The sequence below is a fragment of the Micromonospora sp. NPDC049301 genome (assembly GCF_040678715.1).
Lineage (GTDB): Bacteria > Actinomycetota > Actinomycetes > Mycobacteriales > Micromonosporaceae > Micromonospora.
Map to the genome: position 1 here is coordinate 285,332 of NZ_JBFAQO010000004.1, position 185,606 is coordinate 470,937.

The following is a 185,606-nucleotide window of genomic DNA, read 5'->3' on the forward strand; positions in this document are numbered from 1 at the left end:
AGCCGTACCGGCGCGGCCGCGTACCCGGCGTCGAAGTCGCCCTCTGCGGTGTCCGTCGCGTAGTTCGGGTTGACCTGGTCCGGCCGGTACAGGCCGGGGTGGTCGGCGGTGAGCACCGTGCTGTGCGGCCCGGCGTCGTAGTCGATCCGGACCAGCCGTGCGCCCTCCCGGGCCGCCTCGAGGCTGGTGGCCACCACCACGGCGATGAACTGCCCCCGGTAGTGCACCGCCGGCTCCTGCAACAGCCACAGCTCCGGCTCCGGCCCGGGCGCGAGCCGGGGTGAGTTGCCGTGGTGCAGCACGGCCAGCACGCCGGGCAGCGCGAGCGCCGGAGCCACGTCGACCCGGGTGATCCGTCCCCGGACCACCGCCGCCGGCACCGCCCAGCCGTAGGTGACGCCGTCCACCGGGTACTCCACCGCGTACCGCGCCGTGCCGGTGACCTTCTCCCGACCCTCCAACCGGGGGTACGCGCGTCCCACCGCGTCGGTGCTCATGGCGCTCGATCCCCCTGGGCCAGCTCGGTCAGGGCCCGCACCGTGATGGCCCGGGTCAGCGGCAGCTTGAAGCCGTTGTGCCGCAACGGGCGGGCGTCGGCCAACTCCGCGTCGGCGGCCCGCGCCGCGAGCTGCGGGCTGAACGGCCGCCCGCGCAGCTCCTCCTCGGCCCGGTACGCCCGCCAGGGCCGGTGCGCCACCGCCCCGTACGCCAGCCGGACGTCGCGGACCACGTCGCCGTCGAGGTCCAGCACCGCGGCCACCGAGCCGACGGCGAAGGCGAACGACGCCCGGTCGCGCACCTTGAGGTACGCCGAGCGGCGCGCGGCCGGCAGGGGTGGCAGCCGGACGGCGGTGATCAGCGCGCCCCGGACCAGCGTCGTCTCCCGTTCCGGATGCTCGCCGGGTGAGCGGTGCAGCGCCGCCAGCGGTACGTCCCGGGGACCGTCGGGCTCGTGCACCTCCACCACGGCGTCCAGCGCGGCGAGCGCGACCGCCAGGTCCGACGGGTGCGTCGCCACGCACAGGTCGGACCAGTCCAGCACGGCGAGGTCGCGGTTCTGGCCGTGCCGGGCGGCGCAACCGCTGCCCGGCTCGCGCTTGTTGCACGCCTTGCCGGTGTCCTGGAAGTAGACACAGCGGGTGCGCTGCAAGAGGTTGCCGCCGGTGGTGGCCAGGTTGCGCAGCTGCCCGGAGGCGGCGGCGAGCAGCGCGCGGGCCAGCACCGGGTAGTCCCGGCGCACGACCGGGTGGGCGGCCAGGTCGCTGTTGCGGACCGTCGCGCCGATGCGCAGCCCGCCGCCGGACAGTTCCTCGACGGCGTCCAGCGGCAGCCGCGTCACGTCCACCAGCAGGTCGGGCCGTTGCACCCCGAGCTTCATCAGGTCCACGAGGTTGGTCCCGCCGGCCAGGTACGCCGACTGCGGCTCGGCGGCCAGCACGGCGACGGCCTCGGCCACGTCCGCCGGCCGGTGGTAGCGGAACGGTCTCACCGGGTCGCCGCCGTCTCACGAACCGCCGCGACGATGTGCGGGTACGCGGCGCAGCGGCACAGGTTGCCGGCCATCCGCTCGCGGATCTCCGCGTCGGTCAGCTCGGCCGGGGCGGTGAGGTCGCCGGTGACGGCGCTGGGCCAGCCGTGCGCGACCTCGTCGAGCATGCCGCGGGCGGAACAGAGCTGCCCGGGGGTGCAGTAGCCGCACTGGAACGCGTCGTGCGCGACGAAGGCGGCCTGGAGTGGGGACAGCTCGTCCAGGCCGGCCAGCCCCTCCACGGTGACCACCGACCGGCCGTCCAGGGTCACCGCGAGGACCAGGCAGCTCTTCACCCGGCGGCCGTTCAGCAGCACGGTGCACGAGCCGCACTGGCCGTGGTCGCAGCCCTTCTTCGCCCCGGTCAGGCCGAGCCGTTCGCGCAGTGCGTCCAGCAGGGTGGTGCGGTTGTCCAGGGTCAGCTCGCGCCGCGCGTCGTTGACGTCGAACGCCACCCGGGACGAGTGCCGCTCGTCGGTGGTCGTCTCGTTCTCCGCTCCGCCCCGCACCGGCACAGACTAGCTTTACTGGTACAAATGCGGGCGAACAACTCACGACCCTCGCGCGGAAGGTGGGCCCGGTGCCGCAGCAGCCGGTGATCGCCGGGCTGCTGCTGGCCGCCGGCGCCGGCCGCCGCTACGGCCGACCGAAGGCGCTGGTCGAGCTGGCCGGGGAGCCGCTGGTGCGGCGCGGGATCCGCCTGCTGCGGGACGGCGGCTGCGCGCCGGTGCACGTGGTCCTCGGCGCGGGCGCGGACGAGGTGCCGGAGCTGCCCGGCGCGGTGCCGGTGCGCCACGACGGCTGGCCGGAGGGGCTGGGCTCGTCACTGCGCCGGGGGCTCGCCTCGCTGCCGGTCCAGGCGCCGGCGGCCGTGGTGATCCTCGTCGACCAGCCGCTGATCAGCCCGGTCGCGGTCCACCGGGTGCGTCGGGCGCACGCCGCCGGCGCCGCCGTGGCGGTCGCCACCTACGCCGGCCGGCCGGGGCATCCCGTGCTGCTGGGCCGGGCGACCTGGCCGCTGCTGGACGGGTACGCGGTCGGTGACCGGGGAGCCCGCGGCCTGCTGCGCGCCCGCCCGGACCTGGTGGTCGAGGTGCCCTGCGACGACGCCGGCTCACCGGTGGACGTGGACACCCCGGCCGACCTGCCCCGGATGTGAGCCGTCTGCGGGATCCCGACGGTCAGCGACCGGCGGTACGCCGGCGGCGCAGCCCTTCGCTGGTGAACGCGTGGTACGTCACCATGACGATGACGCCGATCAGGCCCAGCAGCGGATTGACGAACCAGCCGAGCAGGCCGGTGAGCCCGTAGAGGACCAGGCCGGTGATCGGTCGCAGTCGCTGCGTCCGCACGTACTCGGGGGTGACCCCGCGCTGAAGCAGTTCCGGGTGGTGGCGCAGGTAGCCGAAGAACACCAGCCAGGGGGCCGACATCAGGGCGGCGGCCAGCGCGTACAGGGCGACGGCGGCGCGGCGGTCGGCGGTGTCGCCGTGGGTGAACGCGGACGCCAGCACGGCGGTGGGGAACGGGATGATGACCGCGCCGAAGAGGATGCCGAGGTTGATCCAGCTCAGCGCCAGGGTGGTGCCGCGGATCAGTCGGACCAGCGCGTGGTGGTTGAGCCAGAGCACCCCGATGTAGACGAAGGACACCACGAAGGCCAGGTAGGACGCTCCCTCGTCGAGCAGCCCGGCCAGCAGCTCACCCTCGTGGTACTCCGGCACCCGCAGCTCGATGACCAGCAGCGTGATGACGATGGCGAAGACGCCGTCGCTGAACGCGGTCAACCGGTCCGTCTCGGCCATCCGTGGCCCGGTGTCGGGCTGCTCGACCTCGTCGGGTGCTGCGGACATTGCCGCAGGCTAACCGCCAGGGCGATCGCGAGTGGCCCGTTGCCCGAACGGTGCGGCGCTTCCTGCCGGGCCGCAGGGCGGGCCCTCACCAGAGAATACTGTGTATTATACCGACCGCTCTGGACTGAGCGCCGGGCGGGACCGGGGCACCCTGGGCGCCGATCGGCGCGGCCCCAGGGTGCCTCGGTCCCGCCCGCCCCCGTTCAGGCCACCGGCGTCGCGGTCCCCGTGGTGCGGGCGAGGCGCTGGTGGGCGCGGATCAGCTCGGCGTAGCGCAGGCCGCTCGCCTTCACCGTCCGGCGCTGGGTGGCGTAGTCCACGTGCACCAGCCCGAAGCGCTTGTCATAGCCGTACGCCCACTCGAAGTTGTCCAGCAGCGACCAGACGAAGTAGCCGTCCAGTGGCACACCCCGGGCCACCGCCGACGCGCAGGCCGCCAGGTGCTGCTCCAGGTGGTCGGTGCGCTCCTTGTCCTCCACGGTGCCGTCGGGGGTGACCTCGTCGGGCCACGCCGAGCCGCTCTCGGTGACGATGATCCGGCCCGGCCGGTACTCCCGGCTCACCTCGACCAGCAGTCGCTCCAGCCCCGCCGGGTACATCTCCCAACCCATCGCGGTCTCCACCGAGCCGGGCACCGGCACCTGCCGCGCGTACGGCGGCGGACCGTCCGGGTCGTCGACGACCAGCTGCCGGAAGTAGTAGTTCACCCCGAGGAAGTCGGTGGGCGTGGCGATCACCGCCAGGTCGTCGCCCCGCACCGGCGGCTCGACCCCGTACGTGGCGATCATGTCGGCGGGGTAGCCGCGCCCGTGCACCGGGTCCAGCCACCAGCGGTTGACGTGCCCGTCGGCCCGCCGGGCGGCGGCGACGTCCTCGGGCCGGTCGGTCGCCGCCTCGATCGGGCTGAGGTTGAGCACCAGCCCCACCGAGGCCGGCTTCGCGGCGTTGGCGCGGACCGCCTGGGTGGCCAGGCCGTGCCCGAGCAGCACGTGGTGCGAGGTGTGCACCGCGCGGGTCAGGTCCCGCTCGCCGGGGGCCATCAGCCCCTCCAGGTGCCCGATCCAGGACACGCAGAGCGGTTCGTTGACGGTGTTCCAGTCGGTCACCCGGTCACCGAGGCGGGCGGCGACCACGGCCGCGTAGTCGGCGAAAGCCTCGGCCGTGGAGCGCAGCGGCCAGCCGCCCCGGTCCTGCAACGCCTGCGGCAGGTCCCAGTGGTAGAGCGTGACGAACGGCCGGATGCCGTCGGCCAGCAGCGTGTCCACCAGCCGGTCGTAGAAGTCCAGCCCGGCGGCGTTGACCCGGCCGACGCCCTCGGGCATCACCCGGGGCCAGGCCACCGAGAACCGGTACGCGTCCACGCCGAGCCGGCGCAGCAGCGCCAGGTCCTCCGGCCACCGGTGGTAGTGGTCGCAGGCCACCGCGCCGGTGTCGCCGTTGTCGACGTTACCGGGGGTCGCCGAGAAGGTGTCCCAGATGGACGGCGCCCGGCCGTCGACGTCGACGGCCCCCTCGATCTGGTACGCCGCCGTGGCGACGCCCCAGAGAAAGTCGGGCGGCAGCTTGGACAGGTCCGGCACGGGTTGGTTCTCCTCTGGGATTGAATGACTCACTTGACAGCGCCGGCGGTCAGGCCGGCGACGAAGTACCGCTGCAGGGCCAGGAAACCGGCGACGACCGGGATGCTGACCACCAGCGAGGCGGCCATCACCTGGTTCCAGTAGACGTTGAACTGGGTGGAGTAGCCCTGGAGGCCGACGGCCAGGGTGCGGCTGCCCTCGTCGGTCATCACCGAGGCGAAGAGCACCTCACCCCACGCGGTCATGAACGCGTACACGGTGACCGCGACGACGCCGGGCACGGCGGCCGGCAGGATGACCCGGAACAGGATGCGCAGCGGGCCGGCCCCATCGACCTGCGCCGCCTCGTCCAGCCCCCGGGGGATCGAGTCGAAGTAGCCGACCAGCATCCAGATCGAGAACGGCAGCGAGAAGGTCAGGTACGTGATCACCAGGCCGGTGCGGCTGGCGTACAGCTCGATGCCGGTGGCGTTGCCCAGGTTGACGTAGATGAGGAAGAGCGGCAGCAGGAACAGGATGCCGGGGAACATCTGGGTGGACAGCACCGTCACCGAGAAGACCCCCCGGCCGCGGAACCGGTACCGGCTGACCGCGAACGCCGCGAAGATCGCCACCGCCACCGAACAGACCGCCGCGATGCTCGACACCACGAGGCTGTTCACCAGGTAGCGGGCCAGCGGCACGGTGCTCCACATGTCGACGAACGGTTGCAGGGTGGGCCGGCTGGGCCACCAGGTGAAGCCGTTCTGCACATCCCGCAACGGCTTCGCCGCGGACGTGACCATCACGTAGAGCGGGATGACGACGAAGAGGGTGAGCAGGGTCAGCACGATGCGCCGGCCCCAGCGCTCACCGGCGGTCTCACGCATGGTCGTCCCTCCGACGGTTGGTGATCAGCAGGTAAGCGGCCGAGACGACCAGCAGGAACAGCAGCAGCGCCACGGACATCGCCGAGCCGGAGCCGAAGTCCCAGGTCTTGAAGGAGCTGCGGTAGATGTGGATGGAGATCAGGTCGGCCTGCTCCGGCGCCGAGCCGCCGAAGAGCACGTACGGGGTGTTGAAGTCGTTGAAGGTCCACAGGAACAGCACCAGCAGCAGCACCAGGTTCACCGGCCGCAGCATGGGCAGGGTGACCGAGCGCAGCCGACGCCAGAACCCGGCGCCGTCGATCGCGGCGGCCTCGTACAGCTCGCCGGGGACGTTCTGCAGGCCGGCCATCAGGCAGAGGAACGCGAACGGCCAGTTGCGCCAGACCGAGACCAGCAGCAGCGACCAGAAACTGTTGTCGCCGATCAGCCAGAACGGCCGATCGTTGAGCAGCCCGAGCTGGTCGACCAGCACGTGGTTGACCAGGCCGGTGTCCCGCTGCAGCAGGAAGCTCCAGGTGATCACGGCGGTGTAGACCGGCAGCGCGTACGGGGTGAGGAAGAGCGCCCGCAGGATCGCCCGCCCGCGGAACGGCCGTTGCAGGACGACCGCCGCCGCGATGCCGAGCAGCCAGGCGAACCCGACCGACAGCAGGCTGTAGACGAGGGTGACCCAGAACGAGTGCAGCAGTTCCTTGCCGGCGGCGCTGTTGATGTCGAGGGTCGCCCGGTAGTTCTCGAACCCGATGAAGGGCGCGGTGGACCAGTCGCGGATGTGGAACTGGGTCAGCTCCAGCAGGCTCATCCAGACCCCGACCACCATCGGGATCACGTGGATGCCGAGTTCCAGCACGACGGCCGGGGCGAGCAGCAGGTAGGGCAGGAGCGAGCGGCGGGGGCCGCGGGGGCGGCGGGCCGGCCCCCGGGCCGGTGACCCGGCCCGGGGTTCGCGCCGGTCGGCGTCCGGCGCGGTGGTGCTGGTTGCCATCGAGGTCCTCTCGGAGGCGGTGGCCGTGGCCGGGTTCAGCACCCGACCACGGCCACCGGTGCCGCCTGGGTCAGCGCATCTTCTGCTGCGCGTCGGTCAGCTTCGCCTTCACCGACTGCTCGGTGACCGGCTTGCCGCTGGCCGCGTCGGCGAACAGCTCCTTCATCGCGGTGCCGACGAGGGTCTCGAAGGTGCTCTCCTCGGGCACCTGCGGCAGCGGGGCCGCGGTGGTGACCAGGGTCTCCTGGATCGTCTTCTGCTCGGTGGCGCTGAACGCCGGGTCGGAGGCCGCGGTCTTCACCGCCGGCAGCGAGCCGTACGTGCGGTTGAGGATGGTCTGCTCCTCGTCGCTGGTCATGAACTTCACGAAGCTCAGCGCGCCGTCACGGTTCTTGGTGTGCTTGAAGACCGCCATGTTGATCCCGGCGACCATGCTGTTGACCTTCTTGCCGCCGGCCGGCGGGTTGGCCAGGAACGGCACCGGGGCCACCCCGTACGCGTCGGCAGGCATGTTCTGCGTCTTCAGGTTCGAGCCGGCGGACTGCCACAGCAGCATGGCGGCCTTGCCGTTGGCGAAGTCGGAGACCGACTGGTTCTGCGCGTACTCGGCGTTGCTCGGGTTGGTGATCTTGTCGGCGGCCATGAAGTCGATGTAGCGCTTGATCGCCGAGACGTTCTGCGGGGTGTCGAAGGTCGGCTTGCCGGCCGAGTCGAACCACTCACCGCCGTACTGCTGGCTGAAGGTGAAGGCGTGGTGGGCGTTCTCCGACGGGTTGGCACCCTCGATCGCCAGACCCCACTTGCCGCCGGTGCTCAGCTTCTTGCCGTACTCGGCGAGCTGCTCCCAGGTGGTCGGCGGTGCGGTGATGCCGGCGTCGGCGAACGCCTTCTTGTTGTAGTACAGGCTGTACGCCATGCTGTAGAGCGGCACGGCGGCCGGCGGCTTGCCGGGGGCGCCGGCGGCGGCGAGCGCGGCGGGCACGATCCGGTCCTTGCCGCCGACGGCCTGCAGGGTGGCGTCGTCGAACTCGACCAGCGCCCCGGTGGCCTGCAACGACGCCGACCAGGTGTTGCCGATGTTCACCACGTCCGGGCCCTTGCCGGAGGCGGCGGCGGCGAGCAGTCGGTTGAGCAGGTCCGACCAGGGGACGACCTCAACGTTGACCTTGATGCCGGACTGCTTCTCGAACTTGTCCAGCTCCGGCTGGAGGATCGTCTTGTCGGCCTCCACGCTGGCGCCCTGGTTGCTGGCCCAGTAGGTGAGGGTCTTGCTCGAGCCGGCGGTGTCGTCGCCGGAGCCGCCGCCGCAGGCGGTCAGCGAGGCGGCGGCCAGTACGGCGGCGGTGAATATCCCGAGGTGTCGTCTCGACACGGTCAGCCCTTCCGGTGCGTGGTGGGGGTCCACCGACCTCCGTCGTCGATAGGGGTGTGGGCGACGGGCGGCCGGCTGCGGACGGGGTTCGGGGATGCGCCGCCGGGGGTCCGTCGGCGTTTCCCGGGAGTTACATCACGGCTTAATGAATGTCGTCATTAAAGTAGTTGACCGGTGGGTCGTCAAGCACAGGGCGGTTACAGTCGCTCGGACGACCGACGGGATCGAGGTGACGAGTGGAGCTGGCGCGAGCCACGAACCGGAGCGTCCGGCTGCGCAACAGGTCCGCCCTGCTGACGAAGCTCTTCCTCGACGCGCCGCTCACCCGGCAGGACCTGGTGCGCAGCACCGGGCTGAGCCAGCCGGCGGTGAGCAACGTCGTGGCCGACCTGATCGACGAGGGGCTGGTGGCCGAGGCTGGCGCCGCCGAGTCCGACGGTGGCCGACCCAGCATGCTGCTGCGGGTCGCACCCCGGTTCGCCTTCGTGATCGGCGTGGACGTGGGTGAGACCCGGGTCCGGGTCGAGCTGTTCGACTTCGCGATGACCCTGCTGGCCAGCGTCGAGTACCCGCTCGACCCCGCGCGCACCGAGCCCGACGTGGTGGCCGGGCACGTGCTGGCCGGCATCGACGCGGTGACCGGCCAGGCCCGGGTGGCCCACGCCGACGTGCTCGGCGTCGGCATCGGCGTCTCCGGGGTCGTCGAACAGGGCGTCCAGGCCGTCGTGCACGCCCAGGCCCTGGGCTGGGACCGGGTGCCGCTGGAGCGCCTGATCGGCGCCGGCACCGACCTGCCGCTGCACATCGACAACGGCGCGAAGACCCTCGGCCAGGCGGAGATGTGGTTCGGCGCCGGCCGGGGCGCGCGGCACGCGGTCTTCGCTCTGGTCGGCTCCGGCGTCGGCGCGGCGGTGGTGACCAACGGGGCCACCTACCGGGGCGCGTCCAGCAGCGCGGGGGAGTGGGGGCACACCACCCTTATCTACGGCGGCCGGGCCTGCCGGTGCGGCGCCCGGGGCTGCCTGGAGGCGTACGTGGGCGCCGAGGCGATCATCGACCGCTACCGGGAGGCGCGTGGGGGTCGGCCGGTGCCGGGCGACGACGAGGAGTCGCAGCTCGCCGCGCTCGTGGCCGCCGCCGGGACGTCGGACACCGCCCGGCGGGTGCTGGACGACACCGCCGGCTACCTCGGCGCCGGGGTGGCCAACCTCATCAACCTGTTCAACCCGGAGCGGGTGGTGCTGGGCGGCTGGGCGGCGATGGCGCTGGGCGACCTGCTGCCGGCCGTCCGGGAGGCCGCCGGCCGGCAGGCGCTGCGCCAGCCGTACCTGCAGGCGTCGATCGAGCTGTGCCGGCTCGGTGTGGACGCGGTGGCGTTGGGCGCGGCCACGCTGCCGATCGCCCGTTTCCTCACCGACGGCGGCGTTCGTCGCTGAGGGCAAATCGCCCAGAACAAACCTTCGGGATAAATAACAGTGTTATAGATCGATGTCTTGACGCCGTCGCAATCTCGCCGCAACACTCCTACGAGAGCGCTCTCCGACCCGCGGCGCCGCTTCGGCGGCACCACCCACGGCACCGCGGGGCGAGCCCGACCCCACCGCGCGTCGTCCGTAACCCCCTATCGACAGGCGATGTCATGACATCTCGTGCTACATCCGCACGGCCGCGCCCCCGGCGCGCCGTCCGGCACCTGCTCCTCGGGCTCAGCGTGGCCCTGGCCGCGGCGCTCACGCCGACCGGCGCCACGACACCCGCGCAGGCCGCCCCCACCCTGCTCTCCCAGGGCCGCCCGGCCACCGCCTCGTCCACCGAGAACGCCGGCACCCCGGCGTCCGCCGCCGTCGACGGCAACACCGGCACCCGCTGGGCCAGCGCCTTCAGCGACCCGCAGTGGCTCCAGGTCGACCTGGGAGCGCGGGCCACCATCAGCCAGGTGAACCTGCTCTGGGAGGGCGCCTACGGCCGCGCCTTCCAGCTCCAGACCTCCGACGACGGGGCCACCTGGACCACCATCTACTCGACGACCACCGGCGCCGGCGGCACACAGAACCTCACCGTCACCGGCGCCGGCCGCTACGTGCGGATGTACGGCACCGCCCGGGGCACCGGCTACGGCTACTCGCTCTGGGAGTTCCAGGTCTACGGCGAGACCGGCGGCACCACGCCGACCTGCGGCGGCACCAACGCCGCACAGGGTCGCCCGGCCACCGCCTCGTCCAGCGAGAACGCCACCCTGTCCGCCTCGGCCGCCGTCGACGGCAACGCCGGCACCCGCTGGGCCAGCACGGCCAGCGACCCCCAGTGGCTGCGGGTCGACCTCGGCAGCACCCGGACGATCTGCCGGGTGGTGCTCAGCTGGGAGGCCGCGTACGCCCGGGCCTTCCAGATCCAGACCTCGGCCGACGGCAACGCCTGGACCACCATCTACTCGACCACCACCGGCGCCGGCGGCACACAGACCCTCGACGTCACCGGCAGCGGCCGGTACGTGCGGATGTACGGCACCGCCCGGGGCACCGCCTACGGCTACTCGCTGTGGGAGCTGGCGGTGAACGCCACCGGCGGGACCAGCGAGCCGCCGGTCGACCCGACCGACCCGCGCAACCCGAACCTCGGGCCCAACACGTTCGTCTTCGACCCGAGCACCCCCACCTCGACCATCCAGAGTCGACTGAACACGCTCTTCACCCAGCAGGAGACCAACCAGTTCGGCCCGCAGCGGTACGCGGTGCTCTTCAAGCCGGGCACCTACACCGCCGACGTCAACCTCGGCTTCTTCACCCAGGTCGCCGGTCTGGGCATGAGCCCGGACGACGTCAACCTCAACGGGCACGTCCGGGTGGAGGCGGCCTGGTTCGGCGGCAACGCCACCCAGAACTTCTGGCGTGCCGCCGAGAACCTCTCGGTGACCCTGCCGGCCGGGGTCAGCGTGGAACGCTGGGCGGTGTCCCAGGCCGCGCCCTACCGGCGGATGCACCTGCGTGGCGCGCAGAACCAGATCCAGCTCTGGAACGGCGGCGACGGCTGGTCCAGCGGCGGCCTGATGGCCGACACCCGCGTCGACGGCCTGGTCGTCTCCGGCTCGCAGCAGCAGTGGTACTCGCGCAACAGCGAGTTCGGCAACGGCTGGACCGGCTCGGTGTGGAACATGGTGTTCCAGGGCGTCACCGGTGCTCCGCCGCCGCACTTCCCCAACCCGTCGCACACCGTCATTCCGCAGACCCCGCAGGTACGGGAGAAGCCGTTCCTGTACGTCGACGGCACCGGTGAGTACCGCGTCTTCGTGCCGGCGCTGCGCGCCAACTCCACCGGCACCAGCTGGTACAACAAGACCCCGGCCGGCTCGTCGATCTCGCTGTCGCAGTTCTTCATCGTCCAGCCGGGCACCAGCGCGGCCACCATCAACGCGGCCCTGGCCCAGGGCAAGCACCTGCTCTTCACCCCGGGCGTGCACCGCGTCACCGAGCCGATCCAGGTCAACCGGGCCGACACGGTGATTCTCGGCCTCGGCCTGGCCACCATCCAGGCCGACAACGGCAGCATCGGGATGCGGGTGGCCGACGTGGACGGCGTGAAGGTGGCCGGCATCATGTTCGAGGCCGGCACGACGAACTCCCCGGTGCTCATGGAGGTCGGGCCGGCCGGCTCGGCGGCGAGCCACGCCGCCAACCCCACCTCGCTGCACGACGTGTTCTTCCGCATCGGCGGGCCGCACGTCGGCAAGGCCACCAACACGCTGACCGTCAACAGCGACAACGTGATCGGCGACCACATGTGGCTGTGGCGGGCCGACCACGCCGCCAGCGGCGTACCGACCGGGTGGACGCTGAACACCGCGGACACCGGCCTGACCGTCAACGGCGACAACGTCACCATGTACGGCCTCTTCGTCGAGCACTACCAGAAGTACCAGACCGTGTGGAACGGCAACGGCGGGCGGACGTACTTCTACCAGAACGAGATGCCCTACGACCCGCCCAACCAGGCGGCCTGGATGAACGCCGCGACCCGCGGGTACGCCGCGTACAAGGTGGCCGACTCGGTCACCAGCCACCAGGCGTTCGGGCTGGGCAGCTACTGCTACTTCAACGTCAACCCGGCCGTCGTTGCGGACCGGGCCATCGAGGCGCCCACCAACCCGAACGTGCGGTTCACCAACATGGTCACCGTCTCGCTCGGCGGCGTCGGCACCATCAACCGGGTGATCAACAACGCCGGCGGCACCGCGAACGCGGCCACCCAGCAGGTGTACCTGACCACCTATCCCTGACCGGACGCACTGCGCCCGACCGGACCGACCGAAACAGCCGCGGGCCGGGCTTCCGTTTGGAAACCCGGCCCGCGGCCGTGCAACGCTCGACGTCAGCTGGAGTAGCCGCGCTCGGCGACCCAGTCGGCGACGTCCTCGTCGTCCATCCAGTAGTCCTTGCTCCGGTCGTACGGGTCGGCGATCTTCAGCTTGTCACCGCCGTCCTCGTACCCGACGATGCTCAGGTAGTGCCCACCCGTGTACGAGTACTGCTTGCCGTTGGTGGCCTCTGCGGTACCGGTGATGTTGGCGACCACGCCACGGTTTTCGTCAACCGCCTCCACCACGTCCGTACGCAGCTCCTGGACCTGTTGCGGCTGTGCCTCGACCCCGTCGATCTCCGTGGTCTCGTAGCCGCCACCGGTCATCTCGTTGAGCACCCGGGTCGTGTCCTCGACCGATTCTGTGCCAGCCGTAGTGGTGCCGAGCTTGTTGGCAACCTCGCGCTGGCTGACCGACTTGCCCTGGGTGGACAGGGCGATGGCGGTCGCCGCCGGCGCACAGTAGTACTCGGTCTTCTGCCGCTGGTAGTCGTAGTGGAGCAGTTGCTTGTCATCACCCTCGGCTGGCTGCGAGGGCGGCGGCTGCGCCGTGGCGACCGGCGGGTCTCCCGTGGCCGGCGGCGGTTCCATCGCGATCGCGGGACCCGCGGCAAATCCGCTAGTGATCATGAAACCAGCAATCGACAGCGCGCTCCTGCGGATAATCGGGTTCATCGTGAAGCTCCCATCGGGTCGGCTTCCCGGGCTTGCGCCTACCGATTACCCGAGCCAGTTTTCGGATAACGCCTACTGGCGGGCCGGATAGGAGGAGGATGAGCCCCCACCCCGCGGTTCCGCCGTCGCCGGCGCCGGTGAAATCGGCCCCGATGTCCCTCCGTGGCACGCACGTAATGGCCGTCCACCTGCGATTCGATTCGCAGGTGGACGGCCAACTTCGGGGCCACATCGACCCGTAGGCTGCCCGCCGTGCGGACCCTACCGACACTCGGCGGGTGGGATCAGAGCCGGCGGGCGGTGAGCCACCGGTCCGGCCAGTAGCCGATCCCGTCGAGCAGTGGAGCACCGGAGAGGTCGCCCATGGTCGGACCGTCCGTCTGGGACCGGCTGGAGATGAACCGGTGGTGTCCGCCGTCGTCGACGCCCAGGTAGATGCCCGAGTGGTCGACCTGGCCGTTGGGCACCGGCTGCGCGTTGAAGAACAGCAGGTCACCGGGGAGCAGACGCTCCATCCCTCGGGCACGCTGGCCGGAATTGGGCATCAACTGGACCCCCGGGCCGAACTGTGCCATCGCGTACGCCCGGCGGGGCAGGCCCTCACCGGGCGTGTTGGTGCCTCGAAGGGGATACTTGAGTCGATGGCCGTACACCATCCGCAGGTAGCCGGAGCAATCCAGGGCCAGGTTGCGGCTCTCGTCGGGCAGTACGGCCTTGCCGTCCGGGAAGGACCACGGCAGGGCCAGGTAGTCGTAGAAGTCGGAGCGCTCCGCACGGCCCTCGGGATCATTCGGGTCGGGCGGCCCGAACGAGGCGTCACCGGAGTACTGCTGTCCCTGGTTGTCCCTCTTCACCGGCGCTCCGTCGACGTACTCGAACGCGATCGCCAGCACGTCCGGTGAGCGGTCCGCCCGGGCTGCGGCGAGCCAGTCGGTGAACCACAGTTCCCGCTCGGCGCCCGCGCGCCAGGTCTGCGGCGCGAGCCGGACCCACATGTCGGTCTCGATCTTCGCATCGGTGAATCGCGGTTCCTCGAACGTGCGGGACGGACCGTAGAGGTGCGCGGTCCGCGCGTTGTCGGTCATGACGGCCACGGGATGGCCGGAGGAGTCGGTGATCTCAGTGCGATCCGGTTTCGACAAGCGCTGGTAGGTGTAGCCGGAGGCGCCGCGAGGCTGGTCGTCACCGGACGCCTTCGCCCCGCCCAGGGTCAGCACCGGCTGGTCGGCCGGCGACGGTCGTACCACCACATAGGTCAACGTGCTCGCGGCGATCAGCAGCACGAATCCGGCGATGGTCAGCAGTACGGTCGGCCTGGGGAGGTATTTCCGGAACTTCATGCCCGCTTCTCCCTTCACTACGGGGCTTCTGAGCGCTCACGTCACAGGCACGAAGCCGGCGACGACACCACTGAAGGCGATACCGAACGTGATCGCGGTCACCACGAGGGTCGCCAGGATGGTGGCTCGTGGCGGTTGACGCACGAGCTGGTACGCGATGAGCCCCGGGATGACGAATCCCAGTGTTTGATGGGCGAACAGCAGCGGCAGGTCACGCTGGACGATGAGGAACAGCGTTAGCTGCAGGAGAACGCTGACCAGCACGATCGCCGCGAAAAGCCGCTTCCCGTAGAGGATGACCACCCGCTGGATCAGTTTGGCGATGAGGTAGGTGAGGATCGTCGCCCCCACCACGACCACGGCTTGCAGCTGGTCCTCGATCAGTGTCAACGCGATCCAGCCCGGCGTGATCATTCCGCCGGGCGAGAGGTTGGTGGTCAGGTAGCACAGCAACGCGAACACCAGTCCGATGCCTAGGCTGGCGGTGGCGAGCTGAGCGCTGAATTCTCCGCCGAAGGTGGTCATCGTTGGATCCTTTCTCCGGTCGGCGTCCGCAGCGTCGCGGCCGACGGTGAACCGTCGTCGCAGGTCCAGCCGGGCAGGCTCGCCAGTTGGTGGACCAGCACCTCGCCCTGGCCGTGGATGTTCCCCACCGCGACGATCGAGGAGTCATTGGGTGTCGCCGCCGTCACGCTCTCCAGCAGGCTGGCCGGGTCGGGTTTCCCACCGAGATCGATGATCCGGTCCTGGAGTTCCCTCGGGACGGCGGTGCGCGCGCTCTTCGTCACCTCACCGATGAGGATGATGTTCTCCGGTTGTACCCGGCCGCTCAACTCGCCCATCTGACCGTTGCGTTCGATCCGGTCCGGCCGGCAGTTGATCACCATGGTCAGCGGACGGGTGATGAGCTGCTGGCTCTCCAGTTGCTCGATGTTCATCAGCGTGGACTCGGGATCGTTCGCGGCGAAGATGTTGGCGAACCGGAACCGCTTCGTCCCGTGCATGACCCGCGCCACGGAGAGCACACCCGGGTCCGCGGGCGCCTCCCACATCCCCTTCAGTGCACTCCGCCGGTCGACGCCCAGCAGTTCGGCGACGGCCAGCGCGATGGCCACGTTCTCCTTGAAGGTGATCCAGCCGAAGCCCTCCATCTCCTGGTCGGTCACCGACTCCGGATCGACCGAGATGAGGCGGCAGTCCCGCCGTTCCGCCTCCTCCTGAATGATCGCCAGCCGTTCCCGTTCGGCGGTGACGCAGACACCCCCCTCCGGCATCGACCTGCTCAGCGACCGGGCGACGTCGTCCAGGGTCGGCCCCATCTCCATGAGGTGGTCCTCACGTACGTTGCACAGAACTCCGATGTTGGAGCGGATCAGCTTGCTCTGGTTGATCTCCTGCAACGCCGGCATCACCGCCATGCACTCCATCACCAGGACGTCCGGGTGGTACATGGCGGCGCGGCGGACGATGCCGATCTGCTCGGCCACGTTCGCGATGCCGAACTTGCGGTGCACCGGCTCCTCGCTGGCGTCCGGGAAGATGAACCGTGCGGCGGTCCCGGTGGTCTTCCCCACCACCAACCGGCCGCCGCCGCGCAGGGCACCGGCGCAGAGCCGGGTGATCGAACTCTTGCCCCGGATCCCGTTGACCAGCACCCGGTTCGGGATCCTGTCCAGGTTCCGGTAGTGGTTGCGCTGCTCGACGACCCCGGCGATGAGCAGGGCCGAACAGCAGAGAACGAGAACGAGATACAGATATGTCACGTCAACCTCTACCTTCCCGATCATCGGTCTGATCGTCGGCTCGGCCAGTGGCTGGCGGCGCCGGCGCGTCGGGGTCGGACTGCGGGACCTCGGGAAGCACGACGGTGCGGTCCTCCTCCGTGCCGCGCAGCCGACTGGCACCGCCCAGCCGGTCGGAGCCGGTGTGCCGGACCTGGCGGCAGATCTCCAGACACATGGCCAACGCCCCGATGTCGTCGTGCCGTTGCGGCGAGATCGGCTCCTCGACCGAACCGTCGCTGATCCGGTCCGCCGCGGTGGCGAGTCGACGCAGCGGCCGGGCGAACACGTAGTACTGCCACATCTGAGTGAGCAGCACGATGCCCGCCACGGCACCGGCGACCAGCAGGGTCCACCGCCGCCCGTCGCTCTCGGGCAGCCGCAATCCGGCCAGATCCTGCTCCACGACGATCGACCATTTCAGGGGAGCCACCGTGTTGGGCTTGTTCAAACCGGCGGCGGCGACGAGCGCCGGCTCCCCGTCGGGTGTCTCCGCCATCCCCACGGTGCCGCCCTTCAGCGCCTCGCTGGCGGCGACCCGGGCGTTGCCCTGCAACGCCTCGAAGGCGCGGAATCCCTTCGAGTCGAACACCGTGCGCAGATCCTCGTCGACGATCCGGGCCTGTCCGTCCACCGAGCGCAGGACGTCCAACAGGTAGTCGATGTCGAACTCGCCCACGGTCGCGACACCGTTGCCCGCCACCCGGAACGCGTAGACCACCGGGACGCGGGACGTCTCGCCGTCCAGGTCGATCCCGGTCTCGCCGCGCAGCGGCTCCTTGCGCAGCGGTTCGCGACCCGCCGAACTCAGCACGGACCCGTTGGGGTCCATCAGGTAGAAGGCGCGAAACCGGTTCTTGTCAGCCAGCTCCTGCTTCAGAGCCGGGGCCATCTGGCTCGGATCCGTGGCTTCGGCGGCCTGGGAGGTACGGGTGACCGTCTGCAGACCGTTGTTCAGGATCTTCCCCAGCACGGTGCTCGCCGCCTCGGCCTTGCTCTCCTCATCACTGACGAGCTGGTCGGGCAGTGCCGCCTCGGGCTCACGCAGCGTGTACGCAACGGCTGCCGCCGGCCAGAGCAGAGCCACCACGGTCGCCGCGGCCATACCTTGGACCACGGTCGGCCGCCAACGCCATCGCCACCTGCGCGCGGCGGGAGGCGAGCGGTCCGCGGACGTGAGAGCCAGCGCCCGAGCGATGCGATGCGCCTCCGCGACCCGCAGCGGATACCGCTTGGTCGGAACGGCGCCGCAGGCGTTGTCCTTGGCCTGCTTCAACAGCGACCGCACCGGGCCGACGAGCGACATCCGCATCAGCAGGAAGCTGGGTACGGCCAGTGCCAGCAGGGTCAGGCCCAGCAAGATGCCCTGGACCGTGGACGTGCCGCCCGTTTCGTCGGCGACGATCAGGGTGGCGACGGTCGCGCCGGTGTCGCCGACCGGGGCGGACGAGACAACCAACTGCCTGTTGATCCACTCGGTCACCCTGATCGGGTGACCCTGGTTCGACGTGGACCCGGCCAGCCCCTGGAAGGCCACGGGCAGGTGAACCTCGGGCACGGCGCTGACGCCCTGCATCAGGGTGCTCTTGCCATCCGGCGTGATGACGAAGACCCCCTGCCGGGCCTTGGGGTTGAGCCGCAGCTCGTCCATGTCGAGCGGTTGCGTCGCGAGCAGGGTCTTTGAGCCGTCCAGGGCGAGGCTGCGGACCAGCGCCGGGCCGTTGGGCGTGGTGATCGGAAAGGTGTCCTTGGCGGGCAACGCCGGGGGCAGCAGCTCCAGGGGTACGCCCGAGCCGGCGGTCGCCAGCGGTCGACGGGTGGCTGTCTCCACGATCGTGGCCCCGGTCCATTCCGTCCCGTTGGCTACCACCTGTTTCAGGAGTTCAGGATCGGGCGTCGTCGGTGACCGGCCGGCGATCCGCTGGTCGAGGTCCTCGACCGAGTGGTTGATGGTCAGTCGCATGCTCGAGGCGACCTTTGACACGTTGTCCCGCTGCGACTCGACGACGGCCGGGGGCACACCCCGTTGGTTGTTCACGGCGAACCCGAGCACGATCGCGGCAGCCAGCACCATGGTCGCCCAGATGTAGACCAGTGACGGCTTGTTGGAGCCCGCGGGAAACGCGGCGGCCGGCAACTGCTGGTCGAGCGCCCGACGCCGCCATGGGACGACCTGTTCGGGAGGTGGGGTGGGGCCCGCTACCGGAGCCCGTCCGCGGAACCGCCCCCGCCCCGTGCTTTGGTCCGGCGCGGACTCATCGCCTCTGTTCTCACTCGTCATGGCCACCCCTTCCTTCCGAGGAGATGTGGCGTGGCAGGACCGATCCTCATGGTCGGACCGGGTGGGGTGAGGCGACCTCACCCCACCCAGATGAACCGAGCGCGAGGCCGGTCGCGGGCGGGCGTCAGCCCCCTGCCGCGGTACCGTCTCTGCGGCGGTCCGCCGCGCCGAGGAGCTGGTCGCCGCGGACCTGGATCGCGGTGGAGCCGCTGTCCAGTGCCACGAGCCTCGGGCAGGGATGCTGGAGTGTCACGAAATCGGCGAGGCGGGTGGCCACCCCCCGGTCCGCCTCGAGTTCGGAGGGTGCGCCGACCTGCCTGCCGCACTTGCGGGTGATGTCCTGCCCGCTGAAATGCCCCTGATCGAGTGCGTTAACCGGGCTCATCTTGTCCACCACCACGCCAACCAGTGCCTGGACGACGTAGTCGGGGATGTGGGAGCCGCCGGCGGCACCCACCACCAGCCGCAGCTTCCGCCCGTCCTTGTCCAGCACGATGGTGGGTGCCATCGAGGCGGTGGGCCGCTTCTGCGACTCCTGGACGTTCACCGGCTTGCCGGGCGAGACGGACGACGTGTCGGTGAAGTTGTTCAGCGCGTTGTTGAGGATCATTCCCCGCGCTTCCAGGTGCGACCCGAAGTGGGTGTTGATGGTCGTGGTCATGGCCACGGCGTTGCCGTCCGAATCCACGATGCTGACGTGGCTCGTCGGGTCGCCCACGTCCACCGTGCTGGGGACGCCATCCTTCGGCGGACCGGCGGGAGGGACGACTCCCGGAGGATCCCCCGGGGTGATCGGATTGATCGCCTTGTCCGGGTCGAAGAGCGAGAAACGCCGGTCGAGGTAGGCATTGTCGAGCAGTCCGTCCACGGGCACGTCGTGGAACTTCGGGTCGCCCACGTACGCCCGGCGGTCGAAGTTCGCCAGACGGCTGACCTCGACGGAGAGATGCAGCCGTTCTCCCGAACCCGGCTTCGTGCTCGCCACCTGGCCGCGTTCGAGCAATCCGAGCATTTCCAGGACCGTCACACCGCCGAACGCCGCTGGCGCCGACGTGCACACCTTCACGCCGAAGACGTTGCGGCAGAGCGGTTCCCGCTCGATGGCCCGGTAGTCGGCGAAGTCGTCCGCCGTCATGAGGCTGGGAATCACCACCGGGCCGGCGGTGTTGCCCTTGAGCTTGATCGGACCCTTCGCCGCGTGCTGGGCGATCGCGGGCGCGATTGTGCCATTCGGGTCGTAGAACGCCTCCGCGCCGCCGTCGCGGACCTCGCGCAGCACCTGGGCTATTTCCGGGTTCTTCAGCGTCGTCCCCGGTGACTTGGCCCGGTCGCCGTTGCAGTACCGGGGCCGGAGGTCGGGATAGTTGCACCGTTTACGTCCGTTGAAGCGGTCGTTGAGACCGCTGCTCAGGGACTCGGACATCGGAAAGCCATTGGCAGCCAAGCGAATGGCGTCGTCAAAGAGCCGGTCCCAGGCGAGGGTGCCGTACACGTCGTGCACGTCCTTGAGCACTTTCAGCGTTCCGGGAACGCCGAAAGCGCGCCCGGTCGCCGACACGTCCCACGGAAAGCGGTCGACGTTCAGCTGTCTGCTCTCCTCCTCGCTGGGAGTCATGAGGTTCTGCGTCACGGTCCTCGGCGCTGTGGCCATTCCGTCGAAGAGCCGTACCGTGCGCTTGTCCGGATCCCAGTAGTTGATGATCGTGCCGCCCGCCAGACCGGAGGCGTGTGGCTCCACCACGGCGAGGACGGCCTGGACCGTCACCGCGGCATCGGCGGCGTTGCCGCCCCTGGCCAGGATCCGGCAGCCGGCCTGGACCGCGAGCGGGTTGGCCGCCGCCACCATGAACTTCGTGCCGACCGCGTCGGAATCCCGGCCGGCAGTCAAGTCCGCGCAAGCGTCCGCTGGCGCAGCCCGCGTGTTTCCTGGCTCTTTCACCAGGACCGTCAACCCGAGCGCCAGTACCAGAGCGGCAGCCAGGAAACGCAGCTTACGTGCGTGCATATGACAACTCCGGTTCGGTGTGGGAACGGGTGCGTCATGCTCGACCTGCGTTGCTCGTAGGGGCCGGCACGCGTCGGGTTCGTTCGGTAGGAACTCAGCGTCGACGGGGCCGGCAGACCCGACATCGGCATCATCTTCGGCGTTGGGATGACGGCGCAGGAGATCACGAAAAGTCGTGGCCCTCGGGACTGCCGTGGCGCCGTGGACTTCGATGGGCCAGGGCATTATCTTCCCCATCCACGATTAAATCGGGTCGGCTAAAGCGAATGTGGCCGCCGACGTCCCGATCAGTGTGTTTGTCCGCCGCGTCCGGTGCCGGATGCTGCCCGCACATTTGGTCGACCGGCCATGAATAGGCCACCGGTCATCGTGCCGTGTTAGCGTCGGCAAATGAGGGGCGCGGTCACACGCGCCGCGCCCGGTCGCCCTTACTGGGCAGCGGGTAAACGACCCGCCGTTCGAGCCGTCACATTCGTCCAACACCCGGCGCGACATCCACGCTGAGGAGGAATCGTGCAGGATCGGTTCGACAACCCGGGTCGCACCCGGTGGCGGCGCTCCGCCGCACTGCTGGTGCCGGTGGCCGTGGTCGCGGGCGCCATCGTGCTCGGCATGGCCAACGGCGCGGTCGCGGCCTCGTTCGCCGTCTCCGGCCAGACGTTCAAGGTGTCCGCGTCGGAGCTGCAGGGCACCGGCTTCGTCCAGTACGGCGGCGTTGCCCGGGAGGTGGACGGCAAGGAGCACCCGGTTGCGGTCACCGGCATCCGCGAGGCGCGACTCTTCGACCTCTGTCAGTCGGTGAAGACGCCCGGCCTCCCCGTGGTGCTCACCATCAACGCCGGTGGCGGCGGTAGACCCGCCACCGCGAGCAACCTCCTGATCGACGCCGAGTCGCTCGAGGGTGACGCCGTGTTCAAGAACATCAACATCGGGCAGGACGCGTCGACCCTGCAAGGCGGTCCGGACGGTGCGCAGGGTCCCCGGAAGGGCTTCGGTCAGCAGGCCGACGCGGTGACGATCAAAAACCTCCGTCAGGTGGCCCGCTCCACCCAGGCCGGGACGTTCAACCTGACGGGTCTGCGGCTGAAGGTCAACGTGGGCGCCGCCGCGAGGGAATGCTTCTGAGCTGACCACCGGAGTCCGCGGGAGAGCTTCCCGGCTCCGTGCCGGCCCTCATTTTCCCTTCCCCGGCAGGAGGCCATGCGTGACGACCGCCGAACCGCAAACTGCCCGGTCCACCCGGTTCCGCGACACGCTGGGCGGCTTCCGATTCTGGCGGCGGACCCGTCCGTTCTGGGGTGGCCTGCTGACCGCACTGGCCGGTCTGGAGATATTCGGCACGACACAGATGTCGCTCGGTGGTCTGGCATTCCAGCTGGGACCGACCGGCTTCCTGTCCTGGTTGATCCCCGCCATTCTGGTGACCTGCGGGATGTTGATGTGGTTCAAGCCGCAACACCGGATCCTCTACGCGGTGGTCGCGGCGGTTACCGCACTCTTCTCCCTGATCGGGGTGAACCTCGGCGGCTTCTTCGTCGGGCTGCTGCTGGGCGCGTTCGGCAGCGCCCTCGGCTTCGGCTGGATGCCGGACACCCACCGGACCGTCCGGTCGGATGACGAGCCGGCTGACGACACCGCGCGCACGCCGCCGAGCGCGGGCGGCCCGCGCTCCTCGACGAGTTGATGACCGGCCGGGACGGCACCGGGCGAAGTGGGTCGCCGCCGGCGTCCACGGGATACGGGGTGTGCGATGCGCGCCAGGGTTCTCGGCGGGCCAGGCGGCCGGCGGCGGCGGAGCCGATGCCCTGGCACGCCGATCTACGGATCGTCACGGCGCTGCTGGGTATCTCCGCCGCCGTTGCCCTGGCGGCGCCCGACCCGGCCCGGGCGTCCGGTCCGACCCCGACGCTGGACGGACCCACCTGTCCGACCATCGACTGCACTCCGGGGCCGACGCGGACCCCGACCGGCAGCGCCGAGGCCAGGAAGCCGCTGCCCCAGATCTCGCCCGAGCCTGGACAGCCGGTGGTGGCGGCGACGCCGGCACACTGGACCGGGTCGCGGGTGACCCTGACCGGGCTCCGAATCGAGGGGATCGTCAAACTGCCCACAGCGGACGGCACGGTCACGACGTTGAAGTTCAAGCTGGACCGCGCGGTCTCCGACGACCTCCTGCTCGAGGCGCCTGCCCCGGCAGGCCGGACACTGCACCTGCGCACCAGTGAGCTGACGCTCGACGGGAACGTCGCCTTCTACGCCACCAGGTTGGCCGGCAAGCTTCTCGACAACAAGATCACACTCACCCCGGACCTGCCGCTCCCGGGCAGCATCCCGCTCGCGTCAGCCGCCCCGATCACGGTCACCGAGCCGGCGATCGACATGGTCTTCGTCCACAGTGACACGCTGACCGCGCGGTCGACGCTGAAGCTCCCCCCGAACTGACCGCGCCGCCGGCCGCCCACGATCCGACCCGGACGCCCTCGGCCCCCGCCCGGGCATACCCTCAACCGTCGGGCATATGACTCCCCGCCGCGGCCCGGCGATGATCGCGCTACGACTGGGCTGGCATCGACGGTCCTATACTGTGCGTACCGGTCGTGGGACCCGTGAGCGGAGGCGGGCGTGCCACTCTTCTTCCTGAGCTACGCCCAAGAGGACAACCGCAACGGTCAGGTGCAGGCGTTCTTCGGCGATCTCAGCGAGGCGGTGGCCGGGCTGGCCGGGGTCCGTTGGCACGAGGCCGGGTTCATCGACGGGCAGATGCTGCTGGGCACCACCTGGACGGACGCGCTGGCCAGCGCGCTCTCCACCAGCGCCTGCCTGGTCGCGCTGACCTCCCCCCGGTACGTCGTCAGTGACTACTGTGGCCGGGAGTTCCGGGTCTTCGCCGACCGGATCGACGAGCACGAGCGGCAGTTCCAGGTCCGCCCGCCGGCGCTGGTGCCGGTGCAGTGGATCCCGTGCGACAGGCTGCCCGAGGTGGTGGGCACCTTCCAGTACCGCAACTTCCCGGCCGGCACGGTCTACGCGCAGGACGGGCTGCTCACCCTCAAGCAGCGCCGCCGGCACGAGGACGAGTACCGGGACTTCGTCGACGCGCTGGCCAAGCACATCGTGCAGACCGCCCGCGACCACACCCTGCACCAGCCGGCGCAGCGCCCGACGCTGGCCAAGGTGACCAGTGCCTTCGGCCCGCCGGCACGGCCCCAGGAGCAGACCGGGCCGAGCGTGGCCGGCGCGGTGCAGCGGGCCACCAACGCGCGGCATGTGCACATCGTGCTGGTCGCCGGCAGCTCCGCCGAGCTGGCCGGCAGCCGTCCCGGCGCCGAGGAGCGCTACGGCGCGGTGTCGCGGGACTGGCGGCCGTACCGGCCCGAGCTGGAGGTGCCGATCGGCAGCTGGGCCGGGGCCATCGCCACCACCAAGAGCTACGGGTGGACGGTGGAGGACGCCGAGGAGCTGGCGGCGGTGCGGGAATGGGCCCGGGCGCACAACCAGATCGTCGTGCTGGTGGTCGACGTGTGGTCGGCCGACCTGCCGCGCTACCAGCTCAGCCTGATCCGCTACGACCGCGACGTGGGCTCGCCCCGGGCGCCGGTGCTCGTGCCCTGGACGGCCGCCGACGACGCCGCGTCCGGTGGCAACCGCAAGATGTGGGACACCCTGGCCCGGGTGCTCCCGCATCACGTGCTGCACAACACCCGCGACGTGTGGCGCACCGAGATCGCGACCTCCGCCCGCTTCCAGGAGGAGCTGGAGGACGTGCTGGTCGTCGAACAGGGCCGGATCTACCGCACGGGCACGGTCTACCAGGAGCCGCCCACGGACGGCCCCGGGCTGCGCCCGATCCTCGAAGGTCCCTAGGGGAGGCACGCCATGGCGGTGAACGAGACGGCACGCGGCCAGATCGTGACCTTCTACTCGTACAAGGGTGGCACCGGGCGGACGATGGCGCTGGCCAACGTGGCGTGGATCCTGGCCAGTCAGGGCCTGCAGGTGCTGGTGGTCGACTGGGATCTCGAATCCCCCGGCCTGCACCGCTACTTCCACCCGTTCCTGCGGGACAAGGAGTTGCGCGCCACCCCGGGCGTGATCGAGATGATCTGGGATTACTCGATCGCCACCATGCAGCGCAACCGGGACGAGGACTCCCAGGAACTGCTCGCCGGGCACGCCAAGATCCAGCGCCGTGCGGTCTCGCTGAACTGGGACTTCAGCCACGGCGGCGTGATCGACTTCGTGGCCGCGGGGCAGCAGGACTCGGCGTACTCGCGGCTGGTGAGCACATTCGACTGGGCCAACTTCTACGAGCGGCAGGGCGGCGCGTCGTTCATCGACGCGGTCCGCGCGCAGATGCGCGCCGAGTACGACGTGGTGCTGATCGACAGCCGCACCGGGCTCAGCGACGTGGCCGGCATCTGCACCGTGCAGCTGCCCGACCTGGTGGTCAACTGCTTCACGATGTCCACCCAGAGCATCCGCGGCGCGGCGGCGGTGGCCCGCTCCATCCGCGGCCAGCGCCCGGACGACCCGCCGCTGCTGCTGCCGGTGCCCATGCGGGTGGAGGACGCCGAGCTGCGCAAGCTGGAGACCGGTCGCGACCTGGTCCGCGCCGAGTTCGCCCCGTTCCTGGACCACCTCTCCGACTCGGCGGCGGCCCGCTACTGGAACACCATCGAGGTGCCCTACCGCGCCTTCTACGCGTACGAGGAGATCCTCGCCGCCTTCGGCGACCGGCCCGAGCAGGTCGGCACGCTGCTCGCCGCGTACGAGCAGCTCGCCTCGGTGATCACCGGGGGCCGGGTCAGCGCGCTGCATCCGATGCCCGAGGAGGACCGTCGCCGTTCGCTGACCGAGTTCGAGCGCAGCCGGCTCGCCGCCGAGCAGCCCGTGCTGGTCAGCTACGCCTCCGCCGACCGGCTCTGGGCCGAGTGGGTGACCGACCAGCTGGAGGAGGCCGGGCTGCGGGTGGACCGCCGGGCGGTGGACGTCCCGCTGCGCGCCGGCGGGCGGGCCGAGTTCGACCGGGCCGTCGGCGGCGCCAGCCGGGTCCTGGCCGTGCTCACCCGGCACTACGCGGGCACCTCGCTGGCGGCCGAGGTGTGGAAGGCCGCCGCCGGCCGGGACCAGCTCGGCGGCGGGGGAGTGCTCGTGCCGCTGCGGGTGGACGAGTCGCGGCTGCCCGTGCCGTACAGCGACCGCAGCCCGGTCGACCTCACCGACGTCGACCCGTCCACCGCCCGGACCCGGCTGCTGGAGGCGGCCGGCGCCCCGGCGGGCGCGGTCGGTGGGCGCGCGGTCGGCCGGTTCCCCGGCCCGTTCCCGGCGGTGTCCAACGTCCGTCAGCATGGCACCCCGTTCGTCGGCCGGGCCGCCCAGCTCGAGGCGCTGCGGGACCGGCTCACTGCCGCACCGGACTCGGCGACGCAGGTCGTGCACGGCCTCGGCGGGGTCGGCAAGACCCAGCTGGCCGCCGAGTACGCGCTGCGCTTCGGCCGCGACTACGACCTGGTCTGGTGGATCCCGGCGGACAGCGAGGACCGCATCCGCGGGGGTCTCGCCGACCTCGGCCAGGCGATGGGGCTGGGCACCGGCGGCGGCGCCGACGCGGTCCGCCGGGTGCTCGACGCGCTGCGCCGCAGCGGTCCGGACCGGCGCTGGCTGATCGTCCTGGACAACGCCAACGAGCCCACCCGGGGCGCCCGCGCGCTGCTGCCGCAGGGCCCGGGCCACGTGCTGCTCACCACCCGCGACCAGAGCTGGAGCGAGTACGCCACCGCGACGGAGCTGACCGTCTTCGACCGCGCCGAGAGCGTCCAGCTGCTGCGCGACCGGGTCCGCGGGCTCACCGAGGACGAGGCGACGCAGGTGGCGGAGAAGCTCGGCGACCTGCCGCTCGCGGTCGAGCAGGGCGCGGCGTACCTGCGGGCCACGGCGATGCAGGTCGACCGGTACCTGGCCTCCCTGGACACCCCCGGGCTGCTGCGGATCCTGGACGGCCGGCAGTCCGCCGGCTACTCCAAGGCGCTCGCCGCCACCTGGCTGGTCACCCTGGCCCAGCTGCGCTCGGAGAAGCCGGCGGCCGCCCGCCTGCTGGAGCTGTGCTCGTTCTACGCGCCGGAACCCATCCCGGTCGCCATGCTCACCGGCGACCGCTTCGCGAGCTTCATGGCCCCGTTCGACCCGACGTTGACCGACCCGATCCTGCAGGGCCTGGTCACCGCCGAACTGGGTCGCTACGGCCTGGCCCAGGTGGACGCGGAGAACAACTCCGTCCGCATCCACCGGCTGGTGCAGCTGGTGATCCAGGATCAGCTCGACGACGCCGACGAGGCCCGCCGGCAGGCCCAGCTGCTGCTCGCCGCGGCCAGCCCGCGCGACCCGGACAAGCCGGTCAACTGGCCCCGGTACGCCGAGCTGTGGCCGCACGTGCGCCCGAGTGAGCTGCACCTGTCCACGATGGATGAGGCGCGGCAACTGGTCGTGGACATCGTGCGCTACCTCTACCGGCGCGGCGACTACGACACCAGCCGGGCGTTGGCGCAGGAGTCGCTGGCCGGTTGGCGCGACACCGACGAGGACGACCCGACCAAGCTGCGGATGCGCTTCCACCTGGCCAACGTGCTGCGCGCGCAGAGCCACTTCGACCGGGCGTACGAGATCGACCGGGACGTGTACGACCGGCAGCGGCGGATCTTCGGTGAGGAGCACCTCTACACCCTGATGACCGCCCGCAGCCTCGGCGCGGACCTGCGCGCCCAGGGCCTCTACCACGAGGCCGAGGCGCAGGACCGGCGCACCCTGGAGCTGAGCGTGCGCACGTTCGGCGACGACAGCGGCCGGACGCTCATCGCGGAGAACAACCTCGCCGTGTCGCTGCGACTGGTCGGCGACTTCCGCGGCGCCGCCCTGCTGGACCAGCACATCCACGAGCGGCGGCGGGCCCGCTTCGGCGAGGAGGACCCGTCCACCCTCGCCTCGGCCAGCAACTACGGGCGGGGGCTGCGCGACACCGGCGAGCTGTGGCGCTCGCACAGCGTGCTGCAACGCACCTACACCGTCCAGCAGAAGGTGAACGGCGCGGACCACCCGGAGACCCTGCGGACGGCCAAGGAGTTGGCGCTCACCCTGCGCCAGCTCGGCCGCTTCGCCGACGCGCACCGGCTGATCGAACGCACCGTCGTCCGCTACCAGCGCACCCTCGGCGGTGAGCACGCCGACACGTTGTCCGCCGAGATGGCGCTGGCCACCACCTGGTCGGCGGTGGGTGACAACCAGACCGCGCTGCGGGTGGCCCGCCGACTGCGCGACGGCTACAACGAGGTGCTCGGCGAGACGCACGCGATCACCCTGGCCTGCCTGAACAACCTCGGCGTGCTGCTGCGCAAGCAGGGCGACCACGTCCAGGCCCGCGATCTCGCCCAGCGGGTCCGCGACCAGTTGCTGGCCAACCTCGGCGAGCGGCACCCGCACACCCTGCTGGCCACCCTCAACCTCGCCAACGACCTGTTCGCCCTCGGCGACCGGGACACCGCGCTGCTGCTGGACACCACCGCGTACGTGGAGTTGACCCGGGCGCTGGGCGCCGAGCACCCGGACACCCTGTCCGCGTCGGTCAACCTGGCGTTGAGCCGGCTCGCCACGGAGAGCGAGGCGGACGCCGGGCGTGCCCTCTACGACGAGGCGTTCGGGCAGTTGGTGCAGCTCTTCGGCGGGGACAACCCACGGGTGGTGCAGGCCCGCCAGCGGGAACGTTCCAACGCCTACATCGAACCGGCGCTGCTCTAGCGCCCTGACCCGCCACCGAGGCGGCTGCCGAGGTCCTACGGTTCGGCTTCGTCGTACGAATTCAGCACCGTCGTGCCGGTGCCCGAGCAGCCCGTCGCCGTGCACGCGATCACCCGTGAGCAGTACCGGGCCCGTCGTCGCCGCTGACGGATCGGGGCGCACGCGCTGACGGGGTGTCAAGGCACCACGCCGCCACCGCCAGCAGGTCGGCGTCGGGCAGCGCCCGGTGGACCGCGCGAACCAGGTCCGGGCGGGTCGCCAGGGCACGGGCCGCGGCCGGATGTCCGGTGCGCGCGGCGGCGAGCGCCAGACCCACCCACGCGTCGGTGTCCTCGGGATCGCCGCCCAGTCGTCGCCGGTACCCCTCCAACGCCCGTACCGGATCGCCGCCCGCGTAGGCCCGGTCGGCCCGGTCCATCGTGGATGGCTCGGTGCCGGCGTCCAGCAGCCGCCGGCGTACCGCCGACTCCGGGCCGGTGTCGGTCGGAAGCGCCGGGGTGGCCGGGCCCGGCGTGACCGTCGGCGGCGGTCCGTCGTCCGGGCGCGGCTCGTCGCGCCGCCAGGCCCGCACCGCCCGGTCGACCTCGTCCGGGTGGGCGCTCAGGTTGGCCAGGCCCCAGCGCACCGCACCGCCGTCGGCCACGTCCCGCACCGCCGCCTCAATCTGCTCGTCCACCGGGTCGCGCCAGCCGCGCAGCGTGGCGGTCATGCCGGCCAGGAAGCTCCGCCCGGCGTCCGTCAGCTCGGACGCGCCGGCGAGCTGACGGGCCGCGCGGGCGGTCTGCTCCCGCCAGTACGCGTACTCGAAGGCGGCGCCGACGCCCTCCGCCCGCCGGCAGCGCCACACCTCGGCCACCCCCAGGTGCGCGTACGCGCCCTGGAGCAGGGCGCTGGCGGGGCGCGGGTCGAGCCGCCACGGCGCCCGGTAGCGCGCCGGCCCGGGGTGGTGCAGCGGCACCAGGTCCAGCAGCGCACCCAGTTTCGTGTGCTGCAGCTCGTGCACCAGCAGCAGCGCGAGGGTCTTCGGCTCGGCCGGCACGGAGAGCGCGATGGCGCCCAGCGCGTCCCGGCTGGTCGCGCTCACCGCGTGCCCGGACGGCGGTGGCCGCAGCGGGACCAGCGAGCGCAGCAGCCCGGCCAGCCCGTCGGCGTGCGCGGGCAGGTGGGCGTGCAGCCAGCGCCACGCCCGCCCGGTGAGGCGGTCCAGGTCGGCGGCGGCGTCGTCGGCGAGCCGGGGTGCGGGCGGATGGTGGTAGCGGCGCCGCCACGGGTCCTGGTCGTCGATGGTCACCTCGACGCCGGCGGCCGGGGTCATCCGCCGCACCGGCAGCCAGCGCACCGGCCCGTCCCGCTGGATGATCCGTGCCGTGCCGTGCCGTGCGCTCACCACCGTCGGGCCGGGAGCCAGGCCGACCGCGCCGCCGAGGGTGGGCAGCAGCAGTGTGCCGTCCGGGCAGGGCAGCGTCAGCTCGAAGGCGAGACCCGCCCGGGTCGCGGCGGCCGCGGCGAGCGTGGCCAGGTAGCCGGGGTCGGTCGTCCGGCCGATGGCGGCGCGGGCCCAGCCGGTGAGCGGCGGGTGCGCCAGCACCCCGGCGACGGCCGCCGGGTCGGCCCGCTCGGCGCGGGTGAGCAGGTCCAGGCCGCGCCGGACCAGCGGGTCGTCGCCGTACGCGCGGGCGGCGGCGACGGTCAACAGCCTGCGCCGGCCCAACTGCCCGCCGCGCAGCACGTCGAGGGCGTCGGGGTCACCGTGCCCACCGGCCAGCCCGGCGAACTGTGCTCCGGACAGCGGCCCCGACACGGCTCACCGCCCCGCCGGCGCGGCTTGCCGGCGCAGCGCGTCCAGGTCGGCGGCGACCACCGACCGCACGTGCTGGATCAGCCGGAACAGGTCCGCACAGTAGACCGACGGGTGGGCGAAGCCGGCGCCGTCGCGGAAGCGGTGCGCGTACAGGCCGCCGCCGCACGCGCCGACGACCGGGCAGGCTCGGCAGGCCGGGGCGAGAGCCGCCGGCCCGGTCGGACGCCCGGCCAGCGACGGATGACGCAGCGCCTCGTCGAAGCTGTGTCGGAAGACGTCCAGCCCGGTACGCATCGCCGACGCGGTGGTGGTCTTGAGGGTGTCGGTGCCTTCGATGGTGCCGTCGGTCTCGATCGTCATGATGTCCGGCTCGGCGCCGCCCAGTGCCTGGGTGCCGCTGCGCCCGCCGAGCAGCAACGCGATGAGCGACTCGAACAGCCGGATCCCGGTGCGCCGGGGCGTCTCCCGGTACCAGGTGTCGAAGACGGCGATCAGCCAGTCCGCGTACGGGGTGGCGGGATCGCCGGGCCGGCGGCCGGGCGGGGGAGCGCTCCAGTTGCCGTGCGGCAGCAGCAGGTCCAGCCGGGGCGGGTCGAACTCCAGCAGGCTCCGGTAGACGGCGACCGGGTCGTTGGCCAGGTCGACGGTGCAGAGCAGGCCGGCGTAGCGGGCCCGGTGCTCGGGGCGGGCCAGCAGACGCAGCGCGGCGGCCACCTCGGTGAAGCTGCCCCGCCCGTCGGCGTGCCGACGGTGCCGGTCGTTGGCCGTCCGGTCGCCGTCCACGCTCACGCCGACGTCGATGCCGTGCGTGTGGCACAGCGCGAGCGCCGCCTCGTCCAGCAGCAACCCGTTGGTCTGCATCGCGACGTCGAGGGTGGTGGTGGCCGGCAGCGCGGCGCCCAGGGTGCGTACCGTCCGGTCGAGCAGGGCGACGCCGGCGAGCAGCGGCTCCCCGCCGTGCAGCACCACCCGGACCCGGTCGGTGCCGTGTCGGGCGACGTGCGCGGCCAGCCGGTCGGCCACCCGGGCCACGGTGCCGGGCGCCATGACCCGGGGCCGGTCCCGCCAGTCCTGGTCGGCGTGCCGGTAGACGTAGCAGTAGTCGCAGGCCAGGTTGCAGCGCGAATGCACCTTGAGCACCAACTGGCGTACCCGGGGCGCCGTCGAGGTGTCGGGTGGTACGCCAGCGGCCGGGCGGCGTCGGGCGGCCGACGGCGGGGCGTCGGCCGACACGGTCAGAAGCTCGATTCGAACGCCGACACGTCGCCGGGCCTGCCCGGCTCGCCCTCGGCGACCAGTGCTCCCAGCACGTGGGCCAGCACAGTGTCACCGGCGCCGGCCAGCAGGTCCGCCAGCGGCACGTCGCCGAGCTGCACCAGAGCGGTGCCCGCGGTCGCGGGCGTGGGCGGTTGGGCGTGCTCAGCCACCGTGGACCGCCCCACGGTCGTACACCGGCACCTGCGTCACCGCTGCGCTCACTCCGCCTTTCTACACCATCCCGCCCGGCCCGGGAGGGCGCGACACCGCAGCTCGCACACGCTGGCAACCGTGCCGTCACCTGGCGTACCACCGCACCGCCCGGCGGCCGTCCCGCGGCCTCGGCCGGCCCGACATCGAATCTTTCCGGGCGGTCTGTCGATCCCGGCGGTGGCCGTTCGTGTGAAGGATGAGAGGCCGGCGACGGGCCGGCCGCCCCGCGAGGAGGAACGATGACCCTCTACCTGCTCAGCATGCATCAGCCGCAGGGTGAGCTGCCGCCGGAGCCCGAGTTCCTGGCCGGGGTGATGCGCCAGCTCGGCGAGTTCCGTGACGAGCTGACGGCCACCGGGTCGTGGGTCTTCGGGCAGGGCCTGCACGGCCCGGAGTCCGCCACCGTGCTGCGCCCCCGCGACGGCGAGGTGCTCGTCACCGACGGGCCGTTCGTCGAGGGCAAGGAGTACCTGGGCGGCATCACCATCATCGACGTGCCGGACCTGGACGCCGCCCTGGACTGGGGCCGGCGCTACGCGCTGGCCACCACCCTCCCGATCGAGGTCCGCCCGTTCCAGGGTGGGGCCGGCGACTGACCGTGCAGGACGTGGAGGCGGTGTTCCGCGCGGAGTACGGCCGCGCGGTCGCCGTCCTGGTCCGCCTCCTCGGCGACATCGACCTCGCCGAGGAGGCCGTCCAGGACGCCTTCGCCATCGCGCTACGACGGTGGCCGCGGACCGGTCCGCCACCCAGCCCCGCCGGCTGGATCATCACCACAGCCCGGAACCGGGCCATCGACCGGCTGCGCCGGGAAGCGTCCCGGGCCGACCGGCACGCCCAGGCGGCCCTGCTGTACGCCGCCGACCCACCCGCCGAGGAGGCGCCGGTGCGCGACGACCGGCTACGTCTGATCTTCACCTGCTGCCACCCGGCGCTCGCCCCGGCCGCCCGGGTCGCGCTCACGCTGCGCCTGCTCGGCGGGCTGAGCACCGCCGAGATCGCCCGCGCCTTCCTGGTGCCCGAGCCGACGATGGCGCAGCGGCTCGTCCGGGCCAAGTCGAAGATCCGCAACGCGCGGATCCCGTACCGGGTGCCGCGCGACGCCGACCTGCCCGACCGGCTGCACACCGTGCTCGCGGTCCTCTACCTGATCTTCAACGAGGGGTACACGGCGAGCGCCGGGCAGCGACTGGTCCGCGCCGAGCTGTGCACCGAGGCGGTCCGGTTGGCCCGGCTGCTGGTCGAGCTGATGCCGGACGAGCCGGAGGCGCTGGGCCTGCTCGCACTGATGCTGCTCACCGAGTCCCGCCGGGACGCGCGGACCACCGCCGACGGCGACCTCGTTCCGCTGCCCCGGCAGGACCGGGGTCGCTGGGACGCCGCGCTGGTCGCCGAGGGACAGGCGCTGGTCCGCCGCTGCCTGCGCCGCGACCGGCCGGGGCCGTACCAGATCCAGGCCGCGATCGCCGCCGTGCACGGCGCCGCGGCGCGCGCCGCCGACACCGACTGGGATCAGATCCTCCAGCTGTACGACCAGCTGCTGGCGGTCGCCCCCGGGCCGGTGGTGGCGCTGAACCGGGCCGTCGCGCTGGCCGAGGTGGCCGGGCCGGCGGTGGCGCTGGCCGAGGTGGACCGCCTCGACCTGGACGGCTACCACGTGCGGCACGCCGTCCGCGCCGACCTGCTGGCCCGGCTCGGCCGGAGCGGGGAGGCCGCCGCCGCGTACCGGACGGCCGCCGCACTGACCGGCAACGCGGCCGAGCAGGCCTTCCTCGCCGGGCGGGCGGCGGCCGTGGCATCGGACTGACCGTGGCTCAGCGGATGTCGTGCGTCTGGAGCCAGAGTTCCAGCAGCCCGAGCTGCCACAGCTTGTTGCTGCCGGCCGCCGCCTCCGCCCGGTCCGGCTCGGCGATCAACCGCGCCACGTACTCCGAGCGGAACAGCCCCCGCTCCCGCGCGACCGGCGCCTGCAACGCCTCGGCGACCAGCTCGCGCACCGGCCCGTCCACGTTGCGCAGCGCCGGCACCGGGAAGTAGCCCTTCGGCCGGTCGATGACCTCGGCCGGCAGGACCTCCCGGGCGACCTCCTTCAGCACGCCCTTGCCACCCCGGGCCACCTTGTGCTCCGGCGGGCAGCGCGCGGCCACGGTGACCAGGTCCTGGTCGAGGAAGGGGGTGCGCACCTCAAGGCCCCACGCCATGCTCATGTTGTCCACCCGCTTGACCGGGTCGTCGGGCAGCATCAGGTGGGTGTCCAGGCGCAGGACCGCGTCCAGCGCGGTCTGCGCACCGGGTGCGGCGAGGTGTTCGGTCAGTAGGTCGCGGCTGGCGTCGTGGTCCAGCGCGTACGCCGGGCCGACGATCCGGCGCAGCTCGTCGTGGTCGCGGTCGAAGAAGGCGGCGGCGAACGTCTCGGCGGCGCCGTGCCGGGGCGCCCCGGTCAGTGGCTGGTGGTAGCCGTAGCCGGCGAACACCTCGTCGGCGCCCTGCCCGGACTGGGCCACCTTCACCTGCTGGGCCACCTGCTCGGAGAGCAGGTGGAAGGCGACGACATCGTGGCTGCCCATCGGCTCGGCCATCGCCTCGACGGCGCGCCGCACGGCGGGCACCAGGTCGTCGTTGGACAGCCGGATCCGGTCGTGGTCGGTGTCGTACGCGCGGGCCACCAGGTCGGAGTAGTGGAACTCGTCGCCGGACTCGCCGCCGCGGCTGTCGAAGCCGATGCTGAACGTGCGCAGGTGCCGCTGGCCGGCCTCGGCGAGCAGCGCCACGATGAGGCTGGAGTCCAGCCCGCCCGACAGCAGCACCCCGACCGGTACGTCGGCGACCAGCCGCCGGCGTACCGCCGTGCGCAGCGCGTCGCCGATGGCGGCCCGCCAGTCGGCGGCGTCCATCCCGGCGTCGGCCGGTTCCCGCACGTAGTCGGGACGCCAGTACGCCTCGTCGCGGCTGCGCCCGTCCGCCTCGATCACCCGCAGCGTGGCCGGGGGCAGCTTGCGTACGCCGCGCAGCACCGTCCGCGGCGCCGGGACGATGGAGTGCCAGGACAGGTAGTGGTGCAGCGCCACCGGGTCGATGGCGGTGTCCACGTCCCCGGCGCCCAGCAGCGCCGGCAGGGTGGAGGCGAACCGCAGCCGCCCGGGGCTCTCGGCGAGGTAGAGCGGTTTGATGCCGAGCCGGTCGCGGGCCAGCACCAGCCGCCGTCGTGCCCGGTCGACCAGCCCGATCGCGAACATGCCGACCAGGTGGTCGACGAAGCGCTCACCCCAGTGCGCGTACGCCACCAGGATCACCTCGGTGTCGCTGGTGGAGTGGAACGCGTACCCGGCGTGGGTGAGTTCCTCGCGCAGCTGGGGGTAGTTGTAGATGCAGCCGTTGAAGACCAGCGCCAGGCCCAGGTCCTCGCGCACCATCGGCTGGCCGCCCGCGTCGGACAGGTCGATGATGGTCAGCCGGCGGTGCCCCAGAATCACCCAGTCGTCGGTGAACAGCCCCTCGCCGTCCGGGCCGCGCGACCGCATCGCCTCGGTCATCCGGGTGACCGCCGCCGCGTCGGGCTGCCTGCCGTCGAATCGGGCCTCTCCGCTGATCCCGCACATCAGGCGGGGTGGTGAGTCAGATGGGACACCAGCGGCACGGACATCCTCCTGTCACCTCACCCGGCCGTGTCGTGGCCGGTCCCGCCGACCGGACGGGGGCGGCTGGCTACCCGGGCGCGGGGTGGGCAAACCCGGTCACCGCCGCCCAGGGTGCCGTCCGTGCGGCTCAGCCGCGAAGGGTGCGCAGGATGCGGGCGAGCTGGTCGCGGTCGGCGTCGTCCAGGTGGCCGAAGAAGCGGTCGGCCTCGGCGCGGCGGGCGGCCCGGATGGCGGCGCTGACCCGGTTGCCCTCCTCGGTGAGCGCGACCAGGGTCGCCCGCCGGTCGGCCGGGTCGGGCCGGCGTTCGACGAGCCCCCGGGCCTGGAGGTCGTCGATGACCTCGGTGGCCGAGCGGGGCGCGATGCGCAGGTGCTCGGCGATGGCGCCGGGGCGCAGCTCACCGTGCCGGGCCAGCACCCCGAGCGCCCGGGACTGGCTGGGGGTGACGTCCCACGGCGCCAACGACTCCCGCGCCTGCCGGCGCAGCCGCCCGGCCACCGCCCAGAACGTCTCCGCCAGGCTCTCGTCGTCGCCGTCCGCCGTGCGCTCCGTCACGGGGAATACGGTAGCAGGGGATGCGGTTGCTACCTCATGATGAGGTAACCTCAGCAATGCCGTCGACGAGAGGCAGTGCCCCTTGGAACCCACCCCCACCGGCCGCGACCGCGGCCACCGCACCGTCAGCGCCGACGAGAAGGCGCAGGCCCGCCAGGTGTCGCTGCGCCGCATCGGCCGGCTCTTCACCGCCCACCGGCCCGCCCTGGCCGCCGTGACCGCGATCATCGTGGCCTCCTCGATCATCGCGATGGCCACCCCGTTCCTGCTGCGCGCCGTCATCGACCGGGCCCTGCCGCAGGGCGACGTGACCCTGCTGGTCTGGCTGGTCCTCGGCATGGTCGCCGTGGCCGCGGTGACCGCCGCCCTCGGCGTCGTCCAGACCTGGATCTCCACCCAGGTCGGGCAGCAGGTCATGCACCGGCTGCGCACCGACGTCTTCAGCCACCTCCAGCGGCAGTCACTGGGCTTCTTCACCCGGACCCGCACCGGCGAGGTGCAGTCCCGCATCACCAACGACATCGGCGGCATGCAGTCGGTGGTCACCTCCACCGCCACCGCCGTCGCGGCCAACCTCACCACCGTGGTCGCCACCGCGGTCGCCATGATGGCGCTGTCCTGGCAGCTCTCCCTGGTCTCGCTGGTGGTGCTGCCGCCGGCGATCTGGCTGACCCGCCGGGTCGCCCGGATGCGCCGGGAGATCACCGCCCAGCGCCAGCGCGAACTCGCCGACCTCAACGTCACCGTCGAGGAGGGGCTGTCGGTCAGCGGCGTGCAACTGGCCAAGACCCTCGGCACCGGGCCCGCGCTGATCGACCGGTTCGCCGCCTCGTCGGCCCGCCTGGTCGACCTGGAGCTGCGCAGCGAGCTGGCCGGCCGCTGGCGGATGGCCTCGATGAGCATCATCTTCGCCGCCGTACCGGCCGTCATCTACCTCGCCGCTGGCCTGCCCGGCACCGCCGGCACGCTGAGCATCGGCACACTGGTCGCCTTCACCGCGTTGCAGGGCGGGCTGTTCCGGCCACTGATGGGCCTGCTCAACGTGGGCGTGTCGCTGACCGCCTCGCTGGCGCTGTTCGCCCGGATCTTCGAATACCTCGACCTGCCGGTCGACGTGGCCGACCCCGCCGAGCCGGTCCGCCTGGACCCCGCCCGGGTCCGCGGGCACCTGCGCCTGGAGGACGTCACGTTCGGCTACCCGGGCAGCGACACCGCCGCGCTCGCCGGGATCACCCTGGACGTGCCCGCCGGCACCAGCCTCGCCCTGGTCGGCGAGACCGGCTCCGGCAAGAGCACCCTCGCCGGGCTGGTCAGCCGGCTGCACGACCCGACCGCCGGCCGGGTCACCGTCGACGGCGTCGACCTGCGTGACCTGCGCCTGGCCGACCTGGCCGCGATCGTCGGCGTGGTCAGCCAGGAGACGTACCTGCTGCACACCACCGTCCGGGAGAACCTGCGCTACGCCCGGCCGGACGCCACCGACGCCGAGATCGAGGACGCCGCCCGCGCCGCCCAGATCCACGACCTGATCGCCGGCCTCCCCGACGGGTACGACACCGTGGTCGGCTCGCGCGGCCACCGGTTCTCCGGCGGGGAGAAGCAGCGGCTGGCCATCGCCCGCACCCTGCTGCGCGACCCGCGCATCCTGGTCCTCGACGAGGCCACCAGCGCGCTGGACACCGAGACCGAGCGCGCCGTGCAGCGGGCGTTCGACGTGCTCGCCGAGGGGCGCACCACGATCACCATCGCGCACCGGCTCTCCACCGTCCGCGACGCCGACCAGATCGCGGTGCTCGATCACGGCCGGATCGTCGAGGCCGGCACCCACGACAGCCTGCTGCACCGCAACGGCCGCTACGCCACCCTGGCCGCCTGACGCACAACCGTCTCGAAACCGTCGCCAAAACCGTCTCGTCATTCCGCGTCCAGGTGGCGGTAGACGGTGGCCCGCGAGACGCCCAGGGTGGCGGCGATGGCGTCCACCGAAGCTGACCGGCCGCGACCGCCACCGCCGACGCCGGCGGGGTGTCCCCGCGCACAGCAGTGGATCACAATGATGCGGTGCGGCGTCCGATGTGGAAGTGGGGCCTGCTGACCGTCGTCGCCGCACTGGCGGCAGGCGGGACAGGCTGGGTATGGCTGCGCTACGACTTCGAGAAGGTCAACTGGGCCTGGGGCGTCATCGCCGGGTTCGTCGCCGTCTACGTCGTCCTGGACCAGGTCTTCACCAACCGACCGGCGGCGTCCACGGCGCTCGTCACGCACCGACGTGCTGTTGCTGACCAGCTCGCCGACCTGGTTCGCCGCGACCCCAGCGACGACACGGTGCTCCGCGCCGTTGACGAGCCGTACCCGCTGCCCGTGCGCTGGTCTACCGCGCCGGCCCGCCTGTTGCCGTCCTGGCGGGCGATCGGTCGCTCCAGCGCTGCGGCCCCGGTGGACCTGTCCGGCCGCGACGGCGCGCTCTGGACCCGATACCGCAGCATCCCGTCTGGGCGACTTCTCCTGCTCGGCTCCGCCGGTTCCGGAAAATCGATCGCCGCCCTGCGGATGGCCCGGGAGCTGCCGGCGCACCGCGAGCCCGACACGCCCGTCCCGGTGCCGCTACCGGTGGCCTCATGGGACCCCAACCGGGAGGGCTTCACCGACTGGGTGGTCAACCGGATCGCCCGGCGGTACCCGCAGCTCGCCGCCGAGCACCCCCACCCGGAGGCGGTGCTGCGCGACCTCGTCGAGGCGAGCCTGGTGGTGCCCGTCCTGGACGGCCTCGACGAGATGCCCGAGCAGCGGTTGATCTCCTGCCTGGAGCAGCTGAACGTCCTGGCCACCCAGCGGTTCGTGCTCACCTGCCGATCTTCGGTGTACGAGCGCTACCTCACCCAGGGGCAGAAGCTGCGCGGCACCGCCGTCGTGGTGCTGGAACCGCTGAGCGCCGCCGAGGTGGCCGACTATCTGGTCGACGCGGCCCCGTACCACCAGGCAGAGAACTGGTCCACCGTCGCCGCCACCATCGGGGACGACACTGAACTGACCGGCGTACTGTCCACACCGCTGATGGTGGCGATGGCCCGCAGCGCCTTCGACCAGCCCGGCACCGACCCGCGCGACCTCGTCCCGCTGGCCCGGGAACAGGGTCGCCGGTCGGTGGAGGACGACCTGCTGACCCGGGCAGTCGACGCCGCGCTGCGCTCCGGGCGGGGTGGCCAAGGGCTGCGCCGGTGGGAGCCGGACACGTCCCGGCGATACCTCGCCTTCCTCGCCGCACACCTGGAATCACTCGACCAGCGCGAGTTCCGCTGGTGGCAGCTGCCCGCCGCGCTGCCCGGTCCGTTCTGGGCGATCTTCGACGGCCTGCGCGGCGGGTTGGCCGTCTGGGTGGCACTCTCGTACGCGCACGACGCGCTCACCGAGACCGCCGCGCTCGTCAGCGACACCGGCACCCGCCACCTGCTGAACACGATCGCCCGCAATCCCGGCGGCCTCGCCGTCGCGGCCTTCCTGCTGGCCGCGTGCGCCGCGCTGCTGCGCGGTCGCACGGCGCCGGACACTCCCCGTCGCGTGCTGTTCGTCGGCGGCCGGCGAGCTTTGGGGTACGGGCTGATCGCCGGCCTGGTCGGGGGCGCGTTCTGGGCGTTCGCGACCCTGACCCTGCTGTCGACCGTCACCCCGTCGCCGGAGCTGGTGCGGTTGCTGGACGGGGTGCCGGGCCTGCCGGCGTGGTCCGACCCGGTGCGCGGCGCGGTGGTGGTCGGTCTCCTCTTCTGGACGTACAGCGCCGTCACGGCCGGCCTGCGGGTCGACGTCGCCGCTCCCGCCGCCGAACTGGGTGCCACCAGCGCGGCGGAGACCGTCGACGCGGACCGTGCGGCGAGCGTCGCGTCGGCTCTCACCACCGTCGCCACCGCGGTCCTGCGCCTGCTCGTCGCCGTGGCGGTGCTCCGGTTGGGCGGGCTGCTGCCGGCCGCGCCGCCGATGACGTCGTTGGCGTACGCCGGGATGGGTCTGGGGCTGGCATGGTGGCTGCACCGGCGCGGCGGTGCCGCCTGGATCCGGTTCACGGTGGGGAAGGCTGTGCTCGCCGCCAGAGGACACATCCCCTTCCAGCTGCTGGCGTTCCTGGCCTACGCGGAGTCGGTCGGCCTGCTGCGACACGGCGCCGGCGCGTACCGGTTCCGGCACGGCCGCCTGCAGAGCCGGCTGGCCGCCGGCTCGGTGACCGGGCGGCGGGGCAGCCGACTGCGCGAGGAGTTCGGCATCGAGCTGGCCCGGGCCGGCTACTGGACCGAGGCGCTGGGTGCCTTCGCCGCCGTCGTCCGGGCCAGGGCGGAGAGCATCGGGTCGGTCGACCGCCTGACCGTGGCGGCGCTCCGCAAGGCCCTGCTGGCCGGGGCCGCCGCCGGGCAGTGGAGCCGGCTCGCGGACTTGCTGGCGCTGATGCCCGCACCGACCACACCCGGCACCACCACGCCGGTGTCCGCGCAGCGCGAGCGGATCGCCGGGTTGCTCACCGCCGACGCGCCGCTTCCTGAGCTGCGGGCCGCCGCCGAAGAGCTGCGCCGCCGGGAGGACGACGGCACGCGAACGGATTCCGGCATCGACGAGTTCCTGGCGGCCCTGCACTGCGCCGAAGGCGACACCGACGCGGCGCGGGCACTGCTGGGCCGGTTGCTCGCCACCGGCAGCGCAGGCGACGGCGCCGGCCGATCCGCGCCGCTGGCGGCCGGGCTGCTGGCCCGCCTGCTCCTCGACGACGGCGACGCCGAGGCCGCACTCGCCGTCTGCCACCACGAGCTGTTGCTCACCGACCAGGCTCCCGACCGGGCCGACCTTCTGCTGCTGCAGACGTGGAGCTGGTCGGTCCAGGTCCTGCGCCGCGTGACCGACGAGCAGGGCGAGGTGCTGCGCCGGGCCCGTGCCGCGCTCGCCGAGCAACGAGGCCGGCGTTTCGCGCTGACCCGACGGGAGCTGGCGGAGATCGGGCTGCAGGTGTGCCATGCGACCGTCGGGCATGCCACGCTCGGACCGCTCGCGGTGGCGGCCAGCCGGCGACTGGTCGGCGTCCTGGCCAACCCCGAGATCGTGGTACGGACCACCCGGCGCAGCGCACCGATGTGGCACGCCGGCTAGAGGTGGGGCTTCCCCGGGGCTGGCAGCCTCGCGGCGTGGTCGCCGTCCGCAGCGTTCACGCTTGATCACTTGATGGTGAGTAGTCAGCAGAGCCCGCACCGAACTACCCATCATCAAGTGATCATGAAGGGGATGAGTCAGGGGCCGGGCGGGTCTGTTGGGGTGGGATGGAGGGGGAGGGGGAGGGGGCCGGGTCGGTGGGGTGTTCGGGGTTGTGGCTGAGGAGTTCGTTGATCCAGCGGGCCGCGTCCTGCTGGGCGGTGAGCATGTGGTCGCGGGCGTCGGTGATGTCCTGGTCAGCTGTCTCGTCGACGTGTTCGTTCAGGATCGCCGTCCACCGACGGCTCAGCTCCTCGGCGTACCTGGCCTGCCGGAGCTGCTCGTCGAACTGGTACTCCAGCTTGACCAGCCGGTCGATGTGCGGCTTGAGCGCCGGCAGGATCCGCTCGTCGAGCCGGACGGCGGCGTCGGGTCGGCAGGTGATGACGACCTCGCCCCGCCTGTAGCGCCAGACGGGGTAGTCGGCGAGCGCCCGCTGCAACGCCACCTCCAGGTCCGCTGCCCGGTTCGGCGGCAGGTTCCGGGCGGCGTCGGCGGCGAGACGGGTCAGCCGCTGGATCGCGTTCGGCTCGAAGTACCGCACGTACCAGCTCAGCACCTCGGCCCGGAGGCTCGCCGGGGACGACCAGGCGAACGTGGCGCGGATGTAGAACGAGTACACGTACCCGCGGGCGGGAACCGCGATCAGCCGGGGCGCGTCGCGCTGCTCGACGAGCGGACCGGTCGGGGACGGGGCGGCGCCGCGCCCCACCGGCGCCTCATCCTGGAGCGCGGCGACCAGTCGATCCCAGGTGCGTGCCCACCAGCGCCAACCGCTGACGCTCGCGTTCCGGGTGTTGCTCAGCGCGCGGACGCCCCAGTGTCGCCACCGATCCGCGGGCTTCGGCCTCCCGTCGGGGGCGTCCGTCATGGCACCCCTCCATGGTCACGGAACCGCATGTCACGCTAACAACCGGTGACCGATCCGCCCGCCGCCACGCCGACGGGCGCCGTCACGGGCCGGGCCGCCGCGCCAGGGCGACACCGCGCCGTCGCTTGATGATCGTCGGCCGGTCGCGCGCCGGTCAGTCCGGAACGACATCCTGCCCGGGTGCGCACACTGCCGACCGTCGTCGGGTACCGGCTGCTCGGCGGCGTCGGTGCCGCGCTGCTGGCCGGTGCCGGCCTGGGCGCTGGCGCCCTTCCGGTCGGCGTGCACGCCGCCTGGTGGAGTGCGCTGCGGCAGCTCGCCGGGCCGGCGCTGCTCTGCGGGTACGCCGGCCTGACACTGCTCGCCGTCGCCTGGTGGTGGGCCGGCCAGCACCTGCGCGCCGCGCACGCGCCAGGGCGTGCGGCCGGCGAGCGCCTGCGTGCCGCACCCGCGTCCGCGCAGGCGTCGGGCCGGCGTTCCGCCGCGCTGACCCTGCTCTGCTGGGCCGGGCCGCTGCTGGTGGCGCCGCCGCTGTTCAGTCGGGACGCCTACAGCTACCTCGCCCAGGGCGCGATGGTGCTCGCCGACATCGACGTGTACCGGCACGGCGTGGCCCAGTTGGGCGGGGGACTGGCGGCCGAGGTGCCGCAGATGTGGCAGCAGACGCCCGCGCCGTACGGGCCGGTCTTTCTCTCGCTGGCGGCGGTGATCTCCGGCGCGACCGGCGGCAAGCTGGTGCTGGGCGTGCTCGGGCTGCGGCTGGTGGCGCTCGCCGGGGTGGCGCTGCTGGTGGCGTACCTGCCCCGGCTCGCGCGGCACTGCGGCGTGGATCCGGTCGCCGCGCTGTGGCTGGGAGTGCTCAACCCGCTCGTACCGCTGCACCTGATCGCCGGAGCGCACAACGAGGCGGTGATGCTGGGGCTGCTGGTGGCCGGGCTCAGCCTCGCCTTCGAGCGGCACTTCGGCGCGGCCACGGTGCTGGTGACGCTGGCCGCGCTGGTGAAGGTGCCGGCCGTGGTGGGCCTGCTGGTGATCGTCTCGCTCGCCGCGCGGCACCGCGCGCTGCCGGCCACGGTGGCCCGCACGGCCGGCGTCGCGGTGGGCACCGCCGCCGCGGTCACCTGGGCCACCGGCATCGGGTACGGCTGGATCGGCGCGCTCAGCACCCCGATGTACCGGCACAGCTGGTCGATTTCCAGCGCCCTGGGTCGGTTGGCGTTGCGCGCGGCCGGGCGGTTCGACCTGCACCTGGGCGACGCCCCGATGCGGCTCTGCCTCGGGCTGGGCGTGGCCGCCGCGCTGGCCGTGGCGGTCGCCGCCTGGTGGCACCGGCACCGGCTCGGCCCGGCGTACGCGCTGGGGCTGGTGCTGGTGGCCGTTGCGCTGCTCGGCCCGGCGACCCGTCCCTGGTACGCGCTGTGGGGTCTGGTGCTGATCGCCGCGGCGGCGCCGCACGGGCGGGCCCGGCCGGCGGCGGCGATGGGCGCCGTGGTGCTCGCGTTCGTGGCGCTGCCCAGCGGCTTCGGCCCGGACGCGGCGCAGGCGGTGCTGGCCGCGGCCGGGGTGCTGGTCGGGCTGCTCGCGGTCGGCTCGCTGCGTCTGCTGCTCCCGCCGGCCGCGCCCGTGGAGGTGGCCCGGTGAGCGCGACGCTGGACGCGCCCGAACCGTGGACGACGCGACGGACGACGCGGCGACGGGTGCTGACGGTGGCCGCGCTGGTCGCCGTGCTCTCGGTGGCGATCGCGGTGCTGCCCGGGCACCGGGGCTGGTTCGACGTCGGGGTGTACCACGGGGCGGTCGGGCACTGGGTGCGCGGTGAGGACCTCTACGAGTGGACGACCTGGAACGGGTACGGCTTCACCTACCCGCCGTTCGCCGCGGTCAGCATGCTGCCGATGGCCGCGCTGGCCTGGTACCCGACGATCGTGGCGAACCTGCTGCTCACCGCGCTGGCCATCGCGTTCCTGTTGCACCTGCTGGTGGACCCGCTGGCCCGGCGTCACGGTTGGAGCCGCTGGTACGCGTTCGCGCTGGCCTGCTGCCTGCTGGCCGGGCTGAACCCGGTGCGCGACACGGTGAGCTTCGGGCAGGTCAACCTGCTGCTGGTGGCCCTGGTGTACCTGGACCTGTGGCTGCTGGAGCGGGGCAGCCGGCTGGCCGGGGTGGGGATCGGCCTGGCGGCGGCGATCAAGCTGACCCCGGCGATCTTCATCGGATACCTGCTGGTCACCCGGCGCTGGCGGGCCGCCGGCACGGCTGTCGGCACCGCCGTCGGCGCCACCGTGCTCGCCGCGACGGTCGCCCCGGACGCCACCCGGACCTTCTTCACCGAGGCGCTGTGGGACACCGACCGGGTCGGCGAACTGGCGTACGTGTCGAACCAGTCGCTGCTCGGCCTGGTCGCCCGGCTCGACCCGGCGCACCCGGACCGGCGGCTGTGGCTGGTGCTGGTCGTCGCCGTCCTGGTGGTCTGGGCGGTGCGGGTACGTCACGCCGTACGGGTGGGCGACGAACGGGCCGGCTTCGCGTTGACCGGCGTCACCGCCTGCCTGGTCAGCCCGGTCACCTGGGTGCACCACCTGGTGTGGCTGGCGCCGGGGCTGGTGGTGCTCGCCGCGTCGACGCTGCCGTGGCCGACGGTGGACGCGGCGGCCCGCCGCCGGCTGCGCGCCGGTGTCGTCGGGTACGTGCTGCTCTGCAGCGGGCTGGTCTGGGTGTTCGCCAACGGCTCGGCCGGGGTGCCGGGCTTCGTCGGCGCCAACGCGTACCTGTGGGTCTGCGTCGGGATGCTCGTGCGGCTTCCGGTCCGTCAGGTCGGCGGGGAAGCGGATCATCCGGGGTTCACCGAGCATTGTGGATCAGTTGGGGCGGCGGGGGCTGTTGCGGGCGACCGGCAACGGTGAGACTAGAGCCGATCCGACAGAGACGCGGATCGATGGATCGGATGGTCTGGAGGCAGCCTGTGCCCACCCTCGTGTCCCCGCTGACCACGCTCGGCGCGATCCGCCGACGTGGCACCACCCTCGCCCTGCTCCTCGCCATGGTCGCCGCCGCGCTGGTCGGCCCGTCCGTGGTGGCCCCCCGGTTGACCGACTCCGCCTCGGCGGCGGTCTACAGCTCCTGCACCATCAGCCGCTGCGCGGACGCCCGCACCGCCCGCTCGGGGTGGTCGGCCAAGGGCTTCCCGACCACCCGCGGCTGGTACTCCTGGAGCGGCGGCACGTCCAACTTCGCCGGCGGCCGGTTCTACAACTACGAGGGGCAACTGCCCGCCAACGCCACCTACTACGAGTACGACGTGTACCCGCGCACCCAGGGCGCCGCCCGCGACGCGTACCGGATCGTGGTGAACCGCAGCACCGGGGTCACCTGGTTCTCGCCCAACCACTACACCGACTTCTACCGGCTCTGACCGACGCGGGGCCGGCCGGTCGCGACCGGCCGGCCCCGCCAGCGCCGTTGCCCGGCCCGATCAGGAGGCATGTGATGGTCGATCAGGATGGTGGTCCGACGCCCGACTGGTTGAGCGTCGGCCGGGATGTCGGCCTCGACGTGCCCGGCGCGGTGGTGCTGGACGGCGCGGCGACCCGGAGCAGGCCGGCGCTCTTCGCCGCGCTGGCCGATGCGCTGGCGCTGCCGGCCCACCTGGGCAGCACCTGGGACGCTCTCGCCGACGTGCTGCGCGACCGGTTGGACGCCGGCCCGCTCACCCTGCTGATCAACGACGCCGGCGAGTTGCTCGCCGACGAGCCGCCCGGCGAGTACGCCCTGCTGCTCGCGGTGCTCGGCAACCTCGCGACCGCCGCCCCGCATCCCCTCCGCGTCGTCCTGCGGGAAGCCTTGCCCGACTGACGGCCTGTCAGCCCGGGTCTGAAACCTGCCTTACGCGGAGTGACGGACACTCGGCCCAACATGTTCGGACGAGGGTGATGACTCTGAGGTATAAGAATGACTCTGAGGTATCACGCTCTCCAGCAACACTGCCGCCGACCCGCGCGCCGACCCGCGGACCCGCCGTGCGGGTGCTCAGTTCCCGACAGTCGGGCCCGCGTCCGGGCGCGGTGACGGTGGTGGTGACGGTCGCGTGACGCGCCCTTCGCGATCCTCGTGCCCAGCCGGGCAGGGTGCACCGGCGCGGGCAGCGGGGAGGCCGGGGCGGTGGACTTCGTCGACGGGGTGCTGGTGCGGTTGGCCGATCCGGGCACCCGCGCCGCGGTCTTCGACGACGCGTCGCTGGCCCACCTGGTGGAGGCCGCGTACGACACCGAGGCGATGCCGGTCACGCCCCCGTACGCGGCGGTCTTCGACGAGCTGACCCTCGGCTTCGCCGCCGCCCCGGTCACCCTGGCCGAGGGGGAGTGGCTGGGCTCCGGCGGCACCACCCGCACCGAGCTGCGGGTACGCCTGCACGGCCTCGGCGCTTCGGCGCTGCGCATCGACGCGCTCTGGCGGGGCAGCCTCGTGGTGCGGACCAGCGCGGCCCGGGACCGGGTCGAGGACCTCGACGTCGCGGTACCCGCCTTCGACGTCGACCCGCAGATCATCGCCGACCTGGGCGCGCTGCCGACCGACCCGGCGCAGCTGGAGACCGAGCGGCGGACCCGGCTGGTGTCCCGGTTGCGCGCCGGGCTGCACCAGCCGGCCGCGTTCACCGACGCGCACCTGGACCGGCTGCTCGCCGGCGTCGGCGCCGCGAACGCGGGTGACCTGGTGGCGCGGATGCGCGGGCAGGCCGCGGGCGCCACCGTCAAGCTGCGCTACGCCGCCCCGCCGGCCACCCCGCCCACGCCGCGCCCGCTCCCGTTCGCCGCCGCCGTGCTCATCCGCGACCGAGGCTTCTCCCTGGCCGACCTGCTCGTCGAGACCCGCCTGGTGCGGTCCCGCGCCGAGGAGCTGGGCCTGGACGTGCCCGCGCCCGACGACGTCCGGCGCCGCAACCGGGTCGTCGCCGTCTGGGTGGTCCCCATCGAGACGTTCGACGACGACGGCTGGCCCGGCGGCGACACCGGCACCGACGCGCAGAAGCGGGCCGCCCGCTTCGCCCGGGCCGGTCAGTGGCTCGCCCGCAGTGGCATCGGACTGGCCGCCCTGACGACCTGAGACTCCCGCCCACCGACCGCAGCAGCAACTCCGTCCGGGAGGACCCGTGGCACCGACAGCAGCATTCCCGTTCATCGAGGTCCGGATCGTGCCGCCACCGGCGCCGCTGGCCCAGCGCTCGCCGGGCGTCATCGCCGTGGTGGGCAAGGCCCCGGCGACCGCCGACGGTGGCTCGGCGCCGGCGAACACGCCGGTCCGGATCGAGACCCTCGACGACGCGGTCACCAACTTCGCCCGCCGGCAGGCCGGCAACGTGGTCCGCAACGCCCTCTACAACTCCCTGGAGCTGGCCTTCCTCCAGGACCCGCGCCCGGCCAAGGTGTACGGCGTCAAGGTCGCCGGGGACGACTACGCCGCCGCCCTCAGCGGCCTGGAAGCCGCCGACGACGTGACCATGGTGTCGCTGGCCAACGAGTCGAGCGTCGGCAACCCCGCCGGGGCGGGCGCGCCGACCGGCCTGCACGCGCTCAAGGCGCACGTGGAGACGATGTCCGCGGCCGGCCAGCGGCGCATCGGCTTCGCCATGGTCAACCCGGCCACCGAGAAGAGCCCGACCTACGTCGCCGACATCACCACCGCGGCAAACCCGCTCAAGAGCAGCACCAGCCGGATGGCGATGATCGCGGCCCGGGGCGCGGACGGCGACGCCGCCACCGCCGCGATGGCCGCCGTTGCCGGGCTGCCGGTGCACCACAGCATCGTGCTGAAGAAGATCCGTGGGGTGGCCATCCCGGTGGCCAAGCAGTACAGCCCGGCCGAGATCAAGGGCCTCTCCGAGGCCAACCTCACGCCGATCATCGACCCGACGCTGATCACCGGCGAGAGCCTGCACTTCGCCGACGGGCGGCTCTTCACCTCCGACGCGAGCCTGCTGCACGTCGACCTGGTGCGCACCCTCGACCAGATCGAGTTCATGCTCCGCGCCGGCCTGATCGGCCTCGTCGGCGACGCGCGGATCACCAAGCCGGGGATGACCCTGCTGAAGACGCAGGTCGACGGCATCCTCGGCCCGCTGAAGCGGCAGGCGGTGATCGACGACTACCAGATCGAGATCCCGGTGCTGGACATCCTCAGCATCCCGGAGGTCGCCCGCACCGCCACCGACACCTCGATCGTCACCGCCGCCCGGGCCGACCGCACCGTCGACCTGGTCGTCACCGTCACGTACGGCCCGGCCGTGAGCCGCCTGCTGGTCACGCTCGTGGCCAAGTTCTGACCGGAGGAACCAGACCATGGAGTGGAAGACCCGCCTCGCGGTGCAGTACACCAAGGGCACCGAGACGGTGCTGATCAGCCCGATCGACTCGTTCAGCCCGTCCTTCTCGCTCAACGTCGAGCCGCTGCACTCGTGCGAGGTCACGCACATGGGGGCCATCCACGCGCCGGTGTCGATGAACTTCACGATGACCGTCAAGGCGATCGGGGACGTCGCCGGCCGGCTCACCAAACTGGCGCTCGACGGTGAACTCTTCGACATCGCCCTGCTGGAGCACACCGGCGACGACTGGGCGTTCTCCTCCTTCGTGCTGCGGGACTGCCTGATCACCAGCGCGACGCCGACCACCGCCACCATCTCCGGCGCTCCGGCCGCGACCTTCAGCGGCTTCAGCCTCGCCGCCACCGTCGACCCGAAGACCGGCGACCCGTCCGTGCTGCCGTAACCGGCGGCCACCGAACCCCTCGCGGAGGTAGCAGATGGCGACCGGAGCTGGCCGTGCCGCCCGGGTCACCCGTACCGGGCTGGCCCTGGTGCACGCGGGTGAACTGGTGCTGCCGGCGGCCGGCAGCGAGGCGGAGGCCGAGCAGGTGGCCGAGGACGATCGCGCGGTCATCGCGTACCACTTCCCGGTGGAGATCGAGGTGGTCGCCGTCGGCGGCGCGGTCGACGCCGACGCGCTCGCTGACCTCGCGCTGGCCCGGCTCGCCGAGCACCTGGACGGGCGGTCCTGACGGTGGCCATCTCGGTGCACGTGCCCGTGCGGATCCGGCTGGACGCCCGGTTGGTGACCGAGCGGCCGGAGGCGGTGACCGACGCTCTCGCCGCGGCCCTGGCCCGCGCGCTGGACCGGTCCCGCCGCGAGGTGGTCGCACCCCGCGGCGGCTACCTGGAGGTACGCACCCGCGCTCCCGAGTTCACCTGGACCGGCGCCGACCGCGAGCGCGTCGGCCCGGAGCAGCGACGGGCATTCGAGGCCCGGCTACGGCAGCGCATCGACGACGCGGTGGCCGACGCGCGGCTCGACCCGGGGCTGCCGGTCGGGGTGGCCGCGCCGCTGAGCCGGCCGCCCACCGAACTCTTCGACCCGCAGCGGATGCGCCACCTTCTCGCCGTCTACCGGGTGCCGTCCTACGACGACGGTGGCGACGCCGCCGAGGTGCCGGTGGACGGCGACGAGCCGCCGCCGATGCGCTACGACTGGCATCTGCGCCCGGTCACCTACCTCGTCGGTCACTTCGCCGAGCTGGCCCGGGAGGCGGTCCGGCAACACGGTGGCCTGCCCTCCGGCGCCCCGCAGGGCGTCATCGCCCGGGTCACCGACCCGGAAGGGCGGCAGGTGTGGCTGGTCATGGTGACCACCACCCCGCTGTCGTTCTTCACGTTCGACCGGTTCGGCGAGACGGTCTACCGGGCCACCCCGCAGCCGCACTTCGAGATCGAGGCGCGGACGCCCAGCCCGCAACCGGGCACGGTCGACCGCCGACCGGTCGCCGACCGGGCCGCGCTCGTGGCCATGGTGGACGAGGAGATCGGCGCCGACATCCGGTCCCGGCTGCGCACCGCGCAGCCACGCGGCGAGACCACCACCGTCGAGGAGTACCAGGCGCAGGTCGAGCGGGCCGTCGAGGTGGAGGTGACCCGGCGGGTCGACGCGATCCTCGGCTCGCTGGGCGGCGCGACGCCGACCAGTCTCATCATCGTCCAGGTGGGCGGGGCGTCGCTGCTGCTGGTCGGCACCGAGGCCACCGACACGACACTGCACTGGACCGGGCGGGCCAACCTGCTGCCGATCAGCGTCGAGCAGCACCCGACGACGCCGGTCGACCCGAACGCGCCACCGGGCGGCGGCGTCGGTATCGGCCCGGGCGGCGGCGCCGGCTCCGGTACCGGCGGTGGCACGGGGACCGGCGGTGGCACGGGCACCGGGTCCGGTGCGGGCGACGGCACCGGGACCGGCGACGGGGCCGGCGGTACGCCGCGAGGCGGGTTCGTCTTCGACCCGAGCGCCCCGACCGCGCCGCCCGGCACCGACGCCAGCCGGTTCCCACTGGTCACCGGCGGACGGGCGGAGATCCCGGCCTGCGGACCGCTCAACGGCGAACCCGAACTCGACGCGCTCGGCGCGGACGCCGACGAACTGCGCCGGCTGATGGACGACATCGCGTTCCGACTCCAGATGAACCAGCCCTGTCGTTACCCGGCGACCTTCTGCCTCCAGGCCGCCGCGGTGCTGCGCGCCCGGGCCGCCGCGATCGGCGTCATGGTCGGCGCGGCGGAACGGGAGGCGTTCAGCCGCCCGGTCCCGGAGGGCACCGGCCGGCTCGGGCCCCTGGACTTCCGGCCGGTCGCGTCACCCGCCGTCCAGTTCCTGCGTCACCTCGCCGGGGTGGTGCCCCGGCTCGACCATCTCGCGCAGCGGATCATGGCGGTCTACCAGAAGCCGGAGCACTGGGCCCGGATCCGCGGCGGCTGGCTCGAGCACCCGGCCGCCTGGAACCTGCACTTCCTGTACGCGTTCACGCCGGCGGTGAAGGACGCCGTCGGGACGATCTTCGTGATCGGCAACAAGGCCATGCTGGTGCAGTTGCTGCTCACGTCCCGGCAGGGCATCCAGGCCCGGATCACCAACTTCACCCGGTACGCGCCGATCTTCGAGCGGCTGATCGTCTCCCAACTCACCGACTACGTCGAGTTGCAGGGCCTCCGGGACCGGCTGCGTCGACACGAGGCGGCCCGGACGCTCCGCACCTACACCAGTGCCGGCGACGGAACGCTCGCCACCGCCAGCGTGGTCAACCCGTCCACCGCCTGGTACGGCGCGGCGCACTCGCTCTCCGGCGCGTTCCTCGCCGCCGAAGCCGCCCTCACCAACCCCGGGGCGGCTGGCGAGATCGTCGAGCGGGACGGGGTGACCCGGATCCGGGACTCCCACGGGGTGCTCTGGACCGTCGCCGACATCGAGCAGGCGCTGGTCATCCAGCGCGGCGAGGCCGAGGGCATCGACCCGCTGGTCAAGCAGATCACCGACCTGCCCGACGTGCTGGCCCGCTTCGCCGGCGACCGCAGCGCCATCCGCACCGAGCTGTGGCGGGTGCTGCACGAGATGCAGCGCAACAACGCCGAGATGCTCGGCCGCGCCCGCGAGGACGCCGGGTTCGCGTTCCGCTCCAGCCGGATCAGTGAACACATCCCGTCGGCCACCATCCCCGGTGGCCGGTACGCCCTCCAGGGCATCCACCTCGTCACCCACCAGCAGCTCGGCGAGTTCTTCGGCGGCAACGGGTTCTACGCGCTCGGCGTCGACGACCTGTTCAGCGGCGAACTGGGTCGGCAGGCGCTGTCGGCGTTCGCGCTGACCGTCGGCATCATCGCCCTCTCGGTGCTCTGCCCGCCGCTGGGCTTCGCCGTCGGGGTGGCCGTCGCCGTGGGCGACGTGGTCCACGCCCACCGGCGGGAACGGCTCTACGGGGCGCTGATCGACCCGGAGCTGGTGCTCACCCGCGCCGAGGTCGAGGTCGAGCTCTTCGCCGCGTACCTCGGGCTGGCGCTGTCGCTGATCCCGGAGGTCGGCACCATCGGCGGCGCGGTCGTGCGCGGCGGCCGGGTCGCCCTGCGGTACGGGCTGCGCACCGGCCTGCGGGCCGGTGGCCGCTACGTGGCGCGCCGGGTCGCCCGGCAGGTCATCGAGGCGGCCTCCCGCGACCTGCTCCAAGCGTTCATCACCGAGATCCTCCTCAACGAGGTGATGGAACGCGTCGTGCAGAAGCTGATGGAGCCGGTGCTGGCGTACGTGGAGCGGGAGGCGATGCTGCGCAGCGCGGTCGGCGGCCCGGAGGGCGCCCGGTTCCTCCTCATGGTGCTCGACTCCCAACCCGGTGGCGCCGCCGCCGGGCCAAGCGTCCCGGCGGTGCGGCCGTGACCCCGCCCCGCCGGTTCCGCGCCGGCCGCTTCCTGGACGCCGCCGCGGTGCACGCCGCCGCCGACGCCAACCCACGGCTGCGCCGCTTCCTGCGGACCGTGGCCGGGCACGGCGACGTCGGCGAGGTACGCGCCCGGCGGCTGCTGGAGCACATCATCCGACACGTCGTCGACGACGTGGGTGACCTGCATCTGGGCAACGCGGTGGCCCGGCTGGAGCGGATCGCCGTGCTGCGGGAGCGGATCGCCGGCATCCTCGACCACGTGCTCGAGGGCGGGACTCTGCCCGAAGGGGTGCGGGTGGAAGCGCTCGGCGAATCCTTCGACCAGCTCCGCACCGAGATGCGCGAGCTGAGCCGACCCCGCGACGGCATCGTCGGCGACGCGCCGCTGCGGCTGGCCGAGGACGCGGCCGCGTACGCCGACTCGATGCTGCGGGAGTTCGAGGCCGGCGGCGGGGCGGCCGGCCTGCACTCCGAGCCGGCCGCGGCGGTAAACGACGCGTTCCGGGCCATGCCTGCCGACCGGCAGGCAGCCGTGCGTCGCGCCGCCGCACTGGAGCCGCAGGCATTGTGGCGGGCGGTGGCCAGCGAGACCGAGGGCGGCAAGCGGGCCGCCGTCGCCGACCTGGAGACCCGGCTCGGCGGCCGGCTCACCCCCGACGAGTTGGCCCGGCTGCGCACCGCCGTGGACGACCTCGGTCGCGCCCGCAACCGTGGCCTGCAGGTCAGCCAGGCCCGGCTGGCCGAGGCCCTGGCGCGGATCGCCGACCCGGAGCTGCGCGCCGTGGTGGCCGGCGGCGACGTCTGGCTCACCCAGCAGCTGGCCCTGCACAACCCGGAGGCGCTGGCCACCCTGTGGCGGCGGTTCCGGGAGCGGGGTGGGCGCGCCGACGACGGCCCCGGTTTCCGCGCCTACCTACGCCACGACATGGTGACCTACGGCCGGGGGGTGCTCGGCGAGTACACCGCCGCGTTCTCGCTGAGCAGCATCGAGCTGTTCCTCAAGGGACCGGACGCCAACGTGAAGGTCGCCGGCACCGACCTGGTCGGCATCGGCCACGACGGCTGGGTGTGGCTGGTCGACGACAAGTCACACCGGTCGACCAGCGTCTCCGGGGTCAGCGCGCTCACCGACAACCTGGTCGCCAACCTGCGCCGCGACGCCGGTGAGTTCCGCGACGCCATCGCCCGGCTGCAACGCGACGACCCGGGCTTCACGCCCGACCCGCGGATCCTCGACGCGATCTCCCGGATGGAGGACGCCGCCGCCGAGATCGACCGGATCAACCGGCGCGGCTCGGCCGCCACCCGGCCGGCGCGGATCAGCCGGGCGCTGGAGGAGCGCCGGCTGCGGCTGCGGGTGACCAGCGCCGCCGGTGAGGTCCGCGAGATCACCCAGGCCCTGCGCGACCTGGGCCTGGACGTCCAACCCACCGGCACGCCGGTGGCGCTGCCACCGACCGGAGGGCGCTGACGATGGCCATCACCAGCAGCTTCATGCGGTACGGCACGGTGCCGTCGGCGATCATCAGTGACGGGGTGCTCCCGATCCCGCTCTGGGCGGTCACCGCCATCTCCCTCGCCCAGACCTACCACCTGCCGCCGATCGGTTCCACCGCGCACAAGGCCATCGTGGCCACCCACGACGACACCATCACGCTGACCGGCGTGCTGGTCGGCGCGGAACGCTACGCCTGGAAGTTCGCCCTGGAGACGATGGCCGAGGCCAGCAAGCGCGGCACCGCGCTTGCCGCGTACTCCGGCGGGAAGTTCGGCGGGCTGATCCTGGTCACCTCGATGACCATCCGCACAGACATGCAGGTGCAGTCGCTGACGTTCAACGCCTCGGCCGCCCGCCGCGACGTCCTGGACACCACCATCACCCTCGTTCACGTGCCCCGTCCCAGCCTGCTCGGCAAGCTGCTCGACGTGGCCAGCATCGGAGTCGGCGCGCTCGCCGACGGGTTGGGGAACTGATGCCACCGTTCCCGATCGACCGCTACCTGCTGCCGGAGACCCCGATCGAGGTGCCCGACGGGTTCACCGAGATCCGGCAGAGCCTCACCGCCGGCCTGCCGCACCGCGTCGAGCTGGGCGCCGGCGTGCACGCGGTGCTGATCCTGCCCACCGGCCTGGCCCGGCAGTGGCTCGACACCGACCCCCTCGCGGTGGTCAGCACCTCCGCCGACGACCTGGCGCCCCGACCCGCGCCCCCGACCACGCCCCGGCCGCCGGCGCTGGTCGGCCGGGTGCCGCTGCGACTCGTCGTCCGCCAGGGCACCCGGATCCTCGGCTCGGTGCCGCTCGCCGCCGGCCTGCGCCGGGTCTGCCCCGACGCCGACCCGTCGGCCTCCGCCGGCCCGTCGGCCTCCGCCGGCGCGGTCGCCGTGGAGCTGGTCGTGCTGTCCTGGCTGCTGCACGCCGGGACGGTACGCGGCTCCGGCGACTACGGCTCGACCGTGACGCTGGCCTGGCGGCCCGCGGACCGCGCGGTGGACCGGTTCGGGCCGCCGCCGATCAACGAGTTCGTGTGGCGGCGCCGGCCGCCGGCGCAGCGGGTCGAGTCCGAGCTGGGCCCCGGCAGGCTGCGCTACCGCTACCTGCTCGACAAGAAGCTGCGAAGGGTGCTGCGATGACGCTCACGCCGTTCCAGACCGGCCAGGTACGCCAGGGCGCGGTCGGCAACGACGCCGGCTGGACCCTGACCTTCCACCGGGAGACCCCGACCGGGCTCAGCCCCGACACCGCGCTCACGCTGTCCAGCGCGGACTACTACGCGGCCATCGACGCGGCGTTGCCCGAGGGGCTGGGCCCCGGCGCGTACACGATCACCGTGCAGGGGCTGATCGACGAGCACTTCGCCGCGCTGCGCACCGCCGAGGGGCAACCACCGCTGGTGGCGAAGCTGCACCTCTACTGGCGCGACGCGAACACCTCCGTCGGCGCGTTCTTCACCAACCTGGTCGGGGTCAACGCCGGCCCCTCACCGGCGGAGCTGACCCAGGCGCTGGTCGCCGTGCTGCGGGTGACCAAGGTACGCCGGCGCACCGGCGAGCGGACGTACGACACCGAACTCACCCTCGTCGAGCAGGCGTACGCCCGGCTCGGCCAGCGGGTCGCCGAACGGTTCGAGGCGGCCACCTTCACCGCCGCCATCCAGGCCATCGCCGAGCGGACCCGGGTCGACGTCACCGGCTGGGGCGCCAACCCGGACGGCACGATGACCCGGGGCGCCACCGAGGCAGCCGGTGACGAGCGGGTCGCCTTCGGCGCCGGGCTGCTCTACCGCGCCGCGCTGGAGCGCATCGGTGGCGCGTTGCAGCAGTCTTTGAACGCGTACGGGCGGGGGATGCTGCTGATCCGCGACGGCACCGTGCACGTCGGCAAGCGGCCGATCCCGTACCCGGAGGGGGAGCCGAAGCCGCTCACCCTCGCCACCGGCCTGCTGGAGTGCACCGAGAACGGCAGTCAGGACACCGACCCGTACGCGGCCACCGAGGCCGGTGGCACGGCGCCGCCGCGCCGGCGGGCGTGGACGCTGACGTGCAAGGGCCGCCCCGACCTCAAGCCCGGTGACCTGGTCCGCTTCGACCCGCCGGCGGTGGACGAGGCGACCACGCTGGGCAGCGTGGGCGCGGCGCTGCTCGGCTCGTTCGCCGCCCCGTTCGCCCCGTCCACCGGGGAGTTGGGCGCCGGGGCGAAGCTGCTCTACCTCAGTGCCGCCCGGCACACACTGTCGCGTACCGCCGGTTTCGTGACGGTCGTGCAGGGCGTCGAGGTCACCTCGGGCGCCGAGGCGTGGGACAGCTGGAGCGACGCCTCCGGAGTGGGCGCCGCCGAACCGGCCGGTCCGGCCTCCTCGCCCGGGGTGGCCGCCGCCGAGGCGGTGCGCCGGGCGGCCCGCGCGGCCCGGGGCGAGACGCGCGGGCTGGAGATCGGCGAGGTGCGGGCGGCGGCCACCAACGCCAGCGGTGCGGTCGAGCCGCCGGCGCAGACCGAGACGGTCTGGGAGGGGCTGGCCCGGCCGGACGGCCGGCCGAACGGCGCCCGCCGGCTGCCGGTACGCCGGGAGCAGCCCGCGCCGCTGCCCGGCGTGACCTACCTGACCCCCTTCGCGTGGGGTGGCTGCGGGCTCATTCTGCCCCGCTATCCGGGCACCAGGGTGGCGCTGGCCTACCGCAACGGTGCCCCGGACGACCCGGTGGAGGTGGGCGCGCTCTGGCCGACCGGGCACGCCCCAGTGTCCCAGCCGGGGGACTGGTGGCTCTCCCTGCCGGTCGGGGTGGCCACCAACAGTCGCTCGTCGATCGGCGACACGGTGGTGCCCGCTGACCACGACGGCAAGGTGGCGCACGACCTCACCGACGGCGACGGCAACCGGGTCATCGAGCTGGGGGAGCTGACGGTGCGGGTGGGCCGGTCCACACTGCGCGGTCGGGGTCAGCGCCCGGCCCGCGCCGAGCAGGCCGACAGCATCACCATCGAGCACGCCGCCGGTGGGTCGTCGATCGTGATGAAACAGGACGGCTCGATCACCATCACCGCCACCCAGATCGATCTGGACGCCGGCAACGGCGCGGTGAACATCAGCGGCGGCACCGTCACCATCGCCGCCGACGACGTCGCGATCGAGGCGGACGACGTCGACGTCCAGGTCGACAACGTGATGAACGTCCACTGAGGAGAGCAATATGGCTTTCGTGCTCACCACGTCGAGCGACGTGCACTGTCCCAGCGAGGGCGCGGTCACCCCGGCCGGGCAGGCGAAGCTGATCGTGGCCGGCGCCAAGGTGACCCGCCTCAACGGCATCATCGGCAAGTCGGTGTCCGGGTGCACGATCACCGACAGCAACTCCACCGTGCAGTGCAAGAAGGTGGTGTCGGCGACCGGCGCGGCCCAGAAGCTCTTCGTCGGCGGGTCCGGGGTGGCGCTGAGCACCCTCCAGGGCGCCACCAACGGCAGCACCCCCGGTCTGGCCGCGACCGCCAAACAGAGCAAGCTGAAGGCGGTCTGAGATGGACCGGACCGAGCGGGAACGGCAGGCCGCCCAGCGCCGCTACCTCGGCTGGGGCCTCGCCTTCGAACCCACCATGCCCGGGCTGGACCTGGGCCGCGACGTCGTCTTCGACGACGGCCCGAACGGGCGGGTGCTGGCCCTCGTCGCGGGCACCGACAACGTGGCGCAGAGTCTCGCCGTCGCGCTGACGACGCTGCGCGGCTCGAACGTCTTCGACGCCACCTTCGGTTTCGACGGGCTCAACGCCCTGGCCGAACCGGTCGAACCGTCCCTGATCCGCGAGCAGGTGCGGATCGGCATCATCGCGCTGCTCGACCGCGACCCCCGCGTCCGGCGGATCGTCGACGTCAACCTCGACGACGGCCGGCTGGGTGTCGGGGGCGACGGCCAGGGTGGCGCCGACGACGCCGCCCGGGCCACGCTGCGCGCCTCCCGCACCCTCCAGGTGCAGGTCCAATTCGAAACCATCACCGACGACCGGCTCTCGGTGCACCTGGGGGAGCTGCCCAGTGTCTGATCCCACCCTCCCCGCCGAGCTGGCCGACGTCCTCGCGGTCGACGCCGCCGCGCTGCGCGCCACCGGCTCGACCGGGTTCGGCATCGTCGACACCGGCTTCGTGCCGAAGTCCTTCGCCCGGCTGCTCGCCGAGAAGCTGGCCACCGCCCGGCTGCTCTTCGGCGAGGACATCGACCTGACCAGCGGCGCGGTGCTGCGCAAGGTCCTCGAACTGGCCGCACTGGAGGACGCCCGGCTCTGGGCGGCCCTCGGCGCCGTCTACGACAACTCGTACGTGGTGTCGGCGACCGCCGACGCGCTGACCCGCCTCGGCGAGGAACTCGGCATCCCCCGGCCGTACCTGCCGGCCCGCGGCACGGTGAAGCTGAAGCTGAAGGCCGCGCTGCCGACCGGCCGGACCCAGCTCACGCTGCCCCGGGGCGCTCGGCTGTCCACCCCCGGCGGGCACCACGTCGCGCTCGACGAGACGGTGGTGCTCTCCGCCGCCGTCGGCGAGCGGGAACCGGCCGTCGCCGCGTTCTACCCCGGCCCGTCGCACAACCTCGACCCCAGCCAGGCCAACCAGAAGATCGACCGGTGGAACCGGGCCGACACGCTGCTGTCCGACCTGGACGACGCCGAGCAGGCCGCCGGGAAGGAGCTGGTGGAGATCACCCATACCGTCGCGCTGACCGGCGGCGACCAGCAGGTCCCCGACGCCCGCTACCGGCAACTGCTGCTGGCCGCGCCCCGGTCCATCTGGACGGCCGAGGCGATCGGGCTGGCCGTGGCCACCGTGCCGGGCGTACGCCAGGTGCAGGTCTTCGACGGTCGGGGCGGGCTGGACCTCAACCAGTCCATCTTCGGCAACTTCAACTTCATCGAACGGGTCTTCAGCACCGAACGCGACCTGGGAAATCCGTACTACGTCACGGTGCTGGTCGCGCCGACCGCCGCGGCCATCTGGGACGGCCCGGACGGGCTGCACGCCGCCGTCGAGTCGGTGATCGAGGACCTGCGCCCGGTGGGCATCTTCGCCTCCGTGGACCGGGCCGACGAGGTGGGCATCGGCGTCGAGGCCGACCTGGTGATCCGCGGACTGCCGCTGCCCACCGGCTCCCGGGAGACGGTGAACGCGTCCACCGCCGCGACCGAGCTGCGGGCCCGACTGCACGCGCGGCTGCGCCGCTACGTCGACGAGCTGCCCTTCGGCGAGCCGGTCCGTGCCGCCGAGGTGATCTGGACGCTGATGAACGAGCCGGGCGTCGCGGACGTCCGCGAGCTGCGGCTAGTCCGTTTCCCGGCCGACTCGGCGGTGGTGGTGACCGGCAACGCGCCCACCGGCGACGGGGTGCAGCGGCTGCCGGTCGGGGACAACGCGGTGCTCGCCGCCAACCAGGTGCCCGTCTACGTCGACCGGGACGACCCCCGGCCGTTCCGGATCGTCTGAGCGGGGGCGCCATGACCGACATCCGGGTGCCGGTGGACGGGGTCGATCCGTCCGTCGAACGCAACCTCGTCGACCAGTTGGAGGGCCCCTACCCGGGGACCGTGCGGCGGGTGGTGGTACCGATCGGCGCATCCGGCGCCGCCGCGGTGGACTGGACCAGCCGCCATCCGTTGCTCACCGTGGTGCTGCGCCGGGACCTGGTCGAGGAGACCGTCCGGGTGACGGTCACCGTGGACCCGGGCGGCGCCGGCGAGCGGGTGCAGCCGCCGGTCGTCTTCGCGTCCTGGTCGGCCGCCGGGGCGTCGGTGCCGGCGTACGTGCCGGACACCGTCGACGAGCCGCTGGTCGCGCCGTTCACCGTCGCCGTGTCGGTCGAGCGGGCCGTCGACGGCGGTGCGGCGACGGCGGTCACCGGTGCGGCGCTGACCGGGCTGGTCGAGCTGGCCGTGGTGGAGGGCAACCTGGGCCGGCTGCTCTACCTGGTGTCGCACGAGAAGCACCGGCTGCGCCGCGCCGCCCGGGAGGTGCACGCGTACCGCACCCTCGCGCACGCCCGGCGGGACGCGCTGGACCGGATCGGCGCCGACGTCGGGGTGGCCCGTTTCGTCGACGAGCTGGTGCACGAGCCGGCCAGCGGCGAGGTGTACGCCCGCCGGCTGGCCCCGCCGGCCCGCGAGCCGGACCCCGCGTACGCCCACCGGCTCGGGCTCTACCGGCGGTTCCTGCTGCCCACCCCGGGCGCGGTGCGCCGGCTGCTCAACGGGCCCGGTGCGGACGCCGACCCGAACACCGGGCTCTTCGCCGACCTGCCCGGCGGCGCGCGGTTCACCGTGCGGGAGGACGACGACCGGTTCGCCGTGGCGATCCGGCTGGTGGCCGCCGGTGAGCCGCAGCACCGCACCAACTTCCTCGCCCAACTGCGCCGGGACCGGCTGGTGCTGCCGGCGAACACTCCGCCGAACAACACCACGCACGCCGGCCGGGCACTGCCCGCGAGCCGGCTGACCGAGGTCACCGCGCTGCGGGCCAGCCTGCGCCAGTCGTACGCCTTCGGTAGCGGGCACGGCCTCGCGCCGCCGCTGGCGGCCGCGCTGGACCGGGCCGGGCGGGTCTGCCGGGCGCTCGGCTCGAGCGTGGTGTGGCAGGTGACCCGCGCCCAGGACGACGCCGGTGGCAGCCGCTACGAGCTGGGCCTCGGCGTGGACCTCACCCCGCCGACCGCCGCGCAGGCCACCGACCTGCGGAACCGGGTGCTGAACACCGGCCGCGCGGTGACCGCCGACCGGACCGCCGAGGCGCTGATCCTCGCCGCCCGGGCGGCCGGCGTGCCCACGGTCGCGGCCGACGGCGAGTTGGGCTGGCTGTGGCGGGTGTGCGGGGTGCAGACCGCGCACCGGGTCAGCACCGGCACCCTGTACCTGTCCCACCTGCCCACCCGGGGGCTGGCGGTGACCGCGCCGGCGACCGCCGCCGTCGGCGCCGACGCGGCGGTCGAGGCGCAGTTCCACGCGCCGGGCGACCCGGGCGGCAACGCGCTGCTGCTGGCCGGGCTGGCCGCCGCCGCGACGGCTTGGACCGGCGCCGGGGAAGCGGCGTGGACGTCGCTGACCGACGCGGCGGCGCGGACCCGGTGGGCGGCAGTGCCGACCCGGCCGGCCGGGCAACCGGTCGACCAGGTGCTGGCCGCCGCCGGCCTGCCCGCGGTACGGGAACCGGCACCGGTGGTGGCCGCGCTGAACCGGCTCCCCGACGAGCTGGTGGAGACCATCGAGCTTCCGGCGGCACTCGCCTCGGCGCTGGTGGCCGGGCAGCCCGCCGCCGCCGACCGGCTGGCCCGGTTGGTCGGCCTGCTGCGCGATCAGCACCTCGCCGCCGCGCTGCCGCTGGTCGACACCGGCAACCGGGTGCTGCTGGTGTGCAGCGTGATCGGGCTCCCGCAGGCCGGGCTGAACCTGGCCGAGCGGCGGGCCACCGGCTTCCGCTGGTACACCGTGGGGCTCGGCGGCGGCACGGCGGAGATCAAGGCGGTCGGCGCGCGGACCACGCTGCGGCCCACCCACGCCGGGCTGGTCGCCGTGGTGGCGCTCTCCTACGCGCGCACCGGGCTGACCGACCCGTACGAGTTCCGGGTGGAGCTGCCCGACGGGGTGGCGCTGACCCTGGCGCAGTACGAGCGGCTGATGAACGCCCTGAGTCGGGTCTGCCCGCTCGGCGTGGAGATCAACACCTTCGGCATCCGGCGTGACCACGTCGACCTCGACGCCGACGGCGACGCCGAGCCGCTGCGCCCGGCGGTGGCCCGGACCTTCCGCACCTTCCAGCAGCGCCGGCACCGCGGCGTGTACGACCAGCTCTGAGAGGGACACCACCATGGCGAGCGAGATCAACTACGACGGGGTGACCGTCACCGAGCTGTACGAGGCGTTCACCAAGCACGGGATCCCGGCCTCGGACGCCAGCGTGCTGGTCTCCTCCTGGATCTACGAGAACGTGGGCACGGCGAAGCGGGTGTTCAGCTACGCCGAGCCGTTCCCAGCGGTCGAGCCGGGCTGCGCGCCGCCGCCGTTCGCCCGTACCTTCGCGCACACCGACTGGGTCGACGGCGAGGACGTCGTGCAGGCCGGCCAGACCCCCGGCGAGCAGGGTTTCAACGAGCGCTTCCACCGCATCGAGCACGACCTGGACCACCTCGGCACCGACCTGGCCAAGGCGTTCTCCTGCATGGCCGCCATGCGGGTGAGCCTGCGCCGGCTGCTCGACGAGATCCGCGCGGAGATCAACCGGCTGCACTCGACGGTGCACGAAAACAAGGTCAACATCGGGCCGTACGCCATCGAACAGATTCCCAATTACGTCAGCACACTGGACTTCGGGAAGTACATGGGCACCACGATGTTCATGGACAAGAAGGTCAGCATCTGGCAGACCAAGGCCGGCACCATCGTGCTGCCCGCCGTGGAGACGCTCGGGGTGGATGTGGTCGCGGGGCCGAAGGTCCGGGGCGCCGCCTACCTGGATCGGTACGCCGCGGAGCACGGCGACGTCCGGCAGCGCTTCCCGCGCGAGGTGAAGTTGGCGGAGTTCATCCGCCTCTTCGGCGAGGACGAGGTGGCCGACGGCCGATTGGTCCGCGACGTGCTCAAGGTGCTGCCGGCGGACACCAGCTACCCGAGCGTCGACGCGATGTTCGCCGAGGTGAGCGAGCGGGAGGCGGTGATCGTCCGCACCACGGTCGGTGCCCAGTCAGCGGTCGCCGCCGCGCTCGGCATCGAGACCGAGCTGGAGAACGTCGGCGACGCCGACATCGCGATGCTGGCCGGGGTGCCGACCAAGGCACGGGCGGCGCTGGCCCGCGCCGGGATCAGCACGCTCGGCAAGCTCGCCGAGGCGCCCGCCGAGCAGGTGCTCGGCATCATGAACGAGGCCCAGGTGCGTGCCGACGTCGGCGACGTCGCCGAGTGGACCGGATACGCCCGGACGCTGAGCAAGCTGCGCTGAACGGCCGGGCCGGACTCCGGCGAACGGCTGGTCCGGCCCGCTCGTCGCGTCGGTGTGACGACACAGCGCTGGCGCGTCGACCGTCCAGATCCGAGCGTGAAAGTCCCACGGTGCGATCGGGTGTGGAGGCGCGCTAATGGTTCTTGCACGGGTAGCGTACGGCCCCGCCCCGGACACCGGCGACCCCAACCCGGGGCACCCGCCGCGGTACGTCCTGAAGCTGCTGGGCGGGTTCGGGCTGGAACGCGACGGGCGGGCGGTGGCGGTGCCGCAGGGCGCCCGCCGACTGCTGGCCTACCTCGGGGTACGCCAGCGGTGCGCCCGTTCGGAGGCGGCCGGCACGCTCTGGCCCGGCTCGCACGACGAGCGGGCCCGGGCCAACCTGCGCACCATGCTCTGGCGGCTGCACCGGGTCACCCCCGAGCCGCTGCTGGAGGAGGACGACCGGCTGGCCCTGGCCGCCGGGGTGACCAGCGACGTGGCCGCCCTGGGTGCGGCGGCGGCCGCGCTGCTGGCCGGCGCGTCTCCGGTGGGCGCCGACCCCGCGGTGCCGGCGTTGGCGACGGGTGAGCTCCTGCCCGGTTGGTACGACGACTGGGTCCTGACCGAGCGGGAACGGCTGCGCCAGACCCAGCTGTACGCGCTGGAGGCGCTCGCCGAGCGGCTCACCGCGCAGGGCCGGTTCGGCGAGGCCGTGCAGGTGGCGTTGACCGCCGTGCAGTTGGAGCCACTGCGGGAGAGCGCCACCCGGACGTTGATCGCCGTGCACCTGGCGGAGCGGAACATCAACGAGGCGGTACGCCGGTTCGAGCTGTTCCGCGCCGACCTGGGCCGGGAACTCGGCGTGGCCCCGACACCCTGGCTGGAGCACCTCGTTCGCGCTGGCCTGCACCAGGCGTGACATCGCTCGCGGCGGAGTCCGCATGGCCTCCGGACGGGTCAGTGTGTCGCGGGTGGGATGCTCTGCTCGTACTGGAAGACGTTGTGCGGGTCGTACTTCGCCTTGATCCGGCGCAGCCGGTCGAAGTTGCGTCCCCAGTAGGCGGTTTCCCATTCCGCCATGCCGACGTTCGGCACGTTGACGTAGGCGCCGTCCACGTAGGGCCGCAGCGCCTGGCTGAACTCGGCGATCCAGGTCTGGGCGATCGGGGTGACGGCGTCACCGCTGTCGGGCTCGCCGCGGGTGCCCCAGCCCGCGCCGGGTTCGGAGTAGAAGAGCGCGTCACGGTGCGGGAAGGCCGTGCCACCGGACGGCTCCTGCCGTTGCGCCCCGGTGCCGAAGGCCTGCGTGAAGAAGTTGCTGTCGTCCGAGGGGGCGTCCTCCATGAACGCCTGGATGATGCTGATCGCCTTCTTCGGGAACGGCTCCCTGGTGAACTGTGAGAAGAACTTCCAGTTCGCGGGCTCGTCCTCGGTCGGGATCTGGAAGCCGGCATAGGTCTCGCCCCAGCCGCCGATCTGCACCGTCACCGTGGGGTTGCCGACCGACAGGACCGGCGCCAGCAGCTTCCTGATCTCTTCCTCCGATCCTTCCGCGAGCACCCCGAACAGCAGGATCTCGTTCGGGTGGACCTCGAGTTGGCTGCCGAGGCGGTGGTCGGCGAACGGTGCGCTGCGCTGCCAGCTGTCGAAGACTCCGTGCAGGTCGCCGAGGCCCTCCCAGGTCGCCTGCAGGTAGGCGACGCTGGTGAGCGGAGCCACCTTGTAGGTGAGCGAGGTGACGATTCCGAAGTTGCCGTTTCCCGCTCCGCGCAGCGCCCAGAGCAGGTCCGAGTGGTTCCACTGGTCCACCTCGAGCACCTTCGCGCCGTCGGCACCCGATGCCACGACGATCTCCGCTCCGATCAGGTTGTCGCAGGCCATGCCGAGGTAGCGGGTGAGGAACCCGAAGCCGCCGCCGAGGGTCGCACCGGACAGGCCGACACTTCCCTCCGTTCCCGTCGTCGCCGCCAGGTCGTACTCGCCGAGCGCGGTCACCGCCTCCAACTGGTTCAGCCCGGCGCCGACTCGTGCGATGCGACTGGCGGGGTCGATGTGGGCACCCTTCAGCTCGCTGACGTCGATCACGATGCCGTTGTCGACGTTCGACCAGCCTTCGAGACTGTGCCGGCCGCTGCGGACCCGAAGCGCGACGTCGTGCTGCCGCGCCCACGTGAGGGCGTTGACCACGTCCCGGGTTTCCTGGGCGAACACGATGACCAGCGGATAGTGCACGAACAGCTCGTCCCAGCCGAGGCTCGCGTCCGCGTAGTTGGGGTTCTGGGGGCGGACGATGCGCCCGGTCAGCTCCGCCGGCGGGTACGTCGCGCCGGAGGACGACCCGGGGCCGTCCGCCGCGATTGCCGAGCTGCCGGCCATCATGCCCGGGAGAGCGACCGCTCCGGCGCCGACGGCCGTCGCCTTGAGCAGGTCACGACGAGAAAGGTCGCGCATGGTCCGAATCCCCTCAATCGGTGCGTTGCCAGAAATTTCGGCCAAGAGGGCCTTTCCCTCTCATCTGGCGCAGAACCACCGTAAAGCCGGAGGCTTCGGCGGGGATCCGAGAACTTGTCGCGGAACCCGGTCGGGTGATGCGAGAGGCTCTTCAGTTCGGGTGCACGGGCTGGTCCAGGATCGCGCTGAACCGCTCCTCGGCCAGGTCGAGCTGGCCGAAGATGTGCCGCTTCACCGCCGGTGACAGCGGGGTGTCGGGTCGGCCGATGAGGTCGCGGAAGAGCGGCACCAGGGGTCGGTACTTCCGGGCCGAGGAGACCACCTTCGGCCCGATCGTGTGGATCACCCCGACGCCGTTGTCGGTGAAGTCGGACACCTTGATCACCCGCGCCCAGGGCTCCCGGTCCAGGCTGACGGCCAGGTGCTCCCGGTACTGCGTGTTCCGGTCGCGCTGCGGGTCGTACACCGCGTTGGTGACGGCGGCGACCAGCGTCGCCACCCGCGGCCCGAACCGGGCGGCCAGCGCTGCCAGCGCCCCCGCGCGCGGGTCGCCGCCCCCGTCGGCCAGCTCGGCCGGGTGGTCCTCGACCGCGTCGTGCAGCAGGCCCGCGACGATCACGTCGACGTCGCGCACCTGGTAGTGGTGCATCAACCGGATGGCCACCCGCAGCAGGTGGTTGAGGTACGGCTCGCGCACCCGCCGATCGTCACGGTGCAGATCGGCGGCCAGGTCGAGCGCCTCGGTGAGCCGGGCCCGGGCGGCGTCGTCGAACTGCTGGATCTCCAACCGGAAGCGTTCCAGCAGGCCCGGTTCGCCATGGATCTCGGTGATCGCGTGCATCGGCATGCTGGCCAGGTGCGGCGGGAAGTCCATGCGTCACTTATAGCGGATCTTCACCATGTCGATGGCCCCGTGCGTCGCCCACCCGACGCCACGACGGCGGGACGGTCGGGTCAGACCGGCAGTCGGTCGGCGCCGGCGAGTGGGCCCACCAGGAGCGGGACCAGCGGCGCTGGCAGGACCGGGCCGCGGCGCAGGGTGGGCGTCCAGCCGGCGTCGGCGCCCAGGTCGGGGTCGTGCGCCGCGTTGTACGCCGCCAGCAGGTCGACCGGTCGGGCCCGACCCTCGCCCTGACGGACCCAGGTGCCCCGCTCGGTGAGCACGGTGCCGCCCCAGTCGTAGAGCAGGTCGGCCGGGTCGATCGTCGCGTCCAGGGTGAAGAAGTTGTTCTGCGCGTACAGCGCGGACTGCACACCGATGCCGAGCGCGTACTGGAAGCCGGCGCCGCCGAGCCGGTAGTGGTTGTTGTAGACGTCGACCTGACCGAAGCGCACCCGGGGCAGCCGTTGCAGGACGCCGTCGAAGAGATTGTGGTGCAGGGTGACCTTCAGCCGCCCCACGTCCGGGCCGACGGTGTTGGACGAGCCGATCAGCATCAGCTTGTCCCGCCCGGTGAAGCGGTTCCAGGAGGCGGTGACCAGGCTGGCCGTGTGCGTCACGTCCAGCGAACCGTCGTGCACCTGGTACGGCCGCCCGAAGTACGTCGGTTGGGCGCTGTCCGGGTTGTCGCCGTCGGTGAAGGTGTTGTGGTCGACCCAGACGTGCTCGCTGCGGCGCACCGAGATCTGGTCGTACTGGCTGTTCCAGTTGCCGGTCTCGCCGTCGGTCGGTGACCAGGCGGGGAAGCAGTCCGGGGCGTCGACGAAGGTCAGGTTGCGGACGATGACGTTCGACGCGCGGTCGATCATCAGGGTGAGCCCGGTCAACCGGGCGCCGCGCAGCCCGACGATGGTGGTGTTGGGGCCGACGTTGAGCTGGGTCTGCCGGGTCTGGTTGGCCACCGAGCGCACCCGGGCTTCCTCCAGCGGCCCGGCCGGCGGCACCCGACCCCACACCGCCGGGTCGTACGCGGCCAGGTAGTTGTCCAGCCGGTACCCCGGGTCGGCCAGGTCGGCGCAGCTCAGCGGCGTGCCGTCGGGCCCATCGAAGCCATCGACCGTGCCGTCGAGGTAGATGAGCTTCGGTGTGGCGTCGGTGGCATTGCTGGCGTTGTCGCCGCCGAGCGCGTCGACCAGCTCCGCCCGGCTGTGGACCACCCGGGTCCGTTCGGGGGCCGCCGCCGAGCCGCCGGTGGTCCCGACGCCCTCGGCCGCCCAGCCGTCCCGTTCGGGCAGCACCTGCCGGCCGACGTGGCGGGCCGCCCAGGGCAGCCCGCCGCCGCCGGTGGCCGGCAAGTGTGAGCGAGGGGCGGCGCCGGCCGGAGCGGCACCGAGCAGGAGGGCGATGACCGTAGCGCCGGTGAGGATTCTGCGCATCGATTCTTCCCGTTCGCTGGTGGTGGTTCGGCAGTCACCAGGAACGGTAGGTTCGCGGCTTTAAGATAGTCAATCGCATCTATATGCAGGAATGTTGCAGTTGTCCGGGTCGACGGGCATTGTCCCGACCGTCGTCGGTCGGGTATCCGGGGTTACGTCCGATGTGGCCCGTACGAGTCCGGGCGGTGTTTGCACTCCGGTTGCCGTCGCCCCCTACTCCGTCAGCTCCGCGCGGTACGCCGGCACCGCCCACGGCACCGCCAGCTCGCTCGGCAGCGCCCCCCGCTCGGCCGCCCGACGCAGCACGTCGACCACGCCCCGCAGGTGGCGCACGCGCTCCCCGCCGTCACCCACCACGGCGACGAGGTCGCCGTCGAGCAGTCGGGGCTCCGGTGCGGCCCGCAGCGCGTCCAACAGCGCGGTGAACGGCGCGGTACGGGCCAGCGGGGCGATCAGCGGCACCCCGGCCGGGTCGGCGCGGTGCGCCAGCAGGTTCTCCAGCAGCCCCCGCCGTCCCGGGACCCGGCGGGTCACCACGTCACCGGGCAGCCGCAAACGGTCGGTCGGGTACTCCAGCACCGCCCGCCCCGCCGAGCCGGTGACCACCACCTCGCCCGCCACGAACTCCTCGGAGGCCAGGGTCACCGCCGCCAGCACCGGCGGTCCGGCGCGGAACCGGACCCGCAGCACCGCGGTGTCCTCCACCTCGATCGGCCGTACGCGGTAGCGCTCCACCTCGATAGTGGCCGGCCACGGCGGTGCCCCGCCGAGCGCCTCGGCGACCGCCAGGCACTGCATCACGGCGTGGGCGAGCGGGTTGGCCAGCGCGCCGTCCAGCACCGGCCGGCCGTCCACACTCCGGCGACCGGCCCACGGGGAGCGGGCGTAGTAGGCGTCCGGCCGCTGCCACGCGGCGACGGTGGCGATGCCGGTGACCGTGCCGAGCCGGCCGGCGGCCAGCGCGTCGGTCAGGGCGGTCAGCGCCGCCGAGCCGAGCGCCTGGAAGCCGACCTGGGCGACCCGGCCGGCCTTCGCCAGCGCCCCGGTCAGCTCCTCGTGCTCGGCCAGCGACAGCACCGGCGGCTTCTCCAGCAGCAGGTCGGCACCGGCGGCCAGGGCGTCCCGGGCGATCGGCAGGTGGGTGTGCGGCGGGGTGCAGATCACCACCATCTCCGGGCGCGCGGCGGCGAGCATCGCCCGGTGGTCGGTGAACACGCCGACCCCGGGTGGCACCGGGGCGTCCGGGTCGTCCTCCACCGGCCGGACGTCGACCAGGGCGACCAGTCGCACTGTGCCGGCGGCGTGCAGCGGCGCGATCACCCTCCGGTGCCACCGGCCGTGCCCGTTCGCCCCGATCACCGCCACCCGGGCCGGGGGTGCCGCCCCGTTCACCGGGCATCCGCCAGCGTCGGCCCGTTCACCGGGCGCCCGCCAGCGTCGCCTCGACGCCGTGGCGTGCCAGCGCGGTCAGCCAGGCGGTCACCTCGGCCCGTACCTCGTCGTCCCCGGCCACCTCGGCCGGGACGATCTCGCGCAGCGCGAAGACCGCGTCCACCGCGCCGGCCGGGGTCTGCGTGCCGGCGTCCAGCGCGGCCCGGATCGGCCCGGCGAGGGGGTCCTGCAACGGCAGCCCCCGACCGTCGTCGGCGTACCCCAGCGCGAAGCGCAGCCAGGCGGCCACGACCAGCGCGCCCCAGTGTGCGGACCGGCCGGCCGCGCGCAGGTCGGCGATGGTGTGCAGGACCCGCTGCGGCAGCTTCTGGGAGCCGTCCGTCGCCACCTGGAGGGTGCGGTACCGGATCGCCGGGTTGCCGAACCGGGCGAGGACCTCTTCCCCGTAGTCGACGACCCGGACCCCGTCGGGTGGGGTGAAGCTGTGCGCCACGTCCTCGGCGATGAGCCGGCGCAGCACGTCGGCCAGATGGGGGATCTCCAGCGCGTCGGCGACCGTCTCACGCCCGGCCAGCGCACCCAGGTACGCCACGGCCGAGTGCACGCCGTTGAGGCTGCGTAGCTTCAACCGCTCCCACGGGCCGGCGTCGCCGGTGAGCACCGCCCCGGCGTGTTCCCAGCCGGGCCGGCCGCCGGGGAAGTCGTCCTCGATCACCCACTGCGCGTACGGCTCGGCGGCCACCGCGGCCAGGTCGGTCACGCCGAGCGCCCGGCGGACCGCGTCGATCGTCTCCGGGGTGCTGGCCGGCACGATCCGGTCCACCATGGTGCCCGGGCAGGTGACGTTGCCGGCGACCCAGTCGACCAGCCCGGTGGGCACCCCGGCGGCCCGACCGACCGCCTGGTCGACCAGACCGCGCAGCCGTCGGCCGTTGGCCGGCAGGTTGTCGCAGCTGACCAGCGCCACCGGCCCGGCGTCCGCGGCGGCCCGGGCGGCCAGCCCGCGCAGCAGCAGCCCCGGCACGGTGGTCGGCGGGCGCCCGCCGGCCAGGTCCGCGGCGAGCGCCGAGTCGGGGCAGAGCTGGCCGGTCACCGGGTCGAGCTGGTAGGCCTTCTCGGTGACGGTCAGCGTCACCACCCGTATCGCCGGGTCGGCGAGCAGTGCCACCACAGCGTCCGGGTCGCTGGCCGCGTGCCGTACCCCGCTGAGCGCCCCCACCACCCGGGTGGCGCTGCCGGCGGCGGAGAGGGTGCTGACGCTGAACAGGTTGTCCTGGGCGGCGAGCGCCTCGACCAGGGTGGTGCTGCGCGGTGCGACGGCCACGATGCCCCAGTCGCCACCGGCCGCGCCGATCGCGGCCTCGGTGTAGACGGCCTGGTGCGCCCGGTGGAACGCGCCGAGCCCGAGGTGCACGACACCGGCCGGCACGGTGCCCGGCCGCACCAGCGGTCGGGCCTCGGCGGGCAGCCGGCGCAGCACGCCGAGGCCGAGCCGGGAGGCGCCGACGGTCACCGCCATGCCGGGCCGTCCGGGAAGCGGAACTCGGCGATCGACGCCGGCCGCATGGTGGCGCTGTAGCCGGGTCGCTCGGGCAGCAGGTAGCGGCCGCCGCGGGTGCGTACCGGGTCGACGAAGTGCTCGTGCAGGTGGTCGACGTACTCGACCATCCGCCCGTCCAGGCTGGTGCCCACCCGCAGGTAGTCGAAGATCGCCAGGTGCTGGACGTACTCGCAGAGGCCGACGCCGCCGGCGTGCGGGCAGACCGGCACGCCGAACTTCGCGGCCAGCAGCAGCTCCGCGAGCACCTCGTTGACCCCGCCGACCCGGCACGCGTCGATCTGCATCACGCCGATCGCGTCCGCCTGGAGCAACTGCTTGAAGATCACCCGGTTGGCGGCCACCTCACCGGTGGCCACCCGGCACCGGCCGCCGGTCAGCTCGTCGACCGCGCGGGCGATCCGGGCGTGGCCGAGGATGTCGTCGGCGTGCGTGGGCTCCTCGATCCAGTACGGGTCCACCTCGGCCAGCGCGGTCATCGCGGTGATCGCCTCGTCGACGTCCCACACCTGGTTGGCGTCCATCATCAGCAGCGCGTCCGGGCCGATCTCCTCGCGGATGATCCGGGCCCGCCGCAGGTCGTCGGGGCCGCCGACCTTCATCTTCATCGCCCGCCAGCCGTCGTCGTACGCCCGCCGGGTCAGCGCCCGCACCTTGTCGTCGGGGTAGCCGAGCCAGCCGACCGAGGTGGTGTACGAGGGAAAACCGTCGCGTTCGAGCGTGCTCAACCGGTCGGCCAGGCCGTCACGCCCCTTGTCGAGGATGGCAGCCGCCTCGTCGGGGGTGAGCGCGTCGGTGATGTGCCGGAAGTCGACGCTGGCGACGAGGTCGTCGGTGGGCAGCTCGGCGAGGAAGCGCCACATCGGCTTGCCGGCCAGTGTGGCCCGCAGGTCCCAGACCGCGTTGACCAGCGCGCCGGTCGCCATGTGGATGACGCCCTTCTCGGGGCCCAGCCAGCGCAGTTGCACGTCGGCGCTGAGCGAGCGCCAGAACGCCACCGGCTCGGCGGCGATCAACTCGATCGTGCGGCCCCGCACGTGGTGGGCCAGCGCCCGCACGGCCGCGCAGGTGATCTCGTTGCCCCGGCCGTTGGTGAAGGTGAACCCGGCGCCGGTCGGCCCGGCGTCGGTGCCCAGCTCCACGTAGGTCGCCGAGTAGTCGCCCCGGTTGATGGCATCGGAGCCGTCGCCCCGGGCGGCGGTCGGGAACCGCACGTCGTGCACCTCGACCGAGGTGATGGTGACGCTCACAGCTGATCGCCCTTCCCGAAGTTGAAGACCCGCCGGGGCAGCCGGTACGCCAGGTCGACGATGGTCTCGGCCGCCTCGTCCATCGGCAGCCGGTGTTCGGCGACCAGCCGGGCCAGGAAGCCGGCGTCCACCCGGCGGGCCACGTCGTGGCGGACCGGGATGGAGCAGAACGCCCGGGTGTCGTCGACGAACCCGGTGGTGTTGTAGAACCCGGCGGTCTCGGTGACCGTCTCCCGGAACCGGCGCAGCACCTCGGGGGAGTCCAGGAACCACCAGGGCGCGCCGAGCAGCAGCGCGGCGTAGCCGCCGGCCAGTGGCGCCAGCTCGCGGGTGAAGGTGTCCTCGTCGAGGGTGTAGAGCACCACCCGCAGCCGGGGGTCGTTGCCGTAGCGTTCCAGCAGCGGGGCGAGCGCGTGCACGTACTCGGTGGCCTGCGGGACGTCCCCGCCGACGTCGCGCCCGTGCCGGGCGTGCAGCCAGCGGTTGTGGTTGCGCACCGCGCCGGGGTGCAGCTGCATGACCAGGCCGTCGTCGAGCGACATCCGGGCGAACTCCACCAGCATGTGCGCCCGGAACGCCTCCGCGTCGGCCGGGTCGGCCTCGCCGCGCCGGCCCCGGTCGTACAGTCGCGCGGCCTCCTCGGGTGCCAGGTCCAGGGTGCGAGCCGTGGGGTGGCCGTGGTCGGAGGAGGTCGCCCCGGCGGCGATGAACGCGGCCCGGCGCGCCCGCAGCGCGGCCAGGTAGCCGGCGTACGTGCCGGTGTCCTCGCCGGCCAGCTCGCCGAGGCGGTCCACGTTGGTCGACCAGCCCTCGCGCTCCATGTCCACCACGTCGTCGGGACGGAAGGTGGTGACCACCCGGCCACCCGGCCCGCCCCAGCCGTCGGCGGCGAGCTTGGCGTGCTGGCCCAGATCGTCCAGCGGCGACTCGGTGGTGGCCAGCACCTCGATGCCGAACCGCTCGAACAGCGCCCGGGGCCGGAAGTCGGGCTCGGCGAGCCGGGCGGCCAGCTCGTCGTAGACGGCGTCGGCGGTGGCCGGGCCGAGCGCGGTGTGCACCCCGAACACGGTGCGGAAGGTCTGCTCCAGCCAGAGTCGCGACGGGGTGCCCCGGAACAGGTGCCAGTGCGCGGCGAAGCGCCGCCAGATGACCCGGCCGTCGGTCTCCGCCGGGCTGCCGTCGCGGGTGGGCACGCCGAGGTCGGCCGGGGGTACGCCCTGGCTGAGCAGCATCCGGGTCAGGTAGTGGTCGGGCACGATGAGCAGCTGCGCCGGGTCGGGGAACGGCCGGTCCTCGGCGAGCAGGGCCGGGTCGACGTGCCCGTGCGGCGAGATGATGGGCTGCTCGGCGGCCAGCGCGTACAGCTCCCGGGCCAGCGCGCGCTGGCCGGGCTCGGGTGGCAGGAGCAGGTCGGTGTTGTCGAACGTCGGCACGGGGATGGGCTCCTCGTCTCCTGGGTCAGCGGGGGGTGAGCAGGTCGGCGACCCGGACCGGTTGCCCGGTCTCGAAGGACCGGTTGGCGGCCAGGCCGGTGAGCAGGGCCAGGGCGCCGTCGTCGGCGGTCGCGGCGCGGTCCAGGGGGTCGGGGTCGCCGCCGAACAGCACCCCGGTCATCCGGGCGTCCGCGCCGCCGTGCCCGTGGCGGGTCCGGCCCTCGACGGGGATCTGCCGGGGCGGCTCCCAGAACGGCCGCAGGGTGAGTGCCGCGCCGCCGCCCTCGGCCGGTGCCTCGGCGCCGTGCAGCGCGGCGCCCTTGACCGCGCCGGCGGTGCCCCGATCGACGAAGTCGTTCTCGGTGACCTCCAGCTCCAGCCGGCCACGGCTGCCGTTGACCATCACCCGGTAGCCCTCCCAGGGGGAGTAGGCGGTGAGGTGGTACGTCATCGTGGCGCCGGTCGAGTACCGGGCGAGCACGGCCATGTCGTCCTCGATGCTCACCCCGGGGGCGAACACGTTGCGGTCGCGCTGGTAGCCGTCCTCGGCCTCGGCGTCGAGGTACAGCTCGCGCAGCCGGGGGTGCGCGTCCAGCCGCAACGCGAACGGGTCGTCCGCGGCGGCGGGGGAGCCGTACGCCCGGTCGTAGTCGCGGGCGTAGCCGTGCCGGCGGCCGGCCTCGCCGTAGAAGAACAGGCGCCCGGCCGCGTACACCTCGACCGGTGTGGCGTCCAGCCACCAGTTGACCAGGTCGAAGTGGTGGCTGGCCTTGTGCACCATCAGCCCGCCGGAGGTGCTCTTGTCCCGGTGCCAGCGGCGGAAGTAGTCGGCGCCGTGCCGCACGTCCAGCAGCCACTCGAAATGCACCGAGCCGATCTCGCCGACCGCGCCGCCGGCGAGCAGCCGACGCACCTGCTCGTGCAGTGGGTTGTAGCGGTAGTTGAAGGCGACCGTCACCCGCCCGCCGGTCTCCGTCACGGCGTCCAGGATCCGTCGGCAGCGCGGCGCGTCAACGGTCATCGGCTTCTCGGTGATGACGTCGCGTCCGGCGCGCAGCGCGGTCACCACGTACTCGTCGTGGGTGACGTCCACACTGGTGACCAGGACGACGTCGACCCGCTCCTTGTCCAGCATGGCCAGGAACTCGCCGGCCGGGTACGTCGGCACCGGGCGGTGGCCGAGCTCGGTCAGCCAGCGGTTGTGCGCGTCCATCCGGGCCTGGTTGACGTCGGCGAAGGCGACCAGTTCGGTGGTGTCGGCGTGGTCGAGCACCAGGGCCCGGACGAACATCTCCGCCCGCGCTCCGGCGCCCACGACGGCGTGCCGGACCTGGCCGCCGGCTCTCGGTGACATGCGGTCGCCTCCCCGAGGATCCTGCAAAGGTTTGCAGTGAAGTAATCACGCTCGATCCGATCGCGTCAACGACGACGGCGCAATCGGCGGTAAATGTCAATGTTTGCGGCGTTGAAAGTCGCCGATGGGAGTGCTGACGCAACAGAACCGTAATCGCCCGCCGTTGACACCGGAGCAACCGTTTGCATTAATGAGCCACACCCACGTGACCGCCGCCACATCGGACGAAGGGGCCGCCGTGCCAGTCACCATCCGGGACGTCGCCCGCGCCTCCGGGGTGCACATCTCCACCGTGTCCCGCACCTTCTCCGCGCCGCACCTGGTCAACCCGGAGACCCGGGTCCGGGTGCTGGCCTGCGCGGAGGACCTCGGCTACCGGCCGAACCGGGCCGCGCGGGCCCTGATCACCGGGCGGACGCACAACATCGGGCTGATCATCGCGGACATCGCGAACCCGTTCTTCCCCCCGCTGATCAAGGCGGCGGAGAGTCAGGCCCGGCACCGCGACTACCACGTCTTCGTGGCCGACACCAATGAGGACCCGGCGGTCGAGGAGGAGCTGGTCCACGCCCTCGCCAAACAGGTGGACGGGGTGCTGCTGTGCAGCCCGCGGATGAGCAACAGCCTCATCGAGCAGCTCAGCCGCGAGGTGCCGCTGGTGGTGGTCAACCGCCAGGTCACCGGGCTGCCCTGTGTGCTGATGGATGTCGGGCAGGGCGCCCGCGCCGCGATCGAGCACCTGATCGGCCTGGGCCACACGAGCATCGCGCTGCTCGGCGGCCCGCGCAGCTCATGGACCAACCGGGAGATGCGCCGGGCCGCCGCCACGGCCGCCCGGGCCGGCGGCGCGGAGCTGACCCTGCTCGGCCCGAACGCGCCCACCGAGACCGGTGGCTCCGCGGTCGCCGAGCAGGTGCGGCGCAGTGGCGTGTCCGCCGTGCTCGCCTACAACGACCTGATGGCGATCGGCCTCATCGAGGGGCTGGACGCGCTCGGGGTCCGGGTGCCGCAGGAGGTGAGCGTCGTCGGGGTCGACGACATCGCCCTGAGCCGGCTCACCCGCCCCAAACTGACGACGGTGGCCACACCCACCGCGGCCGCCGGCCGGACGGCCGTCGACATGCTGCTGCAACAGGACACCGAATCGCCGCGCGGTACGCGGGGGCTCGGTGCCGGCACGGCGATCGGCGTCCGTCGTACCACCGCACAGGTCATGCTCCAGACCGACCTGGTCATCCGCGACTCGACCGGCCCGGGCCCGCAGGCCCGACCGGCACGTCCCCTGGCCGCGCCGCTGGGCCCGGACCCGCATTGCCCTGCGGGCCCGGGCACCCCGACCACGGCCACCGGTGACGCCGTCGCCTCCTAATGCCGAGGAGTGAGCGCACATGCACCCCGCAACGCCCCCCACCGCCAGCGCGCCTGTCGGGCGCACCCACCGTACCCCGCTGCCCCGGCGGCGGCTGTTGCGCGGCCTGCTCGCCGCGACGGTCGCCGCACCGCTGATGTTCGGCGCCGCGGCCTGCGGCGGAGACGACGGCTCCGCCGCCGATCCGAACGCCCCCGTCAAGCTCTCCATCTTCTGGTGGGGCGGTGACGCCCGGGCCAAGCTGACCGAGGACGCCCTGGCCCTGTACACGAAGAAGCACCCGAACGTGACGTTCGAGAAGACCTGGCAGGCCAACCAGGGCTACTTCGACAAGCTGGCGACGCTCACCGCCGGTGGCAACCCGCCCGACCTGTTCCAGATCGACGACAACTACCTGGCCGAGTACGCGGCCCGCAACACCACGCTCGACCTGACGTCCTACCAGAAGTCCGGCAAGCTGGACACCTCCAAGTTCCCGGAGAGCCTCTGGCAGTACGGCGTCGTCGACGGCAAGCTCGCCGGCCTCGCCTCCGGGGAGAACACCCAGGGTCTGGTCTACAACAAGACGCTGCTGGTCAAGCACGGTCTGCCCGAGCCGACCACCGGGATGACCTGGGAGCAGCACATCGCCTGGGCCGAGCAGGTCACCGCCAGGACCAAGGTGCCCGGCACCCAGGATCCCAGCGCCGACTACAAGGCGTTCTGGGTCTGGCTGCGCCAGCAGGGCAAGGACCTCTACCAGGGCAAGGACCTGGGCTTCGCCGCCGAGGACGTGACCAAGTGGTTCGAGCTGTGGAAGGGCGCCCGGGACCGCAAGGCGACGCCGACCGCCGACGTGATCCACGAGGGCAACTCCAGCGACGTCACCAAGCAGTTGGTGGTCACCGGCAAGTCGGCGACCTCCTGGGTCTGGGCCAACCAGATGCCCGACCTGAAGAAGAACACCAAGGACGAGCTGGGCGTGATCGCCTACCCCGGTGACCCGAGCGCGCAGTGGGCCCGGGCCTCGATGTACTGGTCGGTGTTCAGGGGCAGCAAGAACAAGGACGTCGCGGTCGACGTGATCAACTTCCTGAACAACGACCAGGAGGCCGTCAAGCTGCTCGGCACCGACCGGGGCCTGCCGTCCAACCTGGACCTGCGCCGGGTGGTCAGCGACGACGCCACCGACCCGGCCATGAAACAGTCCATCGCCGTCGAGGCGGAGCTGACCCAGAAGTTCGGCAAGTCACCGCAGGTGCCGATCAAGGGGCACAGCAAGGTCAAGTCCGAGCTGATCAAGGCCGCCGAGAACGCCCAGTACGGCCGCGCCACCCCCGCCGAGGCCGCCGCCCAGTTCCTAGAGGCGTGCAAGGCCGCCATCGCCTGACCCCACCAGGCGAGGAGAGGAGCTGTTCGTGGCGTTGACCACGGCACCCGACCCGACCCGACCTGATCCCGGCTCCGTCCGGGTCCGCGCCGACCGGCGTGGGCCCGGACGCGTCCGGCACAGCGAAGGTCTGGCGGGGTACGTCTTCCTGTCGCCGTGGCTCATCGGCCTGATGGGTGTCACGGCGATCCCCATGCTGCTGTCGCTCTACCTGAGCTTCACCAACTACGACATCCTCACCCCCTGGTCCGAGGTGCAGTGGGTGGGGCTGGCCAACTACGAGCGGATGTTCACCGCCGACCCGTCGTACTGGCACTCCGTGCGGGTCACCCTGACCTTCGCGCTGATCGCCGTACCGCTGAAGCTGGCCGCGGCGCTCGGCGTGGCGTTGCTGCTCAACCGCGCCTGGCGTGGCGTCGGGCTGTTCCGCGGGCTGTTCTACCTGCCGTCGCTGCTCGGCGGCAGCGTCGCGCTGGCCATCGTCTGGGTCAACATGTTCAACCGCGACGGCGCGTTCAACTCCCTGCTCAGCCTCTTCGGCGTCGAGGGCAGGCCCTGGGTCAACGACCCGGACTGGGCCCTGGAGACGTTGATGGTGCTGGCCATCTGGCAGTTCGGCGCACCGATGGTGATCTTCCTGGCCGGTCTCAAGCAGGTGCCGACCGAGCTGTACGAGGCCGCGTCGGTGGACGGCGCCGGGGCGTTCCGCAAGTTCCGCAACGTCACCCTGCCGATGCTCTCCCCGGTGATCTTCTTCAACCTGGTGCTGGAGACGATCAACGGCTTCCAGGGCTTCACGGCCGCGTTCGTGCTCAGCAACGGCACCGGCGGCCCGGTCGACTCCACCCTCATGTACACGCTGAACCTCTACATCACCGGCTTCACCGACCTCGAGATGGGCTACGCCTCGGCGATGGCCTGGGTGTTCCTGCTCGCCATCGCGGTGATCACCGCGATCTTCTTCAGCACCGGACGGTTCTGGGTGCACTACTCCGACGGGGAGGACCGGTGATGGTGGCGGTGACCCCGACGGCCGGCCCATCGGGCGGGCCGGCGCCCGTCGCGGGCCGGCGACCCGGCGGACGGCCGGTGCTGCGGCTGCTGATCCTGGTGGCGATCGTCGCCGTGGTGCTCTACCCGCTGATCTGGATGGTGGGCACCTCGGTGAAGTCGCAGGAGGAGATCGTCAACAACATCGGGCTGCTGCCCGAGCGGTTCACCCCCGGCAACTACACCGCCGGGTGGTCCAACTTCGACGTCAGCTTCGGCCGGTTCTTCCTCAACAGCGCGATGGTCAGCCTGCTCACCGTGGTCGGCAACGGGCTCTCCTGCCTGCTGGCCGCGTACGCCTTCGCCCGGCTGCGGTTCCGGCTGCGCGGCATGTGGTTCGCCGTCATGATCGGCACGCTGCTGCTGCCGTCGCACGTGCTCATCGTGCCGCAGTACATCCTGTTCCGGACGCTGGGCCTGGTCGGCGGCGAGTGGCCGTACCTGCCGCTGCTGATCCCGCAGTTCCTGGCCACCGAGGCGTTCTTCGTCTTCCTGATGGTCCAGTTCATGCGGGGTGTCCCGCGCGAACTGGACGAGGCGGCCCGGATCGACGGCGCCGGCCCGTACGGCATCTTCCGGTACGTCATCCTGCCGCTGAGCCGTCCGGCGCTGGTCACCACCGCGATCTTCTCGTTCATCTGGACCTGGAACGACTTCTTCCGGCAGCTGGTCTTCCTCTCCCAACTGGAGGACTACACCGTGCCGGTCGCGCTCACCCTGTTCATCGACTCGACCAGCCAGAGCGCGGTCGGGCCGATGTTCGCCATGTCGGTGCTCTCCCTGCTGCCGGTCTTCCTGTTCTTCGTCGCGTTCCAGCGGATGCTCGTCGAGGGGATCAACACCAGTGGCATCAAGGGCTGAGTCGGCGGACACCGCCGGGCGGCGAGACTGGCGCGACGTCGTCCGGGACGCCGCCGACCTGGCGCTGCTCGGCATCCTGCTGGTGCTGGCGGCGGCGCCGCTGCTGACCGTCGCCGCGGCGGCCGGCACGGCCAGTGCGGCGGTGCACGACTGGATCCGTACCGGCAGTTGGCCGCCGGTGCGGGCCAGCCTGCGCCGGTTCGGCCGGTCGGTGCTGCCCGGCGTGCCGGTCAGCCTACTCGCGCTGGCCGTGGCCGGGCTGCTCGCCGCCGACCTGGCGGCGCTGGCCACCGGGCGGGTGCCGGGCGGCCCGCCGGCACTGCTGGTGACCGCGCTGGTCTCGGCCGGCCTGGCCGGGTACGCCGGGTTGGTCGTCGTCGAGGTGGGCAGCAACGGGGGCGGGCGGTGGCGGGCCGCGGCCCGCTCCGCCGCCCGCGCCTGCCTCGACGCGCCCGCCCGCTGGGCCGCGCTGACCGGGGTGACCGCGCTGGCCGGGCTGCTCGCCGTCCTCGTCACCCCGGTCGCCGTGCCGATCCTCGCCGGCTACACCGTGGCGGCCCTGCACGCCGTCGCCGGCCGCCGGTCGGTCCCCGCCCACCCGGAGCTGCCGTGACCGTCGCGCGTCCACCCGGCCACACCGACTCCGGCTCGACCACCGCGACCGGCCAACCGGCGCGGCTGCTGGTCGACGGTCGGGAGGTGGCCCGGTACGTGCTCGACCCGGCGCTGGACCTCCGGCACGGACCCCGGCCGTACCTGCACCCGGTGCGGACCATCGGCGGCACGGTGGTCACCGACGCGCTGCCCGCCGACCACGTGTGGCACCTCGGCGCCTCCCTCGCGGTGCAGGACGTGAACGGCGCCAACCTCTGGGGTGGCCGTACCTACGTCCGAGACGTCGGCTACACGTGGCGCGACGACCACGGCGTCATCGCGCACACCGGCGACGTCGAGCGCGCCGCGGACCGGTACGCGCACGATCTGCGGTGGCGTGACCGGGCCGGCCGGACGCTGCTGACCGAACGGCGAAGCCTCTCCGCGTCGGAGGTGGCGCCGGACGCCTGGCGGCTCGACCTCGACTCCGCCCTCACCGCCCCGACCGACCGGGAGGTGCGCCTCGGCAGCCCGGCCACCAACGGCCGCCCCGGTGGGGCCGGCTACGGCGGGTTCTTCTGGCGGGCCGTCGCCGATGGCGAAGCGATGGTGTTCACCGCCGACGCCGCCGGGGAGGAGGCGGTCAACGGCAGTGCCGCGCCGTGGCTCGCGCTGGCGGGCGTCGGGCCGGGTGGCGGGGCGTACACCCTGGTCTTCGCCGGTCTGGGGCGCGGCGACCGGTGGTTCGTGCGGACCGCGATGTACCCGGGGGTCTGCGTGGCGTTCGCGTTCGACCGGCCGGCGGTGGTGCCGGCCGGCGAGACCCGGCACGGCCGCTACCGGGTGTGGGTGGCCGACGGGACACTCGACCGGGACCGGGTGGCGGCCCTGGTCGCGGCGGCGCCGGCAACCCACTGACCCCGCACCGTTGCCGACACCCGAAACGTCAACGGGCGGGCAGCGCGGCGGTCACCCGGACGGCCTTGACGATGGCGGGGATGGACCCGATCAGCAGGACCAGACCCCAGATGATGGCGACGATGGCGAAGACCAGCGCGCCGAGGTCGTCGAGGATGCTCACCACGATGACCGGCACGAGCCGGTGCAGGAACTCCAGCACGACGGTGCAGAGCAGCGTGGTGAGCGCCAGCAGCACCAGGCCCTTGTTCTGGAGGAAGCGTGGCTGGGCGAGCAGCAGCAGCACCACCCAGACCAGCTTCAGCAGCAGGACGAGGCCGAGCAGCAGGCTCGCCTCGCCCACCGGGAAGAAGCCCCACAGCGCGAGGTACGCCAGGGTGCCGAACGGCACGGCCAGGAAGAGCGACACCATGATGGTCAGCTCGACCACGGCGATGATCAGCAGCACCAGGGACGCCAGGATGAGCAGGATCGAGAAGATCAGTGTGGCCACTCCCTGGATCCGACCCTGGATCCGGTCGGGCAGCACCACGCTCAGGCAGAAGAGGCCGGTCGTCCAGAGCGCCACCGCGTCGATCAGCGCCAGGTAGCTCGTACCCCGCCCGGAGGGCTCGCTGATCGCGGCGGCATCCACGTCCACGCCGAGGTCGATCGCCCCGGCCCGCAGCGCGCCGGTGGCGTCCCCGCCGCCGGTGAGCAGTGACGAACCGACCTCGACCAGGACCACCAGCGTCACCGCGAGCAGCGCGAGCAGCAGGAACGGTTTGCGCAACTCACCCATGTCGGGCCTCCTCACGGTCGGGCCGGGCGACGGGCGCGCGGCCGGGGCCGGCGGGCGAGCGGGTCAGGAGGCGGCGATGGTGACCGTGCACCCGGCACCTCCCGGACAGGTCAGCAGCACGGTCGCCGCACGGTCGACGGCGACCCGGGCGACGGCCTCGGCGCCGTCGCTCGGCTCCGCCTCGGCGCGAACGGTGAGGTCGGCGTCCCGGGGCGCCGGGGCCCTCACCCCGAAGGCGCGGCCACTGCGCAGCACCAGCGTCCGGAGCCCGCCCGGGTCGGCCACCCGCAGTTCGCAGCCGCCGACGAAGCTGAGCACGTCCCCGGTGCGGTCGCAGTCGGCCCGCACCGTCGCCGGGTCGACGGTGCTGCTCCCGCCGGCCAGTCGGCCCAGCCGCTCCACGACCCCCGGCGGCTCGTCCGCGCGGCCCTGATCGCCGCCCCCGGTGCCGACGGCCAGGACGAACATCGCCACCAGCAGCACCGCCAGCGTCACCAGCAAAAGTTTCCGCCGACCGCTCATCGTTGCGCGACCGCCCCGGTCACCTCGGTGAAGCGGATCTGGTCGACCCCGGCGAAGTACCGGTCGGCGCCCTGGGTCTTGCCCACCGCGATCAGGGTGAGCGTGTGCCGCCCGGGTCCGAGCCGGATGGTGCCGACGTCGGTGAAGTCCTCCAGGACCACCTTCGGGGTGAAGCCGAAGAAGGTGCCGCCGACCTGCGTACCGTCGATCTGCCAGATGGTGTTGGCGTAGTCGAACGAGGTGGTGCGCACCGTGGAGAAGCGCCAGACGGCGTCGGCCGGCAGGTCGACGGTGAGGCTCACCCGGTCGCCCGGCGCCCGGCCCTGGAAGAACATCTGCTGGTTTCCCGACCAGGTCACCGCGCAGCAGTTCGGCTGCGACACCACCGCCACCGCGGCCCCGGCCGGGGACTCCACCCGCGCGCCGTCGACCAGGCTCTCCGCCTCCAGCGTCACGACCCTCGGCGCACCGGGCGGGGCGTCGTCGGGTCGGGTCAGCAGGTAGCCGACGACCCCGCCGACCAGCAGCACCAGCGCCGCCGCAGCCGCGATCCACGGCCAGGGAGTCCGCTTCGGCGGGGCGACGGCCCGCACCTCGTAGGTGACCCGGCCGCTCGAGCGGGAGCTCTCCTCCGGCGCGGTGTTCGCCGAGTACGCGAACCCGGTCATGTCGTAGCGCCGGGGCGGGGTGCCCGCCGGCACGGCGAGCTTGACCAGGAACGAGACCGAGCCCTGCCCGGGCACCACCCGCTGCGGCTCGGTCACCGTGAACCAGGCCCGCTGGGAGCCCTCGCCGGGCGCCACGTCGAACACCACCGTGTCCGGCGCGTTGCCCGGGTTGGAGACGGTGAAGGTCAGCTCGCCGCTGTTGCGCGGGTCGAGGGTGAACTGTTCGGCGGCGGCGACGACCGCCCACTCGGTGGTCATGACGACTCCTCTGCGACGACGATCTCGACGGTGGTCGAGGCGGGCTTCTCCGCCTCGACGATGCGGGTGATCACGGCGAGCTGGTCGGCGGCGGCGGCCGGCACCCGCACCACGACGTGGAACGGCTGGTCCGCCGGTTCGTCCAGGGCGAAACCATTGACACCGGTAGCCACCTCGAGAGCCTTTCGCATCCCGTACGGGGTGCCGCGCCAGCGGGCCAGCAGCGCGCCGTTGGCCACCAGGTCGCGCAGCCGGCCCACCGGCAGCGGCAGCGGGGTGTCCGGGCGGGGTGACGCCACCACGTGGTCCATCGCCACCCAGCGGGTCAGCTGCACGACCAGCCCGTCCGGCGCCCGGTACGGGTCGAACAGGGCGTCCACCTCGGCGAGGATCGCCTCGTCCGGGGCGTGCAGGCCCTCCATCACCTCCAGCAGCGCCCAGAGCACGCTGCCCGGCACGCAGGCCCGCTGGTACGCGGCGGGCAGCAGCCGCTCAATCGCCGAGCGTCGCATCCTGCCGCACCACCTCGATGTCGTGCTCGCCGGAGCAGAGCAGCCAGGTGTCGGGAACGGTCACCACGTCGGCGGTGGCCTGGTTGGCGCTGGCGGTCCAGTCCACCGCGCCGGCGCTGCGGTAGACGCCGCGCGCCCCGCCCGCCAGGATCAGCCGTTCCTGGCCGGCGCCGGTGGCCGCGCCGCCGCTGACCGCGATGGCGTCGACCGGCTCGAACCGGGTCCGGTCCCGCAGCGGCAACCCACAGTTGACCGACACCGGTTGCCACTGCGGCTGGGCGGCCAGAGTGTCCAGCCGTAGCACCCCGCCGCTCTGGGTGGCCGCCAGCGCCAGCGGCCCGGCGAACGCGAGATCCCGGCAGGTGCCGCCGATCCATCCCGCCTGCACCGACTGCCACTGCACGTCGGACTCGAACAGCCGGGTGCGGTGGCAGCCCTGGCCCGGCTTCTTCGGGTCCGGTTCGCCGGCGCCGCTCCACAGCAACGTGGCCGGGCCGTCGTACTGCACCGCCAGCACCCGGTTGTCCACATTGGAGAGACCGACGTGGGCGAAGCTGCCCGGCCGGCCGCCCGCCGTCGACAGGTACACCCCGAAGCCGGCCTGCGCGGCCACCGCCACGCCCGGTGCGCCCCGCTCGGAGACGAACGCGCGTACCGCGTAGAACCCGCGGTCGGCGTCGGACGGGTCGACCAGGATCTGCAGCGGCACCGCGCCGGGCAGCAGCGACACCTCGTACAGGCCGGTGTCGGTGGCCACCAGCAGGGCGCCCGCGCCGTCGCGATCCAGCCAGGCCACGTCGGAGATCCGCGAGTCCAGGTCGGTCAGCAGTGACCACGTCTCGCCGAGGTCGGTGCTCAGGTGCACCCGGGAGCCGCCGGAGGCGCGCAGCGTCACCACGGCCACCGAGCCGGGACGCGGCACGATGCCCGGCCGGGCCGGCGCCGGGGCGGGCGCCACCCGCAGCACCGTCTCGCCGTCGAAGCGGCCGGCCGGCTCCCAGCCCGCGCCGGCGTTGCTGGAGCGGAACAGCACCGGACCGCGCCCGGCGTACCAGGTGCGGGGCTGGTACTGGTCGACGGCGAGGGCACGTACCTCGGCGTCGGGCGCCTCGTCGACCACGAACCGCACCGACTCGACGTAGCGCACGCCCGGCTCGGCGTGCTCCAGCAGCCGGTACACATTGGACGCCCGCAGCGGCTCCCCGAACGGCCAGCCGGTCGGGTTGAGCGCGGTGGGCAGCGGGCTCAGCGTCTGGTGCAGCCGGTCGTGGATCCGCCGGCGGACCGCGTCCACGTCCTCCTCCCGCCGCACCACCACCCGGGCCCGCACCGAGACCGCCTTGAACCGGGCCCAGGTCGCCCGGGACCGGATGCCGACCATCCGGCGCTCCTCGAGATCCGACTCCACCCGGCGCCGCGCCTCGGGCACCTCGTGCTCGCGCAGCACCGACACCGGCAGCCGGCCACCCGGGCGGGCCGTCGGCGGCACGTACGGCACCAGCACCACCTCGACCTCGCCCGGCCGGGCGAAGCTGTACACGGCGGCGCGGGTGAACGCCCGGGCCCGGGCCACCGCGCCGGAGCTGGTGGCCAGCACCTCGAAGTCGCGGGCGGTGACCGCGCGCTGCTGGGCGAAGAATTCGTACGGGCCGCGCAGCAGCACCGACTCCAGGGCCTCCATCTCCCGGCCGCCGGCCGCCGGTGCCGGGTTGTCGACGCGTACCCCGGGCAGGGGGTCGCGCAGGCTGGTCAGTGTGCCGGCCGCCACGTTGCCGGTCGGCCCGCCGCCGGCCCGGTACCAGAGCCGGACCTGCCGCCCGGCCGGTGGGACCGCCGCCACGGTCACCGGCGACCGCGCCGGGTCGGTCGGCGGGAGCTCGCCGGGGACAGCCGGGTGGGCCGGTCCGGCCGGGGCACGCAGGTCGAGGGCGGGAGCGAAGGTGACCGTCCCCGAGCAGCGGTCGATCAGGTACGCCTTGGCCTGCGGGCCGAGCCCGGCGAAGCTGTCCACCGGCTGCCAGATCTCGAACGTGCGGCCGTCGTGCTCGCGCGCCGCCGCGCCCAGCTCCACCGTGCCGGCCGGCACCTCCACGCCGAGCAGCAGGTCCAGCGGCTCGGCGGTGTGCGCGAGCGGGGCCCGGGCCGCCCGCAGCACCTGGCCGGGCTGACCGGTGCCGACGCCGAGCAGCTCCGCCTCGACCGGCTCGCAGTGGTGCATCCGTACGGTCACCGAGGTCTCGCCGGCGGGCAGCAGCGCCGGCTCGGTGGTGACGAACACGACCGGCCGGGGATCGGCGCCGCGGGCCGCCGCGACCCGCAGGCCGGCTGGGATGCGCACCGCGCCCCGGTCGGTGCCGCCGCGGGTGAACCGGACGTCCGCCCAGGCGGCGGTGGGCGCGTGCCGGGCCACCCCGAGCAGGTTCAGGAACGAGACGTACGCCTTCTCCGGCAACTGGTTCAGCCGGTAGATCATCACCTCGGTGAGGTGCGCGAACGCCTCCACCAGCGCCATGCCCGGGTCGTGCGCCGACAGGTCGGTCCAGGCCGGGCAGGACTGCCGGATCCGCTCGCGGGCCTCGGTGACCAGATCGAGGAACGCGCGGTCGTCCAGGTGCGGCACGGGCAGCGTCATGACCGTCCTCCCTGTGCCGGTTCGTCGAGCGGAAGCAGGTCCACGGAGAAGACCAGCTGCCCGGGGGTCAGGCTGGCCCGCACCCGGTAGTCCAGCCGGATCACCAGCCGCCACGCGTCGTCCGGGTCCGGCCCGGCGTCCACGTCGATCACCTCGACCCGGGGCTCCCACCGGGCGATGGCCTGCCGGACGTAGTGGATGGCCAACCCGGCGGTGGTGTCGTCGTTGGGCGCGAACACCAGCCGGTGCAGCCGGGACCCGTACCCGGGTCGCATCAGCCGCTCGCCGGGCGTGGTGGACAGGAGCAGGAACAGCGCCTGGCGGACGCTCTCGTCGCCCTCGGTCATGGCCAGGCCGCCTGCCGCGGTGAGCGCCAACCCACCGTTGCGGCCGGCGTCGAAGCCGGCGCCGACGAAGCGGAAGGCCCTCATCGGTCCGCCTCCAGGAACCGCTGGCGCGGGTCGCGCACCCGGTGGTGGACCGCGTTGGGTGGCGTGCCGTTGGTGAACCCCTCCAGGTGGGACAGCACCACTCGATGCCCGTCGACGCGCAGCCAGTCGCTGTAGCCGACGCGCAGCTTCTCCGTTGTCGTGCACGGCTTGATGGTCGGGCCGTAGTTCGGACAGGCGACGATCTTCCGGCCCTCCGGGTCGTCGTCCACCAGCACCGGCACCCCGGTGATGGTCACCCACCGCTGCGACGGCCGGTTCTCGACCCGGCCGTCGTGGTCGCAGGTGATCACGGAGTCGCGGTGGATCCAGCGCATCAGCCGCCTCCTTCGTGGTGTGCGCGGGCGAGCGCGCGCGCCCGCTCCGCCGCGGTGGTCGGGTCCTCGGTCGACTCGGCGTGCAGGAAGTCCACGCTGCGGGCCCGGACCACCATGGCCCGGCCGGGCGCGGAGATGACCAGGTCGCTCGCGGCGTGCAGGGTGGCCAGGTCGGGCGTGAGTTCCAACCAGCTGCCGCCCTCGGTGGCCAGCCGCAGGCTGCGCTGGACGTCGTCGACGACGATCGACTGCCCGCCGGCCGTCCGCAGCGTCCAGCGGCGGGACCGGCCGTCGTCGATACCCGCGTCGTACGGCTCGACGGCCCCGAACAGCGAGCCGAGCACGATGCCCGACGTCGGCTCGCCACCGGGCAGCGCCACCAGCACGGTGTCGTCCGGGTCGGGGAGCGCCACCAGGCCCTTGCCGCGTCCGGCGCCGGGGCAGAGCACGGCGAGCCACCCGGCGTCGAGGTCCCCGTACGAGGGCAGGGTCAGCCGGACCCGGCCCAGCCCGTCCGGGTCGGCGACGTCGGTGACCGTCCCGAGCGTGACCACCGCACCCGCGCTCGACGCGGTGGGCGGGGCGGCCGGTGGCACGGTGGAGAACCGGGTCAGGTGCCCGTTGCCGTCCACGGTGTGCACCACCTCGGTCAGCACGTACGCCCCGGCGACCGGGTCGGGCACGCCGGTCAGATCGATCCGCCGGCCGGGCCGCAGCGCCGGGTCGCCCTCGGCCACCCCCTCGGCCGTGACCAGCGCGGCGGCGCGGACGTCCAGCCGGGCCTGAGCCAACGCGGCCAGCTCGTCGTCGCTGCGGCCGGGCTGGTCGACGGCGGTGCGTACGCCGTCGGCGCCCACGTCGGCCGGATCCGGTCGGTCGGCGGCCGGCCGGCCGCAGCGCGCCTCGTCGGCCTGCTGGCTGATCGGCTCGGCCCGCTGCGGATGCCAGCCCAGCGCCGCGTCGGCGCCGCTGGCCTGGTCCAGGTTCGTGGCCAGCCGCAGGGTGTGCACGCTCGCGCCGAGGGCCAACGCGACCGGGTCCCCGTACCCGTCGAGGGTGACCAGCCGGACCCCGTCGCCGTCGGCGGCCAGGTGCAGCCCGGCCCGGCCGGTCACCTCGCGCAGCAGCTCCAGATCGCTGTGCCGGTGCTGGAGCAGCCGCTCCAGCCGCGGCCCGTCGGTCTCCGCCGTCACGTCCAGCCCGACCTCGCCGCACAGCTCCCGGGCCAGCTCGGCGGCGGTCACCGACGTGAAGACCCGCAGCCCCTGTCGCTTGCGCAACCGGTGCAGCGCGTCGTACGCCCGCAGCCGCAGCACGGCCGCCCCATCGGCGGCGTACTCGACCTCGACGCAGGTCACCTCCCCGGTGAACAGCGCGTCGGCATGATCGGCGAGCCGCACGTCGAGTGCCGTGCCGGGACGGACGGCCGGGTCCAGCGCGCCGCTCCCGGCGGTGGTGGCGAGGACCAGCTCGGCCTGGGTGGGCTGGTCGAGTCGTGCGGACACCCGCAGCGAGCGGACCCGCTGGCGGGCCGCGCCGGCCAGCTCGACGCCGTCGAGCCGGACGGTCAGCGCCCGCGGCGCGCGGCTCGTCATGGTGTGCCGCCCGGGTTCGTGGTGCCGGGCCCGGTGTCGCCCGGGCGGGTGCTGCCGGGGTCGGTGCTGGTCGGGTTGGTGCGGGCTGTGCTGGTGCCGGTCGGTGCGGGGCTGGTCGTCGTTCCGGTGGCCGCGGCCCAGGCCGCTGGCGCGGTGGCGATCGAGGCGCCCACGAACGACGCCCCGGCGCCCACCGCGCCGGCCACCGCCTGTGCCATCCCGGCCACCGCGCCGGCCAGCGTCGACCCGCTGCCGGCGGTGCCGCCGGCCGGGGTGCCGCCGGGCGGCGGGACGGCCAGGGTGGTGCCGGCGGGCACCGCCAGCGGATCGGTGATCCGGTTGTGTTCGGCCAGCAACCGCCAGCGCAGCGGCGAGCCGAGCGCGTCGTTGGCCAGCAGGTCGAAGCGCACGCCGGAGCGGCCAGGCTCGCCGGCGCCGTCGCCGGCGGCGACCACAGCGCTCCCCGGGGCGGCGGTCGGGGTGCTCGCCGCCGCCAACTCCTCGGCGAAGCCGGCCTCCGCCTGATCGGCCGTCTCGGCGGCCCGGACCAGCTTCAGCCGCAGCCAGGAGCGCCGAGGTGAACCGGTGCCGGTGAACGCGTCGAACCGCTCGGCCACCGCGACGATGACGCCGGGCACGTTCCACGTCTTGCCCCAGACCAGCCGGACCAGCGGCGGTCGCAGCCACCCGTGCTCGGCGGTCGAGTTCTCCGCCAGCATCCACAGCGGACGGGTGAGCACCCGCACGTCGGCGGGGCGGACCTGCGCCTCCACGAAGTCGACGTCGAAGAGCAGGTCGAGCACCAGCTCTGTCCGGCCGCCGCCGGTGAACACCAGCGGGTCGTCCGCCAGCCCGGACCCGGTGAGCTGGCCACCGGCGGCAGCCCGACCGCGTACGCCGGCGAGCCGGGTCACCTGCACGGTCTCCGGGTTGAGCAGGCAGTCCACCCGCTCGCCGGAGGAGTCGATGAGGAAGGCGACGCGTTCCATCAGTCACCCGCCTGTTCCCGTTCCAGCCGGCCCAGCTGGGCCGGGTCCAGTGCCTCGGCGGGCACCGTCCACACCAGGCGGTCGTCCGGCAGCGCCGGCCACAGACCGCTGGCCACCGCCGACCATCCACCGCCAGCCGGCCCTGACCCACCCGGCCACGCCCCGCCGGCGACCGTCGCGCCGGCCCGGTGCCCGGGCCACGGCGGTTCGTCCGGGAGGGCCGGCCAGGGGCCGCTGGCCGCGGAGCGGGTCACGTCGAGCGGGCCACTGGCGAATGCCGAACCCGGCCCATCGGCGTGCCCGGCTCGCTCATCGGCCCGGCCCGGGTGCCGCCCGCGCGGCTCCACACCCGCCGCCGAAACCCCACCCGGCCGCTCGCCCCCGAAAGCCCTCCCGCCGTCCGCGAAGCCTCTCCGGCTGCCATCGGACGCGTCCCGGCCCGTCTCGAAGCCGGTCGGTCCCGCCGCCCGCCCGCCCCCGCGCTCCATGGACCGGCCACTGCCCCGTTCATCCGGCCCGACCGCAGACCTTGGCGGGAACGTGCCCCTGGAGGTGCCGGAATCCAAGATCCGGCCTCGCGTACCGGAGGCGGAGGGAGTTGCTTCGGGACGCCGAGGTTGGCCGGGCGAGGGGGCGGGGATCGCAGGGCGGATCATCGGCCGGGATGGCATGAGGGCTTCCCCCGCCCGTCCCGACCTCAACCACCCGTTTCCGCCGGCAGCGGCGTCGGCACTCCGTCGCGCCGGCCCGTCCAGCCCCGAGGCTCCGTCCGATCCCGTCCGGGCCGGTGCCCCCGGCCCGGACGGCGAAGCGGATCCACGGCGGAAGCGCGGACCGGTCGACGTTGTCGGGCCGTCCGCCACGCCACCCCGCGCCCCGAACGTCGTCCCCGCGCCAGACGCGTCAGCGGCACCGGGTGCACCCCCGGCGCCGGACCCACCGGCCGCGCCGACCCCGCCGCCCCGACCGGACGAGCCGCCAACGCCGGACCGGCCAACGGTGCCGGACGAGCCGGTGGTGCCCAGGTCAGCATGGCCCAGTCCCGCAACGGCCCCCCGCGTGCCGCCGGAAACCCCGGGCCCGCCTGCTGCCCGCCACCCCGCCGGCCCACCGAACCGCTCCGGGGCACCGGGTCCCCGGAATCCACCGCCCGGGCCGCGAAATCCGCCACCGGCGCCCGGCACTGCGGAGCCGCCCGCGCCAGGATCGCCGAATCCACCACCCGCGCCGGGCACGTCGAACCCGCCCGTACCAGGACCGCGGACCGGGTCGCCGGCGTCCGGGCCGTCGACGTGGGCAGGGCCCTCGAACTCAGCCTCGTCATACCTCCGGAACCCACCCGACGGGTCGGCGCTCGACCAGTGACGGTCGGTGCCACCGTCGGCTCGCCCGAGGCCGTCCTCGCGGCCGGACCCGTCGTCGTGTCCGTGCGCGGCACCGTCCCCGCCCGGTCTGCCCGCAGCGCCGGTCGAGACCCGACCATCCGGCGGTACGTCGTCGAGGTCCAGGCCCTGCAGCAGGCCGGGAGCGTGTGCGGCGACCAGGTCCAGCCAGTGCTGCGGTGGCTCGCCGAAGCGGCGCGGCGCCGCCGTGCGGACGTCCACCGGCCCACGCCCGCTCGCGCCGGTGGGCTCGACCCGGCCGGCGAGACGCTGCACCGCCCCGGCCGCCGAGCGCAGCCGGCCGGCCAGCCAACTACGCGGGAGCCGGTGCGGTGGCACCGCCGGTCTCCAGCTCCAGGCCCTCGTAGCGCAGGGTCAGCGACGCGATGGCGATCTCGTGGCTGAGCGTGTTGAGGTGCGCGCCGCGCCACCGGGTGGGCCAGGCGTCGATCAGGTTCCAGCGCAGCACCTCGGCGGTCCCGACGGAGTCCAGCAGCACCACCGAGACGTTGCGGCGGTTGAGTGTGCCCTGGGCGGTCGCGTGCACCCAGTCCCACAGCTCCCGGGACGCGGTGAGCCCGAAGTGCAGCGTCACCGGCTCGTACTCCGCCTGGCCCGGCACCATCCGCATCCGGCCCAAGCCGTGCTCCCGGTACGGCTGGCCCGGGATGTTCACCTCCAGCCCGCTCATCTCGGTGAAGTGGCCGTTGGTGACGCCGTTGATGAGAAGCCGGAAGTTGTACGCCCGGTACGGGTCGACCGGGGCGCCCGGTTGCGGAGTGGCCGTGGTGGGCATGTCGTCAGCCTCCGATCGTCTCGGTCTCGGTGCCGCCGGCCCACTGGCTCAGCTTGAACACCACGAATTCGGCGGGCTTGACGACGGCGATGCCGATGTGGGCGATCACCATGCCCGCGTCGCGGACCTCCGGCGGGTTGGTCTCCTCGTCGCACTTGACGAAGAACGCCTCCTCGGGGCTGCGCCCGAGCAGCGCGCCGTCGCGCCACACCCGGGTCAGGAACGCCCCGATGTCGCGCCGGATCGAGCGCCAGAGGGTGAAGTCGTTGGGCTCGAAGACCATCCACCGGGTGCCGTTGGCGATGGCCTGTTCGATGGCGATGCTGAGCCGGCGCACGTTGAGGTAGCGCCACTCGCTGGCCTCGGCGGCGAGCGTACGGGCACCCCAGACCCGGATGCCCTCACCGGCGAAGTAGCGGATCACGTTGACGCCCTTGGGGTTGAGCACGTCGTGCTCCGGTCGGGTGACCAGGTAGCCCAGGTCGACGGCGCCGCGTACCGGTTCGTTGGCCGGCGCCTTGTGCACGCCGCGCAGGGCGTCGGTGCGGGCCCAGATGCCGGCCAGGTGACCGCTCGGCGGGGTCAGCTCCAGCTCACCGCTGATCGGGTCGCGTACGCGCAGCCACGGGTAGTAGAACGCCCCGAACTCCGACTGCCGGGGTCGGTACGCCGCGCCCTCGTGCCCACCGGAACCGCCAGGACCGGCCGACCCGCCCGAGGCGCTGCCCGAGCCCTCGGCGGGCTTGGGGGGCTTGCCGGAGGACGGCGTGGCGACCCGGGTCAGCGCGGAGATGTCGTCGATGTCCGGCGCCGGGTCGCAGATCGCCACCATGGTGCGGGTCCGTTCGGCCATGCTCAGCAGCGCCTCATGCGCGACCACGTCGTGGAAGCCGGGCGCGGCGATGATGGAGATCTCGTCGATCGCCTCCAGCAGTTGGAGGCCGCCGCGCCGCTGCCCGGTGCCGGTGATCGCGCCGCCCTCGCCGACGTTGACCACCCAGCAGCGGGCGCCGCCGTTGTCCAGGAAGCCGAACACCGCCCGGGCCAGCGGGGTGCTCTCGGCCTGCTCCCCGCCGGCGTAGAGCCGCAGGAACTCGGTCCAGTTGTTGACCGGCACCGCCTTGCCCAGGTGGGCGGAGCGGTCCGGGGCGACGCCGACGAAGGCGGCGATGCTGGTGCTCGCCGGTCCGATCGGTCGGGCGCCGCTGGGGACCTCCTCGACGTAGATGCCGGGGGAGAAGTAGCTGGGCATCGGTCCTCCTGTGCGGGTGGGCGTCAGTGGGTCGGTGGCGCGCAGACGATGACGATGTCGGGTTCGGCGGGGTCGACCTCGGCGGTCAGCACGAGCCCGCGCCCGGTCAGCCGGAGCCGGACCGGGCCGGGGTGCTCGGGGTCGTGCGGTACGCCGACGATCAGGAACCGGCCGTCGGGGTCGGTGCGGGTGACGGACGCCGTGCCGGGCAGTTCGACCCGCATCGCGGCGAGCGGTTGTTCCTCGGGACCGACGACGCGGCCGGTGAGCGTGCGCAGCCCCAGTTGCCGCAGCCGCAGCGGTTGCAGCACCGGTGGCGCGGCGGGGGTCGGGTGGTCCACCTGCGCCGGCACGTCGATCAGCAGCGCGGGACGTGGCACGGTGCCGAAGGCGGTCCACAGTGGTGCCTCGCCGGCCTCCAGCACGACCGGGTAGCGGCCGTCGCTGGTCACGGCCGTGAGCACCCGGTCCAGCCGGTCCAGCCCGGCCGGCCCGGTCACGCAGAGCAGGTAGCGGACCGTGAACCGGTACGGCTCGCGGACCGCGCCGCTGGAGCGGGTCTGCTGTGCCGGGCGCAGTTCGAGGGGCCAGAGGGTGAGCCCGGCGGCGTCGCCGTCGGTACGGGGCGGGCCGATCGGGACGGGTTCGCCCGCCGCGCTGGTCAGCCAGGCGGCCAGCTCGGCGGTGGCCGTCTCGATCGGTCCGCGCCCGTCGGTGCTCATCGCGGCGGCGTCCCCTGGATCCGGTACGCGATGGCCTCGTTCCACACGTGCGGGTAGACGCCGATCTCGAAGTAGCGGGTGAACCGGTTGATCGGCGCGTTGGTGTGGTCGTGGTAGAGCAGCCACACCGGTGCGATGGTGAACAGCACGTAGTTCGCCAGCACCAGCGGGATGTAGAGCGGGCCGAGCAGGCGGCCCTGGAAGATGTGCACGTCCTCGTGACGCTGGATGCCCGAGCTGGATCCGGCGCAGACGGTGCCGATGGTGGTGGCGTAGCGGGGCGAGACCCCCTCCACCACGCTGACCCGGCCGCTGCCCTGCGAGGTGGGCCGGTCCAGCGAGTGGCCGAAGAGCAGGTGCACGGCCAGGTAGATGGCCCCGACGACCGTGTTGAGCAGGCTCCAGGTGTGGTCGACGATGAAGAGGAAGATGCCGCGGGCGTCCGCTGCGTACACCCCGGCGGAGGCCACCGACCAGCCGAAGACCGCGCCGACCAGCAGGCCCACGACGGCGCCGATCAGCAGCCCGATCGGGCCGCCGGCCAGGAGGCCGAACAGGGCGCCGAAGCCCACCTGGACGGCCGCGCTGATGATTCCGAAGATCATGATGTCACTCCTCAGACCCAGGAGCGGAGGATGCGGGGCTCGCGACCTTGCGCGACCTGTGTCGGCGACGCCTGGGTCGCCTGCCGGTTGCCGGGCGGGATCTGGTTGACGCCGAGCGCGGCGGAGAAGATGACCAGCGCGTTGAAGAACGCGATGATCCACTTCTCGCCGCCGGCGTCGTCGGCGAAAGCCGCCGTCACGTAGGACAGCAGGAGTGCGATGCCGATGGCGATCCACTTGCGGGCCTTGTCACCGCTGGGGCCGATCAGCCCGCCGATGACGTTGGTGGCCAGCAGGGTGGCGGCGCTCGCGCCGGCGAGGCTGCCCAGGGCGGCCCAGGTGAAGAGATCGTTCACGGCGATCCCCCTTTTCTGCGATGGTGCGACCGGGATGTGGTGGTGGTGAGGGCCGGTGCTCCCGGGTGGGAGCACCGGCGCCGGTCGCCGTCGTGGCGGGGCGGCCGGGGCCGGGCGTGGCCGGCGGTGCCGGCCACCGGATGGATCAACCGGGCCCGGGCACGCCGGCGGTCGGGCCGGGCGCGGTCGGGCCGGGCGCGGTCGGGCCGGGCGCGGCCGGCGCCGTCGGGCGGCGGCGACGCAGCAGGAGTACGCCCACCGCGGCGAGCAGCAGCAGGAGGAGCAGTCCGCCGACGAGCAGCAGCCAGGGGAACCCGCCCCCGTCGGCGGCGGCGACCGGAGAGGCCGACGGTCGGGGCGGCGCCTCGGCGACGGCGCGTAGTTCGGTCGGCTTGTCCTGGTTGGAGTCCACCTTCCAGGTGACCGACCGGCCGTTGACGGTGCCATTCGAGTCGATCACCCGGCCAGGAAATGTCACGGAGATCTCGAAAGACATCAACTTGAGGAAGGCCTGCTGTTGCTGCGGATTCTGCTGCGCCATTTTCCCGCCGTATTTCGCCGGGTCGAGCGGCAACGTGAATCGGTACAGATCGTCGTCCCGGACCAGTTTGACGCTCTCGCTGTCGAAGGTCGCCAGCGGCGCCTTGCGGTAACTGATCTGGGTGCCGAAGAGTTTGGTGTCCTCGTAACCGGTCTCCTCGCCGGCCGGCAGCGCGGGGATGTTCTGCCGCAGCTCCGCGAAGGCCGTCGGGACGTCCTTGTTGCGCGAGGTCAGCAGGGATTTCTGGGCGGTCAGCAGCAGCTGCCCGTCGACCGTGTCGTCGGCGTTGACGGTGAGCCCCATGTTGAGCTGCATACAACCGCTCAGAACGGCGAGAAGAAGGAGGCACACCGCGACGCGGAGTGCCTTACCGCGGTTGACTCTCCTGGTCATTGGCTCAGTGTGTGTGATCGCTATCACCACGAGCAGTCAGCGATCAGTCACAAGGCAGTCGCCGATCTTACCGGTGTGCTGTCACGTTCGGCTGAGGCTGATGCCAACACAAATGACTACTCTGGAGTTTTGGACTCAACGCCGTTTTCCCACCGGTCGTTTCGGCCTGGCTGCGGGGATGATCGTGATCGCGTGCGTGCTGCTGGTGGACCCGGACGGGCAACTGCTGGTGCGACTGCGGGACGGCAACGCCACCTACCACCCGAACGTGTGGCCGGCGCGCTCACCGCCCCGGCACCCGGCAGCCCGGCCAGCCGGGCCGACCTGACCGCCGCCGTCCGCACCCCTGCTGCACGCCCTGACCGGGAGCTGACCCCGCCGGCGCGATCAGTCGGCGGCAGCGCCGATCCGGTGCTGGCTCGGGCTGATCCCGCGCACCCGGCGGAACGCGGTGCTCAGCGCGTACGGGCTGGCGTAGCCGACCCGGCGGGCTACCGCGCCCAGCGTGGCGTCCGGCTCGCGCAGCAGATCCGCGGCGAGCGCCAGCCGCCACCCGGTCAGGTACGCCATCGGCGGCTCACCGACCAGCTCGGTGAACCGGCGGGCCAGCACCGCCCGGGAGACGCCCACCTCGGCGGCGAGCGCGGCGACCGTCCACGGTCGGGCCGGGTCGTTCTCCAGCAGCCGCAGGGCCGGACCGACCACCGGGTCGCCGGCCGCCCGGTACCAGCCGGGCGCCGTGTCCGCGCGGCCGAACCAGGTGCGCAGCGCGCCGATCAGCAGCAGGTCCAGCAGCCGGTCCAGCACCGCCGCCTGGCCGGGCGCGTCCCGGGTCACCTCCTGCGCCAGCAGCGGGACCAGCGGGCTGCGCCACTCGTCGGCGGGGACCACCAGCAGCGGCGGCAGCGCGGTCAGCAGCCGGCGGCTCACCTCGCCGGGCAGCTGGTACGTGCCGGTCAGCAACACCGTCGACCCGTGCGGGCCGGTGCCCCAGGTGCGCACGCCCAGCGCCATCGACTCGGCCAGCGGCTCGCCGCGCAGGGTGGTGCAGCGCTGACCGGGGTGGATCACCACCTGCGCCGGGGTGGCCGGGTCGTCGGCCACGAGGTAGCCGTCCGGTCCACGCAGTACCGCCACGTCGCCGGGGCGCAGCGTCGCCGCGGCGGCGTCGTCCGGTACGACCCAGGCCGTGCCGCTGACCAGGGCCACGACGGTGAGCGGCGCCCGGTCCTCGACCCGCAGCGCGTACGGCGGGTCGAGCACCGACCGGAGCAGGAAGGCGCCCCGGGCCCGGGGACCGTCGAGCAGCCCGGTTAGCGGGTCCATCGCGCGATGGTAGACGATCACGAGGGGCGCTCCGGGCGCCGTGAGACGGTCGTCTGGGCCCGGGCGACCGGGAGGCTGGCAGCGCGCAGCGCGGTGGGGGAGGTGGGCGGAGGTGCGGTTCAGCGGCGTGCGGGTGGCCGGCGACCGGCTGCGCCACGGCTGGCGGCCGGTGCTGGAGACGACCCTCGCCGCGACGGTGGCCTGGTTGCTGGCCACCCGTCTGCTCGGGCATCCGCAGCCCTTCTTCGCGCCGGCCGCCGCCCTGATCGTCCTCGGTCAGGCCCGGGGGCAGCGGATCCGGCGGGCCGTCGAGGTCGTCCTCGGGGTCGCCGCCGGTGTGCTGGTGGCGGACCTCGTGGTGCAGGCGCTGGGCCCGGGCAGCACGTGGACGGTCTTCACCGTCATCCTGCTCACCGTCCTGCTCGCGGTTGCCTTCGGCGCCACCGGTGTGACGTTGGTGCAGGCCGCGGTCTCGGCGCTCTATCTGGTGGTCGTCGCGCCGCCGGACGGCTCGCTGGTGCCGTTCCGGTTCGTCGACGCGCTGATCGGCGGCGCCGTCGCGCTCGCCGTCAGCCTGCTGGTCGACGCCCGGCATCCGCTGGCCCCGCTGGCCGCCGAGGTGCGGCGGACCTTCGACGAACTGGCCGGGCTGCTGAGCGGGATCGCCGACGCGTTGGACCGCCGCGACGAGGCCGGCGTGGTCGCCGCGCTGACCCAGGCCCGGGGCATGGACGCCCGGGTCGACGGGCTGCGCGACGGGGTGCTCGCGGCCGGCGAGGCGCTGCGGCTCAACGTGCGCCGGCGCCGGCACATCGGCCGGCTGCGGTCGGTGGACGAGTCGATCCGGCAGATCGACTACGCGGTACGCAACGTCCGGGTGCTGGCCCGTGCCGGCGTGACCCTCAGCCGGCTGCACGCCCCGGCGCAACCCGAGTTGAACGCCGCGTTGCGGTCGCTCGCCGAGGCGGTCGGGGAGGCCGGTGCGGCGCTCGCCGCCGACCTGGACGGGCGGGAGGAGGCCGCCGACCGGCACGCCACCCGGGCGGACGAGGCGGCGCTGGCCGCCGTGCGGACCGCCGGGCAGCTCTTCGGGTCGACCCAGACCCTCCCGCTCGCGATGATCATCGGACAGGTCCGGGCCACGGCCATCGACCTGCTGCGCGGCCTCAGCCCCGACGACGACGCCACCGTCCTCACCCGGGTCGACGACGCCCTCGGCCTTCCCCTGGTCTGATCCGGCACCACCGTCAGGGTGCGGTGGTCAGCCAGGTGGTGGCGGACTGGCGGATGGGGGCAGGGATCTCGTGGCCGCCGGGGAACTCCTCGTAGGCGACCTCGTAGCCGAGGTCGTGCAGGTGCGGGACGAGCCGACGGCTGCACACGTCGATCGGCAGGACACGGTCGTCCACCCCGTGCGAGACGAAGATCCGCGGCCGGCCGTGGGTGACCAGCGGCGCGGCGAAACCGGGGGAGAAGGCCAGCACCGCGTCGACCAGCTCGCCGTTGGTCAGGCCCAGCGACAGCGCGTACGAGGCGCCGTCGGAGAACCCGCCGAACGTCACGTCGCGCACCGGGTAGCCGTCGAAGACGGTGGCCAGCAGACCGTCGATGCGCCGCACGTCCACCCCGAAGCCCCCGGCGATCAGGTCCCAGCTGCTCGCGACCGCCTGCGGGGCGACCAGCAGCAGGTGGTGCGCGTCCGCGACCGGCAGCAGCAACTCCAGCCCCTGCCGTGCGGACCCGCCCGCCCCGTGCAGCAGCAGCACCAACCGGTACGCCGCGCCGGCCGCGGCCGGCTCCGGGGCGTACACCATGGCCAGCAGCCCTCCGTCGGGGGCGCTCAGCGGCAGCAGGCCGGCGGGCGCCGGGCTCCCCGGCGGGCGTGGCCGGGCGGCCAACCGGCCGTGCCGGGGGTCGTCCACCGGCTGTCGGGCCGGCGGCCTGAGTTCGGACACGGGTCACCGTTCCTCGCTGTCGGCGGGGTGTGCGCCGCGGTTACCCGGCCCGCCACGGGTTAACCGCCGGTCGGCACCGACCGCGCTGCCGGCCCGGCGGGGCGGGCGGAGCACCTCAACCGGGTCAGGCGCTGTCGCGGGCCACCAGGGCGGACGGGAAGAGGGTCACCGGAGCGGTCAGGCGCCGGTCCAGCACGGCGGTGGCCGCGGCGACGGCGATCCGGCCCACCGGGTGACTCGCGGTGGTCAGCGCCGGGGCGGTCATGGCGGCCAGCGGGATGTCGTCGAAGCCGGCCACGGCCACGTCGCCGGGCACCCGCACACCGCCGTCGCGCAGCGCGGCGATCACCCCGAGGGCGGTCTCGTCGCTGATCGCGTAGATCGCGTCGATGTCCGGCCAGCGCCGCAGCGCCTCGCCGGCCGCCGTCCGGCCGCGGGCCGCGGTGAAGTCCCCGGGCAGCACGCGCTCCGGCATCCCCGCCTGACGCATCAGCCGGCGGTACGCCTGCACCGGGCGTTGCGAGCAGGGCAGCCAGCGGGGGCCGGTCACCATGGCGATCCGCCGGCGACCCGTGGCGTACAGGTGGCGCAGCACCTCGTCGGCGCCGGCGCCGTTGTCGACGTCGAACGACGGGACGGCGGCCGAGCCGATGCCGATCGAGGCGACCCGGCCACGCAGCGACCGCGGCACGGCGTCCAGCAGATCCTCGGTGGTGTTCACCAGCACCACCCCGCACACGCTGCCGTCCCCGGCGAGCTGTTCCAGGCTGCGCGGCTCGCCCAGCGGCAGCCAGTGCAACGCCACCCCGATGGCGGCCGGCGCGCAGACCCGGGCCGCCGCGCCGACCACCCGGTGCACGTACGGATCGTCCAGCACCGCCGCGCTCGGCCCGGCGACCGCCACCACCAGCCGTACGCCGCCGCCGCGCACCAGTGCCCGGGCGGCCGGGTTGGGCACGTAGCCGAGCCGGTCGACCGCTGCGGCGACCCGCTCCCGGGCGGCCGGCGAGGCGAAACCGGTCCGCGCGATCACCCGCGACGCCGTGGACCGGGACACCCCGGCGGCCCGCGCGACGTCCTCCAGCGTTGCCGGCCGGTGTGCCGCTGCCGTCATCGTCCCCTCCCCCCGGGCGATCCGTCCGGGTGGACGGACGCCTGCCGGCATCATGCCCCGGCCAGCCCACCGGCGGTAAGGGCGGCAGGCCCGGTTGTGGTGGAAGCGCTCTCAGGTGTGCGATCGTCCCAGGAGTTCACCACCGAGAAAGAGGAACCACCTTCGTGAGCGCCGCCACCAGCCCGCCCGCCCCTCCGACCACCGCCCCGGCACCCGCACGGGCCGTGCTGAGCGCCCGCAACGGCGTCGCCGTCGTCTTCACCCTCAACGGGCTGGCGGTCGGCAGCTGGTTCTCCCGGGTGCCGGCCGTCCGCGAGGCGTTGGACCTCTCCGCCGGCCGGCTCGGGCTGCTGCTGCTCGCGATGAGCGTCGGCGCGCTGCTCGCCATGCCCACCTCGGGCCTGCTCGCCCAGCGTTTCGGCGCGGCCCGCACCGTGACGCTGGCCACCGTGCTGGTCGCGGTCGGCGTCACCGTGGCCGGGCTGGGCGCCACGGTGGCCGGCTCGTTCGCCGTCGTCGCGGTGGGTCTGGTGGCCTTCGGCTACGGCTCCGGCGCCTGTGACGTGGCGATGAACGTCGAAGCCGCAGCGGTGGAGCGGCGGCTGGGGCGCACCATCATGCCCCGCTTCCACGCGGCCTGGAGCCTCGGCTCGGTGGCCGGCGCGGCACTCGGCGCCGGGGCGGCGCGGCTCGACCTGCCCGTCGGCACGCACCTCGCCGTGGTGGCGGCGGTGGTGCTGACCGGCACGGTGCTCGGCGCCCGATCGTTCCTGCCCCGACCGGCCGTCGACCCGACGGACCGACCGGCGGACGCCACCCCGGCCGGCCGCCGCCGGGCACAGCTCGCCGCCTGGCGGGAGCCGCGCACCCTGCTGATCGGGCTCTTCGTGCTGGTGGCGGCGTTCACCGAGGGCAGCGCCAACGACTGGCTGGCGGTCGCGTTCGTGGACGGGCGCGACCTGAGCGAGGCGGCCGGCGCGGCGGTCTTCGGCGTCTTCGTCGTCGGCATGACCCTGGGCCGCACCGCGGGCACCATCGCCCTGGACCGGTGGGGCCGGGTGCCGGTGCTCACCGGCACCGTCCTGCTCGCCGCGTTCGGCGCGCTCCTCGCCGTACTGGCCGGCTCGGGACCGGTCGCCATCGTCGGCGTCGCGCTCTGGGGGCTGGGCGCGTCGCTGGGCTTCCCGGTCGGGATGAGCGCGGCGGCCGACGAGGAGGCCCACGCGCCCGTCCGGGTCAGCGTGGTCGCGGTGATCGGCTACACCGCGTTCCTGGGCGGGCCGCCGCTGCTGGGCCTGCTCGGCGACCGGGTGGGCACCCTGGACGCGCTGCTGGTGGTGCCGCTGCTGCTGGTGCCGACGCTGGCGTTGGTGCCGGTGCTGCGCCCGCCACGTGCCGCCGAACCGGTTGCGCCAGTATGGAAAAACTAAACCAGGAAGCCGCTGAGCGGTACCGAGTGCGCGGCCGACCGCGCCGCGCGCCCCGCCCCGCCCCGCCCGCTGCCTTCCGTTGATCATGAAGTTAGCGTCCTCGATGCCGGCGTGTCGCGCCGCTAACTTCATGATCACCGGGGTTGGGGGCCGGAGTCAGGGGTGGAGCCAGATGCGGAGGGGGCCCTGTTGGGTGAAGCCCGCTGCCAGGGCGGGGGCCAGGTCCGGTCCGGATTCGTAGCCGACCATTGGTACCCGGGGCACGGTGGCGAGCACCCCGTGCCAGATCTCGCGGGGGTCCACTGTGTGGGCGAACAGGTTGGAGACTCCGTATCCGCTGTCGCCGCTGACCACCGCGCCGCCGACCATCGCGCCCCGGTCGTCGTGGCGGGCCAGTATCCGTACCCGAGGGTCGGCCAGCAGTGCCGGCCGGAACAACGGCCCGCCACCGTGCGTCGCCGCCCAGCCGGCGAGTTCCGCCGGGGTGGTGACCGGGGTCAGCGGAGCGCCGGCCGGGGGATCGAGCGGTGGCCGGTGGATCCACTGCGCCTCGAAGAGCACCCGGAAGCCGTACCGGGACAGATCGACGTCGGCGAAGCTGTCCTTCACCGAGGCGCCGGGCCCGGCGTCGATCCGGGCCAGCAGCGCGTCGGGGCCGACGCCGGGGCGCAGCGTGATGGCGTCCGGGTACCAGGGTGGGGAGCGGCGGGGAACCGACCAGGCGTCGGCGTCGGTCCGGCCGGTCAGCCCGTGGCTGCCGCAGACGGCGTCGCACCATTCGGCGTTGTTGCGGGCCGCAGCCTCCCGCACCTCCTCGGGCACGCCGCGCAGCCTAGGCGGCCACGGATCCTCTAGGGCAGCCGGTCGGCGTAGACCAGGTCAATCGTGTCGGTGTGCCCCGCCCAGCGGAGTTCCAGGTGCCAGCAACCCGCTTGCGGCATGTCGATGATCGACGGGCCCGGCCCGCCGGCGACCTCCCGGGTCACCGTGGTGTCGGTGCCGTCCAGCGTCGCGGTGATCGCCAGGGCGTCCGGCAGTGCCGTGGCGGACGACGTCGAGGCGGGGCGGGAGACCCACAGGATCTTGTTGTTCGACCCGTCCTGTCTGACGTGCGCGAGCGGGTTGGCGAACAGCACCGCCACGATGTCGCCCTTCGCGCCGAAGACGTGCGGGGCCCGGGCGTCACCGCTGAACCCGGCGTCCGCCCAGTCGGGCAGGGACCCCGTCTCGATCCGCGAGTCGCAACCGGTCGCGGCGGCCCTGCTTGTCGCAGCGTCGACCGGCGCGGCCGACGGGCCGGTGATCGTGCACGCCGTCAGCAGGAGCACCGACCCCACCATCACCCTGCTCCATGAACCCATTTCGCCGCCCCTTCCGGCCGAATCGTGCGTCGCACCATCAAGACACCGCACGGCTGCGCCGGGTTCCGGACTAGTTCAGCGACTCGGCGATCTCGATCGCCTCGGCCTTGGTGAGGTCGCCCTCGAGCCGGTAGCTCACGGCGGCCTTCTGCCAGATCAGCGTCGAGGCGGCGAGCCGGGCCGCCTCCCTGCGAACCTCGCCGGTCCGGTCCACGTAGGCGAGTACGTGCGGGCCGCCGACCCAGACGGCGAAGTCGCCGTCGACCTGGACCCACTCCGCTCCCGGCCGGATGGTCTGCTTGTGGAAGGCCAGGTCGAGACGACCGTCGAAGGCGTCGACGCGCAGCGCGCCCCCGCGGTAGAGCAGCGTCGCCACCCGATGGGCGCCCCGGTCGTCGGGATCGGCGACCAGCACCTGCTCCGGCGGGCCCAGCTTCGCCGGTACACGGATCGGGAACCGCACCGCCCGTTGTGCCTCCTCCAGGGTGGCGGTCCGCTGCGCGGGCAACGGCGACGGGGTGCCGCTGGGCAGCACCGGGTCGGGTGACGTGGCAACGGTGACCCCGGCGAAGCGCAGCAGCTCCGCGACGGCGTCGGCCAGGGCTCCCCGCCCCGGCGGCAGCACCGCCACGAGCAGGGCGACGAGCGCCGCGGCGGCACAGGCGCGCCACCGGCGCCGCCGGGGCGCGGGCGTGGCGAGCCGAGCGCGTACGCGCGCGGTCACGTCCGGCGCGTCGGGTGCCTCCAGCCAGGCCGAGAGGTCGCGCAGCTCCCGTTCGAGGTCATCCACGGCGGACCTCCTCGAGGTCGAGCATGCCGCGCAGCTTCGCCAAAGCCCGGGACGTCCGCGACTTCACCGTGCCCCGGGGCCAGCCCAACGTCGCCACCGTCTCCTCCTCGCTGAGATCGAGGAAGAACCGGCAGACGATCACCTCACGGTCGCGTACCGGGAGTTGGCGCAGGGCCTCCACGAGCGCGGCGCGGCGCTCCCCGGCGAGGACCGCGCCGACCGCGTCGTCCCCGGTGATCTCCGACGTGGGGTTCGCCGCCGCGGCCCGCAGGACGAGGCCGTCGCGGCGGGTGCGCGACCGGTGCAGGTTGCGGGTCTCGTTGGCGACGATCGCCAGCAGCCAGGAGCGGAAGGAGGACTCTCCCCGGTAGCGGGAGAGCTTGCGGTACCCCTTCACGAAGGCCTCCTGGAGGACGTCCTCGGAGTCCGAGCCCGCACCGAGCAGCACCGCCGTCCGGTACGCGGACGCGGTGTGCCGGGCGACCAGGAGGTCGTACGCCTCCAGGTCACCTGCCCGAGCGCGGGTGACGAGCATGTCGTCGTCCAGGGGGACCTCCGGTTGGATCACACTCATGACACCGCTCACGCGCTGCGGGTTCCACCCGCGGCTCGGTCAGCTCACTCCCACCCGGGGTGCAGCGTATTGCCAGGAATCGGTGGTGCACTGGAGTGGCGTCGAGAGGAGAGGAGTTGGTCATGGGCTGGTTCAGTCGGCGGGCCCGGGGCGCCGAGGCGACCCCGACGAAGCTGGACCGGGAGGCGACCCGGGACGACCTCGCCGCGCTCGAGGCGTTCATCGCCAGCCGGCGGGGGGTGGAGTTCTACCTGGAGCCGGAGACCACCGCCACCGACACCACGGTGGTGGCGATCGCCCACGACGGCGAGTGGATCCGTCGCCGGACCGGCACCCCGCGCGCGGCGGGCGCCATCGCCCGCAAGCACGCCGTGCCGCTGTACGAGGCGGCGCGCACCGGCTACCCGGAACGGATGCGCATCTGGAGCCGGGCGCACCCGGAACGCCACGCCCGCTGAGGTCGCGGCGTCGCTCGCCGTGGACCGCGCGGCTCCGTCGCCACGGCGGCGGCGCGGGGCGGATCTCGGCCGCGCGCAGGGCTCAGCCACCCGTTGATCATCACACTGCCGCGCTCGCCGGCGACCACCGCGAGTCGGCCTCGACCGCGTCCGGATCGGGACCGCCCGGTCAGAGCCGGACCGCCCGGCGAGCCCAGCGGTGATGATGGCGGTCGAGCCCCCCGGATCGATCGTGGCCGCTGGCGCCCGTCGCCGGCGGATCCAGGGCGAGCGGCAATGATCCGCCGCCCTACCAGGGAGTCCAGGCCCACCGCCATCCTTTGCTCTGCTTCAACGCACGCAACAGTGCGGGCGGATTTTCGTTGCGTGGGGTGAAGCAGAGCAAAGGACGCGGGCATAGACCAGCGGGGCTGTCCGGCCGGCCCCGTCGGGGTCATTCCATCGACCTGCATCGACCGCGTGTCGGCATCGGGCTGGGATTCGGGTGGCGTTGACCGGCGACGGAAAGGTGTGGCAGCATTCGCGGCCTGACGGCAGTGAAGGAAGTCGGTGTGATTCCGACGCGGTCCCGCCACTGTCACCGGGGAGCGATCCCCCCTCGTGAGTCACGGCCGTGTGTCTGCGGTTGGAAGGCCGGGGGAGAGCGTCGATCCGGAAGCCAGGATACTTCGGCCGTCGGGATGTACCCCAGGGCGTGGACACCCGAGGAGGACCCGATGACGCACGGCGTCTCTTTCATCGACGATCATCGTCGTTACCCGCACGGCGGACGCTCCGCCGCACCCGGCTCTCCTCGTGCCGGCCTGCCCCGCGCCGCCGGCCACCGGCACCCCTGACCTGCGTGTGACCGCGCTGACCGGCCCGCGTCGGTGACCTCGCCGGCCCGTCGCACCCGCTGACGCCGCACCCACCCGCTCACGTCCAGGTCGCCCCCGTGGCGGCCGGGACGTCACTCTCCGGAGCCTTCCGTGCGCATCCTGCTGCTCTCCACCGCCGACACCGACCTGCTGGCCGCCCGCGCCAGCGGCGCCGACTACCGCCTGGCCAATCCGGCGCGGGTCGCCGCCGACGAGGTGCCCGCCCTGCTCGACGGGGTGGACCTCGTCGTCGTACGCCTGCTCGGCGGCCGGCAGGCGTGGCCGGACGGCCTCGCCCGGGTGCTCGCCAGCGGCCTGCCGACGGTGGTCCTCGGCGGCGAGGCGGTGCCCGACGCCGAGCTGATGGCCGTCTCCACCGTGCCGTCCGGGGTGGCCACCCAGGCGCTCGCGTACCTGGTGGAGGGTGGCCCGGAGAACCTGGGGCAGCTCGCCCGGTTCCTCTCCGACACGGTGCTGCTGACCGGCGAGGGTTTCGCCCCGCCCGCGCCCACCCCGGCGTACGGCGTGCACGGCGACCACCCGGCCGAGCCGGGCCGGCCCACGGTGGGGATCGTCTTCTACCGGGCGCACGCCCTGGCCGGCAACACCGGCTTCGTCGACGTCCTCGCCGACGCGGTGCGGGCGGCCGGCGGCAACCCGCTGCCGATCTTCTGCGGCTCGCTGCGCGGACTGACCGCCGGCGCCGGCCCGCTCGGGCTCTTCGCGCGCTGCGACGCCCTGCTGGTCACCGTGCTCGCGGCCGGCGGGGCGGTCGCCGCGGACGCCTCCGGAGGCGGCGACGAGGACGCCTGGGACGTCGGTGTGCTGGCCGCCCTGGACGTGCCGATCATCCAGGCGCTCTGCCTGACCAGCACCCGCGAGCAGTGGGCCGGCAGCGACGCCGGACTGTCCCCGTTGGACGCCGCCATGCAGGTGGCGATTCCCGAGTTCGACGGCCGGATCGTCACCGTGCCGTTCTCGTTCAAGCGGATCGACGCCGATGGACTCTCCGTCTACGCCGCCGACGCCGACCGGGCCGCCCGGGTGGCCGGCATCGCGGTGCGCCACGCCCGGCTGCGGCACGTGCCCAACGCCGACAAGCGGGTCGCCGTGGTGCTCAGCTCGTACCCCACCAAGCACTCCCGGGTCGGCAACGCCGTCGGATTGGACACCCCGGTCTCGGCGGTCCGGCTGCTCGCCGCGCTCGCCGACGCCGGCTACCACCTCGGCGACGGCCCGCTGCCCGACGACGGCGACGCCCTGATCCACGCCCTGATCGCCGCCGGCGGTCACGACGTGGAGTGGCTCACCCCGGAGCAGCTCGCCGCCGCCGAGGCCCGGGTGCCCGGCGAGACGTACCGGCGCTGGTTCGAGCAGGTGCCCGCAGCGTTGCGCCAACGGATGCACACACACTGGGGTGAGCCGCCCGGCGAGCTGTACACCGACGGCGGGGACATCGTGCTCGCCGGGCTGCGCTTCGGCAACGTGGTGCTGCTGATCCAGCCGCCGCGCGGCTTCGGGGAGAACCCGATCGCCATCTACCACGACCCGGACCTGCCGCCGAGCCACCACTACCTGGCCGCGTACCGCTGGCTCGCCGCGCCGGTCGCCGACGGTGGGTTCGGCGCCGACGCCGTGGTGCACCTGGGCAAGCACGGCACCCTGGAATGGCTGCCCGGCAAGGGCCTCGGCCTCGCCGCCGACTGCGCCCCGGACGCGGTCCTCGGCGACCTGCCGCTGGTCTACCCGTTCATCGTCAACGACCCCGGCGAGGGCACCCAGGCCAAGCGGCGGGCGCACGCCGTCGTGATCGACCACCTGGTGCCGCCGATGGCCCGCGCCGAGACCTACGGCGACCTGGCCAAGCTGGAGCAACTGCTCGACGAGTACGCCACCGTGCAGGCCCTCGACCCGGCCAAGGTGCCCACCGTGCGGGCGCAGATCTGGGACCTGGTGCGCGCCGCCGAGCTGTACCACGACCTGCACGCCGACGCGATGCCGGCCGCCGACGACTTCGACGACTTCGTGCTGCACCTCGACGGGTACCTCTGCGAGGTCAAGGACGTGCAGATCCGCGACGGGCTGCACATCCTCGCCGCCGTGCCGACCGGCGAGCCCCGGGTCAACCTGGTCCTCGCGGTGCTGCGTGCCCCGCAGATCTGGGGTGGCGCCCAGGCCCTGCCCGGCCTGCGGCAGGCCCTCGCCGCCGCGTACGGGCTCGACGAGCAGGAACTGCTCGCCTCGCCGGGACAGCGCCTGGCCCTGCCCGCGGCGTTGACCGACGTGGTGGACGGGCCGGCCGGCACCGCCGCCGACGCCGTCGACCTGATCGAGGCCCTCGCCCGCCGGCTGGTGGTCGGGATGGAGACCCTCGGCTGGGACGCCGATGCCGCCGACACGGTGGTCGGCGAGGTGACCGGCCGGCCGATCCCGGACGTCGCCGCCGTGCTGCGCTTCGCCGCCACCGAGCTGGTGCCCCGGCTGGACCGGACCACCGACGAGCTGACCAACACCCTCGGCGCGCTCGACGGCCGGTTCGTGCCGCCCGGCCCGTCCGGCTCACCCACCCGGGGTCTGGTCAACGTGCTGCCCACCGGCCGCAACTTCTACTCCGTCGACCCCAAGGCCATCCCCAGCCGCAACGCCTGGGACGTCGGGGTCGCCCTCGCCGACTCGCTGCTGGCCCGGCACCTCGCCGACACCGGCGGGTATCCCCGCTCGGTCGGGCTGACCGTGTGGGGCACCAGCGCCATGCGCACCCAGGGCGACGACATCGCCGAGGTGCTCGCCCTGCTGGGCTGCCGGCCGGTCTGGGACGACCGGTCTCGGCGGGTCACCGGCATCGAGGTGGTGCCGACGGCCGAGCTGGGCCGGCCCCGCGTCGACGTCACCGTGCGCATCTCCGGCTTCTTCCGCGATGCGTTCCCGCACGTGGTGGCGCTGCTCGACGACGCCGTCCGGCGGGTCGCCGCCCTCGACGAGCCGGACGAGGAGAACCACGTCCGGGCGCACGTCACCGCCGACCTCGCCGTACATGGCGACGAACGGCGGGCCACCGCCCGGATCTTCGGCTCGAAGCCGGGGGCGTACGGCGCCGGGCTGCTGCCGCTGATCGACGCCCGGACGTGGCGCAGCGACGCCGACCTGGCCGAGGTGTACGCCGTCTGGGGCGGCTACGCCTACGGCCGTGGCCTGGACGGCCGGGAGGCGCGCGCCGACATGGAACGCTCCTTCGCCCGGATCGCGGTGGCGGTGAAGAACCAGGACACCCGCGAGCACGACATCGTCGACTCCGACGACTACTTCCAGTACCACGGCGGCATGGTGGCGATGGTCCGCCACCTCACCGGCGCGTCGCCGCAGGCGTACGTGGGCGACTCGGCGATGCCGCACGACGTGCGGACCCGCACGCTGGGCGAGGAGACCCGGCGGGTGTTCCGGGCCCGCGTGGTCAATCCGAAGTGGATCGCGGCGATGCGCCGGCACGGCTACAAGGGCGCCTTCGAGCTGGCCGCCACCGTGGACTACCTGTTCGGTTACGACGCCACCGCCGGTGTCGTCGACGACTGGATGTACGAGCATCTGGCCGCCGCGTACCTCTTCGACGAGACCACCCGAGAGTTCCTGGAGCGGTCCAACCCGTGGGCGTTGCGTGGCATCACCGAGCGGCTTCTGGAGGCCGCCGACCGGGGGCTGTGGGCCAAACCCGAGCCGGCCACCCTCGACCGGCTCCGCGACACGTACCTGGCCAGCGAGGGTGACCTGGAGGAGCGCGCATGACCACCTACCCGTTCTCCGCCGTGCTCGGCATGACCGACATGCGGCTGGCGCTGCTGCTCAACGCGGTCTCTCCGGCGATCGGCGGGGTGCTGGTCCGCGGTGAGAAGGGCACCGCCAAGTCCACCGCCGTGCGTGCTCTCGCCGCGCTGCTGCCTCCGGTGCGCCGGGTCGCCGGCTGCCGCTTCGGCTGTGACCCGGCCGAACCCGACCCGGCCTGCCCGGACGGCCCGCACCCGGCCGGCGCCGCCGCCGAGACCGGCCCGGCCCGGCTGGTGGAGCTGCCGGTCGGCGCCGCCGAGGACCGGGTGGTCGGCTCGCTGGACCTGGAGAAGGCCCTCGGCGAGGGCGTACGCGCCTTCGAGCCGGGCCTGCTCGCCGCCGCGCACCGGGGCGTGCTCTACGTCGACGAGGTCAACCTGCTGCACGACCACCTGGTCGACCTGCTGCTGGACGCGGCGGCGATGGGCCGCAGCCACGTCGAGCGGGAGGGCGTCTCGGTCAGCCACGCCGCCCGGTTCCTGCTGGTCGGCACCATGAACCCGGAGGAGGGGGAGCTGCGCCCGCAGCTGCTCGACCGGTTCGGGCTCACCGTCGAGGTCGGCGCGAGCCGCGACCCGGGCGTCCGGGTCGAGGTGGTGCGCCGCCGGCTCGCCGCCGACGCCGATCCGGCCGGCTTCGCCGCCCGCTGGGCCGACGCCGACGCCGAGATCGCCGCCCAGGTGGCCGCCGCCCGCCGCCGACTTGCGGGGGTACGGCTGCCCGACGCCGCGCTGCGCCAGATCGCCGAGGTGTGCGCCGCGTTCGACGTGGACGGGATGCGGGCCGACATCGTCACCGCCCGTACCGCGCTGGCGCACGCCGCCTGGGAGGGCCGGGACCGGGTCACCATCGACGACGTCCGGGTGGCCGCCCGGCTGGCCCTGCCGCACCGCCGCCGCCGCGACCCGTTCGACACCCCGGGCCTGGACTCCAAGCGCCTCGACGAGGCGTTGCGGGAAGCCCAGGACGCGCACCCCGACGACCCGGACGACGGCGGCCCCACCGACCGTGGCCCGGACGGCGGCGGTCCACCGGACAGCGGTTGGCCGGGCGGTGGCCCGGCCGGCGCCGGCGGGCCGGACGGACGTGGCCCCGACGGCAGCGGCTGCGAGGAACCCGACCAGGGCGAACCCACTCCGGCCACGTATCCGGGCAGCGGGCCGGACGGCCCCGCCGACGGCGAGTGGCCGCAGCGTGCGATGAACGACGACGGTTCGGGCGAGCACGGTCAGGGAGCCGGTACCCGTGGCGGCCGCACCGACGGACGCGACGGCGCGGCCGGTGGCGGGGACGATCCGGCCAGTGGCCGGGGCAGCGGCGGAGACGGTCAGCCGATGGCCGTACCCCGGGGTGGGTTGACGGCGCGGCTGCTCACCGCGCCCGGCGTGGGTGACGGGGTGCCCGGCCGGCGCTCGCGGGCCCGCACCGGGCGGGGCCGCACCACCGGGGCGCGGGTGCCGGCGGGTCGGGTAGGCGCGCTGCACCTGCCGGCCACGGTCCGCGCCGCGGCACCGCAGCAGGCGGCGCGGGGTCGGGTCACCGGCCCGCTGCGGCTGCGCCCGGACGACGTGCGGGAGGCCGTCCGGGAGGGGCGTGAGGGCAACCTGGTGCTGTTCGTGGTGGACGCGAGCGGCTCGATGGGCGCCCGGCAGCGGATGACCGCCGTCAAGGACGCCGTGCTGGCCCTGCTCACCGACGCGTACCAGCGCCGGGACAAGGTCGCGGTGGTCGCCTTCCGGGGCGCCGGCGCGCGGACGCTGCTGCCGGCCACCTCGTCCGTGCTGGCCGCCTCGACCCGGCTGGCCGAGCTGCCCACCGGTGGGCGTACGCCGCTGGCCGAGGGGCTGCTCGCCGCCGCCGACCTGCTGCGGGTGGAGCGCCTGCGCGACCCGAAGCGGCGTCCGCTGGTCCTCGTCGTCACCGACGGCCGCGCCACCGCCGGCACGCGTCCGCTCGACCGGGCGGCCGGAGCGGCGGCGGTGCTCGCCGCCGCCGGCGCACCCTGCGTCGTCGTCGACTGCGAGACCGGCCCCGTCCGCCTGCACCTGGCCCGCCGCCTGGCGACCCAGCTCGACGCCCCCCACCACCCCCTGGACCAGATGACCACCGCCGCGCTGCCCCGCCGTACCGCGGCCACCACCTCGCCAGACAGGAGCGTCGCCTGATGCCGCAGGGGAAGCCGAGCACGGTGCCCGCCGACGGGTTGACCACTCGCCAGCGACGGCACCGGCCGCTGCTGATGGTCCACACCGGACAGATGAAGGGGAAGTCGACCGCCGCCTTCGGGCTGGCGCTGCGGGCGTGGACCGCCGGCCTGCCGGTCGGGGTGTTCCAGTTCGTGAAGAGCGCCAAGTGGCGGGTGGGGGAGGAGAACGCCTTCCGCGCCCTCGGCGAGGTGCACGAGCGCACCGGGCAGGGCGCGCCGGTGGCGTGGCACAAGATGGGTGAGGGCTGGTCCTGGATCCAGCGCGGCGGCGACGCCGACCACGCCGCCGATGCCCTGGAGGGCTGGCGGCAGATCCAGCGTGACCTGGCCGCCGAGCGCTACGGGCTGTACGTGCTGGACGAGTTCACCTACCCGATGAAGTGGGGCTGGGTGGACGTCGACGAGGTCGTGGCCACCCTGGCCGACCGTCCCGGCTTCCAGCACGTGGTCATCACCGGGCGCGACGCCGACCCGCGGCTGGTCGCCGCCGCCGACCTGGTGGCCGAGCTGACCAAGGTCAAGCACCCGATGGACGCCGGCCAGAAGGGCCAGAAGGGCATCGAGTGGTGAGCGCCGAGCCGTGGGCGCTGCCCCGGGTGGTGGTCGCCGCGCCGGCCAGCGGCCACGGCAAGACCACCGTCGCCACCGGGCTGCTCGCCGCGCTGCGCCGCCGGGGCCTGACGGTCAGCCCGCACAAGGTCGGGCCGGACTACATCGACCCCGGCTACCACGCTCTCGCCGCCGGCCGGCCCGGCCGCAACCTCGACCCGTTCCTCGTCGGCGCGGAGCGGATCGCCCCGCTGCTGCGGCACGGCGCGAGCGTCCCGACGCCCGCCGACATCGCCGTGGTGGAGGGCGTGATGGGCCTGCACGACGGCGCGGTCGGCCGCCGCGGGTACGCCTCCACCGCCCACGTCGCCCGGCTGATCGAGGCGCCCGTCCTGCTGGTGCTGGACACCACCGCGCAGGGCCGCTCGGCCGCCGCGCTGACGCTGGGCATGGCCGCGTTCGACCCGGCGGTACGGATCGGCGGGGTCATCCTCAACCGGGTCGGCTCGCCCCGGCACGAGACGCTGCTGCGCGACGCGCTGGCCGAGGTGGGCGTACCGGTGCTCGGGGCGGTAACCCGGGCCGCCGAGGTGGCCGCGCCGGCCCGGCACCTGGGGCTGGTCCCGGTCGCCGAGCGGGCACCCGAGTCCCTCGCGATCGTCACGGCCCTCGCCGAGCTGGTCGAGTCCACGGTGGACCTGGACGCCGTGCTCGACCTGGCCCGGACCGCCCCGCCGCTGACCGTGCCCGCCTGGGATCCGGTCACGGCCGTCGGTGGTCCGGCCGGCGCGGAGCGACCCCTGGTCGCGCTCGCCGGCGGTCCGGCCTTCACCTTCTCGTACGCGGAGACCGCCGAGCTGCTCGCCGCGGCCGGCGCGGACGTGGTCACCGTCGACCCGCTGCGTGATCCGGCACTGCCCGCCGGCACCCGCGCGGTGGTGATCGGCGGCGGCTTCCCCGAGGCGTACGCGGAGGCACTGGCCGCCAACGCCGCGCTCCGCGCCGAGCTGGCCGACTTCGCCGGGCCGATCGTGGCCGAGTGCGCCGGGCTGCTCTACCTCGGGCGGTCCCTGGACGGCGCGCCGATGTGCGGCCGGCTGGACCTGACCGCCCGGATGACCGGCCGGCTCACCCTCGGCTACCGGGAGGCGGTGGCCGTCACCGACTCCCCGGTGGCCCGGGCCGGCGAGCCGGTACGCGGGCACGAGTTCCACCGCACCACCACCGACCCGGGCCACGGCGACCGACCGGCGTGGCGCTGGGACGGCGCGGAGCACGGCTTCGTCGCCGGCGGAGTGCACGCCTCCTACCTGCACACCCACTGGGCCGGCCACCCCGGCGCCGCCCGCCGCCTGGTCGAGGCGTGCCGATGAGCGCCCGGGCGGTGGACGCCACGCTCACCGGGGTGGGCGTCGGACCGGGCGACCCGGAACTGCTCACCGTCAAGGCCGTCCGGGTGCTGGGCGAGGCCGACCTGGTCTTCGTACCCGTGATGGCGGACCGGGCCGAGCCGGCCGCGGGCGCGGACGCCGGACGCGCCGAGCGGACCGTGCGGGCGCACGTCGCGGCCGACCGGTTGCGCCGCCTGCCCTTCGCCCTGGACGACCGGGGCGGGGTGACCGCCCGGCGGGCCGCCGCCTGGGACGCCGCCGCGCGGGTCGTCATCGAGGCGATCGACTCGGGCGCCCGGTCGCTGGCCTTCGCCACCATCGGCGACCCGAACGTCTACTCCACCTTCGGCTACCTGGCGCAGAGCGTCCGGGCGCTGCGCCCGGCGGTGCACGTGGCCACCGTGCCCGGCATCACCGCCATGCAGGAACTCGCCGCGCGTAGCGGCACCCCGCTCTGCGAGGGACGCGAACCGCTGACCCTGCTGCCGGCCACCGCCGGGCTGGCGCTCTTCGCCCACGCCCTGGCCGGGCCGGGGACGGTGGTCGCCTACAAGGGCTGGCGGCGGCACCCGGAACTGCTCGCCGAGCTGCGCCGACAGGGCCGGCTCGCCGACGCCGTCCTCGGCCGGAGCCTGGGCCTGCCCGGGGAGCGCATCGGCCCGGTCGACGACTCCACGCACGACCTGCCGTACCTGTCGACGCTGCTGGTCCCGGCCCGCCGCGAGCACCGAGGAGGAAAGCTGTGACCAGCGACGGCAAAGTGTGGTTCGTCGGCGCCGGCCCCGGGGCGGCGGACCTGCTGACCCTGCGGGCCGCCCGGGTCATCGCCGAGGCCGACATCGTGATCTGGGCGGCCAGCCTGGTGCACGCCGACGTGCTCGCCCACGCCCGGGCCGGCGCGGAGATCGTCGACTCCTCGCAGCTGCCCATCGAGGGCGTGCTCCCGCTCTACCGGCGGGCCGCCGACCGGGGGCTGACCGTGGCCCGGATCCACTCCGGAGACCCGGCGCTGTGGGGTGCGGTGCAGGAGCAGCTGGACCTGTGCCGGGCGCTCGGCCTGGCCGTCGAGATCGTCCCCGGGGTCTCGTCGTTCACCGCCGTCGCGGCGATCGTCGGACGGGAGCTGACCGTCCCCGAGGTCGCGCAGTCGGTGATCCTCACCCGCCTCGAAGGCGGCAAGACCCCGATGCCGCCCGGGGAGCGGGTCCGTGACTTCGCCCGGCACGGCACCACCATGGCGCTGTTCCTCTCCGCCGCCCGCTCCGGCCAGGTGCAGGCCGAGTTGCTGGCCGGCGGCTACCCGGCCGACACCCCGGCCGTGGTGGCGTACCAGGCGACCTGGCCGGACGAGCTGGTGGTGCGCTGCACGGTCGGCACCCTGGAGGCGACCGTCAAGCAGCACCGGCTGTGGAAGCACACCCTCTTCCTGGTCGGGCCTGCGCTGGCCGCCCACGGCACCCGCTCACACCTGTACCACCCCGGGCACTTCCACACCTTCCGCCGGGCCGAGCCGGCGGCCCGCGCCGAGCTGCGCCGCCGGGCCGGCGACGGCCGGGCGGCCCAGGACGGCGGCGAGCCGGCGACACCGGGCGCCACGTCGTGACGTACCCCGAACCGCCGCTGCGCGAGCCGGACCTGCCGCGTACCGCGAAGGTCCGGCCCACGGCGCTGCGGACCGGCTGGACCACCGGCGCCTGCGCGACGGCGGCGGCCAAGGCCGCCGTCACCGCGCTGGTCACCGGCGCGACCCAGCCGGAGGTCGAGATCGGCCTGCCCGCGGGGCGGCGCGTGCGCTTCCCGGTGGCCCGCTGCGAGCTGACCGGCACCCCGCCGGCCCGCGCGGAGGCGGTGGTGGTCAAGGACGCGGGCGACGACCCGGACGTCACCCACGGCGCCGAACTGACCGCCACCGTGGACTGGACCGACGTTCCCGGGCTGCGCCTGGCCGGCGGTCCCGGCGTCGGCACGGTCACCAAACCGGGCCTGGGGCTCGCGGTCGGCGGCCCGGCGATCAACGACACCCCACGCCGCATGATCAGCGAGGCGGTGGCCGAGGTGGTCGACCTCACCGAGGTCGGCGTCCAGGTGGTGATCAGCGTGCCCCGAGGCGAGATCATGGCCCGCAAGACCACCAACCGGCGGCTCGGCATCCTCGGCGGCATCTCGATCCTCGGCACCACCGGGATCGTCCGGCCCTTCTCCACCGCCTCCTGGCGGGCCAGCGTGGTGCAGGCCGTGCACGTGATGGCCGCCCAGGGGGAGCGGACCGTGGTGCTCTGCACCGGCGGGCGCACCGAACGCGCCGCCCGCGCGCTGCTGCCCGAACTGCCCGAGGTGTGCTTCGTCGAGGTCGGCGACTTCACCGGCGCCGCGGTCACCGCCGCCGTGGGTGACGCGATGACCGGGGTGGTCTTCGTCGGCATGGCCGGCAAGCTGGCCAAACTCGCCGCCGGGGTGCTCATGACCCACTACACCCGCTCCAAGGTGGACCTCTCCCTGCTCGGCGCGGTGACCGCCGAGGCCGGCGGCGACCCCGGGCTGGTCGCCGCCGTGACCGAGGCGAACACCGGCCGGCACGCGTACGAGCTGTGGGAGGCCGCCGGGCTGCTCGCGTCGGCCGGCGACCTGCTCTGCCAGCGGGTCCGCCAGGTGCTGCTGCGCTTCGCCGAGCAGGCGGTCACCGTGGACGTGGCGATGGTCGACTTCGCCGGCGTGCGGGTGGTCGCCTCCTCGGGTCGGTGGCCCCGATGACCCCGGTGACCGTGGTCGGGCTGGACGCGGCCGGCGCGCCGCCGCACCCCGCCCTCGCGCCGGTGCTGGCCGCCGCCGGGCTGGTGGTCGGGGCCGCCCGGCACCTGGCCGTGGTGCCCGTACCGCCCGGCGCGGCCACCGTCGCCCTCGGCCCGCTCGCTCCCGCCGTGCACCGGCTGGCCGCCGCCGTCGCCGACGGTGTGCCGGCCGTGGTGCTGGCCAGCGGCGACCCCGGCCTGTTCGGCATCGTCCGGCGGCTGCGCGCCGCCGGACTGCCGCTGCGGGTGGTACCCGCCGTGTCCAGTGTGGCCGCCGCGTTCGCCCGCGCCGGACTGCCCTGGGACGGTGCCGCCGTGGTCACCGCGCACGGCCGCGACCCGCGCCCGGCGCTCAACGCCTGCCGGGCGCTGCCGTTGGTCGCGGTGCTCACCGCACCGGGCGCCGGCGCCGCCGAGCTGGGCGCCGGGCTGGCCGGCTGGTCCCGCCGCCTGCTGGTCGCCGAGCACCTCGGCACCGACGCCGAACGGGTCCGCGAGGTGACGCCGGAGCAGGCCGCCGCCGGCACCTGGTCCGACCCGCACGTGCTGCTCAGCATCGCCGCGCCCGACCGGGACGACGCGGGGCCCGCCGACGCCGAGCCCGACGCCTCCGACCGGGCGCACCCCGCCGGTGGGATGCGGTCGGACAACCAGCCCGCCGCCGCGCCGGCCGGCGGGTGGGCGCTGCCGGAAGCCCGGTACGCCCACCGCGACTCGATGATCACCAAGTCGGAGGTGCGCGCCCTCGTCATCGCCCGGCTGCGCCCCCGGCTCGGCCGGCTGGTCTGGGACATCGGCGCCGGCAGCGGCTCGGTCGGCATCGAGTGCGCGCTGCTCGGCGCGGCCGTGCTCGCCGTCGAGCAGGACGCCGGGGCCGCCGAGACGATCCGGGCCAACGCCGCCGCGCACGCCGTCGACGTCCGCGTGGTCGCCGGGCGGGCCCCGGCGGCGCTGGCCGGCCTGCCCTCGCCGGACGCGATCTTCGTCGGCGGCGGCGGGGTCGACGTCCTCGCCGCCGGGACGGCCCGCCGGCCCGAACGGGTGGTGCTCACCCTCGCCGCCCTGGACCGGGTCGCGCCGGCCGTCGGCCTGCTGCGCGCCGCCGGCTACACCGTCGAGGGCAGCCAGCTCTCCGCCGCCCGCCTCGCCGACCTGCCCGGCGGGTCGATCCGTCTCGCGGCCACCAACCCGGTGGTCGTCCTCACCGGGGAGCGCCCGTGAACGACCCGAGTACACCCACCCGGATCGGCCTCGTGGCGGCCACCGCCGCCGGCCGGAGGCACGCGCACACCGTCGCCGCCGCCTGGCCACACGCCCGGCTGGTCGAGGGGGAGAGCGTCGCCGACGCGCTGCGTACGGCCTGGACGCGGTGCGACGCGGTGGTCGCCTTCCTGGCTACCGGCGCGGTCGTGCGGATCCTCGCCCCGCTGCTCGGCGACAAGCGCACCGACCCGGCCGTGGTGGTCGTGGACGAGGCGGCCCGGCACGCGGTGGCGCTGCTCGGCGGGCACGCCGGAGGCGGCAACGACCTCGCCGAGCGGGTCGGCGCGCTGCTCGACGCCCGGCCGGTGGTCACCACCGCCACCGACGCGGTCGGCCTGCCCGGGCTTGACACCCTCGGCTGGCCGGTGCAGGGCGCGGTCGCCGCGGTGTCCCGGGCCATCCTGGACGGCGAACCGGTCCGGCTGATCACCGACGCCGACTGGCCGCTGCCCGCGCTGCCGCCGAACGTCCACCCGGAGACCACCGCAGCCGACGAGGTGGCCGACGCCGGGTACCGGCTGCTGGTCACCGACCGGTTGGTGCCACTGGACGGGCGGACCGCGGTGCTGCGTCCCCCGTCGCTGGTCGCCGGCGTCGGCGCCAGCCGGGGCGTACCCGCCGCGGAGGTGGCCGAGCTGCTGCACCGGGTGCTGGCCGAGGCCGGCCTCAGCCCGGCCAGCCTGCGCTGCCTGGCCAGCGCCGACGTCAAGGCCGACGAGGCGGGCATCCTGAGCACCGCCGACGCGCTCGGCGTACCCCTGGTGACCTGGCCGGCGACGGACCTGGCGGCGGTCGACGTGCCGCACCCCAGCGAGGTGGTCCGCGCCGCCGTCGGCACGCCGAGCGTGGCGGAGGCCGCGGCGCTGCTCGGCCCGGCGGGCCGGACGGACGACGCCGCGCTGCTGGTGCCGAAGACCGCCTCGGCGATGGCCACCGTGGCGGTGGCGCGGCACGCGCCGCGCGGCCGGCTGGCCGTCGTCGGCCTCGGCCCCGGCGCGGCCGACCTGCGCACCCCGCGCGCGGTGGCCGAGCTGCGCCGCGCCGCCGTCGTGGTCGGCCTCGACCAGTACCTCGACCAGGTCCGCGACCTGCTCCGCCCCGGCACCCGCGTGCTCTCCAGCGGACTGGGCGCGGAGGAGGCGCGGGCCCGCGCCGCCGTCGCCGAGGCCACCGCCGGCCGCGCGGTCGCGCTGGTCGGCTCCGGCGACGCCGGGGTGTACGCGATGGCCAGCCCCGCACTGGAGTACGCCGACGAGCGGATCGACGTGGTCGGCGTGCCGGGGGTGACCGCCGCGCTCGCCGCCGGCGCGCTGCTCGGCGCCCCGCTCGGCCACGATCACGCCTACCTGAGCCTGTCCGACCTGCACACCCCGTGGGAGGTCATCGAGCGGCGGGTGACCGCCGCCGCGCAGGGCGACTTCGTGACGATCTTCTACAACCCGCGCAGCCGGGCCCGCGACTGGCAGCTCGGCAAGGCGCTCGGCATCCTCGCCGCGCACCGGCCACCGGACACCCCGGCCGGTGTGGTGCGCAACGCCAGCCGACCCGGCGAACGGGTGCATCTGGCCACCCTCGCCACCCTCGACCCGGCCGTGGTCGACATGTACAGCGTCGTGGTCGTCGGCAGCAGCGACACGCGGCTGGTCGCCGGCCGGATGGTCACGCCCCGGGGGTACCGGTGGCGATCGTGACCATCGGCGCCTGCCAGGGCTGCGGCGCCTGCCTGCTCACCTGCCCCACGCACGCCATCCGGCCGGTCGCCGGCGGACTGACCGTCCGCGCCGACCGCTGCACCGGCTGCCTGGAGTGCCTGGAGATCTGCCCCGTCGACGCCATCCGCGTCGCCGACCCCGACGAAAACAAAGGAGCCCGATGACGTCGACCGCCGTCAGCACCGCACCCCCGGCCGGCCGGTGGAGCCGCGCCGAACGGGCCCGCCTCGGTGGCATCGTGCTCGCCGTCGCGGTGCTCCACGTTGCCGGCTGGAGCTTGTACCTGTACTGGAGCGACCAGCCCGTGGCCGCCGGTGGACTGGCCGGCGCCGGCGCCCTCGCGTACGTGCTCGGCGTCCGGCACGCCTTCGACGCCGACCACATCGCCGCCATCGACGACACCACCCGGCTGATGCTGCTGCGCGGCCGGCGGCCGGTGGGCGTGGGCTTCTTCTTCGCCCTCGGGCACAGCGCGGTGGTGCTCCTGCTCGCCCTCATCGTCGGGCTGGCCTCGGCGAACCTCACCGGCCCCGGCCTGGAGCAGGCCCGCGAGCTGGGCGCCACCGTCGCGATCGTCACCGCGACCCTGTTCCTGGCGCTGGTCGCCGCCCTCAACGCGGTGGTCCTCGGCGGGCTGGCCCGGTTGTGGCGCCGGCTGCGCCACGGGGAACTCGACGAGCGGGAGCTGGACCTGCACCTGCTCAACCGGGGGCTGGTGCAGCGGGTGCTGGGCAGCCGGGCGCGGGCGCTGGTCCGCTCCTCCTGGCACATGGCCCCGGTCGGGTTCCTCTTCGGCCTCGGTCTGGAGACGGCCAGCGAGGTGACCCTGCTGGCGCTGTCGGCGAGCACCGCCGCCGCGGGCGGGCTGCCGGTGCTGGCCCTGCTCACCCTGCCCCTGCTGTTCGCCGCCGGCATGTCCGCCATGGACACCGCGGACAGCCTGCTGATGAGCCGCGCCTACTCGTGGGCGTACCGGCAGCCGGCGCGGCGGCTCTACTACAACCTGGCCACCACGGCGATGACGGTGCTGGTCGGCGCCGTGGTCGCCAGCGTCTACCTGGCCGGCCTGCTGGTCGACCACGCCGGTGCGAGCGGGCTCGCCGGGTACGCGGCCGTCGCCGACCACTTCGAGCAGCTCGGCTACGTCGTGGTGGGCCTCTTCGTCGGCTCCTGGGTGGGCGCGGTCGCGCTGTGGAAGCTGCGCGGCTACGACCGTCGCTACGGCGCCGCCCAGCCCACCGGCGTCGACGCGGGGGAGCAGCCGTGAGCCGGGCGGTGCACCCGATCGAAGCCGAGTCGTACCGGATCCTGCGCGGCCGGGTCGACCTCTCCCACCTGCCGCCGCTGCGCCGGGCGGTGACCGAGCGGGTGGTGCACGCCAGCGCCGACCTGGCATACGTCGACGAGCTGGTCTGCGACGAGGAATCCCTGGCATCGGGGCTGGCCGCGCTGCGCGCCGGCGCGCCGGTGGTCATCGACGTGGCGATGGTCGCCGCCGGGATCACCCGGGCCGGCCTGGAGCTGGTCTGCCCGATCGCCGAGCCGGCCGCCGCCGAGCTGGGCCGGACGGCCGGGATCACCCGCTCGGCGGCGGCCGTGCGGATCGCGCTGGACCGGGTCGGCCCGGGCGCGGTCTGGGTGGTCGGCTGCGCCCCGACCGCGCTTGTCGAACTGCTCACCCTGGACGCCGCGCCCGCGCTGGTCGTCGGCCTGCCGGTCGGCTTCGTGGGCGCGGCCGAGTCGAAGGCGGCACTGCGGGCCAGCGGACTGCCCGCGGTGTCCAACGTGGGCGAGAAGGGCGGCTCGGCGGTCGCCGCCGCCGCCCTGAACGCACTGCTCTACGTCGAGGAGACGCCATGAACGGGTTGGTCATCGTCGGGCACGGCACGCGCAGCGCCGCCGGCGTCGAGCAGTTCGCCGCGCTGGTCGAGCGCGTCCGCCGCCGGGGCGCCGGCACCCTCGGCGACGTGGAGGGCGGCTTCATCGAGCTGTCCCGCCCGCCGCTGACCGACGCGGTCGGCGCGCTGGTCGCGCGCGGTCACCGGGCACTGGTGGCGCTGCCGCTGGTGCTCACCGGGGCCGGGCACGGCAAGGGCGACATCCCCGCCGCGATGGCGCGCGAGCAGCAGCGCCACCCGGGGCTGAGCTACCGCTACGGTCGCCCCCTCGGGCCGCACCCGCTGCTGCACGAGGCCCTGGAACAGCGGATCGACGCGGCGCTGGCCGGCGCGGACCGGGCCGGCACGTGGGTCGCGCTGATCGGCCGGGGCTCCACCGACCCGGACGCCAACGCGGAGGTCGCCAAGGTGGCCCGGCTGCTCTGGGAGGGCCGCGGCTACGCGGGCGTCGAGCCCGGGTTCATCTCGCTCGCGGAGCCGTCGGTGCCGGCGGTGCTGGACCGGCTGCGTCGGCTCGGCGCGCGGCGGATCGTCGTCGCGCCGTACTTCCTCTTCGCCGGTGTGCTGCCGGACCGGATCACCGCGCAGGCGGCGGAGTTCGCCGCCGTACACCCCGAGCTGGACGTGCGGGTGGCCGACCTGATCGGCGACTGCGACGCGCTGGCCGACCTGGTGCTGGAGCGCTACGCCGAGGCGCTCAGCGGGGACATCCGGATGAACTGCGACACCTGCGCGTACCGGGTGCTGATGCCCGGCTTCGCCGACAAGGTGGGCCGCCCGCAACGCCCGCACGACCACCCCGACGACCCGGTCGGCGGGCATCACCACCACGACCACCACCACGACCACCACCATGGGCACGACCACCACGGGCACGGGTCGGTCGCGGTGGTCGGCGGCGGGCCGGGCCCCGCCGATCTGATCACGGTACGCGGCCGGGCGCTGCTCGACGCCGCGGAGGTGGTGGTGGTCGACCGGTTGGCCCCGCAGGGGCTGCTCGCCGGGCTGCGCCCCGAGGTGCTCGTCATCGACGCCGCCAAGGTGCCCCGTGGCCCCTCGATGAGCCAGGACGCGATCAACGCCGCCCTGGTGTCGCACGCCCGCGCCGGTCGGCGGGTCGTCCGGCTCAAGGGCGGCGACCCGTACGTCTTCGGCCGCGGTCACGAGGAGGTGCAGGCCTGCGAGGCCGCCGGCGTACCGGTGACCGTGGTGCCCGGGGTGAGCAGCGCGATCGCCGGGCCGGCCCTGGCCGGTGTGCCGGTGACCCACCGGGGCGTGGCGCATGACGTCACCGTGGTCTCCGGGCACCTGCCGCCCGGCCACCCCGACTCGCTGGTCGACTGGGCGGCGCTGGGGCGGGCCCGGGGCACGCTGGTGCTGCTGATGGCGGTGGACACCATCGCGAAGATCGCCGCTGCGCTGGTCGAGCACGGCCGCGCCCCGGACACCCCGGTGCTCGCGATCCAGGACGCCGGCCACCCCGACCAGCGGTCCGTGCCGGCCCGACTGGACGAGATCGGCGCGGTCGCCGCCCGCGAGGGCGTCGCCCCGCCGGCCGTCTTCGTGCTCGGCCCGGTGGTCGCCCTGGCCGCGCCCTCCGTGCCGGCCGCGCGGTGGTCCTCTACTCGCGCCTGACGCGCCTCGGCGCGGGCCTCGCCCATGATCGCGCTCGATCCAGGATGTGGTGGCCTCGCTGGCGGGACGAAGCCACTACATCCAGAATGCAGCGTGATCCTGCGGTGGGTCCGCGGCGACCACGTCGGGATCCGGCCCAGGTGCCTGGTGCCCGTGCCCGGTGCACCGAGGGGGCAAGGGGCGAGGGACGAGGAAGCGAGGGCGCGCCGGGCGCCTCGGCGGGTCAGCCGCTCAGGGCCCGGGCGAGGGCGTAGCCGGCGGTCGCCGCGGCGAGCCCGGCGGCCACGCTGGCCAGCACGTTGGCCAGCGCGAGGAGCCGGTGGCCGGTCCTGGCCAGTCGCAGCGTCTCGTAGCTGAAGGTGGAGTAGGTGGTCAGCGCGCCACAGAAGCCGGTGCTGAGCAGCGCGCTGACCGCCGGGCCGGCCGGCAGCCCGACGAGGACGCCGAGCAGCAGCGAGCCGCACACGTTGACGGTCAACGTTCCCCACGGAAACGCCGAGGCGTGCCGGGCCTGCACGGCCCGGTCGGTGAGGTAGCGCAGCGGCGCGCCGACGGCCGCACCGAGCGCGATGAGCAGCACGGTCACCGGGCGCCCCGTCCGTCGTCGCGGCCCAACCGATCGAGCAGTCGCGCGGCGACGGCATCACCGAGCCACACCGCGACCAGCGCACCGACCACGGTGGCGGCCAGGTACGCCAGCGCGGTGCCCGGAGCACCCGCGACCACCGCCTGGTGCACGTCCACGGCGTAGGTGGAGAAGGTGGTGAATCCGCCGAGCACCCCGACGCCGAGGAATGGGCGGGCCAGCGGATGCCCGCCGCCGACGTGCCCGAGCACCGCCATCAGGACGCCGATCAGCAGGCAGCCGCTCAGGTTGATGCCGAAGGTCGCCCACGGGAAACCGGTCGGCGGGTGGGGGACGGCGTGTTGCAGGCCGGCCCGCGCCAGCGCGCCGAGCACCCCGCCGGCCGCGATCGCGGTGAGCACCATGGCGGGACGGGCGGTCAGCTCGCCCCGGTCGGCGGGGACGCGCAGATCGACGTCGGGGTCGGTGCGCGGGTCGAGTGGTCCGGACACGATGCCTCCCTACCAGCACGGGTGTCACTGGCAGGGACCGTTGGCGAGCGGCGTCGCGGTTCTCCCGGTGCGTGCCGGGGACGGCGGGCCCCACCGCCGGAGAGCTTGACGGCTCCGGCGTCAGCATATCGCCCACCTCGTGGAGCGCCGGGCGGGCCGGCGGGTCGAGCACCCGGCCGGCCCGATCCGGCGGGACGCCGGGGTTGGTCGGTCAGCGCACCCCCGCCACCGCCGCGTCCGTGCCGCCGCGCCACACCGTGCCGACCTCGCCGAAGCCTGCCTCGGTCAGCGTGGCCAGGTGCCAGGAGACCGGCGGGTTCCACTCGGGGCTGTGCCCGGTCGGGTAGATGGCCCGCCGCTGGGCGACCAGCGGGGCGAGCGCCGGGTCGGCGGCGGCCCGGTCCCACCAGTCCGACCAGGACAGCACGGACCCGGCGGCGTACCGGGCCGCCCGCCGGTCCCGCGCCCGGTCGAGCAGCCGCTTGGTCAGCTCCGGCAGGGTGTCGTCGGGCATGTGGTCGGCGTTGACGAAGATCCCGCCCGGGCGCAGCAGGTCGCGGATCTCGCCGTAGAGCTGGCCCAGCCGCTCGGCGGGCAGCCAGTGCAGCGCCGTGGCGGTGAGCACGGCGTCGTACTCGCCGTGGGGCAGCGCGGATCGCCATTCGGGGGTGCCGAGGTCGGCGGTGACGATGGTGGCCCGGTCGGTCAGGGAGGCCCCGGCGATGGCGAGCAGCGCCGGGTCGAGGTCGAGCAGGGTCACCTCGGCGGTGGGGAACCGCGCCAGCGTCCGCAGCGAGATGGTGCCGGTGCCGCCGGCCAGGTCGAGCAGGCGCGGCGGCCGGCCGTCGCGGACCGCGTCCACCGCGTCGAGCATGGCGGTGAAGCGGTGCTCCCGGTCCGGTAGGTACGCCGCCTGCTGGCGGTCCCAGCTCTCCTGCCAGGCCCACGGATCCGTGATGTAAGGAGTCATAGCGATCAGGCTACTTACGGCACGCGGCACCTGTCCAGACCTTGTTGCACATAATTTGCAATTGCGAGAAAGATGGTAGGGCGATGATCAGAGGACGCCGGGCCGGTCATCCGTTCGGCCCGGCGCCCCGCACGCGAACGGTGCGACCGGGGTCAGGCCACGCTCGGTGCCAGATCCGCCTCGGCCGTCGTCGCCCCGTTCCGGCGGGCCAGCCGGAGCGCCCCGAGCGGGACGCCCAGACCGGCCAGGGTGAGCGCGGCCAGGACGGGCTCGACGCCCTGCCGCGAAAGCGGAACCTGGACCCGGAGAACCCCTGACCGGCGGGGGCGTACCTTACCCGGGTCGGCCGGCACCGAACCGGCCGCCCAGCGGACAGGAGGCACCCCCGATGCAGGACCGCACCCCTCGGCCCGAGGAACTGGAGCCGATCGAGCGAGCCGGCGTCGACGAGCTGCGCGACCTGCAACGCGAACGGCTGCGCTGGTCGTTGCGGCACGCGTACGACAACGTGCCGCACTACCGTCGGGCGTTCGACGCGGCCGGCGTCCATCCCGACGACTGCCGGGACCTCGACGACCTGGCCCGCTTCCCGTTCACCGGCAAGGCGGAGCTGCGGGAGAACTACCCGTTCGGCATGTTCGCCGTGCCCCGCGAGCGGGTCGCCCGGCTGCACGCCTCCTCGGGCACCACCGGCCGGCCGACCGTGGTCGGCTACACCCGCGACGACCTGCGGACCTGGGCGCGGCTGATGGCCCGGTCGATCCGCGCGTCCGGCGGCCGCCCCGGCGACCGGGTGCACGTGGCGTACGGCTACGGCCTCTTCACCGGCGGGCTCGGCGCGCACTACGGCGCCGAGGAGCTGGGCTGCACGGTCATCCCGGTCTCCGGCGGCATGACCGAACGCCAGGTCATGCTGATCCGCGACTTCGAACCCGAGGTCATCATGGTCACGCCCAGCTACATGCTGGCCATCGTGGACGAGATGCGGCGCCAGGGCCTCGACCCCCGGGCGACCTCGCTGCGGGTGGGCATCTTCGGCGCCGAACCGTGGACCGAGGACATGCGCCGGGAGATGGAGCACCGGCTGGACATCCACGCGGTCGACATCTACGGGCTCTCCGAGGTGATGGGCCCGGGCGTGGCCACCGAGTGCGTCGAGACCAAGGACGGCCTGCACCTCTGGGAGGACCACTTCTACCCGGAGATCATCGACCCGGTCACCGGGGCGGTGCTGCCCGACGGCGAGCAGGGCGAACTGGTGCTCACCTCGCTGACCAAGGAGGCCATGCCGGTCGTCCGCTACCGCACCCGGGACCTGACCCGGCTGCTGCCCGGCACCGCCCGCCCGATGCGCCGGATCGAGAAGATCACCGGCCGGACGGACGACATGATGATCGTGCGCGGGGTGAACGTCTTCCCGACCCAGATCGAGGAGCTGATCCTGCGGACCCCGCAGTTGTCGCCGCACTTCCAGTGCGTACTCGACCGGCAGGGCCGGCTGGACACCCTGACCGTGCGGGTGGAACGGCGGGCCGAGGTCACCGTCGACGCCGCCGAGCACGCCGGCGCGACGCTCGTGGAGCTGGTGAAGAACACCATCGGGGTGAGCGTGGCGGTCCAGGTGCTCGCCCCGGACGGGGTGGAGCGCTCGGTGGGCAAGATGCGGCGCATCGTCGACCAGCGCCGGGCCGGCTGACGTGGCGGAACAGCGCAACCCGGCGTACGACATGTTCGCCGCCGACGCGGCCTCGCGCGGTCTCGGCATCGACCTGGTCGAGGCCGGCGACGGCGCGGCGGTGGCCCGGATGCGGGTGACCGAGCGGATGCTCAACGGCCACGCCATCGCCCACGGCGGCTTCGTCTTCCTGCTCGCCGACACCGCCTTCGCGCTGGCCTGCAACAGCCGGGGCCCGGTCACCGTCGCCGCCGGCGGTGAGATCACGTTCGTCCGGCCGGCCCACGCCGGGGACCTGCTCACCGCCCGCGCCACCGAGCGCACCCGTTTCGGCCGCAGCGGCATCTACGACGTCACGGTCACCCGCGACGACGGCGAGGTGGTCGCGGAGTTCCGGGGCCGCAGCCGGACGCCGTCATCGCCGCCGTCGACATAGGATCCGTCCATGCGTGTGCTGGTGGTCTCCGCGCCGCTCGTCGGCCACGCCTTCCCGCTGGTGCCGCTCGCCGTGGCGCTGCGCGACGCCGGCCACGACGTACTCCTGGCGACCGGTGGGGGCGGCCTGGCCGCCGCCGACGCCGGTCTGCCGGTGCACGACGTCGCGCCGGGCTTCGACTTCGGCCGGATCGCGCTGCGCGTGCTGCCGCGCCACCCGCTCATCGCCCGCGCGGAGCTTGCCGGCACGGCCGGCACCCGGGGCGCCGGCCTGCTCTTCGGCGCGCTCAACGACCAGCTCACCGACCCGGTCGTCGCGCTGGCCACCCGGTGGCAACCGGACCTGGTGCTGCACGAGCCGTTCGCGGTTGCCGGCGCCGTGGCCGCCGCCCGGCTGGGCGTGCCGGCGGTCCGGCAGGAGAACAGCCTCTTCGACGGTCGGGAGCTGGTCCGCGCCACCACCGCCCGGCTCGGCGCCGCACTGCGCCGGCACGGCCTGACCGAGCTGCCACCGCCCGCCGCCGCGCTCGCCGTGGCCCCGCCCAGCGTGGCCACGCAGGACGGCTGGCCGATGCGCTACACCTCGTACGCCGGCGGCGGCGCGCTGCCGGACTGGCTGCGCGAGCCCGGCGACCGGCCGCGGATCCTGGTCACCCGCAGCACCCTGACCGGCCCCGGCGACCGGGGGCCGATGCCCGCCGTCGTCGCCGCCGCCGCCCAGGTGGACGCCGAGATCGTGCTGGTCCGGCCGGACCAGCGCTCGACCCGTGCGCTGCCCGGCAACGTCCGCGTGGTCGACTGGATCCCCCTCGACGAGGCGCTGCCGGCGAGCGTGGCGCTGGTCCACCACGGTGGGGCGGGCAGCGTCTACGGCGCCCTCACCGCCGGTCTGCCGCAGCTGGCCACCGTCGGTCCGGGGGACCGGCGGCACAACGCCGAACTGGTGGCCCGCCGGGGCGCCGGCCTGGCCTTGCGCCCCCGCGACATCACCCCGGCGACGCTGACCCGGCTGCTCACCGACGACGGCCTGCGGACCGCCGCCGGGCAGGTCAGCCACGAGATCGCCGCGATGCCGTCGCCGTCGGAGCTGGTGGTCCGGCTGGCCGCGCTGGTCTGACGGCCGCCCCGCGTGGCCACACGGCACCGCCGGCAAGCTGGGGCAGGATGACCGGATGCGACACGTCGTGCTGTTCCACTCCGTGCACGGGCTGCGGCCCGCCGTGCGCGCCGCAGCGGACCGGATGCGCGCCGCCGGGCACCGGGTCGTCACCCCCGACCTGTACGGCGTCCCGGCCGTCGACACCGTCGAGGAGGGCTTCGGGCTGCTCGAGAAGATCGGCCACGAGGTGGTGCTCGACCGGGCCCGGGCGGCGCTGCGGGAGCTGCCGGCACAGACCGTGCTCGCCGGCTTCTCGATGGGTGCCGGCGTGGCCGGGGCGCTGCTGGCCGAGCGCCCCGACACCGCCGGGCTGCTCCTGCTGCACGGCACCGGTGGCGCGCCGGAGGCCGCCCGCGCCGGGCTGCCGGTGCAGCTGCACCTCGCCGACCCCGATCCGTACGACGCGCCGGACGAGGTCGACGAGTGGCAGCGGGCGATGAGCGGGGCCGGCGCCGACCTGACGGTGTTCCGCCACCCCGGCGCGGGGCATCTGTTCACCGATCCGGACCTCGCCGAGTACACACCGGACGCCGCCGCCGCGACCTGGCCCCGGGTGCTGGCCTTCCTCGCCGCCCCCTGACCGCGAACCTCACGGCCCTCGATGGTTGCGGCATCGCCCTAACGTGAGGACCGATTCCCGTTCTCGAAGGGCGTGCAGCCGTGAATGAGACAGTCCTCAGTGTCGTCGGTCTCGTGCTGGTGGCGGTGTCGTTGTGCTTCTCCGCGCTACAGACGCGGGAGGTCGCGAGACAGAGCCGCATCAACAACGGCATCGGGTCGGCCACCGCGCTGGTGGAGGTCAACAACCTCATTCGGGCATGGCATGAACGACTGCTGGAGGATCCACCGGTTCGTTCGTACTTCTTCGACGGGAAGCCGGCCACGCCGGACGACGTGCAGCGGCCGAAGGTACTGACGCTCGCGGAGTTGCTCGCCGACGTACTGGAGTGCAATCTTCAGATGGCCTCGCTCCTGCCCGCCTTCGACTTCGCCCACTCGTGGCACCACTGGCCCGCGCAGATGTTGCAGCAGAGCCCGGCGCTCGCCGAGGTGGTGGAGAGCCACCCCGACTGGTGGCCGACACTCCGCCTCCTGCAGAAGCAGGTCCGCGAGTCCACCGGTGCACCCTCGACCCACCCGCTCGTCCCGCCGCGCGTGTCACGGTGGACGGCTGTCTCGCTCCGACGTGCACAGCGACGGCTGCCGCAGGCGCCGCGAAGCCGGGTGAGTGCCCGAACGGTGGCCCCGGCAGGCAATGCCCCCTCGGCCCCTCAGCAATAGCTTCGTCACCTGGGCCGGCGCCTCGCCCGGCGACAGGTCGTCGATCGAGCGTCCGCGCCGAACGGTCACGCGGACGTGGCGAGGCCGTCCAGCGGGCCGAGCACCGGAGGGCGAGGTACGGCCCGCGCCGGGCCGGGCGCACCACGGACGACGGTCAACCCGCCGCGCCGGGGCGTCGGCCGCAGCCCGGACGACCCGGGTGCGGCGGGTACCGCCCGGACCGGCGCGGGCTGCGGGTCCACGCCCGGACCCCGGTCACCGGCCGGCGGCGTCGGTGCGGCCGGCCGGCCCGTGCGGGCCGGCGCGAGCGTGGCGGGTCGGGCCGGTGGCACGTCGCCCGCCGAGGCGGCCGCCCGGAGCCGCCGCACGGGCGTCGAAGCGCCGATCCGGGTCGGCGGCGCCGCCGCCGGGGCGCCGAGGCGCCGGCGCGGCCCGGCCTGATGGGTCGAGGCGGCCGGCCGCGCCACGGCTGGTATCGCGGCCACGGTGTCGAGGTGGCGGGTCCGGGACCGGGCGGCGTCGAGGGGCACGACCTCCGCCGCAGCGGTGACCGGGCGGGCGACATCCGCGCGCCGGACGTTGGAACCGGGGGCATCCGCGCGGTGTGCGGCGGAGGCGGTGGCGTCTGTGCGGGGCGCGGGGACGTCGACGCTGACTGCGGCGGGCCGGTCGGGGGCGGAGGTCCGCTCGACCGCGTCCGGGTGGATGGCGTCGAGAGGGGCGCCGTCCGCCGAGCGGTGGGCGAAGACGGCCCGCAGCGCGCGGGGGAGCCGCTCGGCGGCGACCCGGCGCAGCGCGGGCGTGGCGAAGGCGTACCCGGCGCGGCGGGGGATCAGCAGCCCGGCGGCGACGAGCGCGCGCAGCGCCGGCCCGGAGCGCCCGGGTGTCCACCCGAGCCCCCGGTCCACCGCCGCGTCGGTGACCAGGCCGCCGAGGGCGCCGGCGGCCATCAGCACCGCACGCCCCTCGCCGTCGAGCCGGTCCACCTCCGCGCCGACGGCCCGACGCACCTCGTCGGGCAACGGGAGCGCCGCCGGGTCGGCGCCGTCGACGACGGAACGCACGTAGGCCGCCGCGTGCCCGGGGCGGCCGCCCACCAGCGGCAGCAGCCGGTCGACCAGGGCCACCGGCTGCCCGGCCCGGGTCAGCAGCAGGCGCAGCAGCCGCCCGCTCTGCACCGTGGCCAGCGGCCGGACCGCCACCCGCCGGGTCGGACCGGGGTGGGTGTCGACCCAGTGCGGCTGATGCAGGGTGACCACAGCCAGCGGCAGCGCGCGCGCCCTGGCGGCGGTGAACAGCGCGTGCAGGAACCGGCTCACGGCGGGCGCGGCCCGGTCCAGGTCGTCCACGGCGACGATCAGCGGCCGGCGGGCGGCCAGGCGCAGCAGGGCGTCCCGGCAGACCGCCGCGCCGGCCAGCGCCGCCGCCGAGCCGTCCGGGGTGGCCAGCAGCCGTTCCAACGCCGACACCGCCGCCGCGAGCCGGCCCGGCGGGAGCAGCGGAGTCAAGGTCGCGGTCAGCCGGTCGCGGACCATTGCCGGACCGTCACCGTGGCGGATCCCGGCGAGGCGGCGGAGCAGGTCCGCCACCGGCGCCAGCACCTGATCGGGGTACGGCTGGCAGGTCGCCACGCACCAGCGCACCGCCTCCCCGTCCACCGTGGTCAGCGACCGGGTCAGCTCGTGCAGCAGCCGGCTGCGGCCGCTGCCGGTCGGGCCCACCAGGGACACCCAGCGCGGGTTGTGCTCGCGGACCGCCCGGGTCAGTTCGTCGCGGGCGGTGGCCAGCTCGCGGCGGCGACCGATCAGCGGCCCGTCGTGCCGGTCGGCGCTCGGGCGTACCGGGCCGACGGCGTGCCAGACCGGGCCCGGGGGCACCCGTCCGGCGACCGGCACCGGCGCGAGCTGGCGCTGGGCGATCAGGCCGGCGGTGGCCCGGGCGGTGGCCGCGCAGAGCGCGACGGCGCCGGGTGGCGCGTACTCCTGGAGCCGGGCCGCGGTGGTGATCACGGCGCCACTGGCCACGCCGTGGCCGCCGCTGACCGCGCTGCCCAGGTCGACCACCACCTCGCCGGTCGCGACGCCGACCCGCACCCGCAGCCCGATGCCACCGACCATCGGCCGGCGATCCAGCGCGGCCTGGATCTCCAGCCCGGCGCGGACGGCGCGGTACGCGTCGAAGCCATCGGAGTGCCGCGCGCCGAAGAGAGCCATCACCGCGTCGCCGACGTACTTCTCGACCACGCCGTGCCAGCGGTGCAGCACGCCGGCGACGGTGTCGAAGTAGGCCCGTTGCAGCGCCCGGACGTCCTCCGGGTCCAGCCGGTCCACCAGCGCGGTGGAGCCGACGATGTCGGCGAAGAGGACCGTGACGGTGCGTCTCTCCTCCGGCACCGGCCAGTGTCCGCCTGCGGTCCGCTGCGCGTCGGCGACGATCGTGATCATGGGTATCGCACCGGCCTTCCTCCCGCTGATGCCTGATGACCTCCGGAGATTGGCATTCCTGGGCTGACGGGGGATCGGCAGAACGACGTATGTCGGCCACCCGCAACCTTTAGTCGCAATGTCGACGCGAGGAGTACCACAAGCGGCAGATGGCCGTAGAACGGTTCGGGGGCGTGTGATTAGGCTGCGTGCCATGGCCAGCGATGTGGACACCGCACCGCTCGTGGGCCGGGCCGAGCTGGTGCAGACGGTTCGGTCCGCGTTGCTCGGGGATGTCGCGCACGGGCAGACCGCCGCCGTCTTCCTGACCGGTGAGAGCGGTGTGGGCAAGACCCGGCTGCTCGGCGAGATCGGCGCCCGGTTGCGCGACCAGGGGGCGCTGGTGCTCACCGGCAGCTGCCTGGACATCGGCGACGCCTCGCCGCTGCACCCGCTGTTGCAGGCGCTGCGCCGCTTCGACGCTGACCTGTCGACGTCGCACGCCCGCACCTCCTCGGCGGTGCGGGGGCTGTTGCAGATGTTCGCCGACGAGACCGCCGGCCCGGACGGCGCGGGCGCGCTGCTGGAACGGGTCTCCCGGGGTCTGCACCTGATCGCTGAGGGCCGGCCACTGGTGCTGATCCTGGACGACCTCCAGTGGGTCGACCGGAGCACCCGGCAGCTGCTGCTCTACCTGCTGGCCGGTCTCGGCGACCTCCAGCTCTCGGTGCTGGCCGCGGTGCGCGCCGAGTCGTTGCAGGGCGCGCACCCGCTGCGCCGGGTGCTCACCGAGCTGCGTCGACTGCGGACGGTGCGGGTGCTCGACCTGGCCCCACTGGACCGGGCCGGCACCGAACGGCTCGCCGCCGCGGTGGTCGGCCGGCAGCTCTCGGCGGACGCGGCCGAGCAGGTGTGGCAGCGCAGCGGCGGCAACCCGTTCGTCATCGAGGAGTTGGCCCGCGACCTGCGCGACGGCCGGGACGGGCTGTCCGAGACGCTGCGGGAGATCTTCCTCGCCCGGGTCGACGCGCTGCCCCAGCACGCGCACGCCGTGGTGCACGCGGTGGCCGCCGGCGTCGAGCCGGTGGAGCACTGGCTGCTGGCCGAGGTGCTCCGGCTGCCGGAGGAGGAGCTGATCGAGGCGGCCCGCGCCGCGGTGGCGCACCGGCTGCTGGTCGGCGCCGACGACGGCTACCGGCTGCGGCACCGGTTGGTGGCCGAGGTGCTGGCGCACGAGCTGCTGCCGGCCGAGCGCTCCGGGCTGCACCGTCGCTACGCCGAGGCACTGACCGCCGCGCCGGCCGAGCTGCACCAGGCCCGGTTGGCGCACCACTGGCGGCTGGCCGGCGAGCCGGCGCGCGCGTTGCCGGCGGCGGTGGCCGCGGCGCAGGAGGCCGAGCGGCTGCACGGTTACGCCGAGGCGCACCGGCACTGGTCGGCGGCGTTGCAGCTGGCCGGCGACCCGGGCACCCTGGCGGTGGACCGGGTCGAGCTGCTCGGCAACGCCGCCGAGTCGGCCCACCACTGCGGGGAGCACGCCCGGGCGCTGGCCCTGCTGGAGGAGCTGGCCGTGGTGCAGGGCGGCGAGCCGAGCTGCGCGCTGCACATCCGCCGGGCCCGCTACCTGGCCGCTGCCGGGCGCTCCGCGCTCGCGGAGGAGGAGTACCAGCGGGCGCTGGAGGCCGCGGACTGCTCGTCAGCCGCCCGGGCCACCGCCGCCGCGCACCTGGCCGAGCTGCTGCTGCATCTCGGCCGGTACGCCGACGCCGGCCGGTGGGCCCGGGAGGCGCTGGCGCTGGCGGCCACAGTGGAGGGTTCGACCACCGACGTGGTGCTGGCCAGCTCCGCGCTCGGCTTCAGCGAGGCGTACCTGGAAGACCCGGATGCCGGGCTGGCGGTGATGCGCCAGGCGCTCGACACCGCCGAGCGCGCCGGCAAGCCGGAGGATGTGGCCTGTGCGTACCTGCACCTGGCCGAGCTGCTGACCGGTCCGCTGAACATCCTCGAGGAGGGGGTGGTGGTGGCCCGGCGGGGCGCCGAGCGGGTGGCCGAGCTGGGGCTGGGCCGCACCTGGGAGACCCGGCTGCTGGCCATCGCCACCAACGGGCTGTTCCGGGTCGGCCAGTGGGCCGAGGCGGAGAAGGTGGTCGCGGCCGCGCTGCGGCACCGCCCGTCCGGCGCCGACGCCGTCGAGCTGCTCCTGGCCCGGTGCCGGCTCTCGGTGGGCTACGGCGACATCGAGGCCGCCGACCGGGACCTCGACGCGGTGGCCACGGTGCTCGCCGGCGGCGGGGCCCGGCACGTCATCCCGCTGCTCACCCTGCGCGCCGGGCTGGCCATGTGGGAGGGCCGGCACGACGTGGCGCGGCAGGCGGTGCAGCGCGGCCTGACCGAGAGCCGCTCCGACGACGTGACCATCCTCTCGGCGCTGGTCTGGCACGGCCTGCGCGCCGAGGCGGAGGCGCACGCCAGTCGCACGGTGGCGGTCGACCCCACGGCGGTACGCCGACTGCGGGACGTGGCCGAGCGGGTGGCGCGCAAGAGCGCGTCCGCGGCTCGTCCGGTGCGTTCCGTGGTGGACGGTTTCCTGGCGCTCTGCGCCGCCGAGGTGAGCCGACTCGACGGCAGCGACCCGGAGCTGTGGGCCAGCTCGGTCGCCGAGTGGGACCGGCGCAACCACCCCTACCCGGCGGCGTACTCCCGGCTGCGGCAGGCCGAGGCGTTGCTGGCCCGGCGCAGCCGGGTGGCCACCGCCGGCAAGCTGCTGCGCGAGGCGTACCGGGTGGCGCAGGGGTTGGGCGCGGTGCCGTTGACCTCGGAGATCCGGGAGCTGGCCGGGCGCGCCCGGGTGTCGCTGGAGGAGCGCGAGGCGACCGACCGTGGCGCGACCCCGGGCGAGCCGGTCGACGAGGAGCTGGCGTCGCTCACCGCGCGGGAGCGCGAGGTGCTCGCCCTGGTCGCCGAGGGGCTGACCAACAAGGAGATCGGGCAACGGCTGTTCATCAGCGAGCGGACCATCGGGGTGCACGTGTCGCACATCTTCGACAAGCTCCAGGTCCGTACCCGTGTCCAGGCCAGCGCCATCCAGTTGCGCAACCGGCGCGCCTGAGCGACCGGTCGGTCAGCCGGCGCTGTGCGCGCCGGTATACGTCGTTCTACTGATCCGGCGGTCGGTGTCGGCTGAAAGGCTGAGCATCGTCGACGGCGGCACGGGGGCGCCGTGAACCACCATGGAGGAGAGATGACCGAACCGGTCTGGGGGCCCGTGCACCGGGACATCGTCGACCTGCTCGCCGACCATCCCGCGGACGTGCCGGCCGTTGTCGATCACCTCACCAAGCTCCAGGATCTGCTGGTGCGGCTGCCTCCGTTGGAGGAGAGCTGCCCGTTGGCCGACTTCAACAAGCTCTACCTGACCATCACCAGCAGCGTCCTCGACGGGCTGTACGACGACCGCTTCGTCGACCCGGTGTTCCTCTCGCGGCTGGACGTCGAGTTCGCCGCGCGGTACTTCGACGCGATGCGACTGTGGACGGACTCCAGCCCGGGCACCCCGAAGGCGTGGTCGTGCCTGTTCCAGCGGATGCGCGGGCCGGACGCCCGCCCGCTGCCGTCGGCGGCGGCCGGAGTGAACGCGCACATCAACTTCGACCTGCCGTTCGCCCTGGTCACCACGTTCGACCACCTGGAGTCGGAGCCGGTCGACGGCAGTGACCAGCACCACGACTACCTCGAGATCAACAACATCTTCGCGGACAAGATCCCGGGCCTGCGGCGGGGTTACCTGGAGCGGTGGCAGCTGCTCATCGACATGCTCAACGGCGACATCGACGACTGGTACCAGGGGGAACTGGTCGAGTACACGCGCGATGTCGCCTGGCGCAACGCGCAGAAGATCTGGCGGTGCCGGCACGATCCGGACGCCCGCGAGTGTGAGCGCACGCGGTTGGACGACAACGCCGCGGCGCTCGGCCGGCTGCTGCTCTCGCCCCTGGGGGCGTTCCTGCAGTAGCCGGGACGGGGGGTCCCCGCGCTCCGCCCGATGGGGGGCGGCGGAGCGCGGGGACGCGTCCCGCCACGCCAGCTCCGCGCACCCGCGGGACCGGCCGGGATTCCGGTGGGTTCGGGGGTGTCAGCCGGTCGACCCCGGGGGGTGTCGACCGTCTGCGATCGTCGGCCGGCCCGGGGGGGTGTCGGCCGGCGGTGGGGGAGCCGGCGGGGAGGGGCGTCGGCCCGCTGCCAGCGGCGGGGCGGGCACGGCGGGGCGCGGTGCGGGGGCGTGGCGCCGGGGACGGGAGATCCGCGGGGCGGGGGGTGTCGCCGGGCCGGTACGGGGTACGCCCGCGGCATGAGCGTCCTGGCCCGGCGTCGGCCCGCCGCCCGACCCCGGCCCGCGCGGCCCGGCCCGCTGCGGCCGGGTGGCCCGGTGCCGCGACCCACCATCCGACCCGGTGCGGGATGACCGGCCCCGCGACCCGGTTCCCGTTCCGCTTCGACCCGGTGTTCCGTCCGGCGCTGGCGCTGCTGGGCGTCCGGCCGGCAACCGCCTGGGCCGACGTCACCGACCGGGAACTGCTGATCCGGTACGGACCGTGGCGGTTGCGCACCGGGCGGGACAACGTGACCGGCGTCGAGGTGAGCGGCCCGTACCGCTGGTGGCGGGCGATCGGCACGCACGTGTCGCTGGCCGACGGCGGCGTCAGCTTCGGCAGCAGCACGGCCGGCGGGGTCTGCCTGCGCTTCGGCGTACCGGTGCCCGCCCTGGTGCCCTGGGGGTGGCCCCGGCACCCGGCGGTCACGGTGACCGTCGCCGACCCGCCCGCCCTGGCCCGGCTGTTCGCCGGCCCGGACCGGTCCTGAGCAGGCCACCAGCCTGCGCGGTTCCGCCGGTCGGGCCGCGCGCCACCGCCTACCGTCGGAGCAGGACCTGCGAGCGTGGGACGGGCGATGGCTGACGAGCACCGGGGGAAACCGCGACGCGGGAGCGGACGCCGCCACCCGCCCACCGGCCCGGACCCAGCGCTGCGCGCCGCCCGTGACCCGGCCCGCCCGCACCGGGGTGGCCGGCCGGGTGTCGTGGTGCCCGACCGGGTGGCCAGCCCGGTCCGGCCGGCGCCGCCGGCCAGCTCGCTGCGCCGCTGGCTCTTCGAACACCGGGTGCAGCCGCCCGGCCCGGAGGCGAACGAGGGGCAGAGCCGGACGCACGCCTGGTGGCAGGTGATGTGCCTGACCGGCGTCGACTACTTCTCCACCCTGTCGTACCTGCCGGGCATCGCGGCGGTGGCGGCCGGAGCGCTGTCCCCGCTGGCGACGTTGCTGATCGTCGCGCTCACCCTGTTCGGGATGCTCCCGATGTACCGGCGGGTCGCTCAGGAGAGCCCGCACGGGCAGGGGTCGGTGGCGATGCTGGAGCGGCTGCTGCCGTTCTGGCGGGGCAAGATCTTCGTGCTCGTGCTCCTGGGTTTCGTCGCCACCTCCTGGATCATCACGATCACCCTCTCCTCGGCCGACGCCACCGTGCACCTGCTGGAGAACCCGTACCTGCCGGACGCCCTGCACGGCGATTTCGTCCCGGTGGCGGTCACCGTGGCGCTGCTGCTCATCCTCGGCGGGGTGTTCCTGCTCGGCTTCCGCGAGGCGGTGGTGGTGGCGATCCCGCTGGTCGCGGTCTTCCTGCTGCTCAACGCGGTGATCGTGGTGGTCGCGGTGGCCCGGATCGTCGGCGACCCGGGCATCGTGACGGACTGGACCGCCGCGCTGACCGCGGAGGGCGGCGGGGTGGGTCAGGTGCTGCTCACCGCCGTGCTGGCCTTCCCGCTGCTGGTGCTGGGCCTGTCCGGGTTCGAGACCGGGGTCAGCATGATGCCGCTGGTGTCGGCCGACGGGCCGGATTCGCAGGCCCGCCTCGCCGCTCGGATCCGCAACACCCGCCGGCTGCTCACCACCGCCGCGCTGATCATGTCGGTGTACCTGATCTCGACCACCTTCGTGACCACAGCGCTGATCCCGCCCGAGGAGTTCCGGCCGGGCGGCGCCGCGAACGGTCGAGCGCTGGCCTTCCTGGCGCACACCTACCTGGGTGAGCCGTTCGGCACCGTCTACGACGTCAGCAGTGTCCTCATCCTCTGGTTCGCCGGCGCCTCGGCGATGGCCGGCCTGATCAACATCGTGCCCCGCTACCTGCCCTCGTACGGCATGGCCCCGGAGTGGGCGCGGGCCGTGCGTCCGGTGGTGATCGTCTACACCGTGGTCAGCGTGGCCATCACGATCGCCTTTCGGGCCGACGTCAACGCCCAGGCCGGTGCGTACGCCACCGGCATCCTGGCGATGATGGTCTCGGGCGCGGTGGCGGTGACCATCTCCGCGGCCCGCCGGCACCTGCGCGTCGGCGCCATCGGCTTCACCGTGCTGACGCTGGTGCTGCTGTACGCGCTGCTGGAGAACGTCATCGAGCAGCCGGACGGGATCACCATCTCGGTGCTGTTCATCCTCGGCATCATCGCGGTCTCGCTGGTCTCCCGGGTCACCCGGACCACCGAGCTGCGGGCCGAACGCATCGAGTTCGACGAGCCGGCCCGCCTGTTCATCGCCGAGTCGCTGGCCCATGACGGGCAGTTGCACCTGATCGCGAACAAGCGGCAGAGCGGCTCGGTGAAGGAGTACACGGTCAAGGAGCGGGCGCAGCGCGGGATGAACCCGGTGCCGGGGGCAGCCGACGTGCTGTTCCTGGAGATCGACGTGGTCGACCCGTCGGACTTCAGTCAGGTGTTGCGGGTGCACGGGGTCGAGGTGGGCGGTTTCCGGGTGCTGCGGGCCAGCAGCCCGGCCGCGCCCAACGCGATTGCGGCGATCCTGCTGGCCCTGCGCGACGCCACCCAGGTCCGGCCGCACGCGCACTTCGAGTGGTCGGAGGGCAGCCCCGTCGCGCATCTGCTGCGCTACCTGATCCTCGGCCGGGGGGACACCCCGCCGGTGGTGCGGGAGATCATCCGCCGCACCGAGCCGGACCCGCTGCGCCGGCCCGGCATCCACGTCGGTGGGTGATAGAGGGGGGATCCCACTGTTCTGAAGATGAATGACAGTGTTATTCACGTTCACGTCTTCCTGTCCGTATTACGGCATATCGTGGCATTTGGTGGTCGACGGCACGTCGATCCCCCCGCGCCCGAATCAGCGCGCGGTCACGTTCACAGGCAGGAAGGCAGGCACCTTTGATGTCCACGTACCGAGGAGGAGACCGTGCAGCACGGCCCAGGCGGCGGTCCCGATGGTTCTTAGCCGGCGGGTTCCTGGCGGGGAGCCTGGTGGTGGGGGCGGCTGGCATGGCCGGCGTCGCCGCCGCCGCCGACCGCGACCTCGCCCCCCCGAGTTTGGGCCGGCTGGCCGCCGCTGCCCAGGACGCTGACAACCAGGCCAGGCCGGAGCCCAGCGGGGGCGCGCGGCCCAGTGGAAGCGCGCAGCCCAGTGGGAGCGCGCAGCCCAGTGGGAGCGCGCAGCCCAGTGGGAGCGCGCAGCCCAGTGGGAGCGCGGACCCCAGTGGGAGCGCGCAGCCCGGTGGGGGCGCGGAGCCCGGCGGAGGCGCGGAGCCCGGCGGGGGTAGCGTCGGCGCGCCGCCGGCTCGGCCGGAAACGCCGGGCACCGGGAAGCGGGCCGCGGTGTCGGTGCCCTGCGACGCGGCGAAGCTGGTGGCGGCACTGGTGGCCGCCAACGCCGAGGGTGGCGGGGAGCTGCGGCTCGCGCCGAAGTGCCGATACACCCTCACCGAGGCGTTCCACGAGACCGACCAGTACGACGGCGGGATCCGCGACGCGCGGGAGGCGGCGGACGCCGCGGAGACCCCCGGGGACGCCGACGCGCCGCCGCACAATCCGGCCGACGACACCGCCGGCCTGCCGGTGATCTACCAACCCATCACCATCGACGGCGCCGGCGCCACCATCGCCCGCGACGCCCAGGCGGCGGCCTTCCGCTTCTTCACCGTCCGCGACGGTGGCGAGCTGACCCTGCGTGACCTGGAGCTGCACAACGGCCGGTCGGCAATCGAGGGCGGCAGCGTGCACGTGGTGCACGGCGCGACCGCCGTGATCGAGCGGGTCACCGTCACCCAGAGCACGTCGCTGTCCCCCGAGGGTGGCGGTGGCGGGATCTTCAACGACGGCAACATGATGGTCACCGACTCCACGTTCATCGGCAACAGCGCGTCCGGCGCGGCGGGCAAGGGCGGGGGCCTGCTCAACGGCGGGGTGCTGACGCTGAAGCGCTCGGAGTTCCACCACAACAGCGCGAACGGCTACGGCGGCGGGCTCGGCAACTACCGGGGCGCGGCCGACGTGGAGAGCACCACCTTCACGCGGAACAGCGCCGGCCAGGGTGGCGGCCTGGCCAGCTTCTCGGCCCGGACCAAGGTCTACGACACCGAGCTGCTGAACAACACCGCGCAGGTCGGCGGGGGCGCCGCGAACTCCGACGCGGTGCTGGTGATGCGCAAGATGACCATCCGCGGCAACACCTCCACGGTCAACGGTGGCGGCATCTCGACGGTGCAGGGCCTGCTGCCGCTCGATGACAGCGTGGTCGACGGCAACACCACCCACGGCATCGGCGCGGGCATCTTCACCGACAAGTCCAACCTGTTGGTGCGCGGCAGCACGGTGAGTGGCAACGAGGCCGTCGGCGCGACGTCCAAGGGCGGCGGCATCTACGCCACCAAGGGCTCGGCGGCGATCTACACCAGCAAGGTAATCCGGAACGCGGCCACGGTGAAGCCGGGCGGCATCTTCGGCGAGCATGCCCAGGTGAAGATCGACGACGAGAGCGAGGTCGTCGAGAACGAGGGAACCAACTGCGAGGCCAGCGCCGTGCCGATCGCACACTGCTTCCGCTGAGCGGGGACGCGTACCCACCCCGAGTACCGCCGGCCGCCCGGACGATCACGACGATCGTCCGGGCGGCCCGTTCGTCGGTGCCAGCAATCCAGCCTCCTAGGACGCTCTACGCGATGTGTGGTACGCGACGGACCGCGGGGGATGGGCCGCCGAGGCGGATCGCCCGGACAGCGAAAGGCCCGCGCCCCTGTGCGGGAGCGCGGGCCGTGGTGGATGTCCTACTTGGACGGCTGGGGCAGCTCGCAGTCGATTTTGGGGTTGGCGCCGATGTAGTTGAGGGGTCCGGCCACGATGGTGACCAGGATCGTGCCGGCTTCGGCGCAGTTGGTGTCGTCGTTGCCGTAGTAGCCCCGCTGGCCGGCGGCGATCGCGCCGATCACCAACCAGATCACGACGATGACTCCGAGTATCGAGGTGCCGCGCATCGCTGCCTCCTGAGGGAATGTGGTGGATCGAGGTGCAGGCGTTGTACCCAATCGGGCCGAGCCGATAAACGGAGGCCGCTCACCCCCGGATCGTCCGTCCGGCCAAATCCGTCCACCGTCGGTACCGCACCAGCCTCGGCCACCCGCACCGGGTCGGGCGAGTCGGCTATCGGATCGACGACCCATCCGGCCGCCGTACGGCTCACCCGACGTAGAACTGCCTCACGGCCCCCGCCGAGGAGGACTCATGGACGCCCCGACACCGCCCCTGTACCTGGACCGCCCCGAGGACGTGGCCGTCGCGGCTCGCGCGCTGGCCGGCGGCGCGGTCGTCGCGGCGGCCTTCGCCAACTTCTACGCCATCGTCACCCGCCCGGACGCGGCCACCGTACGCCGGGTCAACCTCGCCAAGGGCCGTCCGGCCCACCAGGTCGGCAGCATCACCACGGCGGTCGGCCGGATCCCGGCGATGTTCGACTGGTCCCGGATCTCGCCCCGGCTGCCGATCGGGCGGGTGCGGGCGCTGATGGACGCCCTCTACGGCGCCGGGCCGTTCGGCTTCCGGGGCCCTGCGGCGGACCGGCTGCCCGAGCACCTCACCCAGATCGACCAGGGGCTGCGCACCACCCAGGTGATCGCGCCCGGGCTGACCTGCCCGTCCAACTCCTTCTTCGAGCGGGCGCTCGCGGAGACGGGATCGGACCACCTCTACATCACCTCGGCGAACCGGTCCCGGCACCTCACCGGCGCCGACGAGGAGCCCGCACACTGGAAGGCCGGCGGCCTCGCCGCCGACTTCGCCCACCTCGACGACCTCGTGGTGCTCGCCCACCGGGACGAGGCGGCGGCCCGGGCCGCCTACCCGGGGTACCTCACCACCTCCGTCACCCTGCTCTCCTTCCACGCGCCCGAGGGCGAGCTGGAGGAGCCGCCGGTGCTCACCGTGGACCGGCACGGCTCGCTGCACCTCGACGAGGTGCGCCGGGCCGCCGCGCCGCTTGGGCTCCAGGTGCGCCTCGGCTGCACCGCCGGGCGGCGGTTGCAGGTCCGGGGGTACGCCGGGGCGCTGGTGTGACTGGCCACCGGACGGACCCGGTGGCGCCCAGCGCCACGACCCGCCCGTTCAGTGCGGCGGGGCGGGAGCCTCCGGGGGCCTGCCGCGGCTGCGCCGGAAATCCGCGTACGCGACACCGGCCAGCACCAGCATGGCGCCCAGGGAGGCGAAGACCGGCGGCAGGAACAGCGCTGCCGGCGCCACCGTCAGGAGTGCCAGCAGGCCGCCGGGGCGGGACAGCGACACGCGGCTGAACACCTCGTACTCGAAGGCGGCCCGGCCGGCCAGGAACATCGCGGGGCCGCCGAGGATCACCGCCAGCCAGGCCGGCGGCGTCCGTCCGCTCGGCTCGTGCAGCACCAGGTGGAACCCGGCGGCCGTGGTCACCACCCCGGCGACCATCAACAGATGGGTGTACGGGGCGGTGAACAGGAACTTGCTCGGCTCTCTGGCCACCTGGATGGCCGTCGGCAGCAGCTCGCCGGACTTGTGCACGTAGATCCGCCAGAGCAGCAGGGTGGTCAGGAACGCCACCCCGAACGCGCCGATGTTCTGCGCCTCGGAGTGCGCCAGGCTGAACATGGTGCCGATGGTCAGGATGGCATCGCCGAGGGCGATGATGAAGAACTGCTGGTAGCGCTCGGAGAGGTGTTCCGCCGTGACGTTGCGCTGCTGCTGCGGCACGACTCCGAGGCCGGGCACCGGGTACGCGAGCCGGAAGCCGCCGTAGTCGATGGCGAGCGCGATGGTCCAGCAGACGAGCCGGGCGGCGTCGCTGACGTACGCGCCGACGATCCAGGGGATCGCTGACACGGCGAACCAGACGAAGATGCGCGCCGCCCGGCGCTGGGTCTGCGGTTCGCGTCGCACGATGGGCATCAGGAACAGCCCACGTCCGAGGTGGATCGCCACGTAGGTGGCGGCGAAGACCAGCCCCCGGGCGCCGAACGCCTCCGGGATCGCGGTGGTCATCAGCAGTGCGCCGAACATCACCGCGGCGATCAGCAGCTTGATCTCGTTGCGTTCGGGGTCGTACATGTCGGTGACCAGGGTCGTGATCGCCCACGTCCACCAGACGGCGGCCAGCAGGATCAGCGCCTCCGCGGCCCGTTCCCAGTCGAGGCCGACGATCATGTCCCGGGAGATGAGCGCGAGCGCGACCACGTACACCAGGTCGAAGAAGAGTTCGAGCAGTGTCACCCGACGGGGGGCCTCCGGGTCGCGCAACGGGGGGCGGGCCCCCGGCTCCGGCGCGGCGAAGTGCACGGGTTGCTCCTGCGGGACCGGTCGACGCGGCGGGCCGTCCAACCCACCTTGATCGACGGTAGCGAGCGCCCGACGGCCCTATCTCCGATTCGATCCGTTTTCTCCCGACCGGGTGGCGGCCCCACGCCCTCGCCCGGACGCGACCGGGCCCCCGACCCGCCGCCCCGTGGGACGGCCCGCCGGGGGCCCGGATGTCGCGTCAGCCCTGGGCGTCGCCCGGCAGCACCGCGACCACGTCGTCACCGGCGCCGGCCAGCACCCGAGCCTGCTGCGGCCAGCTGGCCAGCCCCGGCGCGGCGCGCAGGCCGGCAGCCCGGATCAGGTCGCGCAGCGCCGGCTCGTCCAGCTCACCGAGCTGCCCGTACGTACGCACACCGGCGGCCTGCAACGCCGCCGCCATCTTCGGCCCGACGCCCTGGATCCGGCGGAAGTCGTCCGCCGGGCCCTCCGGGTCGGCGCTGGCACCGTTCTGCGCGGTGTCGGCGACCGGCCGCACCGGAGGGGTGGCGGTGGCGGTCGGCCGGACCGGCGGCGTGGCCCGCACCGGCTCCGCGTCGACGTCCGCCGGCGCACCGGTCGCCGGCGCCTCGGCCGGGGTCGTGTCGGCCACCGTGGCCTCGGCGTCCGCGACGTCGGCCGTCGTGTCGGCCGGCGTCGTGTCAGCCGCAGTGGCCTCGGCCGTCGTCGTCTCGGCCGGCGCGACGTCGGCCGCGGTGGTCTCGATCGGCGTGACGTCGGCGTGCGGCGCGTCGGTGGCCGGAACGTCGTCCCCCGGCTGGCGGGGGGCGATCACCGTGGCCGGGACGGACCGCTCCTCGACCGCGACCGGCTCCGCGACCGGCTCCGGCTGGAGGTCGGGCGCGTCGATCCGCTCGGCGGCGGGGTTGGCCGGTGGGGCGTCGGTCAACGCCATGTCGGCCGGGTCGACGGTGCTCGGAGCATCGGCCGGTGCCGGACCGTCCGGCGTGGCGGCGGCGGTGACCGCGGCCGGCGCGCTGATCGTGTCCACCGGGGCCGGGTCGTCGGCGACCGCCGTCGGCGCCGGATCGACGGTCGCCGCCGGCCGGGCCTCGTCGGTGGTGGCGTCCGGTGCCGGCGTCGCGACCACGGCCAGGCCGGCGACGGGATCGCCGTCCACGATCGACGGACCCTGCCCGCTGGCCCGTACGCCCTGCCGGCCGCGCAGCAACCACCCGGCGGCCAGGCCCAGCAACAGCGCCAGTACCACTATCAGCGAGTGTCCGATAGACCACTCCACGGCGAACCTCCCTCTCACCTCGTCGGAAAAGTCACGAGAAAAACTCGCCGCAGCTTCGCACATGCGCTGTGACGACGACAGAGAGGTCCGGTCGGGGACGGTACGGGTGGGACGGCCGCCGCACCGGGTGCCCGGCAGGTGACACCGCGTTGCGCAGGTACACGACGAATCGCGGGCCCGGCGTCCAGACGCCGGGCCCGCGACCGGGGCGCCACGGATCAGTCCTGGTCGCCCTCGTAGGTGTGGAAGTCGTCGACGAAACGGCGACGCAGCGGGGGCACCCGGCTGGTCACCCCGAAGTAGCCGCGCGCGCCGAGCAGCGCGAGCCGACCGACCACCGGCCGGTACATCCGGTCGTCGCCGTTGGTGCCGCTGCGGTTCAGCGATTCGCTGACCCGGGCGAAGCCGTACGGCACCATCGCCGCCTCGTAGTCGGCCACCGCCTGCACCAGCGTCTTGTCGCCGGCGACCGCGCGGGTGAGCTGCTGGCAGAGCAGCCGGGCGTCGCGCAGCGCGGTGTTCGCGCCGACCCCGCGCCCCGGCGTCATGGTGTGGATGGCGTCGCCGAGCAGGGTGACCGTGCTGCTCTTCCAGGGTGGCACCGGCTCGGACGTGCTGACCTTTATCGGCAGGGCGCTATACGGGTCGCCGCGGGTCAGCAGCTCCCGCAGATGCGGATGCCAGTTCCGGGTGAGGTCCAGGGCGACCCGCACCAGGTCCTCGCCACGGCGCTGCATGACGTCCGGCGGAAAGCGGCGGGCCGCGCTCCAGATGATCAGGTTGATGTTGTCGGTGGTGGTGTCGTGGGACAGGCCGGGCCAGTCGCGCAGCAGCGCGGCGTCGGCGTCGCTGACGCCGGGCTTGACCGCCCGTCCGGTGTCCCACTTGAACTCCATCACGTGCAGCACACCCATCGTCCCGCCGGCACCGAAGATCAGCGAGATGCCCTGGCGTACCCGCTCGGGCACGAGGTCGCGGGTGTGCGCGGTCAGCGGGATCCGGGTGGCGATGTTGATGGTGCCGGCGTCCCGGGTGACCGCGTGCGGCAGGTACTGGCGGCGCACCGCCGAGTGCGTGCCGTCCGCCGCCACCAGCAGGTCGCCGGTGGCGCTGGTGCCGTCGGCGAAGTACGCGGTGACCGTCCCGTCGTCGCGCTGCTCGTACCGGACGAAGGCCTTGTCGAAGTGCACCACGTCGGTCAGGCCGGTCAGCAGCACCTGGCGCAGCACCATCCGGGCCACCGAGTGCTCGGTGTGCAGCGGGTCGGCGTCCGGTCGCAGCTCGAACGAGGCGGTCTGGCGCAGCCGCTGGGTGACCACGTTGAAGTAGCGCGGCGGCCGGGCGCAGGTGGCCAGGAAGGTGGCGAACAGCTCCGGTGGCAGGCACTCCCGCAGTGCCCGGCTGCCGGTCGGGCCGATGCCCACCCGGTAGCCGAGCAACCCCTCTGCGCGGTGGCGGTGTCGCTCGTAGACGGCGACGCTGATCCCGGCGCGGCGCAGCCCGTGCGCCAGGCACAGCCCGCCGGTGCCGGCGCCGATGATCAGGACGTGCGGTGGCGGGGCGGACACCTCGGTCCTCCGCTCAGCGGGCCGGGTGCGCCGCGGGGGCGTCGGCGGCGTCCCAGCGGTAGAAGCAGCCGGCGATGGCGTCGCGGGGTGAGCGCCAGGTCGGCAGGTACGGCGAGGTGTGCGCGGAGAGCCGCTCGTTGACCTGCTGGAAGAGCGGGTGGTTGCGGGCGGCGGCCAGGGCGTCCGGGTCGACGTCCGAGGTCTCCATCAGGTGTACGCACAGGTCGTGCAGGCAGTACAGGGACCGGTGCGTGACGCCGGTCAGGCCCGGTAACTCGGTGGCGTCGGACTCGGCGAAGATCTGCGCGACGCGCCCCTCCGCGCCCGGGATGATCCGGCTGACGATCAGTAGACGACTCATGGGACCCCTTCCGCCGGTGGCTTCCCCGACCCTCGGGTCGACGGCCACGTGCTCCTGTGGTGCCCACCGTGCCGCAGCACCTGTCACGTCACCGTCACGTACGCCGGCCGGCCGGTGACGGGCGGATGGCGCCCTCCCGGCTGGCCTCGCGGATCGGGGCGAGCGTCTCGTCGAGCAGGGCGCTCATCGCGGGGCTGGGTTCCAGGCGCAGCTCGCGGCGCAGCAGGTCGCGGTAGACGTAGAAGGCGTGCACCGCCTCGAATGCGTTGCCCTCGGCCAGGTGGATGCGCACCACCAGCCGGTGTGGCGTCTCGCGCAACGGCTCGGCGGCCATCGCCTCCAGCGCGGCCTCCAGCGCCTCACCGTGGCGCCCGGCGACGAGGTGCTGCCCGGCGACCTGCTCCAGCATGTGCAGGCGCAGTTGGCGCAGCCGTTCCCGGTCGAGCAGCACCCAGTCGTCGTACCAGCCGGGCAGCAGGTCGTGCCGGCCGGCCGCGAGCGCTCCGGCGGCGGTGCGCGGGTCGTCGCCGTCGCGGACCCGGGCCGCCGTGCCGACGAGGTCGTCCACGTCGAGCCGGACCGCGGGACCGAGCCGTACGGTGTCACCGGTCACGGTCATCGGGCAGCACGGGTCCTGCCGCAGCCGCCACAGCGCGGTGCGCAGCGACGACAGCGCCCGCTCCTCTGACGCGTCGGGCCAGAGCAGTCCGGCCAGCTGGCTGCGGGTGGCGCCGGGGCGCAGCCCGATCAGCGCGATCACCCGTTGCAGGCCGCGTGGCACGACGACCGGCGCCGCGTCGCGCAGCAGCCGGAAGCCGCCGAGCAGGTGCAGCGAGACGCCCGCGTCGGGAGGATCGCCGGCGGTCGGCACGGACGGATCAGCGGTCACGGCGGCACCCCCTGCGGAACGCTCGTCCCGACTGTCTGCTGTGTCCCGGATCGGCTGCCCGTGACGCCACTGTCGACCCCACCGGCGGGAGGCACGACCACGGCTGCCGGGCGCGGCCCCGCCCATCGGAGTCACCGGGCTGGCCACGGTGAAGATTATCAATAGCGGTCACGGTGAGTCAACGACACCGTGGACCCTATATCGGTGACCGTCAACTATGAGATCGGTTCTGAACTGGCCAAACCTGCGCTCGGCCGGATCGTCGCCGGGCTGCTGGACACATAGCTGATACACAGGTTGCGTCAACGCAGCGTCACCGACGAGCGTCGCTGGTCGACCCGTCGCGGTGACGCCGCCGTGACGAGGACTGCCGCATGGTGTCGAGAGTCGTCCAGCGCGCCCGGGGTCCACCGGCCACCGGCCCGGACGCCGTGGGGGGAGGCCCAGCCATGGACCGTTCGCTGATCATCGCGAAGGTCGTCCCGACCGCCGAGGAGCGGGTCGCCGAGATCTTCGCCGAGTCGGACGCGACGGAGCTGCCGCGACTGGTCGGGGTCCGGCACCGCTCGCTCTACCGACTGCACGACCTCTACGTGCACCTGCTGGAGACCGAGCAACCGGCGCAGGGCGCGGTGGAGGCCGCCCGCGGCCATCCCGAATTCGTCCGGGTCAGCGACCGGTTACGGCCGTACGTCTCGCCGTACCTGTCGACCTGGCGTTCGCCGCGGGACGCGATGGCGCAGTGCTTCTACCGGTTCGACGCGGTGGACGCCGGGGGGCGGTCGTGACCGCCACCGCGCCGCGCGAGGAGCGTCTCTGGTCCCGGTGCGCCGGCTGCGCGAGCCTGCTCTACCGCAAACGTCTGCGGCGCAACCTGGACGTCTGCCCGGAGTGCGGCACGCACGCCCGGCTCGGCGCACCCGATCGCCTGCGCCAGCTCGTCGACCCGGGATCGTTCCGCCCGCTGCCCGACCGGCTGCCCGAGGCGGACCCGATCGCCTTCGTCGACGTGCTGCCGTACCCGCACCGGCTCAGCGCCGCCCGGGCCAGCACCGGGCTCGCGGAGGCGGTCGTGTGCGGCACCGCCACCATCGGCGGGCACCCCGCCGTGCTGGCGGTGATGGATTTCCGCTTCCTCGGCGGCAGTCTGGGCTGCGCGGTGGGGGAGCTGATCACCCGGGCCGCCGAACGGGCGCTGGACGACCGGGTGCCGCTCATCCTGGTCACCGCCTCCGGCGGGGCGCGGATGCAGGAGGGCGCGCTGTCGCTGATGCAGATGGCCACGATCAGCCAGGCCATCGCCGCGCTGCGTGAGGCGGGTCTGCTCACCGTCAGCGTGCTCACCGACCCCACCTACGGCGGGGTGGCGGCGTCGTTCGCCACCAACACCGACCTGGTGCTCGCCGAGAGCGGCGCCCGGATGGGCTTCGCCGGCCCCCGGGTGATCCGCCAGGTCACCGGCCGGGCGCTGCCGGAGGGCTTCCAGACCGCCGACTTCCTGCTGCGGCACGGTCAGGTCGACATGGTGGTGCAGCGCCGATCGCTTCGTGGACGGCTGACGGCGCTGCTCGCCGCGACCAGCGCCGGCCGGTCGGCCCTCCTGCCCGTACCCCGGCAGGAGCCGGCGCCGCGTCGCGGGCGCCTGGCCACCGACGCCCCGGCGGTGGCGCCGTCGACCAGCGTGAGCCCGGAACCGCTCGTCGGCGGTTCCGCCGCCCCGGCGGCACGCGATGCGTGGGACACGGTGCGGACGGCCCGCCACCCCGGCCGACCGACCACTCTGGACTATCTCGACTCGGTCTTCGACGGATTCGTGGAGCTGCACGGTGACCGGCTCGGCGGTGACTGCCCCGCCATCGTCGGCGGCGTGGCCCGACTGGACGGCCGGCACGTGATGGTGATCGGCCACCAGAAGGGGCACACCACCGCCGAGCTGGTCGCCCGCAACTTCGGCATGGCCAGCCCGGCCGGGCACCGCAAGGCGCTGCGGCTGATGCGTCTCGCCGCCCGGCTCGGGCTGCCGGTGGTCACCCTCGTCGACACCCCCGGCGCCGACCCCGGGGTGGGCGCCGAGGAGCAGGGCCAGGCCGCGGCCATCGCGGAGAACATCCTCACCCTCACCATGCTGCCCACTCCGGTGCTGGCGGTGATCACCGGCGAGGGCGGCAGCGGCGGCGCGCTGGCGCTGGCCGTCGCCGACCGGGTGCTGATGCTCGAGCACGCCGTCTACTCGGTGATCAGCCCGGAGGGGTGCGCGGCCATCCTCTGGCCGGACCGGTCCGCGGCGCCACAGGCGGCCCGCGCGCTGCGGCTCACCGCGCCCGACCTGTGCCGCCTCGGCGTGATCGACGAGATCGTGCCGGAGCCGGCCCCGGCGGCGCACGACGATCCGGCGGAGACCGCCCGGCGGCTGCGCGCCGCGCTGCTGGCCAACCTGCTGCCGCTGCTGGACATGCCGCCCGCGATGCTGGTCCGCCTCCGCCGGCAACGGTTCCGGCGGTTCGGCGCGGCCCGCTCCGGTGCCCGGGCGGGTGCCCGGTGAGCGCCGGGTCCGCCGGCGACCGGGCGTTGTCGACGGCTGAGGCGCCCACCGACGCGGCGGGGTCCACCGGCGAGCTGCCCGGCGGCGACCGCCGGTCCACCGGGCACGACGGCGCGCGCCTGGACCCCGGCCAGTCCAACGGCCACGGTGGTGTCCGCCTCGACGCGGACCACCCGCCGGACGGGCGCGGACCCGGCGACGCCGGAGCGGGCGGCGAGGAGGTGCTGGCCGGTCTGCGCCGGCAGGCGCAGCAGCTGATCGCCGAGCTGACCGGCCCGGTGCGCCGGATCCGGCTGCGCAGCGGGCCGACGGTGCTGGAGGTGGAGTGGCACCCCGGCGAGTCGACGCGACCGGACGTCGCACCCGTCCCGGACGAGGCCGTCGCCGAGCCGGTGCCCGGACCGCCGGCGGCGCTGACCCGGCCGCCGATGCCCGGGCGCGCCGCGGTACGGGCGCCGATCGTCGGCACCTTCTACCGGTCTCCGGAGCCCGGCGCGGCGCCGTTCGTCGCGGTGGGCGACCTGGTCCGCCCGGGTCAGCCGGTCGCCATCGTCGAGGCCATGAAGCTGATGAACGAGGTCGCCGCCGACCGGGCCGGCCGGGTGGCCGCGATCCTCGTCGAGGACGGCCAGCCGGTGGAGTACGACCAGCCGCTGGTCGAGCTGGATCCGGCCTGACGGCGGGGTGGGCGAACGATGTTCGAGACCGTGCTGATCGCCAACCGGGGCGAGATCGCGCTGCGGGTGCTCCGGGCCTGCCGGGAACTCGGCGTACGGACGGCGGTGGTCTACTCCGCCGCGGACGCCGACTCGGCGGCGGTCCGGCTCGCCGACCAGGCGGTCCGGATCGGGCCGGCGTCGAGTCGGCGCAGCTACCTCAACGCCGCCGCCATCGTGGAGGCGGCCCGGCAGGTCGGCGCGCAGGCCGTGCACCCCGGCTACGGCTTCCTCTCCGAGGACGCCGACTTCGCCGAGATCTGCGCGGACAACGGGCTGACCTTCATCGGCCCGCCGCCGGCGGTGATGGCCGCGCTGGGCGACAAGTCCTCGGCCCGGGCCCTGATGAGCCGGGCGGGCCTGCCGCTGCCGGCGGGCAGCGTCGCGCCGGTGCCGACCGCCGCCGCGGCGGCCGAGGTCGCCGACGCCGTCGGCTACCCGGTCATCGTGAAGGCCGCCGCCGGGGGCGGCGGCCGGGGCATGACCGTGGTGCGCACCCCCGGCGAACTGCCCCGGGCGTACGCCCGCACCCGGGCCGCCGCGCAGGCCGCCTTCGGCGACGACCGGGTGTACGTCGAGCGGTACCTGACCGAGGCCCGGCACGTCGAGGTGCAGGTCCTCTGCGACGGGCACGGCAACGGGGTGCACCTGGGCACCCGGGACTGCTCGGTGCAGCGGCGGCACCAGAAGCTGATCGAGGAGGCGCCCGCGCCGGCGCTGCCCGCCGGCACGCTCGACGCGATCGCGGAGACCGCGTTGCGGGGCGCGCTGGAGGTCGGCTTCGTCGGCGCCGGCACGCTCGAGTTCCTCGTCGACGCCGACGAGCGGTTCCACTTCCTGGAGATCAACTGCCGGATCCAGGTGGAGCATCCGGTCACCGAGATGGTCACCGGGGTGGACCTGGTGCACGAGCAGCTGCACATCGCCGCCGGTGTGCCGCTGCGCTGGCGGCAGGAGGAGATCCGCCTGCACGGCGTCGCGGTGGAGTGCCGGGTCAACACCGAGGACCCGGAGCGCGGCTTCGCCCCGACCCCCGGCCGGCTGGAGCGGTTCACCCCGCCCGGCGGTCCGTTCACCCGGGTGGACACCCACGCCTGTGCCGGCTACCTGGTCGGCCCCTGGTACGACTCGCTGCTGGCCAAGGTGGTGGTCTGGGCGCCCGACCGGGAGCTGGCGCTCAACCGGCTGGAGCGCGCTCTGGAGGAGTTCGACATCGCCGGGCCGGGCGTGCGGACCACCATCCCGTTCGTCCGGCGGGTGCTCGACGACGCCGCATTCCGCAAGGGCCGCTACACCACCGGCCTGGTCGACCGCCTGCTCGCCGGGCCCGGCCGGGCACCCACGAAACGGCCGACTCCCACACCACGCACCGCGCCCGCCGCGGAGCCCGACGTATCCCACAGGAGGACCCGATGACCGTCACCCATGGTCGCCCGTTGACCGCCGAGATCACCAACATCCTGGTGGCGCACTGCGGGCTGGACGCCGACGCCGCGGCCCGGGCGCCCGCCGCGTCGCTGGAGGAGCTGGGCATGGATTCGCTCGCCCTGCTGGAGCTCTCCGCGGTCGTCGCCGACCGGTGGCAGGTGCGCATCCCGGAGCAGTCCGGGCAGCTGAGCATCCCGGCGGTCGCCGACCTGGTCGCCCGCCGCGCCGACCCGCCCGGGCACACCGAGAACGGCGTGCTCATCGACGCGCCGCTCGACCTGGTCTGGGAGATCACCAACGACGTGCAGAACTGGACCGAGCTGTTCACCGAGTACGCCGTGGTGGAGATCCTGCACCGCGACGGGCACACCGTGCGGTTCCGGCTCACCATGCACCCCGACGAGAACGGGGTGGCGTGGAGCTGGGTCAGTGAACGCACCGCCGACCCGGTGAGCCGGCAGGTCCGCGCGCACCGCGTGGAGAACGGACCGTTCGAGTACATGCGAATCCACTGGCGCTACACCGAGGAGGAGGGCGGCACCCGGATGACCTGGGTGCAGGACTTCGCCATGAAGCCGACCGCGCCGGTCGACAACGCCGCGATGACCGAGCGGATCAACACCAACAGCGTCATCCAACTCGGGGTGATCAAGGACCGGGTGGAGCGGATCGCCCGGCAGCGCGCCGAGCAGGGCCGCGCGGCGGGCGACGAGGCGACGGAGGCCGGCGATGAGTGACCTGGGCACCCGGCCGATCGCCGCTCGGGACGTACCCGCCGACCGGCGGCGCGGCGGTGAACTGCGGGTGCTGCTCGGCCCCCGCACCGTCGGCAGCACCTCCGGCTTCCTCGGCGTGGCCACGCTCGCCCCGGGGGAGCGGATCGCCGAACACTACCACCCGTACAGCGAGGAGTTCCTGTACGTGGCCCGCGGCGCGATCACCGTCGACCTGGACGACCAGCCGACCCTGCTGGCCGCGGGCGAGGCGCTGTTCGTGCCGGTCAACGTACGGCACCGGCTGCGCAACACCGGCGTCGAACCGGCCGAGGTGGTCTTCCACCTGGGCCCGCTGGCCCCCCGCCCGGAGCTGGGGCACGTGGACACGGAACTGGTCGAGCAGCGAGGCGGGTCGTGAGCGCGAGGAGTGAGCCGGGTTTGCGAGCCCCGCAGTCGCGAACCCCAGGTGACGTCGTGAGCGCGAGGAGTGAGCCGGGTTTGCGAGCCCCGCAGTCGCGAACCGAGGTGACGCCGTGAGCGGGCGCCGCACGGTGGTGACCGGCGTCGGGGTGGTCGCCCCCGGCGGCGCCAGCCGGGACCGCTTCTGGAAGACCATCACCGAGGGGCGTACCGCCACGCGGCGGATCAGCTTCTTCGACCCGTCGGCGTTCCGTTCGCAGATCGCCGCCGAGTGCGACTTCGACCCGGTCGCGGCCGGGCTCACCGAGGCCGAGCGGCGCCGGGCCGACCGGTACGTGCAGTTCGCGCTGGCCTGCTCCGCGGAGGCGGTCGCCGACGCGGGCCTGGTGCTCACCGACGCGGAGCGGGACCGCGCCGGGGTGGTGCTCGGCACCGCCGTGGGCGGCACGATGGCCCTGGAGCAGGAGTACGTGACGGTCAGCGAGCGCGGCCGCCGTTGGCTGGTCGACGCGGCGCGCGGCGGCCCGTACCTCTACCAGGCGCTGGTGCCCAGCAGTCTGGCCGCCGACGTGGCCTGCCGGCACGGGCTGCACGGGCCGGCGCAGGTCGTCTCGACCGGCTGCACCTCCGGTATCGACGCCATCGGTTACGCCCACCAGTTGATCGTGGACGGTGAGGCCGACGTGGTGCTGGCCGGTGCGGCGGACTCGCCGATCTCGCCGGTCACCGTCGCCTCGTTCGACGCGATCAAGGCGACCAGCCCGGACAACGACGACCCGGCGCACGCCTCCCGTCCGTTCGACGCCGACCGGCACGGGTTCGTGCTGGCCGAGGGCGCGGCGGTGCTGGTGCTGGAGGAGGCCGGGCACGCCCGGCGGCGCGGCGCGCACGTCTACTGCGAGGTCGCCGGCTATGCGAGCCGCAGCAACGGCTACCACATGACCGGGCTGCGCCCGGACGGGCTGGAGATGGGGCTGGCCGTGACCGACGCGCTCCGGCAGGGACGGATCGCCCCCGAGCAGGTCTCCTACATCAGCGCCCACGGCTCGGGCACCCGCCAGAACGACCGGCACGAGACGGCCGCGTTCAAGCGGGCGCTGGGGCAGGCCGCGTACCGGGTGCCGATCAGCTCGATCAAGTCGATGGTCGGGCACTCGCTCGGCGCGATCGGCTCGATCGAGATGGCAGCCTGCGCGCTGGCGATCGAGTTCGGCGTGGTGCCGCCGACGGCCAACTGGACCACCCGGGACCCGGAGTGCGACCTGGACTACGTGCCGAACGAGGCGCGGGAGGTCCCGGTGGACGTGGCTCTCTCGGTGGGCAGCGGCTTCGGCGGCTTCCAGTCGGCCATGGTGTTCCGCCGCCTGGCCGGGGCGGTGGCGGCGTGACGGGCGGTGCGGACCGGGCCGGTGCGGCGGTGGCCCGGGCGGTGGTGACCGGCATCGGCGTCGTCGCGCCCAGCGGCGTCGGCGCGGACGCGCACTGGCGCACCGTGCTGGCCGGCACCCGGCGGACGGGGCCGATCACTCTGTTCGACCCGTCCGGCTACCCGACGCGCTTCGGCGGGGAGGTGCCCGACTTCGCCGCCGACTCCTACGCCGACAGCCGTCAGTTGGTGCAGACGGACCGGTGGACCCACCTCGGCTTCGCCGCCACCCGGTTGGCGTTGGCCGACGCGGGGCTGCCCGAGCGGGCTCCCGACCCGTACGGCTACGCGGTGACCCTGGCCAGCTCGTCCGGGGGCAACCTGTTCGGTCAGCGGGAGCTGCAACGGCTCTGGGGTGGCCCGTCGCGCACCGTCGGGGCGTACCAGTCGATCGCCTGGTTCTACGCGGCCAGCGTCGGGCAGCTCTCCATCCACCACCAGTTCAAGGGCCCGAGCGGGGTGCTGGTGGCGGAGACGGCCGGCGGGTTGGACAGCTTGGCGCATGCCGCCCGTGCGGTGCGCCGGGGCACGCCGGTGGTGATCGCCGGGGCCACCGAGTGCCCGCTGAGCCCGTACGCGTTGGCCTGCCAGCTGCGCTCCGGGCTGCTCAGCGATGTCGCCGACCCGGAGCGGGCGTACCGGCCGTTCGACGCGGCGGCCAGCGGCTACCTGCCGGCCGAGGGTGGCGCGGTGTTCGTGGTGGAGGAGCTGGGGCACGCGCTGGCGCGGGGCGCCCGGATCTACGGCGAGGTGAGCGGCTGGGGCGCCACCCACGACGCCGCGCACACGACGGCGGACAGCGCCGGGGACCCGGCCCAGTACGCCCGCGCGATGCGGCTGGCCCTGGACCGGGCCGGCGTCGCGGCGGCCGGGATCGACGTGGTGCTGCCGGACGCGCTCGGCGTGCCCCGCTACGACCGCAGCGAGGCCGAGGCGCTGCGTGCCGTGTTCGCCGACCGGCCGCCTCCGGTCACCACGCAGAAGCCGCTGACCGGGCGGGCGCACCAGGGCGGGTCCGCACTGGACGCGGCCACCGCCCTCCTCGCCTTCGCGCACGACACGCTGCCCGCGTCCGCCGGCCCGGACGAGGTGGCCGACGGCTGCGAGCTGGACTTCCTGCGTGAGCACCGCCGGCCGCGCAGCCGGCTGGCGCTGGTCTGCGCGCGGGGCTTCGACGGGTTCAACAGCGCGCTGGTCCTGCGCGGGGCCGCGCCGGCGAGGGGAGCGACGCCATGAGCGAGCCGATGGACCGGCCCAGTGGCCAGCGGGCCCGGGTGGTCTTCCTGGTGCGGGTGCCGGTGCCGCGCACCGAGCAGTTCCTCGCCGCGTACGAGGCGGTCCGGCACCTGGTGGCCGGCGGGGTGCCGGGGCACCTGGTCGACCAGGTCTGTCGCTCGTCGACGGACCCGGAGCAGTGGCTGATCACCAGCGAGTGGGCGAGCCTGGCCGACTTCGAGAGCTGGGAGCGCAGCCCCGAGCACCGGGACCTGGTGCGCCCGATGCGGGAGTGCTTCACCGACGCCCGCTCGCTGCGCTTCCACATCCACGCCCAGACGCCGGCCTTGGCCTGACGGTCCGCGTTGGCTGGAGGCGGCGGTGTTGGCCTGATCAGTTGATGAAGAGTAGTTGTCAGGACCGTCTCTGCCCTACTCTTCATCAACTGATCACCGGTGTGTCCGAGTCGTCGCGGGCGCGGCCGTAGCGTTCTTCGGCGTCAGTCTCGCCGCCTGGGCGAACGCTGGCCCGCTCAGCCGGTCAGGCTGACCTCGGCCAGGTAGACGCAGGTCCGTCCCTCGTGGGTGGAGTAGTAGCTGACCCACAGCAGGTCGTCGTGCCAGACCAGGCCGGGATAGCTGGTGTCGCCGCCGGAGGGCAGCGCGACCAGTTCGGTCAGCTCGCCACGCTCCGGGTCGACGGCACAGACCGCGGTGCGCACCTCGCCGTCGAGCAGACGTACCCCGGCCAGCAGCCGCCCGTCGGGCAACCGGAGCAGCGTCGGCCCGCCCACCTGGACACCCAGGTCGGTCCAGCTCCACTCCCGGTACGGCGCCCGGGCCCACCCGAGCTGCGCCGTGGCGCTGCCCTGGTCGCGGCGCAGCAGGCAGCGCGCGGTGCCGTCCGGCTCGAAGACCAGCCCGGACTCGTTGGGGTAGCCGCCCTCGAACATCGTCGGCACCCACGGTTCGAGGTCGATGCCGTCGACGCTGCGGTAGAGCCGGGCGAACCGCGGCTCACGGGTGGCGTAGCCGACGCCGTACATGGCGCCGTCGTGCCAGGCCGCCCGCCACACCCAGACGCCCGGCTCGCCGACGGGCACCGGATCACCCCAGGCGTGCCCGTCCGTGGACAGCCAGGTCACCGTCTGGAACGTCTTGGTGGTCTCCCCGGTGGCGGCCGCGGCCAGCAGTTGCAGCCGCCCGTCGGGCCGCAGGACGAAGCGCGGGTCGCGCAGGTCGGTGCCGGCCTGGCGGACGACCGCTGCCGACGTCCACGATCGCCCGTCGGTCGAGGTCAGCACCCGGATCACACCGTCATCGGAGAGGTGGGTCCGCGCCTCGCGGAAGGCGCAGAACCAGCTCCCGCCGTACCGGACGAGGTCGGTGAACGCGCTGTGCGGCGCGCTGTCGCCGATTCGGTGGACGGCGGTGACCTCGGCGGTGCTGCGGCGGGTGGGTGACGACGTCATGCGCGGCGACGCTAGCCGCTCCGGCCAACGCCCGCGCGGCCATCAGGCGAACGCGCGACGAACAGCCCGCCGGATGTGGTCGGGCTGTCGGATTGCCGTCGCCCGTGCGGCGGGGCCGGCGCGCTGGGACGGGGTTGGGGCGTCGGCCGGTCACGATGGCCGTCGGGGCGGTTGCGTCGGTTGGGAGGTGCTGTCGGTGCTCAGTTCGTTCCTCCAGTCCCTGGCCGCCAAGCTGGTCGAGGAGATCCTGAAGCGGCTGGTCGAGTGGCTGACGCCGAAGGCGCTGCGGTCCGTGCCGCATCGCGCCTCGCCGAACTGTCCGCGCTGCGGCGGGTACGGCGTGCGCCGGTGGGCGCCCGGCGGCATGTCGGTGGTGTTCCTGCTGTCCCTGCTGGCGTTCGTGTGGGGCTTCGGGGTCACCCTGCTGGGCGTGCCGGTGGTCGTGCTGACGGTGGTCGGTGCGGTGTTGTCGGACGGCGGGGCGGTGCTGCCCGCCCTGCTGGCGCTGCTGGGTCTGCCGTTCTCGGCCACCGTGATGATCGTGGGCGCGTTCGGGCTGGCGTGGTATCACAGCTACCCGCCGAAGTGGTGCGCCCGCTGCCACGGCCGCTGGCCGCGCCGCGACCGGGACGAGTACCTGCGGGCCACCCGGCCCGTGTTCACCTGTGGCTGCGGCCAGCGGCTCCGCGTGCCGCGTGCCGCCGCCGGAGCGCGGTTGCGCTGCCCGCGCTGCCGCACCGAACACACCACACCGGCACCGGCCGGCCAGCACCTCTGACACGAGCGCACCAGGCAGGGCCGGGGCCGGCAGGGCGCCTGGAATCGCGGTGCGTCGGTGATGGCGATCCTGATTGCGCGAGCCTCATACCTAGAACTACTATGCATTGCAGATCTAGGTATAGGCGGTTGCATGCACATCACCAAGGACCTCGTCGCGGCCTCGGCGACGCCACTCGTGCTGGGGATCCTGGCCGAGGGCGACAGCTACGGCTACGCGATCCTCAAGCAGGTCAACGACCTCTCGGGTGGGCAGCTGGAGTGGACCGACGGCCTGCTCTACCCGTTGCTGCACCGCCTGGAGCGGCTCGGCCACGTCGAGTCGGCCTGGGAGACCCCGCCGGGGGGACGACGCCGGAAGTACTACCGCATCACCGACCAGGGCCGGGCTGAGCTCGTCGAGCAGCGCCGCCAGTGGGCCGCCGTCGTCGACGCCCTGCGGGGCGTCTGGAGCACGACACAGTCCATCAGGCCGATCACCTCACCGGCATTCGGAGCGGGACTATGACCGTCGACAACGACCTGGAGGGCCAGATCGCCGAGTGGCGGGCCTACATCCACCGCCGCCGCGAGCTGCACCACACCGACGCCGAGGAGTTGGAGGACCATCTCCGCAGCCGGATCACCGAGCTGACCGAGGCGGGCCTGCGAGCCGACGAGTCGTTCCTCATCGCTGTCAAACGCATGGGCAGCCTCGACGAACTGTCGCGGGAGTTCGCCCGCGAGCACTCCGAGCGCCTATGGAAACAACTCGTGCTGCCCGCCGAGCCGGACGCACCGACCGCGGCCCGCTCCCGTCGCGAGTTGCCCGTCATGGTGCTCTGTGCGGCCGTCGCGGCGCTCGCGATCAAGGTGCCGTCCTGGTTCGGGCTCGGCCTGGAGGACGACGGGAGCTTCTACGCGCGAAATTTCAGCCTCTTCGCGCTGCCGGCACTCGCGGCCTACTTCGCCTGGCGACGCCGCGTCGGCCCTCGCGTCATCGGGGCGCTCGCGGTGCTGTTCGTTCTCGGTGCGGTCGCCGCGAACGCGTATCCGCTGGCCGACGACTCGCAGACCATGGTGCTCACCGCGATCCATCTGCCGATAGCGCTGTGGTTGGTGGTCGGCGTCGCCTACACGGGAGGCGACTGGCGTTCGGACCAGCGGCGGATGGACTTCATCCGGTTCACGGGGGAGTGGCTGATCTACTTCGTCCTCATCGGACTGGGTGGCGGCGTCCTCACGGGCATCACGGTGAACGCCTTCGCAGCCATCGGGCTGAACGTCGAGGGATTCATCCAGTCGTGGCTGGTGCCGTGCGGCGCCATGGCCGCGGTCATCGTGTCGGCATGGCTGGTGGAGGCCAAGCAGAGCGTCATCGAGAACATGGCGCCGGTGCTGACCCGGGTCTTCACGCCGCTCTTCACGGCCACCCTGCTGGCCTTCCTGGTCGCCGTCATCTGGACCACCAGCGGCATCGACGTCGAGCGCGACGCGCTCATCCTCTTCGACCTGCTGCTCGTCATCGTGCTGGGCATGCTGCTGTACGCCATCTCCGCCCGTGACCTCACGGCCCGGCCCGGCCTCTTCGACCGCCTGCAACTCGCGCTCATCGTCAGCGCCCTGATCATCGACATCCTGGTGCTGGTGGCGATCACGGGCCGGATCTCCGAATGGGGCTTCAGCCCCAACAAGACCGCGGCACTGGGCGAAAACCTCATCCTGCTCACCAACCTGGCGTGGTCGGCATGGCTGTACCTCGGCTTCATCCGTGGCCGTATGCCCTTCGCCCGACTGGAGCGGTGGCAGACCCGTTACGTGATCGTGTACGCCGGCTGGGCCTGGGCGGTCGTCCTGGCCTTCCCGCCGCTGTTCGACTTCGTCTGACCGGTCGGGGAAGGCCGCCGGTCTGACGGGTTGCTCGCCGGATGGCGGTACGTTCCGCCTCCTGCCGGGTAGGTCAGGGTGACCGGCCGCTTCGCGGGCCGGAGTCGACAACGTGAGAGGGAAAGACTGATGCGCGGTGCTGTTCTGCACGCTCCCGGTGACGTTCGCGTGGAGGAGCGCGAGGATCCCCGGATTCTCCTCCCGACCGACGCGATCATCCGCATCTCCGCCGCCTGCATCTGCGGCTCCGACCTGTGGCCGTACCGGGGCGTCGAAGCGGTGAACGGGCCGTCCCCGATGGGCCACGAGTACGTCGGCGTGGTCCAGGAGGTCGGCAGCGAGGTCGAGAACGTCAAGCCCGGGCAGTTCGTCGTCGGCTCGTTCTTCGCATCCGACAACACCTGCCCCATCTGCCGCGCGGGCTACCAGAGCTCCTGCATCCACCGGGAGCCCGTCGGTGGCCTCGGCGCCCAGGCCGAGTACCTTCGCATCCCCCTGGCCGACGGGACACTGGTCGCCACCCCGGACATCCCCTCGGACGACCTGATCCCGGATCTGCTCGCGGCCTCCGACGTGCTCGGCACCGGCTGGTTCGGTGCGGTGGCCGCCGAGGTCGGGCCGGGCAAGACCGTCGTGGTCGTCGGTGATGGTGCGGTCGGCCTCCACGCGGTGCTGGCGGCGAAGCGGCTCGGCGCGGAACGCGTCATCGCCGTGAGCCGGCACGAGCCGCGCCAGAAGCTCGCGATCCACTACGGGGCGACCGACATCGTCACCGAGCGCGGCGACGAGGGCGTGGCACGGATCAGGGACCTCACCGACGGGCTCGGCGCGCACTCGGTGATCGAGGCGGTCGGCACCCAGGAGTCGATGATGCAGGCCATCCGCTCCACCCGTGCCGGCGGTCACCTCGGCTACGTAGGCGTCGCCCACGGCGTCCAGTTGCCCGGCGAGGAGCTGTTCTTCTCCCACGTACACCTGCATGGCGGCCCCGCCCCGGTGCGCCGCTTCCTGCCCGAGCTGATCAACCTCATCTGGGACCGGCAGATCGACCCGGGCAGGGTCTTCGACCTCACCCTCCCGCTCGACCAGGCCGCGGACGGCTACCAGGCCATGGACGAGCGCCGCGCCATCAAGGTTCTCCTCAAGCCCTGATCAACGGCCCTCCGCGGGAGCCGGTCGGGGAGGCACTCGGTCAGGCGCTGAGCCGGATCTCGGCTGGTTCACGGTCGCTGCGCAGCCCCTTCCAGGAGGGGTGGCGCAGCCGCTGGTCCGGCGTCCAGGACCGGAAGGTGACGTCCCCGACCAGCTCCGGTTCGACCCAGACGGCGTGCCGGGCGTGTTCGGGTGGCACCGGGGAGCCGAACGGCGTGTCCGGCCGGCGCAGGGGGTTCAGGCGCCCCTGGAGGTCGCGCAGCGCGGTCTGCGTGAAGCCGGTGCCGACGTGCCCGATGTAGGTCAACCTGTCGTCCGGGTCGTACATGCCGAGCAGCAGGGAGCCGATCGTGCCGGCCCGCCGGCCGGCGCCGGGCTTGTAGCCGCCGACGACCACCTCGATGGTGTCGTTGAGGGGCACCTTCACCCACGCCGGCGACCGGCGACCGGGGTCGTACGGTGAGGCGAGCCGCTTGGCCACGACCCCTTCAAGGCCGAGGTCGGCGGCCGCGGTGGCCAGGTCCCGGCCGGCCTCGCCGGTCCAGGAGGGCGGCGTGTCGACGCTCGCACCGCTCAGGTCGAGCTGCTCCAGGGCGGCGCGCCGCTCGGTGTACGGCAGGGGCGTCAGGTCTTGCCCGTCGAGGTGCAGAAGGTCGAACACGTAGAGCCGAACCGGAGTCGTGCTGACCAGTCCCGCGGACGGCGCGCGGACGTGCATCCGGTGCTGAAGTGCGGAGAAGCTGGGCCGGCCCTTGCCGTCGAGCGCCACGATCTCCCCGTCCAGCACCGCCTGCCGGCCGGTCAGCAGCTGCCCGAGCTCGCCCAGCTCGGGATATGCCGCGGTGATGTCGCGGTCGTTGCGGCTGAGCAGCCGCACCCCCTTGGAGACGTAGCCGATCGCGCGTACCCCGTCCCACTTGAACTCGTACGCCCAGCCGGACCCGCCGGGCAGTGCGCCGGCGGTCGCGAGCATCGGACGCACGAGCGTCGGCATCCTGGCCACACCTCGATCATGACCAACCGGCCGCCCGGGGAGGGGACGTTCGGCCATTCCCGGTTCCGGTCGCGAACCGGCGGCCGGGTCGTGGCATCGCCGAGGCGCACTAGTCGTCGGCGGCGGTCCGGTGATCGGTGGCGGTGGCTGCGGGAGCGATCTCGGCGAGCGCGGTCCGGACGGTCTCCAGCAGGTCGTCGCCCGGGTGGTCGATCCAGTGCTGGACGGCGACGCGCAGGATGGCCAGGAAGGTCGCGGCCAGGAGGCGGGAGCGCAGCGCCACGTCGGCGCCGGTGAGCCGGTGTGCGAGTTCCCCGGCCAGTTCTCGCTCGATCGCGGTGTACGCCGCGACCTGGTGTGCGGCCAGGCCGGGGTGCCCGCGCAGCTGCCGGCGTCGGGTCAGCCAGGAGTGGTCGGGGTCGCCGAACGACTCCTCGGTGAAGTGTTCGGCCGCTCGGCTCAGCACGGTCCACGGCGGCTCGTCGGCGGGCCGCTCGCGGACCAGCTGCACCAGCCGGCGCAGGCGCGTGGTGTCGCCGTGGAAGAGGGCTTCTTCCTTGTTCGAGAAGTAGTTGGAGAACGTCCGCCGGGAGACGTTCGCGGCGTCGGCGATCGCCTCGACGGTCAGACCGTCGAGCCCCTGTTCCGCGGCGAGGCGCAGGGCTGCCTCGTGCAGGGCGAGGCGGGTGGCCGCCTTCTTGCGCTCCCGTAGCCCGGTGGTCTCGTCCATCGCCCCTCAGGGTACGTGGGGTGACGTGCTTCGCAATGAGCAAACTTGCCGAATGCGCAAGATCGGTGGATGCTTGCGTGGAGCAACCAACCAACCCGGGTGTGGGAGCAGATGTGGGTGACGCATTTCGTGAGCTCGGCCTTCGGCTGTACGACCTGGCCAGGAGTGTCCGGTTACTGAAGCAGCGCCGGGCCGACGAGCGGCCCGCCGTCCCGCCCGGCCTGGTCGGCATGCTCGTGCAGATCCACCAGCTCTCCAGCGGATGCCACGCCCACGAGCTGGCTCAGCGCACCCGGCTCGACCCGTCGACCGTCAGCCGCTCCGTCGCGGCGCTCGTCGGACACGACCTCGTCGAGCGGCGGCCGGACCCCACCGACAAGCGGGCGAGCGTCCTGGCGATCACCCCCGCCGGCCGGGCCGCCCTGGCCGGCACCCACAGCTGGTACGGCGAGGTGCTCGAGAGGGCGCTCGCCGACTGGACTCCCGGCGAGGTGGAGGCGTTCACCGCCGCGCTCGACCGGTTCACCCGCGACCTCGAGGTCGCCCTCGCACACGACAAGCTGGAGGCCGCGCGATGAGCGCACCCACCACCACGACCGGCGCTGAGCCGATGACCCATCGCCGGACGCTCGAGGCGCTCAGCGGCCTGCTGCTGGTGCTCTTCGTCGCGATGTTGAGCAGCACCGTCGTCTCGACCGCGCTACCGAAGATCATCGGTGCGCTCAACGGGTCGCAGAACCAGTACACCTGGGTGGTCACCGCGACCCTGCTCACCGCGACCGCGACCACCCCGATCTGGGGCAAGCTGGCCGACCTGTTCAACAAGAAGATCCTCATCCAGGTCGCCATCGTGGTCTTCCTGCTGGGCTCGATCATTGCCGGCTTCTCGCAGAGCGCCGGCCAGCTGATCGCCGCCCGCGCGTTCCAGGGCATCGGGGTCGGCGGCCTCCAGGCCCTCGTCCAGGTGGCGATCGCCGCCATGATCCCGCCGCGCGAGCGGGGTCGCTACAACGGCTACCTCGGCGGCGTCATGGCGGTCGCGACGGTCGGCGGCCCGCTGCTCGGCGGCCTCATCGTCGACACGTCCTGGCTCGGCTGGCGCTGGTGCTTCTTCGTCGGCGTGCCCGTCGCCATCATCGCGCTGATCCTGCTCCAGGCCACCCTGCACCTGCCGACCCTGCGGCGGGACAACGTCAAAATCGACTACCTGGGCGCCAGCCTGATCGCCGCCGGCGTCAGCGTACTGCTGATCTGGATCTCCTTCGTCGACGGCTCGTTCGCCTGGGTCTCCTGGCAGACCGCGGTCATGGTGGGCGGCGCGCTCGTCCTGCTCGCGCTGGCCGTCTGGGTCGAGTCGCGGGCGGCCGAGCCGGTCGTCCCGCTCGGCATCGTGCGCCAGCACACCACCGCGCTGGCCATCCTCGGCAGCCTCGCGGTCGGCATGGCCATGTTCGGTGGCGCCGTCTTCCTCGGCCAGTACTTCCAGATCGGCCGTGGCTACAGCCCGACGGAGGCCGGCCTGCTCACCATTCCGATGATGGCCGGTGTCCTCGGCTCCTCGATCATCGCCGGCCGGCTGATCACCAGGACCGGGCGGATCAAGCCGTACATCGTCGCCGGTTCGATCATCCTGGTCGCCGGGTTCGCTCTGCTCGGCACCATCGACCACCAGACGTCACTCATCGTGGTCGGGACCGCCATGTTCATCGTCGGTACCGGCGTCGGCATGACCATGCAGAACCTCGTCCTCGCCGTCCAGAACACGGTCGCCCTCAAGGACATCGGGGCGGCGAGTTCCAGCGTCGCGTTCTTCCGGTCGCTCGGCGGCACCATCGGCGTCTCGGTGCTCGGCGCCGTCCTCGCCCACCGGGTCACCGACCAGATCACCCGCGACCTCGCCGCCGCCGGGATCCCCGCCTCCGGCAGCGGTGGTGGCAGCAGCAACCTCAACATCAGCGCGCTGCCCGAGGGGATCCAGCACATCGTCCGGGCCGCGTACGGCGACGCCACCGGACACATCTTCCTCATCTCCGCCGCCATCGCGGTGGTCGGCGTCATCGCCGCGCTCCTGCTCAAGCCGGTCACCCTCCGGACCAGCCTGGACCTGCCCGACAGCGCCACGGCCACGGCCGTCGCCGCCGACGCGGTCGACGGCGCTCCCGCCTTCGACCAGGTGTCCGTCGACGCCGTACCGAACAGGGCGACCGACCGGCGCTGACATCGGGGCCGTACGACCGGGGCCGCCGCCGTCTTCGGACGGCGGCGGCCCCGATCTGTCCGGCGAGGCCGGCACCTGCGAACGGGCCGAGCGGCTGCCATGGGCAGAGCTCCATGCCGGCGCGGCCCGTACCGTGGCGGCGGGCTTTGTCCGGGCGGGCGTGGGTGCCGGGGGCGGCCCTCGGCCGAAAACCGGTTCGGCCGGCTCGTCGGTTTGGGCAGGATGGCGAGATGATTTTCGGGAGACGAGGCGGCGGGGCTCAGGCGTCGCAGCCGGCGGTGGGGGAGACCGGGCACCTGGCGGCGGTACGGGCTGCGGTTGCTGACGCCGCCCTGGGCCGGTGGGAGGCGTTGAACCAACTCGTCGGAGCGCTGCTCGAGGTCGACGCCGCCCCGGAAGCAGAGGCACGGTCGGCGTTGGCGGTGGTGGCTGCTGACCCCGGGTTGGTGGTTCGGCTCGATGCCCACGCGCGGCGGGAACCGTGGTACGGCCCGTACCGCGAGCCCACGTTGCGGCGGGTCACGGAGTGCTTCTCGGGCCCGGCTTCAGGGCCGGTCGCGATGGCGTTGGCGAGCATGCACCCCGACGGGCGGATCCGGGAACGCGCGGTCGCGGCGATGCTCGGCCGGCCCGGTCCGTCGACGATGCCGTTCCTGGTGCTGCGCACGGGTGACTGGGTCAAGCCGGTTCGGGACCGGGCGCGCGCCGGGCTGGCGCTGCTGCTGTCCGATGATCCGGGCGCCTGGCTGCCGGCGGTGCTGCCGATGGTGCTGCGCCTGGACGCGCGGTCGCGCGGCGGCTTCGCGGTTACCCAGGTGCGGGCGGCCCTGCTGTCCTCGACCGCGCAGGTGTGGCGTGGCCTGCTCGACGCCGGCGGTCAACGGGAGCGCCGATTCGTGTTCGAGACCGGCCTGGCGCAGGGGTGGCTGCCTCTGCCCGACCTCGTGACCTACGCCCTGACCGATCGGGACGTGCGGATCAGATCCGGGGCGGCCGAGGCCGCGTGCCGTGCGGCGGTCTGGACCCGCCGGCCCGACGTCCTACGCCGTCTGGCCCGGACGGTTCGGTCCGAGGTGCGGGCGGTCGCGTTGACCGGCCTGGTTCGCAGCGGTAACGACGGCGAGGTCGTCGCATACCTGGACGACGGTGCGCCGCTGGTCCGATCGGTGGCCCGGGACGCGGCCCGTCGACTCGGCATTGACGTACGGCAGCACTACCGGAGTGCGGTCGACGTCGGCGATCCGGCCCTGGGCGCGATCGCCGGACTCGCCGAGACCGGCTCTGTCACGGACGCTGCCCTGTTGCGGCCGTTGCTGGCTCATCGGCAGGCGAGGGTCCGTGCGCAGGCGGTCCGGGGTGTCCGCCTTCTGGACGCGGTCGTCGTGGCAGAACTTGCTGCCCTCGTGCGGGATCCTTCGCCGGCGGTGGTCCGGGAGGTCACCGCCGCGCTGCGGCCGCTGGCCGGTGCATTGCCGCCGGGCCTGCCGTGGGCACTGCTGACCGACGCTCGGGTGGAGCTGCGTCGGGCCGGCTACCGCCTCCTGCGCGGCCGTGGCGTCGACGTCGAGTTGCGCGCGGCCCTGGTCCTCACCCTTGACGTGCACCCGCGACTGGCCGAACGCGGTAAGGCCGACGTGACGCGCCTGACCCGGGACGCCGCAGGAACCACGTGGCGGCATGCTCCTCGTCCAGAGTTGCGGATCACCGGACCCGAGTACGCCGACCTGCGCGCGTTGGCTGCCCGAGCCGCGTCGACGCTCGGGGAGGAGACCAGCGAGGCACTCGCCGGCTGGCTGACGAGTGCCCGGCCCGGCCAGTGAGCATCGCCTGGTGTGGGCCGCTCAGCGCGTCCTCTTCGTCGCCCGCTTCCGGGGTGGCGTCAACAGGTCGGCGATCGCCGCGATCGCGGACGGCACCAGGCGGTAGTACGCCCAGACACCGCGCTTCTCGCGTTCGAGCAGGCCGGCCTCGGTGAGGATCCTGAGGTGATGACTCACGGTCGGTTGGGAGAGACCAAGGGGAGCGGTCAGGTCGGTCACGGACGCCTCGCCCTCCGGGGCGGCCTGTATCAGGCTGAGCAGCCGTAGCCGGGCCGGGTCGGCGAGTGCCTTCAGCACTCCCGCCAGCCGTTCGGCATCGGCACGCTTGATCGGCTCGCCGGTAAGGGGCGAGATAGCAGGCATAGCAGTTTTCGCGGCTACCACGCCTCCCATCGTTCCACCAACACCATCGATGGTCGGTGGAAACGGGACGAATGCCCCGATGAGTATCGCGAGGGATCCCCCGGCTCACGACACGGAAGTAGTCGAGAGCGGTAGAGGCGCCTGCCGGTTGAAGGCCATCAGCCCCGCCTTCGTCAAACCACTGACGGCTCCCGGTCAGCTGAGGGGCAGGCCCACGTAGTTCTCGGCCAGGCTGGTGGCGTACGCGCGGGAGCTGGCCACGTACCGCAGCGTCGCGGTCTGCAGCTTCGCCTCGTACGGGTCGTCGCCGTCCAGCCGATGCAGCATCGAGGTCATCCACCAGGAGAAGTGCTGCGCCCGCCACACTCGGCGCAGCGCGGTCGTCGAGTAGCTCTCCAGCAGGTCCGTCCGTCCCTCGCCGTACCAGGCCGCGAAGGCCTCGCCGAGCAGCGCCACGTCGGCCAGGGCGAGGTTCATGCCCTTGGCGCCGGTCGGCGGGACGATGTGCACGGCGTCCCCTGCCAGGTAGAGGCGCTGCCACTGCATCGGCTCGACCACGAAGCTGCGCATCGGCGTGACCGACTTTTCCACGATCGGTCCCTCGTTGAGCGACCAGCCCGGCACGGTCTCCAGCCGGGCCCGCAACTCCGTCCAGATCCGCTCGTCCGGCCAGTCGGCGATGTCCTCGTCCGGCGCGACCTGCAGGTACAGCCGGGAAATCTCCGGCGACCGCAGGCTGTAGAGGGCGAACCCACGCTCGTGGTTGGCGTAGATCAGTTCGTCCACCGCTGGGGGAGCGGCGGCCAGGACACCGAGCCAGGCGAACGGGTACGTCCGCTCGTACGTGCGCAACACGCCCTCGGGCACGGCGGTGCGGCTGACCCCGTGGAAGCCGTCGCAGCCGGCCACGAAGTCGCAGTGCAGCTCGATGTCGCGGCCGTCCCGCCGCAGGTGGATCGTCGGCGCGGAATCGAGGTTCTCCAGGCGCACCGCCTCGGTCTCGAACAGGATCGGCCCGCCGGCCGCGAGGCGGGCGGCGATGAGGTCCTTGACCACCTCCTGCTGCCCGTAGACGGTGATCGCCCGCCCGGTCAGCTCGGTCATCGGCACCCGGTACGACTGCCCGTCGTATCGCAGCTCGATGCCCTCGTGCCGCATGCCCTCCCGCTGCAACCGCTCGCCGAGCCCGACGCGGCACATCAGGTCGACCGAGCCCTGTTCGAGCACCCCGGCCCGGACCCGCTGCTCGACGTACGCCCGGCTGCGGCTCTCGACCACCACCGACTCGATGCCCTGAAGGTGCAGCAGGTGCGACAGCATGAGACCGGCCGGCCCCGCTCCGACGATGCCGACCTGGGTACGCATCCGTGCCTCCTCACCTCGGTCGCAGCGCCGCCGCGACCCCGTTGCGGGTAGGGCACCAGACTGCCCGCAGCCGGGCCGGTTCTCCCCACCGGCTTTCCATCCAGCGGAAGATCCGGTCAGACCGATCGGTCACGTCCCGCCCACAGGGCCGCCACGGCCATCGCCAGCGCCGCGACGCAGAGCGCGCCGAGCGGCAGGGACCAGTCACCGGACCGGTCGCGCAGCAGGCCGACGAGCAGCGGGCCGGTCGAGCCCACCAGGTAGCCGACCGACTGAACCGTCCCGGACAGGTCGCGGGCGCTCTGCGGGGTGCCGGCCCGCAGCACCAGGAGCGCCAGTGCGAGCCCGATCCCCGCCCCCTGCGCCAGCCCGGTCACCGTCGCCCAGAGCAGGTACAGCGACGGCGCCAGCAGCAGCCCGAACAGGCCCACCACCCAGGTCGTCGCCACCAGCACACCGAACACGCGCTGGTCCCTCAGCCGCGACGCCAGGACGGGTGCGGCGACCGCCGTGGCGATGCCGAGCAGGTTGAACAGCCCGAGGGCCCACCCGGCGCCGGCCGCTGACACCCCGCTGTCCCGGACCATCGTCGGCAGCCAGGCGAGCAGTGCGTAGTACGTCAACGACTGCATGCCCATGAACGCGGCCAGCGCCCAGGTCACCGGGGAGCGGAGCACCGAGGCGCCGCCCACCGCCACCGCCGGGGCGACGTGCCGCCGACGCAGCTGCGGCAACCACACCACGGCAGCAACCGCGGCCAGCCCACCGACCAGCAGCACGGCGCCGCGCCAGCCGAGCCCGGCGTGTGACAACGGCGCGGCGACCGCAGCCGCGACGGCGGCCCCGCCGGTCAGCGCCGCCGTCGTCGACGCGGTCACCGCCCCCTGACGCCGGCGAAACTCCTGCTTGACCACGCTGGGCACCAGCACGTTGCCGACCGCGATCCCGGCGCCGATCACCACCGTGCCGGCGACCACCGCCCAGAGCCCCGGCAGCACGCGCAGCGCACTGCCGGCGACGATGCCCAGCATCGCCACCAGCAGCGACCACTCCACGCCGATCCGTCGGCCCAGCAGCGCCGCGAAAGGGGAGAGCAGCCCAAAGCAGAGCACCGGCAGGGTGGTCAGCAGTCCGGCCGCGCCGCTTCCCAGGTGCAGGTCGGCCCGAACGTCCGGCAGCAGCGGCGCGAGCACCGCGATGGCCGCGCGCAGGTTGAGCGCGAGCAGCAGCACGCCGATCAACGTGAGCGGACCGGCCATGATCGCGCGGTCGGTTCGCGTACCGGCTGGCGCCCGCTCGTCCGCCACCCTCATGCGCTTGAGTGGCCGTTCGGCCGGCGTCGCACCGCGATGCCGTGCTGCAACGTCGGGTACGGGTCGTCAGCCGTTTCCGCCAGCCGGGCGGCCACCCGCTCGGCGGCCGCCCGCAGGGTCGGTGCCAACCGCTCCGGAACGGCGCCGAGGCTGTGCCCGACGACGCCGATCGACGCCACCGCCGTGCCGTCCCCATCGAGTACCGGAACGGCCACCGAACAGGAGCCGAGGGTCATCTCCTCACTTGTGCGCGCCCAGCCCCGGGCGCGCACAACGGCCAGCTCTCCGGCCAACCGGCCGGGCTCGGTGACCGTGTACGGCGTGCAGCGGGTCAGCGGCCGGCGCAGGTGCGCCGCCACGAAGGCGGGTGGGGCGAAGGCGAGCAGCGCCTTGCCCACCCCGGTGGCGTGCAGCGGCAACCGGCCCCCGACCCGCGAGATGATCGGCACTGCGCGGTGCCCGGTCACCTTCTCCACGTAGAGCGCCTCGTCGCCGTCGCGGACCGCCAAGTGCACGTTCTCTCGTACTGCCGTGTGCAGGTCCTGCAGAAACGGCAGCGCGACCTCCCGTAGCCGGGTATGCAGTGGTGAGAGCAATCCGGCCTCCCAGAGCCGGACGCCGATCCGGTACGCGCCGTCCGCGTCACGGGTCAACGCCCGCCAGGCGACCAGCTCGCCGACCAGGCGGTGCGCCGTGGCGAGCGGCAGCCCGGCCCTGCGGGCGAGGTCGCTGAGGGTGAGCGCCGGATGGGCCACGTCGAACGCGCCGAGGATGGCGAGCACCCGGGCCGTCACCGACGTGCCCGGGGCCCGTATTCCGCCCGCCACGGTGGTCTCCCTCGGTCAGAACGGGTATCGGGTGATGTCGCCCTGCACGGTGAGCCACTGGGTCTCGGTGAACGCCTCCACGTTCGCCGCCGCCCCGCCGAAGCGGGAGCCAGTGCCGGAGGCGCCCACCCCGCCGAACGGCGCCACGGCCTCGTCACCGACGGTCTGGTCGTTGATGTGCACGATGCCGCTCGGGATGCGATCGGCCAGCGCCATCGCCCGCATCACGTCGCCACTGAGGATGCCGAGGGACAGCCCGTACTCGGTGTTCCGCGCCAGTGCCACCGCTTCCTCCGGGTCGGCGAAGGTGATCACCGGGGCGACCGGTCCGAAGACCTCCTGCTCGTATGCCGGGGTGGTGGCGGTGACGTCGGCGAGCACGGTCGGGCGGTAGAACAAACCGTCGTAGCTGCCGCCAGCGGCCAGTCGCGCACCGGCGTCGACACTGGCCCGCACCAGGTTATGGATCTTGTCCCGTTGCCGCTCGTCGATGATCGGGCCGAGCGCCACCTGTTCCTTGGCCGGGTCGCCGACCGGCAGCCGGTCGGCCTTCTCGGCGAGCGCGGCGACGTACCGGTCGGCCAGGCTCTCGTGCACCAGGTGCCGCCCGGTCGTCATGCAGATCTGCCCCTGATGCAGGAACGAGCCCCAGGCGCCGGCGGAGACGGCCAGGTCCAGGTCCGCGTCAGCGAGCACGATGAGCGCGGAGTTGCCGCCGAGTTCCAGATGCGCTCGCTTGAGGTGCCGGGCCGCGGCTTCGCCGACCTTGCGCCCCGCCGCCGTGGAGCCGGTGAAGCTGACCACCCGTACGTGCCGGTCGGCGACCAGCGCCTCCCCGGTCTCCACTCCGCCCGGTAGCACGTGCAGCAGTCCCTCGGGGAGGCCCGCCTCCGCGAAGATCCGGGCGATGGCGAGCCCGCCGGCGACCGCCGTGCGCAGGTCCGGTTTGAGCACCACCGCGTTGCCCAGGGCCAGTGCCGGCGCGACGGAGCGGATCGCCAGGACGAGTGGGAAATTGAACGGGGCGATGACGCCGACCACGCCGACCGGCAGCCGGCGGGCGAGGCTCAGCCGGGGCTGCGCGCTGGGGATGATCTCGCCCAGCGGGCGCGAGGCGAGCGCGGCGGCCTCGTAGCACTCCTGCGCCGCGGTGTCGGTCTCGACGCCGGCCTTTGGCGGGATCGACCCGGCCTCGCGTACCAGCCAGTCGCCGACCTCGGCGGCGTGCTGCTCCCACAGCTGTCCGGCCCGGCGCAGCACCGCCGCCCGTTCCGGATAGCCAGTGGCGGCCCAGGCGCGCTGCGCCTCGGAGGCCCGGGCGCAGGCCCGGGCCACGTCGTCGGCGTTCGCGACGCCGACGACGCCGATCTCCTCGCGGGTCGCGGGGGAGCGCACGGCCGCCGTCCCGCCGGTTGGCTCTGTCCAGCCGTCGCTGTAGAGCATGCCGTGCCACATGCCGGTGTCGAGCAGGGCCATGGTGGTCTCCTCGAAGGGGGTTGGTGGAGTGCGTCAGCGGTCAGGGTTCGAAGTGCGTGTCGACGTGAACCGGCACGTCGAGCAAGAGCGGGTCGGTGCGCTCGGCGAGCGTCGGAACCACCTCGTCGAGGACGGTCAGAAGCTCGGCGTGGTCGCTCACCCGGCGCGCCGGGCAGCCGAGGGCCCGCGCCAGACCGGACACCGAGACGTCCTCGAAGGCGGGCCAGGGCGCTTTCCCGCCGACCTTGTCGGCGAGCCGGTCCATGACGGCGTACCGGCCGTTGGAGAGGACGACGAACAACGCGCCACAGCCGTAGCGGGCGGCGCTCCACAGCCCCTGGATGCCGTAGAGCGAGGAGCCATCGCCGAGCACCGCGACGACCGGCCGGGTCGGGTCGCCCGTCCGCAGCCCGGCCGCCGCGGGCAGCGCGAACCCGAGGCCGCCCATGGCCGCGCTGACAAAGCCGCGCGGCTGCCGGGCGGGCAGCAGCCGGTGCAGGTCCGGTCGTGACGACGGGGTCTCCTCGACCACGACCACGTCCCGGGGCAGCCGTTCGGCCAGTGCGGCGAAGACGTGCGCGGCCCGCATGGGCTCTCCATCCGCCGGCGGTGCGACGGCCTCGGTGCGTGGCACCAGCGTCGGTGCCGACCGGGCGGTCAGCTGCTCGGCGACCGCGCGGCAGAGCGTCGCCGGGTCAGCGAGCACAGCCAGCTCCGCCTGACTGTGGTGCAGCTCGTCGGGGTCCGCCGAGACCACCGCGACGGTGAGGCCCTCCGGCACCAGGGGACCGGGCTCGTACGGGTACTGCCGGAACGCGCCAGTGCCGACGACGAGGGCCACATCGTGCGCGGCCAGCACCGCGCGCAGCCGGGACCGTCCGGCGGGCAGGTGGCCGGCGAAGGACGGATGGTCCTGCGGGAAGCCGGCGCGGGCGCCGAAGGCCTCCTGCCACACCGGCGCGCGGAGCCGCTCGACCAGTGCGACCAGGGCGTCCCAGGTGCCGCGGTGGTCGGCGCCGGCGCCGACCACCACCACCGGCTTCGCCGCCTGGTTCAGCAGCCGGGCCAGCTGCCGGGCGGCCGGGCCCGCCGCCGGTTCGGCACGCAGCACGGTCGCCGGCGCGGCCAGCCCGAGCGCCGGGTCCACCCGGGCCAGCCAGTCATCCATCGGCACGACGACGACGGCTGGTCCGCTGTGCTGTATGGCCTCGTGCCATGCGCGTTGGATCGCCGCCGGCACGTCCTGGGCGAGCACCGGCTGGTTGACCCATACCGGGTACGTCCCGGCCAGGCCTTCCAACCGACCGGCGAGGAACGGCTCCAGCGCCAGGTGGCGGCGGTCCTGCTGACCGACGACCACGACCAGGGGCGCCCGGTTGACCCGGGCGGTGGCCAGCGCGCCGACCGCGTTGCCGAGACCGGCGGCGGTGTGCAGGTTGACGAACGCGGGCCGGCCCGTGGCGATGGCGTGCCCGGTGGCCATGCCGACCACCGATCCCTCGTGCAGGGCCAGGACGAACTCCAGGTCGTCCGGCAGGTCCGCGAGGAACGCGATCTCCGTCGAGCCGGGATTGGCGAAGATGCGGTGCATCCCGTACCGGCGCAGGACGGCGAGGGTCGCCGCGCGTACCGTCGTCATGGGTGATCCCCCCCGGCGTGGTGCTTCTTGGCCCGCTGGATCTGCGCGAACACCTGCCCCCGCAGCTCCGCGAAGCGGGCCGAGGAACGGGTGGTGAGCTGGTCGCGCTCATCGGGCAGGTCGATGGCGATGTCATCGAGCACCACGGTCGGCGAGGCGGAGAGCACCAGCACCCGCTGGCCCAGGTAGACGGCCTCGTCAATGTCGTGGGTGACGAACAGCGTGGTCACTCCGAGCCGGTGCCACAGGGACCGGACCAGGTCCTCCAGGTCCGCGCGGGTCTGCGCGTCGACGGCGGCGAACGGCTCGTCCATCAGCAGGATGTGCGGCTCGTACGCGATCGCCCGGGCAATGGCAACCCGTTGCTGCATACCGCCGGAGAGCTGCCACGGGTACGCGGACTGCACATCGCCGAGACCGACCGCGTCCAGCGCCTCGTGGACCAGCTCGGCCCGGCGCGCCTTGGGCAGCTTCTTCTGCTTCAGTGGCAGCTCCACGTTCCTGCGGACGCTCATCCAGGGGAATAGGCTGCGCCCGTACTCCTGGAAGACCACTGCCATGCCCGGGGACGGGCCATCGACGGCGGTACCCTCCAGCACCACCTCACCGCCGGTCGGGGCCAGCAGGCCGGCGATGCACTTGAGCAGGGTGGTCTTGCCGGCCCCGGACGGGCCGACCACGCAGACGAGTTCACCTCGTGCGACCGCGAACGTCAGGTCCCGGACGGCCTCGACGGACCGGCCGTGGCCCTCGTACACCTTGCGCACACCGCGGACGTCGAGCAGTACCTCGATGCGGGTGTCGGTCTGGGTCTGGGTCTGGCTCATGATGCTCATCGACTCCCACCTCGCTGCGCCTGCCGCAGGCCGAAATACCAGTTGAGGGCGCGCCGCTCGAACAGCCGCATCAGCGTGGCGAGCAGGAAACCGAGCAGCCCGAGCAGCAGGATGCCGGTCCACATCTCGGTCACCGCGAACGTCCGTTGGAATTGGATGATGCTGAACCCGAGCCCGTTGCTGGCGGCGAACATCTCGCTGATGACCATGAGGATGATCCCGATCGAGAGGCCCTGCCGAAGCCCGGCCACGATCTGCGGGCTGGCCGACCGGATGACCAGATGCCAGAGTCGGGACGGGCCGTGCACGCCGTAGCATCGGGCGGTCTCCACCAGCACCTCGTCGACGGCGCGCACCCCTTCGACGGTGTTGAGCAGGATCGGCCAGACACAGCCGGAGACGATCACCAGCACCTTCATCGTGTCGCCGATGCCGGCGACGAGCATCAGCACCGGCACCAGCACCGGTGGAGGGATCGCCCGGAGGAACTCCAGCACCGGCTCGCAGAACGCCCGCAGCCGGCGGGACGAGCCGATCGCGACGCCGAGTGCGACGCCGATGACCACGGCCAGGAGGAAGCCGCCGAAGAGACGCAGCACGCTGGGCAGCACGTCCACGCTCAGCCGGTCCGAGTGCAGCCACACGTCGTCGACGGCTGCGAGGATCTCCGACAGCGGCGGTAGGTAATAGCTCTCGCTGTCGGCGGTGAGCATCCACCAGAGGGCGAGCAGGACGGCCGGCAGCGCGAGTGCCGCCAGGATCGCGCGGGTGACGCGGCGGGCGATTCTCATGCCGCCACCTCCCGGCGCAGCGACGAATGCCAGGACAGCAACCGGCGCTCCAGCCACCGGGCCAGGACGTTGACCACCACGCCGAGCAGGCCGGTGACGATGACCAGCGCGTACATCCGGGCGACCGCGCCGCCGGACTGCGCCACTCCGATCTCGTTACCCAGTCCCGGAGCGCCGATGATGAGCTCCGCGGTGATGGCGAGGATGAGTGCCACGGCCGCGGCGAGCCGGACGCCGGTGAGGACGTACGGCAGCGCGGTCGGCCAGGTCACGTGCCGGATCCGGGCCCAGCGGTTCAACCCGAAGGTGCGGGCGGTCTCCTGGGCGACCGGGTCGACGTCCTGCACGCCGTAGAGCACCTGAAGCAACACCTGCCAGAACGCGGCGTAGACGACCAGCAGGAGCACGGAGCGCAGCTCGCTGCCGAAGACCAGGACGGCGAGCGGGATGAGCGCCACCGACGGGATGGGCCGGAGGAACTCGATCGTCGACGCGGTGAACTCCCGCAGCACGGGGATGGTGCCGATGACGAATCCGGCGGCGATGCCGGCGGCGACCGCGATGGCGAGGCCGAGGAACCAACCCTGGACGGTGTCGACGATCGCGGTCCAGAAACCGGCCTCGCCGGTGAGTTCCGCCAGCGCGACGCCGATGCGGCTCAACGGTGGCAGGTAGTCCGGCGAGACGAGGCCGCTGCGGGGGATCACCTCCAGCAGCGCGAGGAAGGTGGCGAAACCCAGCACCCCCAGCAGCGTGGTGCCGCGGGCCGCCCGGCTCGCCGCGCCGGCCCGGGACGCCCGGGCCGGCGCCGTGAGGGTGGATGTCACGGGAGCAGCTCCGCGATGTCGACCTTTTCCTTGATCAGCCCGTCGCTGAGCATCAGGTCCGCGAGGGTCTGGACGGACTCCCGGTTGATCTGACCGGACCAGGCCGGCAGCGTCATCCTCGCGCCGACAGCCGGGTCGATCTTCGCGTACGTGGGCAGTACCGCCCGCGCCTCCTCCGGGTGCTGCTGCGCGTACGCCAGGGACTTCTCGATGGCCGCGGTGAAGCGCTTGGTCACGTCGGCCTTCTGCTGGGCTGTCTTCTGGCTGGTGAAGTAGGCGGCGATGGTCAGGTTCGGAGCGGTGTCGACGAAGTTCGAGGCGATCACCTTGGCGCCCTGGTCCTGGGCGATGGTGAAGAACGGCTCGACGATCCACGCGGCGTCGACCCGCTTGGCGGCGACCGCCGCGGGCATCTCCGGGAAGGGCAGCTCGACGAACTTCACGGTGGACGGGTCCCCACCGGCCTTGCGGATCGAGGCGCGCACGGTGGTGTCACCGATGTTCTTGAGGTTGTTGACGGCGACCGTCTTGCCGGCGAGCTGGTCCGCGCTGGCGATCGGGCTGCCCTTGGGGACCACGATCCCGCCGAAGTCCTTACCCTGCTGCCCGGTCGACGAGTTGCCTTCGGCGATCACCTTGAGCGGCAGGTTCTCGGAGCGGGCGACGATGAGCGAGACCAGGTTGCCGAAGGCGAAGTCGAACTCGCCGCTGACCACCCCCGGGACCGCGGCCGCGCCGCCGGTCGTGTTGACGACCTCGACGTCGAGACCCTGTTCGCTGAAGAAGCCCTTCTGAATGCCCAGATGAAGCGGAGCCACGTCGACGATGGGGATCGCACCGACCTTGATCTTGGTGGTGCCGCCCGCCTGCCCGCCGGCTTCGTCGGCGTCGGAGGAGCCACAGGCGGTGGTGACTGTGAGCAGTGCTGCGGCGGTTATGGCGCTGATGACTAGACGGCGCATGCAGGTACTCCCGCGTCCGGTGGTCCCGGGAGGGACCGGGGGTGTGGTGGGCCTCCATGCCGGAGAAGCCCCCGGGGGTGTCACATCCTGTTCGCTTACCGAACGGCTGTTCTCATATAGAACGTTGGCACGTGGCCTGGCTCACGTCAACGGGTCGCCGCAACATTTCTGCAACGCGCCGGACGCCGGGTTGCCGCCCGTCCGTTGCTCGTTGACGGATGCCATCGCCGGGCATTACGTTCGTGATAAGTACGGCAGTCCGCATAGCGAACAGCGCGCGGTCCATAGTGATTCGCAGAAGGCGGGGAGGCTCATGGCGAAGCTCGTCTCGCTGGCCGAAGGCGTGGCGGACCTGGTCCGCGACGGCGATGTGGTGGCCCTGGAAGGGTTCACCCACCTCATCCCGTTCGCCGCCGGGCACGAGATCATCCGTCAGGGACGGCGGGACCTCACCCTCGTCCGCATGACACCCGACATCATCTACGACCAGCTCATCGGAGCTGGCTGCGCGCGCCGCCTGGTCTTCTCCTGGGGCGGCAACCCGGGGGTGGGTTCGCTGCACCGCTTCCGCGACGCGGTGCAGAACGCCTGGCCGGCGCCACTGGAGCTGGAGGAACACAGCCACGCCGGCATGGCGAACCGGTACGTGGCCGGAGCGTCCGGGCTGCCGTTCGCCGTGCTGCGCGGCTACACCGGCACCGACCTGCCCCGGCACACCACCAACATCCGGACCATCGCCTGCCCTTTCACCGGCGAGGTGCTCACCGCGGTCCCCGCCCTACGACCCGACGTGACGGTCGTGCACGCACAGCGCGCCGACCGGACCGGCAACGTGCAGATGTGGGGCATCACCGGGGTGCAGAAGGAGGCCGTGCTCGCCGCACGCCGGTCCCTGGTCACCGTCGAGGAGGTCGTCGACGAGCTGGTCCCGGTACCCGGCCAGGTGGTCCTGCCCGGCTGGGCGGTCACGGCGGTGGCCGAGGTGCCCGACGGCGCACACCCCTCCTACGCCCACGGCTACTCCGTGCGCGACAACGACTTCTACGTGGCCTGGGACGCGATCAGCCGGGACCGCGACACCTTCCAGGACTGGTTGCGACGGCAGGTGCTGACGTCGGAGGCGATGGTATGAGCGATCAGTACACCGCCGACGAGATGATGACGGTGGCGGCGGCCCGGCAGTTGCGCGACGGCACTGCCTGCTTCGTCGGGATCGGACTGCCCAGCACCGCGGCCAATCTGGCGCGGGCGACCCACGCTCCGAACCTCGTGCTCATCTACGAGTCGGGCTGTCTGGGCGCGAAGCCCGACCGTCTCCCGCTCTCGATCGGAGACGGGGTGCTCGCCGACACCGCGGACGCCGTGGTCTCGGTGCCCGAGGTGTTCAACTACTGGCTCCAACCCGGTCGGATCGACGTCGGGTTCCTCGGCGCCGCGCAGCTCGACCGGTACGGCAACATCAACACCACGGTCATCGGTGGCGACTACGCCGATCCGAAGGTGCGCCTGCCCGGCGCCGGCGGCGCACCGGAGATCGCCGCCTCGTGTGGGGAGGTGGTGGTCATCGTCCGGCAGAACCTGCGGACGTTCACCGAACGGGTCGACTTCGTCACCTCCGTCGGCTACGGCACCGGGCCCGGCGACCGGCAGCGCCTCGGCCTGCGCGGTGGCGGCCCCCGCATCGTCATCACCGACCTCGGCATCCTGGAACCGCACCCGGACACCTGCGCGCTGACCCTGACCCGCCTGCACCCCGGTGTCACGGTCGAGCAGGCCCGGGCTGCCACCGGCTGGGATCTCGCCGTCGCGGACCGCCCCAGCACGAACGAGCCACCCACGACGGACGAACTCGCCGTGCTCCGCGCCCTGGAAGCGACGAAGGGAACCCGATGAGCCGCGAGGTCTACGTCCTCGACGCGGTCCGCACCCCGATCGGACGCTACGGCGGCGGCCTGGCCGGCGTACGCCCCGACGACCTCGCGGCTCACGTGCTGCGGGAGATCCTCCGGCGCAGCCCCGGGCTCGACCCGGCCCGTATCGACGACGTGCTGTTCGGCGACGCCAACGGCGCCGGTGAGGACAACCGGAACGTGGCCCGGATGGCCATCCTGCTGGCCGGCCTGCCACCATCGGTGCCGGGAGCCACGGTCAACCGGCTCTGCGGCTCGGGCCTGGAGGCGGTGATCGGCGCGTCCCGCGCGATCGCCCTCGGTGACGCCTCGATCTGCCTCGCCGGCGGCGTCGAGTCGATGAGCCGCGCGCCCTGGATCCTCGCCAAGCCCGAGCAGGGCTACCCGCGCGGGCACGAGACACTGCACTCGTCCACCCTGGGCTGGCGTCTGATCAACCCCCGGATGCCGCCGGAGTGGACGGTCGCGCTCGGCGAGGGCGCCGAGATCCTCGCCGAACGGTACAAGATCAACCGAGAGGACCAGGACGCCTTCGCGCTGCGCAGCCACCAGCTGGCCGCTCTAGCCTGGGACCGCGGCGCGTACGCCGACGAGGTCAGCCCGGTGCCCGAGAGCGAGGTGGGCCGGGACGAGAGCATCCGACCCAGCACCAGCGCCGAGGCGCTGGCCCGCCTCAAGCCGGTCTTCCGTCCCGACGGGACGGTGACCGCCGGCAACGCCTCGCCGCTCAACGACGGCGCGAGCGCCCTGCTGCTCTCCGACCGGGCCGGCGCCGACGCGGTCGGCCGGGAGCCGCTGGCCCGGATCGTCTCCCGGGCGGCCACCGCGGTCGAGCCGCACCTGTTCGGCATCGGCCCGGTGGCCGCCGCCGAGGAGGCGCTGCGCCGGGCCGGACTCGCCTGGGCGGACCTCGACGTGGTCGAACTCAACGAGGCGTACGCCGCGCAGTCGCTCGCCTGCCTGGCGGAATGGCCCGACCTCGACCCGGCCATCGTCAACCCTCAGGGCGGCGCCATCGCCCTCGGGCACCCACTCGGCTCGTCCGGGTCCCGAATCCTCGGCTCGCTCGCCTGGCAGCTGCACCGCCGGGGCGGCGGACGAGGGCTCGCCGCCATCTGTATCGGCGTCGGCCAGGGGCTGGCCGTCGTGCTGGAAGCCTGACGGGAGAGGCTGATGACCCAGGAGACCGCCCATCCGATCGGTAGCGAACTGAGGCTGCCGCAGTACCGGCGCGACGACATCGACGCGCACCCGCCGCTGCTCAGCCCGGGGTACGGTTCGACCGTGCTGCGCGCCCCACAACGGCCGTTGATCTACCTGCCGCAGCGGCTGACCGAGGTCACCGGGCCGTTGCTGGGGGAGGGGAGGATCGGCGAGCTCGACCACGACCTCACCCGCCAGCACGGCGCGGAGCCGCAGGGGCAGCGGATCATCGTGCACGGCCGGGTGCTGGACGGCGACGGCAGGCCGGTGCCGCACACCCTCGTGGAGATCTGGCAGGCGAACGCAGCCGGCCGCTACCGCCATGTGATCGACACCTGGCCGGCGCCGCTCGACCCCCACTTCGAGGGGGTGGGGCGGGCGCTCACCGACGAGCACGGCCACTACCGCTTCGTCACCATCCAGCCCGGCGCCTATCCATGGAGGAATCACGACAACGCGTGGCGGCCCGCGCACATCCACTTCTCGCTCTTCGGCCGGGCCTTCGTCCAGCGGCTGGTCACACAGATGTACTTCCCCGGGGACCCGCTCTTCTTCCAGGATCCGATCTTCAACTCGGTCCGTGACCCAAAGGCCCGCGAGCGCATGGTCGCCCGGTACGACCATGCCGCCACCGAACCGTCCTGGGCGCTGGCCTACGAGTTCGACATCGTGCTGCGAGGCCAGGAGGGCACCCCCTTCGAGGACGGGGACGACCATGAGTGAACGACTCGGCGTGACGCCGGCCCAGACCGTCGGGCCCTACCTGCACATCGGTCTCCGCTGGCCCGACGGCCCGGACGTGGTGCCCGAGGGCACGCCCGGAGCGTTCTGGATCCGTGGCCGGATCGTCGACGGCGCCGGTACGCCCGTGGTCGACGCGCTGCTGGAGAGCTGGCAGGCCGACCCGGACGGTCGGTTCGACCACCCCGACGACCCCCGCGGCGCCCAACCCTCCACCGTCCCCGGCTATCGCGGCTTCGGGCGCAGTGAAACCGACGCGGCGGGGCAGTACGCGCTCCGCACCGTCCGGCCGGGACCGCTGCCCGCCCCGAACGGCGAGACCGAGGCGCCTCACCTCACCCTCTCCGTCTTCGCGCGGGGCCTGCTGCATCGCGTCGTGACCCGGCTCTACTTCCCCGACGAGCCCGCCGCGAACGCCGAAGACCCGGTGCTGCGCAGCGTCGACGCGGACCGCCGGGACACGCTGCTGGCCACCCCGGCGCCGGACGGCTTCCGCTTCGACATCCGCTTGCAGGGAGAGCATGAAACCGTCTTCTTCGCCGTCTGACCGACTACTCGGCGGGCTCTCCGGCGCCGCGGACGTCGACGCTGAACTCGGCGACACCTCGCTGCTGCAGGCAATGCTGGACGTGGAAGCCGCGCTCGCCCGCGCCGGAGCGGAGTGCGGCCTGCTGCCCCGTGCGACGGCGGAGGCGATCGCCGGGCAGTGCCGCGCCGAGCAGTACGACCCGGCCGCGCTCGGCCGGGCAGCCGACGCCGCCGGCAACCCGGTGGTGCCGTTGGTACGCGCGCTGACCGCCGCGGTCAGCGGCTCGGCCCGGCCGTGGGTGCACCACGGGGCCACCAGCCAGGACGTGCTCGACACCGCCCTGGTCCTGATGGCGGTCCGGGCCGCCGCACCACTGCTGCGCCACCTCGCCGACGCCGCCGACGCCGCAGCCGGCCTCGCCGACACCCACCGGGACACCCTGCAGCTCGCCCGTACCCTCGGCCAGCAGGCCGCACCCACCACCTTCGGGCTCACCGCGGCGGGCTGGCTACTCGGCCTGGTGCAGGCGCGAGCCCGCCTGGAACACGTCTGCGCCACACTGCCCGCACAGCTCGGCGGCGCGGTCGGCACCCTGGCGGCGCTCGGCCCGGCCGGCCCGGCTGTGGCCGAGCGGTTCGCCGCGCACCTGGGCCTGGTCGCGCCGCCGATGCCGTGGCACACCCGCCGTCAGCCACTGCTCGACCTGGCCGCCGCGCTCGGCGGGCTCGTCGCGGCCACCGGCACCGTCGCCGTCGACGTCGGGCTTCTCGCTCAGACGGAGGTGGGCGAGGTCGCCGAAGGCGGTGCCGGGCGCGGTGGATCGTCCGCCATGCCGCACAAGCGCAACCCCATCGACTCCATTCTGGTCACCGCAGCCGCGCGGCGCGCCCCGGGCCTGATCGCCACCCTGTTCACCGCGGCCGTGCAGGAGCACCAGCGCGCCACCGGCGGTTGGCACGCCGAGTGGGAGCCTCTGCTCGACCTGCTGCACCTCGCCGGCGGGGCGGCCGCACGCGCCGCCCGGATGCTGGCCGGACTGCAGGTCGACGCCGACCGGATGCGGGCCAACGTGGACGGTGCCGGGGGCCTGATCCTCGCAGAGGCCGTCGCCGCCCGGCTGGCCCCGGCCCTCGGCCGCGGCACCGCGCACGACCTGGTCACCCGCGCCACCGCCCAGCCGGACTTCCGCGCGGCGCTGCTCGCCGACCCCGCCGTGCGCGCACACCTCAGCGAACAGGAGGTGGACGAGGCGCTCGACCCACGCCGCTGGCTCGGGTCGGCTGACCGGTTCGTCGACCGGGCCCTGGCATCGCACCGCGGGTCGACGGAATGACCTCCCGGCTGCACGCAACCGTGGACGGCCCGCCAGACGCTCCTGTGCTCCTGCTCGGCAGCTCTCTGGGCACCACCGCGGCCATGTGGCAGCGACAGGTCCCGCAGCTCGCCGAACGGTTCCGCGTCGTCCGGTACGACCATCTCGGGCACGGCCGCTCGGCGGCGCCACCCGGGCCGTACACGATCGAGCAGCTCGGCCGGGAGTTGCTGGCGCTGATGGATGACCTCCGCGTGTCGCGTGCGCACCACGCCGGGCTCTCCCTCGGCGGCATGGTCGCGATGTGGGTCGCCGCGCGCGCGCCCGAGCGGGTCGACCGGCTGGCGCTGCTCTGCACGTCCGCGTCGCTCGGCCCGGCCGACATGTGGCGGGACCGGGCGGCGACCGTACGGGCCGCCGGCCTGGAGGTGATCGCCGACGCGGTGGTGGCCCGCTGGTTCACCCCGGCCCTCGCCGCCACCCGCCCCGAGGTGGTCGCCGCGCATCGGGCCATGCTGACCGCCATACCCGCGACCGGCTACGCGGCCTGCTGCGAGGCGATCGCCGCGATGGACCTGCGCGACGAGCTGTCCAGGGTCCGGGCCTCGACCCTGGTCGTCGCCGGGGCGGACGATCCAGCGACGCCCGTCCGGCACGCCCGGGCAATCGTCGAGCGGATCCCCGACGCGCGGCTCGCGGTACTGGACCAGGCCGCGCACCTGGCCAACGTCGAGCAGCCCGAGCAGGTGTCTCGGCTGCTGTCGGAACACTTCGAGCAGGTGGTGAGCGAATGAACGACCACGAGCGCCGGGAGGCCGGCATGACGGTCCGTCGGGAGGTTCTCGGCGACGAGCACGTCGACCGGGCGGTCGCCGGCACCGACGAGTTCACCTCGGACTTCCAGGACCTCATCACCCGCTACGCGTGGGGAGAGATCTGGACCCGGCCCGGCCTGGACCGGCGGACCCGCAGCTGCATCACCCTCGCCATTCTCGCCACCCTGCACCACGACGAGGAGTTGGCGATGCACGTCCGGGCGGCACGGCGTAACGGTCTGACTCCGGAGGAGGTCGCTGAGGTCCTGCTCCAGGTCGGCATCTACGCTGGCGTACCAGCGGCAAACCGGGCATTCAAGGTGGCCCAACAGACCCTGCGGCAGGAGGCCACGTGACCGAGGAGGCGACGCGAACCCCTGAGTTCGTCCAGTCGCTGGAGCGCGGGCTCGCCGTCATCCGCGCGTTCGACGTCGAGCACCCGCAGCTCACGCTCAGCGAAGTGGCCCGACTGACTGGCCTGACCAGGGCCGCCGCGCGTCGGTTCCTGCTCACCCTGGTCGAGTTGGGTTACGTGCACACCGACGGCCGGCTCTTCTCGCTGCGGCCGCGGATCCTCGACCTCGGCTATGCGTACCTGTCGAGCCTGAGCCTGCCGGAGGTCGCCCAGCCGCACATGGAGGCGCTGGTCGCGCAGGTCCACGAGTCCTGTTCGGTGTCGGTGCTCGACGGCGACGAGGTCGTCTACGTCGCCCGCGTCCCGACCAAAAGGATCATGACGGTCGGGATCAGCGTCGGCACCAGGTTTCCGGCGTACGCCACGTCGATGGGACGGGTGCTACTCGCTGCCCAACCGGCGGACTGGCTGGACGACTACCTCGCCAAGGCGGAGCTGCGCCCACTGACGCGGCGTACCGTCACCGATCCGGCGAAACTGCGCGCCCTGCTGGTGAAGATCGCCGCCCAGGGGTACGCGATCGTTGACCAGGAGCTGGAAGAGGGGCTGCGGTCGCTGGCCGCGCCGATTCGTGGCGAGCACGGGTCGGTGGTCGCGGCGGTGAACGTCTCCGCCCACGCCAGCCGTGGGTCGTCCGAGGTGATCCGCCGGGAGTTGCTTCCGCCGCTGCTGGCAGCCGCGAAGCGCATCGAGGAGGACCTGCGAGCCGGCCTGACCCGGTGAACGCCACGCCGATCCAGACCCGTCCATCTGCCGGAAGCACCTCATTGCCCTGATTTCCGGTGGGGGCGACGGTATCCCCACCTCCACCGGAAGGACGGGAGAGGTCCGCGGGCAGGGGAGGCAGATCGTGGCCGGAGTGAGGTCGCAGCGCGGGCGTTGGCTTCAGGGCAGCCGTCGACCTATGGTGGGGGCATGCCGCCGGTGACGTTCCGCTCGCCTGCCGTCACCGAGGTGGCGGCACCCGGCGCTGTCCGCGTGACGACGGCGGCGCGGCTGATGGCCGGGATGCGGGTGCCGGTTGTCCGCGCGCCGCACATCGCGCCCACCCACCGGCTGTCCAGCCCGGCGCGAACCGGTCGAGGCCCTCCCGCGGAATCGTTGCATCCCAGCACGACCGCCCAGGGCGAAGCTATTCGAGCTTCGGCCCTTTTTCTTTTTCCCGTCCCTTTTGAAAGGTGGACCATGAGCGTCGATCATCGTGCTGTCGATCAGAGTTGGCTGGCTGATCTGCGAGCGTCCCTGGCGGACGACTTCGCCACACAGACGGCTCGGCTGCGGGAACTGACCGAGCTCAACGCGGACACCGGCGACCCCAGCGAGGCCCATCACCAGGCCGCGCTGCTGGCGGCCACCCGCCGCAACATCGAGCAGATCACCGGTGCGCTGAACCGGATCAGCGACGGCACCTACGGTGCCTGCGAGAAGTGCCGCCAGACCATCCCGGCCGAGCGGCTCGAGGTTCTCCCGCACGCTCGCTTCTGCGTGCCGTGCCAGGAGAAGCACACCAGGTGATGCCCGTGGCTGCCGTGGGGGGGCGGGGGGGGGGCCCCCGCCCCCCCCCCCCCCCCCCGCGCCCAGGAAGAGCTCCCCCCGCC

At 73.5% G+C, this 185,606-nt stretch carries 163 protein-coding genes, 1 pseudogene and 1 riboswitch (1 of these 165 cut by a window edge); of the genes and pseudogenes, 91 read left to right on the forward strand and 73 right to left on the reverse strand.

The window, feature by feature from the left end; translation table 11 throughout:
• The 3 genes in view from AB0K07_RS14275 to AB0K07_RS14285 are tightly spaced (each overlapping or abutting the next) and all read right to left on the reverse strand, a layout consistent with a single transcriptional unit that may run on beyond the window.
• Window positions 1-497 carry the start of a xanthine dehydrogenase family protein molybdopterin-binding subunit gene (locus tag AB0K07_RS14275; protein ID WP_363755017.1) on the reverse strand. It extends 1,603 nt beyond the left edge of the window, so only the first 497 of its 2,100 coding nucleotides appear in the window; it begins with the start codon at window positions 495-497; its stop codon lies beyond the left edge, outside the window.
• Complete coding sequence (locus AB0K07_RS14280) at window positions 494-1,489, reverse strand: xanthine dehydrogenase family protein subunit M (RefSeq protein ID WP_363755019.1); 996 nt, start codon at window positions 1,487-1,489, stop codon at window positions 494-496. The genes AB0K07_RS14275 and AB0K07_RS14280 overlap by 4 nt, the downstream gene beginning before the upstream one ends.
• The gene (locus AB0K07_RS14285) at window positions 1,486-1,983 is read right to left on the reverse strand and encodes a 2Fe-2S iron-sulfur cluster-binding protein (RefSeq protein ID WP_363755592.1); all 498 of its coding nucleotides are present in this window, start codon (window positions 1,981-1,983) and stop codon (window positions 1,486-1,488) included. The genes AB0K07_RS14280 and AB0K07_RS14285 overlap by 4 nt, the downstream gene beginning before the upstream one ends.
• A 125-nt stretch (window positions 1,984-2,108) precedes the next feature.
• Here AB0K07_RS14285 and AB0K07_RS14290 point away from each other — a divergent pair, with 125 nt between their 5' ends.
• On the forward strand, window positions 2,109-2,687 hold the full coding sequence (locus tag AB0K07_RS14290; protein WP_363755020.1) for a nucleotidyltransferase family protein: 579 nt from the start codon (window positions 2,109-2,111) through the stop codon (window positions 2,685-2,687).
• 22 nt (window positions 2,688-2,709) lie between these two features.
• Here AB0K07_RS14290 and AB0K07_RS14295 read toward each other — a convergent pair whose 3' ends face one another.
• The 5 genes from AB0K07_RS14295 to AB0K07_RS14315 all read right to left on the reverse strand — a co-directional run bounded on the left by AB0K07_RS14295 (window position 2,710) and on the right by AB0K07_RS14315 (window position 8,187).
• Window positions 2,710-3,381 (reverse strand): TMEM175 family protein, encoded by a 672-nt coding sequence (locus AB0K07_RS14295; protein WP_363755022.1) that lies wholly within the window; start codon window positions 3,379-3,381, stop codon window positions 2,710-2,712.
• 203 nt (window positions 3,382-3,584) lie between these two features.
• Window positions 3,585-4,961, reverse strand: coding sequence for a GH1 family beta-glucosidase (locus tag AB0K07_RS14300; RefSeq protein WP_363755024.1), 1,377 nt, complete (start codon window positions 4,959-4,961; stop codon window positions 3,585-3,587).
• Window positions 4,962-4,990: 29 nt separating this feature from the next.
• Window positions 4,991-5,830, reverse strand: coding sequence for a carbohydrate ABC transporter permease (locus AB0K07_RS14305; protein ID WP_363755026.1), 840 nt, complete (start codon window positions 5,828-5,830; stop codon window positions 4,991-4,993).
• Window positions 5,823-6,815, reverse strand: coding sequence for a sugar ABC transporter permease (locus AB0K07_RS14310; RefSeq protein WP_363755028.1), 993 nt, complete (start codon window positions 6,813-6,815; stop codon window positions 5,823-5,825). The genes AB0K07_RS14305 and AB0K07_RS14310 overlap by 8 nt, the downstream gene beginning before the upstream one ends.
• 70 nt (window positions 6,816-6,885) lie before the next feature.
• On the reverse strand, window positions 6,886-8,187 hold the full coding sequence (locus tag AB0K07_RS14315; protein WP_363755030.1) for a sugar ABC transporter substrate-binding protein: 1,302 nt from the start codon (window positions 8,185-8,187) through the stop codon (window positions 6,886-6,888).
• A gap of 236 nt (window positions 8,188-8,423) precedes the next feature.
• Here AB0K07_RS14315 and AB0K07_RS14320 point away from each other — a divergent pair, with 236 nt between their 5' ends.
• The gene (locus tag AB0K07_RS14320; protein ID WP_363755032.1) at window positions 8,424-9,623 is read left to right on the forward strand and encodes an ROK family transcriptional regulator; all 1,200 of its coding nucleotides are present in this window, start codon (window positions 8,424-8,426) and stop codon (window positions 9,621-9,623) included.
• 203 nt (window positions 9,624-9,826) lie between these two features.
• On the forward strand, window positions 9,827-12,460 hold the full coding sequence (locus AB0K07_RS14325; RefSeq protein ID WP_363755034.1) for a discoidin domain-containing protein: 2,634 nt from the start codon (window positions 9,827-9,829) through the stop codon (window positions 12,458-12,460).
• A 92-nt stretch (window positions 12,461-12,552) separates the two neighbouring features.
• Here the strand turns inward: AB0K07_RS14325 and AB0K07_RS14330 are convergent, their stop codons facing one another.
• The 6 genes from AB0K07_RS14330 to AB0K07_RS14355 form a co-directional block, all read right to left on the reverse strand.
• Complete coding sequence (locus AB0K07_RS14330) at window positions 12,553-13,131, reverse strand: C39 family peptidase (protein ID WP_363755036.1); 579 nt, start codon at window positions 13,129-13,131, stop codon at window positions 12,553-12,555.
• 368 nt (window positions 13,132-13,499) lie between these two features.
• Window positions 13,500-14,555 carry an NlpC/P60 family protein gene (locus tag AB0K07_RS14335; protein ID WP_363755038.1) on the reverse strand — a complete coding sequence of 352 codons (1,056 nt, stop codon included), beginning with the start codon at window positions 14,553-14,555 and terminating at the stop codon, window positions 13,500-13,502.
• A 36-nt stretch (window positions 14,556-14,591) separates the two neighbouring features.
• Window positions 14,592-15,080, reverse strand: a complete 489-nt coding sequence (locus AB0K07_RS14340) for a poly-gamma-glutamate biosynthesis protein PgsC/CapC (protein WP_363755040.1) — start codon at window positions 15,078-15,080, stop codon at window positions 14,592-14,594.
• A complete protein-coding gene (gene pgsB, locus AB0K07_RS14345; RefSeq protein ID WP_363755042.1) occupies window positions 15,077-16,342 on the reverse strand; it encodes a poly-gamma-glutamate synthase PgsB in 1,266 nt (421 codons plus the stop codon). The genes AB0K07_RS14340 and pgsB overlap by 4 nt, the downstream gene beginning before the upstream one ends.
• The gene (locus AB0K07_RS14350) at window positions 16,320-18,617 is read right to left on the reverse strand and encodes a HAMP domain-containing protein (RefSeq protein ID WP_363755044.1); all 2,298 of its coding nucleotides are present in this window, start codon (window positions 18,615-18,617) and stop codon (window positions 16,320-16,322) included. Before AB0K07_RS14350 ends, pgsB begins: the two co-directional genes overlap by 23 nt.
• A gap of 124 nt (window positions 18,618-18,741) precedes the next feature.
• Entirely contained in the window at window positions 18,742-20,622 is a 1,881-nt protein-coding gene (locus AB0K07_RS14355) for a gamma-glutamyltransferase family protein (RefSeq protein ID WP_363755046.1), read from the reverse strand.
• A 513-nt stretch (window positions 20,623-21,135) separates the two neighbouring features.
• Between AB0K07_RS14355 and AB0K07_RS14360 the strand changes: the two genes are divergently transcribed.
• From AB0K07_RS14360 to fxsT, 5 genes are all read left to right on the forward strand, one after another.
• Window positions 21,136-21,747: a DUF6230 family protein gene (locus AB0K07_RS14360; protein WP_363755048.1), complete on the forward strand. Its 612-nt coding sequence runs from the start codon at window positions 21,136-21,138 to the stop codon at window positions 21,745-21,747.
• 79 nt (window positions 21,748-21,826) lie between these two features.
• Window positions 21,827-22,306, forward strand: coding sequence for a DUF6114 domain-containing protein (locus AB0K07_RS14365; RefSeq protein WP_363755050.1), 480 nt, complete (start codon window positions 21,827-21,829; stop codon window positions 22,304-22,306).
• 116 nt (window positions 22,307-22,422) lie between these two features.
• Window positions 22,423-23,064 carry a hypothetical protein gene (locus tag AB0K07_RS14370; RefSeq protein ID WP_363755052.1) on the forward strand — a complete coding sequence of 214 codons (642 nt, stop codon included), beginning with the start codon at window positions 22,423-22,425 and terminating at the stop codon, window positions 23,062-23,064.
• A gap of 180 nt (window positions 23,065-23,244) precedes the next feature.
• Complete coding sequence (locus AB0K07_RS14375; RefSeq protein WP_363755054.1) at window positions 23,245-24,486, forward strand: TIR-like protein FxsC; 1,242 nt, start codon at window positions 23,245-23,247, stop codon at window positions 24,484-24,486.
• 12 nt (window positions 24,487-24,498) lie between these two features.
• Window positions 24,499-28,410, forward strand: a complete 3,912-nt coding sequence (gene fxsT, locus AB0K07_RS14380) for an FxSxx-COOH system tetratricopeptide repeat protein (RefSeq protein WP_363755056.1) — start codon at window positions 24,499-24,501, stop codon at window positions 28,408-28,410.
• 109 nt (window positions 28,411-28,519) lie between these two features.
• Here the strand turns inward: fxsT and AB0K07_RS14385 are convergent, their stop codons facing one another.
• Genes AB0K07_RS14385 through fxsA form a run of 3 tightly spaced genes read right to left on the reverse strand, consistent with a single transcriptional unit; the run spans window position 28,520 to window position 31,638 of the window.
• Window positions 28,520-30,211 carry an HEXXH motif-containing putative peptide modification protein gene (locus tag AB0K07_RS14385; RefSeq protein ID WP_363755058.1) on the reverse strand — a complete coding sequence of 564 codons (1,692 nt, stop codon included), beginning with the start codon at window positions 30,209-30,211 and terminating at the stop codon, window positions 28,520-28,522.
• A 3-nt stretch (window positions 30,212-30,214) separates the two neighbouring features.
• Window positions 30,215-31,444 carry an FxsB family cyclophane-forming radical SAM/SPASM peptide maturase gene (locus AB0K07_RS14390; protein ID WP_363755060.1) on the reverse strand — a complete coding sequence of 410 codons (1,230 nt, stop codon included), beginning with the start codon at window positions 31,442-31,444 and terminating at the stop codon, window positions 30,215-30,217.
• 2 nt (window positions 31,445-31,446) lie between these two features.
• Complete coding sequence (gene fxsA, locus AB0K07_RS14395; RefSeq protein ID WP_363755062.1) at window positions 31,447-31,638, reverse strand: FxSxx-COOH cyclophane-containing RiPP peptide; 192 nt, start codon at window positions 31,636-31,638, stop codon at window positions 31,447-31,449.
• A gap of 282 nt (window positions 31,639-31,920) precedes the next feature.
• On the opposite strand from fxsA, the gene AB0K07_RS14400 reads away from it, so the two are divergent.
• Both AB0K07_RS14400 and AB0K07_RS14405 read left to right on the forward strand, forming a co-directional pair.
• Window positions 31,921-32,277 (forward strand): YciI family protein, encoded by a 357-nt coding sequence (locus AB0K07_RS14400; protein WP_363755064.1) that lies wholly within the window; start codon window positions 31,921-31,923, stop codon window positions 32,275-32,277.
• Window positions 32,278-32,279: 2 nt separating this feature from the next.
• Entirely contained in the window at window positions 32,280-33,488 is a 1,209-nt protein-coding gene (locus AB0K07_RS14405) for a sigma-70 family RNA polymerase sigma factor (RefSeq protein ID WP_363755066.1), read from the forward strand.
• A 7-nt stretch (window positions 33,489-33,495) separates the two neighbouring features.
• Here the strand turns inward: AB0K07_RS14405 and AB0K07_RS14410 are convergent, their stop codons facing one another.
• Both AB0K07_RS14410 and AB0K07_RS14415 read right to left on the reverse strand, forming a co-directional pair.
• Complete coding sequence (locus AB0K07_RS14410; RefSeq protein WP_363755068.1) at window positions 33,496-35,280, reverse strand: N-acetylglutaminylglutamine amidotransferase; 1,785 nt, start codon at window positions 35,278-35,280, stop codon at window positions 33,496-33,498.
• A 166-nt stretch (window positions 35,281-35,446) separates the two neighbouring features.
• A complete protein-coding gene (locus AB0K07_RS14415) occupies window positions 35,447-35,875 on the reverse strand; it encodes a MarR family winged helix-turn-helix transcriptional regulator (protein WP_363755070.1) in 429 nt (142 codons plus the stop codon).
• Between the two features lie 82 nt (window positions 35,876-35,957).
• Here AB0K07_RS14415 and AB0K07_RS14420 point away from each other — a divergent pair, with 82 nt between their 5' ends.
• Complete coding sequence (locus AB0K07_RS14420) at window positions 35,958-37,751, forward strand: ABC transporter ATP-binding protein (protein WP_363755072.1); 1,794 nt, start codon at window positions 35,958-35,960, stop codon at window positions 37,749-37,751.
• A 185-nt stretch (window positions 37,752-37,936) separates the two neighbouring features.
• A complete protein-coding gene (locus AB0K07_RS14425; protein WP_363755074.1) occupies window positions 37,937-41,002 on the forward strand; it encodes an NACHT domain-containing protein in 3,066 nt (1,021 codons plus the stop codon).
• A 121-nt stretch (window positions 41,003-41,123) separates the two neighbouring features.
• On the opposite strand, the gene AB0K07_RS14430 is transcribed toward AB0K07_RS14425, so the two are convergent.
• Window positions 41,124-41,972, reverse strand: a complete 849-nt coding sequence (locus tag AB0K07_RS14430; RefSeq protein WP_363755076.1) for a hypothetical protein — start codon at window positions 41,970-41,972, stop codon at window positions 41,124-41,126.
• A 180-nt stretch (window positions 41,973-42,152) separates the two neighbouring features.
• Here AB0K07_RS14430 and mptB point away from each other — a divergent pair, with 180 nt between their 5' ends.
• The 19 genes from mptB to AB0K07_RS14525 all read left to right on the forward strand — a co-directional run bounded on the left by mptB (window position 42,153) and on the right by AB0K07_RS14525 (window position 63,574).
• Complete coding sequence (gene mptB / locus AB0K07_RS14435) at window positions 42,153-43,613, forward strand: polyprenol phosphomannose-dependent alpha 1,6 mannosyltransferase MptB (RefSeq protein ID WP_363755078.1); 1,461 nt, start codon at window positions 42,153-42,155, stop codon at window positions 43,611-43,613.
• A complete protein-coding gene (locus AB0K07_RS14440; protein ID WP_363755080.1) occupies window positions 43,610-44,875 on the forward strand; it encodes a glycosyltransferase 87 family protein in 1,266 nt (421 codons plus the stop codon). The genes mptB and AB0K07_RS14440 overlap by 4 nt, the downstream gene beginning before the upstream one ends.
• A gap of 59 nt (window positions 44,876-44,934) precedes the next feature.
• The gene (locus AB0K07_RS14445; RefSeq protein WP_363755082.1) at window positions 44,935-45,384 is read left to right on the forward strand and encodes a ribonuclease domain-containing protein; all 450 of its coding nucleotides are present in this window, start codon (window positions 44,935-44,937) and stop codon (window positions 45,382-45,384) included.
• Window positions 45,385-45,458: 74 nt separating this feature from the next.
• Complete coding sequence (locus AB0K07_RS14450) at window positions 45,459-45,824, forward strand: barstar family protein (protein WP_363755084.1); 366 nt, start codon at window positions 45,459-45,461, stop codon at window positions 45,822-45,824.
• 306 nt (window positions 45,825-46,130) lie between these two features.
• Window positions 46,131-47,072 carry a hypothetical protein gene (locus AB0K07_RS14455; protein ID WP_363755086.1) on the forward strand — a complete coding sequence of 314 codons (942 nt, stop codon included), beginning with the start codon at window positions 46,131-46,133 and terminating at the stop codon, window positions 47,070-47,072.
• 46 nt (window positions 47,073-47,118) lie between these two features.
• Window positions 47,119-48,288 carry a hypothetical protein gene (locus tag AB0K07_RS14460; RefSeq protein WP_363755088.1) on the forward strand — a complete coding sequence of 390 codons (1,170 nt, stop codon included), beginning with the start codon at window positions 47,119-47,121 and terminating at the stop codon, window positions 48,286-48,288.
• A 16-nt stretch (window positions 48,289-48,304) separates the two neighbouring features.
• Window positions 48,305-48,733, forward strand: coding sequence for a hypothetical protein (locus AB0K07_RS14465; protein WP_363755090.1), 429 nt, complete (start codon window positions 48,305-48,307; stop codon window positions 48,731-48,733).
• Window positions 48,734-48,767: 34 nt separating this feature from the next.
• Complete coding sequence (locus AB0K07_RS14470; RefSeq protein WP_363755092.1) at window positions 48,768-49,022, forward strand: hypothetical protein; 255 nt, start codon at window positions 48,768-48,770, stop codon at window positions 49,020-49,022.
• Window positions 49,023-49,024: 2 nt separating this feature from the next.
• Window positions 49,025-52,210 (forward strand): hypothetical protein, encoded by a 3,186-nt coding sequence (locus tag AB0K07_RS14475; protein ID WP_363755094.1) that lies wholly within the window; start codon window positions 49,025-49,027, stop codon window positions 52,208-52,210.
• Window positions 52,207-53,685 (forward strand): hypothetical protein, encoded by a 1,479-nt coding sequence (locus tag AB0K07_RS14480; RefSeq protein WP_363755096.1) that lies wholly within the window; start codon window positions 52,207-52,209, stop codon window positions 53,683-53,685. Before AB0K07_RS14475 ends, AB0K07_RS14480 begins: the two co-directional genes overlap by 4 nt.
• A gap of 2 nt (window positions 53,686-53,687) precedes the next feature.
• Window positions 53,688-54,188 carry a hypothetical protein gene (locus AB0K07_RS14485; protein ID WP_053659787.1) on the forward strand — a complete coding sequence of 167 codons (501 nt, stop codon included), beginning with the start codon at window positions 53,688-53,690 and terminating at the stop codon, window positions 54,186-54,188.
• Window positions 54,188-54,847, forward strand: a complete 660-nt coding sequence (locus tag AB0K07_RS14490) for a hypothetical protein (RefSeq protein ID WP_363755098.1) — start codon at window positions 54,188-54,190, stop codon at window positions 54,845-54,847. Before AB0K07_RS14485 ends, AB0K07_RS14490 begins: the two co-directional genes overlap by 1 nt.
• Window positions 54,844-56,892 carry a hypothetical protein gene (locus AB0K07_RS14495; RefSeq protein WP_363755100.1) on the forward strand — a complete coding sequence of 683 codons (2,049 nt, stop codon included), beginning with the start codon at window positions 54,844-54,846 and terminating at the stop codon, window positions 56,890-56,892. Before AB0K07_RS14490 ends, AB0K07_RS14495 begins: the two co-directional genes overlap by 4 nt.
• Window positions 56,893-56,902: 10 nt before the next feature.
• A complete protein-coding gene (locus AB0K07_RS14500; RefSeq protein WP_363755102.1) occupies window positions 56,903-57,226 on the forward strand; it encodes a hypothetical protein in 324 nt (107 codons plus the stop codon).
• A 1-nt stretch (window position 57,227) separates the two neighbouring features.
• The gene (locus AB0K07_RS14505; protein WP_363755103.1) at window positions 57,228-57,746 is read left to right on the forward strand and encodes a hypothetical protein; all 519 of its coding nucleotides are present in this window, start codon (window positions 57,228-57,230) and stop codon (window positions 57,744-57,746) included.
• On the forward strand, window positions 57,739-59,175 hold the full coding sequence (locus AB0K07_RS14510) for a baseplate J/gp47 family protein (protein WP_363755105.1): 1,437 nt from the start codon (window positions 57,739-57,741) through the stop codon (window positions 59,173-59,175). Before AB0K07_RS14505 ends, AB0K07_RS14510 begins: the two co-directional genes overlap by 8 nt.
• Before the next feature lie 11 nt (window positions 59,176-59,186).
• The gene (locus AB0K07_RS14515; protein ID WP_363755107.1) at window positions 59,187-61,532 is read left to right on the forward strand and encodes a hypothetical protein; all 2,346 of its coding nucleotides are present in this window, start codon (window positions 59,187-59,189) and stop codon (window positions 61,530-61,532) included.
• 13 nt (window positions 61,533-61,545) lie between these two features.
• The gene (locus AB0K07_RS14520) at window positions 61,546-62,673 is read left to right on the forward strand and encodes a hypothetical protein (protein WP_363755109.1); all 1,128 of its coding nucleotides are present in this window, start codon (window positions 61,546-61,548) and stop codon (window positions 62,671-62,673) included.
• Between the two features lie 136 nt (window positions 62,674-62,809).
• Window positions 62,810-63,574 carry a BTAD domain-containing putative transcriptional regulator gene (locus AB0K07_RS14525; RefSeq protein ID WP_363755111.1) on the forward strand — a complete coding sequence of 255 codons (765 nt, stop codon included), beginning with the start codon at window positions 62,810-62,812 and terminating at the stop codon, window positions 63,572-63,574.
• 38 nt (window positions 63,575-63,612) lie between these two features.
• Here AB0K07_RS14525 and AB0K07_RS14530 read toward each other — a convergent pair whose 3' ends face one another.
• The 8 genes from AB0K07_RS14530 to AB0K07_RS14565 all read right to left on the reverse strand — a co-directional run bounded on the left by AB0K07_RS14530 (window position 63,613) and on the right by AB0K07_RS14565 (window position 74,409).
• Entirely contained in the window at window positions 63,613-65,106 is a 1,494-nt protein-coding gene (locus AB0K07_RS14530) for an FAD-binding oxidoreductase (protein WP_363755113.1), read from the reverse strand.
• A gap of 151 nt (window positions 65,107-65,257) precedes the next feature.
• The gene (locus AB0K07_RS14535) at window positions 65,258-65,980 is read right to left on the reverse strand and encodes an HD domain-containing protein (RefSeq protein ID WP_363755115.1); all 723 of its coding nucleotides are present in this window, start codon (window positions 65,978-65,980) and stop codon (window positions 65,258-65,260) included.
• An 80-nt stretch (window positions 65,981-66,060) separates the two neighbouring features.
• A complete protein-coding gene (locus AB0K07_RS14540) occupies window positions 66,061-67,422 on the reverse strand; it encodes a polysaccharide lyase family 1 protein (protein WP_363755117.1) in 1,362 nt (453 codons plus the stop codon).
• A gap of 213 nt (window positions 67,423-67,635) precedes the next feature.
• The gene (locus AB0K07_RS14545; protein ID WP_363755119.1) at window positions 67,636-68,814 is read right to left on the reverse strand and encodes a Gfo/Idh/MocA family oxidoreductase; all 1,179 of its coding nucleotides are present in this window, start codon (window positions 68,812-68,814) and stop codon (window positions 67,636-67,638) included.
• A gap of 25 nt (window positions 68,815-68,839) precedes the next feature.
• A complete protein-coding gene (locus AB0K07_RS14550) occupies window positions 68,840-70,333 on the reverse strand; it encodes a mannitol dehydrogenase family protein (protein ID WP_363755121.1) in 1,494 nt (497 codons plus the stop codon).
• Window positions 70,324-71,622 carry an enolase C-terminal domain-like protein gene (locus AB0K07_RS14555; RefSeq protein ID WP_363755123.1) on the reverse strand — a complete coding sequence of 433 codons (1,299 nt, stop codon included), beginning with the start codon at window positions 71,620-71,622 and terminating at the stop codon, window positions 70,324-70,326. Before AB0K07_RS14555 ends, AB0K07_RS14550 begins: the two co-directional genes overlap by 10 nt.
• The gene (gene uxaC / locus AB0K07_RS14560; protein ID WP_363755125.1) at window positions 71,619-73,055 is read right to left on the reverse strand and encodes a glucuronate isomerase; all 1,437 of its coding nucleotides are present in this window, start codon (window positions 73,053-73,055) and stop codon (window positions 71,619-71,621) included. Before uxaC ends, AB0K07_RS14555 begins: the two co-directional genes overlap by 4 nt.
• A 25-nt stretch (window positions 73,056-73,080) precedes the next feature.
• Window positions 73,081-74,409, reverse strand: a complete 1,329-nt coding sequence (locus tag AB0K07_RS14565; protein WP_363755127.1) for a Gfo/Idh/MocA family oxidoreductase — start codon at window positions 74,407-74,409, stop codon at window positions 73,081-73,083.
• A gap of 238 nt (window positions 74,410-74,647) precedes the next feature.
• Between AB0K07_RS14565 and AB0K07_RS14570 the strand changes: the two genes are divergently transcribed.
• From AB0K07_RS14570 to AB0K07_RS14595, 6 genes are read left to right on the forward strand one after another with little or no spacing between them, the layout of a single operon-like run.
• Window positions 74,648-75,778 (forward strand): LacI family DNA-binding transcriptional regulator, encoded by a 1,131-nt coding sequence (locus AB0K07_RS14570; protein WP_363755129.1) that lies wholly within the window; start codon window positions 74,648-74,650, stop codon window positions 75,776-75,778.
• 19 nt (window positions 75,779-75,797) lie between these two features.
• Complete coding sequence (locus AB0K07_RS14575) at window positions 75,798-77,147, forward strand: extracellular solute-binding protein (RefSeq protein WP_363755131.1); 1,350 nt, start codon at window positions 75,798-75,800, stop codon at window positions 77,145-77,147.
• Window positions 77,148-77,175: 28 nt separating this feature from the next.
• Complete coding sequence (locus AB0K07_RS14580) at window positions 77,176-78,159, forward strand: sugar ABC transporter permease (RefSeq protein ID WP_363755133.1); 984 nt, start codon at window positions 77,176-77,178, stop codon at window positions 78,157-78,159.
• Entirely contained in the window at window positions 78,159-79,058 is a 900-nt protein-coding gene (locus AB0K07_RS14585; RefSeq protein WP_363755594.1) for a carbohydrate ABC transporter permease, read from the forward strand. The genes AB0K07_RS14580 and AB0K07_RS14585 overlap by 1 nt, the downstream gene beginning before the upstream one ends.
• Entirely contained in the window at window positions 79,042-79,671 is a 630-nt protein-coding gene (locus AB0K07_RS14590; RefSeq protein WP_363755135.1) for a hypothetical protein, read from the forward strand. Before AB0K07_RS14585 ends, AB0K07_RS14590 begins: the two co-directional genes overlap by 17 nt.
• Window positions 79,668-80,570 carry a PmoA family protein gene (locus AB0K07_RS14595; protein WP_363755137.1) on the forward strand — a complete coding sequence of 301 codons (903 nt, stop codon included), beginning with the start codon at window positions 79,668-79,670 and terminating at the stop codon, window positions 80,568-80,570. The genes AB0K07_RS14590 and AB0K07_RS14595 overlap by 4 nt, the downstream gene beginning before the upstream one ends.
• 28 nt (window positions 80,571-80,598) lie before the next feature.
• Here the strand turns inward: AB0K07_RS14595 and AB0K07_RS14600 are convergent, their stop codons facing one another.
• The 15 genes from AB0K07_RS14600 to AB0K07_RS14670 form a co-directional block, all read right to left on the reverse strand.
• Window positions 80,599-81,351, reverse strand: a complete 753-nt coding sequence (locus AB0K07_RS14600; RefSeq protein WP_363755139.1) for a hypothetical protein — start codon at window positions 81,349-81,351, stop codon at window positions 80,599-80,601.
• 63 nt (window positions 81,352-81,414) lie between these two features.
• The gene (locus AB0K07_RS14605; RefSeq protein WP_363755141.1) at window positions 81,415-81,846 is read right to left on the reverse strand and encodes a hypothetical protein; all 432 of its coding nucleotides are present in this window, start codon (window positions 81,844-81,846) and stop codon (window positions 81,415-81,417) included.
• Window positions 81,847-81,869: 23 nt separating this feature from the next.
• Entirely contained in the window at window positions 81,870-82,799 is a 930-nt protein-coding gene (locus tag AB0K07_RS14610; RefSeq protein ID WP_363755143.1) for a hypothetical protein, read from the reverse strand.
• Window positions 82,796-83,311 (reverse strand): phage tail protein, encoded by a 516-nt coding sequence (locus tag AB0K07_RS14615; RefSeq protein ID WP_363755145.1) that lies wholly within the window; start codon window positions 83,309-83,311, stop codon window positions 82,796-82,798. Before AB0K07_RS14615 ends, AB0K07_RS14610 begins: the two co-directional genes overlap by 4 nt.
• The gene (locus AB0K07_RS14620; protein ID WP_363755147.1) at window positions 83,292-85,943 is read right to left on the reverse strand and encodes a putative baseplate assembly protein; all 2,652 of its coding nucleotides are present in this window, start codon (window positions 85,941-85,943) and stop codon (window positions 83,292-83,294) included. The genes AB0K07_RS14615 and AB0K07_RS14620 overlap by 20 nt, the downstream gene beginning before the upstream one ends.
• Window positions 85,940-86,374 carry a GPW/gp25 family protein gene (locus AB0K07_RS14625; RefSeq protein ID WP_363755149.1) on the reverse strand — a complete coding sequence of 145 codons (435 nt, stop codon included), beginning with the start codon at window positions 86,372-86,374 and terminating at the stop codon, window positions 85,940-85,942. Before AB0K07_RS14625 ends, AB0K07_RS14620 begins: the two co-directional genes overlap by 4 nt.
• The gene (locus AB0K07_RS14630; protein ID WP_363755151.1) at window positions 86,371-86,709 is read right to left on the reverse strand and encodes a hypothetical protein; all 339 of its coding nucleotides are present in this window, start codon (window positions 86,707-86,709) and stop codon (window positions 86,371-86,373) included. The genes AB0K07_RS14625 and AB0K07_RS14630 overlap by 4 nt, the downstream gene beginning before the upstream one ends.
• Window positions 86,709-88,304: a contractile injection system protein, VgrG/Pvc8 family gene (locus AB0K07_RS14635; RefSeq protein ID WP_363755153.1), complete on the reverse strand. Its 1,596-nt coding sequence runs from the start codon at window positions 88,302-88,304 to the stop codon at window positions 86,709-86,711. The genes AB0K07_RS14630 and AB0K07_RS14635 overlap by 1 nt, the downstream gene beginning before the upstream one ends.
• A complete protein-coding gene (locus tag AB0K07_RS14640) occupies window positions 88,301-89,293 on the reverse strand; it encodes a hypothetical protein (RefSeq protein ID WP_363755155.1) in 993 nt (330 codons plus the stop codon). The genes AB0K07_RS14635 and AB0K07_RS14640 overlap by 4 nt, the downstream gene beginning before the upstream one ends.
• A gap of 1,695 nt (window positions 89,294-90,988) precedes the next feature.
• On the reverse strand, window positions 90,989-91,471 hold the full coding sequence (locus tag AB0K07_RS14645; protein ID WP_210908047.1) for a phage tail protein: 483 nt from the start codon (window positions 91,469-91,471) through the stop codon (window positions 90,989-90,991).
• A gap of 4 nt (window positions 91,472-91,475) precedes the next feature.
• A complete protein-coding gene (locus AB0K07_RS14650) occupies window positions 91,476-92,723 on the reverse strand; it encodes a phage tail sheath subtilisin-like domain-containing protein (protein WP_363755158.1) in 1,248 nt (415 codons plus the stop codon).
• A 23-nt stretch (window positions 92,724-92,746) separates the two neighbouring features.
• On the reverse strand, window positions 92,747-93,445 hold the full coding sequence (locus AB0K07_RS14655) for a carboxypeptidase regulatory-like domain-containing protein (RefSeq protein WP_363755160.1): 699 nt from the start codon (window positions 93,443-93,445) through the stop codon (window positions 92,747-92,749).
• Window positions 93,442-94,050: a glycine zipper family protein gene (locus AB0K07_RS14660; RefSeq protein WP_363755162.1), complete on the reverse strand. Its 609-nt coding sequence runs from the start codon at window positions 94,048-94,050 to the stop codon at window positions 93,442-93,444. The genes AB0K07_RS14655 and AB0K07_RS14660 overlap by 4 nt, the downstream gene beginning before the upstream one ends.
• 11 nt (window positions 94,051-94,061) lie before the next feature.
• Entirely contained in the window at window positions 94,062-94,406 is a 345-nt protein-coding gene (locus AB0K07_RS14665) for a hypothetical protein (protein ID WP_363755164.1), read from the reverse strand.
• A 145-nt stretch (window positions 94,407-94,551) separates the two neighbouring features.
• Window positions 94,552-95,340 carry a DUF3153 domain-containing protein gene (locus AB0K07_RS14670; RefSeq protein ID WP_363755166.1) on the reverse strand — a complete coding sequence of 263 codons (789 nt, stop codon included), beginning with the start codon at window positions 95,338-95,340 and terminating at the stop codon, window positions 94,552-94,554.
• 178 nt (window positions 95,341-95,518) lie between these two features.
• On the opposite strand from AB0K07_RS14670, the gene AB0K07_RS14675 reads away from it, so the two are divergent.
• Complete coding sequence (locus AB0K07_RS14675) at window positions 95,519-95,668, forward strand: hypothetical protein (protein ID WP_363755168.1); 150 nt, start codon at window positions 95,519-95,521, stop codon at window positions 95,666-95,668.
• Between the two features lie 59 nt (window positions 95,669-95,727).
• On the opposite strand, the gene AB0K07_RS14680 is transcribed toward AB0K07_RS14675, so the two are convergent.
• Window positions 95,728-96,666: an AraC family transcriptional regulator gene (locus AB0K07_RS14680; RefSeq protein WP_363755170.1), complete on the reverse strand. Its 939-nt coding sequence runs from the start codon at window positions 96,664-96,666 to the stop codon at window positions 95,728-95,730.
• 112 nt (window positions 96,667-96,778) lie between these two features.
• Here AB0K07_RS14680 and AB0K07_RS14685 point away from each other — a divergent pair, with 112 nt between their 5' ends.
• Complete coding sequence (locus AB0K07_RS14685) at window positions 96,779-97,900, forward strand: FUSC family protein (RefSeq protein WP_363755172.1); 1,122 nt, start codon at window positions 96,779-96,781, stop codon at window positions 97,898-97,900.
• Between the two features lie 13 nt (window positions 97,901-97,913).
• Here AB0K07_RS14685 and AB0K07_RS14690 read toward each other — a convergent pair whose 3' ends face one another.
• Complete coding sequence (locus AB0K07_RS14690; protein WP_363755174.1) at window positions 97,914-98,621, reverse strand: phospholipase; 708 nt, start codon at window positions 98,619-98,621, stop codon at window positions 97,914-97,916.
• A gap of 124 nt (window positions 98,622-98,745) precedes the next feature.
• Complete coding sequence (locus AB0K07_RS14695) at window positions 98,746-99,735, reverse strand: LacI family DNA-binding transcriptional regulator (RefSeq protein WP_363755176.1); 990 nt, start codon at window positions 99,733-99,735, stop codon at window positions 98,746-98,748.
• Window positions 99,736-99,899: 164 nt separating this feature from the next.
• On the opposite strand from AB0K07_RS14695, the gene AB0K07_RS14700 reads away from it, so the two are divergent.
• Window positions 99,900-101,165: an MFS transporter gene (locus tag AB0K07_RS14700; RefSeq protein ID WP_363755178.1), complete on the forward strand. Its 1,266-nt coding sequence runs from the start codon at window positions 99,900-99,902 to the stop codon at window positions 101,163-101,165.
• Window positions 101,166-101,321: 156 nt separating this feature from the next.
• On the opposite strand, the gene AB0K07_RS14705 is transcribed toward AB0K07_RS14700, so the two are convergent.
• From AB0K07_RS14705 to AB0K07_RS14720, 4 genes are all read right to left on the reverse strand, one after another.
• Window positions 101,322-101,987 carry a hypothetical protein gene (locus AB0K07_RS14705; protein WP_363755180.1) on the reverse strand — a complete coding sequence of 222 codons (666 nt, stop codon included), beginning with the start codon at window positions 101,985-101,987 and terminating at the stop codon, window positions 101,322-101,324.
• Window positions 101,988-102,016: 29 nt separating this feature from the next.
• On the reverse strand, window positions 102,017-102,493 hold the full coding sequence (locus AB0K07_RS14710) for a hypothetical protein (protein ID WP_363755182.1): 477 nt from the start codon (window positions 102,491-102,493) through the stop codon (window positions 102,017-102,019).
• A 103-nt stretch (window positions 102,494-102,596) separates the two neighbouring features.
• A complete protein-coding gene (locus AB0K07_RS14715) occupies window positions 102,597-103,316 on the reverse strand; it encodes a hypothetical protein (protein ID WP_363755184.1) in 720 nt (239 codons plus the stop codon).
• Window positions 103,309-103,890, reverse strand: a complete 582-nt coding sequence (locus AB0K07_RS14720; protein ID WP_363755186.1) for an RNA polymerase sigma factor — start codon at window positions 103,888-103,890, stop codon at window positions 103,309-103,311. Before AB0K07_RS14720 ends, AB0K07_RS14715 begins: the two co-directional genes overlap by 8 nt.
• Before the next feature lie 122 nt (window positions 103,891-104,012).
• Here AB0K07_RS14720 and AB0K07_RS14725 point away from each other — a divergent pair, with 122 nt between their 5' ends.
• From AB0K07_RS14725 to cobA, 14 genes and pseudogenes are all read left to right on the forward strand, one after another.
• Entirely contained in the window at window positions 104,013-104,348 is a 336-nt protein-coding gene (locus AB0K07_RS14725) for a hypothetical protein (protein ID WP_363755188.1), read from the forward strand.
• 539 nt (window positions 104,349-104,887) lie between these two features.
• Window positions 104,888-105,017: riboswitch (cobalamin riboswitch) on the forward strand.
• A 299-nt stretch (window positions 105,018-105,316) separates the two neighbouring features.
• Entirely contained in the window at window positions 105,317-108,985 is a 3,669-nt protein-coding gene (gene cobN, locus AB0K07_RS14730) for a cobaltochelatase subunit CobN (RefSeq protein ID WP_363755190.1), read from the forward strand.
• Window positions 108,982-111,189: a VWA domain-containing protein gene (locus AB0K07_RS14735; RefSeq protein WP_363755192.1), complete on the forward strand. Its 2,208-nt coding sequence runs from the start codon at window positions 108,982-108,984 to the stop codon at window positions 111,187-111,189. The genes cobN and AB0K07_RS14735 overlap by 4 nt, the downstream gene beginning before the upstream one ends.
• A complete protein-coding gene (gene cobO, locus AB0K07_RS14740) occupies window positions 111,189-111,800 on the forward strand; it encodes a cob(I)yrinic acid a,c-diamide adenosyltransferase (protein ID WP_363755194.1) in 612 nt (203 codons plus the stop codon). The genes AB0K07_RS14735 and cobO overlap by 1 nt, the downstream gene beginning before the upstream one ends.
• Window positions 111,797-113,152, forward strand: coding sequence for a cobyrinate a,c-diamide synthase (locus tag AB0K07_RS14745; RefSeq protein ID WP_363755196.1), 1,356 nt, complete (start codon window positions 111,797-111,799; stop codon window positions 113,150-113,152). Before cobO ends, AB0K07_RS14745 begins: the two co-directional genes overlap by 4 nt.
• Before the next feature lie 11 nt (window positions 113,153-113,163).
• Window positions 113,164-113,916: a precorrin-2 C(20)-methyltransferase gene (cobI, locus tag AB0K07_RS14750; protein ID WP_363755596.1), complete on the forward strand. Its 753-nt coding sequence runs from the start codon at window positions 113,164-113,166 to the stop codon at window positions 113,914-113,916.
• Window positions 113,913-114,773 carry a precorrin-4 C(11)-methyltransferase gene (gene cobM / locus AB0K07_RS14755; RefSeq protein ID WP_363755198.1) on the forward strand — a complete coding sequence of 287 codons (861 nt, stop codon included), beginning with the start codon at window positions 113,913-113,915 and terminating at the stop codon, window positions 114,771-114,773. The genes cobI and cobM overlap by 4 nt, the downstream gene beginning before the upstream one ends.
• Window positions 114,770-115,921 (forward strand): cobalt-precorrin-5B (C(1))-methyltransferase, encoded by a 1,152-nt coding sequence (locus AB0K07_RS14760; RefSeq protein ID WP_363755199.1) that lies wholly within the window; start codon window positions 114,770-114,772, stop codon window positions 115,919-115,921. Before cobM ends, AB0K07_RS14760 begins: the two co-directional genes overlap by 4 nt.
• Window positions 115,921-117,180 (forward strand): annotated as a pseudogene (gene cbiE / locus AB0K07_RS14765) (precorrin-6y C5,15-methyltransferase (decarboxylating) subunit CbiE); the annotation flags it as partial. The gene AB0K07_RS14760 and the pseudogene cbiE, both read left to right, overlap by 1 nt.
• On the forward strand, window positions 117,177-118,913 hold the full coding sequence (gene cobJ, locus AB0K07_RS14770; RefSeq protein ID WP_363755201.1) for a precorrin-3B C(17)-methyltransferase: 1,737 nt from the start codon (window positions 117,177-117,179) through the stop codon (window positions 118,911-118,913). The pseudogene cbiE and the gene cobJ, both read left to right, overlap by 4 nt.
• A complete protein-coding gene (locus tag AB0K07_RS14775; RefSeq protein WP_363755203.1) occupies window positions 118,901-119,098 on the forward strand; it encodes a 4Fe-4S binding protein in 198 nt (65 codons plus the stop codon). Before cobJ ends, AB0K07_RS14775 begins: the two co-directional genes overlap by 13 nt.
• A complete protein-coding gene (locus tag AB0K07_RS14780) occupies window positions 119,095-120,201 on the forward strand; it encodes a HoxN/HupN/NixA family nickel/cobalt transporter (protein WP_363755205.1) in 1,107 nt (368 codons plus the stop codon). The genes AB0K07_RS14775 and AB0K07_RS14780 overlap by 4 nt, the downstream gene beginning before the upstream one ends.
• Window positions 120,198-120,794 carry a precorrin-8X methylmutase gene (locus tag AB0K07_RS14785; protein WP_363755207.1) on the forward strand — a complete coding sequence of 199 codons (597 nt, stop codon included), beginning with the start codon at window positions 120,198-120,200 and terminating at the stop codon, window positions 120,792-120,794. The genes AB0K07_RS14780 and AB0K07_RS14785 overlap by 4 nt, the downstream gene beginning before the upstream one ends.
• Window positions 120,791-122,467 (forward strand): uroporphyrinogen-III C-methyltransferase, encoded by a 1,677-nt coding sequence (gene cobA, locus AB0K07_RS14790; protein WP_363755209.1) that lies wholly within the window; start codon window positions 120,791-120,793, stop codon window positions 122,465-122,467. Before AB0K07_RS14785 ends, cobA begins: the two co-directional genes overlap by 4 nt.
• 223 nt (window positions 122,468-122,690) lie before the next feature.
• Here the strand turns inward: cobA and crcB are convergent, their stop codons facing one another.
• From crcB to AB0K07_RS14805, 3 genes are all read right to left on the reverse strand, one after another.
• A complete protein-coding gene (gene crcB / locus AB0K07_RS14795) occupies window positions 122,691-123,053 on the reverse strand; it encodes a fluoride efflux transporter CrcB (RefSeq protein ID WP_363755211.1) in 363 nt (120 codons plus the stop codon).
• Entirely contained in the window at window positions 123,050-123,544 is a 495-nt protein-coding gene (locus tag AB0K07_RS14800; RefSeq protein WP_363755213.1) for a CrcB family protein, read from the reverse strand. The genes crcB and AB0K07_RS14800 overlap by 4 nt, the downstream gene beginning before the upstream one ends.
• A 211-nt stretch (window positions 123,545-123,755) precedes the next feature.
• The gene (locus AB0K07_RS14805) at window positions 123,756-124,514 is read right to left on the reverse strand and encodes a class I SAM-dependent methyltransferase (RefSeq protein WP_363755215.1); all 759 of its coding nucleotides are present in this window, start codon (window positions 124,512-124,514) and stop codon (window positions 123,756-123,758) included.
• Between the two features lie 388 nt (window positions 124,515-124,902).
• On the opposite strand from AB0K07_RS14805, the gene paaK reads away from it, so the two are divergent.
• The 5 genes from paaK to AB0K07_RS14830 all read left to right on the forward strand — a co-directional run bounded on the left by paaK (window position 124,903) and on the right by AB0K07_RS14830 (window position 129,064).
• A complete protein-coding gene (gene paaK / locus AB0K07_RS14810) occupies window positions 124,903-126,210 on the forward strand; it encodes a phenylacetate--CoA ligase PaaK (RefSeq protein ID WP_363755217.1) in 1,308 nt (435 codons plus the stop codon).
• A gap of 31 nt (window positions 126,211-126,241) precedes the next feature.
• Window positions 126,242-126,625 (forward strand): hydroxyphenylacetyl-CoA thioesterase PaaI, encoded by a 384-nt coding sequence (gene paaI, locus AB0K07_RS14815; RefSeq protein WP_363755598.1) that lies wholly within the window; start codon window positions 126,242-126,244, stop codon window positions 126,623-126,625.
• Window positions 126,626-126,634: 9 nt separating this feature from the next.
• Window positions 126,635-127,741: a nucleotide disphospho-sugar-binding domain-containing protein gene (locus AB0K07_RS14820; protein WP_363755219.1), complete on the forward strand. Its 1,107-nt coding sequence runs from the start codon at window positions 126,635-126,637 to the stop codon at window positions 127,739-127,741.
• Between the two features lie 55 nt (window positions 127,742-127,796).
• Complete coding sequence (locus AB0K07_RS14825; protein ID WP_363755221.1) at window positions 127,797-128,363, forward strand: dienelactone hydrolase family protein; 567 nt, start codon at window positions 127,797-127,799, stop codon at window positions 128,361-128,363.
• An 80-nt stretch (window positions 128,364-128,443) separates the two neighbouring features.
• Window positions 128,444-129,064, forward strand: coding sequence for a hypothetical protein (locus tag AB0K07_RS14830; RefSeq protein ID WP_363755223.1), 621 nt, complete (start codon window positions 128,444-128,446; stop codon window positions 129,062-129,064).
• Window positions 129,065-129,129: 65 nt separating this feature from the next.
• Here the strand turns inward: AB0K07_RS14830 and AB0K07_RS14835 are convergent, their stop codons facing one another.
• On the reverse strand, window positions 129,130-131,508 hold the full coding sequence (locus AB0K07_RS14835) for an adenylate/guanylate cyclase domain-containing protein (RefSeq protein ID WP_363755225.1): 2,379 nt from the start codon (window positions 131,506-131,508) through the stop codon (window positions 129,130-129,132).
• Window positions 131,509-131,701: 193 nt separating this feature from the next.
• Between AB0K07_RS14835 and AB0K07_RS14840 the strand changes: the two genes are divergently transcribed.
• The 5 genes from AB0K07_RS14840 (at window position 131,702) to AB0K07_RS14860 (ending at window position 140,372) form a co-directional block, all read left to right on the forward strand.
• A complete protein-coding gene (locus tag AB0K07_RS14840) occupies window positions 131,702-134,596 on the forward strand; it encodes an AAA family ATPase (RefSeq protein WP_363755227.1) in 2,895 nt (964 codons plus the stop codon).
• A 132-nt stretch (window positions 134,597-134,728) separates the two neighbouring features.
• Complete coding sequence (locus AB0K07_RS14845; protein ID WP_363755229.1) at window positions 134,729-135,499, forward strand: DUF5995 family protein; 771 nt, start codon at window positions 134,729-134,731, stop codon at window positions 135,497-135,499.
• A gap of 446 nt (window positions 135,500-135,945) precedes the next feature.
• Complete coding sequence (locus tag AB0K07_RS14850) at window positions 135,946-136,347, forward strand: hypothetical protein (RefSeq protein WP_363755231.1); 402 nt, start codon at window positions 135,946-135,948, stop codon at window positions 136,345-136,347.
• Window positions 136,348-136,434: 87 nt separating this feature from the next.
• A complete protein-coding gene (locus tag AB0K07_RS14855; protein WP_363755233.1) occupies window positions 136,435-138,531 on the forward strand; it encodes an amino acid transporter in 2,097 nt (698 codons plus the stop codon).
• Between the two features lie 170 nt (window positions 138,532-138,701).
• Window positions 138,702-140,372 carry a hypothetical protein gene (locus AB0K07_RS14860; RefSeq protein WP_363755235.1) on the forward strand — a complete coding sequence of 557 codons (1,671 nt, stop codon included), beginning with the start codon at window positions 138,702-138,704 and terminating at the stop codon, window positions 140,370-140,372.
• Between the two features lie 218 nt (window positions 140,373-140,590).
• Here the strand turns inward: AB0K07_RS14860 and AB0K07_RS14865 are convergent, their stop codons facing one another.
• On the reverse strand, window positions 140,591-140,797 hold the full coding sequence (locus AB0K07_RS14865) for a hypothetical protein (protein WP_363755237.1): 207 nt from the start codon (window positions 140,795-140,797) through the stop codon (window positions 140,591-140,593).
• A 247-nt stretch (window positions 140,798-141,044) separates the two neighbouring features.
• Here AB0K07_RS14865 and AB0K07_RS14870 point away from each other — a divergent pair, with 247 nt between their 5' ends.
• On the forward strand, window positions 141,045-141,872 hold the full coding sequence (locus AB0K07_RS14870; protein WP_363755239.1) for a hypothetical protein: 828 nt from the start codon (window positions 141,045-141,047) through the stop codon (window positions 141,870-141,872).
• Between the two features lie 48 nt (window positions 141,873-141,920).
• Here the strand turns inward: AB0K07_RS14870 and AB0K07_RS14875 are convergent, their stop codons facing one another.
• The 5 genes from AB0K07_RS14875 to AB0K07_RS14895 form a co-directional block, all read right to left on the reverse strand.
• Window positions 141,921-143,117, reverse strand: coding sequence for a low temperature requirement protein A (locus tag AB0K07_RS14875; protein ID WP_363755241.1), 1,197 nt, complete (start codon window positions 143,115-143,117; stop codon window positions 141,921-141,923).
• Between the two features lie 199 nt (window positions 143,118-143,316).
• A complete protein-coding gene (locus tag AB0K07_RS14880) occupies window positions 143,317-144,345 on the reverse strand; it encodes a hypothetical protein (protein ID WP_363755243.1) in 1,029 nt (342 codons plus the stop codon).
• Window positions 144,346-144,593: 248 nt separating this feature from the next.
• Window positions 144,594-145,943, reverse strand: coding sequence for an NAD(P)/FAD-dependent oxidoreductase (locus AB0K07_RS14885; RefSeq protein WP_363755245.1), 1,350 nt, complete (start codon window positions 145,941-145,943; stop codon window positions 144,594-144,596).
• Between the two features lie 13 nt (window positions 145,944-145,956).
• Window positions 145,957-146,304: a TcmI family type II polyketide cyclase gene (locus tag AB0K07_RS14890; RefSeq protein WP_363755247.1), complete on the reverse strand. Its 348-nt coding sequence runs from the start codon at window positions 146,302-146,304 to the stop codon at window positions 145,957-145,959.
• Window positions 146,305-146,398: 94 nt separating this feature from the next.
• A complete protein-coding gene (locus AB0K07_RS14895; RefSeq protein ID WP_363755249.1) occupies window positions 146,399-147,193 on the reverse strand; it encodes a BTAD domain-containing putative transcriptional regulator in 795 nt (264 codons plus the stop codon).
• 449 nt (window positions 147,194-147,642) lie between these two features.
• Between AB0K07_RS14895 and AB0K07_RS14900 the strand changes: the two genes are divergently transcribed.
• The 9 genes from AB0K07_RS14900 to AB0K07_RS14940 all read left to right on the forward strand — a co-directional run bounded on the left by AB0K07_RS14900 (window position 147,643) and on the right by AB0K07_RS14940 (window position 156,012).
• The gene (locus AB0K07_RS14900) at window positions 147,643-147,981 is read left to right on the forward strand and encodes a TcmI family type II polyketide cyclase (RefSeq protein ID WP_363755251.1); all 339 of its coding nucleotides are present in this window, start codon (window positions 147,643-147,645) and stop codon (window positions 147,979-147,981) included.
• Window positions 147,978-149,735 (forward strand): acetyl-CoA carboxylase carboxyltransferase subunit alpha, encoded by a 1,758-nt coding sequence (locus tag AB0K07_RS14905; RefSeq protein WP_363755253.1) that lies wholly within the window; start codon window positions 147,978-147,980, stop codon window positions 149,733-149,735. Before AB0K07_RS14900 ends, AB0K07_RS14905 begins: the two co-directional genes overlap by 4 nt.
• A gap of 221 nt (window positions 149,736-149,956) precedes the next feature.
• The gene (locus AB0K07_RS14910; RefSeq protein WP_363755600.1) at window positions 149,957-150,412 is read left to right on the forward strand and encodes a biotin/lipoyl-containing protein; all 456 of its coding nucleotides are present in this window, start codon (window positions 149,957-149,959) and stop codon (window positions 150,410-150,412) included.
• A gap of 18 nt (window positions 150,413-150,430) precedes the next feature.
• Entirely contained in the window at window positions 150,431-151,867 is a 1,437-nt protein-coding gene (locus AB0K07_RS14915) for an acetyl-CoA carboxylase biotin carboxylase subunit (protein ID WP_363755255.1), read from the forward strand.
• Window positions 151,864-152,616 carry an SRPBCC family protein gene (locus tag AB0K07_RS14920; protein ID WP_363755257.1) on the forward strand — a complete coding sequence of 251 codons (753 nt, stop codon included), beginning with the start codon at window positions 151,864-151,866 and terminating at the stop codon, window positions 152,614-152,616. The genes AB0K07_RS14915 and AB0K07_RS14920 overlap by 4 nt, the downstream gene beginning before the upstream one ends.
• Window positions 152,609-153,013: a cupin domain-containing protein gene (locus tag AB0K07_RS14925; protein WP_121653757.1), complete on the forward strand. Its 405-nt coding sequence runs from the start codon at window positions 152,609-152,611 to the stop codon at window positions 153,011-153,013. Before AB0K07_RS14920 ends, AB0K07_RS14925 begins: the two co-directional genes overlap by 8 nt.
• 115 nt (window positions 153,014-153,128) lie before the next feature.
• The gene (locus AB0K07_RS14930; protein ID WP_363755259.1) at window positions 153,129-154,403 is read left to right on the forward strand and encodes a beta-ketoacyl-[acyl-carrier-protein] synthase family protein; all 1,275 of its coding nucleotides are present in this window, start codon (window positions 153,129-153,131) and stop codon (window positions 154,401-154,403) included.
• Between the two features lie 29 nt (window positions 154,404-154,432).
• Window positions 154,433-155,677: a beta-ketoacyl synthase N-terminal-like domain-containing protein gene (locus AB0K07_RS14935; protein ID WP_363755602.1), complete on the forward strand. Its 1,245-nt coding sequence runs from the start codon at window positions 154,433-154,435 to the stop codon at window positions 155,675-155,677.
• The gene (locus AB0K07_RS14940; protein ID WP_363755261.1) at window positions 155,674-156,012 is read left to right on the forward strand and encodes an antibiotic biosynthesis monooxygenase family protein; all 339 of its coding nucleotides are present in this window, start codon (window positions 155,674-155,676) and stop codon (window positions 156,010-156,012) included. Before AB0K07_RS14935 ends, AB0K07_RS14940 begins: the two co-directional genes overlap by 4 nt.
• A gap of 176 nt (window positions 156,013-156,188) precedes the next feature.
• Here AB0K07_RS14940 and AB0K07_RS14945 read toward each other — a convergent pair whose 3' ends face one another.
• A complete protein-coding gene (locus AB0K07_RS14945) occupies window positions 156,189-157,127 on the reverse strand; it encodes a sialidase family protein (protein ID WP_363755263.1) in 939 nt (312 codons plus the stop codon).
• A gap of 196 nt (window positions 157,128-157,323) precedes the next feature.
• Here AB0K07_RS14945 and AB0K07_RS14950 point away from each other — a divergent pair, with 196 nt between their 5' ends.
• The 4 genes from AB0K07_RS14950 to AB0K07_RS14965 all read left to right on the forward strand — a co-directional run bounded on the left by AB0K07_RS14950 (window position 157,324) and on the right by AB0K07_RS14965 (window position 160,922).
• Complete coding sequence (locus AB0K07_RS14950) at window positions 157,324-157,905, forward strand: hypothetical protein (RefSeq protein WP_363755265.1); 582 nt, start codon at window positions 157,324-157,326, stop codon at window positions 157,903-157,905.
• 132 nt (window positions 157,906-158,037) lie between these two features.
• Window positions 158,038-158,412: a PadR family transcriptional regulator gene (locus tag AB0K07_RS14955; protein WP_363755267.1), complete on the forward strand. Its 375-nt coding sequence runs from the start codon at window positions 158,038-158,040 to the stop codon at window positions 158,410-158,412.
• The gene (locus AB0K07_RS14960) at window positions 158,409-159,770 is read left to right on the forward strand and encodes a permease prefix domain 1-containing protein (protein WP_363755269.1); all 1,362 of its coding nucleotides are present in this window, start codon (window positions 158,409-158,411) and stop codon (window positions 159,768-159,770) included. The genes AB0K07_RS14955 and AB0K07_RS14960 overlap by 4 nt, the downstream gene beginning before the upstream one ends.
• 129 nt (window positions 159,771-159,899) lie before the next feature.
• Complete coding sequence (locus AB0K07_RS14965) at window positions 159,900-160,922, forward strand: zinc-dependent alcohol dehydrogenase family protein (protein WP_363755271.1); 1,023 nt, start codon at window positions 159,900-159,902, stop codon at window positions 160,920-160,922.
• 40 nt (window positions 160,923-160,962) lie between these two features.
• Here AB0K07_RS14965 and ligD read toward each other — a convergent pair whose 3' ends face one another.
• On the reverse strand, window positions 160,963-161,916 hold the full coding sequence (gene ligD / locus AB0K07_RS14970) for a non-homologous end-joining DNA ligase (RefSeq protein WP_363755273.1): 954 nt from the start codon (window positions 161,914-161,916) through the stop codon (window positions 160,963-160,965).
• Between the two features lie 109 nt (window positions 161,917-162,025).
• Entirely contained in the window at window positions 162,026-162,646 is a 621-nt protein-coding gene (locus tag AB0K07_RS14975) for a TetR family transcriptional regulator (RefSeq protein WP_363755275.1), read from the reverse strand.
• 113 nt (window positions 162,647-162,759) lie between these two features.
• Between AB0K07_RS14975 and AB0K07_RS14980 the strand changes: the two genes are divergently transcribed.
• The 3 genes from AB0K07_RS14980 to AB0K07_RS14990 all read left to right on the forward strand — a co-directional run bounded on the left by AB0K07_RS14980 (window position 162,760) and on the right by AB0K07_RS14990 (window position 166,684).
• Window positions 162,760-163,224 carry a MarR family transcriptional regulator gene (locus AB0K07_RS14980; protein ID WP_363755277.1) on the forward strand — a complete coding sequence of 155 codons (465 nt, stop codon included), beginning with the start codon at window positions 162,760-162,762 and terminating at the stop codon, window positions 163,222-163,224.
• A complete protein-coding gene (locus tag AB0K07_RS14985; protein WP_363755279.1) occupies window positions 163,221-164,864 on the forward strand; it encodes an MDR family MFS transporter in 1,644 nt (547 codons plus the stop codon). The genes AB0K07_RS14980 and AB0K07_RS14985 overlap by 4 nt, the downstream gene beginning before the upstream one ends.
• A 230-nt stretch (window positions 164,865-165,094) precedes the next feature.
• Window positions 165,095-166,684: a hypothetical protein gene (locus AB0K07_RS14990; protein WP_363755280.1), complete on the forward strand. Its 1,590-nt coding sequence runs from the start codon at window positions 165,095-165,097 to the stop codon at window positions 166,682-166,684.
• 21 nt (window positions 166,685-166,705) lie between these two features.
• Here the strand turns inward: AB0K07_RS14990 and AB0K07_RS14995 are convergent, their stop codons facing one another.
• From AB0K07_RS14995 to AB0K07_RS15040, 10 genes are all read right to left on the reverse strand, one after another.
• Window positions 166,706-167,077, reverse strand: coding sequence for a metalloregulator ArsR/SmtB family transcription factor (locus tag AB0K07_RS14995; RefSeq protein ID WP_363755281.1), 372 nt, complete (start codon window positions 167,075-167,077; stop codon window positions 166,706-166,708).
• A 165-nt stretch (window positions 167,078-167,242) separates the two neighbouring features.
• Window positions 167,243-168,412, reverse strand: a complete 1,170-nt coding sequence (locus tag AB0K07_RS15000; RefSeq protein WP_363755282.1) for a 4-hydroxybenzoate 3-monooxygenase — start codon at window positions 168,410-168,412, stop codon at window positions 167,243-167,245.
• A 116-nt stretch (window positions 168,413-168,528) separates the two neighbouring features.
• Entirely contained in the window at window positions 168,529-169,671 is a 1,143-nt protein-coding gene (locus AB0K07_RS15005) for an MFS transporter (protein ID WP_363755284.1), read from the reverse strand.
• 50 nt (window positions 169,672-169,721) lie between these two features.
• Window positions 169,722-170,552: an IclR family transcriptional regulator gene (locus AB0K07_RS15010; protein ID WP_363755286.1), complete on the reverse strand. Its 831-nt coding sequence runs from the start codon at window positions 170,550-170,552 to the stop codon at window positions 169,722-169,724.
• A 15-nt stretch (window positions 170,553-170,567) separates the two neighbouring features.
• Window positions 170,568-172,028, reverse strand: a complete 1,461-nt coding sequence (locus AB0K07_RS15015; RefSeq protein WP_363755288.1) for a benzaldehyde dehydrogenase — start codon at window positions 172,026-172,028, stop codon at window positions 170,568-170,570.
• A 40-nt stretch (window positions 172,029-172,068) separates the two neighbouring features.
• Complete coding sequence (locus tag AB0K07_RS15020; RefSeq protein WP_363755290.1) at window positions 172,069-173,667, reverse strand: thiamine pyrophosphate-dependent enzyme; 1,599 nt, start codon at window positions 173,665-173,667, stop codon at window positions 172,069-172,071.
• Entirely contained in the window at window positions 173,664-174,503 is an 840-nt protein-coding gene (locus AB0K07_RS15025; RefSeq protein WP_363755292.1) for an ABC transporter ATP-binding protein, read from the reverse strand. The genes AB0K07_RS15020 and AB0K07_RS15025 overlap by 4 nt, the downstream gene beginning before the upstream one ends.
• Window positions 174,500-175,294 (reverse strand): ABC transporter permease, encoded by a 795-nt coding sequence (locus tag AB0K07_RS15030; RefSeq protein WP_363755294.1) that lies wholly within the window; start codon window positions 175,292-175,294, stop codon window positions 174,500-174,502. Before AB0K07_RS15030 ends, AB0K07_RS15025 begins: the two co-directional genes overlap by 4 nt.
• Window positions 175,291-176,121, reverse strand: a complete 831-nt coding sequence (locus AB0K07_RS15035; protein ID WP_363755296.1) for an ABC transporter permease subunit — start codon at window positions 176,119-176,121, stop codon at window positions 175,291-175,293. The genes AB0K07_RS15030 and AB0K07_RS15035 overlap by 4 nt, the downstream gene beginning before the upstream one ends.
• The gene (locus AB0K07_RS15040; protein WP_363755298.1) at window positions 176,118-177,083 is read right to left on the reverse strand and encodes an ABC transporter substrate-binding protein; all 966 of its coding nucleotides are present in this window, start codon (window positions 177,081-177,083) and stop codon (window positions 176,118-176,120) included. Before AB0K07_RS15040 ends, AB0K07_RS15035 begins: the two co-directional genes overlap by 4 nt.
• Before the next feature lie 313 nt (window positions 177,084-177,396).
• On the opposite strand from AB0K07_RS15040, the gene AB0K07_RS15045 reads away from it, so the two are divergent.
• From AB0K07_RS15045 to AB0K07_RS15090, 10 genes are all read left to right on the forward strand, one after another.
• On the forward strand, window positions 177,397-178,215 hold the full coding sequence (locus AB0K07_RS15045; RefSeq protein ID WP_363755300.1) for a CoA-transferase: 819 nt from the start codon (window positions 177,397-177,399) through the stop codon (window positions 178,213-178,215).
• Complete coding sequence (locus tag AB0K07_RS15050) at window positions 178,212-178,976, forward strand: CoA-transferase (protein ID WP_363755302.1); 765 nt, start codon at window positions 178,212-178,214, stop codon at window positions 178,974-178,976. Before AB0K07_RS15045 ends, AB0K07_RS15050 begins: the two co-directional genes overlap by 4 nt.
• Window positions 178,973-180,154 carry an acetyl-CoA C-acyltransferase gene (locus tag AB0K07_RS15055; RefSeq protein WP_363755304.1) on the forward strand — a complete coding sequence of 394 codons (1,182 nt, stop codon included), beginning with the start codon at window positions 178,973-178,975 and terminating at the stop codon, window positions 180,152-180,154. The genes AB0K07_RS15050 and AB0K07_RS15055 overlap by 4 nt, the downstream gene beginning before the upstream one ends.
• Window positions 180,155-180,166: 12 nt before the next feature.
• On the forward strand, window positions 180,167-180,919 hold the full coding sequence (gene pcaH / locus AB0K07_RS15060; RefSeq protein ID WP_363755306.1) for a protocatechuate 3,4-dioxygenase subunit beta: 753 nt from the start codon (window positions 180,167-180,169) through the stop codon (window positions 180,917-180,919).
• Window positions 180,912-181,484, forward strand: a complete 573-nt coding sequence (pcaG, locus tag AB0K07_RS15065; protein ID WP_363755308.1) for a protocatechuate 3,4-dioxygenase subunit alpha — start codon at window positions 180,912-180,914, stop codon at window positions 181,482-181,484. The genes pcaH and pcaG overlap by 8 nt, the downstream gene beginning before the upstream one ends.
• A complete protein-coding gene (pcaB, locus tag AB0K07_RS15070; RefSeq protein WP_363755310.1) occupies window positions 181,459-182,799 on the forward strand; it encodes a 3-carboxy-cis,cis-muconate cycloisomerase in 1,341 nt (446 codons plus the stop codon). The genes pcaG and pcaB overlap by 26 nt, the downstream gene beginning before the upstream one ends.
• Window positions 182,796-183,572 (forward strand): 3-oxoadipate enol-lactonase, encoded by a 777-nt coding sequence (gene pcaD, locus AB0K07_RS15075; RefSeq protein WP_363755312.1) that lies wholly within the window; start codon window positions 182,796-182,798, stop codon window positions 183,570-183,572. The genes pcaB and pcaD overlap by 4 nt, the downstream gene beginning before the upstream one ends.
• Complete coding sequence (pcaC, locus tag AB0K07_RS15080) at window positions 183,569-183,949, forward strand: 4-carboxymuconolactone decarboxylase (RefSeq protein WP_363755314.1); 381 nt, start codon at window positions 183,569-183,571, stop codon at window positions 183,947-183,949. Before pcaD ends, pcaC begins: the two co-directional genes overlap by 4 nt.
• Window positions 183,946-184,731: an IclR family transcriptional regulator gene (locus AB0K07_RS15085; RefSeq protein ID WP_363755316.1), complete on the forward strand. Its 786-nt coding sequence runs from the start codon at window positions 183,946-183,948 to the stop codon at window positions 184,729-184,731. The genes pcaC and AB0K07_RS15085 overlap by 4 nt, the downstream gene beginning before the upstream one ends.
• A 192-nt stretch (window positions 184,732-184,923) precedes the next feature.
• Complete coding sequence (locus tag AB0K07_RS15090) at window positions 184,924-185,523, forward strand: TraR/DksA C4-type zinc finger protein (protein ID WP_363755318.1); 600 nt, start codon at window positions 184,924-184,926, stop codon at window positions 185,521-185,523.
• Window positions 185,524-185,606 lie beyond the last annotated feature (83 nt).

Excerpts from the sequence above, each read along its gene's own strand:
- AB0K07_RS14295 (WP_363755022.1), bottom strand. The coding sequence starts at position 3,381 with ATGTCCGCAGCACCCGACGAGGTCGAGCAGCCCGACACCGGGCCACGG.
- AB0K07_RS14305 (WP_363755026.1), bottom strand. The coding sequence starts at position 5,830 with ATGCGTGAGACCGCCGGTGAGCGCTGGGGCCGGCGCATCGTGCTGACC.
- AB0K07_RS14310 (WP_363755028.1), bottom strand. The coding sequence starts at position 6,815 with ATGGCAACCAGCACCACCGCGCCGGACGCCGACCGGCGCGAACCCCGG.
- AB0K07_RS14325 (WP_363755034.1), top strand. The coding sequence starts at position 9,827 with ATGACATCTCGTGCTACATCCGCACGGCCGCGCCCCCGGCGCGCCGTC.
- AB0K07_RS14330 (WP_363755036.1), bottom strand. The coding sequence starts at position 13,131 with ATGGAACCGCCGCCGGCCACGGGAGACCCGCCGGTCGCCACGGCGCAG.
- AB0K07_RS14335 (WP_363755038.1), bottom strand. The coding sequence starts at position 14,555 with ATGAAGTTCCGGAAATACCTCCCCAGGCCGACCGTACTGCTGACCATC.
- AB0K07_RS14340 (WP_363755040.1), bottom strand. The coding sequence starts at position 15,080 with ATGACCACCTTCGGCGGAGAATTCAGCGCTCAGCTCGCCACCGCCAGC.
- pgsB (WP_363755042.1), bottom strand. The coding sequence starts at position 16,342 with ATGATCGGGAAGGTAGAGGTTGACGTGACATATCTGTATCTCGTTCTC.
- AB0K07_RS14350 (WP_363755044.1), bottom strand. The coding sequence starts at position 18,617 with ATGACGAGTGAGAACAGAGGCGATGAGTCCGCGCCGGACCAAAGCACG.
- AB0K07_RS14355 (WP_363755046.1), bottom strand. The coding sequence starts at position 20,622 with ATGCACGCACGTAAGCTGCGTTTCCTGGCTGCCGCTCTGGTACTGGCG.
- AB0K07_RS14370 (WP_363755052.1), top strand. The coding sequence starts at position 22,423 with ATGCCCTGGCACGCCGATCTACGGATCGTCACGGCGCTGCTGGGTATC.
- fxsT (WP_363755056.1), top strand. The coding sequence starts at position 24,499 with ATGGCGGTGAACGAGACGGCACGCGGCCAGATCGTGACCTTCTACTCG.
- AB0K07_RS14400 (WP_363755064.1), top strand. The coding sequence starts at position 31,921 with ATGACCCTCTACCTGCTCAGCATGCATCAGCCGCAGGGTGAGCTGCCG.
- AB0K07_RS14410 (WP_363755068.1), bottom strand. The coding sequence starts at position 35,280 with ATGTGCGGGATCAGCGGAGAGGCCCGATTCGACGGCAGGCAGCCCGAC.
- AB0K07_RS14430 (WP_363755076.1), bottom strand. The coding sequence starts at position 41,972 with ATGACGGACGCCCCCGACGGGAGGCCGAAGCCCGCGGATCGGTGGCGA.
- AB0K07_RS14450 (WP_363755084.1), top strand. The coding sequence starts at position 45,459 with ATGGTCGATCAGGATGGTGGTCCGACGCCCGACTGGTTGAGCGTCGGC.
- AB0K07_RS14465 (WP_363755090.1), top strand. The coding sequence starts at position 48,305 with ATGGAGTGGAAGACCCGCCTCGCGGTGCAGTACACCAAGGGCACCGAG.
- AB0K07_RS14470 (WP_363755092.1), top strand. The coding sequence starts at position 48,768 with ATGGCGACCGGAGCTGGCCGTGCCGCCCGGGTCACCCGTACCGGGCTG.
- AB0K07_RS14485 (WP_053659787.1), top strand. The coding sequence starts at position 53,688 with ATGGCCATCACCAGCAGCTTCATGCGGTACGGCACGGTGCCGTCGGCG.
- AB0K07_RS14490 (WP_363755098.1), top strand. The coding sequence starts at position 54,188 with ATGCCACCGTTCCCGATCGACCGCTACCTGCTGCCGGAGACCCCGATC.
- AB0K07_RS14495 (WP_363755100.1), top strand. The coding sequence starts at position 54,844 with ATGACGCTCACGCCGTTCCAGACCGGCCAGGTACGCCAGGGCGCGGTC.
- AB0K07_RS14500 (WP_363755102.1), top strand. The coding sequence starts at position 56,903 with ATGGCTTTCGTGCTCACCACGTCGAGCGACGTGCACTGTCCCAGCGAG.
- AB0K07_RS14505 (WP_363755103.1), top strand. The coding sequence starts at position 57,228 with ATGGACCGGACCGAGCGGGAACGGCAGGCCGCCCAGCGCCGCTACCTC.
- AB0K07_RS14515 (WP_363755107.1), top strand. The coding sequence starts at position 59,187 with ATGACCGACATCCGGGTGCCGGTGGACGGGGTCGATCCGTCCGTCGAA.
- AB0K07_RS14520 (WP_363755109.1), top strand. The coding sequence starts at position 61,546 with ATGGCGAGCGAGATCAACTACGACGGGGTGACCGTCACCGAGCTGTAC.
- AB0K07_RS14525 (WP_363755111.1), top strand. The coding sequence starts at position 62,810 with ATGGTTCTTGCACGGGTAGCGTACGGCCCCGCCCCGGACACCGGCGAC.
- AB0K07_RS14530 (WP_363755113.1), bottom strand. The coding sequence starts at position 65,106 with ATGCGCGACCTTTCTCGTCGTGACCTGCTCAAGGCGACGGCCGTCGGC.
- AB0K07_RS14535 (WP_363755115.1), bottom strand. The coding sequence starts at position 65,980 with ATGGACTTCCCGCCGCACCTGGCCAGCATGCCGATGCACGCGATCACC.
- AB0K07_RS14540 (WP_363755117.1), bottom strand. The coding sequence starts at position 67,422 with ATGCGCAGAATCCTCACCGGCGCTACGGTCATCGCCCTCCTGCTCGGT.
- AB0K07_RS14550 (WP_363755121.1), bottom strand. The coding sequence starts at position 70,333 with ATGGCGGTGACCGTCGGCGCCTCCCGGCTCGGCCTCGGCGTGCTGCGC.
- AB0K07_RS14565 (WP_363755127.1), bottom strand. The coding sequence starts at position 74,409 with ATGTCACCGAGAGCCGGCGGCCAGGTCCGGCACGCCGTCGTGGGCGCC.
- AB0K07_RS14575 (WP_363755131.1), top strand. The coding sequence starts at position 75,798 with ATGCACCCCGCAACGCCCCCCACCGCCAGCGCGCCTGTCGGGCGCACC.
- AB0K07_RS14585 (WP_363755594.1), top strand. The coding sequence starts at position 78,159 with ATGGTGGCGGTGACCCCGACGGCCGGCCCATCGGGCGGGCCGGCGCCC.
- AB0K07_RS14600 (WP_363755139.1), bottom strand. The coding sequence starts at position 81,351 with ATGGGTGAGTTGCGCAAACCGTTCCTGCTGCTCGCGCTGCTCGCGGTG.
- AB0K07_RS14610 (WP_363755143.1), bottom strand. The coding sequence starts at position 82,799 with ATGACCACCGAGTGGGCGGTCGTCGCCGCCGCCGAACAGTTCACCCTC.
- AB0K07_RS14615 (WP_363755145.1), bottom strand. The coding sequence starts at position 83,311 with ATGCGACGCTCGGCGATTGAGCGGCTGCTGCCCGCCGCGTACCAGCGG.
- AB0K07_RS14620 (WP_363755147.1), bottom strand. The coding sequence starts at position 85,943 with ATGACGCTGCCCGTGCCGCACCTGGACGACCGCGCGTTCCTCGATCTG.
- AB0K07_RS14625 (WP_363755149.1), bottom strand. The coding sequence starts at position 86,374 with ATGAGGGCCTTCCGCTTCGTCGGCGCCGGCTTCGACGCCGGCCGCAAC.
- AB0K07_RS14630 (WP_363755151.1), bottom strand. The coding sequence starts at position 86,709 with ATGCGCTGGATCCACCGCGACTCCGTGATCACCTGCGACCACGACGGC.
- AB0K07_RS14635 (WP_363755153.1), bottom strand. The coding sequence starts at position 88,304 with ATGACGAGCCGCGCGCCGCGGGCGCTGACCGTCCGGCTCGACGGCGTC.
- AB0K07_RS14640 (WP_363755155.1), bottom strand. The coding sequence starts at position 89,293 with ATGGAACGCGTCGCCTTCCTCATCGACTCCTCCGGCGAGCGGGTGGAC.
- AB0K07_RS14645 (WP_210908047.1), bottom strand. The coding sequence starts at position 91,471 with ATGCCCACCACGGCCACTCCGCAACCGGGCGCCCCGGTCGACCCGTAC.
- AB0K07_RS14650 (WP_363755158.1), bottom strand. The coding sequence starts at position 92,723 with ATGCCCAGCTACTTCTCCCCCGGCATCTACGTCGAGGAGGTCCCCAGC.
- AB0K07_RS14655 (WP_363755160.1), bottom strand. The coding sequence starts at position 93,445 with ATGAGCACCGACGGGCGCGGACCGATCGAGACGGCCACCGCCGAGCTG.
- AB0K07_RS14660 (WP_363755162.1), bottom strand. The coding sequence starts at position 94,050 with ATGATCTTCGGAATCATCAGCGCGGCCGTCCAGGTGGGCTTCGGCGCC.
- AB0K07_RS14670 (WP_363755166.1), bottom strand. The coding sequence starts at position 95,340 with ATGACCAGGAGAGTCAACCGCGGTAAGGCACTCCGCGTCGCGGTGTGC.
- AB0K07_RS14675 (WP_363755168.1), top strand. The coding sequence starts at position 95,519 with ATGATCGTGATCGCGTGCGTGCTGCTGGTGGACCCGGACGGGCAACTG.
- AB0K07_RS14680 (WP_363755170.1), bottom strand. The coding sequence starts at position 96,666 with ATGGACCCGCTAACCGGGCTGCTCGACGGTCCCCGGGCCCGGGGCGCC.
- AB0K07_RS14695 (WP_363755176.1), bottom strand. The coding sequence starts at position 99,735 with ATGACGGCAGCGGCACACCGGCCGGCAACGCTGGAGGACGTCGCGCGG.
- AB0K07_RS14720 (WP_363755186.1), bottom strand. The coding sequence starts at position 103,890 with ATGAGTGTGATCCAACCGGAGGTCCCCCTGGACGACGACATGCTCGTC.
- AB0K07_RS14725 (WP_363755188.1), top strand. The coding sequence starts at position 104,013 with ATGGGCTGGTTCAGTCGGCGGGCCCGGGGCGCCGAGGCGACCCCGACG.
- AB0K07_RS14735 (WP_363755192.1), top strand. The coding sequence starts at position 108,982 with ATGACCACCTACCCGTTCTCCGCCGTGCTCGGCATGACCGACATGCGG.
- cobO (WP_363755194.1), top strand. The coding sequence starts at position 111,189 with ATGCCGCAGGGGAAGCCGAGCACGGTGCCCGCCGACGGGTTGACCACT.
- AB0K07_RS14780 (WP_363755205.1), top strand. The coding sequence starts at position 119,095 with ATGACGTCGACCGCCGTCAGCACCGCACCCCCGGCCGGCCGGTGGAGC.
- cobA (WP_363755209.1), top strand. The coding sequence starts at position 120,791 with ATGAACGGGTTGGTCATCGTCGGGCACGGCACGCGCAGCGCCGCCGGC.
- AB0K07_RS14805 (WP_363755215.1), bottom strand. The coding sequence starts at position 124,514 with ATGACTCCTTACATCACGGATCCGTGGGCCTGGCAGGAGAGCTGGGAC.
- paaK (WP_363755217.1), top strand. The coding sequence starts at position 124,903 with ATGCAGGACCGCACCCCTCGGCCCGAGGAACTGGAGCCGATCGAGCGA.
- paaI (WP_363755598.1), top strand. The coding sequence starts at position 126,242 with ATGTTCGCCGCCGACGCGGCCTCGCGCGGTCTCGGCATCGACCTGGTC.
- AB0K07_RS14820 (WP_363755219.1), top strand. The coding sequence starts at position 126,635 with ATGCGTGTGCTGGTGGTCTCCGCGCCGCTCGTCGGCCACGCCTTCCCG.
- AB0K07_RS14825 (WP_363755221.1), top strand. The coding sequence starts at position 127,797 with ATGCGACACGTCGTGCTGTTCCACTCCGTGCACGGGCTGCGGCCCGCC.
- AB0K07_RS14835 (WP_363755225.1), bottom strand. The coding sequence starts at position 131,508 with ATGATCACGATCGTCGCCGACGCGCAGCGGACCGCAGGCGGACACTGG.
- AB0K07_RS14840 (WP_363755227.1), top strand. The coding sequence starts at position 131,702 with ATGGCCAGCGATGTGGACACCGCACCGCTCGTGGGCCGGGCCGAGCTG.
- AB0K07_RS14845 (WP_363755229.1), top strand. The coding sequence starts at position 134,729 with ATGACCGAACCGGTCTGGGGGCCCGTGCACCGGGACATCGTCGACCTG.
- AB0K07_RS14850 (WP_363755231.1), top strand. The coding sequence starts at position 135,946 with ATGACCGGCCCCGCGACCCGGTTCCCGTTCCGCTTCGACCCGGTGTTC.
- AB0K07_RS14855 (WP_363755233.1), top strand. The coding sequence starts at position 136,435 with ATGGCTGACGAGCACCGGGGGAAACCGCGACGCGGGAGCGGACGCCGC.
- AB0K07_RS14860 (WP_363755235.1), top strand. The coding sequence starts at position 138,702 with ATGTCCACGTACCGAGGAGGAGACCGTGCAGCACGGCCCAGGCGGCGG.
- AB0K07_RS14865 (WP_363755237.1), bottom strand. The coding sequence starts at position 140,797 with ATGCGCGGCACCTCGATACTCGGAGTCATCGTCGTGATCTGGTTGGTG.
- AB0K07_RS14870 (WP_363755239.1), top strand. The coding sequence starts at position 141,045 with ATGGACGCCCCGACACCGCCCCTGTACCTGGACCGCCCCGAGGACGTG.
- AB0K07_RS14890 (WP_363755247.1), bottom strand. The coding sequence starts at position 146,304 with ATGAGTCGTCTACTGATCGTCAGCCGGATCATCCCGGGCGCGGAGGGG.
- AB0K07_RS14900 (WP_363755251.1), top strand. The coding sequence starts at position 147,643 with ATGGACCGTTCGCTGATCATCGCGAAGGTCGTCCCGACCGCCGAGGAG.
- AB0K07_RS14915 (WP_363755255.1), top strand. The coding sequence starts at position 150,431 with ATGTTCGAGACCGTGCTGATCGCCAACCGGGGCGAGATCGCGCTGCGG.
- AB0K07_RS14920 (WP_363755257.1), top strand. The coding sequence starts at position 151,864 with ATGACCGTCACCCATGGTCGCCCGTTGACCGCCGAGATCACCAACATC.
- AB0K07_RS14925 (WP_121653757.1), top strand. The coding sequence starts at position 152,609 with ATGAGTGACCTGGGCACCCGGCCGATCGCCGCTCGGGACGTACCCGCC.
- AB0K07_RS14940 (WP_363755261.1), top strand. The coding sequence starts at position 155,674 with ATGAGCGAGCCGATGGACCGGCCCAGTGGCCAGCGGGCCCGGGTGGTC.
- AB0K07_RS14945 (WP_363755263.1), bottom strand. The coding sequence starts at position 157,127 with ATGACGTCGTCACCCACCCGCCGCAGCACCGCCGAGGTCACCGCCGTC.
- AB0K07_RS14955 (WP_363755267.1), top strand. The coding sequence starts at position 158,038 with ATGCACATCACCAAGGACCTCGTCGCGGCCTCGGCGACGCCACTCGTG.
- AB0K07_RS14960 (WP_363755269.1), top strand. The coding sequence starts at position 158,409 with ATGACCGTCGACAACGACCTGGAGGGCCAGATCGCCGAGTGGCGGGCC.
- AB0K07_RS14965 (WP_363755271.1), top strand. The coding sequence starts at position 159,900 with ATGCGCGGTGCTGTTCTGCACGCTCCCGGTGACGTTCGCGTGGAGGAG.
- ligD (WP_363755273.1), bottom strand. The coding sequence starts at position 161,916 with ATGCCGACGCTCGTGCGTCCGATGCTCGCGACCGCCGGCGCACTGCCC.
- AB0K07_RS14975 (WP_363755275.1), bottom strand. The coding sequence starts at position 162,646 with ATGGACGAGACCACCGGGCTACGGGAGCGCAAGAAGGCGGCCACCCGC.
- AB0K07_RS14985 (WP_363755279.1), top strand. The coding sequence starts at position 163,221 with ATGAGCGCACCCACCACCACGACCGGCGCTGAGCCGATGACCCATCGC.
- AB0K07_RS14990 (WP_363755280.1), top strand. The coding sequence starts at position 165,095 with ATGATTTTCGGGAGACGAGGCGGCGGGGCTCAGGCGTCGCAGCCGGCG.
- AB0K07_RS14995 (WP_363755281.1), bottom strand. The coding sequence starts at position 167,077 with ATGGGAGGCGTGGTAGCCGCGAAAACTGCTATGCCTGCTATCTCGCCC.
- AB0K07_RS15000 (WP_363755282.1), bottom strand. The coding sequence starts at position 168,412 with ATGCGTACCCAGGTCGGCATCGTCGGAGCGGGGCCGGCCGGTCTCATG.
- AB0K07_RS15005 (WP_363755284.1), bottom strand. The coding sequence starts at position 169,671 with ATGGCCGGTCCGCTCACGTTGATCGGCGTGCTGCTGCTCGCGCTCAAC.
- AB0K07_RS15015 (WP_363755288.1), bottom strand. The coding sequence starts at position 172,028 with ATGGCCCTGCTCGACACCGGCATGTGGCACGGCATGCTCTACAGCGAC.
- AB0K07_RS15020 (WP_363755290.1), bottom strand. The coding sequence starts at position 173,667 with ATGACGACGGTACGCGCGGCGACCCTCGCCGTCCTGCGCCGGTACGGG.
- AB0K07_RS15025 (WP_363755292.1), bottom strand. The coding sequence starts at position 174,503 with ATGAGCATCATGAGCCAGACCCAGACCCAGACCGACACCCGCATCGAG.
- AB0K07_RS15030 (WP_363755294.1), bottom strand. The coding sequence starts at position 175,294 with ATGAGAATCGCCCGCCGCGTCACCCGCGCGATCCTGGCGGCACTCGCG.
- AB0K07_RS15040 (WP_363755298.1), bottom strand. The coding sequence starts at position 177,083 with ATGCGCCGTCTAGTCATCAGCGCCATAACCGCCGCAGCACTGCTCACA.
- AB0K07_RS15045 (WP_363755300.1), top strand. The coding sequence starts at position 177,397 with ATGGCGAAGCTCGTCTCGCTGGCCGAAGGCGTGGCGGACCTGGTCCGC.
- AB0K07_RS15050 (WP_363755302.1), top strand. The coding sequence starts at position 178,212 with ATGAGCGATCAGTACACCGCCGACGAGATGATGACGGTGGCGGCGGCC.
- AB0K07_RS15055 (WP_363755304.1), top strand. The coding sequence starts at position 178,973 with ATGAGCCGCGAGGTCTACGTCCTCGACGCGGTCCGCACCCCGATCGGA.
- pcaH (WP_363755306.1), top strand. The coding sequence starts at position 180,167 with ATGACCCAGGAGACCGCCCATCCGATCGGTAGCGAACTGAGGCTGCCG.
- pcaG (WP_363755308.1), top strand. The coding sequence starts at position 180,912 with ATGAGTGAACGACTCGGCGTGACGCCGGCCCAGACCGTCGGGCCCTAC.
- pcaB (WP_363755310.1), top strand. The coding sequence starts at position 181,459 with ATGAAACCGTCTTCTTCGCCGTCTGACCGACTACTCGGCGGGCTCTCC.
- pcaD (WP_363755312.1), top strand. The coding sequence starts at position 182,796 with ATGACCTCCCGGCTGCACGCAACCGTGGACGGCCCGCCAGACGCTCCT.
- pcaC (WP_363755314.1), top strand. The coding sequence starts at position 183,569 with ATGAACGACCACGAGCGCCGGGAGGCCGGCATGACGGTCCGTCGGGAG.
- AB0K07_RS15090 (WP_363755318.1), top strand. The coding sequence starts at position 184,924 with ATGCCGCCGGTGACGTTCCGCTCGCCTGCCGTCACCGAGGTGGCGGCA.